The 229,490-nt window shown below is 74.2% G+C and carries 198 protein-coding genes, 4 pseudogenes and 1 riboswitch (1 of these 203 only partly in view); of the genes and pseudogenes, 128 read left to right on the top strand and 74 right to left on the bottom strand.

Going from position 1 to position 229,490, the window contains the following annotated elements:
- Positions 1-239: 239 nt before the first annotated feature.
- Together H1D33_RS16755 and H1D33_RS16750 are read left to right on the top strand one after the other, a co-directional pair.
- Positions 240-755: a P-loop NTPase family protein gene (locus H1D33_RS16755; RefSeq protein ID WP_181572244.1), complete on the top strand. Its 516-nt coding sequence runs from the start codon at positions 240-242 to the stop codon at positions 753-755.
- A 42-nt stretch (positions 756-797) separates the two neighbouring features.
- Complete coding sequence (locus H1D33_RS16750; RefSeq protein ID WP_181572245.1) at positions 798-2,120, top strand: MATE family efflux transporter; 1,323 nt, start codon at positions 798-800, stop codon at positions 2,118-2,120.
- Positions 2,121-2,160: 40 nt separating this feature from the next.
- Here the strand turns inward: H1D33_RS16750 and H1D33_RS16745 are convergent, their stop codons facing one another.
- Both H1D33_RS16745 and H1D33_RS16740 read right to left on the bottom strand, forming a co-directional pair.
- The gene (locus H1D33_RS16745; RefSeq protein ID WP_181572246.1) at positions 2,161-3,126 is read right to left on the bottom strand and encodes a hypothetical protein; all 966 of its coding nucleotides are present in this window, start codon (positions 3,124-3,126) and stop codon (positions 2,161-2,163) included.
- A gap of 48 nt (positions 3,127-3,174) precedes the next feature.
- The gene (locus H1D33_RS16740) at positions 3,175-4,203 is read right to left on the bottom strand and encodes a hypothetical protein (RefSeq protein ID WP_307755203.1); all 1,029 of its coding nucleotides are present in this window, start codon (positions 4,201-4,203) and stop codon (positions 3,175-3,177) included.
- Positions 4,204-4,277: 74 nt separating this feature from the next.
- On the opposite strand from H1D33_RS16740, the gene truB reads away from it, so the two are divergent.
- The 8 genes and pseudogenes from truB to H1D33_RS16700 form a co-directional block, all read left to right on the top strand.
- Positions 4,278-5,162, top strand: coding sequence for a tRNA pseudouridine(55) synthase TruB (truB, locus tag H1D33_RS16735; protein WP_181572248.1), 885 nt, complete (start codon positions 4,278-4,280; stop codon positions 5,160-5,162).
- 32 nt (positions 5,163-5,194) lie between these two features.
- Entirely contained in the window at positions 5,195-6,121 is a 927-nt protein-coding gene (locus H1D33_RS16730) for a bifunctional riboflavin kinase/FAD synthetase (RefSeq protein WP_181572249.1), read from the top strand.
- Between the two features lie 163 nt (positions 6,122-6,284).
- Positions 6,285-6,554 carry a 30S ribosomal protein S15 gene (gene rpsO / locus H1D33_RS16725; RefSeq protein WP_013284678.1) on the top strand — a complete coding sequence of 90 codons (270 nt, stop codon included), beginning with the start codon at positions 6,285-6,287 and terminating at the stop codon, positions 6,552-6,554.
- A gap of 222 nt (positions 6,555-6,776) precedes the next feature.
- Complete coding sequence (locus tag H1D33_RS16720) at positions 6,777-9,137, top strand: polyribonucleotide nucleotidyltransferase (protein ID WP_181572250.1); 2,361 nt, start codon at positions 6,777-6,779, stop codon at positions 9,135-9,137.
- 121 nt (positions 9,138-9,258) lie between these two features.
- On the top strand, positions 9,259-10,590 hold the full coding sequence (locus tag H1D33_RS16715) for a M16 family metallopeptidase (RefSeq protein ID WP_181572251.1): 1,332 nt from the start codon (positions 9,259-9,261) through the stop codon (positions 10,588-10,590).
- Between the two features lie 51 nt (positions 10,591-10,641).
- The gene (gene dapB, locus H1D33_RS16710; protein WP_414685421.1) at positions 10,642-11,415 is read left to right on the top strand and encodes a 4-hydroxy-tetrahydrodipicolinate reductase; all 774 of its coding nucleotides are present in this window, start codon (positions 10,642-10,644) and stop codon (positions 11,413-11,415) included.
- A 74-nt stretch (positions 11,416-11,489) separates the two neighbouring features.
- Complete coding sequence (locus H1D33_RS16705; protein ID WP_181572252.1) at positions 11,490-12,416, top strand: helix-turn-helix domain-containing protein; 927 nt, start codon at positions 11,490-11,492, stop codon at positions 12,414-12,416.
- 116 nt (positions 12,417-12,532) lie between these two features.
- A pseudogene (locus tag H1D33_RS16700) lies at positions 12,533-12,934 on the top strand (GNAT family N-acetyltransferase); the annotation flags it as partial.
- A gap of 179 nt (positions 12,935-13,113) precedes the next feature.
- Here H1D33_RS16700 and H1D33_RS16695 read toward each other — a convergent pair.
- Positions 13,114-15,243 carry an amylo-alpha-1,6-glucosidase gene (locus H1D33_RS16695; RefSeq protein WP_307755202.1) on the bottom strand — a complete coding sequence of 710 codons (2,130 nt, stop codon included), beginning with the start codon at positions 15,241-15,243 and terminating at the stop codon, positions 13,114-13,116.
- 175 nt (positions 15,244-15,418) lie between these two features.
- Between H1D33_RS16695 and H1D33_RS16690 the strand changes: the two genes are divergently transcribed.
- From H1D33_RS16690 to H1D33_RS16675, 4 genes are all read left to right on the top strand, one after another.
- The gene (locus tag H1D33_RS16690) at positions 15,419-16,381 is read left to right on the top strand and encodes a LacI family DNA-binding transcriptional regulator (RefSeq protein WP_246412060.1); all 963 of its coding nucleotides are present in this window, start codon (positions 15,419-15,421) and stop codon (positions 16,379-16,381) included.
- A 25-nt stretch (positions 16,382-16,406) separates the two neighbouring features.
- The gene (locus H1D33_RS16685; RefSeq protein WP_181572255.1) at positions 16,407-17,654 is read left to right on the top strand and encodes a sugar ABC transporter substrate-binding protein; all 1,248 of its coding nucleotides are present in this window, start codon (positions 16,407-16,409) and stop codon (positions 17,652-17,654) included.
- An 83-nt stretch (positions 17,655-17,737) separates the two neighbouring features.
- Positions 17,738-18,856, top strand: a complete 1,119-nt coding sequence (locus H1D33_RS16680; protein ID WP_181572256.1) for a carbohydrate ABC transporter permease — start codon at positions 17,738-17,740, stop codon at positions 18,854-18,856.
- A gap of 1 nt (position 18,857) precedes the next feature.
- Positions 18,858-19,742, top strand: a complete 885-nt coding sequence (locus H1D33_RS16675; protein ID WP_181572257.1) for a carbohydrate ABC transporter permease — start codon at positions 18,858-18,860, stop codon at positions 19,740-19,742.
- Positions 19,743-19,821: 79 nt separating this feature from the next.
- On the opposite strand, the gene H1D33_RS16670 is transcribed toward H1D33_RS16675, so the two are convergent.
- Positions 19,822-20,406: a GNAT family N-acetyltransferase gene (locus H1D33_RS16670; RefSeq protein WP_181572258.1), complete on the bottom strand. Its 585-nt coding sequence runs from the start codon at positions 20,404-20,406 to the stop codon at positions 19,822-19,824.
- A 35-nt stretch (positions 20,407-20,441) separates the two neighbouring features.
- Here H1D33_RS16670 and H1D33_RS16665 point away from each other — a divergent pair, with 35 nt between their 5' ends.
- Positions 20,442-21,626, top strand: coding sequence for a glycosyltransferase 87 family protein (locus H1D33_RS16665; protein WP_181572259.1), 1,185 nt, complete (start codon positions 20,442-20,444; stop codon positions 21,624-21,626).
- Here the strand turns inward: H1D33_RS16665 and H1D33_RS16660 are convergent.
- Positions 21,602-22,153 carry a GNAT family N-acetyltransferase gene (locus H1D33_RS16660; RefSeq protein WP_181572260.1) on the bottom strand — a complete coding sequence of 184 codons (552 nt, stop codon included), beginning with the start codon at positions 22,151-22,153 and terminating at the stop codon, positions 21,602-21,604. The genes H1D33_RS16665 and H1D33_RS16660 overlap by 25 nt on opposite strands.
- A gap of 82 nt (positions 22,154-22,235) precedes the next feature.
- Between H1D33_RS16660 and H1D33_RS16655 the strand changes: the two genes are divergently transcribed.
- The 6 genes from H1D33_RS16655 (at position 22,236) to H1D33_RS16630 (ending at position 29,762) form a co-directional block, all read left to right on the top strand.
- Entirely contained in the window at positions 22,236-23,465 is a 1,230-nt protein-coding gene (locus H1D33_RS16655) for a winged helix-turn-helix domain-containing protein (RefSeq protein ID WP_181572261.1), read from the top strand.
- Positions 23,455-24,093, top strand: a complete 639-nt coding sequence (locus tag H1D33_RS16650; protein ID WP_181572262.1) for a DUF2752 domain-containing protein — start codon at positions 23,455-23,457, stop codon at positions 24,091-24,093. The genes H1D33_RS16655 and H1D33_RS16650 overlap by 11 nt, the downstream gene beginning before the upstream one ends.
- A 475-nt stretch (positions 24,094-24,568) precedes the next feature.
- On the top strand, positions 24,569-25,306 hold the full coding sequence (gene thyX / locus H1D33_RS16645; protein ID WP_181572706.1) for an FAD-dependent thymidylate synthase: 738 nt from the start codon (positions 24,569-24,571) through the stop codon (positions 25,304-25,306).
- A gap of 52 nt (positions 25,307-25,358) precedes the next feature.
- The gene (gene dapA / locus H1D33_RS16640) at positions 25,359-26,285 is read left to right on the top strand and encodes a 4-hydroxy-tetrahydrodipicolinate synthase (protein ID WP_181572263.1); all 927 of its coding nucleotides are present in this window, start codon (positions 25,359-25,361) and stop codon (positions 26,283-26,285) included.
- A 51-nt stretch (positions 26,286-26,336) separates the two neighbouring features.
- Complete coding sequence (locus H1D33_RS16635) at positions 26,337-28,025, top strand: ribonuclease J (protein WP_181572264.1); 1,689 nt, start codon at positions 26,337-26,339, stop codon at positions 28,023-28,025.
- Positions 28,026-28,199: 174 nt separating this feature from the next.
- Positions 28,200-29,762: a S1 family peptidase gene (locus tag H1D33_RS16630; protein WP_181572265.1), complete on the top strand. Its 1,563-nt coding sequence runs from the start codon at positions 28,200-28,202 to the stop codon at positions 29,760-29,762.
- A gap of 73 nt (positions 29,763-29,835) precedes the next feature.
- Here H1D33_RS16630 and H1D33_RS16625 read toward each other — a convergent pair whose 3' ends face one another.
- Together H1D33_RS16625 and H1D33_RS16620 are read right to left on the bottom strand one after the other, a co-directional pair.
- On the bottom strand, positions 29,836-31,464 hold the full coding sequence (locus tag H1D33_RS16625) for a YbjN domain-containing protein (protein ID WP_414685545.1): 1,629 nt from the start codon (positions 31,462-31,464) through the stop codon (positions 29,836-29,838).
- The gene (locus H1D33_RS16620; protein WP_181572267.1) at positions 31,413-31,892 is read right to left on the bottom strand and encodes a type III secretion system chaperone family protein; all 480 of its coding nucleotides are present in this window, start codon (positions 31,890-31,892) and stop codon (positions 31,413-31,415) included. Before H1D33_RS16620 ends, H1D33_RS16625 begins: the two co-directional genes overlap by 52 nt.
- 113 nt (positions 31,893-32,005) lie before the next feature.
- Between H1D33_RS16620 and H1D33_RS30320 the strand changes: the two are divergent.
- Positions 32,006-35,935: pseudogene (locus H1D33_RS30320) on the top strand (DNA translocase FtsK 4TM domain-containing protein); the annotation flags it as partial.
- 84 nt (positions 35,936-36,019) lie between these two features.
- On the opposite strand, the gene H1D33_RS16600 reads toward H1D33_RS30320, so the two are convergent.
- Both H1D33_RS16600 and H1D33_RS16595 read right to left on the bottom strand, forming a co-directional pair.
- Positions 36,020-36,259, bottom strand: a complete 240-nt coding sequence (locus H1D33_RS16600; protein WP_181572269.1) for a hypothetical protein — start codon at positions 36,257-36,259, stop codon at positions 36,020-36,022.
- Positions 36,260-36,345: 86 nt separating this feature from the next.
- Complete coding sequence (locus tag H1D33_RS16595) at positions 36,346-36,660, bottom strand: DMT family transporter (RefSeq protein ID WP_181572270.1); 315 nt, start codon at positions 36,658-36,660, stop codon at positions 36,346-36,348.
- Positions 36,661-36,716: 56 nt separating this feature from the next.
- A riboswitch (guanidine-III (ykkC-III) riboswitch) is annotated at positions 36,717-36,780 on the bottom strand.
- 95 nt (positions 36,781-36,875) lie between these two features.
- On the opposite strand from H1D33_RS16595, the gene H1D33_RS16590 reads away from it, so the two are divergent.
- The 7 genes from H1D33_RS16590 (at position 36,876) to pspM (ending at position 42,949) form a co-directional block, all read left to right on the top strand.
- Positions 36,876-37,799: an ornithine cyclodeaminase family protein gene (locus H1D33_RS16590; RefSeq protein WP_181572271.1), complete on the top strand. Its 924-nt coding sequence runs from the start codon at positions 36,876-36,878 to the stop codon at positions 37,797-37,799.
- Positions 37,800-37,862: 63 nt separating this feature from the next.
- Positions 37,863-39,347: a 30S ribosomal protein S12 methylthiotransferase RimO gene (gene rimO / locus H1D33_RS16585; protein ID WP_181572272.1), complete on the top strand. Its 1,485-nt coding sequence runs from the start codon at positions 37,863-37,865 to the stop codon at positions 39,345-39,347.
- A gap of 47 nt (positions 39,348-39,394) precedes the next feature.
- On the top strand, positions 39,395-39,976 hold the full coding sequence (gene pgsA / locus H1D33_RS16580; protein ID WP_181572707.1) for a CDP-diacylglycerol--glycerol-3-phosphate 3-phosphatidyltransferase: 582 nt from the start codon (positions 39,395-39,397) through the stop codon (positions 39,974-39,976).
- Between the two features lie 50 nt (positions 39,977-40,026).
- Positions 40,027-40,575, top strand: a complete 549-nt coding sequence (locus H1D33_RS16575) for a CinA family protein (RefSeq protein WP_181572273.1) — start codon at positions 40,027-40,029, stop codon at positions 40,573-40,575.
- Between the two features lie 166 nt (positions 40,576-40,741).
- A complete protein-coding gene (locus H1D33_RS16570; RefSeq protein WP_181572274.1) occupies positions 40,742-41,191 on the top strand; it encodes a helix-turn-helix domain-containing protein in 450 nt (149 codons plus the stop codon).
- A 126-nt stretch (positions 41,192-41,317) separates the two neighbouring features.
- A complete protein-coding gene (locus H1D33_RS16565; RefSeq protein WP_181572275.1) occupies positions 41,318-42,172 on the top strand; it encodes a PspA/IM30 family protein in 855 nt (284 codons plus the stop codon).
- 15 nt (positions 42,173-42,187) lie between these two features.
- A complete protein-coding gene (gene pspM / locus H1D33_RS16560) occupies positions 42,188-42,949 on the top strand; it encodes a phage shock envelope stress response protein PspM (RefSeq protein WP_181572276.1) in 762 nt (253 codons plus the stop codon).
- Between the two features lie 743 nt (positions 42,950-43,692).
- On the opposite strand, the gene H1D33_RS16555 is transcribed toward pspM, so the two are convergent.
- Together H1D33_RS16555 and H1D33_RS16550 are read right to left on the bottom strand one after the other, a co-directional pair.
- Positions 43,693-47,298, bottom strand: a complete 3,606-nt coding sequence (locus tag H1D33_RS16555) for a fibronectin type III domain-containing protein (RefSeq protein WP_181572277.1) — start codon at positions 47,296-47,298, stop codon at positions 43,693-43,695.
- A 170-nt stretch (positions 47,299-47,468) separates the two neighbouring features.
- On the bottom strand, positions 47,469-48,260 hold the full coding sequence (locus H1D33_RS16550; RefSeq protein WP_181572278.1) for an Fpg/Nei family DNA glycosylase: 792 nt from the start codon (positions 48,258-48,260) through the stop codon (positions 47,469-47,471).
- Between the two features lie 107 nt (positions 48,261-48,367).
- Between H1D33_RS16550 and H1D33_RS16545 the strand changes: the two genes are divergently transcribed.
- Positions 48,368-49,603 (top strand): hypothetical protein, encoded by a 1,236-nt coding sequence (locus tag H1D33_RS16545; RefSeq protein WP_181572279.1) that lies wholly within the window; start codon positions 48,368-48,370, stop codon positions 49,601-49,603.
- A 62-nt stretch (positions 49,604-49,665) separates the two neighbouring features.
- On the opposite strand, the gene H1D33_RS16540 is transcribed toward H1D33_RS16545, so the two are convergent.
- Together H1D33_RS16540 and H1D33_RS16535 are read right to left on the bottom strand one after the other, a co-directional pair.
- Complete coding sequence (locus H1D33_RS16540; RefSeq protein WP_181572280.1) at positions 49,666-50,487, bottom strand: SAM hydrolase/SAM-dependent halogenase family protein; 822 nt, start codon at positions 50,485-50,487, stop codon at positions 49,666-49,668.
- A 26-nt stretch (positions 50,488-50,513) separates the two neighbouring features.
- Positions 50,514-55,232 carry an Lhr family helicase gene (locus tag H1D33_RS16535; RefSeq protein ID WP_181572281.1) on the bottom strand — a complete coding sequence of 1,573 codons (4,719 nt, stop codon included), beginning with the start codon at positions 55,230-55,232 and terminating at the stop codon, positions 50,514-50,516.
- A 176-nt stretch (positions 55,233-55,408) separates the two neighbouring features.
- Here H1D33_RS16535 and H1D33_RS16530 point away from each other — a divergent pair.
- The 10 genes and pseudogenes from H1D33_RS16530 to H1D33_RS16485 all read left to right on the top strand — a co-directional run.
- Positions 55,409-55,708: pseudogene (locus H1D33_RS16530) on the top strand (hypothetical protein); the annotation flags it as partial.
- 281 nt (positions 55,709-55,989) lie between these two features.
- Positions 55,990-58,821 carry a Na+/H+ antiporter subunit A gene (locus H1D33_RS16525; protein ID WP_181572282.1) on the top strand — a complete coding sequence of 944 codons (2,832 nt, stop codon included), beginning with the start codon at positions 55,990-55,992 and terminating at the stop codon, positions 58,819-58,821.
- Positions 58,818-59,297 carry a Na(+)/H(+) antiporter subunit C gene (locus tag H1D33_RS16520; RefSeq protein WP_181572283.1) on the top strand — a complete coding sequence of 160 codons (480 nt, stop codon included), beginning with the start codon at positions 58,818-58,820 and terminating at the stop codon, positions 59,295-59,297. The genes H1D33_RS16525 and H1D33_RS16520 overlap by 4 nt, the downstream gene beginning before the upstream one ends.
- 55 nt (positions 59,298-59,352) lie before the next feature.
- Positions 59,353-60,858 (top strand): Na+/H+ antiporter subunit D, encoded by a 1,506-nt coding sequence (locus H1D33_RS16515; RefSeq protein ID WP_181572284.1) that lies wholly within the window; start codon positions 59,353-59,355, stop codon positions 60,856-60,858.
- Positions 60,855-61,481 (top strand): Na+/H+ antiporter subunit E, encoded by a 627-nt coding sequence (locus H1D33_RS16510; protein WP_181572285.1) that lies wholly within the window; start codon positions 60,855-60,857, stop codon positions 61,479-61,481. Before H1D33_RS16515 ends, H1D33_RS16510 begins: the two co-directional genes overlap by 4 nt.
- Positions 61,478-61,741 carry an MrpF/PhaF family protein gene (locus tag H1D33_RS16505; protein ID WP_181572286.1) on the top strand — a complete coding sequence of 88 codons (264 nt, stop codon included), beginning with the start codon at positions 61,478-61,480 and terminating at the stop codon, positions 61,739-61,741. The genes H1D33_RS16510 and H1D33_RS16505 overlap by 4 nt, the downstream gene beginning before the upstream one ends.
- Complete coding sequence (mnhG, locus tag H1D33_RS16500) at positions 61,738-62,067, top strand: monovalent cation/H(+) antiporter subunit G (protein WP_181572287.1); 330 nt, start codon at positions 61,738-61,740, stop codon at positions 62,065-62,067. The genes H1D33_RS16505 and mnhG overlap by 4 nt, the downstream gene beginning before the upstream one ends.
- A gap of 164 nt (positions 62,068-62,231) precedes the next feature.
- Positions 62,232-63,587, top strand: coding sequence for a hemolysin family protein (locus tag H1D33_RS16495; protein WP_181572288.1), 1,356 nt, complete (start codon positions 62,232-62,234; stop codon positions 63,585-63,587).
- Positions 63,584-64,648 (top strand): hemolysin family protein, encoded by a 1,065-nt coding sequence (locus H1D33_RS16490; protein WP_181572289.1) that lies wholly within the window; start codon positions 63,584-63,586, stop codon positions 64,646-64,648. Before H1D33_RS16495 ends, H1D33_RS16490 begins: the two co-directional genes overlap by 4 nt.
- Positions 64,649-64,736: 88 nt before the next feature.
- The gene (locus H1D33_RS16485) at positions 64,737-65,666 is read left to right on the top strand and encodes a sporulation protein (protein ID WP_181572290.1); all 930 of its coding nucleotides are present in this window, start codon (positions 64,737-64,739) and stop codon (positions 65,664-65,666) included.
- Positions 65,667-65,742: 76 nt separating this feature from the next.
- On the opposite strand, the gene H1D33_RS16480 is transcribed toward H1D33_RS16485, so the two are convergent.
- Positions 65,743-66,975: a bifunctional pyridoxamine 5'-phosphate oxidase family protein/GNAT family N-acetyltransferase gene (locus H1D33_RS16480; protein ID WP_181572291.1), complete on the bottom strand. Its 1,233-nt coding sequence runs from the start codon at positions 66,973-66,975 to the stop codon at positions 65,743-65,745.
- A gap of 38 nt (positions 66,976-67,013) precedes the next feature.
- Here H1D33_RS16480 and H1D33_RS16475 point away from each other — a divergent pair, with 38 nt between their 5' ends.
- Together H1D33_RS16475 and H1D33_RS16470 are read left to right on the top strand one after the other, a co-directional pair.
- Positions 67,014-68,351: an aminotransferase class I/II-fold pyridoxal phosphate-dependent enzyme gene (locus H1D33_RS16475; RefSeq protein ID WP_181572292.1), complete on the top strand. Its 1,338-nt coding sequence runs from the start codon at positions 67,014-67,016 to the stop codon at positions 68,349-68,351.
- An 82-nt stretch (positions 68,352-68,433) separates the two neighbouring features.
- The gene (locus H1D33_RS16470; protein ID WP_181572293.1) at positions 68,434-69,132 is read left to right on the top strand and encodes a UdgX family uracil-DNA binding protein; all 699 of its coding nucleotides are present in this window, start codon (positions 68,434-68,436) and stop codon (positions 69,130-69,132) included.
- Position 69,133: 1 nt separating this feature from the next.
- Here the strand turns inward: H1D33_RS16470 and H1D33_RS16465 are convergent, their stop codons facing one another.
- A complete protein-coding gene (locus H1D33_RS16465; RefSeq protein ID WP_181572294.1) occupies positions 69,134-69,787 on the bottom strand; it encodes a 4a-hydroxytetrahydrobiopterin dehydratase in 654 nt (217 codons plus the stop codon).
- 84 nt (positions 69,788-69,871) lie between these two features.
- Here H1D33_RS16465 and H1D33_RS16460 point away from each other — a divergent pair, with 84 nt between their 5' ends.
- The 8 genes from H1D33_RS16460 to rny all read left to right on the top strand — a co-directional run bounded on the left by H1D33_RS16460 (position 69,872) and on the right by rny (position 78,278).
- Positions 69,872-70,414 carry a hypothetical protein gene (locus H1D33_RS16460; protein WP_181572295.1) on the top strand — a complete coding sequence of 181 codons (543 nt, stop codon included), beginning with the start codon at positions 69,872-69,874 and terminating at the stop codon, positions 70,412-70,414.
- A gap of 20 nt (positions 70,415-70,434) precedes the next feature.
- Positions 70,435-71,577, top strand: a complete 1,143-nt coding sequence (locus tag H1D33_RS16455) for an acyl-CoA dehydrogenase family protein (protein WP_181572296.1) — start codon at positions 70,435-70,437, stop codon at positions 71,575-71,577.
- Positions 71,578-71,645: 68 nt separating this feature from the next.
- A complete protein-coding gene (locus H1D33_RS16450) occupies positions 71,646-72,953 on the top strand; it encodes an MFS transporter (protein WP_181572297.1) in 1,308 nt (435 codons plus the stop codon).
- A gap of 4 nt (positions 72,954-72,957) precedes the next feature.
- On the top strand, positions 72,958-73,158 hold the full coding sequence (locus tag H1D33_RS16445; protein ID WP_018785963.1) for a DUF3046 domain-containing protein: 201 nt from the start codon (positions 72,958-72,960) through the stop codon (positions 73,156-73,158).
- A gap of 185 nt (positions 73,159-73,343) precedes the next feature.
- On the top strand, positions 73,344-74,393 hold the full coding sequence (gene recA / locus H1D33_RS16440) for a recombinase RecA (RefSeq protein WP_181572298.1): 1,050 nt from the start codon (positions 73,344-73,346) through the stop codon (positions 74,391-74,393).
- A gap of 11 nt (positions 74,394-74,404) precedes the next feature.
- Complete coding sequence (locus H1D33_RS16435) at positions 74,405-75,097, top strand: regulatory protein RecX (RefSeq protein WP_181572299.1); 693 nt, start codon at positions 74,405-74,407, stop codon at positions 75,095-75,097.
- Positions 75,098-75,136: 39 nt separating this feature from the next.
- Positions 75,137-75,865, top strand: coding sequence for a 3-keto-5-aminohexanoate cleavage protein (locus H1D33_RS16430; protein ID WP_181572300.1), 729 nt, complete (start codon positions 75,137-75,139; stop codon positions 75,863-75,865).
- A gap of 646 nt (positions 75,866-76,511) precedes the next feature.
- A complete protein-coding gene (rny, locus tag H1D33_RS16425) occupies positions 76,512-78,278 on the top strand; it encodes a ribonuclease Y (RefSeq protein WP_181572301.1) in 1,767 nt (588 codons plus the stop codon).
- A gap of 63 nt (positions 78,279-78,341) precedes the next feature.
- On the opposite strand, the gene H1D33_RS16420 is transcribed toward rny, so the two are convergent.
- The 4 genes from H1D33_RS16420 to H1D33_RS16405 all read right to left on the bottom strand — a co-directional run bounded on the left by H1D33_RS16420 (position 78,342) and on the right by H1D33_RS16405 (position 81,654).
- Positions 78,342-79,229 carry an amino acid ABC transporter permease gene (locus tag H1D33_RS16420; protein WP_181572302.1) on the bottom strand — a complete coding sequence of 296 codons (888 nt, stop codon included), beginning with the start codon at positions 79,227-79,229 and terminating at the stop codon, positions 78,342-78,344.
- Positions 79,229-79,903: an amino acid ABC transporter permease gene (locus tag H1D33_RS16415; protein ID WP_181572303.1), complete on the bottom strand. Its 675-nt coding sequence runs from the start codon at positions 79,901-79,903 to the stop codon at positions 79,229-79,231. The genes H1D33_RS16420 and H1D33_RS16415 overlap by 1 nt, the downstream gene beginning before the upstream one ends.
- A 78-nt stretch (positions 79,904-79,981) precedes the next feature.
- Positions 79,982-80,845, bottom strand: coding sequence for a glutamate ABC transporter substrate-binding protein (locus tag H1D33_RS16410; RefSeq protein WP_181572304.1), 864 nt, complete (start codon positions 80,843-80,845; stop codon positions 79,982-79,984).
- Positions 80,846-80,898: 53 nt separating this feature from the next.
- The gene (locus tag H1D33_RS16405) at positions 80,899-81,654 is read right to left on the bottom strand and encodes an amino acid ABC transporter ATP-binding protein (RefSeq protein ID WP_281370495.1); all 756 of its coding nucleotides are present in this window, start codon (positions 81,652-81,654) and stop codon (positions 80,899-80,901) included.
- A gap of 196 nt (positions 81,655-81,850) precedes the next feature.
- On the opposite strand from H1D33_RS16405, the gene selD reads away from it, so the two are divergent.
- From selD to miaB, 3 genes are all read left to right on the top strand, one after another.
- A complete protein-coding gene (gene selD, locus H1D33_RS16400) occupies positions 81,851-82,840 on the top strand; it encodes a selenide, water dikinase SelD (protein WP_181572305.1) in 990 nt (329 codons plus the stop codon).
- 203 nt (positions 82,841-83,043) lie between these two features.
- Positions 83,044-83,523: a hypothetical protein gene (locus H1D33_RS16395; RefSeq protein WP_181572306.1), complete on the top strand. Its 480-nt coding sequence runs from the start codon at positions 83,044-83,046 to the stop codon at positions 83,521-83,523.
- A 52-nt stretch (positions 83,524-83,575) separates the two neighbouring features.
- Positions 83,576-85,078 carry a tRNA (N6-isopentenyl adenosine(37)-C2)-methylthiotransferase MiaB gene (gene miaB / locus H1D33_RS16390; RefSeq protein ID WP_181572307.1) on the top strand — a complete coding sequence of 501 codons (1,503 nt, stop codon included), beginning with the start codon at positions 83,576-83,578 and terminating at the stop codon, positions 85,076-85,078.
- Between the two features lie 98 nt (positions 85,079-85,176).
- Here miaB and H1D33_RS16385 read toward each other — a convergent pair whose 3' ends face one another.
- Positions 85,177-86,814, bottom strand: a complete 1,638-nt coding sequence (locus tag H1D33_RS16385) for a cellulase family glycosylhydrolase (RefSeq protein WP_181572308.1) — start codon at positions 86,812-86,814, stop codon at positions 85,177-85,179.
- Between the two features lie 308 nt (positions 86,815-87,122).
- Positions 87,123-88,331, bottom strand: a complete 1,209-nt coding sequence (locus H1D33_RS16380; RefSeq protein ID WP_181572309.1) for a DUF349 domain-containing protein — start codon at positions 88,329-88,331, stop codon at positions 87,123-87,125.
- A 201-nt stretch (positions 88,332-88,532) separates the two neighbouring features.
- On the opposite strand from H1D33_RS16380, the gene H1D33_RS16375 reads away from it, so the two are divergent.
- The 4 genes from H1D33_RS16375 (at position 88,533) to H1D33_RS16360 (ending at position 92,648) form a co-directional block, all read left to right on the top strand.
- Positions 88,533-89,252, top strand: coding sequence for a class III extradiol ring-cleavage dioxygenase family protein (locus H1D33_RS16375; protein ID WP_181572310.1), 720 nt, complete (start codon positions 88,533-88,535; stop codon positions 89,250-89,252).
- Positions 89,135-90,166, top strand: coding sequence for a tRNA (adenosine(37)-N6)-dimethylallyltransferase MiaA (gene miaA / locus H1D33_RS16370; protein WP_414685544.1), 1,032 nt, complete (start codon positions 89,135-89,137; stop codon positions 90,164-90,166). Before H1D33_RS16375 ends, miaA begins: the two co-directional genes overlap by 118 nt.
- Positions 90,167-90,173: 7 nt before the next feature.
- Positions 90,174-91,019: a diaminopimelate epimerase gene (gene dapF, locus H1D33_RS16365; protein ID WP_181572311.1), complete on the top strand. Its 846-nt coding sequence runs from the start codon at positions 90,174-90,176 to the stop codon at positions 91,017-91,019.
- A 366-nt stretch (positions 91,020-91,385) separates the two neighbouring features.
- Positions 91,386-92,648, top strand: a complete 1,263-nt coding sequence (locus tag H1D33_RS16360) for an ISL3 family transposase (protein WP_181572522.1) — start codon at positions 91,386-91,388, stop codon at positions 92,646-92,648.
- Between the two features lie 209 nt (positions 92,649-92,857).
- Here H1D33_RS16360 and H1D33_RS16355 read toward each other — a convergent pair whose 3' ends face one another.
- A complete protein-coding gene (locus H1D33_RS16355; protein WP_307755201.1) occupies positions 92,858-94,330 on the bottom strand; it encodes an NAD-dependent malic enzyme in 1,473 nt (490 codons plus the stop codon).
- A 199-nt stretch (positions 94,331-94,529) separates the two neighbouring features.
- Here H1D33_RS16355 and hflX point away from each other — a divergent pair, with 199 nt between their 5' ends.
- Positions 94,530-95,951: a GTPase HflX gene (gene hflX, locus H1D33_RS16350; RefSeq protein ID WP_181572312.1), complete on the top strand. Its 1,422-nt coding sequence runs from the start codon at positions 94,530-94,532 to the stop codon at positions 95,949-95,951.
- 56 nt (positions 95,952-96,007) lie between these two features.
- Here the strand turns inward: hflX and H1D33_RS16345 are convergent, their stop codons facing one another.
- Entirely contained in the window at positions 96,008-96,556 is a 549-nt protein-coding gene (locus H1D33_RS16345; protein ID WP_181572313.1) for a peptidoglycan-binding domain-containing protein, read from the bottom strand.
- Between the two features lie 189 nt (positions 96,557-96,745).
- Here H1D33_RS16345 and H1D33_RS16340 point away from each other — a divergent pair, with 189 nt between their 5' ends.
- Positions 96,746-98,476 carry a hypothetical protein gene (locus H1D33_RS16340; protein WP_181572314.1) on the top strand — a complete coding sequence of 577 codons (1,731 nt, stop codon included), beginning with the start codon at positions 96,746-96,748 and terminating at the stop codon, positions 98,474-98,476.
- 55 nt (positions 98,477-98,531) lie between these two features.
- Here the strand turns inward: H1D33_RS16340 and lexA are convergent, their stop codons facing one another.
- A complete protein-coding gene (gene lexA, locus H1D33_RS16335) occupies positions 98,532-99,314 on the bottom strand; it encodes a transcriptional repressor LexA (RefSeq protein WP_181572315.1) in 783 nt (260 codons plus the stop codon).
- 487 nt (positions 99,315-99,801) lie between these two features.
- On the opposite strand from lexA, the gene nrdR reads away from it, so the two are divergent.
- The 3 genes from nrdR (at position 99,802) to H1D33_RS16320 (ending at position 104,289) form a co-directional block, all read left to right on the top strand.
- Positions 99,802-100,302, top strand: coding sequence for a transcriptional regulator NrdR (gene nrdR, locus H1D33_RS16330; protein WP_181572710.1), 501 nt, complete (start codon positions 99,802-99,804; stop codon positions 100,300-100,302).
- A gap of 34 nt (positions 100,303-100,336) precedes the next feature.
- Complete coding sequence (locus H1D33_RS16325; RefSeq protein ID WP_181572316.1) at positions 100,337-103,234, top strand: vitamin B12-dependent ribonucleotide reductase; 2,898 nt, start codon at positions 100,337-100,339, stop codon at positions 103,232-103,234.
- Positions 103,235-103,353: 119 nt separating this feature from the next.
- A complete protein-coding gene (locus tag H1D33_RS16320) occupies positions 103,354-104,289 on the top strand; it encodes a DUF2332 domain-containing protein (protein WP_181572317.1) in 936 nt (311 codons plus the stop codon).
- Between the two features lie 4 nt (positions 104,290-104,293).
- On the opposite strand, the gene H1D33_RS16315 is transcribed toward H1D33_RS16320, so the two are convergent.
- Positions 104,294-104,827, bottom strand: coding sequence for a hypothetical protein (locus tag H1D33_RS16315; RefSeq protein WP_181572318.1), 534 nt, complete (start codon positions 104,825-104,827; stop codon positions 104,294-104,296).
- A gap of 190 nt (positions 104,828-105,017) precedes the next feature.
- Between H1D33_RS16315 and H1D33_RS16310 the strand changes: the two genes are divergently transcribed.
- From H1D33_RS16310 to H1D33_RS16295, 4 genes are all read left to right on the top strand, one after another.
- Entirely contained in the window at positions 105,018-105,233 is a 216-nt protein-coding gene (locus tag H1D33_RS16310; protein WP_246412067.1) for a hypothetical protein, read from the top strand.
- Positions 105,230-106,207: an asparaginase gene (locus tag H1D33_RS16305; RefSeq protein WP_181572319.1), complete on the top strand. Its 978-nt coding sequence runs from the start codon at positions 105,230-105,232 to the stop codon at positions 106,205-106,207. Before H1D33_RS16310 ends, H1D33_RS16305 begins: the two co-directional genes overlap by 4 nt.
- Before the next feature lie 68 nt (positions 106,208-106,275).
- Positions 106,276-106,509, top strand: coding sequence for a DUF5522 domain-containing protein (locus tag H1D33_RS16300; protein WP_246412069.1), 234 nt, complete (start codon positions 106,276-106,278; stop codon positions 106,507-106,509).
- Between the two features lie 90 nt (positions 106,510-106,599).
- Positions 106,600-107,148: a hypothetical protein gene (locus H1D33_RS16295; protein ID WP_181572320.1), complete on the top strand. Its 549-nt coding sequence runs from the start codon at positions 106,600-106,602 to the stop codon at positions 107,146-107,148.
- A gap of 15 nt (positions 107,149-107,163) precedes the next feature.
- On the opposite strand, the gene H1D33_RS16290 is transcribed toward H1D33_RS16295, so the two are convergent.
- Positions 107,164-107,850 carry an iron-dependent transcriptional repressor DtxR gene (locus H1D33_RS16290; RefSeq protein ID WP_181572321.1) on the bottom strand — a complete coding sequence of 229 codons (687 nt, stop codon included), beginning with the start codon at positions 107,848-107,850 and terminating at the stop codon, positions 107,164-107,166.
- A 98-nt stretch (positions 107,851-107,948) separates the two neighbouring features.
- Here H1D33_RS16290 and H1D33_RS16285 point away from each other — a divergent pair, with 98 nt between their 5' ends.
- From H1D33_RS16285 to H1D33_RS16275, 3 genes are read left to right on the top strand one after another with little or no spacing between them, the layout of a single operon-like run.
- Positions 107,949-108,806, top strand: coding sequence for a sulfurtransferase (locus H1D33_RS16285; protein ID WP_181572322.1), 858 nt, complete (start codon positions 107,949-107,951; stop codon positions 108,804-108,806).
- Positions 108,807-108,853: 47 nt separating this feature from the next.
- A complete protein-coding gene (locus H1D33_RS16280; RefSeq protein ID WP_181572323.1) occupies positions 108,854-110,035 on the top strand; it encodes an acetoin utilization protein AcuC in 1,182 nt (393 codons plus the stop codon).
- Positions 110,036-110,039: 4 nt separating this feature from the next.
- Complete coding sequence (locus tag H1D33_RS16275) at positions 110,040-112,595, top strand: bifunctional acetate--CoA ligase family protein/GNAT family N-acetyltransferase (protein ID WP_181572324.1); 2,556 nt, start codon at positions 110,040-110,042, stop codon at positions 112,593-112,595.
- A gap of 54 nt (positions 112,596-112,649) precedes the next feature.
- On the opposite strand, the gene H1D33_RS16270 is transcribed toward H1D33_RS16275, so the two are convergent.
- Both H1D33_RS16270 and sigB read right to left on the bottom strand, forming a co-directional pair.
- The gene (locus H1D33_RS16270; protein ID WP_181572325.1) at positions 112,650-113,057 is read right to left on the bottom strand and encodes a VOC family protein; all 408 of its coding nucleotides are present in this window, start codon (positions 113,055-113,057) and stop codon (positions 112,650-112,652) included.
- 85 nt (positions 113,058-113,142) lie between these two features.
- The gene (sigB, locus tag H1D33_RS16265) at positions 113,143-114,129 is read right to left on the bottom strand and encodes an RNA polymerase sigma factor SigB (RefSeq protein WP_181572326.1); all 987 of its coding nucleotides are present in this window, start codon (positions 114,127-114,129) and stop codon (positions 113,143-113,145) included.
- Positions 114,130-114,352: 223 nt separating this feature from the next.
- Here sigB and H1D33_RS16260 point away from each other — a divergent pair, with 223 nt between their 5' ends.
- Positions 114,353-115,141: a sporulation protein gene (locus H1D33_RS16260; RefSeq protein ID WP_181572712.1), complete on the top strand. Its 789-nt coding sequence runs from the start codon at positions 114,353-114,355 to the stop codon at positions 115,139-115,141.
- 12 nt (positions 115,142-115,153) lie between these two features.
- Here the strand turns inward: H1D33_RS16260 and dtd are convergent, their stop codons facing one another.
- Complete coding sequence (gene dtd / locus H1D33_RS16255; RefSeq protein WP_181572327.1) at positions 115,154-115,576, bottom strand: D-aminoacyl-tRNA deacylase; 423 nt, start codon at positions 115,574-115,576, stop codon at positions 115,154-115,156.
- Positions 115,576-117,060 carry a DUF7782 domain-containing protein gene (locus H1D33_RS16250; protein ID WP_181572328.1) on the bottom strand — a complete coding sequence of 495 codons (1,485 nt, stop codon included), beginning with the start codon at positions 117,058-117,060 and terminating at the stop codon, positions 115,576-115,578. Before H1D33_RS16250 ends, dtd begins: the two co-directional genes overlap by 1 nt.
- Before the next feature lie 183 nt (positions 117,061-117,243).
- Between H1D33_RS16250 and H1D33_RS16245 the strand changes: the two genes are divergently transcribed.
- From H1D33_RS16245 to H1D33_RS16235, 3 genes are all read left to right on the top strand, one after another.
- Entirely contained in the window at positions 117,244-118,464 is a 1,221-nt protein-coding gene (locus H1D33_RS16245) for a S8 family peptidase (protein ID WP_181572329.1), read from the top strand.
- 112 nt (positions 118,465-118,576) lie between these two features.
- Positions 118,577-119,152 (top strand): HhH-GPD-type base excision DNA repair protein, encoded by a 576-nt coding sequence (locus tag H1D33_RS16240; protein ID WP_181572330.1) that lies wholly within the window; start codon positions 118,577-118,579, stop codon positions 119,150-119,152.
- Positions 119,149-120,375: a low temperature requirement protein A gene (locus tag H1D33_RS16235; RefSeq protein ID WP_181572331.1), complete on the top strand. Its 1,227-nt coding sequence runs from the start codon at positions 119,149-119,151 to the stop codon at positions 120,373-120,375. Before H1D33_RS16240 ends, H1D33_RS16235 begins: the two co-directional genes overlap by 4 nt.
- 4 nt (positions 120,376-120,379) lie before the next feature.
- Here the strand turns inward: H1D33_RS16235 and H1D33_RS16230 are convergent, their stop codons facing one another.
- Entirely contained in the window at positions 120,380-120,691 is a 312-nt protein-coding gene (locus H1D33_RS16230; RefSeq protein ID WP_181572332.1) for a hypothetical protein, read from the bottom strand.
- The gene (locus H1D33_RS16225) at positions 120,681-120,992 is read right to left on the bottom strand and encodes a hypothetical protein (RefSeq protein WP_091070514.1); all 312 of its coding nucleotides are present in this window, start codon (positions 120,990-120,992) and stop codon (positions 120,681-120,683) included. The genes H1D33_RS16230 and H1D33_RS16225 overlap by 11 nt, the downstream gene beginning before the upstream one ends.
- A 99-nt stretch (positions 120,993-121,091) precedes the next feature.
- Between H1D33_RS16225 and H1D33_RS16220 the strand changes: the two genes are divergently transcribed.
- On the top strand, positions 121,092-121,448 hold the full coding sequence (locus H1D33_RS16220) for a DUF3099 domain-containing protein (RefSeq protein ID WP_181572713.1): 357 nt from the start codon (positions 121,092-121,094) through the stop codon (positions 121,446-121,448).
- 9 nt (positions 121,449-121,457) lie between these two features.
- On the opposite strand, the gene H1D33_RS16215 is transcribed toward H1D33_RS16220, so the two are convergent.
- Both H1D33_RS16215 and H1D33_RS16210 read right to left on the bottom strand, forming a co-directional pair.
- Complete coding sequence (locus H1D33_RS16215; protein ID WP_181572333.1) at positions 121,458-122,354, bottom strand: carbohydrate kinase family protein; 897 nt, start codon at positions 122,352-122,354, stop codon at positions 121,458-121,460.
- Entirely contained in the window at positions 122,351-123,283 is a 933-nt protein-coding gene (locus H1D33_RS16210; RefSeq protein WP_181572334.1) for a pseudouridine-5'-phosphate glycosidase, read from the bottom strand. The genes H1D33_RS16215 and H1D33_RS16210 overlap by 4 nt, the downstream gene beginning before the upstream one ends.
- 87 nt (positions 123,284-123,370) lie before the next feature.
- Between H1D33_RS16210 and H1D33_RS16205 the strand changes: the two genes are divergently transcribed.
- The 3 genes from H1D33_RS16205 to H1D33_RS16195 all read left to right on the top strand — a co-directional run bounded on the left by H1D33_RS16205 (position 123,371) and on the right by H1D33_RS16195 (position 126,145).
- The gene (locus H1D33_RS16205) at positions 123,371-123,589 is read left to right on the top strand and encodes a DUF3039 domain-containing protein (RefSeq protein WP_181572335.1); all 219 of its coding nucleotides are present in this window, start codon (positions 123,371-123,373) and stop codon (positions 123,587-123,589) included.
- A gap of 40 nt (positions 123,590-123,629) precedes the next feature.
- Positions 123,630-124,280 (top strand): trimeric intracellular cation channel family protein, encoded by a 651-nt coding sequence (locus H1D33_RS16200; RefSeq protein WP_181572336.1) that lies wholly within the window; start codon positions 123,630-123,632, stop codon positions 124,278-124,280.
- Between the two features lie 131 nt (positions 124,281-124,411).
- Positions 124,412-126,145, top strand: coding sequence for a DEAD/DEAH box helicase (locus H1D33_RS16195; protein ID WP_181572337.1), 1,734 nt, complete (start codon positions 124,412-124,414; stop codon positions 126,143-126,145).
- A 139-nt stretch (positions 126,146-126,284) separates the two neighbouring features.
- Here the strand turns inward: H1D33_RS16195 and H1D33_RS16190 are convergent, their stop codons facing one another.
- Both H1D33_RS16190 and H1D33_RS16185 read right to left on the bottom strand, forming a co-directional pair.
- The gene (locus tag H1D33_RS16190; protein ID WP_091070720.1) at positions 126,285-126,518 is read right to left on the bottom strand and encodes a DUF7455 domain-containing protein; all 234 of its coding nucleotides are present in this window, start codon (positions 126,516-126,518) and stop codon (positions 126,285-126,287) included.
- Positions 126,519-126,765: 247 nt separating this feature from the next.
- Positions 126,766-128,361 carry an RNA polymerase sigma factor gene (locus H1D33_RS16185; protein ID WP_181572338.1) on the bottom strand — a complete coding sequence of 532 codons (1,596 nt, stop codon included), beginning with the start codon at positions 128,359-128,361 and terminating at the stop codon, positions 126,766-126,768.
- A gap of 285 nt (positions 128,362-128,646) precedes the next feature.
- Between H1D33_RS16185 and H1D33_RS16180 the strand changes: the two genes are divergently transcribed.
- Complete coding sequence (locus H1D33_RS16180; protein ID WP_181572339.1) at positions 128,647-129,468, top strand: inositol monophosphatase family protein; 822 nt, start codon at positions 128,647-128,649, stop codon at positions 129,466-129,468.
- A gap of 130 nt (positions 129,469-129,598) precedes the next feature.
- Here the strand turns inward: H1D33_RS16180 and H1D33_RS16175 are convergent, their stop codons facing one another.
- On the bottom strand, positions 129,599-130,114 hold the full coding sequence (locus H1D33_RS16175; protein WP_181572714.1) for a LytR C-terminal domain-containing protein: 516 nt from the start codon (positions 130,112-130,114) through the stop codon (positions 129,599-129,601).
- 437 nt (positions 130,115-130,551) lie between these two features.
- Between H1D33_RS16175 and H1D33_RS16170 the strand changes: the two genes are divergently transcribed.
- Both H1D33_RS16170 and H1D33_RS16165 read left to right on the top strand, forming a co-directional pair.
- The gene (locus H1D33_RS16170) at positions 130,552-130,848 is read left to right on the top strand and encodes a DUF4193 domain-containing protein (protein WP_013284790.1); all 297 of its coding nucleotides are present in this window, start codon (positions 130,552-130,554) and stop codon (positions 130,846-130,848) included.
- A gap of 276 nt (positions 130,849-131,124) precedes the next feature.
- The gene (locus H1D33_RS16165) at positions 131,125-131,853 is read left to right on the top strand and encodes a hypothetical protein (protein WP_181572715.1); all 729 of its coding nucleotides are present in this window, start codon (positions 131,125-131,127) and stop codon (positions 131,851-131,853) included.
- Between the two features lie 15 nt (positions 131,854-131,868).
- Here H1D33_RS16165 and H1D33_RS16160 read toward each other — a convergent pair whose 3' ends face one another.
- A complete protein-coding gene (locus tag H1D33_RS16160; RefSeq protein ID WP_181572340.1) occupies positions 131,869-132,360 on the bottom strand; it encodes a DUF3093 domain-containing protein in 492 nt (163 codons plus the stop codon).
- An 85-nt stretch (positions 132,361-132,445) separates the two neighbouring features.
- Here H1D33_RS16160 and dut point away from each other — a divergent pair, with 85 nt between their 5' ends.
- The 4 genes from dut to H1D33_RS16140 all read left to right on the top strand — a co-directional run bounded on the left by dut (position 132,446) and on the right by H1D33_RS16140 (position 134,853).
- Positions 132,446-132,943 carry a dUTP diphosphatase gene (gene dut / locus H1D33_RS16155; protein ID WP_181572341.1) on the top strand — a complete coding sequence of 166 codons (498 nt, stop codon included), beginning with the start codon at positions 132,446-132,448 and terminating at the stop codon, positions 132,941-132,943.
- A gap of 25 nt (positions 132,944-132,968) precedes the next feature.
- Complete coding sequence (locus H1D33_RS16150; RefSeq protein ID WP_181572342.1) at positions 132,969-133,598, top strand: DUF3710 domain-containing protein; 630 nt, start codon at positions 132,969-132,971, stop codon at positions 133,596-133,598.
- Between the two features lie 194 nt (positions 133,599-133,792).
- Complete coding sequence (locus tag H1D33_RS16145; RefSeq protein WP_091070543.1) at positions 133,793-134,173, top strand: OB-fold nucleic acid binding domain-containing protein; 381 nt, start codon at positions 133,793-133,795, stop codon at positions 134,171-134,173.
- Positions 134,170-134,853 (top strand): DUF3159 domain-containing protein, encoded by a 684-nt coding sequence (locus H1D33_RS16140; protein WP_181572343.1) that lies wholly within the window; start codon positions 134,170-134,172, stop codon positions 134,851-134,853. The genes H1D33_RS16145 and H1D33_RS16140 overlap by 4 nt, the downstream gene beginning before the upstream one ends.
- Before the next feature lie 10 nt (positions 134,854-134,863).
- Here the strand turns inward: H1D33_RS16140 and H1D33_RS16135 are convergent, their stop codons facing one another.
- Together H1D33_RS16135 and H1D33_RS16130 are read right to left on the bottom strand one after the other, a co-directional pair.
- Positions 134,864-135,553, bottom strand: coding sequence for a potassium channel family protein (locus H1D33_RS16135; protein ID WP_181572344.1), 690 nt, complete (start codon positions 135,551-135,553; stop codon positions 134,864-134,866).
- Positions 135,554-135,556: 3 nt separating this feature from the next.
- The gene (locus H1D33_RS16130) at positions 135,557-136,222 is read right to left on the bottom strand and encodes a potassium channel family protein (RefSeq protein WP_181572345.1); all 666 of its coding nucleotides are present in this window, start codon (positions 136,220-136,222) and stop codon (positions 135,557-135,559) included.
- Positions 136,223-136,380: 158 nt separating this feature from the next.
- Here H1D33_RS16130 and H1D33_RS16125 point away from each other — a divergent pair, with 158 nt between their 5' ends.
- The 5 genes from H1D33_RS16125 (at position 136,381) to H1D33_RS16105 (ending at position 143,496) form a co-directional block, all read left to right on the top strand.
- Positions 136,381-138,432, top strand: coding sequence for an APC family permease (locus H1D33_RS16125; protein ID WP_181572346.1), 2,052 nt, complete (start codon positions 136,381-136,383; stop codon positions 138,430-138,432).
- Entirely contained in the window at positions 138,429-139,667 is a 1,239-nt protein-coding gene (locus H1D33_RS16120) for a class I SAM-dependent RNA methyltransferase (protein ID WP_181572347.1), read from the top strand. Before H1D33_RS16125 ends, H1D33_RS16120 begins: the two co-directional genes overlap by 4 nt.
- Before the next feature lie 45 nt (positions 139,668-139,712).
- Positions 139,713-140,873 (top strand): anhydro-N-acetylmuramic acid kinase, encoded by a 1,161-nt coding sequence (locus tag H1D33_RS16115; protein ID WP_181572348.1) that lies wholly within the window; start codon positions 139,713-139,715, stop codon positions 140,871-140,873.
- Between the two features lie 48 nt (positions 140,874-140,921).
- The gene (gene dxs, locus H1D33_RS16110) at positions 140,922-142,868 is read left to right on the top strand and encodes a 1-deoxy-D-xylulose-5-phosphate synthase (RefSeq protein WP_181572349.1); all 1,947 of its coding nucleotides are present in this window, start codon (positions 140,922-140,924) and stop codon (positions 142,866-142,868) included.
- A 130-nt stretch (positions 142,869-142,998) separates the two neighbouring features.
- Complete coding sequence (locus tag H1D33_RS16105) at positions 142,999-143,496, top strand: GNAT family N-acetyltransferase (protein ID WP_181572350.1); 498 nt, start codon at positions 142,999-143,001, stop codon at positions 143,494-143,496.
- A gap of 399 nt (positions 143,497-143,895) precedes the next feature.
- Here H1D33_RS16105 and H1D33_RS16100 read toward each other — a convergent pair whose 3' ends face one another.
- Positions 143,896-145,182 carry a hypothetical protein gene (locus H1D33_RS16100; protein WP_307755200.1) on the bottom strand — a complete coding sequence of 429 codons (1,287 nt, stop codon included), beginning with the start codon at positions 145,180-145,182 and terminating at the stop codon, positions 143,896-143,898.
- 155 nt (positions 145,183-145,337) lie between these two features.
- Between H1D33_RS16100 and H1D33_RS16095 the strand changes: the two genes are divergently transcribed.
- Both H1D33_RS16095 and H1D33_RS16090 read left to right on the top strand, forming a co-directional pair.
- The gene (locus H1D33_RS16095) at positions 145,338-147,248 is read left to right on the top strand and encodes a DUF6311 domain-containing protein (RefSeq protein WP_181572352.1); all 1,911 of its coding nucleotides are present in this window, start codon (positions 145,338-145,340) and stop codon (positions 147,246-147,248) included.
- On the top strand, positions 147,206-148,999 hold the full coding sequence (locus H1D33_RS16090; RefSeq protein WP_181572353.1) for a hypothetical protein: 1,794 nt from the start codon (positions 147,206-147,208) through the stop codon (positions 148,997-148,999). Before H1D33_RS16095 ends, H1D33_RS16090 begins: the two co-directional genes overlap by 43 nt.
- 92 nt (positions 149,000-149,091) lie before the next feature.
- On the opposite strand, the gene H1D33_RS16085 is transcribed toward H1D33_RS16090, so the two are convergent.
- Positions 149,092-150,978: a DUF6311 domain-containing protein gene (locus H1D33_RS16085; protein ID WP_181572354.1), complete on the bottom strand. Its 1,887-nt coding sequence runs from the start codon at positions 150,976-150,978 to the stop codon at positions 149,092-149,094.
- Between the two features lie 79 nt (positions 150,979-151,057).
- Between H1D33_RS16085 and H1D33_RS16080 the strand changes: the two genes are divergently transcribed.
- Positions 151,058-152,311, top strand: a complete 1,254-nt coding sequence (locus H1D33_RS16080; RefSeq protein ID WP_181572355.1) for a PQQ-binding-like beta-propeller repeat protein — start codon at positions 151,058-151,060, stop codon at positions 152,309-152,311.
- On the top strand, positions 152,308-153,609 hold the full coding sequence (locus H1D33_RS16075; protein ID WP_181572356.1) for an outer membrane protein assembly factor BamB family protein: 1,302 nt from the start codon (positions 152,308-152,310) through the stop codon (positions 153,607-153,609). The genes H1D33_RS16080 and H1D33_RS16075 overlap by 4 nt, the downstream gene beginning before the upstream one ends.
- Here H1D33_RS16075 and H1D33_RS16070 read toward each other — a convergent pair whose 3' ends face one another.
- Positions 153,610-154,749 (bottom strand): C39 family peptidase, encoded by a 1,140-nt coding sequence (locus H1D33_RS16070; RefSeq protein WP_246412073.1) that lies wholly within the window; start codon positions 154,747-154,749, stop codon positions 153,610-153,612. It abuts the gene before it with no gap.
- Between the two features lie 159 nt (positions 154,750-154,908).
- Between H1D33_RS16070 and H1D33_RS16065 the strand changes: the two genes are divergently transcribed.
- From H1D33_RS16065 to H1D33_RS16050, 4 genes are all read left to right on the top strand, one after another.
- Complete coding sequence (locus tag H1D33_RS16065; RefSeq protein WP_181572357.1) at positions 154,909-155,574, top strand: response regulator transcription factor; 666 nt, start codon at positions 154,909-154,911, stop codon at positions 155,572-155,574.
- Positions 155,574-156,731 (top strand): sensor histidine kinase, encoded by a 1,158-nt coding sequence (locus H1D33_RS16060; protein ID WP_414685420.1) that lies wholly within the window; start codon positions 155,574-155,576, stop codon positions 156,729-156,731. Before H1D33_RS16065 ends, H1D33_RS16060 begins: the two co-directional genes overlap by 1 nt.
- Before the next feature lie 204 nt (positions 156,732-156,935).
- Positions 156,936-159,476, top strand: coding sequence for a malectin domain-containing carbohydrate-binding protein (locus H1D33_RS16055; RefSeq protein WP_181572358.1), 2,541 nt, complete (start codon positions 156,936-156,938; stop codon positions 159,474-159,476).
- A 208-nt stretch (positions 159,477-159,684) separates the two neighbouring features.
- Positions 159,685-160,071: a VOC family protein gene (locus H1D33_RS16050; RefSeq protein WP_181572359.1), complete on the top strand. Its 387-nt coding sequence runs from the start codon at positions 159,685-159,687 to the stop codon at positions 160,069-160,071.
- A gap of 56 nt (positions 160,072-160,127) precedes the next feature.
- Here the strand turns inward: H1D33_RS16050 and H1D33_RS16045 are convergent, their stop codons facing one another.
- From H1D33_RS16045 to H1D33_RS16030, 4 genes are all read right to left on the bottom strand, one after another.
- Positions 160,128-160,907, bottom strand: coding sequence for a hypothetical protein (locus H1D33_RS16045; protein ID WP_181572360.1), 780 nt, complete (start codon positions 160,905-160,907; stop codon positions 160,128-160,130).
- A gap of 183 nt (positions 160,908-161,090) precedes the next feature.
- Positions 161,091-163,154 (bottom strand): 3-hydroxyacyl-CoA dehydrogenase NAD-binding domain-containing protein, encoded by a 2,064-nt coding sequence (locus H1D33_RS16040; RefSeq protein ID WP_181572361.1) that lies wholly within the window; start codon positions 163,152-163,154, stop codon positions 161,091-161,093.
- On the bottom strand, positions 163,151-164,347 hold the full coding sequence (locus tag H1D33_RS16035) for a thiolase family protein (RefSeq protein ID WP_181572362.1): 1,197 nt from the start codon (positions 164,345-164,347) through the stop codon (positions 163,151-163,153). The genes H1D33_RS16040 and H1D33_RS16035 overlap by 4 nt, the downstream gene beginning before the upstream one ends.
- A gap of 106 nt (positions 164,348-164,453) precedes the next feature.
- Complete coding sequence (locus tag H1D33_RS16030) at positions 164,454-165,776, bottom strand: ribonuclease D (RefSeq protein ID WP_181572363.1); 1,323 nt, start codon at positions 165,774-165,776, stop codon at positions 164,454-164,456.
- Positions 165,777-166,260: 484 nt separating this feature from the next.
- Here H1D33_RS16030 and H1D33_RS16025 point away from each other — a divergent pair, with 484 nt between their 5' ends.
- Both H1D33_RS16025 and H1D33_RS16020 read left to right on the top strand, forming a co-directional pair.
- Entirely contained in the window at positions 166,261-167,532 is a 1,272-nt protein-coding gene (locus H1D33_RS16025) for a S1C family serine protease (protein ID WP_479686836.1), read from the top strand.
- Between the two features lie 78 nt (positions 167,533-167,610).
- Positions 167,611-168,426, top strand: coding sequence for a hypothetical protein (locus H1D33_RS16020; RefSeq protein WP_181572365.1), 816 nt, complete (start codon positions 167,611-167,613; stop codon positions 168,424-168,426).
- A gap of 116 nt (positions 168,427-168,542) precedes the next feature.
- Here H1D33_RS16020 and H1D33_RS16015 read toward each other — a convergent pair whose 3' ends face one another.
- Positions 168,543-169,115: a DUF3000 domain-containing protein gene (locus H1D33_RS16015; protein ID WP_181572366.1), complete on the bottom strand. Its 573-nt coding sequence runs from the start codon at positions 169,113-169,115 to the stop codon at positions 168,543-168,545.
- A gap of 182 nt (positions 169,116-169,297) precedes the next feature.
- On the opposite strand from H1D33_RS16015, the gene hemE reads away from it, so the two are divergent.
- Genes hemE through hemQ form a run of 3 tightly spaced genes read left to right on the top strand, consistent with a single transcriptional unit; the run spans position 169,298 to position 172,507 of the window.
- The gene (hemE, locus tag H1D33_RS16010; protein WP_181572367.1) at positions 169,298-170,389 is read left to right on the top strand and encodes a uroporphyrinogen decarboxylase; all 1,092 of its coding nucleotides are present in this window, start codon (positions 169,298-169,300) and stop codon (positions 170,387-170,389) included.
- Positions 170,390-170,399: 10 nt separating this feature from the next.
- A complete protein-coding gene (gene hemG, locus H1D33_RS16005) occupies positions 170,400-171,809 on the top strand; it encodes a protoporphyrinogen oxidase (RefSeq protein ID WP_181572368.1) in 1,410 nt (469 codons plus the stop codon).
- Entirely contained in the window at positions 171,806-172,507 is a 702-nt protein-coding gene (gene hemQ / locus H1D33_RS16000) for a hydrogen peroxide-dependent heme synthase (protein WP_181572369.1), read from the top strand. Before hemG ends, hemQ begins: the two co-directional genes overlap by 4 nt.
- A 105-nt stretch (positions 172,508-172,612) precedes the next feature.
- Here hemQ and H1D33_RS15995 read toward each other — a convergent pair whose 3' ends face one another.
- The 3 genes from H1D33_RS15995 to H1D33_RS15985 all read right to left on the bottom strand — a co-directional run bounded on the left by H1D33_RS15995 (position 172,613) and on the right by H1D33_RS15985 (position 174,598).
- Positions 172,613-173,728 carry a lytic polysaccharide monooxygenase auxiliary activity family 9 protein gene (locus H1D33_RS15995; RefSeq protein WP_181572370.1) on the bottom strand — a complete coding sequence of 372 codons (1,116 nt, stop codon included), beginning with the start codon at positions 173,726-173,728 and terminating at the stop codon, positions 172,613-172,615.
- 110 nt (positions 173,729-173,838) lie between these two features.
- Entirely contained in the window at positions 173,839-174,279 is a 441-nt protein-coding gene (locus tag H1D33_RS15990; protein ID WP_181572371.1) for a GNAT family N-acetyltransferase, read from the bottom strand.
- Positions 174,280-174,337: 58 nt separating this feature from the next.
- Positions 174,338-174,598, bottom strand: coding sequence for a Prokaryotic metallothionein (locus H1D33_RS15985; RefSeq protein ID WP_181572372.1), 261 nt, complete (start codon positions 174,596-174,598; stop codon positions 174,338-174,340).
- 159 nt (positions 174,599-174,757) lie between these two features.
- On the opposite strand from H1D33_RS15985, the gene H1D33_RS15980 reads away from it, so the two are divergent.
- The gene (locus H1D33_RS15980) at positions 174,758-175,033 is read left to right on the top strand and encodes an isoamylase early set domain-containing protein (RefSeq protein ID WP_181572373.1); all 276 of its coding nucleotides are present in this window, start codon (positions 174,758-174,760) and stop codon (positions 175,031-175,033) included.
- A 5-nt stretch (positions 175,034-175,038) separates the two neighbouring features.
- On the opposite strand, the gene msrB is transcribed toward H1D33_RS15980, so the two are convergent.
- Positions 175,039-175,449, bottom strand: a complete 411-nt coding sequence (gene msrB / locus H1D33_RS15975; protein ID WP_181572374.1) for a peptide-methionine (R)-S-oxide reductase MsrB — start codon at positions 175,447-175,449, stop codon at positions 175,039-175,041.
- Between the two features lie 47 nt (positions 175,450-175,496).
- Between msrB and ligD the strand changes: the two genes are divergently transcribed.
- From ligD to H1D33_RS15955, 4 genes are all read left to right on the top strand, one after another.
- On the top strand, positions 175,497-176,528 hold the full coding sequence (gene ligD, locus H1D33_RS15970) for a non-homologous end-joining DNA ligase (protein WP_181572375.1): 1,032 nt from the start codon (positions 175,497-175,499) through the stop codon (positions 176,526-176,528).
- Between the two features lie 58 nt (positions 176,529-176,586).
- A complete protein-coding gene (locus H1D33_RS15965; protein WP_181572376.1) occupies positions 176,587-178,824 on the top strand; it encodes an ATP-binding protein in 2,238 nt (745 codons plus the stop codon).
- Positions 178,825-179,056: 232 nt separating this feature from the next.
- Positions 179,057-180,115, top strand: a complete 1,059-nt coding sequence (locus H1D33_RS15960) for an IS110 family RNA-guided transposase (protein WP_181569654.1) — start codon at positions 179,057-179,059, stop codon at positions 180,113-180,115.
- Between the two features lie 147 nt (positions 180,116-180,262).
- Complete coding sequence (locus H1D33_RS15955) at positions 180,263-180,721, top strand: peptidoglycan-binding domain-containing protein (RefSeq protein ID WP_181572377.1); 459 nt, start codon at positions 180,263-180,265, stop codon at positions 180,719-180,721.
- Between the two features lie 162 nt (positions 180,722-180,883).
- On the opposite strand, the gene H1D33_RS15950 is transcribed toward H1D33_RS15955, so the two are convergent.
- Positions 180,884-181,726 carry a hypothetical protein gene (locus H1D33_RS15950; RefSeq protein WP_307755198.1) on the bottom strand — a complete coding sequence of 281 codons (843 nt, stop codon included), beginning with the start codon at positions 181,724-181,726 and terminating at the stop codon, positions 180,884-180,886.
- Between the two features lie 812 nt (positions 181,727-182,538).
- On the opposite strand from H1D33_RS15950, the gene H1D33_RS15945 reads away from it, so the two are divergent.
- The 4 genes from H1D33_RS15945 to H1D33_RS15930 are packed head-to-tail and all read left to right on the top strand — an operon-like array spanning position 182,539 to position 190,152.
- Positions 182,539-185,724: an ABC transporter permease gene (locus H1D33_RS15945; protein WP_181572378.1), complete on the top strand. Its 3,186-nt coding sequence runs from the start codon at positions 182,539-182,541 to the stop codon at positions 185,722-185,724.
- A complete protein-coding gene (locus H1D33_RS15940; protein WP_181572379.1) occupies positions 185,721-188,453 on the top strand; it encodes an FtsX-like permease family protein in 2,733 nt (910 codons plus the stop codon). The genes H1D33_RS15945 and H1D33_RS15940 overlap by 4 nt, the downstream gene beginning before the upstream one ends.
- Positions 188,453-189,439 carry an ABC transporter ATP-binding protein gene (locus H1D33_RS15935; RefSeq protein WP_181572380.1) on the top strand — a complete coding sequence of 329 codons (987 nt, stop codon included), beginning with the start codon at positions 188,453-188,455 and terminating at the stop codon, positions 189,437-189,439. The genes H1D33_RS15940 and H1D33_RS15935 overlap by 1 nt, the downstream gene beginning before the upstream one ends.
- Complete coding sequence (locus tag H1D33_RS15930; RefSeq protein ID WP_181572381.1) at positions 189,439-190,152, top strand: ABC transporter ATP-binding protein; 714 nt, start codon at positions 189,439-189,441, stop codon at positions 190,150-190,152. Before H1D33_RS15935 ends, H1D33_RS15930 begins: the two co-directional genes overlap by 1 nt.
- 487 nt (positions 190,153-190,639) lie before the next feature.
- Here H1D33_RS15930 and H1D33_RS15925 read toward each other — a convergent pair whose 3' ends face one another.
- Entirely contained in the window at positions 190,640-191,185 is a 546-nt protein-coding gene (locus H1D33_RS15925) for a hypothetical protein (RefSeq protein WP_181572382.1), read from the bottom strand.
- Between the two features lie 61 nt (positions 191,186-191,246).
- Positions 191,247-191,699: a GNAT family N-acetyltransferase gene (locus H1D33_RS15920; protein ID WP_181572383.1), complete on the bottom strand. Its 453-nt coding sequence runs from the start codon at positions 191,697-191,699 to the stop codon at positions 191,247-191,249.
- A gap of 51 nt (positions 191,700-191,750) precedes the next feature.
- Here H1D33_RS15920 and H1D33_RS15915 point away from each other — a divergent pair, with 51 nt between their 5' ends.
- A complete protein-coding gene (locus H1D33_RS15915) occupies positions 191,751-192,233 on the top strand; it encodes a potassium channel family protein (protein ID WP_181572384.1) in 483 nt (160 codons plus the stop codon).
- Here H1D33_RS15915 and H1D33_RS15910 read toward each other — a convergent pair.
- On the bottom strand, positions 192,214-193,392 hold the full coding sequence (locus H1D33_RS15910; protein WP_181572385.1) for a PucR family transcriptional regulator: 1,179 nt from the start codon (positions 193,390-193,392) through the stop codon (positions 192,214-192,216). The genes H1D33_RS15915 and H1D33_RS15910 overlap by 20 nt on opposite strands.
- A 173-nt stretch (positions 193,393-193,565) precedes the next feature.
- Between H1D33_RS15910 and H1D33_RS15905 the strand changes: the two genes are divergently transcribed.
- Positions 193,566-194,840 (top strand): YncE family protein, encoded by a 1,275-nt coding sequence (locus H1D33_RS15905; RefSeq protein WP_181572386.1) that lies wholly within the window; start codon positions 193,566-193,568, stop codon positions 194,838-194,840.
- 17 nt (positions 194,841-194,857) lie between these two features.
- Here H1D33_RS15905 and H1D33_RS15900 read toward each other — a convergent pair whose 3' ends face one another.
- Both H1D33_RS15900 and H1D33_RS15895 read right to left on the bottom strand, forming a co-directional pair.
- The gene (locus H1D33_RS15900; protein WP_414685419.1) at positions 194,858-196,462 is read right to left on the bottom strand and encodes an alpha/beta hydrolase; all 1,605 of its coding nucleotides are present in this window, start codon (positions 196,460-196,462) and stop codon (positions 194,858-194,860) included.
- A 19-nt stretch (positions 196,463-196,481) separates the two neighbouring features.
- Positions 196,482-197,594, bottom strand: a complete 1,113-nt coding sequence (locus H1D33_RS15895) for an ATP-dependent DNA ligase (protein ID WP_181572388.1) — start codon at positions 197,592-197,594, stop codon at positions 196,482-196,484.
- Between the two features lie 134 nt (positions 197,595-197,728).
- Here H1D33_RS15895 and H1D33_RS15890 point away from each other — a divergent pair, with 134 nt between their 5' ends.
- Both H1D33_RS15890 and H1D33_RS15885 read left to right on the top strand, forming a co-directional pair.
- Positions 197,729-197,941 (top strand): hypothetical protein, encoded by a 213-nt coding sequence (locus H1D33_RS15890; RefSeq protein ID WP_181572389.1) that lies wholly within the window; start codon positions 197,729-197,731, stop codon positions 197,939-197,941.
- Between the two features lie 188 nt (positions 197,942-198,129).
- On the top strand, positions 198,130-198,552 hold the full coding sequence (locus H1D33_RS15885) for an SRPBCC family protein (RefSeq protein WP_181572390.1): 423 nt from the start codon (positions 198,130-198,132) through the stop codon (positions 198,550-198,552).
- Here H1D33_RS15885 and H1D33_RS15880 read toward each other — a convergent pair.
- Positions 198,527-199,015 (bottom strand): GNAT family N-acetyltransferase, encoded by a 489-nt coding sequence (locus H1D33_RS15880; RefSeq protein WP_181572391.1) that lies wholly within the window; start codon positions 199,013-199,015, stop codon positions 198,527-198,529. The genes H1D33_RS15885 and H1D33_RS15880 overlap by 26 nt on opposite strands.
- A 72-nt stretch (positions 199,016-199,087) precedes the next feature.
- Between H1D33_RS15880 and H1D33_RS15875 the strand changes: the two genes are divergently transcribed.
- A complete protein-coding gene (locus H1D33_RS15875; RefSeq protein ID WP_181572392.1) occupies positions 199,088-199,588 on the top strand; it encodes a DUF1990 family protein in 501 nt (166 codons plus the stop codon).
- A gap of 4 nt (positions 199,589-199,592) precedes the next feature.
- On the opposite strand, the gene H1D33_RS15870 is transcribed toward H1D33_RS15875, so the two are convergent.
- From H1D33_RS15870 to H1D33_RS15830, 9 genes are all read right to left on the bottom strand, one after another.
- The gene (locus H1D33_RS15870; protein WP_181572393.1) at positions 199,593-200,507 is read right to left on the bottom strand and encodes a DNA-3-methyladenine glycosylase family protein; all 915 of its coding nucleotides are present in this window, start codon (positions 200,505-200,507) and stop codon (positions 199,593-199,595) included.
- 175 nt (positions 200,508-200,682) lie between these two features.
- Positions 200,683-201,339: a COG4315 family predicted lipoprotein gene (locus tag H1D33_RS15865; protein WP_181572394.1), complete on the bottom strand. Its 657-nt coding sequence runs from the start codon at positions 201,337-201,339 to the stop codon at positions 200,683-200,685.
- Positions 201,340-201,540: 201 nt separating this feature from the next.
- Complete coding sequence (locus tag H1D33_RS15860) at positions 201,541-202,320, bottom strand: anti-sigma factor family protein (RefSeq protein ID WP_181572395.1); 780 nt, start codon at positions 202,318-202,320, stop codon at positions 201,541-201,543.
- Positions 202,317-203,015 (bottom strand): sigma-70 family RNA polymerase sigma factor, encoded by a 699-nt coding sequence (locus H1D33_RS15855; protein WP_181572396.1) that lies wholly within the window; start codon positions 203,013-203,015, stop codon positions 202,317-202,319. Before H1D33_RS15855 ends, H1D33_RS15860 begins: the two co-directional genes overlap by 4 nt.
- A gap of 82 nt (positions 203,016-203,097) precedes the next feature.
- Positions 203,098-203,955, bottom strand: coding sequence for a spermidine synthase (locus H1D33_RS15850; RefSeq protein WP_181572397.1), 858 nt, complete (start codon positions 203,953-203,955; stop codon positions 203,098-203,100).
- Complete coding sequence (locus H1D33_RS15845; protein ID WP_181572398.1) at positions 203,955-204,923, bottom strand: hypothetical protein; 969 nt, start codon at positions 204,921-204,923, stop codon at positions 203,955-203,957. The genes H1D33_RS15850 and H1D33_RS15845 overlap by 1 nt, the downstream gene beginning before the upstream one ends.
- Positions 204,924-205,038: 115 nt before the next feature.
- Positions 205,039-207,492, bottom strand: a complete 2,454-nt coding sequence (locus H1D33_RS15840; RefSeq protein WP_414685542.1) for an AAA family ATPase — start codon at positions 207,490-207,492, stop codon at positions 205,039-205,041.
- A gap of 20 nt (positions 207,493-207,512) precedes the next feature.
- Positions 207,513-208,661 carry an exonuclease SbcCD subunit D gene (locus tag H1D33_RS15835; RefSeq protein WP_181572400.1) on the bottom strand — a complete coding sequence of 383 codons (1,149 nt, stop codon included), beginning with the start codon at positions 208,659-208,661 and terminating at the stop codon, positions 207,513-207,515.
- Positions 208,662-208,673: 12 nt separating this feature from the next.
- Positions 208,674-210,422 (bottom strand): ATP-binding protein, encoded by a 1,749-nt coding sequence (locus tag H1D33_RS15830; protein WP_181572401.1) that lies wholly within the window; start codon positions 210,420-210,422, stop codon positions 208,674-208,676.
- Positions 210,423-210,641: 219 nt separating this feature from the next.
- Between H1D33_RS15830 and H1D33_RS15825 the strand changes: the two genes are divergently transcribed.
- Positions 210,642-212,276 carry an alpha/beta fold hydrolase gene (locus tag H1D33_RS15825; RefSeq protein WP_181572402.1) on the top strand — a complete coding sequence of 545 codons (1,635 nt, stop codon included), beginning with the start codon at positions 210,642-210,644 and terminating at the stop codon, positions 212,274-212,276.
- A gap of 18 nt (positions 212,277-212,294) precedes the next feature.
- Here the strand turns inward: H1D33_RS15825 and H1D33_RS15820 are convergent, their stop codons facing one another.
- Together H1D33_RS15820 and H1D33_RS15815 are read right to left on the bottom strand one after the other, a co-directional pair.
- Entirely contained in the window at positions 212,295-212,696 is a 402-nt protein-coding gene (locus H1D33_RS15820; protein ID WP_181572403.1) for a DUF7144 family membrane protein, read from the bottom strand.
- A gap of 58 nt (positions 212,697-212,754) precedes the next feature.
- The gene (locus H1D33_RS15815) at positions 212,755-213,549 is read right to left on the bottom strand and encodes a pyrimidine reductase family protein (RefSeq protein ID WP_181572404.1); all 795 of its coding nucleotides are present in this window, start codon (positions 213,547-213,549) and stop codon (positions 212,755-212,757) included.
- Positions 213,550-213,860: 311 nt separating this feature from the next.
- Here H1D33_RS15815 and H1D33_RS15810 point away from each other — a divergent pair, with 311 nt between their 5' ends.
- From H1D33_RS15810 to H1D33_RS15790, 5 genes are all read left to right on the top strand, one after another.
- Positions 213,861-215,177 (top strand): ABC transporter substrate-binding protein, encoded by a 1,317-nt coding sequence (locus H1D33_RS15810; protein WP_181572405.1) that lies wholly within the window; start codon positions 213,861-213,863, stop codon positions 215,175-215,177.
- A gap of 121 nt (positions 215,178-215,298) precedes the next feature.
- On the top strand, positions 215,299-216,276 hold the full coding sequence (locus tag H1D33_RS15805) for a carbohydrate ABC transporter permease (RefSeq protein ID WP_181572406.1): 978 nt from the start codon (positions 215,299-215,301) through the stop codon (positions 216,274-216,276).
- A 10-nt stretch (positions 216,277-216,286) separates the two neighbouring features.
- Positions 216,287-217,183, top strand: a complete 897-nt coding sequence (locus H1D33_RS15800; protein ID WP_181572407.1) for a carbohydrate ABC transporter permease — start codon at positions 216,287-216,289, stop codon at positions 217,181-217,183.
- Positions 217,180-218,613, top strand: coding sequence for a GH1 family beta-glucosidase (locus tag H1D33_RS15795; protein ID WP_181572408.1), 1,434 nt, complete (start codon positions 217,180-217,182; stop codon positions 218,611-218,613). The genes H1D33_RS15800 and H1D33_RS15795 overlap by 4 nt, the downstream gene beginning before the upstream one ends.
- Before the next feature lie 84 nt (positions 218,614-218,697).
- On the top strand, positions 218,698-219,744 hold the full coding sequence (locus H1D33_RS15790) for a LacI family DNA-binding transcriptional regulator (protein ID WP_181572409.1): 1,047 nt from the start codon (positions 218,698-218,700) through the stop codon (positions 219,742-219,744).
- A 4-nt stretch (positions 219,745-219,748) separates the two neighbouring features.
- Here the strand turns inward: H1D33_RS15790 and H1D33_RS15785 are convergent, their stop codons facing one another.
- Together H1D33_RS15785 and H1D33_RS15780 are read right to left on the bottom strand one after the other, a co-directional pair.
- On the bottom strand, positions 219,749-220,960 hold the full coding sequence (locus tag H1D33_RS15785; RefSeq protein ID WP_181572410.1) for an acyl-CoA dehydrogenase family protein: 1,212 nt from the start codon (positions 220,958-220,960) through the stop codon (positions 219,749-219,751).
- Positions 220,961-222,034 (bottom strand): phosphotransferase family protein, encoded by a 1,074-nt coding sequence (locus H1D33_RS15780; protein ID WP_181572411.1) that lies wholly within the window; start codon positions 222,032-222,034, stop codon positions 220,961-220,963.
- A gap of 148 nt (positions 222,035-222,182) precedes the next feature.
- Between H1D33_RS15780 and H1D33_RS15775 the strand changes: the two genes are divergently transcribed.
- The 3 genes from H1D33_RS15775 to H1D33_RS15765 all read left to right on the top strand — a co-directional run bounded on the left by H1D33_RS15775 (position 222,183) and on the right by H1D33_RS15765 (position 224,645).
- Complete coding sequence (locus H1D33_RS15775; RefSeq protein ID WP_181572412.1) at positions 222,183-222,887, top strand: ACT domain-containing protein; 705 nt, start codon at positions 222,183-222,185, stop codon at positions 222,885-222,887.
- Between the two features lie 81 nt (positions 222,888-222,968).
- Complete coding sequence (locus H1D33_RS15770; protein WP_181572413.1) at positions 222,969-224,078, top strand: GNAT family N-acetyltransferase; 1,110 nt, start codon at positions 222,969-222,971, stop codon at positions 224,076-224,078.
- 405 nt (positions 224,079-224,483) lie between these two features.
- Positions 224,484-224,645, top strand: coding sequence for a hypothetical protein (locus H1D33_RS15765; RefSeq protein WP_181572414.1), 162 nt, complete (start codon positions 224,484-224,486; stop codon positions 224,643-224,645).
- 91 nt (positions 224,646-224,736) lie between these two features.
- On the opposite strand, the pseudogene H1D33_RS15760 reads toward H1D33_RS15765, so the two are convergent.
- Positions 224,737-224,853, bottom strand: a pseudogene (locus tag H1D33_RS15760) (DUF397 domain-containing protein); the annotation flags it as partial.
- Between the two features lie 12 nt (positions 224,854-224,865).
- Here H1D33_RS15760 and H1D33_RS15755 point away from each other — a divergent pair.
- Together H1D33_RS15755 and H1D33_RS15750 are read left to right on the top strand one after the other, a co-directional pair.
- Entirely contained in the window at positions 224,866-225,033 is a 168-nt protein-coding gene (locus H1D33_RS15755; RefSeq protein ID WP_246412307.1) for a hypothetical protein, read from the top strand.
- Between the two features lie 193 nt (positions 225,034-225,226).
- Complete coding sequence (locus H1D33_RS15750; RefSeq protein ID WP_246412078.1) at positions 225,227-225,415, top strand: flavin reductase; 189 nt, start codon at positions 225,227-225,229, stop codon at positions 225,413-225,415.
- A 135-nt stretch (positions 225,416-225,550) separates the two neighbouring features.
- Here the strand turns inward: H1D33_RS15750 and H1D33_RS15745 are convergent, their stop codons facing one another.
- A complete protein-coding gene (locus H1D33_RS15745) occupies positions 225,551-227,116 on the bottom strand; it encodes an aldehyde dehydrogenase family protein (RefSeq protein WP_181572415.1) in 1,566 nt (521 codons plus the stop codon).
- Positions 227,117-227,429: 313 nt separating this feature from the next.
- Here H1D33_RS15745 and H1D33_RS15740 point away from each other — a divergent pair, with 313 nt between their 5' ends.
- Positions 227,430-229,490, top strand: the 5' portion of a protein-coding gene (locus H1D33_RS15740) for a glycoside hydrolase family 9 protein (protein WP_181572416.1). It continues 819 nt past the right edge of the window; the window shows 2,061 of its 2,880 coding nt (coding positions 1-2,061); its start codon is at positions 227,430-227,432; the stop codon falls past the right edge of the window.

Raw genomic sequence — 229,490 nt, 5'->3', positions numbered from 1 at the left:
GAGCAGGCTCCCACGGGCCGGGGCGGGCATTCCGCCGGGCCGGAGCAGGCTCCACGAGCCGGGGCGGGCTTCCACCAGGCCGGAGGCGGTCTCCGCCAGGCCGGAGCCGGTGCCACCGCTGTGCCTCGGGCCACCGCTGTGCCTCGGGCCACCGCTGTGCCTCGGGCCACCGCTGTGCCTCGGGCCACCGCCGTGCGTCGGGCCGCCGTGTCGAGGCGCGACGGCGCTACCGTCGGCCCGTGCGCCGCATCCTGGTCGTCGGCAGCTCCGGAGCCGGCAAGAGCACCCTCGCCGGTGAACTCGCCCGGCGACTCGATCTTCCGCTGATCCACCTCGACCGCCACTACTGGCGGCCCGGCTGGACCGCGCCGGCCGGCGACGAGTTCCGCGCCCGGGTGGCCGAGTTGGCCGCGCGCCCGGCCTGGGTGATGGACGGCAACTACGCCGGCACCCTCGATCTCCGGCTGCCCCGTGCCGACCTGCTGGTGCTCTGCGACCCGCACCGGCTGCGGTGCCTGGTCCGGGTGCTGCGCCGCCGCTGGGCGTACCGCGTCGAGCCCCGGCCGGATCTTCCGCCCGGCTGCCCGGAGCGCATCGACCTCGACCTGCTGCGCTACGTCTGGCGCTACCCGGGCCACTCCCGTCCCCGGGTGCTGGCGGCCGTCGCCGCGTACGCGCCGGACGTGCCGGTGCGCCGGGTGCGCGGCCGGCGCGACGTGGCGCGCCTCCGGGCCGAGGTGGGTAAGCACTCCTAAGGGGTTGCAGGCCTTACCAGGGGCGTGCCAGGATCAGCGGCGATGAGCAGCACCGTCGCACCCGCCACCGCCGTGTCGCCCCGGCGGATCGCCGCGCTCGCGCTGCCCGCCCTGGTGGTGCTGGCCGCGGAGCCGCTCTACGTGCTCGTCGACACCGCGGTGGTCGGCCACCTGGGCCGGGTGCCGCTCGCCGCGCTCGCCATCGGCGGCACGGTCATGACGCTGACCGCGTGGATCGGCACGGTCGTCGCGTACGGCACCACGGGTCGCTCGGCCCGCCGCTTCGGCGCCGGCGACCGGGCCGCCGCGGTGGCCGAGGGCGTCCAGGCGTCCTGGCTCGCGCTGACCACCGGCCTGCTGGCGGCGGTCGCGATCGGTGTCGGCGGGGGCGCGCTGGCGCGTACCCTCGCCGGTGGTCCCGGCGAGGTGGCCGACGCCGCCGCCGGGTGGCTGCGGATCGCGGCGCTCGGCGCGCCCGGCCTGCTGCTCGCCGCCGCCGGCAACGGCTGGCTGCGGGGGATCCAGGACACCCGCCGGCCGCTGCTGTTCGTGCTCGTCCCCAACCTGCTCTCCGCGGTGCTCTGCCCGCTGCTCGTCTACCCGGCCGGGCTCGGCCTGGTCGGCTCCGCGGTGGCGAACGCGGTCGCGCAGACCCTCTCCGGTGCGCTCTTCGCCGCCGCGCTGGTGCGCGAGCGGGTCGCGCTGCGGCCCCGGCCCCGGGTGATCGGGCAGCAGTTGGTGCTCGGCCGGGACCTGCTGGTGCGCGGCATCGCGTTCCAGGCCAGCTTCCTGTCCGCGACCGCGGTGGCGGCCCGCTTCGGCGCCGCCGCGGTCGGGGCGCACCAGATCGCCGTACAACTCTGGTTCTTCACCGCGCTGGTGCTGGACGCCCTCGCGATCGCCGCGCAGGCGCTGGTCGGCGCCGCCCTCGGCGGTGGTGACGCGGCCGGCGCGCGGTTCCTCGCCCGCCGCGTCGCGCTGCTCGGCGGGCTGTGCGGCGTGGCGTTCGCGGTGCTGATCGCCGCCGGCGCCGGACTGGTGCCGTCGTGGTTCAGCTCCGATCCGTCGGTACGCGACCAGGCCATGGTGGCCTGGCCGTGGCTGGTGGCGCTCCAGCCGATCGGCGGCGTGGTGTTCGCCCTCGACGGCGTGCTGATCGGCGCCGGGGACGTGCGCTACCTGCGCAACCTCACCATCGTGGCCGCGTTCGGCGGGTTCCTGCCGGCGATCTGGCTGGCCTACGGCCTCGACCTCGGGCTGGGCGGGATCTGGGCCGGGTTGACGCTGTTCGTGGTGCTGCGGCTGGTCGCGTTGCTGCTGCGGCTGCGCTCGGGCGCCTGGGTGGTGGTCGGCGCGGTCCGCTGACCGCCGCCGGGACCACGTCCGGTCCCGGCGGCGGCCGGGCTCAGCACGAGACCGGCAGGCGGATGGGGTGCGCCGGGTCGTAGAGCTTGTCGGGGTCCTCCGGCGACCGCGGGGCGTCCGGGTCCGCCCGGCCGGGGCGGATCAGCCCGTGCCGGATGGCGTCGCAGTCCACCCCCCACGCGTAGCTCGACATCCGGTGCAGCCACAGGCCCCGGTCCGAGCGCCGCACGTCGCCGGCGCGCGGCAGGCGCCAGACGACCTCGTCGTGCAGCACGACGACGGAGTGGCCGGTGCGCGAGTCGAGGTCCCGGAAGCCGTAGACCCAGACGACGTTGCTGGTCACCTCCAGCGCCCGGGCGCCGACCTCGTCCCGGACCCCCCGCCAGGTGACGGTGCCCTTCGCCCGGGGCCGGTCCGTGGCGAGCCGGGCGTCCGGGGCCAGCCGGGTCGCGTACGTGTCGATGGTGGCGGTGGACCAGTCCTTGCGCACCAGCTCCCGGGCGGCCGGGGCGAAGTGGCGCAGCAACGGGGTCGGGCTGTCACCGGTCATGAACGCCCGGTCCAGGCGGGCGGTCAGCATCGCGGCGCGGACCCGGGCCAGCCCGGCCGACACCTCGGCGGTGGTGAAGCCCTCCGTCGGCCCGGCCGTGGGCCAGGCGATCCCGGCCGGCCCCGCCGGCCAGTCCGCCGCCGGGGTCCCGGCGAAGACGCCCGGCGCCGGCGTCGGCGCGGTCGACGTCCCGGCCGCCGGGGACGTCGCCCCGCCGGCCGGGGGCGTCGCGGCGGCCGGGCGGCGGAACTGCCGGTACCCGTACCCGCCCGCGCCCAGCAGGCCGGCCAGCAGGAGCAGGACCCCGGTGGCGGCCAGCAGCCGGCGGGCCCGGCGCCGGCACCAGATGCGCAGCCGTACGACGGGGCCGGGCCGGATCTCCCGCTCCAGCCGGTGCAGCCAGTCGGGGTACCCGTCCGGCCCGGCGTGGTCGGCGGTGGGGCGCTCAGACGTCATGACGGAACCGTGGCTTCCTGTCGATCGGGGAGGTGGACGGGCGCGGGGTCAGCACGTGTCCGGCAGGTCGAGGGTCTTGTCCGGGTCGAAGACCGCGTCGGGGTCCGGGTCGGCGGGACCGCCGAACGAGGGCCTGCCGAGGGCGAGCAGGCCCTTGTCCCAGGCCGCGCAGTCGATGTTGGAGGCGTACGAGTCGGACTTCTCGATCCAGAGTCCGACCGAGCCGGGACGGACGTCACCGGGGTGCGGCACGCTCCACACCACCGTGTCGTGCACCACCACGACACCGTCTCCCGGCGTCGTGCTCGCGGTCGGGAAGGCGTACGCCCAGACGAAGTTGGCGGTGACCGCCAGGATCCGGATGCCGTCGCGGTCCTTGGTGGCCCGGTAGCTGAGCCGGCCCCGGACCCGGGGTGGGTCGGCGGTGAGCCGCGCGCCGGGCGCCAGCCGGGTGGCGTAGCTGCCCGCCTCGCCGGAGGGGAAGTCGTCCCGGACGTCGGCGCGGGCGTCGGGCGCGAACTGGCGGACCAGCCGCTCGGGGTCCTTCGCGGTGAAGAACGCCCGGTCCAGCCGCGCGGTCACCACGGCCTTGCGTACCTTGGCGAGCGCGTCGGTGACCTGCCGGGCGGTGAACGGGCCGGTCCGCTTCGCCGGTGGCAGCGCGATCCCGGCGGCGCCCTCCGGGAAGCCGGCGGCCGGGGTGCCGTCGAACGGCCCGGTGGCCGGTGGCGGCGACGCCGAGGTGACGGCCTGCTCGCCGCTCGGCGGGCTGATCGTCGGGTACGCCACCGGGGCCGCCCGCCACCGCTGGTAGCCCTGGTAGCCGACCGTGGCGACCACCCCGGAGCAGGCCAGCAGCAGCACCGCGACGCCGCCGCCGAGCAGCCTGCCCGAGTGCCGTCCCAGCGCGATCCGCCAGCGGTCGGCGCGGCCGGGCTGGACGTCCGGGGCGGGCTGCCGGAGCCACTCGGGGACCGGGCCGAGCGACTCGTCGGACGGGTGGCCGGCGGGACGCGGTTCGGGGTGGGGCGGTGATCGGTCATCAGACTTCCCGGGCGGGCGGGGCGAGGGGCGCATGATCTTGACACCCCGCCGACCGGGGCGGTATCCCCCGCAGGGCCGATCAGCGGCGTCTGGCAGGCTTGGCGGTCGTGAGCGCAGACGGTCTGATCGTGGTCGACAAGCCCGGCGGCATGACGTCGCACGACGTGGTGGCCCGCATCCGCCGGCTGGCCCGGACCCGTCGGGTGGGCCACGGCGGCACGCTGGACCCGATGGCCACCGGCGTCCTGGTGATCGGCGTCGGGCGGGCCACCCGGCTGCTCACCTACGTGATCGGCGCCGGCAAGAGCTACACCGCCACGATCCGGCTGGGTCAGGCCACGGTCACCGACGACGCCGAGGGCGACGTGATCGCGAGCACGCCGGCCGGCGCGGTCACCGACGACGCGGTACGCGCCGCGCTGGCCCCGCTGACCGGTGAGATCGACCAGGTGCCCAGCGCGGTCAGCGCCATCAAGATCAACGGAGAGCGGGCGTACAAGCGGGTCCGCGACGGGGAGGCGGTCGAGCTGCCGGCCCGCCGGGTCACCGTGTCCCGACTCGACGTGCGGGAGATCCGCCGGGACGTCCCCGACGTGGTGGACGTGGACGTGGACGTGACCTGCTCGTCCGGGACGTACATCCGGGCCCTGGCCCGGGACGCAGGCCTGGCGCTCGGGGTCGGCGGCCACCTCACCGCGCTGCGGCGCACCGCGGTCGGTGGCTTCGGCCTGGCCGAGGCGGCCACCCTGGCGCAGTTGGAGGAGCGCGCGCCGGAGGTGGTGAACCTACCGCTGGACGCCGCCGCCGAGCGGTTCTTCCTGCGCCGGGACGCCTCCGAGGCGGAGGCGCGGACGCTGTCGCACGGCGGGCCGCTGGACCCGGCCGGCATCACCGGCCCGTACGCGGTCTTCGGTCCCGCGGGCGGCTTGATCGCTATCGTCAGCGAGCGGGACGGGCGGGCCCGCGCGGAGATCGTCCTGGCCCCGGCCTGACGGCGCGCGGGCGGACACGGGAGGGGAGCGGCATGCAGCGGTGGCGGGGGTACGAGGCGGCGCCCGGCGGCTGGGGGCGTTCGGTGGTCACCATCGGGGTCTTCGACGGGGTGCACCAGGGGCACCAGGCCACCATCGGTCACGCTGTGGCGCGCGCCCGGGAACTGGGCGTCAAGTCGGTGGTGGTGACGTTCGACCCGCACCCGGCCGAGGTGGTGCGCCCCGGCTCGCACCCGGCGGTGCTCACCGAACCGGCCCGCAAGGCCGAGTTGATCGAGGCGCTCGGCGCGGACGTGCTCTGCGTGGTGCCGTTCACCGCCGAGTTCTCCCGGCTGCCGGCCGAGGCGTTCGTGCACGACATCCTGGTCGAGCACCTGCACGCCGCGCTGGTGGTGGTCGGCGACAACTTCCGGTTCGGGCACCGGGCGGCCGGCGACGTGGCCCTGCTGGAGCGGCTGGGCCGCACGTTCGGCTTCGGCGTGGAGGGCGCGCCGCTGGTCGCCGAGGCGGGCACGGTCTTCTCCTCCACGTACATCCGGTCCTGCGTCGACGCGGGCGACGTGCGGGCGGCGGCGGCCGCGCTGGGCCGGCCGCACCGGGTCGAGGGCGTGGTGGTCCGCGGCGACCAGCGCGGACGTGAGCTGGGTTACCCCACCGCCAACCTGCTGACCCACCGGTACGCGGCGGTGCCCGCCGACGGGGTGTACGCGGCCCGGCTGGTGCGCCGTGGCGGCGAGCCGCTCGCGGCGGCGGTCTCCATCGGCACCAACCCGACGTTCTCCGGCCGGGAGCGCCGGGTGGAGGCGTACGCGCTGGACTTCAGCGGCGACCTGTACGGCGAGCGGCTGGCCCTGGACTTCGTGGCGCACCTGCGCGAGCAACGGACGTACGACGCGATCGAACCGCTGGTCGCCCAGATCGCCGAGGACGTGGAGCGCACCCGCCGGGTGGTGTCCTGACCGCATGCCGGGCCGGGGCTGGTAGGCTGACGGGGACGTCGGCTGACCGACGGGGGCCTCGCGTGCCTGCACGACGCCGCGGGTGCGAGGAACCGGTCCGTCGCACCGGTCACCACGACCGCTCCGACGAACCTCATCGAACCACCCACGAAACAGGGAGAACATGGCGCTCGACCAGGAAGCCAAGGCCAAGATCCGCCAGGAGTACGCGACCGCCGAGGGCGACACCGGTTCGCCGGAGGTGCAGGTCGCGGTCCTGACCAAGCGGATCGCGGAGCTGACCGAGCACCTGAAGGTGCACAAGCACGACCACCACAGCCGCCGTGGGCTGCTGCTGCTGGTCGGCCGGCGCCGTCGGCTGCTCAACTACGTCCAGAAGAAGGACATCAACCGCTACCGGTCGCTCATCGAGCGGCTCGGCCTGCGCCGATGACCTGACGGGGGAGTGGCCACTCGGCCGCTCCCCCGTTCCGGTACCACCAGAACCAACCCCGGCCGCGCGACGACCCGAGAGGGAGCCGGTCAGCACCGGTCTCCGGTAGTGGCCCCCGGGAATCCCGGCAGATGCCGGCCCACCCGGGCGCTTCGATCGAAGACCGGCCGCCTGAGCAGTTCCCGTGTCGTCGGCCGACGACGCGAAGGAGCACCACAGCACATGACCGAGACCAACCTCGGCACCGAATCCCGCACCGCCGTGATCGACAACGGGTCCTTCGGCACCCGTGAGATCACCTTCTCCACCGGCCGGCTGGCCCGGCAGGCCGCCGGCTCCGTCGTCGCCCAGCTCGGCGAGACGGTCGTCCTCTCCGCCACCACCGCCGGCAAGCAGCCGCGCGAGTCGTTCGACTTCTTCCCGCTGACCGTCGACGTCGAGGAGCGGATGTACGCCGCGGGCCGGATCCCCGGCTCGTTCTTCCGCCGCGAGGGCCGGCCCAGCGAGGACGCCATCCTCACCTGCCGGCTGATCGACCGGCCGCTGCGCCCGTCGTTCGTCAAGGGCCTGCGCAACGAGGTCCAGGTCGTCGAGACCGTGCTGGCGCTCGACCCGCAGCACCCGTACGACGTGGTGGCCATCAACGCCGCCTCGATGTCGACCAAGCTCTCCGGCCTGCCGTTCTCCGGCCCGATCGGGGCGACCCGGGTCGCGCACGTGGACGGCCAGTGGGTCGCCTTCCCGACCCTGGAGGAGCTGGCCCGCGCCACCTTCGACATGGTCGTGGCCGGTCGCACCCTCGCCGACGGCGAGGTCGCGATCATGATGGTCGAGGCCGAGGCCACCCCGAACGCGGTGGCCCTGATCTCGGACGGCGCCACCGCGCCGACCGAGGAGATCGTGGCCAGCGGCCTGGAGGCCGCCAAGCCGGCCATCCGTGAGCTGTGCCGGGCGCAGAGCGAGCTGGCCGAGGTGGCCGCCAAGCCGGTCAGCGAGTTCCCGGTGTTCCTGGACTACCAGGACGACGTGTACGACGCGGTGGCCGACGTGGCCCGCGCCGACGTCACCGAGGCGCTCAAGATCGCCGGCAAGGCCGACCGCGAGGAGGCCCTGGACCGGATCAAGGCCAAGGTCGCCGAGGAGCTGACCGGTCGGTTCGAGGGTCGCGAGAAGGAGCTGTCCGCCGCGTTCCGCTCGCTGACCAAGTCCGAGGTCCGCAACCGGGTGCTGCGCGAGCAGGTCCGCATCGACGGCCGCGGCCCGCGTGACATCCGTCCGCTGAGCGCCGAGGTCGGCGTGCTGCCGCGGGTGCACGGCTCGGCGCTGTTCGAGCGCGGCGAGACCCAGATCCTGGGCGTCACCACGCTGAACATGCTGCGCATGGAGCAGATGGTGGACACGCTGTCCCCGGAGAACCGCAAGCGCTACATGCACAACTACAACTTCCCGCCGTACTCGACCGGTGAGACCGGCCGGGTCGGCTCGCCGAAGCGTCGCGAGATCGGTCACGGCGCGCTGGCCGAGCGGGCGCTGATCCCGGTGCTGCCGTCGCGCGAGGAGTTCCCGTACGCCATCCGGCAGGTCTCCGAGGCGCTCGGCTCCAACGGCTCCACCTCGATGGGCTCGGTCTGCGCCTCGACGCTGGGCCTGCTCTCGGCCGGTGTGCCGTTGAAGGCGCCGGTCGCCGGCATCGCCATGGGCCTCATCTCGGACGAGGTCGACGGCAAGACCCAGTACGTGACGCTGACCGACATCCTCGGCGCCGAGGACGCGTTCGGCGACATGGACTTCAAGGTCGCCGGCACCCGTGACTTCGTCACCGCGCTGCAGCTCGACACCAAGCTCGACGGCATCCCGTCGGACGTGCTGGCCGCCGCGCTCCAGCAGGCGCACGAGGCCCGGCAGACCATCCTCGACGTGATGCAGCGGGCCATCGAGGCGCCGGCCGAGATGTCGGACTACGCGCCGCGGGTCACCACCGTCAAGATCCCGGTCGACAAGATCGGCATGGTGATCGGCCCGAAGGGCCAGACCATCAACGCCATCCAGGACGAGACCGGCGCCGAGATCTCCATCGAGGACGACGGCACCATCTACGTCGGCGCGACCAACGGCCCGTCGGCCCAGGCCGCGGTGGACCGGATCAACGGCATCGCCAACCCGACCCTGCCGAAGGTGGGCGAGCGGTTCCTCGGCACGGTGGTGAAGACCGCCGCGTTCGGCGCCTTCATCTCGCTGCTGCCGGGCCGCGACGGCCTGCTGCACATCTCCAAGGTGGGCGACGGCAAGCGGGTCGAGAAGGTCGAGGACTTCCTCAACGTCGGCGACAAGGTCGAGGTCGAGATCGCGGACATCGACGCCCGCGGCAAGATCTACCTGGACAAGATCCGTCCGGAGGGCGCCGAGGCGCCGGCCGCCGGTGAGGCCGCCGGTGGCGAGCGTCCGGCCGGCCGGGACCGCGGCGGCGACCGTGGCCCGCGCGGTGACCGCGGCGGTGACCGTGGTGGCGACCGTGGCGGCGAGCGCCGCTCGGAGGGTGGCGAGGGCGGCGACCGGCCGCGTCGCCGCACCCGGCACAGCTGATCACCGACCGGCCCGGGTGACGTACGCGTCGCCCGGGCCGGCCCACGGCTCCAGGTCGCGCGGCGGGCTGGAGCCGTCGTTCGTCCCACCCACCCTTCGTGGCACGGAGAGCAGGTCTGTCGTGAGTTCGTCCTCCCCGGCACGGGCGGTCACCCGCACCCTCAGCGACGACCCGCTCGGCGGCACCGTCCGCCGCACCGTGCTGCCCAGCGGCCTGCGGGTGCTCACCGAGGCGATCCCGGCGATGCGCAGCGTCTCGTTCGGCATCTGGGTGGCGGTCGGCTCCCGGGACGAGACCGGGCCGCAGGCCGGCGCCGCGCACTTCCTGGAGCACCTGCTCTTCAAGGGCACCAGGAAGCGCAGCGCGCTGGAGATCTCGTCCGAGATCGAGGCGGTGGGCGGCGAGACCAACGCGTTCACCACGAAGGAATACACCTGCTACTACGCGCGGGTGCTGGACGAGGACCTGCCGCTGGCCATCGACGTGATGTGCGACGCGGTCGCCGACTCGGTGCTGGCCGCCGCCGACGTGGAGACCGAGCGCGGCGTCATCCTCGAAGAGATCGCCATGCACGACGACGAGCCCGGTGACGAGGTGCACGACCTCTTCGCCCGCGCGATCTACGGCGACCACCCGCTGGGCCGGCTGATCTCCGGCACCGAGGAGACGGTCACGCCGATGACCCGGCGGCAGATCCAGGGCTTCTACCGCAGCCGGTACACCGCGCCGCAGATCGTCATCGCCGCCGCCGGCAACCTCGACCACGCCGCCGTGGTCAAGCTGGTCCGGCAGGCGCTGCGCGGCACCCCGCTGGACACCGACCCGGCCACGCCGGCGCCGCACCGGGCGACCGCCCCGGCGGTACGCGTGCAGCCGGCCACCACCCTGGTCGAGCCGAAGGAGACCGAGCAGGCGCACGTGCTGCTCGGCTGCCCGGCCATCGACCGCACCGACGACCGGCGCTTCGCGTTGGGCGTGCTCAACAACGTGCTCGGCGGCGGCATGTCCAGCCGGCTGTTCCAGGAGATCCGGGAGCAGCGGGGGCTCGCCTACTCGGTCTACTCCTACGCCAGCCAGTACGCGGACAGCGGCGTGTTCGCCGTCTACGCCGGCTGCGCGCCCGGCAAGGTGGACGAGGTGCTGGACCTGACCCGCGCCGAGCTGGCCCGGGTGGCGGCCGAGGGGATCACCGAGGCCGAGCTGGCCCGGGGCAAGGGGATGAGCAAGGGTTCCTTCGTGCTGGGGCTGGAGGACACCGGGTCGCGGATGAGCCGGCTGGCCAAGGGTGAGCTGCTCTACGGCAACCTGATGCCCGTCGACGAGCTGCTGGCCCGGGTGGACGCGGTGACGCTCGCCGACGTGAACGACCTGGCCGCCGAGCTGCTCGCCCGGCCGATGTCGCTGGCCGTGGTCGGCCCGTTCGAGTCCGGCGCGTTCACCGTCGGTCGTTGAGCCGGCCGACCGCCGGGTGAGGCCCGTCCCGATTGGGATAGGTTGTGCCCCGTGACTGACGTGCGGGAGAAGGGCCCGGCCGCGGCGGCCCGGGTCGGCGTGCTGGGTGCCCGGGGCCGGATGGGCATGGAGGTCTGCAAGGCGGTCGACGCCGCCGCCGACCTGGAGCTGGCCGCGGCCGTGGACCAGGGCGACGACCTGACCGAGGTCGCCGACGCCCGCGCCGGCGTGGTCGTCGACTTCACCACCCCCGACGCCGTCATGGACAACCTGCGCTGGTGCGTCGAGCGGGGCATCCACGCCGTGGTGGGCACCACCGGCTTTACCGAGCGGCGGCTGGACCAGGTGCGCGACTGGCTGGCCGACCGCCCCAGGGTGGGCGTGGTGGTCGCGCCCAACTTCGGCATCGGCGCGGTGCTGATGATGCAGTTCGCGGCCCGCGCCGCCCGGCACTTCGAGTCCGTCGAGATCGTCGAGCAGCACCACCCGCGCAAGCTGGACGCGCCCAGCGGCACCGCCACCCACACCGCCCGGCTGATCGCGGCGGCCCGCGCCGAGGCCGGGCTGGGTCCCGCGCCGGACGCCACCCGCGACGAGGTGGCCGGCGCCCGGGGCGCCGACATCGACGGGGTACGCGTGCACGCGGTCCGCGCCACCGGCCTGGTCGCCCACCAGGAGGTGCTGTTCGGCACCACCGGCGAGACGCTGACCATCCGGCACGACTCGTACGACCGGGCCTCGTTCATGCCCGGCGTGCTGCTGGCGGTGCGCGAGGTTCCCCGCCGGCCCGGCCTCACCGTCGGCCTGGACGCCCTGCTCGACTGAGGCGCCGCGCGGCGCCCCGCAGGTGCGCAACGGCGATCAAGCGGCACCGCACCCGGCGGGTGCAGGCTGAACGCATGAACCGGAACGACGGACTCACCGGCCTCCTCGACGTCCTGCAGGCCGCGCTCGACGATCCGGCGGCGAGCCCGTCGGGTCTGGCCGCACGGGTCCACCTGTCCCGGTTCCACTTCGACCGGCTGGTCGCCGCGGCCACCGGGGAACCGCCGGGCGCGCTGCGCCGACGGCTGCTCCTGGAACGCGCGGCGCACCGGCTCGTCACCAGCGACCGGACCGTCCTCGACATCGCGGTCGAGGCCGGGTACGGCTCGCACGAGGCGTTCACCCGCGCCTTCCAGCGGTCGTACGGCCTTGCCCCGACCGCGGTCCGGCGGCGCCCACCGCTGGTCTTCCGCGAGCTGGAGCTGCCCTGCCCCAGCGGCGTCCACTTCCAACCGCCCGGTGGCCTCCGGCTGCCGGCCGCACGTCAGGAGACCCCGATGAACGTGCTCCAACACTTGGTCGACCACCACGTCGAGACCCTCACCGCGATCATCGACCGCGCGGGCGGCCTCGACGAGCAGGTCCTCGACCGTCCGGTCACCGTGTCCGTGGAGACGATCGACGACGACCCGACGCTCCGCTCGCTGATCAACGCGATGGTCACGCAGGAGGAACACTGGCTGTCGGCGTTGCGCGGCGGCGACTGGCCCGACGAGAGCGACCGGTCGGTGCGCGGCCTGGCCGCCCGGCACGCGGTCGCCGGGCGGGACTGGCGGGCGTTCGTCGCCCGGACGCTCGCCGACGGCACCCTCGCGGACACCTTCGTCGACACCACCTGCACGCCCCCGACCACCCACACGCTGGGTGGCACCATCGGCCACGTGATCACCTTCGCCGCGGTACGCCGGACCCTGGCGATCGGCGCCCTGCGCAGCGCCGGGGTCACCGACCTCGGCGCCGGCGATCCCCGCCCGTACCTCGACCACGCCGCCCGCGCGTAAGGCGGGGGCCCCGGTTAACGCATTCTGCATAACCGGGGCCCCCGCCCAACCCTCCTGCCGCCGGGGCTCCGTGAAATGGATGGTCGGCGGGTGGGGGCGGTCCTAGGCTGACCGCCATGATCGACTCTGGAGAGCGTGACCGCCTCGGCCGCCGGGTGACCCTGCGGCCGGTGGGCGACGACAACTGGCGGCCGGTGGCCGACGTGGCCCCGCGCGACGACCAGCGCGGCTTCGTGCCGGCCCTGGCCGCCCGTTACCTGCTGCTCACCACGCACTCGGACGTCTGGACCTCGCTCGCCGTGTACGCCGACGAGACCGTGGTGGGGCACGTCATGTGGGGGGTGGACGACGACGGCTCCCGCTGGATCGGCGGCATGGTGATCGACGCCGCCGAGCAGGGCCGGGGCCTGGGCCGCGCCACGGTGCGCACGCTCGCCGGCTGGCTGGCCGAGGCGGGCCACCCGGTCCGCCTGAGCTACCACCCGGACAACACCGCCGCCGCGGCCCTCTACACCTCCCTGGGCTTCCACCCCACCGGCGCCACGGAGGACGACGAACTGGTGGCCGAACTCCCCCCTCCTGACACCCCCCCCCGGTGGTCGCTCAAGAAGTTCGCGCCGCCCGTACCCACCTACCCAGCCGTCGATCATGAAGTTGGCGGCGGTGAGGGAGATCCACAAGGCCGCCAACTTCATGATCAACGCGCCTGGGGGTGCGGGGTGGGGTGCGGGGTGGGGGTGGGGAAGGGGGCGGCGGGGGTGGGGATGTGGGCGGGCTTGAGGGAGGGTGGCAGGTCGGTCAGGGTGGGGTGGCCGGTGTGGTCGACCGACGCGGTGACCGGGGTGCCGGCGATGCGCAGGCCGGTCGCGCTCAGCGCACCCAGCTCGGGGCCGGCCAGCGGGCGCAGGTCGACCCGGCCGTTCGGCACGTCGGGATAGACGCCCAGCCCGGCCTGGAGCAGCAGCACCGCCGCCGCCGCCGACCAGGCCTGCGGGCGGCAGGCGGCCGGGTAGGGCACCGGCCGGCCGAGCGCCGCCCGGTCGTCGCCGCCGTACAGCTCGGGCAGGCGGTAGTCGAACGCCTCGGCGGCGGTGAGCAGGCCGTCGGCGAGCCGGAGCGCCGCCGCCCGGTGCCCGTCGCGGGCCAGCCCGGCGAGCACGATCGCGGTGTCGTGCGCCCAGATCGAACCGCAGTGGTACGACAGCGGGCTGAAGCCGGCGTCGTCGGTGGACATGGTGCGCAGCCCGAAGCCGCCGGCCATCGCCTCGGTGGAGAGCAGCGCCGCGACCTGGGCCGACTCGGCGTCGGACAGCAGCCCGGTGCCGAGCAGGTGACCGATGTTGCTGGTCAGTGAGTCCACCGGGCGCTTGTCCCGGTCCAGGGCCAGCGCGGGCTGCGGGCCGTGCCGGCCGTCGACCCAGAACGTGGACCGGAACCGCTCGGCGAGCCGGTCGGCGTAGTCGCGCCAGCGGTCGGCGCCCGGGCGGCCGAACGCGTCCAGCAGGTTCGCGCCGTCGGTCGCCGCCTGGTACGCGTACCCCTGCACCTCGGCCAGCACGATCGGCGGCGCGGCCAGCCGGCCGTCGCGGAAGCGCACCGCGTCGCCGGAGTCCTTCCAACCCTGGTTGGCGAGGCCGTGGCCGGTGGTGTCGACGTACTCGACGAAGCCGTCGCCGTCGGCGTCGGCGTGCTCGTCGAGCCAGCGCAGCGCCGCCTCCAGGTGCGGCAGCAGCGGCTCGACCTGGTCGGCGGGCAGGCCCCAGCGCCAGGCGTCGTGCAGCAGGTCGACCCAGAGCATCGTCGCGTCGACCGTGCCGTAGTAGGCCGGCGGGAGCCGCAGCCCCTGGTTCGGGGCGAACTCGTGCCGGCGCAGCTCGTGCAGGATCTTGCCGGGCTGCTCGCCGGTGGCCGGGTCGACCCGGGTGCCCTGCCGGCGGGCCAGCACCCGCAGCGTGCCGGCGGCCAGGTCGGTGCCGAGCGGCAGCATCATCCGGGCGGCCCAGAGGCTGTCCCGGCCGAAGAGGGTGAGGAACCAGGGCACGCCGGCGCCGAGGAAGACGTCCTCGGGGTGGGCCGGTTCGGCCAGCCGCAACCCGCGCAGGTCGGCCAGGGAGCGGTCGAGCAGCCGCAGCAGGCGGCGGTCGTCGGCGTCGACGCGTGGCTCGGCCCAGCTCGCCTCGGCCGGCGCCGCGGTCACCACCGCCCGCGGGTCGGTGACCGCGAGCCGCCAGCGCAGCGTGACCGAGGTGCCCGGGTCGACGGTGACCGGCCAGCTCAGGCGGGGTGCGACGGCGCGCTCGTCGGTGGCGTCCACGGTGGCGTCCTCGCCGGTCACGGTGACGGTGAGACCGTCGGCGGCCCACCGCACCCCACCCGGTCCGCCGGTGGTTGCCGCCAGCGGGGTGACCGGGCGGCCGATCTTGACCTGCTCGATCGGGGCGAGGTCGCAGGCCAGGTCGACGGTGACGGTGGTGCGGACCGGCTCGGCGGTGGTGGCGGAGACGACGATCTCCTCGGTGAGCCCGCTCGGGCCGGCCTGCCGGGTGCGCTCGACCCGGACGGTCGGGTCGGGGGTGGGGTCGCCGAGCCAGCGGGCCAGGCCGACGAAGCGGGCGTCGTGCGGGCCGGTGGCGCCGCCGGCGATCGGCTCCGGCTCCCGCCCGTCGAGGCGCAGCTCGGCACGGGAGAGCACCCGGGCGTCGGCGTGGAAGACGCCCTGGACACCGTGCGGCCGGAGCTGACCGGCCGCGTCGCCCAGCGCGCTGGTGGGGGCGTGCACCACGCCGACCAGGTCGTGCAGCAGCGGTTGGAGGTGGCGTTCGGTCATCGGGGGGACTCCTGGTGCTGATCGGTGGCGACGAACGTCTTGACAGATGGCCGTGGCCGGGTGCACAGTGCGAAACATTCCAGAAACTTTGAACGTTCTAATCCTGCCCCATCGGGATTGGATCGTTCAAGGCGGCGAGAGGGATTTCGTGGGAGAAAAGGTAACCATCGCAACGGTGGCCCGGCACGCCCAGGTCAGCCGGCAGACCGTCTCCAACGTGCTCAACGCGCCGCACATCGTCCGCGAGGACACCCGGCAACGGGTGCGCGAGGCGATCGCGGCGCTCGGCTACCGGGCCAACCAGGCCGCCCGGCAGATGCGGACCGGCCGGTCCCGGCTCATCGCCGTCCGGATCGAACCCACCCGCGACGGCATCAACGGCTCGGTCCTCGACCGCTTCCTGCACGGCCTCACCGAGACCGCCGACGCCGCCGGCTACCGGGTCATGCTCTACACCGCCCGCGGCGACGAACAGGAGATCGCCACCTACGACGACCTGCTCGGCGCGTACGACCTGGACGCGTTCGTGCTCACCGGCACCAAGCACGGCGACCCGCGTACCGCGTGGCTGGCCGAACGGAACGTGCCGTTCGTGACCTTCGGCCGGCCCTGGGACACCCCCGAGGCGCACCCCTGGGTCGACGTCGACGGCGCCGCCGGGACCGCACAGGCCACCCGGCACCTGCTCGCCGCCGGGCACCGCCGGATCGCCTTCGTCGGCTGGCCCGCCGGCTCGGGCGTCGGCGACGACAGGCGCGCCGGCTGGCGTACCACGATGGCGGAGGTCGGCCTGGACGGCGCCGCACCGGACCGCGCCACCGAGGACGGCATCGCCCAGGGCGAGCGCGAGTCGCGCGCGCTGCTCGCCCTCGACGCGCCGCCGACCGCGGTGGTCTGCGCCAGCGACTCGCTCGCCCTCGGCGCGTGGCAGGCCGCCCGTGACACGGCGACCGACCTCGCCGTCGTCGGCTTCGACGACACCCCGGTGGCCGCCGCGGTCGGGCTGAGCAGCGTCAGCCAACCGCTCGGCGAGGCCGCCGCCCGCTGTGTCGAGCTGCTCACCGGGCTGCTCGACGGACAGCAGCGCGACCCCCGACTGCTGCTGAATCCCTCGCTGGTGCTCCGGCACTCGGCGTGATCCCATCCCCCACCAGGAGAAACAGATGACACCTCGGATTCTCACCCGGGCCGCGGTGGCCGGCGTCGCCGCCGTCGCCCTGCTCGGCTCCGCCGCCTGCGGCAGCGGCTTCGACGACTCGGCCGACGACGCCAAGCAGTCCAGCGGCCCGGCCAACCTGCAGATCCTGATCGGCTCGTCCGGCGACGCCGAGACCAAGGCCGTCAAGGACGCCGCCGCCGCGTGGGCCGGCTCCTCCGGCAACAGCGCCACCGTCACCCCGGCGCAGGACCTCACCCAGCAGCTCGGCCAGGCGCTGGCCGGCGGCACCCCGCCGGACGTGTTCTACGTCGACGCGGCCCGCTTCGCCGACTACGCCAGCGTCGGCGCGCTGGAGCCGTACGGCGACAAGGTGAACAACTCCGACGACTTCTACGAGAGCCTGCGCACCGCGTTCACCTACGACGGCAAGCTCTACTGCGCGCCGAAGGACTTCTCCACCCTGGCCCTACAGATCAACACCGACCTGTGGACCAAGGCCGGGCTGACCGACGCCGACGTGCCGACCACCTGGGACCAGCTCACCGCCGTCAGCCAGAAGATCAAGGCGAAGGGCCAGGTCGCGATCGCGCTCGGCGACACCCGGGACCGCATCGGCGCGTTCCTGGTGCAGAACGGCGGCTGGCTGATGAGCAAGGACGGCAAGCAGCCGACCGCGGACACCCCGGAGAACCTCCAGGCGCTGCAGTACGTCAAGTCGCTGCTCACCAACGGCTACGCGAAGTTCCCGAAGCAGCTCGACGCCGGCTGGTCCGGTGAGGCGTTCGGCAAGGGCAAGGCCGTCATGACGATCGAGGGCAACTGGATCAAGGGCGCCCTGCAGAACGACTTCCCGAACGTGAAGTACAAGGTGGTGCCGCTGCCGGCCGGGCCGAAGGGCCAGGGCACGCTCTCCTTCACCCAGTGCTGGGGCATCGCCGCCAAGTCCAAGTACAAGGAGCAGGCGATCAAGTTCGTCGAGGCGATGACCGCCGGCGAGCAGCAGATCGGCTTCGCCAAGGCGTTCGGCGTGATGCCGTCCCGCCAGTCGGTCCGCGACCAGTACACCGGCGCCTTCCCGGCGGACAAGCCGTTCATCGACGGCGTCGAGTACGCCCAGGGCCCGGTCAACGCGCCGAAGATGGACAGCGTGCTGCGTGACCTGGAGGCCGGCCTGCAGGGCCTGGCCACCGGCGACCCGAAGACCATCCTGGCCAACTTCGACAAGAACGCCAAGGCGGCGCTCGGCGGCTGAGGTGTTTGGAGGGGCCCCTTGTTAACAGACGGGTGTTAATAGGGGGCCCCTCCTTACACCTCCCCCGAGCGAAGGAGGAGGGAATGGCAACGGACACGCTCGCCGCGCCGGGCACCGCGCCGGCCGGCCCGCCGCGCCGCCGTACCGGCGGCATCCGCAGCAACGAGAACGTCGCCGGCTGGCTCTTCGTCGCGCCGGTGATCCTGATCCTCGGGCTCTTCATGCTGCTGCCGATCCTGATGGCGCTCTGGGTGAGCCTCACCGGGTGGAACGGCCAGGGCAGCCCGTTCACCGGCGACGTGCCGTTCGTCGGCGGCGACAACTACAGCCGGCTGTTCACCGAGGACGGGCTCGCCCGCCGCGACTTCATGACCGCCATCCGCAACAACATCTACTACGTCGGGATCGTGGTGCCGGTGCAGACCGTGCTCGCGCTCGGTCTCGCCCTGGTGGTCAACAACCGGCTGCTCAAGGGGAAGGGATTCTTCCGCAGCGCGTTCTACTTCCCCTCGGTCACCAGCTCGGTGGCGATCAGCGTGGTGTTCCTCTTCCTGTTCGCCAACTCCGGCGCGGTCAACCGGCTGCTCGGCCTGCTCGGCATGGACGGGCCGGAGTGGTTCGCGGACGGCCGCGGCGTGCTGCACCTGCTGCTCGGCGCGTTCGGCGTGGACAGCCCGCCGGCCGCGCTCACCTCCGGCGGCCCGTTCGGGCTGACCTGGTGGGACTGGCTCTCCGGGCCGAGCGTCGCGATGACGTCGATCATCTGCCTGGTCATCTGGACCACCTCGGGCACGTTCATGCTGATGTACCTGGCCGCGTTGCAGAACGTCCCGGTGGCGCTGGACGAGGCCGGCATGCTCGACGGGGCGAGCCGTTGGCAGCGCTTCCGGTACGTCACCCTGCCGCTGCTCAAGCCCACCACGTTCCTGGTGGTCACGCTGGGACTGATCGGCTCCTGGCAGGTCTTCGACCAGGTGTACGTGATGAGCCAGGGCGACCCGGCCAAGACCACGCTCACCCCGGCGTACCTGTCGTACCGGACCGCGTTCCGGGACTTCGACTACGGCTCCGGCGCGGCCATCTCGTTCGTGCTGTTCCTGATCATCATCGTGCTCACCCTGTTCCAGCGCCGGCTGATGGCCGACCGGGACGGTCCCCGGCGTGGCCGGTGGTGGCGTCGACGCGTACCGGAGGGGTCCTGACATGGCCGTGCTGACCGACCGGCCGGCGCCCGTCGCGCGCCGCGCCGACCGTGGGCCCCGCGCCCGGGTCAACCGCTTCCTCGGGTACGGCGTCCTGATCTTCTTCGGGCTGGTCTTCCTCTACCCGTTCGTGATCCAGCTCGCGAACTCGCTGAAGACCGAGCCGGACGCGGCGGCCAACCCGCTCTCGCCGGTGCCCGACCCGCTCACCCTGGCCGGCTTCGAGCGGATCTTCGCGGGCACCGCCTTCCCGCTCTGGCTCGGCAACTCGCTGCTGGTCACCGTGGTGGTGACGCTCGGCCGGGTGTTCCTCGACTCGCTCGCCGGCTACGCGCTGGCCCGGCTGCGGTTCCGCGGCAGGGCGGGGCTGTTCGCCGCCGTCATCGCGGTGATGGCGGTGCCGGGCGTGGTGCTGCTGATCCCGAAGTTCCTGGTGCTCAAGCAGATCGGCCTCTACGACAGCTACGCCGGCCTGATCGTGCCGCTGCTCGCCGACGCGGCCGGCGTCTTCATCATGAAGCAGTTCTTCGAGTCGATCCCGGTGAGCATGGAGGAGGCGGCCCGGATCGACGGCGCCGGCGTGTTCCGCACGTTCTGGTCGGTGGTCCTGCCGATGGCCCGACCGGCCCTGATCACGCTGACCATCCTGTCGTTCCAGGGCTCCTGGAACGAGTTCCCGCACAGCCTCGTCTCGGTGCAGGACCCGGACCTGTTCACGCTGCCGCGTGGGCTCGCCGACCTGGTCAGCGGCTCGCTCGGCAAGGGCACGCAGTATCCGCTGAAGCTCGGTGCGGCGCTGCTGGCCACCATCCCGGTGGCGGTGCTCTTCGTGATCTTCCAGCGCTACTTCGTCCGCGGCGCCAACGAGGGGGCGGACAAGGGCTGACCGGCGGCCGGCGGTCCCGCCCCGTGCCGGGACCGCCGGTCTGCGCCGTCAGACGTCAGACCGGCGGGCGGGCGGAAACTCATCGCTGCGCCGGAACATTTTCCTCCGGGACGCCGACGTGCAGGCGGAGCTGCGGGACCAGCATGTCGTCCACGTCCAGCGCCCGGGTCGCGCCGTCCGGCTCCCAGCCGGTCGAGCCGAGGAACGCCCGGGTCGCCGCGTCCGCGTCGAACGCCCACGCCACCGCGCGGCCGAAGCCGTCCGCGCGCCAGTGCTCGACGGCGGCGGCGAGCAGCCGGCTGCCGTGTCCGCGCCGGCCCCAGCGCGGCTCGACCAGCAGGTCCGTCACCGCCACCACGCCCGACGCGAGCGCGTCCGCCGGCTCGCCCGGTGCGAGCGCCTCGGCATCGGCCGGACCGGAGGCGGCGAACCCCACCAGATACGATTGCGCGGCCTGTTCGACGGCGACCAGCACCCGGTGCGCGCCCGAGGGCGGCTCCTGCACCGCCGCGCCCCACCGCCGGGCGAGGTACGCCTCGTCCAGGTTGTCGAGCACGTGCCGGGGCAGGATCCGGCGGTACGCGACCCGCCAGGTCGCGAGCTGGATGCGGGCGATCTCGGCGACGTCCTCGGGACGCGCGGGGCGGACGTAGCCTTCAGCCATGGCACGTGAGCCTACGCAGGGCGAGGAGGGTGACGGTGGCGCAGGGTGCCGGGCGGACGACCGCGCAGGTCGTCACCGTGGCGGCGCTCGCCGCGGCGGTCACCGTGTTCCTCTCCGTGGCGGCGGTCCGGCACGGCTTCTTCGACCTGCGGGTCTACTACGGCGCGCTGACCTACTGGACCCGTGACGGCGGGGAGATCTACGACTTCCTCAAGGCCGGCACCCAGTACGGCTTCACCTATCCGCCGTTCGCCGCGCTGGTCATGCTGCCGATGGCGTACCTGCCGTGGACCGCCGCGATCGTGGTCAGCGTCGCCGCGACGGTCGTGGTCAGCGCCGTGGTGATCTGGTGGCTGCTGGACCCGGTGGCCCGTCGCTCCGGCTGGACCCGGTGGTTCACCCTCGCGGTCGCGCTCTGCCTGGCCGCCGCGTACGAGCCGATGCGGGAGACGGTCAACTTCGGCCAGGTCAACATGCTGCTGCTGTTCCTGGTGGCGGTGGACCTGCTGCGGCTGCTGCCGGCCGGCAACCGCTGGGCCGGCGTGGGCATCGGCCTGGCCACCGCGATCAAGCTGACCCCCGGCATCTTCATCGTCTACCTGCTGGTCACCGGCCGCTGGCGGGCCGCCGCGACGGCGGTCGGCTCGGCCGCCGTCGCCACGCTGGTGGCCGCCGGGCTCTTCCCGGACGCCTCCCGGGAGTTCTGGACCGAGGCGTTGTGGAACACCGACCGGGTCGGCGAGCTGGCGTTCGTCTCCAACCAGTCGCTGCGCGGGGTGGTGGCCCGGCTCGACCCGGAGCACCCGAGCACGGTGGCCTGGCTGGTGCTCGTGCTGGCCACGCTGGCGATCTGGGGCTGGCGCTGCCGGGCCGCGGTGGCCGCCGGCGACGAGGCCGCCGGCCTGGCCCTGACCGGCGCGGTGATGTGCCTGGTCAGCCCGGTGACCTGGGTGCACCACCTGGTCTGGCTGCTGCCCGGGTTGATCCTGCTGGTCGACAACGGCACGGCGGCGCCCGCGCGCAGCCGCCGGCGCCGCGTGCTGCTGGCCGCCGCGCTGATCGGGTACGCGTTGCTGTGCAGCCGCATCGTCTGGTCCTGGGAGAAGGACTTCACCGGCGTGGACGGCTTCCTGGGCAGCAACACCTACGTCTGGATCAGCCTGGCGCTGCTGCTCGGCCTGCCGATCCGGCCGGGTCAGCCGTCGAGCCGGCCGGTGTAGCGCAGCTCCCGGAGCAGGACCGGATCCTGCCCGCCGTGCAGCGGCACCGGATAGGCGGACTCCTCCCCGTCCGGTGAGTGCCCGGCCCGCTCGTAGAAGCGGCGGGCCCGGGCGTTGTCGGCGAGCACCCACAGCCGGTAGTCCGTCCATCCCCGCTCGGCCAGCCCGGCCCGCGCCGCCGCGAGCAGCGCCCGGCCGGCGCCCGAACCCCAGTGCGCCGGCTCCAGGTAGATGGCCAGCAGTTCCCCGTGCGCCGGGTCGAGGTCGCCACGGTCCTGGTTGTTCCGGTACGGCCCGAACGTGGTGAAGCCGGCGAGCACCCCGTCGGCCTCGGCGACCAGCGTGGTGAACGGGTGCTCCGGGTCGGCGGTGCCGAGGTCGCGGCGGCGCTGCGCCCAGGCGCGCGGGTTGAGCCGGCCCAGCACCTCGTCCGGCATGATCCCGGCGTACCCGGCCTGCCAGCCGTGGATGTGCACCCGGGCGATCGCCTCGGCGTCGTCCGGCTCCTCCCGACGGATGGTGAGCACCTGTGTAGTTGTATGCCCGGACGGGCGAGGGGTCCAGCCGCCGCTCCGGCGGTGTCGGAGGAGTGGATTAGGGTCGCCGACGATGGCCGCACCGGAATCGCTCTCGCTCGCCCAGGCCCGCCGGGTCGCCCTGGCCGCCCAGGGTTTCGCCGACCCGCCGCCCACCGGCGTGCCGACCCGCCGGCACCTGCGCCGGGTGCTCGACCGGGTCGGGTTGATCCAGATGGACTCGGTCAACGTGCTCCAGCGCGCGCACTACCTGCCGCTCTACAGCCGGCTCGGGCCCTACCCGACCGCCCTGCTCGACGCCGCCGCCTACCGCCGCCCCCGTGAGCTGTTCGAATACTGGGCGCACGAGGCGTCACTGGTCCCGGTCGGGCTGCACCCGGCGCTGCGCTGGCGGATGGCCAAGGCGCGTGACGACGCCTGGGGCGGGATGCGCCGGATCGCCCAGGAGCAACCCGAGCTGGTGGCGTGGGTGCGCGACGAGGTGGCCGCCCGCGGCCCGCTCACCGCGGCCGAGATCGAGCACGACGCGCCCCGGGAGACCGGCAACTGGGGCTGGAACTGGTCGACCGTGAAGCGGGCGTTGGAGTTCCTCTTCTGGTCCGGCGAGGTCACCGCCGCCGACCGCACCAGCTCGTTCGCCCGCCGCTACGACCTGCCCGAGCGGGTCCTGCCGGCGGCGGTGCTGGACGCGCCCACCCCCACCGACGCGGACGCCCACCGCGCCCTGGTGTCGATCGCCGCCCGGTCGCTCGGCGTCGCCGCCGAGCCGGAGCTGCGCGACTACTTCCGGCTGCCGGTGGCCGGGGCCCGCCGGGCGCTCGCCGAGCTGGTCGAGGCGGGCGAGCTGACCCCGGTCGCGGTGCAGGGCTGGCGGCAGCCGGCCTACCTGCACGCCGAGGCCCGGCTGCCCCGCTGGGTGCGGGGCAGCACCCTGGTCAGCCCGTTCGACCCGCTGGTGTGGGAGCGGGCCCGCGCCGAGCGGCTGTTCGGCTTCACCTACCGCATCGAGATCTACGTGCCGGCGCCCCAGCGGGTCCACGGCTACTACGTGCTGCCGTTCCGGCAGGGCGAGCGCTTCACCGCGCGGGTCGACCTCAAGGCCGACCGGAAGGCCGGCGTGCTGCTGGTGCCGGCCGCGTGGGCCGAGCCGGGCGTCGACGTGGGGGAGACCGCGATGGCGCTCGCCGCCGAGCTGCACCGGCTCGCCGGCTGGCTCGGCCTGGACGCGGTCGCCGCGCCCGCCGCCGGTGACCTGGCCCCCGCGCTGACCGCCGCGTTGGTGGGCGTGGCGGGTGTACGGTGAGCGCGTGACGAGCGTCGACCGGCCGGCCACCGCGCCCGCCCCGCCCGCCGAGTCGCCCGGGCCCGCCGCCCCGCACGCGCACCCCGGGCCCGCCGAGCCGCATCCGTATGCCGGGCCTGCCGACCCGCACGCGCATGCCGGGGCTCCGTGGCCGGCCGGGGTGGCCTACCAGCCGGTCGAGCCGGACCGGTTCACCCGGGCGGTGCTGCGCCTGCACGCCCGCGCCCCGCGCTGGGCGGTGCCGCTGGCCGCGCTCGGGTGCGTCGGCCTCGGCATCACCTACGCGCTGATCAGCGATCCCACCCAGAGCGACCCGGACGCCCGGCCGACCTGCCTGCTCAAGCTCACCACCGGGCTGGACTGTCCGGGCTGCGGTGGCACTCGCGCCCTCTGGTACGTGCTGCACGGCGACCTGCCGGCCGCCGCCCGGCACCATTTCCTGTTCGTCTTCGCGCTGCCGTTCCTGGCCTGGCTCTTCGTCGCCTGGGCCGGCAACCGGGCGTTCGGCTGGCGGCTGCCCGAGTTGCGGCTCAGCCCGAAGGTGATCGGCGTGTTCCTGGCCGCCTGGGCGGTCTTCTCGGTGGCCCGCAACCTGCCCTGGGCGCCGTTCCCCTCGCTATACGTCTGACGGCACCGCTCCGCACGACGTGGTGGCGCGTCGTGCCGGCCGGTGGACGCCCCGCTTCCCGAGCCCTTTCGAGCTGAGTCGTCCCCGCTATCACGTTTCCCGGCGCCGTCAGGTCCTCGGCGTCACCTGCCCCGCGCAAATCCCGCCGGCGGATCGCGATCTCCTGCAATCTGAGAGTTGTGTTCCACAATTCGAGAGCGCCAAAGATCTTGGTACGAAATGGCCCCTGGAGGGGCCGATTCGCACCAAGATCTCGAAGCCGAAGCCGAAGCCGAAGCCGAAGCCGAAGCCGAAGCCGAAGCCGAAGCCGAAGCCGGTGATGTCACCGACGACTCAGCTCCAAAGGCGCGTCAAAGAGGGGAGCACCGGGCCGCGCGAGACCCTGGCCGCGGCGCGGATGCGACGGTGCCGACCCGGCCGCGTGCCCGATTTCCTCGGCGAGCGGGCGGCAACTACAGTCCTCGGCATGCCGGAGATGGTGCAGCCCCAGGTCAAACTGATCGCGTGGACACAGTTCCAGGCGCCGGACGAGGTGCCCTGGTCGACCGACGCCGACGGTGGGCAGGCGCTCGCCGAGTTCGCCGGGCGGGCCTGCTACCAGAGCTGGAAGAAGCCGAACCCGGCCACCGCGACCAACGCCGGCTACCTGGCGCACATCCTCGACGTCGGCCACCTGAGCGTGCTGGAGCACGGCTCGGTGAGCTTCTACTTCAGCGGCGTCTCCCGGTCGTTCACCCACGAGCTGATCCGGCACCGGCACTTCTCCTACTCCCAGCTCTCCCAGCGCTACGTGCCCGAGCGGGACGCGGCGATGGTCGAGCCGGCGGTGATCGCCGAGGACCCGGAGCTGCACAAGCGGTTCGTCGAGGCGTCCGAGGCGGCGGTGCGGGCGTACACCGATCTGCTGGAGGGGTTGGAGGCCCGCTTCACCGACGAGCCCAACCCGACGCTGCGCCGCAAGCAGGCCCGGCAGGCGGCCCGGGCGGTGCTGCCGAACGCGACCGAGACCCGGATCGTGGTGACCGGCAACTACCGGGCCTGGCGGCACTTCGTGAAGATGCGCGCCACCGAGCACGCCGACGTGGAGATCCGCGAGTTGGCCGTGGAGTGCCTGCGCCAGCTCCAGGGCGTGGCGCCGAACGTGTTCGCCGACTTCGTGATCTCCACGCTGCCGGACGGCACCGAGGTGGCGGCGTCGCCGCACGCCGAGTGACTCGTCGCCCTTCGCCGCCGGGGCACCGGTGCTCGTCCGCTAGGTTGTGAGCATGACGCACGACCACTCCGCCGCCCCGGACCGAGGCCCGTCGCGCCCGTTCGGGCGGGTGATCACGGCCATGGTGACGCCGTTCACCCCCGACGGCGCGCTCGACCTCGACGGCGCGGCCCGGCTGGCCCGCCACCTCGTCGACGAGCAGGGCAACGACGCGCTGGTGCTCAACGGCACCACCGGCGAGTCGCCGACCACCACCGACGCGGAGAAGGAGACCCTGGTCCGCGCCGTGGTCGAGGCGGTCGGCGACCGGGCCCGGATCGTCGCCGGGGTGGGCACCAACGACACCCGGCACACCGTCGAGCTGGCCGCGCAGGCCGAGAAGGCCGGCGCACACGGCCTGCTGGTGGTCACGCCGTACTACAACAAGCCGCCGCAGGCCGGGCTGCTGCACCACTTCACCACCGTCGCGGACGCCACCGGGCTGCCGGTCATGCTCTACGACATCCCGCACCGCTCCGGCGTGGCGATCGCCACCGAGACGCTGGTGAAGCTGGCCGAGCACGGGCGGATCGTCGCGGTCAAGGACGCCAAGGGCGACCTGATCGCCACCTCGGAGGTGCTGGCCCGCAGCGACCTCGCGTTCTACAGCGGCGAGGACGCGCTGACCCTGCCGTTCCTGTCGATCGGCGCGGTCGGCGTGGTCGGCACGTCCACGCACTTCACGGGCGCGCCGACGAAGCAGATGATCGAGGCGTTCGACGCGGGCGACACCGCCGGCGCGCTCGCGCTGCACCGCCGGCTGCTGCCGCTGTACACCGGAATCTTCCGCACCCAGGGCACGATCCTGGTCAAGGCCGGCCTCGCGGCCCAGGGCCTGCCGGCCGGCCCGGTGCGACCGCCGCTGGTGCCCGCCACCGGCGACGAACTGGCCCAGCTGCGCGCCGACTGCGCAGCGGCGGGCCTGCCCCTGCCCGAATGACCCGACGAAACGACGGACGCCGCACGACGGCGTCGCAGAATGAGGTGACGCGTGACCGAGGCGCACATCGAGGGTGAGCTGCCCCCGCCGCTGCCGGAAGGCGGCCTGCGGATCATCCCGCTCGGCGGACTCGGCGCCATCGGCCGGAACATGACCGTCTTCGAGTACGACGGCAAGCTGCTCATCGTCGACTGCGGGGTGCTCTTCCCCGACGTCGAGCAGCCGGGCGTGGACCTGATCCTGCCCGACTTCGGCCCGATCCTGGACCGGCTGGCCGACGTGCAGGCGATCGTGCTCACCCACGGCCACGAGGACCACATCGGCGCGGTGCCGTACCTGCTCGCCCACAAGCCGGACATCCCGCTCGTCGGGTCCCAGTTCACCCTGGCCCTGGTCGAGGCGAAGCTGGCCGAGCGGCGGATCCAGCCCTACACGCTGACCGTGCGGGAGGGCGGCCGGGAACGGCTCGGCCCGTTCGAGTGCGAGTTCTTCGCGGTGAACCACTCGATCCCGGACGCGCTCGCGGTGGCCATCCGCACCCCGGCCGGCCTGGTGCTGCACACCGGCGACTTCAAGATGGACCAGCTTCCGCTGGACGGCCGGATCACCGACCTGGCCGGCTTCGCCCGGCTCGGCGCCGAGGGCGTCGACCTGCTGCTGTCCGACTCCACCAACGCGGAGATCCCCGGCTTCGTCACCCCGGAGCGGGAGATCGGGCCGGTGCTCGACTCGATCTTCGCGAAGGCCAAGGGGCGGATCATCGTCGCCTCGTTCGCCTCGCACGTGCACCGGGTGCAGCAGGTCTTCGACTCGGCGCTCGAGCACGGCCGCAAGGTGGCGCTGATCGGCCGGTCCATGGTCCGCAACATGGGCATCGCCCGTGACCTGGGCCTGCTCAACATCCCGGCCGGCCTGGTGGTCGGGATCGAGGAGGCCACCAACCTGCCGCCCGAGCAGATCGTGCTGATGTCCACCGGTTCGCAGGGCGAGCCGATGAGCGCGCTCGGCCGGATGGCCAGCGGCGACCACCGGCACATCACCATCGCGCCGGGTGACACCGTGGTGCTGGCGTCGTCGCTGGTCCCCGGCAACGAGACCTCGGTCTACCGGGTGATCAACCGGCTGGCCCGGGCCGGCGCCGTGGTGGTGCACAAGGACGTGGCGAAGGTGCACGTCTCCGGTCACGCCCCGGCCGGCGAGCTGCTCTACCTGCTCAACGTGGTGCGGCCGAGCAACCTGATGCCGGTGCACGGCGAGTGGCGGCACCTGCGCGCGCACGCCCGCCTCGGCATCGAATCAGGCGTCGCGCCGGACCGGGTGGTGCTCTGCGAGGACGGCGACGTGGTCGACCTGGTCGAGGGCCGGGCCAGCCTGGTGGGGCACGTGCGCAGCCGCTACGTCTACGTCGACGGCCTCGCCGTGGGCGACGTCAGCGAGTCGCTGCTCACCGAGCGGCGGATCCTCGGCGACGGCGGTTTCATCGCCACCACCGTGGTGGTCGACTCGGTCACCGGCAAGGTGGTCGCCGGCCCGACCGTGTCGGCGAAGGGCTTCTCCGAGGACCCGGAGGCGTTCAACCCGGTGGTGCCGCTGGTCACCGAGGCGCTCAACCGGGCCGCCGCGGACGGCATCACCGACCCGCACCAGCTCCAGCAGATCGTCCGACGCACGGTCGGTCGGTGGGTCAACGACGCGTACCGCCGCCGTCCGATGATCGTCCCGACCGTCGTCGAGGTCTGACCCGACAGGCTCGCGCGCCGGTCCACCGTCCGCGGTGGGCCGGCGCCGTCGCGTTCCGGGTACGCTCCGACACGCTGCGTCGAAACCCCGCGCCGCCGTTCAACCGATCGGCGGACGTCTCCGTACTCCCGGTCGACCGGCGTGCCCCCGCGCCGGTCGGGAGGAGCGTGGCGGATGGACCGCAGACGGATGACAGCCATCGGCGTCGTGGTGGCGGCGGCCGGACTGACGGCGGCGGTGACGCTGCCGTCGTTCGCCGGTGAGGAACCCCGACGGGCCGCGCCGGCGGCCGACGGCGTCGCCCCGGAGGTCCTGGACGCGCTCGGCCGTGACCTCTCGCTCACCCGTGACCAGGCGGCCCGCCGGCTGAAGACCGAACGGTGGGCGGCCGGCACGGTCACCAGGCTGCGCACCGAACTCGGCGCCGACTACGGCGGGAGCTGGCTCAGCGCCGACGGCGCCACGCTCAACGTGGCGGTGGCCGACCCGGCCGCCGAGGCGCGGGTGAAGGCGGCCGGCGCGGTGCCGAAACGGGTCGCGCGCCCGGTGGCCGAGCTGGACGCGGTCAAGAGCCGGCTGGACGCCGCCGGCGCCGACGCCAGCCCGGACATCGCCGGCTGGTACGTCGACGTGGCGACCAACTCCGTGGTGGTGGTCGCCCGCCCCGGCGCGGAGGCGGCCGGCCGCCGGTTCGCCGCCGCCGGTGGCACGGGCACCGGCCCGGTGCGGGTGCGGACCGCCGACGAGGCCCCCCGGCCGCTCTTCGACGTGCGGGGCGGCGACGCCTACTTCATCAACAACGCCGGCCGCTGCTCGGTCGGCTTCTCGGTGATCGGCGGCTTCGTCACCGCCGGGCACTGCGGCCGGCCGGGGGACCGGACCACGGGGTCGAACCGGGTCGCCCAGGGCACGTTCTCGGCCTCGTCGTTCCCCGGTGACGACTGGGGCGTGGTCGAGGTCAACGGCGACTGGACGCCGCAGGGCGTGGTCAACGACTTCAACGGTGGAACGGTGCCGGTGAACGGCTCCACCGAGGCCCCGGTGGGCGCTTCGATCTGCCGCTCCGGCTCCACCACCGGCACCCGGTGCGGCGTGGTGCAGGCCAAGAACGCCACGGTCAACTATCCGGAGGGGACGGTCACCGGGCTGACCCGTACCGACGTCTGCGCCGAGCCGGGCGACTCCGGTGGCGCGTGGCTCTCCGGCGACCAGGCGCAGGGCGTGACCTCGGGCGGCTCCGGCGACTGCACCCGGGGCGGCGTCACGTTCTTCCAGCCGGTCAACGAGATCCTCCAGCGCAACAACCTGACCCTGGTCACCGCCGGCGGCCAGCAGGCGCCCGCGGAGCCGCCCGCCGGTGGCGGCGAGACCGCCCCGCCGGCCAGCGTGCCGCCCGGTGGCGGCGAGACCGCCCCGCCCGCCGACGCCAGCGAGTGCACCGGCCAGGTGAGCCGCACCGCCCGGATCGCCGCCGGCCGCGCCGCCACGCAGCCGGACGGCCGCTTCTTCCGGGTGGCCGGCGGTACGCAGGAGGCCTGCGTCGTCGCCCCGGACGGCGCCCGCGTGGTGCTGGAGCTGCAGCGCTTCACCGGCGGCACGTTCCGCACCGTGGCCCGCGCCGACAACGCCGACGGCATGGCGAAGCTGACCGCCGACACCCCGGCCGGCGCCTACCGCTACCGGGTCGTCGGCCTGGCCGGCTCCGGCGAGTACACGCTGGCGTTCTCCGCCCGCTGACCGCCACCGCCGGCCCACGGACCGCGGCCCCCGATCCCCACCGCCCGGTGGTCGGGGGCCGCGCCGCGTGGGGTCAGGGCAGCGCGGCGACCGCGTCGGCGTACGCCGTGCCGGTGCGGATCGCGGCGGCCACCAGCACGGTGAGCTGGGTCGGGGCGACGCCGCAGGACAGGTCCGTGGTGATGCCGGCGGCCAGCACCAGCGTCCCGTCGTCGGCCTCGTGCACGTAGGCGGCGGGCAGCAGCCGGTCGTGGTTCCAGACGTTGCAGAACGCGTACGCCTCGGCGCGGCGGTCGGCCGGCAGCCGGCGGGCCGCCACCACCCGGGCGTGCAGTACGTCGCCGTGCCGGCCGAGCCGGCGGAACTGGATCGTCGCCTCGCCCCACCGCCCGACCAGCGTGCCGTCCGGCTCCACCGTGTACGCCTCGCCCCGCGCGTCCAGCGCGGCGGTGAGCAGCGCCGGGTCGAGCGGGGCCGGCTCGTCCGGGTCGGGCGGGCCGGGTTCGGCCGCCTCGACCGCCGGCTCGTCGTCGAAGTCGCTCTCGGCGGCCAGCGACACCGGCCCGGCCAGCGGGCGTTCGGCCAGCCAGGAGGCGATCCGCCCGGACTGGTGGCCCGTGCCGTTGCGGGCGTCGAAGCTGCCGGCCAGCGCGGTCGCCAGCGCCTGCAACTGCGCCCCGAGCGTGGCCACGTCCACCTCGGCCGCCGGGCGGGGGCCGTGCCCGGGGCGGTGGATCCGCCGCCCGCCGAGACCGGCCTCGGCGGCCAGCCCGCAGAGCAGCGCGCCGGCCGCGGCGAACTCCATCGCGGACAGGTCGTCGGCCGGGTGGTCGAGCCGGGGCAGTTGCTCGGTCAGCAACTCCAGCCCGCGGTGCAGGTATCCGCCCAGCGCGCAGAACCGCAGGTGCGCGGCGAGCAGCGGGAACGCGGTGCGCTCCCGGCGGTGCCGGCGGTACGCGCGCACGTGGGCCCGCGCCGCGTCCTCCACCGCCCCGGTGCGCAGCCAGGGGAGAAGCCCGGTGGCGAGCGACCGTTCGGGCTGGTCGGTGCAGCCCGCCGGGTCGGCGGTGGCCAGCACCGTCAGGGCCGCCTCCGGCTCGCCCCAGCCGGCCAGCAGCTCGGCCCGCCGTGCCGGGGCGCAGCCCGGACACCCGCCCACCGGGTCCGCCGGGTCGCCCGCCGTCCACCCCGCGTACGCGCGCCGGGCGGTCGGCTCGTCGCCGAGGTGGTCGGCGAGCCGGCAGCGCAGCTCGGCGACCGGCCCGGCGTCCGGGCCCAGCTCCTCGGCGAGCGTGTCCAGCAGGGCACGCGCCTGGTCCAGCCCCACCCGGGGGGTGCCGAACAGCGCCTCGACCGCCTGCCGTTGGTGCCGGCGCAGCCGGGTCAGCTCGTCGGGGTGGGCGTCGAGCAGCCCGGGGTGCCGGGCCAGCGTGGCCCGCAGGTGCCGGACCGCCTCCACGGTCCGCCACCGCTCACCCAGGTGCAGGTACGCCTCGACCAGCGCGAACCGGGCCGACACGGCGGTACGCGGATCGCCGGTCGCGTCGGCGCGTACCGCGATGCGCTCCAGCTCGGCGCAGCGCTCCTCGCCGTCGGGCCGGTCCCGGGCGTCGGCGAGCGCGGCGGCCAGCCCCCGGTCGCGGGCGGTGGTCACCGGACCGACCCGCCTGGCAGCTCGGCGACGGCGTCGGCGAGCTGGCAGCCGGTGGTGACGCCACAGTCGACCAGCCGGTCGAGCTGGTGCGGGGTCACCCCGCGTTCCAGGTCGGTGGTGACCTCGCCGCAGACCTGGGCGGCCCCGTCGTCGGCGACGTGCACATAGGCCTTGGGCCAGAGCCGGTCGTGGTTCCAGGTGTTGCAGAACGCGTGCAGCTCGGGCACCCGGTCGATGCCGAACCGGGGCGCGGCGACGGTGCGGACCTGGAGCAGCTCGCCGGTCGCGCCCCGCCGGTGGAACCAGATCAGGTTCCGCTCCCAGCGGCCGACCAGGGCGCCGTCGGGCTCGGCGACCACCGCGTAGCCCCGGTGGGTCAGCACGGCGGCGATCAGCTCACCGGTCAGCGGTCGCAGCGCCCGCGGGTGCCCGGTCAGCGGACCGTCCGGACCGTCCTCGATCTCCGGCGACGCCATCGGGCATCCCTTCTGAGGCGAATAACACAAACGACGGTCCGATCCGTGCTGTGACACGCGGACACGACCCGGAAAAGCGGCGTTCCGCCGGGTACCGCCGTTACCGTGACTCTATGGCGGGCCGTACCTCTCAGGCGAGCCGGCGGCGCGGCGCGTCGTCACGTGGCTCCACGAACAACCGTGCCCGGCAACCGGCGAAGAAGGCGGCGCGCAAGCCCGTCCGGCGGCGACCGGCGCGGGGGCCGAGCCCGGCGGCGTTCGTCGGCGGCGCGGTCAACGCGCTGTGGATGGGGCTGGCGCACTCGGTCGGGTGGGCGTTCCGGGCCGCCGGCCGGCAGGCCGCGTCCACCCGGGAGCTGGACCCGGAGCACCGCCGCGACGGCGCCGGCCTGCTGCTGTTCGGGCTGGCCATCCTCGCCGCGGTGGGCATCTGGGGCGGTGGCGCCGGGCCGGTGGGCCGGCACCTGGCCGACACCGTGCGCCTGTTCGTCGGGGCGATCTCGATCGTGCTGCCGGTGCTGCTGATGGTCGGCGCCTGGCGGCTGATGCGCACCCCGGTCGACCCGGAGCACCGCGGGCGCGGACTGGTCGGCTGGGGTTCGATGCTGCTGGCCACCGCCGCGATGCTGCACATCGGGCAGAACCCGGTCGACGAGGTCCAGCGCGACTACGCCGGGGGCCTGGTCGGTGCCGGCGTGGGCGACCTGCTCAAGTCGGCGGTGACCGCCTGGGTGGCCATGCCGCTGCTGGTCCTGCTGCTGGTGTTCGGCCTGCTGGTGGTCACCGCCACCCCGATCAACCGGATCCCGGAGCGGCTCGGCCTGCGGGCCGACCCGGCCGACCCCGGCCTCGCCGAGGAGGAGCCCGCCGAGGTCGAGGCGCCGCCGAAGCCGGCGCGCCGGCGACCGGCGAAGCGGCTCCCGCCGCCGATGGACCCGCCGGGGTTGGACCCGGACGACGAGCTGGCCGGCGTCGACCTGCAGGAAACCATCGTGCTGCCGCGCAAGATGCCCAAGGTGCCGGCGAACCGCAAGCCGGTCGAGCCGCCGGAGCACTCGCCGCTGCCCACCCGCGCCGAGCAGCTCGCGCTGACCGGGCTGGCCGGCGACTACACGCTGCCGCCCGCCAACCTGCTGGGCAGCGGGGCCGCGCCGAAGACCCGCAGCAAGGCCAACGACGAGGTGATCGCGGCGCTGACCGGCGTCTTCGAGCAGTTCGACGTGGACGCCGCGGTCACCGGCTTCACCCGTGGCCCGACCGTCACCCGCTACGAGGTCGAGCTGGGACCGGGCGTCAAGGTCGAGCGGATCACCCAGCTCTCCCGCAACATCGCGTACGCGGTGAAGTCGCCGGACGTGCGGATCCTCAGCCCGATCCCGGGCAAGAGCGCGGTCGGCGTGGAGATCCCGAACACCGACCCGGAGAACGTCTCGCTCGGCGACGTGCTGCGCTCGCGCGCCGCGACCAGCGACCACCACCCGATGGTGGTGGCGCTCGGCAAGGACATCGAGGGCGGCTACGTGGTGGCCAACCTGGCGAAGATGCCGCACATCCTGGTGGCGGGTGCAACCGGGGCCGGCAAGGCCCTGGCCCTCGACACTCCGATCGTCACGCCCACGGGCTGGTCGACGATGGCGGACCTGCGCGTGGGCGACCAGGTGTTCGACGAGCTGGGCCGGCCCTGCAACGTGGTCGCGGCGACGCCAGTCATGCACGGACGGCCGTGCTACGAGGTGGAGTTCTCCGACGGAACCGTCATAGTGGCGGACGCGGAGCACCAGTGGCGTACGACGACACGGGCCGGCCGTACTCAGCGCAAGCATCGGTGGAAGAACGGCAGCTACTGGGCGGAGGACGACCGCGACCTGGTGGCCCGTCGGGTTGAGGAAGTACTGGGCGAACCGGACCGGCCGACGTCCAGCGGCGAGGTGGTCTCGGACCTGGGTGCGCAGTTCCGTAACGTCCTCTATCAGGCGTTGCGATCGATACCGACCGAAGCGCGCTTGGCCCGTCGCCCGTATGAGCGCGGTGGCCGCCAGCTCACTCGCTGGGTGAAGACCTACTCCCGCCACCGCATGTACGGGTCGCTGTCCCAGCAGGTTCTCGCTCCCGGTCGTTCTACCAGCCGTCAAGTCCACGACGCGGCACCGGTGACGACCCGACAGATTGCCGAGAGCCTCCGCGTCGGTCCTCGTGGTGAGTGGACGAACCATGCCATTGATGTCGCCCAGCCGTTGGTCTGCCCCGAGGTGGAGCTGCCTATCGCGCCATACACGCTGGGCTGCTGGTTAGGGGACGGGACTACCGGAGCCGCCAGCATCACGAGCGCGGACGAGGAGATCCTCGACGGGATCAGGTCGGAGGGCTATGAGGTCCTCAAGCAACCTGCCAGCGAGCTTCTCTACACCATCTCCAACCGGCAGGAACGTGCGCATCGCATCCTGGCGGCTCTGCGGCTGGTGGAGCAGGGCATGAGCGGGCCGAAGGCTGCTCGTCAGGCCGGTGTCTCCAACACTGCGGTCTACCTTGCCCGCAAGGCAGGGTTGTGCTGCGATGCAGCTCCGTCCGGTCCGGAGCGCTCGGCGCCTGTCATGCCGTACCGCACGATGCGGGCCATGTTCCGGGAGCTCGGCGACAAGCACATCCCCCTCGCCTATCAGCGTGGGTCTGAGACCCAGAGGCGGGCACTGCTCGCCGGGCTCCTGGACACGGATGGCACGGTGTCGAAGCGCGGTGGGGTGGAGTTGGCTCTGACGTCCGAACGGCTCGCACAAGACGCGCTTGAGTTGATTCTGGGCCTCGGATACCAAGCGACCATGACCACCAAGTTGGTCAAGGGTCGGTCCCTGGCGACCTCGACCTGTTACCGGATCCACTTCACGCCGCCGGACAAGGTGTTCCGGCTCACGCGGAAGGCCAGCCGCCAGGTTACGCAGATTCGTTCCAGCACGATGAGGCGATACATCGTCGACGTCCGGCCGGTGTCCTCCGTGGCAGTGCGCTGTATCGAGGTGGACAGCCCCAGCCATCTGTTCCTGGCCGGTAGGACTCTGATCCCGACCCATAATTCGAGCCTGCTCAACTCACTCCTGGTATCGATCCTCACCCGAGCGACTCCCGATGAAGTGCGGCTTCTACTGGTGGATCCGAAGCGGGTGGAACTGACCAGCTACGAGGGAGTTCCGCACCTGGTCACGCCGATCGTCACCAACCCGAAGAAGGCGGCCGACTCGCTGGAGTGGGTCGTGCGCGAGATGGACATGCGCTACGACGACCTCGCCGCCAACGGGGTCCGACACATCGACGACTTCAACCGCAAGGTGCGCAACGGCGAGATCAAGGCCCCGCCGGGCAGTGAGCGGGAGATGCGCCCCTACCCCTACCTGCTGGTGATCGTGGACGAGCTGGCCGACCTGATGATGGTCGCGCCGCGCGACGTGGAGGACTCGGTCGTCAGGATCACCCAGCTCGCCCGCGCCGCCGGCATCCACCTGGTGCTGGCCACCCAGCGGCCGTCGGTGGACGTGGTCACCGGCCTGATCAAGGCGAACGTGCCGTCCCGGCTGGCGTTCGCCACCTCGTCGCTGGCCGACTCCCGGGTCATCCTCGACCAGCCGGGCGCGGAGAAGCTGCTCGGCCGCGGCGACGGCCTGTTCCTGCCGATGGGCGCGTCGAAGCCGGTGCGGATCCAGGGTGCCTGGGTGACCGAGCGCGAGATCGCCGACGTGGTCAAGTTCTGCAAGGACCAGCGCGAGCCGGAGTTCCGCCCGGACGTGCTCGCCCCGGCGCAGGACAGCAAGAAGAAGATCGACGAGGACATCGGCGACGACCTGGACCTGCTCGTGCAGGCGGTCGAGCTGGTGGTCACCTCGCAGTTCGGCTCGACCTCGATGCTCCAGCGCAAGCTGCGGGTCGGCTTCGCCAAGGCGGGCCGGCTGATGGACCTGATGGAGACGCGGGGCGTGGTCGGCCCGTCCGAGGGCTCCAAGGCCCGCGACGTGCTGGTCAAGCCGGACGAGCTGGAGGAGGTCCTGGCCGGCCTGCGCGGCGGCGAGGAGTAGCCCGGCGCACGTGACGGGGGGCCCGCCGGTGATCCGGCGGGCCCCCCGTCGTGCTGGCGGTGCGCGTCAGCCGTTCAGGATCGCGACGGCGAGGAGGTAGCCGAGGACGGCGCCGGCGACGCTGGCCGCGGCGGCGTACCAGCCGAGCGGCTTGTCGCCGAGCACCGCGCCGACGATGCCGAGGATCAGGCCGACCAGGCCGAGGAACGGCACGAAGATGGCGATGGCCGCGAAGACGAACCCGATGATGGTGCAGATCCGGGCGGCGTTGCTGCGCGGGCGGGCGGTGGCGTGGACGTCGGCCATGGGTTCCTCCGTGGGGTGATCTCTCTCGGTGAGCTGCGGATCACCTACCCCGGTCGGCACACCGTCCAAACCGGATGGGGCATCGATCAGTGGAAGACCTTCAGGCCCACCACACCGGCCACCACCAGCAGCAGGCAGGCGATCCGGGGCAGGTTCGCCGGCTCGCCCAGGGCGAGCATGCCGACCAGCGCGGTGCCCACCGCGCCGATCCCGACCCACACCGCGTAGCCGGTGCCGACCGGGATGTCGCGCAGCGCGTACGCCAGGCCGGCCATGCTGCCGACCAGGGTGACGCCGAAGACGGCGGAGGGGAGGGGGCGGGTGAAGCCGGCGCTGCGGTCCAGGGCGATCGCCCACGCGGTTTCCAGCAGTCCGGAGAGCACCAGCACGATCCAGGCCATGACGATTCACCTCTGACGGGCGGGCCCGGCGGGTCGCACCGGGCGGTGGTCGTTTCCGCGGGGCGTCGTGCCTGACCGGGTACGCCCACCACTCGTCCGGGACGGCCGCGGGCCGTCGTGCCCGACGCTAGCACCGGGCGGGCGGAACCGGGGGCGGGGTGAGAAAGCCCACCATGGCTGGAGTTGACGTGAACTTCAGGTTGCACGATGGGGTCATGACCGTGCTCTTCTCCGACGAGGACGTCGCGGCGGCCGTGGACGCCCCGCTCACCGTCGCCGCCATGCGGGACGCGCTGCTCGCCGCGCACCAGGGGCGGCTGATCGCCCCGCCCCGGGCGTCCGCCCCGCTCGGCGGCGGGCGGATGGTGCTCACCGCCGGCCACCTCACCGGCGAGTGGTACGGCTTCCGCTCGTACGACACGTTCGGGCACCCGGAGAGCGGGCAACTGGTCGTGCTGCACGACGCCACCACCGGCGCGGTACGCGCCATCGCGGTCGGCGAGGAGCTGGGCTCGCGGCGTACCGGGGGACTGGGCGGCGTGGCCGTGGACGCGCTGGCCCGTCCGGACGCCGCCACGCTCGGCGTGGTGGGTTCCGGCCGGCAGGCGTGGACCCAGGTCTGGGCCGCGGCGGCGGTCCGGCCGCTGCGCGAGGTGACCGTGCACAGCCGTTCGGCCGCCCGGCGGGAGGCGTTCGCCGCCCGGGTCCGGGCCGAGCTGGGCGTGCCGGCCCGCGCCGTCGGCTCGGCCGCCGCCGCGGTGCGTGACCGGGATCTCGTGGTGCTCGCCACCACCAGCACCGCCCCGGTGCTGGCCGCCGCCGACCTGGCCCCGGGCACGCACGTCAACACCGTCGGCTTCAAGCAGGTCGACCGGCACGAGTTCGGCACCGACCTGCTCGACGCCGCCGACCTGCTGGTCACCGACTCGCCGGGGCAGGCCGCCGCGTACGCGCCGCCGATGCTCGCCGCCGTCGAGCCGTACGCCGGGCGGCTGCGCGACCTGGGCGCGGTGCTGGCCGGCGCGGTCCCCGGTCGGACCGGCGCGGACCAGATCTCGGTGTTCTGCTCCACCGGCCTGGCGGGCACCGAGGTGTTCCTGCTGGACCGCCTGGCGCGCGCGCTCACCCCGGCGCGGTGAGCGGGGGCACCTTCTCTACCGCAGGCGTTAAGCAGGGGCCCTTCCTTACACCTGTACCCTCGGATGGTGTCTGATACTTCCTCCCGCCGGGTCGCCCTGCTGACCCTGGGCTGCGCCCGCAACGAGGTCGACTCGGAGGAGTTGGCCGCCCGGCTGCACGCCGACGGTTGGCAGGTGACCACCGACGGCGAGGGCGCCGACGTGGTGGTGGTGAACACCTGCGGTTTCGTGGAGAAGGCCAAGCAGGACTCGATCCAGACGCTGCTGGCCGCCGCCGACACCGGCGCCAAGGTGGTCGCCGCCGGCTGCATGGCCGAGCGGTACGGGCGTGAGCTGGCCGACAGTCTCCCCGAGGCGCAGGCGGTGCTGAGCTTCGACGACTACCCGGACATCGCGGCCCGCCTCGATGCGGTGGTGGCCGGCGAGGCGATCGACGCGCACACCCCACGCGACCGGCGTGAACTGCTCCCGCTGACCCCGGTGAAGCGCCGCGAGGCGGCGGTGTCGCTGCCCGGCCACGGCACCCCGACCCGGGTCGCGCCGGAGACCGACGCGCACACCCCGGCGCACCTGCGGCAGGTGCTGCGACACCGGCTGGACACCGGCCCGGTGGCCTCGCTGAAGCTGGCCAGCGGCTGCGACCGGCGGTGCGCGTTCTGCGCCATCCCGGCGTTCCGTGGGGCGTTCGTCTCGCGTACCCCGGACGAGCTGCTCGCCGAGGCGGAGTGGCTGGCCAAGACCGGCGTCCGCGAGCTGGTGCTGGTCAGCGAGAACTCCACCTCCTACGGCAAGGACCTGGGCGACCCGCGTGCGCTGGAGAAGCTGCTGCCGCAGCTCGCCGCCATCGACGGGATCGTCCGGGTGCGGGCCAGCTACCTCCAGCCCGCCGAGACCCGGCCCGGCCTGGTCGAGGTGATCGCCACCACGCCCGGCGTGGCCGCCTACTTCGACCTGTCGTTCCAGCACTCCAGCGAGCCGGTGCTGCGCCGGATGCGCCGCTTCGGCTCCACCGACCGGTTCCTGGAGCTGCTGGCCTCGGCCCGCGCACTGGCGCCGGAGGCGGGGGCCCGGAGCAACTTCATCGTCGGCTTCCCCGGCGAGACGAAGCAGGACGTGGCCGAGCTGGTCCGGTTCCTGACCGAGGCGCGGCTGGACGCGATCGGCATGTTCGACTACAGCGACGAGGACGGCACCGAGGCCGCCGGGCTGCCCGGCAAGATCTCCGCCGGCACGGTCAAGCGGCGCTACGACAGGCTCAACGCGCTCGCCGACGAGCTGTGCTCGCAGCGGGCCGAGGACCGGCTCGGCTCGACCGTGGAGGTGCTGGTGGACTCGGTCGCCGACGGGGTGGTCGAGGGCCGGGCCGCCCACCAGGCGCCCGAGGTCGACGGCTCGACCACGCTTGTCGCGCCGGACGGCGGCGGGGTCGACCTGGCCGCGCTGCGCCCGGGCGACCTGGTCCGGGCCCGGGTCACGGCCACCGAGGGTGTCGACCTGGTCGCCGTGCCGGATGAGATGATCTCGGCGGCGCCCGGCGCGACACGGTGACGGCGGGCCCGGACGGAGCGGGGAAGCCACGTGGGGCGATGCCGGACATGACCGGGGCGGAGTCGACGGTGGCGGCCCCCGTGCCGCTGCTCAACGCGGCGAACCTGCTGACCGCGGCGCGGCTGGTGCTGGTGCCGGTGTTCGCGGTGACCGTGGTCGCGTCCGGGATGAGCCACGCCGGCTGGCGGATGGCGGCCTGCCTGATCTTCGTGGTGGCCTCCGCCACCGACCTGGTCGACGGGTGGATCGCCCGCCGGTTCGAGCTGGTCACCTCGCTGGGCAAGGTCGCCGACCCGATCGCCGACAAGGCGCTCACCGGCGCCGCGCTGGTGCTGCTCTCCTGGTACGACCGGCTGCCCTGGTGGGTGACCGTGGTGATCCTGGCCCGGGAGCTGGGCATCACCGCGCTGCGCTTCTGGGTGATCCGGCACGGGGTGATCGCGGCCAGCCGGGGCGGCAAGATCAAGACGGCGCTGCAGATCCTGGCGATCACCTGGTACCTCTGGCCGATGCCGGCCGCGCTGGCCCCGGTCGGCCCCTGGATCATGGGGGCCGCCGTGCTGGTCACCGTGGCCACCGGCTTCGACTACGTGGCCCAGGCGCTGCGGCTGCGCCGTCCCGCGCGTTGATCCGGTCAGCCGGCGGGTAAGCCGGCGCGACGCGGGAAGAAGGGGCGGTCATGGAGGACACCGACGCGAGACACCAGCGGCCCGCCGGCAGCCCGGCGGCCTCCGTGGTGCACCGCCTGCACGACCGCGGCGAGACGCTGGCCACGGTCGAGTCGCTGACCGGTGGCCTGCTCGCCGCCGCGGTCGTGGAGATCGCCGGCGTCAGCTCGATCTACCGGGGCGGGTTCGTGGTCTACGCCACCGAACTCAAGGCCACGCTGGCCGGCGTACCCGAGAACCTGCTGGCCGCGCGCGGCCCGGTGGACCCGGACGTGGCGGTCGCGCTCGCCGAGGGCGGGCGGCGGCGCTGCGGCGCGGACTGGGGGCTGGCCACCACCGGGGTGGCCGGCCCGGAACCGCAGGACGGCAAGCCGGTGGGGCTGGTCTACGTGGCGGTCGCCGGCCCGGCCGGCGCCGAGGTGCGCCGGCTCGACCTCGACGGCGGTCGCGACCGCATCCGCACCGCCGCGGTGACCGAGGCGCTGCGCCTGCTCGCCGAGCGGATCCAGGCGGCCCACGACGCGTCGCCCGCCGACCCGGCGGGCACCGGCCGGCGATGACCGCCGCCCGGCGTCGACACGCCCGACCGCGGGCGCGTGGCGGCGGCCGGTTCGGCGGGATTGGACAGGCGGGGTGGGATGTCGTCGTGGCGGTCAACGGGTACGGTTGCGGGAAGGCTCCGGCGCTCTCGGTCGGGCATGGTGACCCGTTTCAGGGGGAGGTGCGATGGTCCTGCTACGCCGGGTGATCGGTGACGCACTGCGGGCGCGCCGGCAGGGGCAGCACCGCACCCTCCGCGAGGTCTCGTCCGCCGCCAACGTCAGCCTCGGCTACCTCTCCGAGATCGAGCGCGGTCAGAAGGAGCCGTCCAGCGAGCTGCTGGCGGCGATCTGCGACGCGCTCGGCGCCCGCCTGTCCGAGCTGCTGCGCGAGGTGAGCGACACGGTCGCCCTGGCCGAGCAGATGCCGGGCGTGCTGGTGCCGGTGGTCGACGAGCCGGTCGAGTCGACGCCGGTGGCTCCGCCCGCCGTGCGCAAGGCGACCAACCGGGGGGTCCGGCAGGTCACCTCCGACGGCGCGGTGGCCGTCCAGGTCCGGCAGGACTCGCCGCTCAAGGCGACGCTGCGCAGCACCCGGGTGCGCCCCGCCGAGCGGGACGTGGTCTGCGCCGCCTGACCCGTCGGCTCGCGCATGGTCGCCAGTGGCGCTCGCGTCGTAGTGTTGATCAGGGTCGTACGGGTGCCGGAGTGGCGTCCGACTGGGACGATGTAGGCGCGACGCTACTGAGGGGACGAGGCGGAGATGGCGAACCCGTTCGTCAAGGGTTGGAAGTACCTGATGGCGCTCTTCGGGGCGAAGATCGACGAGCACGCCGATCCGAAGGTGCAGATCCAGCAGGCGGTCGAGGAGGCGCAGCGGCAGCACCAGGCGCTGGTGCAGCAGGCGGCGGCGGTGATCGGCAACCAGCGTCAGCTCGAGATGAAGCTGTCCCGGCAGATCACCGAGGTGGAGCAGCTCCAGGGCAACGCGCGGCAGGCGCTCGCGCTGGCCGACCAGGCCCGGGCGAAGGGTGACGAGACCGAGGCCGGGCGCTACGAGCAGTCCGCCCAGATGCTCGCCACCCAACTCGTCTCCGGCGAGCAGGCGCTGGAGGACCTCAAGACACTGCACGACCAGGCCCTCGGCGCGGCCGCGCAGGCCCGCAAGGCGGTCGAGAACAACTCGATGATCCTCCAGCAGAAGCTCGCCGAGCGCACCAAGCTGCTCAGCCAGCTCGAGCAGGCCAAGATGCAGGAGAGCGTGGCCCGCTCGCTGGAGTCGATGTCGTCGCTCACCGCGCCGGCCAGCACCCCGTCGCTGGACGAGGTCCGCGACCGGATCGAACGCCGCTACGCCACCGCGATGGGCCGGGCCGAGCTGGCCGGCAACTCGGTCGAGGGCCGGATGCTGGAAATCCAGAAGGCGACGCTCGACTCGGCCGGGTCGGCCAGACTGGAACAGATCCGGTCGAGCATGGCCGGCGACCAGCTCGGCGGCCGGCAGGAGCGCCCCGCGGTGGGGCAGCAGTCGACCGACCCGGCGGCCGCCGCCCGACTGGACGAGATCCGGGCCAGCATGAGCCGCGAGCGCGGCACCGGGGAGACCACCACCGGCTGACGGACGAGGAGAGCCATGGCGGACGAGCGAGCGCGACACTTCCGGCGGCTGGGCAGGCTGCGGCGTTCGGCCCGACGTTGGAGCGTGCTGGCCGGTGGGCTCGGCGGCGCCGCCGCGGTGCTCACCCCGTACGCCGGGCTGGGCCTGCCGGACGCGGCCTGGGCCGGCGCCGCGGGCAGCGCGATCGCGGTCGCCGTCTGGCGCTGGGCCGACCACCGGGCCCTCGCCGCCGTGCCGGCCCCGCCGGCGCTCGACCCGGCCGAGGCTGCCGCCCGCTCCCGTGCCCGGCTGGTCGCCGCCGTCGAGCGGCTGCCCGTCGGTCCGGGTGTCCTCGCCGAGGTCCGTCGGGTCCGCTCCCGCCTCGCGCTGCGCGGCACCGCCGCGGCCGACCCGTGGGCCCGGCTGGACCGGGCCGCGCTCACCCTCGCCGGGATGGCCGGTCGGTTGACCGGGTTGGCCGAGCCGGCGGTGCGGGAGGCGGCCGAGGCGGACCGTTCCCTCCGCGAGCTGGCCACCCGGGTGGCGAGCGTCGAGGGCGCGGTGAAGCTGGCCCCGCAGGGCCCGCTCGCCGAGGTGCACGCGACGCTCGTCGCGCAACTGGAGGAGGGCGTGGCCGCCTACGAGCGGCTGGTGGTGGCCGCCGCCGGCTACGTGGCCGAGGACGCCCGCCCGAACACCGCGCACCCGGCCGCCGCCCGGCTCACCGAGGCCACCGACCTGTTGCACGGCGTCGCCGACGCCCTGGCCGAACTGCGCACCCCGCTCCGCACCCCCTGACCGCCCGCGCCCGTCCACCCACCGGCCCGCCGCCTTCGTGCCGGCCCACCGCCTCCGTGCCGGCTCCCGGCCCACCGCCTCCGTGCCGGCTCCCGGCCCGCCGCCTCCGTGCCGGCTCCCGGCCCGTGCCGGCTCCCGGCCCGTCGCGATCCCGCCCGGCCGTCGTTGCTCCGCGCCGATGTTGCGCCGATCCCTAGGTCTGCCGCTACCGGCAGAGGTCCTGGCCGAATGGCTTGCCACGCGTAACCGCTACCGTCCGTGACGCCGACTCAAAGACGGTACGGGAAAGAGCGATATACCTCAGAGGCATAATTATGACTTTCAGGTATATCGCTCGGCAGTGATGTCGTCCTCTGACTCGACCCGCCGGCGCCACCTGGCGCGACTCGGCGTATCACGGCGCGAATCGGCCTCTCCCCGACCGGACTCGACGTGACTCGGCGTGGTCCGGTCCCGATCCGGCGTATCCCGGCGTGGCCCGGTCTGGCCACGTGCGGCCCGGCCCACGGCCCACGGCCCCCGGCCCACGGCCCCGGCCCGGCCCACGGCCCGGCCCACGGCCCCGGCCCGGCCCACGGCCCCGGCCCGGCCCACGGCCCCGGCCCCCGGCCCCGGCCCCCGGCCCCGGCCCGGCCCGGCGTGGTTTGGCCCGATCGGGCGCGGCTGGGCTTGGACAGACGCGCCTTCGGTCGGACCGGGGGCGCGCGGATCACGCAGATCGACGCCGATGTGCGCGGGCCCGGTCAGCCCGGGGTGGTGACGGGGAGCGGCGGGGTCCAAGGGGAGGTGCCGACGACGTTCGTCGCGCGTACCCGGTAGTGGTAGGTGGCGCCGCGGGCCAGGCCGGTGTTGGTGAAGCCGCGGCCGGTCACCCGGAACGTGGCCGGCTCCCGGGTGAAGCCCGCGTCGGCGGCCCGCTGCACGACGAACCCGCCGCCCGGCCCGGCCGGCGTCTCGGCCGACCAGCTCAGCGTGACCGTGGCGGTGTCCGCCGACGGCGTGCCGGCGGTGGCGGCCAAGCCGGTGGGCCCGGCCGGGCGGGGCGGGACGCTCACCGTGGCCACCGTCGACCAGGGTGACGCCGCGCCCAGGTACGTCGTGCGTACCCGGTAGTAGTAGGTGGTGTCCGGGGCGACCGCCGGGTCCAGGTGGCTCTCGCCGACGGCGATCGCCGTGGTGCCCGGCCCGCTGGTGAACGTCGGGTTCGTGGCCCGTTGCACGTCCACCCCGGTAGCGAAGGAGTGGTTGGTCCAGCGCAGCGCCACCCGGGCCGGCGCGGCCGGCGGCACCGCCGCGGTCAGCCGGGCCGGCGCGGCGAGCAGCACCGAGGCCGGCGCGCTGTTCGACCAGACCGAGCAGCTCGCCGCGTTCTCGGCCCGGATCCGGTAGTGGTAGGTGACGCCGGGGGTGACCGTGGCGTCCGTGTAGCGGGTGGCGGCGGCGGCCACGGTGATCTCGGTGAGGCCGGTGGTGAAGGCACTGTCGGTGGCGCGTTGCAGCCGGTGGCTGGTGGCCGGTGGGCGGCTGCCGTTGCCGGTCCAGGTCAGCGCGATGGCGGGCAGCGCGGTGGCCGAGCCGGGCACCGGGGTCGCGGTCAGCCCGGTCGGCGCCCGGGGCGTCACCCGCAGCACCAGCGGTCGGCTCATGCCCTGGTCGCGCAGCCCGGCCGAGCGGGTCTGCCAGCGGTACTCCCAACCCAGGTTGACCAGTTGGTTGACCACCACGGTGGGGCGGCCGTCGACCGGGCTGACGCCACCGGCGTCCAGCCGCGCGCCGGCTGGCCGGGTCGGGTCGAGCAGCCGTACGCTGTCGCCGATGCGGAACGGCAGGCTGGGCGGGACGGGCCGCAGCGCCACGACCACGTCCTCCCCGGGGTTGACCCGGACGGTGTCCTTCCAGCCCAGCTCGTCGTCGTCCGGCGGGCGGAGCGTGCCGTCCCAGCCGACCCGGTTGACCAACTGCACGTCGCAGCCCTCCACGTGCACCGGGTGGGTGCGGTCCGCGGCGCCGACGATCCGCCAGAGCTGGGTGCCGTCGCCCGGCGCGCCCACCGGCACCGCCGGGTCGGTCACGAACAGCACCTCGGTGGCCGGCTCGCCCGGGCCGAGCGGCAGGACGGCCGGGGCGAGCGGACCGCCGACCGGGTGACCGACGCCGAGCCGCCCCACCAGCCGGCCGTGCCGGGGCTCGAACACCTGCCCGACCGACTTCACCGACAGCGGCAGCGTGACCGGGGCGGACGCGCCGGCCGGGGTGAACGTGACCGAGGTGGCCCGCGCCGGGACCAGGGTCGGACCGGCGGTGCGGGTGCCGAACGCCGGGTCGTACGCCGGTTGCGGCACGATCGGCGGCGGCTGGCTCCGCGCGTACGCGCCGGGCAGGCGGGCGGCGAGGCGCGGCACGTCGTACCGGGGTGCCGGGGTGCCGGCGACCCGGATCTGGAGCAGCGTGCGGGTGTTCGGGCCGTAGCCGGGGCGCGCCGGCGGCAGGCCGCCCGAGGCGGTGCGGTCCGGGGCGCCGGTGTGGTGGTCGTGGCGCGGGTCGAACCGGGGCAACGGCGCCGGGCAGTCGTTGTAGAGGATCAGCGTGGTGCCCGGCGCGACGGTGGAGAAGTCCACCACCACGTCCGCACGCTCGCCGGGGGCGAGCAGCAGCGCGTGTCCGTCCACGTTGAGCACGGTCGGGTCCTGCCGGTCGTACCGGTAGTCGACCGGCCGGTTGGCCAGCACCACCGGGGTCGGCAGCAGGCCGCCCTCGTTGCCGATCCGGATCAGCTCCGGGCCGGCGGCGGCCGGGTCGGGCACACCGCCGTCACGCCCGTCGACCGGCCAGCACGGCGGCCGGCCGGGGGCCCGGACCGCCTCGACCATCGGCACCTCGCCGGCCAGCGGATCACCCGGCCCGCCGTCCGGCGCCCACATCGGCGCGTCCGAGGCGGCCCGGTAGAGCTGGAGGTTGAGCGCCCGGTCGGCGCAGGCGTTCAGGATCCGGAACCGGTAGGCCCGTGGAGTGACCTCCAGGTACGGGTACGCCACGCCGTTGACCAGCGGGGTGTCCCCGTACGCCTCGGGCACCGCCGACGGGTGCGGCACGCCGGGGACCAGCGGTGGCTCGTCCGGGTCGGTGACCGGGTCGTGGTGCGGGTTCGGCACCGGGGCGACCCAGGGACTCGCGCCGCCGTCCGGGTCGTGGGCCCACGGGCCGTAGTCCCAGCGGCCGGTCGGGTTGGTGCCGCTGAGCCGGTACGGGTTCTGCCGGGGCTGGTAGACGTGCGGGTGCCAGAGGCTGCCCTTGGCGCCCCAGCGGTCCCGGTCCCAGGTCGGGTCCTGCGCGGCGAGCTGGGTGTCGTCGGGTACGAACGTCTTGTCCTCGATCACCAGCGGGAGCTGGTCGGCGGGGAGCACGCCGTCGTCCACCAGCCGCTCCTCGGCCGGGTCGGTGAGCAGGTAGAGGGCGAGCTGCCCGGAGTAGACGGTGAGCCGGGACAGGCCGAGCGTGTTGTCGTGCAGCCACATCAGCCGCCCGCTCTGGTCGTTCGGGAAGTAGAGCGTGGTGGCGCCCGCGCCGGGGGCCGGCATGTCCGGCACCGGCGTCACACCCACCCCGACCGGGTACGGGGTGATCTCGCCGGCCGGCGTCACCCACTGCCACGGGTTGCCGGCGCTGATCCAGCCGGTCCGCGCCCCGGCCAGGTGCGGCACCGCCCGGTTCTGCGGATAGGGCGCGGGACCGTCCAGCGGGCCGGGGCCGGCCCCGTCGACCGTCTCGTCGACCGGTAGGAACAGCTCGCCGGCCCGACCGGTGGGGAGCTGGTTGATGAACTTGATCCGTACCGGTCGGCCCCGCCGGGCCACGATCATCGGGCCGAGGTGCCAGGGCCGGTCGGGCGGGCTCACCGTGTTGTGGCCGGCCGCGTCGGTGCCGAGGTTGAGTTGCCGGTAGCCGCGCAGCCGGGTGGCCGGCAGGTCCCGGTGCAGGCGCTGGGCGTACTCCTGCAGGCCGATCTCGTAGTAGTCGCAGCCCGGCCAGGTGATGGTGTCCGGCGTGGCGACCGGCAGCCGGGCGCCGAGCCCGTCGGTGGCCGGCCGGCCGGGCAGCGGCAGCGGGTCGACGAACTTGCGGATGCCGGTGCCGGGCACCGTCCGGCCGTCCGGGTCGAGCGCGGGCAGCGGGCTGCCGGCGGCGTTCGGCACCGGGCCGAACAGGCGCGGCACGGCGGCCGGGTCCAGGCTGGCCGGCGCGACGGTCGACTCGTCGGCGGTGCGGGCGCCGGGGACGGTGGGCCCGGTCTCCTCGGCGACGTCGGCCCGGTCCGGCCGGCCGGACCGGAGTCTGCGGAACAGCACCATGGCTCTCCCCGGGATCGGGGCGCGCCGGCCGGCACCGCGGCGTGGCGGGCGTACGCGCTGCTGACGATCGGTGAGCGGTCCACCGCAGCATGCGACCTCGGAGGGCTGAGAGGGAAGTACCCAATCGTCCGTATCTCGGGGGATCTTCGACGGTTCGTGGAAGTTCCACGTCACTCGCGTTCCGGCTGGCAGACCGGGCACCAGTAGGTGACCCGTTCGCCCAGCTCCTCCTTGCGGATCGCGGTGCCGCAGCGCCGGCACGGCTGCGCCCGCCGGCCGTAGACGTAGCTGGTCCCGCCTCGGCGCAGCACCCCGGTGGTGCTCTGCGTCCAGCGGCCCCGGTTGGCCGCGAGCAGGCGCTGGGCCAGCGCGACCGTGCCGGCCAGGTCCGGCACCGACCGCACCGGCGTCCACGGCGACACCCCGCGCAGGAAGAGCACCTCGCACTTGTAGAGGTTGCCCACCCCGGCCAGGTTGCGCTGGTCGAGCAGCGCCTCGCCGATGGTGGCGTCGGGGTGCGCGGCCAGCCGGCGGACCGCCTCGTCCGGGTCCCAGTCGGCGCCGAGCAGGTCCGGGCCGAGGTGCCCGACCAGCGAGCCCTCCTCGGCGGTCGGGATCAGCGCCAGCTCGTGCAGGTGGTAGCCGACCGCGACCGCGCCGGGGGAGCGGAGCACCACCCGGATCAGGTGCGCCGGCCGGGCCGTCCACCGCTCGCCCGGCGCGTACGCCCGCCACGCGCCGTCCATCCGCAGGTGCGAGTGCAGCGTCCGGTCCGCCGCGTCGGGGTCGCGCAGGCGCAGCAGCAGGTGCTTGCCCCGGCTGGCCGACTCGCGGACGGTCCAGCCGGTCAGGTCGGTGGTGGCGAGCTGCGGCACGCGGAAGTCCGACCCGGTCAGCCGGGCCCCGGCCAGCGCGCGTTCCAGGACGCGGGCGGTGTTCCAGACGGTGTCACCTTCGGGCACGCCACCATTCTCCCCGACCGAGCGAAATTCGCATGTTTCGCTATTTGCACCTATGTTCCCATTCATCCGTCCGACGGCGAGGATCAGGGGGTTCTGAGGAGAATCACATGGCCCGTGCCCGCCGTATCCTGGTCGCCCTGACCGCCCTGCTCACCCTCACCGCCGGCGTGCCCGGCACCCCCGCGTCGGCCGCGCCACCGGCGCCCGCCGCACCGTCGGACGCCGCCGAACACTGGTCCGCCGACCTCGCCGTCGGCGGCGGCGACGACGTCAACGTCGCCTGGCGGTCCGGCCGCCTGCGACTCGCCGACCCCCGCCCCACCCCGCGCACCCGACCCGCCGCCGCGGCCGGGCCGGTCGCCGAGGGCATCCTGCTCTCCGCGCCGCGCGCGCTGGACCGGCCCGCCACCCGGGTCCGCGCCCGGCTCGCCGCCCGCACCCGCGACGGCGGCACGGCCACCGCCCAGGTGCGCGGCTGGCGCTCCGGCCGCTGGACCGAGTGGCGCGACGCCGCCGAGGCGGTCTTCGACCAGCCGGTCACCCGGGTGCAGACCCGCGTCGTGCTGACCACCCCGGACGCCACGGCGGAGGCCGCCGTGACCGGGCTGACGCTCAGCGCCGACCGGGTCGCCACCACCGCGGCGCCGACGGCCGCCGCGCGCACCTACCGGGTGTACGCGACCCGGATCGGCCTCGTCGGCGGCGTCACCGCCAACGGGCACACCGTCGCCGCCCGGGACCACTTCGCGGCGCTGCCCACCCGGCGCGGCCTCTCCCCGCGCGGGACCGGCGACTACACGGTCAAGGTCTGCACCACCAGCGGCAGCCGCTGCGAGTACGCGCCGGTCTGGGACGTCGGCCCGTGGAACACCCGTGACGACTGGTGGAACCCGCCGGCCGTCCGGGAGAACTGGAAGGACCTGCCGCAGGGGACACCCGAGGCGCAGGCCGCCTACCAGAACGGCTACCACGGCGGACGGGACCAGTTCGGGCGCACCGTGCGCAACCCGGCCGGCCTCGACCTGGCCGACGGCACGTTCTGGGACGGGCTGCGGCTCACCGACAACGCGTGGGTCGACGTGACCCTGCTCTGGACCGGCGGCGGGGCGCGGGCGGTGGTCGGCTCCGGCCCGCTCAACCTGCGCGCCGGCGCGAGCACGACCTATCCCAGCCGGGGCCTGGCCGCCACGTCCGCCCAGGTGCCGGTCCAGTGCTACCTGACCGGCCAGCGCATCGCCGGCACGTACCGCACCACGACGCGGTGGTACCGCCTGGTCGGCGGCACCTACGTCAGCCACGCGTACCTGTCCTCGGTCCACGGCGGCACCGTCCCCCGCTGCTGACAGGGCCCCGCCAACCCTCGCCGATCTTGCAGTTTCGGCCCTCCTTCCGAGGCTTTCGCCCCTTATGACGGGGCATCAACTGCAAGATCGCGGCGGAGGGGGGTGGCGGTGGTGATGGTGAGCACGTCGCCGGGGGTGGCTCGGAGGGTGTCGGCCGCTCGGCCGGTGTTCACCGCGATGGCCACCTGGGCGGCCGAGTCGACGTAGACCACCAGGGCGCCGGGCGGGGCGTCGCCGAACGTGCGGCCGTGCACGGCCTCGCGCCCGTTCACCAGCACCCGGGACGGCAGGGCGTCGAGCAGCGGGCCGGGCGCGGCGAGCTGGACGTTGCCGAAGTGGTCCACGGTCAGCACCTCGGCGCTGAGGCCGCCGGGCTCGGCGCGTACCAGCGGTGCCGGCAGCCGGACCAGCGTGCCCGGCTCCACGGCCGGTCCGGCCTCGGCGAGCGGCGCGCCGCTCGCCAGCCGGGCCGCCACCGGCACGAACACGTCCCGCCCGTGGAAGGTGCGGGACACCGTGGGCGCGAGCCACTCCGGGTTGGTCAGCTCCACCGCGTCGGTCACTCCGCCGAGCGCCGTCGCGGCCGGCAGGAGCAGCCCGTTGTCCGGCCCGACCAGCAGCCCGGCGGGCGTGGCCAGCGCGACCCCGCGCCGCTCGGTGCCGACCCCCGGGTCGACCACCGCCACGTGCACCCCGACCGGCAGGTACGGCACGGTCTGCGCGAGCACCGCCGCGCCCCGGCGGACGTCGGCCGGTGGCACCAGGTGCGTCACGTCGATCACCCGGACGGCCGGCGCGAGCCGGGCGAGCACCCCGTGGCAGGCCGCCACGAACCCGTCGGTGAGCCCGTAGTCCGTGGTCAACGAGACGCACGCCCCGGTCATCGCCCCCTCCTCGCCCTCGTGCCTGGTCAGCCGCGCAGGCGCAGGCCCCGAGGGGTGGCCCGGAACCCGGCGGCGGTCAGCGCGTCGCGCAGCGGCGACGAGCGCACCGCCTCGCCGTCGGCGCGTTCCACCGAGATCGCGCCCAACGCGCCGGAGTGCACCGCGTCGGCAAGCGCCTTCCCCGCCGCGCCCAGCATGTCGGCGTCCTCGCTGAACGACAGGATCGTCCGCCCGCCCCGCTCGACGTAGAGCACCAGGTCGCCGCCGACCAGCACCACCAGCGCGCCCGCCTTGCGCCCGGCCCGGTGACCGGTGGCCGGGGCCGCGCCGTCACCCGAGTCGACGACCCGCTCGGGCCAGGGCAGCGCCGCGCCGTACGGGTTCGCCGGGTCGGTGGCGGCCAGCACCACGGTCGGCCCGCCACCGCCCCGGCCGCCGTCCGCCGGGTCGGCCAGGGCGCGGATCCGGTCCACCGCGCCGGGCACCGCGAACTGGGCCGCGCCCAGCCCCTCGACGAAGTAGCCGCGCCGGGCCGCCCCGCGCTCCTCCAGCGCGGACAGCACCGGGTAGACCCCGGCGAAGCCGCCGGTCACCTGCTCGGCCACCACCGCGCCCCGGGTCACCACGCCGTGCCGTTCCAGCAGCAGGTCGGCCAGGGCGGCGGCCCGACGGGTCGGGTCGAGGTCGCGCTCGGGCAGCCGGGACCAGCGGCCGGCCATGGTCGGCGGGCCACCCCGGCTGGGCAGCGCCACCCGGCCGGGCCGGCGGTAGCGGGTCCGCGGGGCCGACGGGCGGGACCGGTGCGCCCCACCCGCGCCCAGCGCCGCCCGCAGCGGGGCGAGCGTGTCGTTGGTCAGGTGACCGGCCCACACCAGGTCCCACACCACGCCGGACAGGGCGGTGTCGTCGGTGGCGCCGACCCGGTCGGAGAGCGAACGGAAGAAGAGCGCCTGCCCGTCGGCGAGCGCGTCGAGCACCGACTCGTGCAGCGGGGTGAGCGTCAGCGCCTCGTCCGGCGGCGGCAGCAGCAGCGGCGCGACGTCGGCGTACGCCAGCGTCACCCACCCGTCGCCGCCGGAGATCGCGCCCGCGCCGGCCCACACCACCTCGCCGCTCGCGCACAGCTCGTCGAGCTGGGCGGGGGAGTAGTCGGCGACCCGGGCGGGCAGCACCAGGCGTTCCAGCGCGGACGCCGGCACGGTCACGCCCTGCAACTGCTCGACGGTCGCGGCGACCGCCTCGACGCCCCGGGCCGACGAGCCGACCTGCTGCCAGCGGGGCAGGAACGCGGCCAGCGCCCGGGGCGGCACCGGCTCGATCTCCCGGCGCAGCGCCGCCAGGGAACGGCGGCGCAGCAGGCGCAGCACCTCCGCGTCGCACCACTGGGTGCCCACGCTGTCCGGGGCGAACTCGCCGGACACCACCCGGCCGGTGCCGGCGAGCCGGCGCAGCGCCTGCTCGACCACGAACACGCCGAGGCCGAACCGGGCCGCGCAGGTGGCCGCCGCGAACGGGCCGTGGGTGCGGGCGTAACGGGCGACCAGGTCACCGAGCGGGTCGGCCACCGGGGCGAGGTGCGCCTCGGCCACGCCGACCGGAAGCGCCACGCCGAGCGCGTCACGCAGCCGGGCCGCGTCCTCGACGACGATCCAGCGCTCCTCGCCGGCGATCCGCACCCGCAGCGCCCGGCGGGCCGCCGCCAGCTCCTCCGGCCAGGTCTCCGGCACCCCCCGCTCGGCCAGCTCGGCGGTGCTCAGGTCACCGACCACCCGGAGCAGCTCGACCACGTCCTCGGCGTCGCGGGGACGCCGCTGCTCGGTGCGCCAGCGCAGTTGGCGTTCGGTCTCGGCGAGCACCGCCGGGTCGAGCAGCTCCCGCAGGTCGACCCGGCCGAGCAGCTCGCCGAGCAGCCCGGAGTCGAGCGCCAGCGCGGCGGCCCGCCGCTCGGCCAGCGGCGCGTCGCCCTCGTAGAGGAACGCGCCGACGTAGCCGAACAGCAGCGACCGGGCGAACGGCGACGGGCGCTCGGACTCCACCTCGACCAGGCGGACCTTGCGGGCGCCCAGGTCACGCATCAGCTCGGCCAGCGCCGGCTGGTCGAAGACGTCCTGCAGGCACTCCCGTGCGGCCTCCAGGGTGACCGGGAAGTCGGCGTACTCGCGGGCCACGTCGAGCAGTTGCGCGGCGCGCTGGCGCTGCTGCCACAGCGGCTGCCGCCGGCGCGGGTCGCGGCGGGGCAGCAGCAGCGACCGGGCCGCGCACTCGCGGAACCGGGAGGCGAACAACGCCGACGTGCCGACCGACTCCTCGACCAGTTGGGCGATCTCGTCCGGCTCGAACACCACCACGTCGGCGCCGGGCGGCTCCTCGGCGGTGTCCGGCAGCCGGACCACGATGCCGTCGTCGGAGGGCATCACCTGGGCGTCCACGCCGTAGCGCTCGGCCAGCCGGCGACCGATGGCCAGCGCCCACGGCCCGTTGACCCGGGCGCCGAGCACCGAGTGCACGGCGAGCCGCCAGTCGCCCAGCTCGTCGCGGAACCGCTCGACCACCACCGTCCGGTCGTCGGGCAGCGAGCGGGTGGCCGCCTTCTGCTCGCGCAGGTAGGTCATCAGGTTGCCGGCGGCCCAGTCGTCCAGCCCACCGGCCCGCAGCGCCGCCACCGCGTCGTCGTCGGACTGGCGCAGCAGCGCGCGGACCCGGGCGCCGATCGCCCGGCCCAGCTCGACCGGGCGGCCGAGCTGGTCGCCCTTCCAGAACGGCATCCGGGCGGCCTGGCCGGGCGCGGGGGAGACCAGCACCCGGTCGGGGGTGATCTCCTCGATCCGCCAGGACGACGAGCCGAGCAGGAACACGTCGCCGACGCGGGACTCGTAGACCATCTCCTCGTCCAGCTCGCCGACCCGGGCCGCCCGCTCGGCCCCGGCCAGGAAGACCCCGAACAGGCCCCGGTCGGGAATGGTGCCGCCGCTGGTCACGGCGAGCCGTTGGGCGCCGGGCCGGCCGGTCAGCACGTCGGTCGCGCGGTCCCAGACCAGCCGGGGGCGCAGCTCGGCGAACGCGGTCGACGGGTAGCGGCCGGAGAGCATGTCGAGCACCGCGTGCAGCGCCGAGTCGGGCAGCTCGGCGAAGGGCGCCGCCCGGCGGACCAGCACGGCCAGGTCGCCGAGCTGCCACGGCTCCAGCGCCACCATGGCGACGATCTGCTGCGCCAGCACGTCGAGCGGGTTGCGTGGATAGTGCAGCTCCTCGATCGCGCCGTCGCCCATCCGCTCGGCGACCACGGTGCAGGAGAGCAGGTCGCCGCGGTGCTTGGGGAACACCACGCCCCGGGAGACCGCGCCCACCTGGTGCCCGGCCCGGCCCACCCGTTGCAGCCCGGCCGCGACGCTCGGCGGCGCCTCGATCTGCACCACCAGGTCGACCGCGCCCATGTCGATGCCCAGCTCCAGGCTGGAGGTGGCGACCACGGCGGGCAACTGGCCGGACTTGAGCGCCTCCTCGATGTGTTTGCGCTCCTCCCGGGAGACGCTGCCGTGGTGCGCCCGGGCGATCACCGTCGGCGCGCCGGCCGCCGCGCCGGACTGGGCCATCACCTCGGCCGGCTGCCGGGGCGCGCGCACCGGCCCGACCGGCCCGCCGAACGCGTCCGCGCCGCGCCGCCCGCCCAGGTCCGTCGGACCCGGGCCGCCGTCGCCGGCCGGCGGGCCGTCGCGGTCGGGTAGGAGATCGGATACGCGCACCGGCTCCCCGCCCCGGGCCATGCGGGCGGCCTCCGCTGCGGTCGCCGCCTCCGCCTCCTCGGCGGCCAGCTCGTTGAGGCGGGCACAGAGCCGCTCGGCGCCGCGCCGGGAGTTGGTGAAGACGATGGTGGACCGATGCGCGCGGATCAACCCGAGCACCCGTTCCTCGACCGCCGGCCAGATCGACGGCCGGCGCGGGCCGAGCCCGCCCAGCTCGTCCTCCGGCTGCTCCTGCTCGTCGAGGCGGGTCATGTCCTCCACCGGGACCTGGACGCTGACCTCGATGGTCTTGTCGGCCGGCGGTTGCACCACGTCGACCGGGTGGGCGCCACCGAGGAAGCGGGCGCAGACGTCGATCGGCCGCACCGTGGCGGAGAGCCCGATCCGCTGCGCGGGGCGGTCGAGCAGCGCGTCGAGTCGTTCCAGGGAGAGCGCCAGGTGGGCGCCGCGCTTGGTGCCGGCGACCGCGTGCACCTCGTCGACGATCACCGTGTCCACCCCGCGCAGCGAGTCGCGGGCGGCGGAGGTGAGCAGCAGGAACAGCGACTCGGGCGTGGTGATGAGGACGTCCGGCGGGGTGCGGGCGAAGGCCCGCCGCTCGTCGGCCGGGGTGTCGCCGGTGCGCATGCCGACCGTGATGTCGGGCGGGGCGACGTCGAGCCGGGTGGCGGCCTGGCGGATGCCGATGAGCGGGGTGCGCAGGTTGCGCTCCACGTCGACGGCGAGGGCCTTGAGCGGGCTGACGTAGAGCACCCGGCAGCGCCGCCGGGGATCGGCCGGTGGCGGCTCCTTGCCGAGCCGGTCGAGCGACCAGAGGAACGCCGCCAGGGTCTTGCCGGAGCCGGTCGGGGCGACCACCAGGGCGTTGCGCCCGGCCGCGACGGAGCGCCAGGCGCCCTCCTGGGCCGGCGTGGGCGCGGCGAACGCCGCGGTGAACCACGCCCGGGTCGCCGCGCCGAACTCCGCCAGCACCCCGCCCGCCGGGGCCACCTCGTCCGCCACGCCACCATCCTGCCGCGCCGGTGTGACATCCGGCCCGTCGGCGGGGTGTTCTGTCCGGCGGCGGCAAATGAAACGGCGAATAGACGCTTTGGTCCGTTAAGTCCTACTTAACTGCTTGCTTGTGACGTGCAACATAAAGTAACTTCACTCGCAACGCGGCGCGGCTGGAGGCATGGATGACCGTTGAGGAGCGAGGCTTCAGGCCCGGCACCGACGTGCTCATCCGCAAGGTCGACAGCCGGCTCGCCTCGCTCCGCACCGGGCTGCACGGCACCGAGCTCGAACTCGCCGAGGAACTGGCCCGGCGCCTGCGCGAGCTGGTGGTCGCCACCGCGCGCTCCAGCGCCGCCGACCGGGCGCTGGTCCGGGCCGCGGTGCACTACTTCGTCCTGCGTCGCGGCAGCCGGGACGCCCGCCTGCCGGTCCGCTCCCTGGCCGACGCGCAGCGCGTGGTCGACCGCACCACCCGCCAGCTCGCCGCCACCCACCCGACCGCGACCCCCACCGCGCTCCCGCCCCCTGCACTGACCGGCCCCCGGCCTGCCCCTTCCCCTAGGCGTCGATCAAGGAGTTGGCGTCGGCGGTCGGCTCATGCGCTGACGCGAACTCCTTGCTCGACCAGGTGGGTGCGGCCGAGGCCGGACCGGGACAGGTGGGTGGGTTTCGGGGAAAACGGCGCGGGCGGGTGGGAAGTGGCGTGTGATCGGTCGTGCCCCCAGCGTGCGCCGCCGCGCTGTCACCTCGACCGGGAGTGCGCGTGCTCGTCCTGCTGATCCTGCACCTGGTGGCGGCGCTGGTCGCGCCGCTGCTGGTCCGCAGGTGGGGACCGCGCGCCTGCCTGGCGCTCGCGCTCGTCCCGGCCGCCGCGGCCGGCTGGGCGGTGGCGCACACCGGCGCGGTACGCGACGGCGGGGCGGTCGTCGAGACGTACACCTGGATCCCCCAGCTCCGGTTCGACGTCGCGCTGCGGGTCGGCACGCTGTCCTGGCTGATGATGCTGCTGGTCGGCGGCGTCGGCGCGCTGGTGCTGGTCTACTCCGCCCGCTACTTCCCGCCCGGCTCGGTCGGCCTCGGCCGGTTCGCCGCCGTGCTGGTGGCCTTCGCCGGCGCGATGCTCGGCCTCGTCGTCTCCGACGACCTGCTGCTGCTCTACGTCTTCTGGGAACTGACCACCGTCTTCTCCTACCTGCTGATCGGGCACAGCACCGAGCGTCGGGCCAGCCGGTGGGCCGCCGCGCAGGCGCTCACCGTCACCACGCTGGGCGGGCTGGCGATGCTCGTCGGGTTCCTGCTGCTCGGCCAGCACGCGGGGAGCTACCGCTGGTCGGCGGTGGCCGCCGCACCGCTGCCCGGCGGCGGCTGGCTGACCACCGCGGTGCTGCTCGTCCTGGCCGGCGCGCTGGCGAAGTCCGCGGTGTTCCCGTTCAACGCCTGGCTGCCGGTGGCGATGGCGGCGCCGACGCCGGTGAGCGCGTACCTGCACGCCGCCGCGATGGTGAAGGCCGGCGTCTTCCTGATCGGGCTGCTCGGGCCGACGCTCGCCGCGGCCGGACCGTGGCGGCCGGTCACCGTGGTCGCCGGGCTGGTCACGCTGGTCGCCGGCGGCTGGGCGGCGTTGCGGCAGTGCGACCTCAAGCTGCTGCTGGCGTACGGGACGGTCAGCCAACTCGGCCTGCTGGCGGTGGTGCTCGGCGCGGGCACCCCGCACGCCGCCCTGGCCGGCGCCGCCATGCTCGCCGCGCACGCGTTGTTCAAGTCGGCGCTGTTCCTGGTCGTCGGCATCCTCGACCACGAGGCGGGCAGCCGGGACCTGCGAGACCTGTCCGGGGTGGGCCGGGCCGCGCCGGCACTGGCCACGGTCGCCACGCTGGCGGCGGCGTCGATGGCCGGGGTGCCGCCACTGCTCGGGTTCGTGGCCAAGGAGGCGGTGCTCGCCGCGTTCACCGAGGACCCGTGGGTGCTGGCGGCGCTGGTCGCCGGCAGCGCGCTGACCGTCGCCTACAGCATCCGCTTCCTGTGGGGCGCGTTCGGCACCCGGCCCGGCGTCGCCGACACCGAGGTGCGCCGGCCGCCCGCCGCGATGCTCGTACCCCCGGCGCTGCTCGCCGTGGCCGGGTTCGCCGCCGGTCCGGCCGCCGGGTGGCTGAGCGGCCTGCTCGAACCGTACGCGGAGCTGTTCGGCCCGGTCGACGAGCACCTGGCGCTCTGGCACGGGCCGACCACGGCGCTCGGCCTCTCCGCCCTGGTGCTGGCCGGCGGCGTGGCGCTGCACCTGGCGCGCGGCCCGCTCGCCCCGGCGCTGGCCCGGCTGCGCTCGCCGGTCTCCGGCAGCCAGGGGTACGAGCGGACGATCCACGGCTTCGACCGGCTCGCCATCGAGGTCACCAGCGTCACCCAGCGCGGCTCGCTGCCGCAGTATCTCGGCGCCGTGCTGCTGGCCCTGGTGCTGGTGCCGGGCGGGGCGATGCTGGCCACCGCGCCGTGGCGGGTGGAGCTGGCGCCCTGGGACAACCCGACCCAACTGGTGGTCTGCGTGGTGATCGCGGTCGCGGCGGTGCTCGCGGTCGGCGCCCGCCGCCGGCTCACCGCCATGCTGCTGGTCGGCGTCACCGGCTACGGCACGGCGATGATGTTCATCCTCTACGGCGCGCCGGACCTGGCGCTCACCCAGTTCCTGGTGGAGACCGCCACCATCGCGGTGTTCGTGCTGGTGCTGCGGCGACTGCCGGAACGCTTCTCGGCCCGGCCGCTGCGCCGCAGCCGGTGGGTGCGCCGGGGCATCGGGGTCGCCGCCGGGCTGGTGATGGCCGGCCTGGCGCTGGCCGCGGCCGGGGCCCGCCGGGCGCCGTCGATCTCTGCGGCCTTCCCCGACCTGGCGGTCGCCCAGGGGTACGGCCGCAACGTGGTCAACGTGACCCTCGTCGACATCCGCGCCTGGGACACCATGGGCGAGATCTCGGTGCTGGTGGTGACCGCGACCGGGGTGGCCAGCCTGATCTTCGAGCGGTCCCGCACCGGCCCACGCCCGCGTCGCCCCCGCCCGTCGATGCCGCGCGCCGGTCGGACGGTCTGGCTGCTCGGCGGGCAGACGCTGGGCGAGCGGCGCCGCTCGATCGTGTTCGAGGTGGTCACCCGGCTGATCTTCCACACCGTGCTGCTCTTCTCGCTGTTCCTGCTCTTCTCCGGCCACAACGCCCCGGGCGGCGGCTTCTCCGGCGGGCTGGTCGCCGGCCTCGCGCTGACCCTGCGTTACCTGGCCGGCGGCCGGTACGAGCTGGCCGAGGCCGCCCCGGTCGGCGCCGGCACGGTGCTCGGCGCGGGCCTGGCCGTCTCGGTCGGCAGCGGCGTGCTCGGCCTGCTGCTCACCGGGGAGGTGCTGCAGAGCGTCAAGGTGGACCTGTGGCTGCCGCTGGTCGGCCACGCCTACCTGGTCACCTCGATCTTCTTCGACGTCGGCGTCTACCTGGTGGTGGTCGGGCTGGTGCTGGACATCCTGCGCAGCCTGGGCGCCGAGGTGGACCGGCACGTCGAGGCCGCCGGCGAGCCGGGCCGGGGACTCACCGTCCAGCGCGAGGGACCGCGCTCATGACCAGGGGCGCGGCCGGGCCGACGTTGGTGCTGGTGCTGGCGGTCGGGGTGCTCGTCGCCACCGGGGTCACCCTGCTGCTGGAACGCAGCCTGACCCGGATCCTGCTCGGCGTCATCCTGCTCGGCAACGGGGTCAACCTGCTCATCCTGCTCGGCGGCCGGTCCGGCGCGGCCCCGCTGGCCGGCACCGCGCCGGCCGCCGAGATGAGCGACGCGCTGCCGCAGGCGATGGTGCTCACCGCCGTGGTGATCACGTTCGGGCTGACCGCGTTCCTGCTCGCGGTCGCCTACCGGAGCTGGTACACCAGCGGCGACGACGAGGTGCAGGACGACCTGGAGGACCGGCAGATCGTCCGGCTGGCCGGGCGCGACGAGGTGGCCGCCGCGGACCTGGGCGGGGAGGGCGCGGACGACGACCGGGAACAGGTCGACCCGGAACCGGCCCGCCGCCGGCTGCGCCGGGACGGGACCTCATGAGCGCGCGGAGTGAGCCGGTTCTGCGAGCCCCGCGGTCGCGAAGAAAGGCGGCGCCGTGAGTGGGCTGGTGCCGCTGCCGGTGGTGGTGCCGCTGCTCGGCGCGGCGCTCACCCTGATGCTGACCGGCCGGCCCCGGTTGCAGCGTTCGATCAGCGTGCTCTGCCTGGCCGGCGTGCTGCTGGTCGCGGTGGTGCTGCTGGTCGAGGCGTACCGGCACGGGCCGGTGGTGGTGCGGGTGGGCGGCTGGCCGGCGCCGGTCGGCATCGTGCTGGTGGCCGACCAGTTGGCGGCGCTGATGGTGGTGGTCTCCTCGGCGGTCACGCTCTGCGTGCTGCTCTACTCGATCGGGCAGGGCCGGGCGGAGGGCGGCGAGACCGCGCCGGTCAGCATCTACCACCCCACCTACCTGGTGCTGACCGCCGGCGTGACCAACGCGTTCCTCGCCGGTGACCTGTTCAACCTCTTCGTCGGCTTCGAGATCCTGCTGGCCGCGAGCTTCGTGCTGATCACGCTGGGCGGCACCGAGGCCCGGCTGCGCACCGGCTCCACGTACGTGGTGGTCAGCATCCTGTCGTCGCTGCTCTTCCTGTCCGCGGTGGGGCTGGTGTACGCGGCCACCGGCACGCTGAACATGGCGCAGCTCGCCGGTCGGCTGGACGCGGTGCCGTCCGGCGTACGCCTGACCCTGCAGCTCATGCTGCTGCTGGCGTTCGGCATCAAGGCGGCGGTCTTCCCGGTGTCGGCCTGGTTGCCGGACAGCTACCCGACCGCGCCCGCGCCGGTCACCGCGGTCTTCGCCGGCCTGCTCACCAAGGTCGGCGTGTACGCGATCATCCGCACCGAGACGCTGCTCTTCCCCGGCGACCGGGTGTCCGGCCTGCTGATGGTGGTGGCCGGCCTGACCATGGTGGTGGGCATCCTCGGCGCGGTCGCCCAGTCGGACATGAAGCGGCTGTTCTCCTTCACGCTGGTCAGCCACATCGGCTACATGATCTTCGGGGTGGCGTTGAGCAGCGTCGCCGGCCTGTCCGGGTCGATCTTCTACGTGGTGCACCACATCACCGTGCAGACCACGCTCTTCCTGGTCGCCGGGCTGGTCGAGGAGCGGGCCGGCAGCACCGACCTGCGCCAACTCGGCGGGCTGGCCCGGGTCACCCCGGTGATCGCCGTGCTCTTCTTCGTCCCGGCGATGAACCTGGCCGGCATTCCCCCGTTCTCCGGCTTCCTCGGCAAGCTCGGGCTGCTCCAGGCCGGGGTGGCGGCCGGCGGGGCGCTGCCCGCCGTGCTGGTCGGCGCGGGCACGGTGACCAGCCTGCTCACCCTCTACGTCGCGTCCCGGGTGTGGAACATCGCCTTCTGGCGGGCCCCGAAACTCGCCACCACCAGCCCGGACGCCCGGCTGCCCGGCCTGATGGTCGGCGCCACCGCCGCGCTGGTGGCGCTCGGCGTGCTGCTCACCCTGATCGCGGGCCCGCTGTTCCAGGTCACCGCGGACGCGGCCACCGACCTGCGCGAGCGCACCCCGTACGTCCGGGCCGTCCTGCCCCGGGACGCGCCGTGACCGCCGGTCCGGTCCCGGGTGGCAGCGGGGAGCCGCCGGCGGCCGACCGGGCCGGGCAGCCGGCGGTGGGCCGGGGCGGGCGGTGGCGCGACCAGGCGGTGGCGCTCGGCTGGCTGGTCGTCGCCTGGCTGCTGCTCTGGGGCGACGTGTCCTGGGGCAACCTGCTCACCGGCCTGGTGGTCGGCGCGGCGGTGCTGTTCTTCTTCCCGCTGCCCTCGGTCACCTTCGGCGGCCGGCTGCGACCGGGCCCGCTGCTGGTGCTGGCCGGCACGTTCGTGGCGGAGTTGATCAGCGCCAGCGTGCACGTCGCCGCCGTGGCGTTGCGTCCCGGCTACCGGCCGCGCGGCGGGATCATCGCGGTGCCGCTGCGGGTCCGCACCGACCTGAACCTGGCGCTCACCGCCGAGGTGATCTCGCTGGTGCCGGGCACCCTGATCCTCGACGTCGACCGGGCGCGGGGCGTGCTCTACGTGCACGTGCTCGATGTGCGCGGCCCCGAGGACCTGACCGGCAGCCGCGACCGCGTGCTCGCCGTCGAGCGGCGCATCGTCCGCGCCGTCGGCTCTCCCACCGAGGTACGCCGGCTCGACCTCGAACCCGTCGAACGGAGGAACCACCCGTGACCGTCCTGCTCGCCGTCGCGCTGACCGTGCTGCTCTCGGCCACCGCGCTGCTCGCCCTGCTGCGGATCTACCGCGGCCCGTCCCTGCTCGACCGGGTCGTCGGCGCCGACCTGCTGTTGTCGGCGATGCTCGCCGCGGTGGGTGCGGAGGCCGCGCTGAACCGGCACGCCACCACGTTGCCGGTGCTGGTGGTGCTCTCGCTGCTCGGCTTCGTCGGCTCGGTCAGCCTGGTCCGCTTCGCCGTCCGGGCCGAATCGTGAGCGCGGTGGCGGACTGGGTGGGTGGGCTCCTGCTGCTGGCGGGAGCCCTGTTGAGCCTGGTGGCCGGCATCGGCCTGGTGCGCTTCCCGGACACCCTGGACCGGATGCACGCCGCCACCAAGCCGCAGGTGCTCGGCGTGCTGCTGCTCCTGGTCGGGCTGGCGCTGCGGCTGCGGACCGGGTCGGATCTCGGGATGCTGGTGCTGGTGGCGATCTTCCAGCTCTCCACCGCGCCGGTCGCCGCGCAGATGATCGGGCGGGCCGCCTACCGGTCCGGGCGGGTGGACCGGTCGCTACTCGACGTCGATGAGCTGGCCGACCGGTGAAACGGGACGTCGGGGAGGGTTCCCGGCACCTTCAGCGGGCGTCCAGCGAGCACCGATAAAATGGGCCGCATGATCGACTCTCCTGCCCCGGAGGGCAGCAGTAGCCGGCCGGGTCGTACCCGGCATCTTCCCTCCCCGACGACCCCGGGAGCCCTGAACCTCCCGTGTTGATCCTCGTCGGTCTCCTTCTCATCACCGTTCTCACCGCCGCCACGGGTTACTTCGTGGCGCAGGAGTTCGGTTACGTAGCCGTGGACCGCGGCAAGCTCAAACAACTCGCCGACGGTGGCGACCGCGCCGCCGCCCGGGCCCTGGAGGTGACCGGGCGGCTTTCCTTCATGCTCTCCGGCGCCCAGCTCGGCATCACCGTGACCGCCCTGCTGGTCGGTTACGTCGCCGAGCCCTACCTGGGCGCCGGGCTGGCCGACCTGCTCGGCGTCGCCGGGCTGTCGAGCGCGGTGGCGCTGCCGCTGTCGGTGGCGCTGGCCCTGCTCATCGCCACCGTGGTGCAGATGGTCCTGGGCGAGCTGGCACCGAAGAACCTGGCCATCGCCCGGGCCGAGCCGCTCGCCCGGGCGCTGTCCCGGTCCACGCTGATCTACCTGCGGATCGCCGGTCCGCTGATCACCCTCTTCGACCGGGCCGCCGTGCGGTTGCTCCGCCGGGTCGGCATCGAGCCGATCGAGGAGCTGCCCAGCGGCGCCACCCCGGCCGACCTGGAACAGATCATCGCCGAGTCCCGTGAGGAGGGGCACCTCGACGCCGCGATGTCCGACCTGCTGGACCGGGGGCTCGACTTCCGGGGGCTCACCGCGGGCGAGGCCATGGTGCCCCGGGTGGACGTGCACACCGTACGCGCCGACGAGCCGGTCAGCCGGATCGTCGAGATGCTCGACACCGGCCACTCCCGGTTCCCGGTGCGCGGGGCCGAGGGCGTCGACGACCTGATCGGCGTGGTCGGCATCGCCGACGTGCTGGGGGTGCCGCCGGCCGAGCGGTCGCGGACCCGGGTCGACGCGGTCGCCGTACCCCCGTTGCTGGTGCCGGAGACGCTGCCGCTGCCGACGGTGCTGGACCGGCTCCGGTCCGGGCACCGGCAGTTGGCCTGCGTGGTCGACGAGTACGGCGGGTTCGCCGGCGTGATCACGCTGGAGGACCTGGCCGAGGAGCTGGTCGGGCCGATCCGGGACGAGGACGACCCGCCGGAGCGGGCGCCCGCCCGGCAGGAGGACGGCTCCTGGGTGGTGCCGGCGCGCTGGCGGATCGACGAGGTCGCCGACAGCACCGGCATCGAGCTGCCCGAGGCGCCCGAGTACGACACGCTCTCCGGTCTGGTGATGCGGGAGCTGGGCCGGGTGCCCGAGGTCGGTGACCGGCTGGAGATCGCGTCCGCCGGCGACGGCGACGAGCCGGCGACCGGCCCCCGGGTGCTGGTCGAGGTGCTGGCGGTGGACCGGCACGTGGCCGACTCGGTGCGGCTGCGGTCGACCGCGGGCGTGTCCGGGGAGGGTGCCGCATGAGCCCCGGGTTCGCGCTTCTGTTCTCCGTGGTGCTGCTGGCGCTCAACGGGTTCTTCGTGGCCGCCGAGTTCGCGCTGGTCGCCGCGAAGCGGTACCGGCTGGAGCAGTCGGCGGCCGGCGGCGGCCGGGCGGCCCGCGCGGCGCTCGACGGCGTCCGCGAGCTGAGCCTGATGCTGGCCGGCGCGCAGCTCGGCATCACGCTGTGCACGCTGGGCCTGGGCGCGTTGGCCGAGCCGGCCATCGAGCACCTGCTCAGCCCGCTGCTGCACGCGGTCGGCCTGCCCGACGCGGCGAGCCACGTGGTCGCGCTGGTGTTCGCGCTGGGTCTGGTGACGTTCCTGCACCTGGTGGTCGGCGAGATGGCGCCGAAGTCCTGGGCGATCACCGACGCGGAGCGCTCGGCGATGCTGCTGGCGCTGCCGTTCCGGGCCTTCGCCCGGATCGCCCGCCCGGTGCTGTCGCTGCTCAACGGCCTGGCCAACGCGATGCTGCGGCTGGTCGGGGTGCAGCAGCAGGACCAGCTCGCCCAGGTGCACGGCCCGGACGAGCTGCGCATCCTGCTGGAGCAGTCCCGGGAGCACGGGCTGCTCGGCGCCGAGCAGCACCAGTTGCTGACCAGCATGCTGGAGTTGCAGGGCACCACGGTGGCGCAGGTGATGGAGCCGTTCGACAAGATCGTCACGGTGCGCCGGGACGACACCGCCGAGCGGATCGAGCACGTGTCCCGTGACAGCGGCCGGTCCCGTCTCGCCGTCGTCGACACCGGCGGCGAGGTGTGCGGCCTGGTGCACGTACGCGAGGCGGTGCGCGCGGTCACCACCGGCCGGCCGGCGACGGCCGAGGAGCTGATGACGAACGCGTTCACGCTGCCCGCCGAGGCGTCGGTGACCGAGGCGGTGGCCGCCATGCGCGGCCGGCAGGCGCAGCTCGCGCTGGTGCGCAACGGCGGTGGGCCGACCCGGCCGATCGGCTTCGTCGCGCTGGAGGACCTGTTGGAGGAGGTCATCGGCGAGTTCGACGACGAGACCGACCCGGTGCCGCGCGGTCGTCGACTGCGCTGACCGCTTCCTGATCGATCCGACGGCCCGTCCCGCTTGCGGGGCGGGCCGTCGCGCGCATGGGCAGCGGGGCAGCGGGAATGCCGCCGGTATGCGGCTCACCGGGGTGTCGCGGGGGTCGGCCTGGACCGGGCTCTCGGTCACCACCACGCTGCCCAACCCGAGCACCCGGCCGGGCCTGCGCCTGCCGGGGCGGGTGACGCTGGCCGCCGACGGCGAGGACGTCCTGGTCCGGCACATCCGGCTCGGGCTGGTCGCGCAGGTCGAGCCGGAGGACCCGGGGGCGCCGCGCCGGCTGGTGCAGTACCACCAGTGGCCGATCGCCGGCCGGTTCGTGGTGCCGGGCGGGCGGCGGCGGGCGGTCGACTTCGCGGTGCCGCTGCCGTGGGAGACGCCGGTGACCGTGTTCGGCGGGGTGCCGCTGATGACGCTGCGCACCGGACTGCGGACCGAGGTGTCCGTCGACCCGGACCTCGACCAGGGCGAGATGGTGCCGGTCCTGATCCACCCGCTGCCCACCCAGCAGCACCTGCTCGCCGCGCTGGACACGCTCGGCTTCGTGATGCGACAGGCGGGACTCCAGCAGGGCCGGCTGCCGCGGGTGGCGCAGACGCTGCCGTTCCAGCAGCGGCTCGGCTTCTGGGCGGCACCGCTCTACGCCGGGCCGATGACCGAGCTGGAAGTGATCATGCGGACCGACTCGACCGGCATGGAGGTGCTGTTCTGGCTGGACCGGCGGCTCGCCCTGGCCGGGGTGACCCACCAGAGCATCAGCCGGTTCCGGGTCTGGCACGCCGGGGCGGACGACCGGGACTGGGTGGCCACCGTGGACGGCTGGCTGCGGCACGCCATCGACCGGCACGCGGCGGCCGCCGCGCACGCGGACTGGTCGGCCACGATCCGGGAGTCGGCGCACGTCAGCCGCCACCCGGACCAGCCCGTCGCGCCCGGCTACGGCCTCGGCGGCACCGCCGGCGGCGCGGGCGTCGGTGGTGGCGGTGGTGGCGGCGACGGCACCTGAGCCTCCCGCTCCCCGCCGCGCGGGGTGTTAAGCGGGGGCCCCTGCTATGCCGGAGGCGTTAAGCGGGGGCCCCGCCTTACGCCGGGCGAAGCCGTTCCCGAAGCCTGACCTGTGCGTTCGGCCACTCCTCGGCGAGCATCGAGTAGAGCGCGGACTGCCGCCAGGTGCCGTCGGCGCGCCGCCGGTTGGACCGCAGCGTCCCCTCCCGCACCGCGCCGAGCCGCTCGATGGCCCGCTGGGACCGCTCGTTGAGCGTGCTGGTCTGCCAGGTGACCCGCACCGCGTCCAGCTCCTCGAAGGCGCGGGTGAGCAGCAGCAGCTTCGCCTCGGTGTTGATCCCGGTGCGCCACCACGGCCGGCCGAGCTGGGTGTAGCCGATCTCCACGGTCCGCAGGTCGGCGTCGGGCTGGTGGTAGGAGGTGGTGCCGACCACCGCCCCGGTGACCGCGCAGCGCTGCACCCACGGCGTCCGGACGCCCCGCGACCCGGCGTCCAGCGCGGCGCGGATCAGTGCGGCGGTCCCCGCCACGTCGGTGGGGCGCGGGCTGCCGACGTGCCGCCAGACCTCCTCGTCGTCGAGCGCGGCGTGCAGGTCCTCGGCGTGCGCGAGGTCGAGCGGCTCCAGCACCACGTGCGCGCCGCGCAGCACCACCGGGTCCAGCCACGGCGAGCGCCCCGGCCGCAGGTACGCCGGCAGCGGCGCGGTCACCCCGTCCGCCGGTTCGGGTCGCCCGGGCGTGAGTCGCAGCGGCAGCACCCCGGCCCAGTGGGGCAGGTCCTCGTCGGCCGGCTCGTCGTTGACCCCGCCGGTGCGGGTGCGGACCGAGACCTCGCGCAGCGGCAGCGCCAGCACGGCGGTCTCGGCAAGTTCGCGCCGGTTCGGCGGCCGGCTCTCCGCGGACCGGCCGGCGGCGACCTTCTCCACCAACGCGGTCAGCACCCGGGCCTTCTCGTCGGCGTCGTCGACCAGCCGGGCGGTGCCGTGCGCGACCACCGAGCGGTAGTTGGCGCTGTGGTGGAACTGGGAGCGGGCGTAGACCAGCCCGTCGAGGTGGGTGACCGCGACGCACACGGGCAGCCCGGTGTCGCCCCGGGCGGCGAGCAGCGGCCGGCTGCCGGTGGAGCCGTGCAGGTAGAGCGTGTCGCCGACGCGGACGTGCAGGGTGGGCAGGACCCGCGGCTCACCGTCCACCACGAACGCCAGCGCGCAGTGGAACGCCTCGTCGAGCAGCGCGTGGGCGGTGGCGCGGTCGTAGCGCATCCGGTCCCGGGTGCGGGTGGCGGTGGTGCGGCCGGTCGGAGGGTACATGCGACATCCCACCTTTGTTCTAGTACAATCATCAAACTGTGGCAGCACATTATCAGGTCAGCGGGTCCACCTCGGCGGCCATTTCGGCGAGCGTGGAATCCGGCATCCGCACCGGCGCCCTCGCCCCCGGCGACCCCCTTCCGGCGGTCCGCGCGCTGGCCGGCCGGCTCGACGTCAGCCCGGCCACCGTCGCGCGGGCCTACCAGGAGCTGCGGCAGCGGGGCCTGGTCGTCACCGCCGGCCGGCACGGCACCCGGGTCCGGCCCCGCCCGCCGGTCGCCACCCGGCGCGCGGCGCTCGCACCCCCGCCGCGACCGGGCACCCGCGACCTCTCCGCCGGGCACCCCGACCGGCGGCTGCTGCCCCCGCTCGGGCCGCACCTGGCCGCGCTCGCCGCCCAGTTCGGCGCCCCGACCGGGTACGCGGACACCGCCGTCCTGCCCGAACTGGCCGACGCCGCCCGGGAACGGTTCGCCGCCGACGGGGTGCCGGCCGCCGAGCTGACCGTCACCGGCGGCGCGCTCGACGGCATCGAACGGCTGCTCGCCGCGCACCTGCGCCCCGGCGACGCGGTGGCGGTGGAGGACCCGGGCTGGGCCAACCTGCTCGACCTGGTCGCCGCGCTCGGGCTGCGTACCGTCGGGGTGCCGGTGGACGACGAGGGCCCGAGCGTGGCCGGGGTGCGGTCCGCGCTGGCCGCCGGCGTGCGCGCGCTGGTGGTGACCAGTCGGGCCCAGAACCCGACCGGCGCGGCCGTCTCCGCCGAGCGGGCCGCCGCGCTGCGGGCGCTGCTCGCCGGCCGGGCCGACCTGCTGCTGATCGAGGACGACCACGCCGCCGAGCTGGCCCGCGTACCCCTGCACCCGCTCGCCGGGGCGACCCCGGCGTGGGCCTTCGTCCGGTCGGTGAGCAAGCCCTACGGGCCCGACCTGCGGCTCGCCGTGCTGGCCGGCGACGAGGCCACCGTGGCCCGGGTGGCCGGCCGGGCCCAGGTCGGCGCCGGCTGGGTCTCCACCGTGCTGCAACGGCTGGTCCTGTCGCTCTGGCGCGACCCGGCCACCGCCGAGCTGGTCCGGCGCGCGGCGGACGGCTACGACCGGCGGCGCGACGGGCTGGTCGCGGCGCTGGCCGCGCACGGCCTGGCCGCGCACGGGCGCACCGGGATCAACGTCTGGGTGCCGGTGCCCGACGAGACGGTCGCGGTCACCGCGCTACGCGACGCCGGCTGGTCGGTCGCGCCCGGCGGCCTCTACCGGATCGCCGCCGCCCCCGCCGTCCGCCTGACCGTCAGCACCCTCGACGAGCCCGACCTGCCGCCGCTCGCCGACGCGCTCGCCCGCGCGGTGCGGCCGGTGCAAGGCGGGGCCCCCTATTAACGCTTTCGGTAGGGAAGGGGCCCCCGCCTAACACGCCCGGAGATGCGGCGTGGCGGACGGCAGAGGGGGTAGAACGGTCCGCATGGCCGAGACCGAGAGCGCACCCGGAGCGCAGGAGTTCATCCCGCCGACGGCGGACACCATCGACGAGCTGCGCGCCGCCGCGGCCGGCTGCCGGGGCTGCGAGCTCCACCGGGACGCGTCGCAGACCGTCTTCGGCCGGGGCGACGAACGCGCCCGGGTGATCTTCGTCGGCGAGCAGCCGGGCGACGTGGAGGACCAGCAGGGCCTGCCGTTCGTCGGCCCGGCCGGGCGGCTGCTGCGCAAGGCGGTGGACGACGCCGGCCTCGACCCGCGCCACATCTACCTCACCAACGCGGTCAAGCACTTCCGCTTCGAGCGACGCGGCACGCGGCGCATCCACCAGACCCCGGACCGGGTGCACATCACCGCCTGCCGGCCCTGGCTGGTCGCCGAGTTCGCCCGGCTGCGCCCGGAGGTCGTGGTGGTGCTCGGCGCCACCGCCGCCAAGGCGCTGCTCGGCCCCACGTTCCGGGTGACGCGCCAGCGCGGCGAGCTGCTGCCCTGGCCGGCCGCCGCGCAGCACCCGGAGGACTTCGCGCGGGTGCCGGTGGACCGGGCCGGCGCGGTCGCCGACGCGCCGGACACCCGGCTGCTCGCCACCATCCACCCGTCCGCCGTGCTCCGGGCGGACAACCAGGACGTCGCGTACGAAGGGCTGGTCGCCGACCTCAAGGTGGCCGCCGGCGCGCTGCGCTGAGTCAGGCGCGCCCCTGCCAGGTGCAGAGGCAGACCCGGTTGCCGTCCGGGTCGGCGAGCACCCAGAAGTTCGGCGCCTCGGCGTCGCTGACCAGTGTCCCGCCGGCCGCGAGTGCCGCCTCGATGCGCGGTGCGACCTCGGCCGGGTCCACCCACACGTCCGGGTGCCAGCGTTGCCGGGGCTCGTCGCGTCCCGATGCCTGGAACCACATCGTCGGCAGCGTGCCGGCCGGATCGCGTACCTCGTCGTCGGCGTCCGCACCGGCCGGTCGCTCCGACGCCAGGACCGCCCGCCAGAACGGCGCCGCCGCGGCGTGCTCCGGGCTGTCCAGCGCCAGCTCCAGGCGGGACAGCCCGGCGTACGACAGGGTGAGCCCGGCCTCGGTGGCGAGCGCCGTGATGCTCCGGGCCAGCCGCAGGTCGCGCCCGGTGACGCCGCCGGAGTCGTGCGACCACAGCCGCACGTCCACGTGCGTGTAGCGCAGGTCCAGGTCGGGATGGTGGTCGACCCGCTCGGCCTCCGCGCCGACCGCGGCCACCAGCGCCAGGCCGGCCGCGAAATCCGGGGTACGGATACGGGTGTGCAACGCGCCGAGCAGGAAGGTCCACCCGTCCAGCCCGGCGTCGGCGATCTGTGCTCCGGTCAGCGTGCCCATCCGGCCATCCTGTCGTGCCCGGGCCCGGCCGGCCACCGTCCACACCGGATTACCGGGTCGTGTCCGGGGGGTACGGCCTCCGGCATGGCCGCCGACGACCGTCTCGCGCCCCTGGTACGGCTCGGCCCGCCCGGGCCGTACGTGATCTTCATGATCATCGCTGCGCTCTGCTGGCTGCCGCTGCGGCTCTGGGACGAGCGCGACGGATCCGCGCTGGTCGCGATCGTCCGGGCCGGCCTGGGCGGGGTGATCTGGGGCGTCTTCCCGCTGGTGCTGAGCCGGACCGGCCGGATGGGTCGGAAGCGACGCACGGCCGCCGAGCCGGAGCGGGCGGCCGGCTGGCGGGTGACCGAGGTCGCGCTGGGCAGCGGCGAACCGCCCGCCGACGAGGCCGGCCGCGCGGCGGTCGCCGACGACCTGCCGGCGGTACGCCGGGGCGCGCTCGGGGGAGCGGTCGTGGGCACGCTGTTCCTCGGCGCGCTGGCCGCGCTCGCCGTCGCCGTCGGCTGGACGGCCAGCGCGATCGGGTTCGGCGTGGTCCTGGTCGCGGTGCTGGCCGTCGCCGTCCGCACCGCTCGCCGGGAGCGCCGGCTGCGCGCTCGGATGGCCCCTGTCCGAGGCGGGTGAGCGGTGCCAGACTTGCCGCCATGGAGCAGCATCTCTACGAGCCCGTCCACGAAGAGTTCCGGGACCTGTGCCGCCGGTTCCTCGCCCGGGAGGCGGTGCCGCACCACGAGCGGTGGGAGGCCGAGGGCATCGTCGACCGCGACGTGTGGCGGGCCGCCGGCGCGGCCGGGCTGCTCGGTCCCGACGTCGACCCGGCGTACGGCGGCGGCGGGCAGCGCGACTTCCGGTTCAACGCGGTGCTCGACGAGGAGATCGTCGCCAGCGGCTGCACCGGTCTCGGGTTCGGGCTGCACAACGACGTGGTGGCGCCGTACCTGACCGAGCTGACCACCGAGGACCAGCGCAAGCGCTGGCTGCCGGGCTTCTGCTCCGGCGACCTGGTCACCGCGATCGCGATGAGCGAGCCGGGCGCGGGCAGCGACCTGGCCGGCATCCGCACCGGCGCGGTCCGCGACGGCGACTCGTGGGTGCTCAACGGCCAGAAGACGTTCATCACCAACGGCGAGCTGGCCGACCTCGTGGTGGTGGTGGTCAAGACCGCGCCGGAGCTGGGCGCGCACGGGGTGAGCCTGGTGGTGGTGGAGAGCGGCACGCCGGGCTTCGACCGGGGGCGGCGGCTGGCCAAGGTCGGCCTGAAGGCCAACGACACCGCCGAGCTGTTCTTCGACGACTGCCGGGTGCCGGCGGAGAACCTGATCGGCGCCGAGAACCAGGGCTTCTACCACCTGATGGCGAACCTGCCCCGGGAGCGGCTGAGCATCGCGGTCGGCGCGGTGGCGGCGTGCGAGAAGCTGCTCGCGCTCACCCTGGAGCACGCCCGGTCCCGGGAGGCGTTCGGCCGGCCGATCGGCAGGTTCCAGCACAACCGGTTCCTGCTGGCCGAGCTGGACACCGAGATCACCATCGCCCGGACGTTCGTCAACCACTGCGTCGCCGAGTACGACGCGGGCCGGCTGTCGGTGACCGACGCGGCGAAGGCGAAGTGGTGGACCACCGAGCTGCAGAACAAGGTCGCCGACCGGTGCGTGCAGTTGCACGGCGGCTACGGCTTCATGCTGGAGTATCCGGTGGCGAAGGCGTGGCTGGACAGCCGGGTGCAGACCATCTACGGCGGCACCACCGAGATCATGAAGGAGATCATCGGCCGCGGTCTCGGCCTGTAGCGAAACCGGGTTGCCGGCCGGCCGGTCCGGTGCGCGACGATGAGGCACCCGTCCCCACCAGGAGCGTCATGGCCACCGACCTGACCGCGCCGGCCCCGTCCCGGCAGTCCGACGTCGCCGGCATCCAGCGGCGTACCCTCCGCCTGCTCTTCCTCACCCAGATCGTCGGCGGTGTCGGCGTCGCCATCGGCATCTCGGTCGGCGCGCTGCTCGCCGCCCGGGTCGCCGGCACCGCCCTGGCCGGGCTGGCGCAGAGCGCCGGCGTGGTCGGCGCCGCGCTGCTCGCCGTACCGGTGACCCGGCTGATGGCGGCGCGCGGGCGGCGACCCGGTCTGGTGCTGGCCTACCTGGTCGGCGCGGTCGGCGGCGCGCTGGTGGTGGTGGCCGTGGTGAGCGGTGTGGTGCCGCTGCTCTTCGTCGGCATGCTGCTGTTCGGCGGCGGCACGGCGGCGAACCTCCAGGCCCGCTACACGGCCGTCGACCTGGCCGAGCCGGCGCGCCGGGGCCGGCAACTGTCGCTGGTGGTCTGGGCCACCACCATCGGCTCGGTGGCCGCGCCGAACTTCGCCGCGCTCGCCGACGACGTCACCCACGGCTGGGGCCTGCCGCTGCTGGCGGGTCCGTTCCTGGTCAGCGCCGTCGCGTTCACGCTCGCCGCCGGCGTACTCCTGGCCCTGCTCCGGCCGGACCCGCTGCTCACCGCGCGCCGGCTGGCGGCGGCCGAGCCGGAACCCGTCGCGGGCGCCGCCCGCACGGTCACCCGCCGCGGTGGCATGGCCGCCGCGTGGCGGACGGTACGCGGCCGGCCGGCGGCCCGGCTCGGCATCGCCGCGGTGGCGGTGGGGCACCTGGTGATGGTCGCGGTGATGTCGATGACGCCGGTGCACCTCGACGAGTGGCACTCGGACGCGGACCTGCTGCGCGTGGTGGGGATCGTGCTCAGCCTGCACATCGCCGGCATGTACGCGTTCTCGCCGGTGGTGGGCTGGCTCACCGACCGGCTGGGCCGGCGGCCGGTGATCCTCGGCGGGGTGGCGTTCCTGCTGGCCGCGTGCGCGGTCGCCGGCACGGCCGGGCACCACACCCCGGCGCTCTCGGTGGGGCTGGCGCTGCTCGGGTTGGGCTGGTCGGGCACCATGGTGGCGGGCTCGACGCTGCTGTCGGAGTCGGTGCCCACCGCCGACCGGCCCGGCGTGCAGGGGTTGTCCGACCTGCTCATGGGGCTGGCCGGGGCGGGCGCGGCGGCGGTGAGCGGGTTCGTCATGCGGGCCGTGGGGTACCCGACGCTCACCCTGCTGGCGGCGATCGCGGTGGTGCCGCTGGTGGCGCTCGCGCTGCGGCGTCCCGGTCCGGAACCACTCGATGAGGAGGACTGAACAGGTGCGGCTGACCGACTTCTGGACGCGGTTGGAGGAGGCGTTCGGGCCGGGTTACGCGGCCAGCATCGCCAGCGACCAGGTGCTGTCCCAACTCGGTGGGCGGACCGTCGAGCAGGCGCTGGCGGCCGGTGAGGAAACGCACGTGGTGTGGCGCGCGGTGGTCGCCGCGTATCCCGACCGGGTGCCCGCCCGACTACGCTGAGCAGCCTTTTTCCCGCTTCCGCGTGTCGCTTGCCCAGTCGTACACCTGTTCGGCTATTGTCCACAGCGGGGTGCTCGTCCACAGTCCGCGGCCCGTCGGCTGGTTTTCTGTCGGACCCAGCGCCTAGCGTGTCCCGCGTGACGCGAAGCTCAGGAAAGACGCCGGCGAAGGCAGGGGTGGCAACGATGGCGGCAGGTCCTGACCGGGAGAAGGCGCTCGACCTTGCTCTCGCTCAGATCGACAAGCAGTTCGGCAAGGGCTCGGTGATGCGGCTGGGGGAGCGGCCCGTCATCCAGACGGCGGTCACGCCGACCGGGTCCATCGCGCTCGACGTGGCGCTCGGCGTGGGCGGTCTGCCCCGCGGCCGGGTCGTCGAGATCTACGGTCCGGAGTCCAGCGGTAAGACCACGGTCGCCCTGCACGCGGTGGCCAACGCCCAGCGGGCGGGTGGCATCGCCGCGTTCATCGACGCGGAGCACGCGCTCGACCCGGAATACGCCAAGGCGCTCGGCGTCGACACCGACGCCCTGCTGGTCTCCCAGCCGGACACCGGCGAGCAGGCGCTGGAGATCACCGACATGCTGGTCCGCTCCGGCGCGATCGACATCATCGTGATCGACTCGGTGGCCGCGCTCGTGCCGCGCGCCGAGATCGAGGGCGAGATGGGCGACAGCCACGTCGGTCTGCAGGCCCGGCTGATGAGCCAGGCGCTGCGGAAGATCACCGGCATCCTCAACAACACCGGCACCACCGCGATCTTCATCAACCAGCTCCGCGAGAAGATCGGCGTGATGTTCGGCAGCCCGGAGACCACGACCGGTGGTCGGGCGCTGAAGTTCTACGCCTCGGTCCGGCTCGACGTGCGCCGCATCGAGAGCCTGAAGGACGGCACCGACGTGGTCGGCAACCGCACCCGGGTCAAGGTCGTGAAGAACAAGGTCGCCGCGCCGTTCAAGCAGGCCGAGTTCGACATCATGTACGGCAAGGGCATCTCCCGCGAGGGCTCCCTGATCGACGTCGGCGTGGAACAGGCGATCATCCGCAAGTCCGGCGCCTGGTACACCTACGACGGCGACCAGCTCGGCCAGGGCAAGGAGAAGGCTCGCGAGTTCCTCCGCGAGAACCCGGACGTGGCCGCCGAGATCGAGAAGAAGATCCTGGAGAAGCTCGGCGTCGGCATCGGTGGTGCCGGCGACGCCGCCGGTGGCCCCGAGTTGCCGCCGGTCGACTTCTGATCCGCTGACCTGTGGCAGGACGACGTGCCCGTACGGGGCGGGGCTGGGATGCCGGCCCACCCCGTGCGGGTGACGCCACCGACACGCCCGCGCCCCGCCGTGGGCGTCGCGGTCGTGCGGCGGAGCCCGATCCCGGGGAGGCTCCGGCTCCGCCGCGCGACGAGGCCGAGCTGGCCCGGGAGATCTGCCTGCGACAGCTCTCCACCCGGCCGCGCACCCGGGCCGAGCTGGCCGGCGCGCTGGCCCGGCGGGGCATCTCCGAGGAGACCGCCGAGCGGGTGCTCGACCGCTACGACGAGGTCGGCATCGTGGACGACGCCGCGTTCGCCCGGGCCTGGGTGAGCAGCCGGCACAACGGCCGCGGCCTGGCCCGCCGGGCGCTCGCCAACGAGCTGCGCCAGAAGGGCGTCGACGGCGAGGTGGCCGGCGCCGCCCTGGACGGGCTGGACGAGGAGACCGAGGCGGAGACGGCCCGCGCCCTGGTGGACCGGAAGCTGCGCACCGCCCGCGGCGAGCCCGACGCGGTGTTCCGTCGCCTGGTCGGCATGCTGGCCCGCAAGGGCTACCCGGCCGGCGTGGCGATCGGCGCGGTCAAGGACGCGCTCGCGGCGCAGAGCGCCGAGGCGGCCGAGTTCGCCGAGCACATCGACGCCGACGCGCTGGCCGACGCCGAGAACGACCTCGACGCCCGCCGGCACGACTGATCCGCTCCGGCCCGCCGACGTCGAGGAGGCGCAGACCCGATGCTGAAGGCCTGCCTGAACGGTGGCCGCCGGCGGGACGACCATCCGGCCGTGCCGCTCACCGCGGCCGAGTTGGCGGCCGACGCGGTCCGCTGCGCGGACGCCGGGGCGGCGGCGGTGCACGTGCATCCGCGCGACGACGGCGGCGCCGAGTCGCTCGATCCGGCCGTGATCGCGGCGGCCGTCGACGCCGTCCGGGCGGCCCGTCCCGGCCTGCCGGTGGGCGTGAGCACCGGCGCGTGGATCGTCCCCGACCCGGCCGAGCGGGTGGCCGCCGTCCGCGCCTGGACGGTGCTGCCGGACTTCGCCTCGGTCAACGCCCACGAACCCGGCGCGGCCGAGGTCGCCGCGGCCCTGCACGAGCGCGGCGTCATGGTCGAGGCGGGCCTCTGGACGGAGGCGGCGGTCCACGCCTGGCGCCGCTGGCCGACGCCCACCGGGCGGGTCCTGGTCGAGTGCATGGCGGAGCCGGCCGAGGTGGCGCTCGCCGACGCGGCGGCGATCCTCGCCGCGCTGCCCGACGGGAGCCCGCCGGTGCTGCTGCACGGCGAGGGTCCGGCGACCTGGCCGGTGTTCGCCGAGGCGGTCCGCCGCGGCCTGCACACCCGGGTCGGCCTGGAGGACACGCTGCTGCTGCCGGACGGCACCACCGCACCGGACAACGCCACTTTGGTGACCACCGCCCGAACCCTGACTCCCGCCCGCCCGGCCCGCCCGCCGCTTCGGTGATCAAGGAGTTCGTGTCGGGCCCGGAGATCGGCTTCGACACGAACCCTTTGATCACCGAAGGGCCGGCGGGCCGGGCGGGTCGGGTGGGTGGCGGGAGGGGCTCTGAGCAGGCGGAAAGGTCACGGTGCGATGACGGCCGGCGAGGTTTGTCCAACCCTGTCCGGCATATTCTCAGCACTGCGTGACGGGGCAACTTCTCTCCGTCCGGGTGGTTTGATCATGACTCCTTGACCGAACGGCCCCTCGCGACCTAGCCTCGCCATACAGGCTCACTTTGCCCGACCAGCGCAGGCTAAGCGCACAACATAGATCTCGTAACAGAACAGCATCACTTTGGCCAGCTTCACCGGCCCTTGACGGTCGCTCCGGACCCGTTCGGAGCGCCCGACAACTGCAACCGGCCGCCGGCGGTGCCCAACGAGGGGCACCGCCGACGGAAAGCTGCCCACAGCCAGCCGCTCCGGTCGGGCGTCCAGAGCCGCAGGCGCGTGTCCTTCACGCGTGTCCTGCGGCGCCGACGTTCAGGGGAGGCGGCCATGGCGGGGCGGCACAGGTTCACCGGCGGTCTGCCACACGGTTCCGGTCGTGCCTCGCCGGGCGGGGACACCGTGCCGTCCGGTCGCCGGACGCCGGTCGGAGCGACGGCATGAGCGCCTTCGACGTCGTCCTCCTCGTGGTGGTGCTGCTGCTCGTCGCGGTGGTCGTCGGCGCCGTGCTGTTCGGCGTGCGGGCGCTCAAGCGCTTCAGCCTGGCCCCCGCGCCGGAGGACCCGGCGTTCATCGCGGAGAAGGACCGGCAGGAGCAGTCCCTGGCCGCGCTGCGCACCGCCGCCGACGAGGTGAACAGCACCATCGACGTGGCCAAGTCGGCCGCCTCCGCGGCCCGGGCCGAGGCCGCCGCCGCCAAGGCCGAGGCGAAGGCCGCCCGCGCCGAGGCGCGACGGGTGCTCGACGACGCCCGCGCCGAGGCCGACACCGTGCTGGAACGGGCGCACAAGCAGGCCGAGGCGGACGCCGAGCAGCTCCGCGCCACCGCGCGGCGCAGCGGCGAGCGGGAGGTGGCGGTGCTCGCCGCCACCACCCGGGAGCAGGCCGCCGAGGTCGAGCGGCGGGCCGCCCGGATGGACGAGCGGGAGCGGCTGCACACCGAGGAGGTGGAGCGGCTGGCCGAGCGCGAGCGGCAGCTCACCGCCGCCACCGCCGCGCTCGCCGCCCGGGAGGCCGCGCTGGTCGAGCGCGAGCGGGAGCTGACCGAGGTGGAGGAGCAGCGTCACCGCGAACTGGAGCGGGTGGCCGGGCTGACCGCCGACACGGCCCGCGCCGAGCTGGTCGAGTCGATCGAGGGGCAGGCCAAGCGGGAGGCCGCGCTGCTGGTCCGGGAGATCGAGGCGGACGCCCGGGGCAGCGCCGAGCAGCGCGCCCGCAACATCGTGGTGGACGCCATCCAGCGGGTCGCCAGCGAGCAGACCGCGGAGAGCGTGGTCAGCGTCCTGCACCTGCCCGGCGACGAGATGAAGGGACGCATCATCGGCCGGGAGGGGCGCAACATCCGCGCCTTCGAGTCGGTCACCGGCGTCAACCTGATCATCGACGACACCCCCGAGGCGGTGCTGCTCTCCTGCTTCGACCCGGTCCGCCGCGAGGTCGGCCGGGTCACCCTGGAGAAGCTGGTCCTGGACGGCCGGATCCACCCGCACCGGATCGAGGAGGTCTACGACCTGGCCCGCCAGGAGGTGGCGGAGCTGTGTCACCGGGCCGCCGAGGACGCCCTGGTCGAGGTGGGTATCACCGAGATCCACCCGGAACTGGTCACCCTGCTGGGCCGGCTGCGCTACCGCACGTCGTACGGGCAGAACGTGCTCAAGCACCTGGTCGAGACCGCGCACATCGCCGGCACCATGGCCGCGGAGCTGCGGCTGGACGTGCCGACCATCAAGCGGTGCGCGTTCCTGCACGACATCGGCAAGGCGCTCACCCACGAGGTGGAGGGCAGCCACGCCATCATCGGCGCCGACCTGGCCCGCAAGTACGGCGAGACCGAGGACGTGGTGCACGCCATCGAGGCGCACCACAACGAGGTGCCGCCGCAGACCATCGAGGCGGTCCTGACCCAGGCGTCCGACGCCTGCTCGGGCGGGCGGCCCGGGGCCCGGCGGGAGAGCCTGGAGGCGTACGTCAAGCGGCTGGAGCGGATCGAGGAGATCGCGGCCGGCAAGCTCGGCGTGGAGAAGGTCTTCGCCATGCAGGCGGGCCGGGAGATCCGGGTGATGGTGAAGCCGGACGACGTGGACGACATCGGCGCGGCGGTGCTGGCCCGGGACGTGGCCAAGCAGATCGAGGAGGAGCTGACCTATCCGGGGCAGATCCGGGTGACCGTGGTGCGCGAGTCCCGGGTCACCGAGATCGCCCGCTGAGCGGACGACACACGGCCCTGCCATCCGTGCGGATGGCAGGGCCGTGTGGGTGAAGCGGGTCGGTCAGCCCTGTGGCTCGGCCACCGTGGCGCCACCGGCCGGCGTCGAGTCCGGTGCGGCGGCCTGCTTCGGGATCCGGAAGTTCCGCCTCCGGCTGCGCCCGTCGAGCCAGTTCGCCAGCGTGGTCAGCAGTGAGTTGATCACGATGTAGATGGCGGCCACCACGATCGCCGCGGCAACCACGTTGCCCCGGTTGGCGGAGAGGTCGTTGACACCCCGCTGGAGCAGCTCCGGGAAGGCCACGATGTAGCCGAGCGCGGTGTCCTTGAGCAGCACCACGAGCTGGCTGACGATCACGGGCAGCATGGCCCGGGCCGCCTGCGGCACCAGGATCAACTGCATCACCTGGCTCTTGCGCATGCCGACGGCGTACGCCGCCTCGGCCTGGCCGCCCGGGATGGCGCGGATGCCGGCGCGGAACGCCTCGGCGAGCACCGATCCGTTGTAGAGGGTCAGGCCGACGACCACGGCCCAGAAGGCCGACACCGGCCCCTGGATCAGGAACGGCACACCGTAGAAGATGAAGAAGATCATGATGAGCAGCGGAACGGCGCGGAAGAACTCCACCACCGCGCCGGACGGCACCCGGATCCACCGACGGTCGGAGAGCCGGCCGACCGCGAACAGGATGCCGAACGTCAGCGACAGCACCATGCCCGTGGCGGCGGCGAGCAGGGTCTGCCGCAGGCCGGGCCAGATGAACTGGGTCCAGGTGGACGCCTCGGTGAACGGCTGCCAGAGACTCCCCTCCCACTGCCCGGCCTGGTCGAACTTGGCGTAGACCCACCAGAGCAACGCCACCAGGCCGACGCCGAAGACCACACTCAGCACCGCGTTGCGGACGCGTGCCCGTGGCCCGGGGTGGTCGTAGAGAACGGTGCTGGTGCTCATCAGCGCTTCACCGCCAGTCGGTTGGCCAGCCAGCCGAAGAAGTAGCCGGTGGGGATGAGGAGCGCGGCGAAGGTGCCGGCGAAGACGGCGAAGATCGCGATCACGGCGTCGCCGTTGCTGTTGATGAGGTCCTTCATCACGCTGGACGCCTCGATCAGGCCGATCGTGCCGACGATGGTCGCGTTCTTGCAGAGGGCGATGAGCACGCTGCCCAGCGGGGCGACCACGGCCCGTCCCGCCTGCGGGAGCACCACGATCCGGAGGGTCTGGAAGAAGGTCAGCCCGATCGCGCGGGCCGCCTCGGCCTGGCCGGCCGGAACGGTGTTGATGCCGGACCGCACCGCCTCGCAGACGAACGCGGCGGTGTAGACCGACAGACCCACCACGCCCAGCCAGTAGTTGTTCTGGTCGAGGTCGTCGGAGAGGGTCAGCCCGAGTGTGGTGAAGAGGCCGAAGTAGCAGAAGAAGATGATCAGCGTCAGCGGCGTGTTGCGGAAGATGTTGACCCAGGCCGCGCCGAAGCCCCGCAGCACCGGCACCGGGGAGACCCGGAAGGCGGCGAGGAGCACGCCGAGCACCAGCGCGAGGACCGCCGACGCGCCGGTCAGCTTGAGGATCCAGAGAAAGCCCGACAGGTATGCGTCGAGGTTGGTCGGATCAGCGAATACGTGCATGCGTCGACTCCCGGGGCACGTCGTCGGCGTCGTGACAGGCCAGGGCCGGCACCCCTCGGGTGCCGGCCCCGGAACGTGTCAGACGCTGCCGCAGTTGGTCAGCTTGGTGGTGTCCAGCTCGGGCGCGGCCTTGCCGCTCTTGCCCAGGGTGGCGTCCCAGGCGGCCTTGTAGGTGCCGTCCGAGGCGGCGGTCTTGAGGATCTCGTTGACCTTCTCGCAGCCGTCCTTGTCGTCCTTCTTCAGGCCGATGCCGTAGGGCTCCGTCGAGAAGGGCTTGCCGACCACCTTGAACTTGCCGGCGTACTGGGACTGGGCGGCGTAGCCGGCCAGGATGATGTCGTCGGTGGTCACCGCGTCGATCTTGCCGCTCTCCAGCAGGGGGAGGCACTTCGAGTACGAGTCGAACTGCTGGAGCTTGGCCTTCGGGTGCTCGGTCTGGATCCGCTTGGCCGGCGTCGAGCCGGTGACCGAGCAGACCGTCTTTCCGTCCAGCGCCTCCGGGCCGGTCAACGTGGAGTCGGCCTTGACCAGCAGGTCCTGGCCGGCGATGAAGTACGGCCCGGCGAAGTTGATCTTCTGCTTGCGCTCGTCGTTGATGGTGTAGGTGGCCACCACCAGGTCGACGGTGCCCTGCTGGATGAAAGGCTCGCGGTTCGCCGAGACGGTGGTCTTCCACTCGATGTTGTTCGCGTCCACGCCGAGGCCCTTGGCCACGATCTTGGCGATCTCGACGTCGAAGCCCTCGTACTGGCTGCCGGTCTGGATGCCGAGGCCCGGCTGGTCGGCCTTCACGCCGATGACCAGCTTCTTCTGGCTCTGGGCCTTGCCCACGATGCCCTTGGCTCCGCTGCCGGAGCCGCTGTCCCCGTCGCCGCCGCAGGCGCTCATGCCGAGCGCCAAGGTCGCCGCCGCGGCAACCGCCGCCACGCGCTTCATACGCATATTTTTCTCCCTTTTTCGACGGAGCCGCCGGGAACCGGCTCCACTACGGACGCTCAGTGCGTGAGGATCTTGGAGAGGAAGTCCTTGGCCCGCTCGCTGCGCGGGTTCGCGAAGAACTCGGCCGGCGGCGCGTCCTCGACCAGCTTGCCGTCGGCCATGAAGATGACCCGGTTGGCCGCGTGCCGGGCGAAGCCCATCTCGTGCGTGACCACCACCATGGTCATGCCGTCGCGCGCCAGCGAGGTCATCACGTCGAGCACCTCGCCGACCATCTCCGGGTCGAGCGCGCTGGTCGGCTCGTCGAAGAGCATCGCCTTCGGCTGCATGGCCAGCGCGCGGGCGATCGCCGCCCGCTGCTGCTGGCCGCCGGAGAGCTGGGCCGGGTACTTGTCCGCCTGGTTGGCGATGCCGACGCGGTCGAGCAGGGCCAGCCCGCGCTCGCGGGCGGCGGCCGGCTTCTCCTTGCGCACCTTGACCGGCCCGAGCGTGACGTTCTCCAGGATGGTCTTGTGCGCGAAGAGGTTGAACGACTGGAACACCATGCCGACCTCGCTGCGCAGCTTGGCCAGGGGCTTGCCCTCGGCCGGCAGCGGCTGCCCGTCGAACGTGATGGTGCCGTCGTTGATCGGCTCCAGTCGGTTGATGGCGCGGCACAGCGTCGACTTGCCGGAGCCGGACGGGCCGATCACCACGACCACCTCGCCCCGGCCGACGGAGAGGGACACGTCGTCGAGCACGTGCAGCGGCCCGAACCACTTGTTGACCCCGTCGAGCACGATCAGCGGGTCGCCCGTCGTCACGTCGTCCACCGTCCCTGTCGTTCGTGCCGGAACCGGGGTCGGTCGACCTCCGGTTGGGCAACTGTAGGCGGCCTGATGTGGCGGTACGCAACCCAGATGGTCACGGAGCGGTAACACCGGTCACCGGCGTCCCCGCACGTCCGGATTCCGGCGCCGCCGGGGCGTCCGAGTGGCGGCGCCGCCCGGTCGCGGAGATCATGAGGCGATGACCGACACGTTCCGGCTGACCGATCACGCGCGCGGCGGCGGGTGCGCCTGCAAGATCCCGCCGGGCGAGCTGGAGGCGATGGTCGCCGGGCTCGGTCCGGCCGGCGGCACCGCCGACCTGCTGGTCGGCCTGGAGAACGGCGACGACGCCGCGGTGGTACGGCTGGACGAGCGCACCGGCTTGGTGACCACCGCCGACTTCTTCACCCCGGTGGTCGACGACGCCTACGACTGGGGCCGCATCGCCGCCGCCAACGCGCTCTCCGACGTGTACGCGATGGGCGGCACCCCGCTGGTCGCGCTCAACCTGCTCTGCTGGCCGCGCGAGGTGCTGCCGCTGGAACTGGCCCGCGAGGTGCTGCGCGGCGGGCAGGACGTGGCCCGGGAGGCCGGCTGTCACCTGGCCGGCGGGCACAGCGTGGACGACGACGGCCCGAAGTACGGCCTGGCAGTCACCGGCGTGGTCCGCCCCGACGAGCTGATCACCCTCGACGCCGGGCGGGCCGGGCTGCCGCTGTCGCTGACCAAGCCGCTCGGCGTGGGCGTGCTCAACACCCGGCACAAGCAGACCGGGGAGCGGTTCGCCGAGGCGGTCGCGTCGATGGTCCGGCTGAACCGGGACGCCGCCCGCGCGGCGGTGGCCGCCGGCATCCGCTGCGGGACCGACGTGACCGGCTTCGGCCTGCTCGGGCACGCCTCGAAGCTGGCCCGGGCCAGTCGGCTCACGGTCGCGATCGACACCGCCGCGGTGCCGTACCTGCCGGGCGCGCGGGAGGCGCTGCGTGACGGGTACGTCAGTGGCGGCACCCGGCGCAACCTGGAGTGGGTGACGCCGTGGACGGACTTCGGCGGCGCCGACGAGTCGGAGCGGCTGCTGCTGGCCGACGCGCAGACCTCGGGCGGCCTGCTGGTCGCGGGCGAGGTGCCGGGCGGCACCGTGATCGGTGAGCTGCTGCCCGCCTCCGACCACCTGATCCGGCTGCGCTGACGCGCCGCGTCGGTGCGCGCGGCGGAGCACGATACCCGATAAACTGTCATCTTCCCGCTACTCAGGGCAACGTCGCCCAGGGAAATTTTGCCCGGAATGGTCACAGACCGGTAACTTGCCCCCGGTCGAGGTCAAATGCCCCCCACCATCGTCAGTAAGGCCCGATCCGGAGGCCGGTGGGACGAGCGCAGCGAGGAGGCGGCATGACCGAGCTGTGGAACTGGAGAATCGACGGCGGCGCGCCGGTGGAGGTCTACCCGGCGATGGCCGAGGCGCTCGGCCGGGTGGTGATGCCCCTGGCCGTCGCCGACCCGGCCCGGCTCCCCGCGTACGCGGTGGTCTGCGACGTGTGGGAGGCGCCCGGGGCCTACGGCACCGTGGTCGACTGTTACGGCGTGCCCGAACGCCTGGCCGAGCTGCCCGCGATCGCGGCGCTGGCCCGGGTGCTGGGCCGCAACTGCCTGATGCGCGACGACACGCTCGACGCCGGGCGGCACCTGCTGGTCGCCCCGGACGGCACGATCCGCCCGGTGCACTTCGACGTGGTCGAGACCGACGACGGCGAGGTGCTCAGCAACCAACGCCTCTGCACCGAGGCCGACCCCGGCTGCCGGGGCTGGTCGCGCTGCCACCGCTCCCGGTGGGCGCCCGACTCGGTCGGGCCGGCGCTCGCCGCCGCCTGACCGGGTCCGCCCGTCGCCGGCCGCGGACCCGCCCGGATACGCTGTCCGGGTCATGACTACCGCAGCCGCGGGCAGCCCGCGCACCTACCAGGTGCGCACGTACGGCTGCCAGATGAACGTGCACGACTCCGAGCGCATCTCCGGCCTCCTCGAGGACGCCGGCTACGTGCGCGCCCCCGAGGCCGGCGACCAGCCCGACGTGGTGGTGTTCAACACCTGCGCGGTCCGGGAGAACGCCGACAACCGGCTCTACGGCAACCTGGGTCACCTGCGCCCCGTGAAGGCGAAGCACCCCGGGATGCAGATCGCGGTCGGTGGCTGCCTCGCCCAGAAGGACCGCGGCGACATCGTCCGCAAGGCCCCCTGGGTGGACGTGGTCTTCGGCACGCACAACATCGGCTCACTGCCGGCGTTGCTGGACCGGGCCCGGCACAACGCCGCCGCCGAGGTGGAGATCCTGGAGTCGCTGGAGGTCTTCCCCTCCACGCTGCCGACCCGGCGCGAGTCGACGTACGCCGGGTGGGTCTCCATCTCCGTCGGCTGCAACAACACCTGCACCTTCTGCATCGTGCCCTCGCTGCGCGGCAAGGAGAAGGACCGCCGTCCCGGCGACGTCCTCTCCGAGGTGCGCGCGCTGGTCGCCGAGGGCGTGCTGGAGGTGACCCTGCTCGGGCAGAACGTCAACTCCTACGGCGTCGAGTTCGGCGACCGCTACGCGTTCGGCAAGCTGCTGCGGGCCTGCGGCGACATCGACGGGCTGGAGCGGGTCCGGTTCACCAGCCCGCACCCGAAGGACTTCACCGACGACGTGATCGAGGCGATGGCCGAGACGCCGAACGTCTGCCACTCGCTGCACATGCCGTTGCAGTCCGGCTCCGACGACGTGCTGCGCGCGATGCGCCGCTCGTACCGGTCGGAGAAGTATCTCGGCATCATCGCCAAGGTCCGGGCGGCGATGCCGGACGCGGCGATCACCACGGACATCATCGTCGGCTTCCCCGGCGAGACCGAGGCCGACTTCGCGCGCACCCTCGACGTGGTCCGGGAGGCCCGGTTCTCCTCGGCGTTCACCTTCCAGTACTCGAAGCGCCCCGGGACCCCGGCCGCCACCATGGACGGCCAGCTTCCCAAGCAGGTCGTGCAGGAGCGCTACGAGCGGCTGGTCGCCTGCGTCGAGGAGATCACCTGGGCGGAGAACAAGAAGCTGGTCGGTGAGACCGTCGAGGTGCTGGTCGCCGTCGGCGAGGGCCGCAAGGACGAGCGCACCGGCCGGATGTCCGGGCGGGCGCGCGACGGCCGGCTGGTGCACTTCGCCACCGGTGACCTGGCCGGGCAGATCCGGCCCGGCGACATCGTGCACACCGCCGTCACGTACGCGGCCCCGCACCACCTGAACGCCGACGGGGCGCCGCTGGCGCACCGGCGCACCCGGGCCGGCGACGCGGCCGAGGCGGGGCGCGCCCCGCGTACCCCCGGGGTGCCGCTCGGCCTGCCCACCGTCGGCGCGCCGGCCGCACCGCCCGCCCCCACCACCGGCGGTTGCGCCGTCCGCTGACCCCACCCCGCCCTGACGGTTAGGCGGGGCCCCCGCTTAACACTAGGTGTTAAGCGGGGGCCCCTCCTCTACCGAATGCGTTAAGCGGGGCCCCCGCCTTACCCGCAGGCGGAGGTGTTGAGCTTCACCGTGGCGGGGTTGGCGGCGGTGCCGTTGGCGGTGAAGCCGACCGTGACCGACGCGCCCGCGGCCAGCGACGGTGCCCAGCCGGGCGCCGCCGCCGTGACCGTGGTCCCGGACTGGGTGACGGTGGCGTTCCACCCGCTGGCCAGCGTCACCCCGGACGGCCACGTCCAGGTGACCGACCACGGGTTCACCGCGGCGGTGCCGGTGTTCTTCACGGTCAGCTCGCCCTGGAAGCCGCCGGCCCAGGCGTTGACCTGCTTGTAGCTGGCGGTGCACCCGCCGCTCGGCGCCGGCGTGGTCGGCGTCGGGCCGGGCGTGGTCGGGTTCGGGGTGGGGGAGCCGGTGCCGGTCGGCGTCGGGTTCGGGTTGCCGCCGCCGGTCGGCGGGATCAGGTAGGGCTGGAGGATGGACTGCTTGGCCTGGTTGACCGTGGTCCAGTCGTCGTTGGCGATGCCGCCGGTGTCACCCGAGTTGGGGTTCCACGACCAGTAGGTGAAGGACATGCCGTTGACCCCGGTGCCGGTGTAGGCCATCAGGTTCTCCAGCCAGATCTTGTCCTTCGGGTCCTGGAGCGTGGTGCCGAACTCGCCCATCATGATCGGCGCGATGTTCTGCTTGTAGAGGTAGCCCCAGTACTTGTCCCAGATGGCCGGCATGTTCGCCGGGTAGCTCGGGTCGTCGAACCAGGCCTGGCGGTAGACCGAGGTGGCGTACTCGTGCGGCGAGTAGACCAGCCGGTTCGCCACGTTCAGCCGCACCGGGAACTGCCCGGCCTTGGAGAGGTTGCCGCCCCACCAGCCGCAGTCCTCGTCGTTGCTGGGGTCGTTGTCCCAGACGTTCGACAGGCCGCCGCTCGGGCAGCTCACCCCCTCCACGAAGATCAGCCAGTTGGGCTGCACGCCGAGGATCGCGTTGCCGGCCCGCTCGGCGGCCAGCCGCCAGTCGCGGGCGGTGTCGCCGCAGCCCCAGCAGGCGCCGGTGGCGGCCGGGTTGGTGCCCTCGGCGTGCGGCTCGTTGTGCAGGTCCGCGCCGATCACGGTCGGGTTGTTCGCGTACCGCTGGGCCATCGTCTTCCAGTCGGCGATCCAGGTCGCCTCGGAGACCCCCGAGGTGTACCAGAGCGGCGACTGTCCGGCCGACGTCGGCCGGTGCCGGTCCAGGATGACCCGCATCCCCTTGCTGCCCGCGTAATCGATGACCTTGTCCAGGATCTGCAACGGGGAGAGCCCGATCAGGTCCGGATTGACGAAGTCGTTGATCCCGGTCGCCGTCGCGCCCGGCTTGATGGCGTCGTTCGAGTAGGGGATGCGCAGCGTGTTGTAGCCCAGCCGGGCCATGGTGTCGAGCTGTCCGCGCCACGGGTTGCTCGACCACAGGCCGTGGAACGTCTTGTTGTCGGTCTCCATGCCGAACCAGTTGATGCCGGTGAGCCGGACGGTCGCGCCCGTGCTGTCGACGATCTTGTTGCCGCTGGTGTGCAGGTAGCCGGTGCCGGTGCCGCCGGCCGCCGCGGCGGCCGGGGTGGTGCTGACGGCCGCGGCGACGAGGATGCCGGCCGCGGCGGTGGCGAGCGCCGTCAGGGCGCCGCCGAGGGCGGTGCGTCGGTGCATGGAAGCTCCACTTCGGATGCCCGCGCCGCACAAGCGCCGCGGGCGGCAGGACCAGGGGACACGGCACGCTCGTCATCGAGTACGCGGACAGCGTCCACCGGGCCGTGACGTGGACGGCCACCCAGCGGGGAGGCACCGGCGATCCTCGACGGCGATGGTCGGCCGTCGACGCCCTCGCGCCGGTGTCGGAACCTGGCTCCGCCGCTCATTCTGATCAGCGCACCTCGATGCGTCAACCCGAGCCGGCCGGTGCCCGGACACGCGGGAGCCCCCGGGTCGGGCGACCCGGGGGCTCCGTCGTGCGTGCGTCAGCCGGCCTGCTCGGCGAGCTGGAGGAACTGCCGCTTCGAGGCGAGCGCCGACTCGGCCTCCTTGATCCGGCGGGTGTCGCCGGCCGCCTGGGCCCGGGCCAGCCGGTCCTCGGCCTCGGCGACCTGGGCGCGCATCTGCGCCAGCAGCGGGTTGTCCTCCTTGGAGGTGCGCCGCCACGCCGAGTCCATCACCACGCGGACCTTGTCGTCCACGGCGCGCAGCCGCCGATCCAGGCCGGCGGCCGCCTCGCGCGGCACCCGGCCGGCCTCGTGCCACTGGGCCTGGATGTCCCGCAGCTTCGCCTGGGCGCCCTTCGGGTCGCCGTCGACGTCGAGCGCCTCGGCCTCGGCCAGCAGCGCCTGCTTGCGCTCCAGGTTGGCCCGCTGTTCGTTGTCCCGCGCGGAGAAGACCTCACTGCGCCGGGTGAAGAACTCGTCCTGGGCGGCCCGGAACCGTTCCCAGAGCTTCTGCTCGGCCTCCTTGGCGGCGCGCGGCGCGGCCTTCCACTGGGCCATCAGGTCCTTGAGCTGGCCGGCGGTGACGCCCCAGTCGGTCGACTCCTTGAGCTTCTCGGCCTCGGCGACCAGCTCCTCCTTGACCGTCTGCGCCTGCTTGCGCTGCTGGTCGAGGGAGGCGAAGTGGGCACCCCGACGGCGGGTGAAGCCGTCGCGCGCGGCGGCGAACCGCTTCCACAGCTCACCGTCGGACTTCTTGTCGACGCCGCGGATGGTCTTCCACTCGTCGAGGATCTCCTTGAGCCGGTCACCGGCGGTCTTCCAGCCGGTCGACTCGGCGGCCAGCTTCTCGGCCTCCTCGACCAGGGCGGTCTTGCGGGCCAGCGCCTCGCCCCGGGCGGCCTCGCGAGCCGCCTTGGCCTCGCCGGCCTTCTCCTCGGCGACCGTCGCCAGCTTGTCCAGCCGGGCGGCCAGCGCGTCGATGTCACCGACCACGTGCGCCTCGGGCAGCGACGCCCGGATCCGGCGGATCGTGGCCAGCGAGCCGCCGGCGTCCGCCGCGCCCGAGTTGAGCCGGGCCTCGGTCAGGTCGACCTCCGTCACCAGGTCGGAGAAGCGCCGGGCGAAGTGGGCGAGCCCTTCCTCCGGGGCGCCCGCCTGCCAGGATCCGACCACCCGCTCGCCCTCGGCGGTCTTGACGTAGACGGTGCCGTCCTCGTCCACCCGTCCGAAGGCAGTCCAGTCGCTCATGTGCCCATCCTCGTTCTCCCGGCGTCGAGGGACCAGCCCTCGGTCGCCGCCACGGCGCAGCAAACTTTCTCCCGGCATTGTCACAGGTCCGCCCCCGTCCGTGTCGAGCGCCTGTCGTCGACCGTGACCATACGGTGTCGTACGCCCCCGATGACCGGATCGGCGCGGGGACGCACCGGGCGGCGACGATAGGTTGGAGCCGTGCCCCTGGTCGCCGCCGCCGTCTGCCCCCACCCGCCCCTGCTCGTGCCCGAGGTGGCCGGTGCCGCCGCGCCCGAGTTGGACGACCTGCGCGCCGCCGCCGACGCCGCGGTCGCCCGGCTGCTCGCCGCCGGGCCCGAGGTGCTGCTGCTGGTCGGCGCGGGTCCCGGGACGGAACGTCTCGGCACGGCCGACTACGGGTCGTTGCGCCCGTTCGGGCTGGACCGGTTCGTCCGGCTCTGGAAGGTCAACTGCTCGGGCGTCGACGCGCTGCCACTGAGCCTCACCATCGGCGCCTGGCTGGTGAACCGGTCCGGCACCGAGCTGCCCCGGCGGGCCTGGACGGTCGCCGCCGACGCCACCCCGGCGGAGGCGGTCGAGTTGGGCGCGACGCTGGTCCCGGACGGCGATCCCCGGTGCGCGCTGCTGGTGCTCGGCGACGGCTCGGCCTGCCGGGGCGTCAAGGCGCCGGGCTACGACGACCCGCGCGCCGAGGCGTACGACGAGGGGGTCGCCGCGGCCCTGGCCAAGGCGGACGCCGACGCGTTGCGCGGCCTGGACCCGGTGCTCTCCGCCGAGCTGACGGTCGCCGGACGGGCGGCCTGGCAGGTGCTGGCCGGCGCGGTCGGCGCGGCGGGCGGCGACTGGCGCGGCGAGCTGGGCTACCACCGGGCGCCCTACGGCGTCGCCTACTTCGTGGCGAACTGGGAGCGGGTGTGAGCGTGGACGGGATCGTCGTCGCGGTGGTCGGCCCGACCGCGGCCGGGAAGTCGGCGTTGAGCATCGCGCTGGCGCACGCCCTCGGCGGCGAGGTGGTCAACGCCGACTCGATGCAGCTCTACCGGGGCATGGACGTCGGCACCGCCAAGCTGACCCCGGCCGAGCGCGAGGGCGTGCCGCACCACCTGCTGGACATCTGGCCGGTGACCGAGCCGGCCAGCGTGGCGGAATACCAGAAGCTGGCCCGCGCGGCGGTCGACGACATCCTGGCCCGGGGGCGGGTGCCGCTGCTGGTCGGCGGCTCCGGGCTCTACGTGCGGGCGGTGCTGGAGCAGTTCGAGTTCCCCGGCACCGATCCGGCGCTGCGGGAACGGCTGGAGGCGGAGCTGGCCGAGGTGGGTCCGGGCCCGCTGCACGCCCGCCTGGCCGAGGCGGACCCGGAGGCGGCGGCCGGCATCCTGCCCAGCAACGGCCGGCGGATCGTCCGGGCGCTGGAGGTGATCGAGCTGACCGGCGCGCCGTTCGCCGCGTCGCTGCCGGCGCCCACGCCCTACTACCCGTCCGTGCAGCTCGGGGTCGACCTGGACACCGCCCGGCTGGACGAGCGGATCGCGCTGCGGGTGGACCGGATGTGGGCCGACGGCCTGGTCGACGAGGTGCGGACGCTGGTCGGCGAGGGGCTGCCCGCCGGGCGTACCGCCGGCCGGGCGCTCGGCTACCACCAGGTGCTGCGCTTCCTGGCCGGTGAGTCGACCGAGACCGAGGCGTACGAGGAGACGATCCGGGCGACCCGCCGCTTCGTGCGCCGGCAGCGCTCGTGGTTCCGGCGCGACCCGCGCGTGCACTGGCTCGACTCGGCCGCCCCCGACGTCGTCGACACGGCCCTGCGGGTGGCCGCCGGGGATCGGGGATGATGGGGGCGTGGAGTTCACCAAGGGTCACGGCACCGGCAACGACTTCGTCATCCTGCCCGACCCGGACGGCACGCTCGACCTGACGCCCGGCCTGGTCGCCGCGCTCTGCGACCGGCGGCGCGGGCTCGGCGGCGACGGCGTCCTGCGGGTGGTACGCGCCGCGAAGCACCCCGACGGCGTCGCGCTGGCCGGCGAGGCCGAGTGGTTCATGGACTACTGGAACTCCGACGGCTCGTTCGCCGAGATGTGCGGCAACGGTGCCCGGGTGTTCGTGCGCTACCTGCTGGAGACCGGGCTGGTCGCCCCGTCGGGCGGGACGTTGCCGGTGGCCACCCGGGCCGGTCTGGTCCGGGCGCGCGTCGAGGGCGCGGACGTGGCCGTCGAGATGCGGCGTCCCCGCCTGCACGACGCGGCCACCGCCACCCTGGGCGGGCTGACCCTGACCGGCGCGGCGGTGGACGTCGGCAACCCGCACCTGGTGTGCGCGCTGCCCGCCGCGCTGGACCTGGCCGGCCTGGACCTCACCCGCGCGCCGGAGGTCGACGCCTCGGTCTTCCCGACCGGGGTGAACGTCGAGTTCACCACGCCGGGCGGGCCGGTCGACGGCGCCGACGCGCACGTGCTGATGCGGGTCCACGAGCGGGGCTCGGCCGAGACGCTCTCGTGCGGCACCGGCGCGTGCGCGGTGGCGGCGGTGGCGCTGCGCGACGCCGACCGAGAGACCGGTGTGGTGGCGGTGGACGTGCCGGGCGGGCGCCTCACCGTCACCGTGACGCCCGACTCGTGCTGGCTGTCCGGCCCCGCCGTGCTGGTGGCCACCGGGACCCTCATTCCGGACGCCCTGCGCCCCTGACCGCAGGCGGCGCTGCGCGTGCGGTGGCGTGCTGTGCGTGCCAAGCGGTGGCATGGTGTCGGTGTTGCAGATGGCACCGGGCGGTGTCGCGGTTCGATCCCGGCGTGCTTACTCGTGGTCCCCGGCGTGCGTTTCGCGGGCGCGATCTGTGGTGGGGACAGGCGTTCCGACGTCCCGCACCAGCGTTGAACACGCTGTGTGACGGCTCCCGGATGATGTGCACTTTTCTGCGGTATGCCTGAGAGTCATAAATATGGGTCTTGTGACGTGTTTGTGGGTGGTTGGGCGCGTCGTTGATGGGGCACGCCGTTGTCCTGCCTAGGTTCTGGCTTGTCGAAGGTCAGAACTAGTGGGCGGGGCAACGGCGTGCGTTCGGTAAGGGTATGGGCTCGGTTGTTCGGGGTCGAGCAGGCGGTGCTCGAGGGTGTCGAGTTCGATGCGGTCGAGTCGGTGGTGGTGGCTCGGGTGCGGGTGCGGCGGGGTGCTCGGCATCGGTGTCCGCATTGTCGTCGTCGGTGTGCGGGGTATGACGCGGGTGTTCGGCGGCGGTGGCGGGCGTTGGATCTGGGGACGGTGCGGGCGGTGATCGAGGCCGATGCGCCGCGGGTGTCGTGTCGGGTGCATGGGGTGATCGTCGCGGCGGTGCCGTGGGCGCGTCATGGGGCGGGGCATACCCGGGCGTTCGATCAGGTGGTGGCGTGGTTGGCGGTGCACGCGGCGAAGTCGGTGGTGTCGCGGTTGATGCGGATCAGTTGGCGCACGGTGGGGGCGATCGTGGCGCGGGTGTGGGCTGACACCGGCGACGCGGTGGATCGCCTCGACGGGTTGCGTCGCATTGGTATCGACGAGGTCAGCTATAAGAAGGGCCACCGGTATCTGAGCGTGGTGGTCGACCACGACACCGGTCGACTGGTGTGGGCCGCTGCGGGCAAGAGCGCGGCCACGCTGCACGCGTTCTTCGACCTGCTCGGTCCCGAGCGGGCCGCCGCGATCACTCACGTGTCGGCCGACGGCGCGGACTGGATCACGACCGTGGTGCGGCGTCGTTGCCCGAACGCGGTGCGCTGCGCCGACCCGTTTCACGTCGTGGCGTGGGCCAGCGACGCCGTCGACCGGGTCCGCCGACAGGTATGGAACGCCGCGACCGGTCGGGGAGCAGGCCGCCGCGGGGTGGCCGTCGGCGAAGCGCGGCTGGTGAAGAACACCCGCTGGGCGCTATGGAAGAACCCGAACAACCTCACCGACGCCCAGCGGGCCACCCTCGCCTGGATCGCCAAGACCCACCCCCGCCTGCACCGAGCCTGGGCCCTCAAAGAAGGCCTGCGCTACGTGTTCACCCTGGCCAAAACCAGCCCACCAGCCGCGGTCGAAGCCCTCGACCGTTGGGTCGAATGGGCCCGCCGCAGCCGCATCGACATCTTCGTCGACCTACAACGCCGCGTCACGCGTCACCGCGACGCGATCATCGCCTCCATCACCCACGGCCTGTCCAACGGCCGCATCGAGTCCGTCAACGCCAAGATCCGCCTGATCACCCGGATGGCCTTCGGCTTCCACTCACCCGACGCCCTCATCGCCCTGGCCATGCTCAACCTCGGCGGCCACCAACCCCAACTCCCCAACCGGTGACCCACACATCCATCACAAGACCCATAAATATGCCTCTGAGGCATACCGCTCTCAGGGCAACTCTCTTTCCTGGCGCGACATGCCCGGGTCCCGACACCTCACCTGAGGCCCGCCAGCAACCGCGCCGCCCCGGCCGGGTCGGCGTGGGCTGGGGGGACGGGCGTGGGCCGGGCGATCGGCGGGTGGGAGGCGGTGCGCGGCGGGAGGCGTCAGGGGGTGGCGCTGGCGTTGGCGGCGATCTCGGGGAGGTCGGCGGGGCCCGGGTCGGCGGCCGGCGGCGGCGTGACGGCCGGGTTCTGCGCGGCGGCGCGCACCGCGGCGGCCACCGCGGGCGCGACCCGCGAGTCGAACACGCTCGGCACGATCACCGTCGGGTTGATCTTTTCTTCGCCGACCACGTCGGCGATGGCGCGGGCCGCCGCGATCGCCATCTCCTCGGTGAACTCCTCGGCGTGCGCGTCGAGCATGCCGCGGAACACGCCCGGGAAGGCGAGCACGTTGTTGATCTGGTTCGGCTGGTCGGAGCGGCCGGTGGCGACCACGGCGGCGTACTTGCGGGCCTCCCGCGGGTCGACCTCCGGGTCCGGGTTGGCCAGCGCGAAGACGATCGCGTCCTTGGCCATCGCGGCGACGTCCTCGCCGGTGAGCAGGTTCGGGGCGCTCACCCCGATGAACACGTCCGCGCCGCGCACCGCCCCGGCCAGGTCACCGGCGTAGTTCTCCCGGTTGGTGTTCTCGGCCAACCACTGCCAGGCCGGGTTCAGGTCGGGCAGCCCGCGGTGCAGGGCGCCCTGCCGGTCGTACGCGATGATGTCGCCCACGCCCTGGCGCAGCAGCAGCTTCATGATCGCGGTGCCGGCCGCGCCGGCGCCGGAGACCACGACCCGGACGTCCGCGAGCTGCTTGCCCACCACGCGCAGCGCGTTGGTCAGCGCGGCCAGCACGCAGATCGCGGTGCCGTGCTGGTCGTCGTGGAAGACCGGGATGTCCAGCGCCTCGCGCAGCCGGGCCTCGATCTCGAAGCAGCGCGGCGCGGCGATGTCCTCCAGGTTGATCCCGCCGTACGCCGGCGCGATGGCCTTGACGATCGACACGATCTCGTCGGTGTCCTGGGTGTCCAGCACCACCGGCCAGGCGTCCACCCCGCCGAAGCGCTTGAACAGGGCCGCCTTGCCCTCCATCACCGGCAGTGACGCGGCCGGCCCGAGGTTGCCCAGGCCGAGCACGGCGGAGCCGTCGCTGACCACGGCCACCGTGTTGCGCTTGATGGTGAGCCGGCGGGCGTCGGCCGGGTTCTCGGCGATCGCCTGGCAGACCCGGGCCACCCCCGGCGTGTACGCGCGGGACAGCTCGTCGCGGGTGCGCAGCGCGACCTTCGGGGTGACCTCGATCTTGCCGCCGAGGTGCAGCAGGAACGTGCGGTCGGAGACCTTGCGCACGTCCACCCCGTCGAGCCCGGTGAGCGCGTCGACGACCTGGTCGGCGTGGCTGGCGTCGGCGGTGTCGCAGGTCAGGTCGACGATCACGTTGGTGGGGTCGGAGTCGACCACGTCCAGCGCGGTGACGATCGCGCCGGCCTCGCCCGCCGCGGTGGTCAACCGGCCGATGGAGGAGGCGTCCGCGGGTACCGCGATCCGGATCGTGATCGAGAATCCGGCACTCGGCAGTCGGGTGATGGCCACGAGAAAACACTCCTCCGTCGGCGCTGAGCGGCTCGACTGGCATTTCTACCCGCAGGTCCGGGCCGGCCGGCAGCCGCCCCCGCTACCGGTGGGTAGCGCCACGGGCATAACGCGGATGCGTCCGGCGTTGTCACATGTCAGGATTGCTGTCACGCGCCGAAAATTCTCGGCGATGCACATAACGGACAGGAGACGCAGTTTGCGCGAGCAGGAGACCTTCCATCCCTACGAGGACGACGCGCTCGACGCCACCACCGGTGACTACGAGCTGTCGGAGCGGCAGGCGCTGCGGCGGGTCCCTGGCCTCTCCACCGAGCTGACCGACATCACCGAGGTCGAATACCGCCAGCTCCGGCTGGAGCGGGTCGTCCTGGTGGGCGTCTGGACCGAGGGCAACCAGTCCGACGCCGACAACAGCCTCACCGAGCTGGCGGCGCTGGCCGAGACGGCCGGCTCGCAGGTGCTCGAAGGGCTGATCCAGCGTCGCAGCCGGCCCGACCCGGCCACCTACATCGGTCGGGGCAAGGTCGACGACCTGGGCGCGGTGGTGCTCTCCACCGGCGCCGACACGGTCATCTGCGACGGTGAGCTGTCGCCGTCGCAGCTCCGCAACCTGGAACAGCGCACCAAGGTCAAGGTGGTCGACCGCACCGCCCTGATCCTCGACATCTTCGCCCAGCACGCCAAGAGCAAGGAGGGCAAGGCGCAGGTCGAGCTGGCCCAGCTCGAATACCTGCTGCCGCGCCTGCGTGGTTGGGGCGAGAGCCTCTCCCGGCAGACCGGTGGTAGCGGTCGCGGCGGTGGCGCCGGCGGCGGCGTGGGTCTGCGTGGTCCCGGTGAGACCAAGCTGGAGACCGACCGGCGGCGGATCCGGCACCGGATCGCCCGGCTGCGCCGCGAGATCAAGAGCATGACCACGGTACGCCAGACCAAGCGCGCCCGGCGCTCCCGCAACGCGGTCCCGGCGGTGGCGATCGCCGGCTACACCAACGCCGGCAAGTCCAGCCTGCTCAACCGCCTCACCGGCGCGGGCGTGCTGGTGGAGGACGCGCTGTTCGCCACGCTGGACCCGACCACCCGGCGGGCGACGACCTCCGACGGCCGGCTCTACACGCTCTCCGACACGGTCGGTTTCGTCCGGCACCTGCCGCACCAGATCGTCGAGGCGTTCCGCTCGACGCTGGAGGAGGTCGGCGACGCCGACCTGGTGGTGCACGTGGTCGACGGCACCCACCCGGATCCGGAGGAGCAGGTCCGGGCGGTGCGCGAGGTGCTCGCCGAGGTGGGCGCCGACCGGCTGCCGGAGCTGCTGGTGGTGAACAAGACCGACGCCACCGACGAGGAGACGATGCTGCGGCTCAAGCGGCTCTGGCCGGACGCGGTGTTCGTCTCGGCGCACAGCGGGCGCGGGGTCGACGAGCTGCGCGAGGCGGTCGAGCGGCGGCTGCCGCGGCCGGCCGTCGAGGTCCGCGCGGTGCTGCCGTACGACCGGGGTGACCTGGTGGCCCGGGTGCACCGGCAGGGCGAGGTGCTGAGCACCGCGCACCTGCCCGAGGGCACGTTGGTGCACGTGCGGGTCGGCCAGGCGCTCGCCGCCGAGCTGGTGCCGTTCGCGGGTTGACGGCATCTCCTGTGGTGCCTCCCGGCAGATGGGAAGCACCACAGGAGTTCGGTGCGTCAGACGCAGTCGCCGGGGGCGCTGCTGTACCGGTAGAAGGCATAGCTTCCGGCCGAGAAGTAGCCGTAGGAGTTGAGGCCGCTGTTGTAACCGTTACGAATCATGTCGAAGGTATGCACAGATCCGTTGTATCGGACCCTGATCTGACCCTCGCCGAGATCGCCCACCTGCGCAAGCTTGTTGTCCGCGCGACCGAAGGTCCCGGTTCCGACGACACCGTCGGCACCCAGGCCGTAGCGCCGCTGCCAGTCCTTCGTTGCATACTCTGTATTCGGGCCGAAGTCGCAGTCGATGTCGCTGGCGTCGAAGGTGGAGCCGTCGCTCTCCTTGGCTCCGTCGGCCCAGAGGATGTATTGCCAGAGGCCCGTCGCTCCACTGCGCGTGTGTGAGCTTTTGGAAACCGTTCCCTCGTCACCGAAATCGTCGGTGACGGCTCCCGAGCCTGCCACAAAACCCTGGCTCGTATTGGCGTGGGCTGGTGCGGCGAATCCGATGATGCCGACCGTGGTGGTGAGGGCAGCAGCGAGCAGCTTTTTCCTGGAGTGCATTTAAGCTCCAATCCCCGTGGTGATACGTCCCGTGATGATTCTTATTTGTTGTGTGGACGCATGTCAATGACGGGGTGCTTACTCCGAGCGTTTCGTCCGCAAAGTCTGACCTGTACCGAATGACTAACATTCTGGGCTTAGGGCCCTGCCGTGCAACCCCCCGCCAGGGGGCATGCGACACTGTGCGTCATGCGCCACGTTGTCTTCCCGGTCACGCTCGCGCTGGGAGCGCTTGTCGTGCCGGTCTGGGCCGCTCCGGCGGCGTCTGCGGCCCCGGTGCTTGCTGCAGCTCCGAAGAAGAAGTGCACCGTTGACGACAGGCGGCTGCGGGAGCTGTCCGGTCTGGTGGCGACGTCCACTGGCTACGTGGTCATCAACGACGGGTCGGACGACGACAGCCTGGAGCGGGTCTTCTATCTGAATGAGAAGTGCAAGGTCTTAAAGGAGTTGCGCTACTCAGGCGACGGGCCGTTGGATACCGAGGATCTGGCGCTCGGTCCCGACCGGAAGACGTTGTGGGTCGCCGATACCGGCGACAATATCACCAGCACGAAACGCCGGGAGCGAGTTGCGGTGTGGTCGGCCCGGATCGACGGTTCCAAGCAGTTGGTGTTGCACCGTCTCGCCTATCCCGACGACAAGCCGCGTGATGCGGAAGCGTTGTTGATCGACGACAACAACATGCCGCTGATTATCACCAAGGTTCCCACCGGGCCGGCGGAGATATTCACGCCCGCGGAGAAGTTGCGGAGTGGTGATACCGAGCCGGTGAAGATGAAACTGGTCGGTCAGGTCTCGCTGCCGAGGACCACGACGGACAATCCACTCAAGGCTAGTGGTCGAGTGGCGGTGACCGGGGCGGCCCGCTCGCCCGACGGCAGCAAGGTAACCCTGCGCACCTATGCGGACGCTTTCGAGTTCGACGTGACCGGCGGTGACATCGCCACCGCTCTGACCACTGGCAAGCCCCGTGTTACCCCACTGGCCGACCCGTTCGGCGAAGCGATCTCCTACACCCCCGATGGAAAGTCGTTCGTCACCGTCTCCGACGGGGGCACTCTCGATGCGGCCGACCCGATCGACATCCTCGGCTATACGCCGGCGACCACGGGCGTCGAGGCGTTGCCTAACGGTGGCAAGAACGTGACCAAGGCGGCGGCCAAGAAGTCCTGGCTGGAAGGGCTCTCGCTCGACGAGATCACGTACCTGATCGCCGCGGTCGGGGTGATCGGCGCGCTCCTGGTCGGCGCCGGGGTGTTCGGCATCCTGCGGGCCCGGCGCAAGCCGGCGCCCGTCGAGCCGGCCGACGGGCCGGAGCGCAGCGGCGAGTTCCCGGTGAACGGCGGCTTCCCGCCCGGCAACCGGCCCGACGCCCCGCCGCGCGGCGGGGTCTACGGCGGCGGCGGTCAGGGCGGGGGTGTCTACGGCGGCTCCGCCAACGGCGAGCGGCCCTCGGGCGGCGGCGTCTACGGCGGCGGACGGCCCGCCGGCGGCGCGGTCTACGGCGGCGCGCCCCAGGGTGGCCAGCCGGGCGGCGGCCGGCCTCCGAGTGGCGGCGGCGCCCAGGGCGGTCGCCCGCAGGGTGGTGGCCGGCCGCAGGGTGGTCGCCCGCCGGCCGGGGGCGGACCCCAGGGTGGCGGCGTCTACGGCGGCGGTGGCGCGGACCGGCCCGGCCCGGGCGGTGTCTACGGTGGCGGTGGCGGCCAGGGTGGCGCGCGTCCGGGCGGTGGCCGGGGCGGCGCGCCGGGCAGTGCCGGCTACCGCGGGCAGCCGGGCGGCGGTGGCCGGCGGGGCGACGGCGGCCGGGCCGAGCCGCCGCGTCGCGACTCGCGGGATCCGCGCGGCCCTCGCCGCGACGACGACCCCGGCCACTACGGGCCGGTGTCCGGTGGCCGCGAGCCGCGGGGCGACCGCTACTGAGTCGACACGGAGGAGGGGGCGACCGCCGGTCGCCCCCTCCTCCGTTCGTCAGCGGTCAGATCCGGCGCAGCACCGCGACCACGCGGCCCATGATGGTGGCGTCGTCGCCGGGGATCGGGTCGAAGGCCGGGTTCTGCGGCATCAGCCAGACGTGCCCGTCGCGACGCCGGTAGGTCTTCACGGTCGCCTCGCCGTCGAGCATGGCGGCCACGATGTCGCCGACCTCGGCGTTGGGTTGCTGGCGCACCACCACCCAGTCGCCGTCGCAGATCGCCGCGTCGAGCATCGAGTCGCCCTTGACCTGGAGCATGAAGACCTCGCCCTCACCGACCAGCTCGCGGGGGAGGGGGAAGATGTCCTCCACGGCCTGCTCGGCGAGGATGGGCCCACCGGCGGCGATCCGGCCCAGCATCGGCACGTAGGCCGGGGCGGGTCGCTGCGCGCGGGCGGCCTCGTCGTCGATGTCGCCGGGGGAGCGGACGTCGACCGCCCGCGGCCGGTTCGGGTCGCGGCGCAGGAAGCCCTTCTTCTCCAGCTCCTTGAGCTGGTAGGCGACGCTGGACGGGGAGACCAGGCCGACGGCCTCGCCGATCTCGCGCACGCTCGGCGGGTAGCCGTGGCGCTCCACCCAGGTGCGGATGAACTCCAGGATCCGGCGCTGCCGGGCGGTGAGGTCGACCGTCGCCGGGTCGGGGAAGCTGCTGACCACCGGCGTGACCGGGCGCACCGCGGGCTGAGCGGCCCGGCTGCGCGCGGCGCGGGGGCGACGGGACGCCGGCGGACCCGCCCCGTCGATCGGCTGCGGGTTCTTCTGCCGGCTGGCCCGGTCCTCGGTCACGTCCGTCCTCCCTGGTCGGCGCTGGGTGCCTCGTCGGCTCGTGGTGCGTGTGGTCTGACCGTATAGGTGAGATCGGCCATTTTCAAACATCTGTACGAGGTCGTGTCGGCGTGTCGCGCCGAAATCCTGGATTTCCGAACAGGTGTTCTGATAAATGGTACGTCCCGCTCGAACGAATGTTCCATCCCGGCCGCCCGTGACCGGACGCGGCGCCCCGGCGTTGGGCTCCTCGGCGAGGTCGTCGCGGACGTGATTCTGATGACGCGCCGGACACGCCGACGAACTTGACCTCGCTTGGGGGACGGCATACGGTCAACCCCTAGATGTAGTAGTCACATGGGCGTAAGTTGCCTACAGGTTGGGTTCAACTACCGAACGCACTCCCGCACCACCGGCTCGGCGACGGTCATCGAAGGATGGCTCCGCCGTGTCGAACCGTGCCCGGGAGTCGGTGGTGGTGCCCGTGGTCGATGAAGGAGGTCGGGCGATGCGGTGTCCGTACTGCCGGCACGCCGACTCCCGGGTGGTCGACTCGCGGGAGGCCGACGACGGCCAGCTCATCCGGCGGCGACGTTCCTGCCCGGAGTGCGGCAAGCGGTTCACCACCGTCGAGGAGGCGGTGCTCGCGGTGGTCAAGCGCAGCGGGGTGACCGAGCCGTTCAGCCGCACCAAGATCATCGGTGGGGTGCGCAAGGCGTGCCAGGGCCGGCCGGTCGACGACGACTCGATCGCGCTGCTGGCACAGAAGGTCGAGGAGACCGTACGCGCCAAGGGGGCGGCCGAGATCCCCAGCCACGACGTGGGGCTGGCGATCCTCGGCCCGCTGCGTGACCTCGACGAAGTGGCCTATCTGCGGTTCGCCAGCGTCTACCGGTCGTTCGACTCGCTCGCCGACTTCGAGCGGGAGATCGAGACGCTGCGGACCGCCGCGCGTGCCCGTGAGGGCGCCGGTGCCGGCGCGGCGGACGCCGCCGGCGCGATCAGCTGACATTTTCTGATTTCCGACAGTGTGACCAGGCGCGGTGGGTGACCGCGCCGACGAGGGGGGCGAGGGCGTGACGACCAGCAAGTCACGGAACAAGGCCGGGGCGGGGCTGAAGATCGAGCGCGTCTGGACGACCGAGGGGGTGCATCCCTACGACGAGGTCGCCTGGGAGCGCCGCGACGTCGTGATGACGAACTGGCGGGACGGCTCGATCAACTTCGAGCAGCGCGGGGTGGAGTTCCCCGAGTCCTGGTCGGTCAACGCGGCCAACATCGTGACCACGAAGTACTTCCGGGGCGCGGTGGGGACCCCGGAGCGCGAGTGGTCGCTCAAGCAGCTCATCGACCGGGTGGTCGACACCTACCGCACCGCCGGCGAGGAGTACGGCTACTTCGCCTCCCCGGCCGACGCCGAGGTGTTCGCGCACGAGCTGACCTGGATGCTGCTGCACCAGGTGTTCAGCTTCAACTCGCCGGTCTGGTTCAACGTCGGCACGCCGTCGCCGCAGCAGGTCAGCGCGTGCTTCATCCTGTCCGTCGACGACTCGATGGACTCCATCCTCGACTGGTACAAGGAGGAGGGGCGGATCTTCCAGGGCGGCTCGGGCGCCGGAGTCAACCTCTCCCGCATCCGGTCCTCCAAGGAACTGCTCTCCTCCGGCGGCACCGCCTCCGGTCCGGTCAGCTTCATGCGCGGCGCGGACGCCTCCGCCGGCACCATCAAGTCCGGTGGCGCCACCCGGCGGGCGGCCAAGATGGTCATCCTCGACGTGGACCACCCGGACATCGAGGAGTTCGTGGCGACCAAGGCGCGCGAGGAGGACAAGATCCGCGCGCTGCGGGACGCCGGCTTCGACATGGACCTGGGCGGCGCCGACATCGTCAGCGTGCAGTACCAGAACGCCAACAACTCGGTCCGCGTCTCCGACGAGTTCATGACCGCGGTGGAGAACGGCGGCGGCTTCGACCTGCGTGGCCGGCTCGACGGGCAGACCATCGAGACGATCGACGCGAAGAACCTGTTCCGCACCATCTCCCAGGCCGCCTGGGAGTGCGCCGACCCGGGCCTGCAGTACGACGACACGATCAACGACTGGCACACCTGCCCGGAGACCGGGCGGATCACCGCGTCGAACCCGTGCTCGGAATACCTGCACCTGGACAACTCCTCGTGCAACCTGGCCTCGCTGAACCTGATGAAGTTCCTCCGCGCCGACGGTGGCTTCGAGGTGGAGAAGTTCGTCCGGTCGGTCGAGTTCGTCATCACCGCGATGGACATCTCGATCTGCTTCGCCGACTTCCCGACCGAGAAGATCGGCGAGACCACCCGCGCCTACCGGCAGCTCGGCATCGGGTACGCCAACCTGGGCGCGCTGCTGATGGCCACCGGCCTGCCGTACGACTCGGAGCAGGGGCGGGAGGTGTCCGCGGCGATCACCTCGCTGATGACCGGCACCGCCTACCGCCGTTCCGCCGAGCTGGCCGGCATCGTCGGCGCGTACGACGGCTACGCCCGCAACGCGGAGCCGCACAAGCGGGTCATGCGCAAGCACGCCGCCGCCAACGACAGCATCCGGCCGACCGGCACCGTGGCCACCGCCGTGCAGCGCGAGGCCACCAAGCAGTGGACGCTCGGCAACAAGCTGGGCGACAAGAACGGTTGGCGCAACTCGCAGGCCAGCGTGCTCGCCCCGACCGGCACCATCGGCCTGATGATGGACTGCGACACCACCGGCGTCGAGCCGGACCTGGCGCTGGTCAAGTTCAAGAAGCTGGTCGGCGGCGGCTCGATGCAGATCGTCAACCAGACCGTGCCGCGCGCGCTGCGCAGCCTCGGCTACCCCGAGGAGCAGGTCGAGGCGATCGTCGAGCACATCGCCGACCACGGGCACGTGGTGGACGCCCCCGGCCTGAAGCCGGAGCACTACCCGGTCTTCGACTGCGCCATGGGCGAGCGGTCCATCGCGCCGATGGGCCACGTGCGGATGATGGCGGCCGTCCAGCCGTTCATCTCCGGCGCCATCTCCAAGACCGTCAACATGCCGGAGCAGGCCACCGTCGCCGACGTCGAGAAGATCTACTTCGAGGGCTGGAAGCTCGGCCTGAAGGCGCTGGCGATCTACCGGGACAACTGCAAGGTGGGCCAGCCGCTCTCGGTCGCCAAGCCGAACAAGGCCACCGCCGAGACGCAGGCCCCGGCGGCCGAGGTCGAGAAGGTCGTGGAGAAGGTCGTCGAGTACCGCCCGGTGCGCAAGCGGCTGCCGAAGAAGCGCCCGTCGCAGACGGTCTCCTTCTCGGTCGGTGGCGCCGAGGGCTACCTCACCGCCTCGTCCTACCCGGACGACGGCCTCGGCGAGGTCTTCCTCAAGATGTCGAAGCAGGGCTCGACCCTGGCCGGCGTGATGGACGCCTTCTCGGTGGCCATCTCCATCGGTCTCCAGTACGGCGTCCCGCTGGAGACGTACGTCAGCAAGTTCACCAACATGCGCTTCGAGCCGGCCGGCATGACCGACGACCCGGACGTGCGGATGGCCGCCTCGGTGATGGACTACATCTTCCGTCGCCTGGCGCTGGACTTCCTGCCGTACGAGCGCCGCGCGGAGCTGGGCATCTTCACCGCCAAGGAGCGGGCCGCCCAGCTCCGGGCCGAGGCGGAGGCGGAGGCGAGCGGTGCGGACCTCACCGCGATGGCCGCCTCCGCCCCGGTCGAGGCGCCCGAGCCGAAGACCGGCCCGATCGCCCAGCCGGCGCAGGAACTGGCCGACGCCGCGGCGGTCAAGCCGGCGCCGTCGGTGGGCTCCAGCACCGAACTGCTGGAGGCCGTGATCGGCAAGGCCGCCGACGCGCCGCTCTGCTTCACCTGCGGCACCAAGATGCGGCCCGCCGGTAGCTGCTACGTCTGCGAGGGCTGCGGCTCCACCAGCGGTTGCAGCTGACACGTTCCACCGCACGTCCCGCGAGCGCGGCAGGGTCTCCCTGCCGCGCTCGCGGCGTACCCGGCAGGGGTGGGCACGGTCACAGACCGGGGCGCGCCGGAAGCTGGGATGCTCAGGCGATGACCACGGCCGACATCTATCAGGCGTTCGCCGACCGCGAGGCGCGCGACGTCTCCCCGACGTACCACCGGTTGGCAGAGGCCGTGGCGCGCGACCCGGACCTGCTCGCGTCGCTCGACACCCTCCCCGAGGCCAAGCGCCAGCCGAACCTGCTCTTCGGCGTGGTCCGGCTGGGCGGCGGCCCGGTGGACGACCCGGCGGCGTTCCGCGAGCACGTGCTGGCGCACTGGCCGGACGTCGCGGCGCAGATGCGGGTCCGGGCGACGCAGACGAACGAGGCCGGGCGCTGCGCGGTGCTGCTGCCGGTGCTCGCCGCGCTGCCGCAGCCGCTGGCGTTGCTGGAGGTCGGCGCGTCCGCCGGCCTGTGCCTCTACCCCGACCGGTACGCCTACCGCTACGGCGACCGGCGGGTCGGCGACGGCGAACCGGTGCTCGACTGCGCGCTCGCCGGCACCACCCCGCCGGACCGGCGGCCGGAGGTGGTGTGGCGGGCCGGGCTGGACGTGAACCCGCTCGACGTCACCGACCCGGCGGACCTGGCCTGGCTGGACGCGCTCGTCTGGCCGGAGCACCGGCACCGCCGGGACCGGTTGCGGGCTGCGGCGGCGGTCGCGGCGGCCGACCCGCCGCTGCTGGTCCGCGGCGATCTGGTCGACGACCTGCCGGCGCTCGCGGCGCGCGCGCCGGCCGGCGCGACGCTCGTGGTGTTCCACAGCTCGGTGCTCTACCAGGTGCCGTCCGCGCGCCGGGCGGCCTTCACCGCGTTGGTACGCACGCTGCCCGGCCACTGGCTCGCCAACGAGGACCCGGCCGTGCTGCCGCACGCGGCGACGCCCGAGCCGCCGGACGGCGGGTTCCACAACGTGCTCGCGCTCGACGGCAAGCCGCTGGCCTGGACCCGGGGCCACGGGCAGGCGGTCACCTGGTTCGGCTGACGGTCTACTCGGGCAGCGAGTCGACCGCCGAGGCGAGCACCTTACGCAGTTCGGCCTCCGCGCCGGCCGGCAGCTTCTCCGGCTTGACCACCTGGTACGCGACGCGCACTTCGTAGTGCTCGCCCCGCCAGGCATAGCCGTCGAACCTGGTCTCACCGCCGTCCCACGGCGTCACCGCCACGCAGGAGCTGTCACCCGGTCCCTCGCCGGTGAGGTCGGTGGCGATCCGGGAGCACCGGTCCCGCCGCCATGTCTGGTCGTACATGCCGTCGGCGTCGACGGCCACGGTGACGGCCAGGTCCCCACGCATCGAGGTGCCGCTGGTCAGGTCGACCGCGCACTCCCGGGTGCCGCTGCGGTCGCCGAGGTTGGCCGAGGCGCTGGGCTGCGCGCCGGGCGCGAGCCGGGTCAGCAGGTCGGCCGGGAGCAGCGCACAGGGGTCGCGAAGCTCGTCCGGCTGGGCTGTCGCGTCGGCGGCACAGCCGGCGGTGGCCAGGAGCGCACCGGTGACCACGAGCATTGCGGCCGATCTCGTCATCTGTCCTCCTTGGACGGTCGCCGGGGACCGTAGCAGCGCCCTGCTACCGGCAGATTTCGCGGTCGCCCCCCGTCCACATCCCGCACGCCTCCTCGTCGATCATGAAGTTGGCGGCGCGACACGCCGGGCCGCGCACCGGTCAACTTCATGATCGACGAGGAGGGCGGAGCGGGTGGGTAGGGTCGTGGGCGTGACCGGAACGGGGTGGCTGAGTGAGACCCGCACGGCCTACGACACCGTCGCCGAGGACTACGCGCGGGTGCTGCCGGACGTGGTGGAGCCGCCGCTGGACCGGGCGGTGCTGAGCGCTTTCGCCGAGACCGTCGGGCCGGGCCGGCCGGCGCTGGAGGTCGGCGCCGAGCGCCAGCCGCAGGCGTTCCTGCTCGCCGAGCGGGCGGCCCGATGAGCGTCGCCCTGTTCACCCTCGGCGGGACCATCGCGATGGCCGGCGCGGGCGTCGGGGGAGTGGTCACCCGGCTCACCGGCGCCGACCTCACCGCCGCCGTACCCGGGCTGGCCGACGTCTCGCTCGACGTGCGCGACGTCGAGGCGGTGCCCAGCGCCGCGCTCGCGTACCCGCAGATCCTCGACCTGGTGGACGCGGCGGCCGCGGCGGTCGACGGCGGGGCGACCGGCGTGGTGGTCACCCAGGGCACCGACACGCTGGAGGAGACCGCGTGGCTGGCCGACCTGGTCTGGTCGCGCGCGGCGCCGCTGGTCTTCACCGGCGCGATGCGCAACCCGACGCTGGCCGGCCCGGACGGGCCGGCGAACCTGCTCGCGGCGGTCCGGGTGGCGGCCGCGCCGGCCGCGCGGGACCTCGGTGTGCTCGCCGTGCTCAACGACGAGATCCACGCCGCGCGGTTCGTCCGCAAGACGCACAGCACGAGTACGGCGACGTTCGCCTCGCCCGACGCCGGGCCGCTCGGGCACGTGATCGAGGGGCGGGTACGGGTGCTGACCCGGCCGCCCCGGCACGCGCCGGCGCCGGCGGTGGACCGGGACCGGCTGGTCACCACCCGGGTGGCGCTGCACACGGTCACGCTCGATGACGACGTGACGCTGCTCGACGCGCTCGCCGCCGGCCTCGACGGGCTGGTGGTGGCCGGGTTCGGGGTGGGGCACGTGCCGCCCGCGTTCGCCCCGGCGCTGGGCGAGTTGGCCGGGCGGATTCCGGTGGTGCTGACCTCGCGCACCGGGGCCGGGTCGGTGCTGCGGGACACGTACGGCGCGGTCGGCTCGGAGCGGGACCTGCGGCAGCGCGGGCTGGTCGACGGCGGGTTGCTCGGCCCGTACCGGGCGAAGGTGCTGCTGCGCCTGCTGCTCGCCGCCGGCGCGGACCGGACGGCGATCACCGAGGCGTTCGCGCGCCACGGCTGAGGGGTGTTAGGCGGGGGCCCCGCCTATGCGGAAAACGTTAAGCGGGGGCCCCTCCTTACACTCCAGCGGTGAGTGACGAGCTGGCGGACCGGCCGCTGACCGAGCCGCACCCGTCGCGGCTGCCGCCGGCGCACCCGTCGCGGGAGCGGATCCTGGCCGCCCACGCCGCCGCGCTGGCCGCCGGGGAGGCCGGCTACCTCGACCCGGACACCGGGCTGTTCGTGCTCAGCGCCGGGTTCCTGGCCCGGCGCGGCACCTGCTGCGGGCGAGGCTGCCGGCACTGTCCGTACGTGGCCGATTAGGGGCCTTCCGTCCCGGCCGGGCGGGGCCGTACGGTGTCCGACGGAACTCCGGCGGGCCGCCCGCCCGCCGCCGATCGCGGAGGTCTCCCCGTGCGCGCCCGTACCTGGCTGGCCGTCTCGGCCGTCCTGCTCGCCACCGGCTGCGCCGAGGACGCCTCGAAGGTCGAGGTGCCGGCCGCCGCGCCGCCGGCGGTCGAGGTCGCCGCGGCCTCCTCCGGTGGCGCCTGCCGGCTGCTCGACTTCGCGGTGATCGCCGCGCACACCGGCGGCGAGTTCGACGTGGCCGCCGCCACCGACCGGGGCGACACGCACACCTGCGTGGTGCGGGCCCAGGCGACGGCGCTGCCGGAGCTGACGCTCTCGGTGACCGACACGTCGATCGACGCGGCCACGTTCACCGCCGACGTGCAGCCGCGTGGCGCGGCGAAGGTCACCAAGTTGGGGAAGGTCGCCTACCGGCGCACGGTGGCGAAGACCGCGAAGGCCGGCCCGGTCGCCGAGGTCGGCTGGCTGGCCGGTGAGGATCGGCTGGCCAGCCTCCGCTGGGCCACCCCGCGCGGCACCGCCGCGGCGGAGGCGGAGAAGGCGACCGCCAAGCTGGTCGCCCTGGCCAAGGTGATCGACACCCGGCAGCTCTGAGCCCCGGCCCGCGGGTCAGCGGGCCGCGACGAAGACCCGGGAGGCCACCTCGCGGGGCAGCCGCACCCGGTCGCCGGAGCGGTCGATGGAGACGCCGTCGCGCTCCTGCGCCACGGTGACGGTCGCGCCCGGGTCGACGCCGGCCGCGTGCAACTGGCGGAGCACGTCCGCGTCGGTCTGCACGCTCTCGCAGATCCGCCGCACCACCACCGGGCCGGACAGGCCGGGGAAGGCCAGGTTGCGCTCGCCCTCGCCGGTCTCGGCCGCCGGCTGGCCCGGGTCGCCCAGCTCCTCCAGGCCCGGGATCGGGTTGCCGTAGGGGGACCGGGACGGGCGGTTGAGCAGGTCGTAGACCCGCTTCTCGACCGCGTCGCTCATCACGTGCTCCCAGCGGCAGGCCTCCTCGTGGGCCTCCTCGTAGGGCATCCCGATCACGTTGACCAGCAGCAGCTCGGCCAGCCGGTGCTTGCGCATCACCGACACGGCGGTGTTGCGGCCCAGCGCGGTGAGGGTCAGGTGCCGGTCGCCCTCGACGGTGAGCAGGCCGTCCCGCTCCATCCGGGCGACGGTCTGGCTGACGGTCGGACCGCTCTGCCGCAGCCGCTCGGCGATGCGGGCGCGCAGCGGCGGCACACCTTCCTCCTCCAGCTCGAGGATGGTGCGCAGGTACATCTCGGTCGTGTCGACCAGGTCATGCTTCACGTCAGCGGCCTCCCGGCGTCCGATGCTACCCGTAACGACCGACGGCCTGTCGCAGGCGAACCCGGAGGTCGCTGCCCGGATGGTGTTGACTGGTCCGCATGTCCGGAACCGCAGACCTGCTGGTCGAGCCGGAGCGGCTCGCCGCCGAGCTCGACCGCGCCGACCCGCCCGTGCTGCTCGACGTCCGCTGGCGGCTCGCCGGCCCGCCCGGCCGCGACGACCACAGCGCCGGTCACCTGCCCGGCGCCGTCTTCGTCGACCTGGACACCGAGCTGTGCGGGCCACCCGGCGCCGCCGGGCGGCACCCGCTGCCCGACCCCGCCGCGTTGCAGGCCGCGCTGCGGGCCGCCGGGGTCCGCTCCGGTCACCCCGTGGTGGTGTACGACGGCGGCGACGGGATGTCCGCCGCGCGGGCCTGGTGGACGCTGCGCTGGGCGGGGCACCGGGCGGTGCGGGTGCTGCACGGCGGCTTCCCGGCCTGGACCGCAGCCGGGTTGCCGGTCGACGCCACGGTGCCCGAGCCGGCGCCCGGCGACGTGACGGTCACCCCCGGCGCGCTGCCGGTGCTCGACGCCGCCCGGGCGGCCCGGCTCGCCGCCGCCGACTCCGGGGTGCTGCTCGACGTGCGGGCCGCCCCCCGCTACCGGGGCGAGACGGAGCCGGTCGACCCGGTCGCCGGGCACGTCCCGGGCGCGGTCAACCTGCCCGCCCCGGCGTACGTGTCGCAGGGCCGGTTCCCCGCCGCCGAGGCGCTGCGGGCGCGTTTCGCCGAGGCCGGGGTGGACCCGGACGCGCCGGTCGGGGCGTACTGCGGCTCCGGGGTGACCGCCGCGCAGGCGGTGCTGGCGTTGCACCTGGCCGGTCGGCCGGACGCCGCCCTCTACGTCGGCTCGTGGAGCGAGTGGGTGGCCGACCCGGACCGCCCGGTGGCGACCGGCGACGCCGCCGGACGGTGAGCGCGCGGCTGGTGGGCGCGCCCCGGCCCGCGTGCGACGATGGCCGCATGTCCGACGACACGGTGGTGGTGTGGGATCCCGCCCTCCTCGCCTACGACATGGGGGACCATCCCCTCGACCCGGTCCGGGTCGAGCTGACCATGGCGCTCGCCCGCGAGCTGGGCGTGCTCGACCGGCCCGGGGTGCGCCTGGTCAAGCCCGAACCGGCCGGCGACGCGCTGCTGACCCGGGTGCACGACCCGGCCTACCTGGACGCGGTCCGCGCCGCGCCGCGGGACCCGCTCTTCGCCGGCTTCGGCCTCGGCACCTCGGACAACCCGGTCTTCGACGGGATGCACGAGTCCAGCGCGCTGATCGCCGGTGCCACCGTGGCCGCCGCCGAGGCGGTCTGGCGGGGCGAGGCCCGGCGGGCGGTCAACGTGGCCGGCGGCCTGCACCACGCCATGCCGGCCCGGGCCGCCGGCTTCTGCGTCTACAACGACCCCGCGGTGGCCATCGCCCGCCTGCTCGACCTCGGCGCGGAGCGGATCGCGTACGTGGACGTGGACGTGCACCACGGCGACGGCGTGCAGGAGATCTTCTACCGGGATCCGCGGGTGCTCACGGTCAGCCTGCACGAGACCCCGCTCGCGCTCTTCCCCGGCACCGGGTTCCCGGACGAGACCGGCGGGCCGGGCGCGGAGGGCACCGCGGTCAACGTGCCGCTGCCCCCGGGCGTCGGTGACGCTGGCTGGCAGCGGGCGTTCCACGCGGTGGTGCCGTCGGTGCTGCGCGCGTTCCGGCCGCAGGTGCTCGTCACCCAGTGCGGGGCGGACGGGCACCGGGCCGATCCGCTGGCCGACCTGCACCTGTCCGTGGACGGGCAGCGGGCCACCTACCGGGCGCTGCGGGCGCTCGCCGACGAGCTGTGCGACGGCCGCTGGGTGGCCACCGGCGGCGGCGGGTACGCGCTCGTCGAGGTGGTGCCCCGGGCCTGGACGCACCTGCTCGCGGTGGCCACCGGCGAACCGGTCGACCCGGCCACGCTCACCCCGCCGGGCTGGCGGGAGCTGGCCGCGCGGCGGCGGCCCGGGCACGACGTCCCACTGCGGATGACCGACGACGTCGACCCGTCCTTCCAGCCGTGGCAGCCCAGCGGCGAGCCGAACGCGGTGGACCGGGCGGTCGCGGCCACCCGCAAGGCGGTCTTCCCGCTGCTCGGCCTCGACCCGCACGACCCGCGCGACTGATCCCGTGACCACCGTCGAGCAACCGGTGGACGTGCTGCTGAGCGACGGCGCCACCGTCCAGTTGCGACAGATCCGCCCGGACGACGCGGCGGCGATCGTGGCGATGCACGCCCGGTTCTCCGAGCGGACCCGCTACCTGCGCTACTTCTCGCCGTACCCGCGCATCCCGGAGCGGGACCTGAAGCGTTTCGTCACGGTCGACCACCGCGACCGGGAGGCGTTCGTGGTGCTGGCCGGCGAGCGGATCGTCGCCGTCGGCCGGTACGAGCGGCTCGGCCCCGCCTCGCCGGAGGCCGAGGTGGCGTTCGTGGTGGAGGACGCCTACCAGGGCCGTGGCATCGGGTCGGTGCTGCTGGAGCACCTGGCCGACGCGGCCGGCCGGCACGGCATCGTGCACTTCGTCGCCGAGGTGCTCCCGGCCAACGGGCAGATGCTGCGGGTCTTCGCCGACTTCGGCTACCAGGTCCAGCGCCAGTACGCCGACGGCGTGGTGCACCTGACGTTCCCGATCGCGGCCACCGAGGCGACGCTCGAGGTGCAGCGCGGCCGGGAGCACCGCACCGAGGCGCGGTCGATCGCCCGGCTGCTCGCCCCGCGCGGTATCGCCGTCTACGGCGCCAGCACCACCGGTCAGGGCGTCGGCGCGGCGCTGCTCGGGCACCTGCGCGACGGCGGGTTCAGCGGCGCGATCGTGCCGGTGCACCCGAGCGCGGCGACGGTGGCCGGGCTGCAGGCGTACCCGTCGGCGGTCGACGCCGGCCTCGACGTGGACCTGGCGGTGGTGGCGGTCGCCCCGGAGGCGGTGACCGAGGTGGTCCAGGACGCGGCCCGGGCCGGCGCGCACGGTCTGGTGGTGGTCTCCGCCGGGTTCGCCGAGTCCGGCCCGGCCGGCGCGGCGGCGCAGCGGGCCCTGGTCCGCGCCGCGCACCTGGCCGGTATGCGGGTGGTCGGCCCGAACTGTCTCGGCGTCGCCAACACCGACCCGGCGGTACGCCTCAACGCGACGCTCGCCCCGGTGCTGCCGGCGGCGGGCCGGGTGGGCGTGTTCAGCCAGTCTGGCGCGTTCGGGGTGGCGTTGCTGGCCGAGGCGTCCCGGCGCGGGCTCGGCCTGTCCAGCTTCGTCTCGGCCGGCAACCGGGCCGACGTGTCCGGCAACGACCTGCTGCAGTATTGGCAGGACGACCCGGGCACCGACGTGATCACGCTCTACCTGGAGACGTTCGGCAACCCGCGCAAGTTCGCCCGGTTGGCCCGGCGGATCGGCCGGAGCAAGCCGGTGGTGGCGCTGGCGTCGCCGGCCCGGCCGCCCGGCGTGGGTGAGGCGCCGGCGTTGGACGCCGCCGCGGTCAGCGCGTTGTTCGCCCAGTCCGGGGTGATCCGGGTGGACACCGTGTCCGAGTTGCTCGACGTGGGCGTGCTGCTGGCCCACCAGCCGTTGCCGGGCGGGCGGCGGGTGGCCGTGGTCGGCAACTCGTCGGCGTTGACCGGGCTGGCCGCGACCGCCGGCGCCGGGCAGGGCCTGATGGTGGCGGACGGCTACCCGCACGACGTCGGGCCGACCGGCGGCGCCGGCGCGTACGCCGCCGCGCTGGCCGCCGCCGCGGCCGACGAGCGGGTGGACGCCGTGGTGGCGGTGTTCGCCCCGCCGCTGCCCGGTCAGCTCACCGACCCGGAGGCCGACTTCGCGGCGGCGCTGCCCGACGCGCGGGCCACCGGCAAGCCGGTGGTGGCGACGTTCCTCGCCGGCCGGGTGCCCACCGGCGTGCCGGCGTACCCGAGCGTGGAGGAGGCGGTGCGGGCGCTGGCCCGGGTCACCCGGTACGCGGACTGGCTGCGCCGGCCGTCGGGCGTGCTGCCCGAGCTGGCCCGGGTCGACCGGTCGGCCGGGCAGGCCGCGCTGGGGCCGGACGGGGCGGAGACCGCCGCGCTGCTCGGCGCGTACGGCATCGACGTGGTGGAGTCGGCGCCGGCCGGCTCGGTCGACGAGGTGGTGGCGGCGGGGGAGCGGCTCGGCTGGCCGGTGGCGCTCAAGGCGGCCGACCCGGGGCTGCGGCACCGCCTCGACCTGGGTGCGGTCCGGCTCGACCTGGCCGACGCCGACGCGCTGCGCCGCGCGTACGCCGAGATGGCCCCGGTGTTCGGGGCGCGGGTGCTGGTGCAGCCGATGGTCGCGCCCGGCGTGGCGTGCGTGGTGGAGCTGGTGGAGGATCCGGCGTTCGGGCCGGTGGTCGGGTTCGGGTTGGGCGGCGTGGCGACCGAGCTGCTCGGCGACCGGGCCTGGCGGGCGGTGCCGCTGACCGACCGGGACGCCGCCGAGCTGGTCGACGAGCCGCGCGCCGCGCCGTTGTTGCACGGGCACCGGGGCGCCGCCCCGGTGGACCGGGCGGCGCTGGTGGAGCTGCTGCTGCGGGTCGGCCGGCTGGCCGACGAGCAGCCCCGGGTGCGGTCGCTGACGCTCAACCCGGTGCTGGCCCGCCCGGACGGCATCTCGGTGCTGCACGCCACCGTCGGTGCCGGCGCGGCTTCGCCGCGCCCCGACACGGGCCCCCGGAGGTTGTAAGGAGGGGCCCCCGCTTAACGCATTCGGTATAGGCGGGGCCCCTTATTAACAGGTTCAGGCCCGCGAGGAGATCTGTTGCACGGTCCACTCGTTGCCGTCGGGGTCGCGGAAGAACACGAAGCCGACGTTGTCCAGCGGGTGCGGCACCGGGCCCGGGTTCCGCCCGACCACCTGGATCTCGCTGACCTCGACACCGCGCTCGACCAGCTCCGCGCGTGCTCTCTCCAGGTCGGCCACGACCAGTTGCAGGCCCTTGAGCGAGCCCGGCGGCATCTCCGGCACCACGCCCCGACCCAGGACGATCGAGCAGCCGGAGCCGCGGGGCGTGAGCTGCACGATCCGCCCCACCCCGCCCAGATCGGTGTCGTGGTCGACGGCGAAGCCGACCCGCTCGGCGTAGAACTCCTTCGCCCGGTCCACGTCGGAGACCGGCACGATCACCACTTCCAGGGTCCAGTTCACCGCCCCAGCCTGGGGGCGACGACCCGGCATTTCAAGCACGACCGGCCCCGGCGAACCGCCGGGGCCGGTCGTGGGGTCGTCGGGGTCAGCAGGCGTACGCCTCCAGCCGGTTCGCCCGCTCCGGGTCGCGCAGCTTGAGCAGCGTCACCTTCTCGATCTGGCGGATCCGCTCGCGGGACAGCCCGAACTCGCGGCCCACCTCGTCCAGGGTGCGCTGCCGGCCGTCGTCCAGGCCGAAGCGCAGCCGGATCACCGCCTGCTCCCGCTGGGAGAGCGTGGCCAGCACGATGCGTACCTCGTTGCGCAGCTCGCCGTTTGCGGCGGCGTCGCCGGGCTCGGTGCGCGGGTCCACCGCGGCGACGAAGTCACCGAGCGCGCTCTCGCCGTCCTCGCCGACCGCCTGGTCCAGGCTCACCGGCTCCCGGTCGAAGGAGATCAGCTCGATCACCTGGTATTCCGGGACCTCCAGCGCGGTGGCCACCTCGCTCACGGTGGGCTCACGGCCCAGCGTCACCGACAGCTCGCGGCGGACCCGGACCATCCGGTTGACCTGCTCGACCATGTGCACCGGGATGCGGATGGTGCGGGCCTGGTCGGCCATGGCGCGGGTGATGGCCTGGCGGATCCACCAGGTGGCGTACGTGGAGAACTTGAAGCCCTTGGTGTAGTCGAACTTCTCGACGGCGCGGATCAGGCCGAGGTTGCCCTCCTGGATCAGGTCGAGGAAGGCCATGCCCCGCCCGGTGTAGCGCTTGGCGATGCTCACCACGAGCCGCAGGTTCGCCTCCAGCAGGTGGTCCTTGGCGGCGCGGCCCTCGGCCGCGACCAGCGCCAGGTCCGCGCGCAGGTCGGCGGAGACCGGGGTGCGGGTGGACAGCTTCTCCTCGGCGAAGAGCCCGGCCTCGATCCGCCGGCTCAGCTCGACCTCCTGCGCGGCGGTGAGCAGCTTGGTGCGGCCGATGCCGTTCAGGTACGCCCGGACCAGGTCGGTGGAGACGCCGCGCTCGTCGGTGGCGTCCAGGTCCGTGAGGGTGACGTCCATGTCCTTGTGCTCGATCATCTGCTCGGTCATCTCTGTCTCTCCCCGTGTCCTACGAGCCGTACCGGCCCCCGCGCCGCCCGGCGCGGTGGGCCGGTGACAAACAGCTTGGCGGTCGGGGCGTGAGACGGGAGTGAGGCGATCGGGGACCCGACACGAATCCGGGCCGAACTCCGGCGTCGCTTGCCGTCGCCGGTTACCGTGCCAGCGAACCGGCCGGCCGGGCCGGACCGCACAGGTGATCGGAGTGAAACAGGTGGTCTTCAAGCGGCTCATGCAGGCGATGGGTGTGGGCGGTCCGTCGGTGGAGACGGTGCTGGCCAACCCGAACTGCCGTCCCGGCGGCCTGCTGGAGGGCCGGATCCAGGTGGCCGGCGGCGACCACCCGACGGATGTGAGCTGGGTCTCGCTCGGCCTGGTCACCCGGGTCGAGGTGGAGAGCGGCGACTCGGAGTACGACACCAACCAGGAGTTCGGCCAGGTCCGGGTGACCGGCGCGTTCCGGCTGGAGCCGGGGCAGCGCCACGACGTGCCGTTCCGGTTCCAGGTGCCGTGGGAGACCCCGCTCACCGACCTGTACGGCCAGCACCTGCACGGCATGACCATGGGCCTGCGCACCGAGCTGGAGGTGGCCCGGGCGGTCGACTCCACCGACCTGGACGCGGTCGCGGTGCACCCGTTGCCGGCCCAGGAGCGGCTGCTGGAGGCGTTGCTGCGGCTGGGCTTCCGCTTCGCCCGCGCGGACGTCGAGCGCGGCCACATCTACGGCGTACGCCAGCAGTTGCCGTTCTACCAGGAGATCGAGTTCTATCCGGCGCCGCAGTACGCGGGCGCGATGAACCAGCTCGAGGTCACCTTCGTCACCGACCCGCACCAGATGCAGGTGGTGCTGGAGATGGACAAGCGGGGCGGCCTGTTCACCGAGGGTCGGGACGCGTTCGGGCGGTTCACCGTGGACCACGCCACGGCGGACCGCACCGACTTCGCCGCCCAGCTCGACGGCTGGCTGCGCCAGTCGCTGTCGCGGCGCGGCCTGTTCTTCTGACCGGCCGGTGGGTCAGAGGTCCAGCAGGAGGGTCCGGGGACCGACGTTGACGCTCTCCACCAGCATGTGGGTGCGGAAGCGGCCGGTCTCCACCTTCGCGCCGCGGGCCCGCAACTGCTCGACCACGGCCTCCACGAGGGGCTCCGCGACGTCCGCGGGGGCGGCGGCGGTCCAGCTCGGCCGCCGGCCCTTGCGGGCGTCGCCGTAGAGCGTGAACTGGCTGACGACGAGCAGCGGCGCCCCGGTGTCGGCGGCGCTGCGCTCGTCGTCCAGGATGCGCAGCTCGTGCAGCTTGCGGGCCATGGTGGCGGCCACCTGCGGGGTGTCCGTGTGGGTCACCCCGAGCAGCACCAGCAACCCGTCGGCGATCTCGCCCACCACCGTGCCGTCGACGGTGACCGAGGCCCGGCCGACGGTCTGCACCACCGCGCGCATCAGTCGACCACCGGCTCGACCAGGCCGCGCTCGACCAGGTGCGCCACGATCGGGCCGGCCGCCTCGGCCAGTTCGTCGGGCGTCACGTCGTGCGCGGCGGCGAGCAGGGCGAGCTGGTCGCGCAGCGGCAGCCGGCCGTCCGCGCCGCCGACCAGGGCCAGCACCAGCGGGTCGACCTCCTCGGACCAGCGCAGCCCGCGCGGCATGGCCAGCACCTGCCGGTCCACCGCCCAGCCGTCGTCGCCCATGGTGGCCTCCTGGCGCAGTTGCAGCCCGTCGGCGGCCCGGTAGCGGGCGGCGAGCAACCCGTCGGTGTCCCGGTCGCGCAGCCAGTCCTGCCGGTCGAACCACTCGCCGATCCGGTCGCCGAGCGGCGGCTCCACCCGCTGGCGCAGGTCCTCGACCCGGATGATCGGCCGGTCGTGCCCGGTGCGGCGCAGCGACACGATGCCGAACCCGATCGCCTCCACCTTGTGCGCGTCGAACCAGTCCAGCCACGCCTCCATCCGGCGCGGGTCGGCGCTCTCCCCGACATCGGTGAGCCACAGGTTCACGTACGCCATCGGGTCGGCCACCTCGCGCTGGATCACCCAGGCGTCCAGCCCGGTGCCGGCGAACCAGCCGGTGACCCGCTCGGCCCAGTCCTCGCCGGTGACGTGCACCCAGTTCGCCAGGTACTGCATGGTGCCGCCGTCGGTGAGCAGGTGCGGCGCGGCGGCGGCCAGTTCGGCGCCGATCGCGTCGCCGACCCGGCCGGAGTCGCGGTAGACGTGCGTGGTGGTGCCCGGGCCGACCACGAACGGCGGGTTGCTGACCACCAGGTCGAAGCGGCGCCCGGCGACCGGGGCGACCAGGTCCCCGCGGAGCAGCTCCCAGTCCTGCCCGTTGAGCGCGGCGGTGGTCGCGGCGAAGCGCAGCGCCCGCTCGGAGACGTCGGTGGCGGTGACCCGGCGGGCGTGGGTGCTCAGGTGCAGCGCCTGCACGCCGGAGCCCGTGCCGAGGTCCAGCGCGGTCTCCACCGGGCGGCGCACGGCGGCGCCGATGAGCGTCTGGGTGGCCCCGCCGATGCCGAGCACGTGCTCGGCGTGCAACGGCCGGCCGGGCCGGGCGCTGGCGGGCACGTCGGCGAGCACCCACCAGTCGTCTCCGTACGGCTCCAGGTCGACGCCGGCGCGCAGGCCGTCGCCGTGCCGCTCGACGATGCCCCCGGCGAGCGCCTCGTCCACGCCCAGCGGGGCCAGCGCGGCGGCCACCACCGGCTCCGGTTCGGTCTGGTCGCAGATGAACACCCGGATCAGGGTGCCCAGCCGGTCGCGGTCCTCGGTGGCGCGCAGGGCCGCGCGATTGTCGTTGCGGGCGACGCCGCCGGTGGCCTGCGAGCCGAGTCGCCCGGCGATGCCGTTGGCGGTGAAGTCGGCGAGCGTGAGCGCGGTGCGCAGCGCGTCGACCCCGGCGGGGGAGAGCAGCATGTCGTGACGGTCCACGTCGTCATCCTGCCTCGGCCGCCGCCGGGCGCGGCGCGCACCCGCCGGATCCGACGGGCAGACGGTATTACCCGGCAACTATCTCTTTCGATAGATGTCGATGTGTGGTTAGCATTCCCGTCAACATCCGTCGATGGGCGGCCCGCCGGCCACGAACCGGCCCGCCCGGTAGGGAGCCAGACGATGCCCGACGTGTCCGTTCCTCGGCGTCGCGCGCTGCGCGCGCTCGCCGTCACGGCCGCCGCCGCGGCCCTCACCGCCGCCGCCTCCACCCCCGCCCTCGCCGCACCCACCGGGCAGATCCGGTACGCCGGGGCCGCCGACGCCGTCAGCGGCAGCTACCTGGTCGTGCTCAAGGGCGACGCGGTCGGCGCCGCGAACAGCCGTACCGCCCGCACCGCCGTGCCGGACCGGGCCGCCGGCCTGGCCAAGCGCTACGGCGGCAGCGTCGGCGCGGTGTGGACCGCCGCGCTCACCGGCTACAGCGCGACGATGAGCACCGGACAGGCGCGCCGGCTGGCCGCCGACCCGGCCGTCGCGTACGTCGAGCAGGACCGTCGGGTGACCGCGCAGGGCACCCAGACCGGCGCCACCTGGGGCCTGGACCGGATCGACCAGCGCAACCTGCCGCTCAACGGCACCTACACCTACCCGAACACCGCCACCAACGTGCGCGCCTACATCATCGACACCGGCATCCGGACCACCCACAGCCAGTTCGGCGGCCGGGCCACCTGGGGCACCAACACGGTGGACAGCAACAACACCGACTGCAACGGCCACGGTACGCACGTCGCCGGCACGGTCGGCGGCAGCACGTACGGCGTGGCCAAGGGCGTGCGGCTGATCGCGGTGAAGGTGCTCAACTGCTCCGGCAGCGGCACCACCGCCGGCGTGGTCAACGGCGTCAACTGGGTCACCTCGAACGCGGTCAAGCCGGCCGTGGCCAACATGAGCCTCGGCGGCGGCGTCAGCACCTCGCTGGACAACGCGGTGGCCAACTCGATCAGCTCCGGCATCACGTACGCGCTGGCGGCCGGCAACTCCAGCGCGAACGCCTGCAACTCGTCGCCGGCCCGGGTCGCCTCGGCGATCACGGTGGGCTCGACCACCAGCAGCGACGCGCGGTCGTCGTTCTCCAACTACGGCTCGTGCGTGGACATCTTCGCCCCGGGCTCCTCGATCACGTCGTCGTGGAACAGCAGCGACACCGCGACCAACACGATCAGCGGCACCTCGATGGCCTCGCCGCACGTGGCCGGCGCGGCGGCGCTGGTGCTGTCGGCCAACCCGTCCTACAGCCCGGCGCAGGTGGCCAGCTACCTGACCAGCAACGCCACCACCGGCAAGGTGACGAACCCGGGTTCGGGCTCGCCGAACCGGCTGCTCTTCGTGGTGAACTGACCCGCGTCACGGGTCGCGCGGCCCGGTGGTCCCCGTGGGGGTCCACCGGGCCGCGTCGTGCGCGTCGGGGAGTCGGCGACCCGACCGGCCCCCGGGACGGCAGGATGGGGGCATGACGCTCTCCCTGCCCATCGACCCGCAGGCCAACGAGTTGTTGGCGCGCAGCCCGCTGGCCCTGCTCCTCGGCATGGTGCTGGACCAGCAGGTGCCGATGGAGAAGGCGTTCTCCTCGCCGTACGTGTTGGCGCAGCGGCTCGGCCACGAGCCGGACGCCCGGGAACTGGCCGGGTACGCCCCGGAGGCGCTGGTGGAGCTGTTCGCCCGGCCGCCCGCGCTGCACCGCTTCCCGAAGGCGATGGCGGCCCGGGTCCAGGAGGTCTGCCGGGCGCTGGTGGACCGCTACGACGGCGACCCGGCCCGGCTCTGGTCCGACGCGTCCGACGGCGGTGAGCTGCTGCGTCGCGTCGGTGAGCTGCCCGGCTTCGGCCGGCAGAAGGCGCAGATCTTCGTCGCGCTGCTGGGCAAGCGCTTCGGCGTGACCCCGGCGGGGTGGCGGGAGGCGGCCGGGAGCTACGGCGACGCGGACGCGCACCGGTCGGTGGCCGACGTGACCGACCCGGAGTCGCTGCGCAAGGTGCGCGAGTTCAAGCAGCGGATGAAGGCGGAGGCGAAGGCCGCGAAGGGGTGAGCGAGCAGCGGGGCGGGGCGCTGCTGCGCACCACGTCCAGCGCCGAGCGCGCCACGTTCCTGGAGCTCTTCTTCGACCTGGTCTTCGTCTTCGCGCTGACCCGGGTGTCGCAGCGCCTGGTGGCCGACGTCGACGGCGCGCACATGACGACCGGCGTCCTCCGGACGCTGCTGCTCTTCCTGGTGCTCTGGCACGTCTGGACCATCACCACCTGGGTGACCAGCCGGTACGAGCCGGAGCGGCTGGTCATCCAGGCGGTCGTGGTCGGCGTCATGTTCGGCAGCCTGGTGCTCGGGGTGACTTTGCCCCGCGCGCTGGAGGAGCGGGCGCTGGCGTTCGCGCTCACCTATGTGGTGATCATGGTCGGGCGTCCGCTGGTCCTGATGGTGGCGTTGCGCGGACATCCCCGCCGGATGGTGCCGGTGCGGCTGACCGGCTGGGCCGTGGCGACCGCCCCGCTCTGGCTCGTCGGCGCGCTGGTGCCCGACCTGCGCCTGCCGCTGTGGGTGGTGGCGTTGGCGGCGGACTACCTGGGCACGTTCCTGGGCTGGCCGCTGCCCCGGCTCGGGCCGTCCCGCATCCGGAGCTGGCTTGTCGCCGGGGAGCACCTGGCCGAGCGCTACCAGCAGATCTTCCTCATCGCGCTCGGCGAGTCGATCCTGGTGATCGGCGTGTCCTACAGCGGGGAGCGGTTCTCCGGCCGGTCGGCCGCCGCGTTCGCGCTCGCGTTCGGCGTCACCGCGCTGCTCTGGCGGCTCTACTTCCACCGGGCCGGGCACCTGCTCGTGGAGGCGCTGCGGCTGGCCGGCACGCCGGGGCGGCTGGCCGAGTCGGCCGCGCAGACCCACCTGTTCATGGTGCTCGGCGTGCTCACGTCCGCGGTCGGCTACGAGCTGGTCATCGCCCACCCGTACGAGGACGCCGACCCGCGCTGGCTGGTCTTCGTGGTGGGCGGCCCGGCGCTGTTCCTGGCCGCCCGGTCCCGCTTCGAGTACGAGATCTTCGGCCGGGTGTCCCGCTCCCGGCTGATCGGCCTGGTAGCTCTGGTGCTGCTCGCGCCGGCGCTGACGACCGGGCCGGCGCTGCTGGCGCTCGGCGTGGTGGCCGGCGTGCTGGCGCTGGTCGCGCTCGCCGACGCGCGGCGCGCCCGGGGAGCGCCGCCGGAGTCCTCCGCCTCACCGGTCGGCCGGGAGGCGCTCGGCGAGGCCGGCCCCGAGGCCTGAGCGTTCAGGCGGCGGTCGGGCGGGACAGCGAGGCCAGCGCGCGGCGCACGTCGGCCAGCGAGACCGTGGCGGAGTCGTCCAGGTCGGCGAGGCCGGCCTCGATCCACTGCCGCATCAGCGTGGTCACCCCGATGCCGCGCGCGTCGGCGGCGTCCCGGACCCGTTCGTAGGTCTCCAGCGGTAGCCGGACCGACCGGCTGACCATCGGCACGTCGGTGTCGGGGGTGGGCAGTTGCGCCGGCGACGTCTCGTCGATCAGGTCGGCGAACGCGTCGCCGCCGCCGTGGAACCGCTTGGTCGCCTCGTCACGGTGCATCGTGACCGCCTCCTCGTCGGCGTGACCTCCGCACCGCCTCGTCGTAGCGCTTGGCCTCGACGTCGCTCAGCTCGCGGGCGGAGAGGATGTCCCAGTCGTTGTCGGTGCCGTCGGCCTCGGCCAGCAGCACGGCGAGCCGCCGGCCGCGGTGGTCGGTGGCGTAGACCACCATGACGTCGTCACCGAGGTGCCGGATGACCCGGCGGTTGCTGTGCAGGGCCTCCCAGACTTCCCCGGGCGTGACGTCGTAGACCCGCAGGTTGGCCAGCGCCTCGTCGGTGAAGCTGAACCGATTGGCCACAACCCGGAGCGTACCACGCGCGTAACACGTGGCCCGATTGTCGCCGATCGTCGGGGTGGAGTGACAGGATGGGTCGTATCCCCTCGTAGGAGGTCCGTGGTGAAGCATCAGGCCTACCAGCCGATCCTGATCACCGACGCCTCGCGCAGCCAGGACGACCAGCTCAGCAGCCGGCAGAAGCGCTACGTGCTGATGATGGGCATCCGCGTCGCCTGCCTGGTCGTGGGCGCGGTCCTGGTCGGCGTCCAGGCCCCGCTGCTGTGGCTGTGGTTGTCGCTGTGCGCGCTCGGGATGGCGATCATCCCGTGGCTCGCGGTGCTGCTGGCGAACGACCGCCCGCCCAAGGAGGAGCACCGCCTGGCCAACCGGTTCCAGCCCCGCGGCCGCGACGAGACCCCGCCGATGGCGCTGTCCGCCGAAGAGCGCCCGCACAAGGTCATCGACGCCGAGCCCTGACCCGGACCGTCATCCACCGGGGCGGGCGCCCACCGTGGTCACGGCCAGCGCGCCCAGGTCGCCGGCCCGGGCCAGCGCCGCGCCGGGCGAGGCGCCGGCCAGCCAGGCGGTGAGCAGGCCGGCGGCGAACGCGTCCCCGGCCCCGGTGACGTCCACCACGGCCACCCCGGGCGCCGCGGCGGCCTCCACCCGACCGCCGCGCTCCACCCAGACCGCGCCGGCCGCGCCGCGCTTGACCACCACCCGGTGCGCCACCGCGGTCAGCGCCCGGGCCTGCGCCGCCGGGTCCAGGCCACCGGCCAGCACCGTCGCCTCGTCCGAGTTGACCAGCAGCAGGTCGACGTCGCGTACCCAGGTCAGAAACGCCCCGCCGACGCGCCGCAGCGGCGCCGCGGAGGCCGCGTCGACGCTCACGGTCAGCCCGCGCTCGCGGGCGGCGGCCAGCGCGCGCAGTCCCGCGCCGCGCGACGCGACGTCCAACAGGGTGTACGCGGACAGGTGCAGGTGCCCGGCGTCGGGCGCGGCGGCCAACGCGGCGTCCACGTGGCGCGCGGTCAGCCGCAGGTTCGCGCCCCGCTGGCTGACCATGGTGCGCTCCCCGTCGTGGGTGAGCACGATCACCGTGCCGGTCGGGTAGCCCTCGTGCCGTTCCACCGCGCAGTCCACGCCGACCCGGGTCAGCTCGGCGACCCGTTCCCGGCCGGTCTCGTCGTCGCCCACCGCGGCCACCAGCGTCACGGCCGCGCCCTGCCCGGCGAGCCAGGCGGCGGTGTTGGCCGCCTGCCCGCCGCCGCTGAACCGGATCCCGGCCGCGGTGTCCGAGCCGGTCGCGAGCGGCCCGGAGAGCATCGCGACCACGTCCGTGATCACGTCGCCGACGACGACGACGCGCGGTACGCCGCTCATGGGGTGCCGTCGCGCCGGCCCGCGGCGGCGACCGCGATCCGGGCCGCCAGGTCGGCGTTGCGCAGGATGATCCGGACGTTGACCGCGAGGCTGGCGCCCTCGGTGGCGGAGTGGAAGTGGGCCAGCAGGAACGGGGTCACCGCCTTGCCGGTGACGCCCTCGCGGGCCAGCGCGGCCAACCCGTCGGCGAGCGTGCGGTCGTGCAGCGCCGGGTCGAGCTGCTCGTCGGCCGGGAGCGGGTTGGCCACGATCAGCCCGCCCCGGTGCACGCCCTGCGCGGCCCGGGCGGCCAGCACGTCGGCCGCCTGCTCCGGCGAGTCCACCGACCAGTCCAGGTCGAAGCCGGCGTCGGTGAGATAGAACCCGGGGAACCGTCGGGTGCGGTAGCCGACCACGCTCACCCCCAGCGTCTCCATCCGCTCCAGGGTGGCGCCCACGTCGAGGATCGACTTCACCCCGGCGCAGACCACCGCGATCGGGGTACGGGCCAGCGTGACCAGGTCGGCCGACTCGTCGAACGTCTGCGCCGCCTCCCGGTGCACGCCGCCGAGCCCGCCGGTGGCGAACACCGCGATCCCGGCCGCCGCCGCCACCGCGCTGGTGGCCGCGACCGTGGTGGCCCCGTCCGCGCCGGTGGCCGCCGCCGGGGCCAGGTCGCGCACCGAGAGCTTGCTCACGCCGTCGATCGTGGCGAGCCGGGTGAGCTGGGCGTCGTCCAGCCCGACCCGAAGCTCGCCGGCGACCATGCCGATGGTGGCCGGCACCGCGCCCGCGTCCCGGACCGCCTGCTCGATCTGTCGCGCCACGCGCAGGTTGTCCGGCCGGGGCAGGCCGTGCGAGACGATCGTGCTCTCCAGCGCCACCACCGGGCGGCCGTCCCGCAGGGCGTCGGCCACCTCACCACCGAGGCTGATGCGAAAGTTGGTCACTTCCGTTACGGTACGGGCCGCCCGCCGGAAGGGCTCCGGTGGACCCGGCCCGGCCGGCCTGCGAAACTGGTAAGCCGGAGGTGGGACATGAGCACTCAGATTCTCGAACGCCCGGAGCAGAAGGAAGCCGACACCGGCCCCGAGATGTTCCACTACGTGCGCAAGGACAAGATCGCCGAGAGCGCGGTCATGGGCACGTACGTCATCGCGCTGTGCGGGGAGAAGTTCCCGGTGACCAAGGCCGCCAAGCCCGGTTCCCCGGTCTGCCCGAAGTGCAAGGAGGTCTACGACTCCTGGGGCGAGTGATCGCGGGCGGCCCCGCCGCCCGCCCACGTAACCTGCGGCGGTGACCACCTCCACCGCCCTGCTCCTCGCCGACCTCACCGGCGTGGCGGTCTTCGCCGCCTCCGGCGCCTCCGCGGCGGTCGCCAAACGGCTCGACCTGTTCGGGGTGGTCTTCGTCGGCGTGGTCGCCGCCCTCGGCGGCGGCATCTTCCGCGACCTGGTCATCGACGAGGTGCCCCCACTGGCGTTCGCCGACTGGCGGTACGCGGTCACCGCCGCCGTCACCGCCGCCGCCGTGTTCCGGCTGCACCCTCAGCTCGCCCGGCTGCGCACCACCGTGCTGGTGCTCGACGCGGCCGGGCTGGCGCTGTTCACCGTCACCGGCACGCTCAAGGCGCTCGACGCGCACGTGCCCGCCGTCGGGGCCTGCATGATCGGCATGCTCACCGCGATCGGCGGCGGGCTCGGCCGCGACCTGCTCACCGGCGAGATCCCGGTGGTGCTGCGCCGGGAGATCTACGCCGTGGCGGCGCTCGCCGGCTCGATCATGGTGACGCTGCTGTCGACGTACGGGCGGGCCACCACCGTGCCGCTGACCGCCGCCGCGGTCGTCGTCTTCGGACTGCGCCTGATCGCGCTGCGCCGGCGCTGGTCCGCCCCGGTGGCGACGCTGCGCCCGCCGCGCACCGGGGCCCGCGGAGAGTGGTCCTGACCGTCCCGCACCGGGGTGGGCGGATGTGACCAGCGTGGCGTCGGGTGGGGCGGAACGCCCCCGCTGGTTATGCTGGGTCGGCCTTCGCGCCACGGGTGCGCGAGGGCGTTTTCATGGGGAGAGGAGCCACCGTGCCACCGCGGTCGCCGGCGCTCGACACGTTCCCGCCCCTGCGTTCCTGGCAACGCAAGGCGATGGTGGAATACCTGCGTCGCCGGGCCGAGGACTTCACCGCGGTCGCCACACCCGGCGCCGGAAAGACCACGTTCGCCCTGCGGATCGCCGCCGAGCTGCTCGCCGACGGCACCGTCGAGGCGGTCACCGTGGTCGCGCCGACCGAGCACCTGAAGACCCAGTGGGCGCAGGCCGCGGCCCGGGTCGGCATCCAGCTCGACGCCGCGTTCCGCAACGCCGACCTGCACTCCGCCGCCGACTTCCACGGCGCGGTGGTCACCTACGCCCAGGTCGGCATGGCGCCGCAGGTGCACCGGCGGCGCACCATGACCCGGCGCACGCTGGTCGTCCTCGACGAGATCCACCACGCCGGTGACGCCCGCACCTGGGGCGACGGCGTCAAGGCGGCGTTCGAACCCGCGGTCCGCCGGCTGATGCTCACCGGCACGCCGTTCCGCTCCGACGACAACCCGATCCCGTTCATCGGCTACGAGCGCGGCGGGGACGGGCTGCTGCGCTCGCGGGCCGACTCGGTCTACGGCTACGCCGACGCGCTGCGCGACGGCGTGGTCCGGCCGGTGCTGTTCCTGGCCTACTCCGGGGAGACCCGGTGGCGCACCAACGCCGGCGACGAGCTGGCCGCCCGGCTGGGCGAGCCGATGACGCAGGACCTGATCGCCCAGGCGTGGCGCACCGCGCTGGACCCGGCCGGCGACTGGATGCCGCAGGTGCTGCGCGCCGCCGACGCCCGGCTGAGCGTGCTGCGGGCCAACGGCATGCCCGACGCGGGCGGCCTGGTCATCGCCAGCGACCAGCAGGTGGCCCGCGCGTACGCGAAGCTGCTGGAGCAGGTGACCGGCGAGAAGGCGGCCGTGGTGCTCTCCGACGACCAGGGCGCGTCCGCGCGGATCGCGACGTTCGCGGCGTCCGAGCAGCGCTGGCTGGTCGCGGTGCGGATGGTGTCCGAGGGGGTGGACATCCCCCGGCTGGCCGTCGGCGTGTACGCGACGAGCGCCAGCACCGCGCTCTACTTCGCCCAGGCGATCGGCCGGTTCGTCCGCGCCCGTCGCCCCGGCGAGACCGCCTCGGTCTTTCTGCCCAGCGTGCCGCACCTGCTCGGGCTGGCCAGCGAGATGGAGATCGAGCGGGACCACGTGCTCGGCAAGCCCAAGGACCGCGAGGGCTTCGACGACGACCTGTTGGAGCGTGCCCAGCGCGACGACGGCGCCAGCGGCGAGCTGGAGAAGCGGTTCGCCGCGCTCTCCGCCACCGCCGAGCTGGACCAGGTGATCTTCGACGGCGCGTCGTTCGGCACCGCCGCCCAGGCCGGCACCCCGGAGGAGGAGGAATACCTCGGGCTGCCCGGTCTGCTCACCGCCGACCAGGTCTCCCTGCTGCTGACCAAGCGGCAGGCCGACCAGCTCGCCGCGCAGAAGCGCCGGGCCGCCCAGCGGACCGCTGAGCCGGCCGCTGCCGCCGCAGTGGCGGCGCCCCCACCGATGAGTGCGGCCCAGCGTCGGGTGGCGCTACGGCGGCAACTGAACGCCCTGGTGGCCGCCCGGCACCACCACACCGGGCAGCCGCACGGCAAGATCCACGCCGAGCTGCGCCGGATCTGCGGCGGCCCGCCCAGCGCCCAGGCGACGATCGAGCAGCTCGAGGAGCGCATCGCCACCGTGCAGACACTGTAAGGAGGGGCCCCTTCTTAACGCCTCCGGTAGAGGCGGGGCCCCTTCTTAACACCAGCGCGGCAGGGTACGAAAAACCGACCGGAGGCGCCCGTCTGGGCGTCTCCGGTCGGTTATGTCGCGTTGCGGATTGTTTGTCGGCTCAGTTCGCCATCAGATCGGTGCCCCGCCAGCTGAACTCCGGGTCCGTCGCGTACCGCACGGTGATCTTCACGAGATCCTCCGCGTACTTGTTCGCGTGGTGCCCACAGAACACCAGCTCGCTCCCACCCGACAGGGTGATCCGGAGCTTGCCGGCAGCATTACAGCGGTCGCACCGTTCATCGGCGGCCGGGGGGCTCACCGTCTCGGGCGGCGGCGTGAGGGTCGGGGTCATCGCCTTCCTCCTCTGGTCGTCACCGATGAACACACTCGTCGGTCGTTGCTCACCTATCGTGCAACACCCATCTCGGGCCCTGCCTTCCCTGTGTGCCCGCGGGGGACCGAGGTCACACCTGGCGTGGAAGACAGTGTGCCGTGCACCAAGGGTGCCACGTCAACGATCACAAACGTGCAACCGACCGATCACCGATCTGTGTTCTACGGCTGGTGATCAAACCGACACGACTGGTTGACGTGTGCGGTCAGTCCAGGTAGTCGCGGAGCACCTGGGAACGCGAGGGGTGCCGCAACTTGGACATGGTCTTGGACTCGATCTGCCGGATGCGCTCCCGGGTCACGCCGTAGACCTGGCCGATCTCGTCCAGGGTGCGCGGCTGGCCGTCGGTGAGACCGAAGCGCAGGCGCACCACCCCGGCCTCACGCTCGGACAACGTCTGCAGGACCTGCTGGAGCTGGTCCTGCAGCAACGAGAACGACACCGCGTCGACCGCCACGACGGCCTCGGAGTCCTCGATGAAGTCGCCGAGCTGGCTGTCGCCCTCGTCACCGATGGTCTGGTCGAGCGAGATGGGCTCCCGGGCGTACTGCTGGATCTCCAGCACCTTCTCCGGTGTGATGTCCATCTCCTTGGCCAGCTCCTCCGGGGTGGGCTCGCGGCCCAGGTCCTGGAGCAGCTCGCGCTGGATCCGGCCGAGCTTGTTGATCACCTCGACCATGTGCACCGGGATGCGGATGGTGCGGGCCTGGTCGGCCATGGCGCGGGTGATGGCCTGGCGGATCCACCAGGTGGCGTACGTGGAGAACTTGTAGCCCTTGGTGTAGTCGAACTTCTCGACGGCGCGGATCAGGCCGAGGTTGCCCTCCTGGATCAGGTCGAGGAAGGCCATGCCCCGCCCGGTGTAGCGCTTGGCCAGCGAGACCACCAGCCGGAGGTTCGCCTCCAGCAGGTGGTTCTTGGCCCGCTCGCCGTCCCGGGAGATCCACATCAGGTCGCGCTGCATGTCGCGGACCAGCTTCTCCTCGCCCTCGTCGGCGGCGCGCAGCCGCTCGGCGGCGTAGAGGCCGGCCTCGATCCGCTTGGCGAGCTCGACCTCCTGCTCGGCGTTGAGCAGCGGGACCTTGCCGATCTGCTTGAGGTAGGCCCGGACCGAGTCGGCGGAGGCGGTCAGCTCGGCGTCGCGACGCGCCTGCTTGAGCGCCTCGGACTCCTCGTCGTCCCACTCGAAGTCGCCGTCGGTGGCGGAACTGGCCGCGTCGGCCGCGGCGGCCTGGGCCAGCTCGGCCGGCTCCTCGACCACCACGTCCTCGATCTCGGCGGCCAGCTCCTCCGGGTCGACCTCACCCTCGGCGCCGGGCTTCGCCGGCTTGGCCGCGGCGGTCTTGGCGGCCACGGTGGCCTTGGTGGCCCGGGTCGCCTTGGTGGCCTTCGCCGGGACGGCGGCCTTGGCGGCCACCTCGGCGGTGGTGCCGGTGGCCTTGCGGGCCGTCGCCTTCCGCGGGGCCGGGGCCGGGGACTCCTCGACGGCCGGCGCCTGCTTCGGGGCCGGCGCGGCGGCCTTCTTGGTGGTCTTGGCGGTGGTGGCCCGGGAAGCCGGCGTGGCGGACCGGGCCGCGGCGACCCGGCGCCGGGTGCTCGCGGAACCGTCCACCACCACCGTCACGCCCGCCTCGGAGAGCGCGCGGAGGATCTTCTTGGCCTGGGCCGGGGTCACCTCAGCGGACTCGACGGTGCGCGCGAGCTGGGCCGACGTGAGCTGGCCGCCGGCGCTCTGCGCGTGGGCGATCAGGGTGTCGGTGAGCGAGCGAACGTCGGCGCCGGTCTGGCGGGGTTCTGTCACGAATGACCTTCCGGAGGCGAAGAGCGAGCACGGCCGGGTCGTCCGGCGCAGCACGAACGGCCGTGCCGGGCGAGTGTTTGAGGGACCCCCGTGTCCCGGTCCGTCCGGTCGCTGGCGGTCCGTGGCGCGTGGGCAGGGTGAATTGTAACGCCGTCTGCCGCGATCATCCTGCGCCGCACGGCGTAACCGCGGCCGGGACCGCCGATTCGGCGCAGATGTGGACTTTGTAAGGATGATACCCACGCGCGAACCGGGCGGTCCCGATCGTGCGGGAAGGGGACAAACATGATCACCTCCGCGCCCTCGCCGCGGGAACTGCTCACGATCGCCGTCGAGGTGGCGCGGGACGCCGCCGCCACCGCCCACCGGATGCGGTCCGAGGGCGTGTCGGTGGCCGCGACCAAGAGCACGGTGACCGACGTGGTCACCGCCGCCGACCGGGCGGTGGAGCGGCAGGTGGTGGCCGCGCTGCGGGACCGGCGGCCCGGTGACGCGGTGCTCGGGGAGGAGTTCGGCGCCGGCGGGACCGGCCCCGCCGCGCCGGACGGGGTGCGCTGGGTCGTCGACCCGATCGACGGCACCGTCAACTACCTCTACGGGCTGCCCTACTGCGCGGTCTCGCTCGCCGCCGAGGTGGCCGGCGAGGTCGTCGCCGGGGTGGTGCGCAACGTGTTCACCGGCGAGGAGTGGACCGCGACCCTGGGCGGCGGCGCCTGGCGGGACGGCCGGCGGCTGCGCTGCTCGGCGGAGACCGACCTCGGGCAGGCACTGGTCGCCACCGGGTTCGGCTACGACGCCGGCCGTCGGTCCCACCAGGCCCGGGTGGTCGCCGAGTTGATCCCGCACGTCCGGGACATCCGCCGGATGGGCGCGGCCGCGCTCGACCTCTGCCTGGCCGCCGAGGGGCGGGTGGACGCCTACTACGAGAAGGGGCTGGCCGCCTGGGACCTGGCCGCCGGCGGGCTGGTGGCCCGGGAGGCCGGGCTGCTGGTGACCGGCGTGGCCGGTCGTCCGGCCGGGCCGGACCTGGTGCTCGCCGCCCCGCCGGCGCTGCACGGGCCGCTGCACACCCGGCTCACCGACCTGGACGCCTCCGGCGGCCCGTGACGGCAGCGGGCAGCGGGCGTCGCAAGCCTCCGACGGACCGTGACACCGGCCCCGGACACGGGACAGGGCGGCCGCCGGCATCGCGGAGACCGCCCTGGTCGTCATCGGGGCCGGTGGGCCGGCCCGCCGGTCACTTGTCGACCGGCATCGGGCACGTCTGGGCCGGCGCCACGGGCGCGCCCAGGTCACCGAGCGACTGGTTCACCTCGGTCGTGGTGGCCAACTGCTGGAAGCCGTTGCCGAGCACCACGTCGACCGTGTCGTCCTTGCGGTTGGCCTGGAACACCTGCTCGGCGTTGTTGAGGAAGTAGGCCCGCAGCAGGTGGGCCGAGCCCACGCCCTTGGGGCCGAAGCGCAGCACCGCCACGCCGTCGACCGCCTTCTTCTCGTTGCCGACCTTCTTGACCTGGAACTTCCGGTTGCGGAAGTCGTCCGCCACGCTGCCGGCCCGGCCGGCCTCGTCGGTGGCGTTGTAGACGTTGATCTTGACGTCCTTCTGTTCGCGGAGGCGCAGGTCGACCAGCGGCCAGCCGTCCGGACAGCCGGCGGCGGTGCCGGCCGTGCCCTGACTGTCGCGCACCACGGCGACGATCACGAAGACCAGGGCGACGACCGCCAGCAGTCCGACGACAACGAGTGCCCGCACTCGCGCAAAACTCATCCTGGGCGCTCCCCGGGCGGTGGTTGGGTGGCGGCGGCCGCCGCGGTCGGGCCGCGTCTGTCGACCGTCGGAGTACGCCGCTGAGGTTAACCCTTGTCCGGCTCCCGCGTGGAAACAGTCCGACATGCCGGCGCGCCACTGAAGGAACGGGTAGGACTACCCCTATCTTCGTGTCGCCTGAGTCACATTGGGAACAACTTCGGGCGCAGGGGCGTACATCTCTCCCGCGAGGGCGGTATACATGCCTCGCCCAAGGGGGGGTAAGGTTCCGCGCTCGCCGGGGGGTTCCGCTCCGGCGAACCCGGCCCAACGGTCGTCGGGTCGGGTGCCCGACACAGATGGTGGCCGGCCAGGGGAACCGAAACGGCGTCGTCCGGCGTTACAACCGGCAGCGACCATATCGATATTGGAGAGTGAAACCGATGGCCACCGACTACGACGCCCCGCGTCGCGACGAGGTCGACCTCGGCGAGGACAGCCTCGAAGAGCTCAAGGCCCGGCGGGTCGACTCACAGTCGGGCGCCGTGGACGTGGACGAGGCCGAAGTGGCCGAGAGCTTCGAGCTGCCCGGCGCCGACCTGGCCGACGAGGAACTCACGGTCAAGGTGCTCCCGATGCAGCAGGACGAGTTCCGGTGCGCCCGCTGCTTCCTGGTCCACCACCGCAGCCAACTGGCGGTCGAGCGCAACGGCGACCTGATCTGCCGCGAGTGCGTCTGATCCCGAGCCGGGACACCGGCGGCGGCCTCCTCGACGGGGCCGCCGCTGTTCGAGCCGCCGTGCGCCGGTGGCCGGAAGCTGCTTGACTCGTACGGGCGGCTGCCACGCCGCGCGGAGCAGGAGGGCGGACGGGTGAGCGAGCGCAGCGAGCGGACCGGCGACACCGACCGGACGCCGGTCCCGGGCACGGGACCGACGCCGTCCACGCCGGACCCGACCACCGACCCGACCGGCGCGGACCCGGTCCGTACCCCGGCCGGTGACGCCGGCGAGGAGCTGGGCGCCACCGTCGCCGCGCTGACCGCCGACGACATCGCGCCGGCCCGCCGCCGGCAACTTCTGGTCCGGCTGGTCGGCCAGGCCCGCGCCCGCGGGTTGACCGACCTGTTCAAGCCCCGGGCGGCGCTGCGCTGGATGACCGAGACCATCGCCGAGGTGGCGCCGCACGTGCCGATCCGGGACGTCGCCACGCTGCGACGGCACTTCCCCGGCCTGGACGACGACGCGATCGCCGACCGGCTGGTCCGCAACGCGTCCCGGGCCACCGCCGGGGTCGGCGCGGCCGGTGGCGGGGTCGCCGCGGTCGAGTGGGCGGTCACGCCCACGCTGCTCTCCGCCCCCGTGCTGCTGGCCGCCGAGACGGTCGCCGTGGTGTCGATCGAGCTGAAGCTGATCGGGGAGCTGCACGAGCTGCACCGGATGCCGCTGCCCACCGGCGGCACCGCGCGCACGGTGGCGCTGGTGCAGTCCTGGGCCGGCCAGCGGGGGATCAACCCGATGATGCCCGGGGTCGGGGTGAGCGCCGTGCTGGGCACCGCCGCCCGTCGTGAGCTGCGGGACAGCCTGCTGCGCCGCTTCGGCCGCAACCTCACCACGCTCGGCCCGTTCCTGACCGGCGCGGCGGTGGCCGGCTACCTCAACCGGCGCGCCACCCGGGCGCTGGGCGAGCAGCTCCGCAAGGACCTCCGGCACACCGCCCGCGGCCTGCCCGGCAAGTCGAGCTGACGGTCCGGGAGCGGGTCAGGCGGCGTCGCGGGCGGCCAGCAGCGCGGCCGCCAGCTCCACCGGGTGCCGGGTGCTGACCACCCAGAACGGGGTGGGGTCGGCTGGGTCGTCCAGCACCACCTGGACCGCGCCGCCGATCCACGGGCGCTGCACCACGAACGCCAGCGGGTCGGCGCCGACGCCGAGCACCTCGCGCCGGCCGGCCGCGTCCAGCGGCACCGCGTCCGCGACGTGGCGCACCGGCAGGCGGGCGTCGTCCACCCGCAGCTCTCCGTCGCGGACCGCCACCCGGATCCGGCCCAGCCACCACAGGGCGGCCACCGTGGCCGGGAGCAGCAGCACGAACGGCAGCCAGGCCCGGAACCCGGTCGCGCCCAGCCACAGCTCGGCGGCGAGCAGACCGGCCACGGCCAGCGCCACCGGCCAGGCCCACCAGGGCAGCCCGAGACGCTCCGCGTAGGGCGCGGGAGTGGCCGTCGGGGCGGCCGGAGATGACGACTGACGCACAGTGCGAGGGTACGGCGCGCGGCGGCCCGGCCAACCGGCAGGATGGCAGGGTCACCCCGCGAGGACCGGACGGAAGAGGATGACCGTGACAGATGTCGTGCCCGTGCCCGTACGGCAGCTCGACCCGGAGCTGCCGCTGCCGGCGTACGCCCATCCGGGCGACGCCGGCGCGGACCTGGTGGCCGCCGCGGACGTGGAGCTGCCGCCCGGCGGGCGGGCCCTGGTGCCCACCGGCGTCGCCGTGGCGCTGCCGGAGGGGTACGTCGGGCTGGTCCACCCCCGATCGGGGCTGGCCGCCAGGCTCGGCGTGACGGTGCTGAACGCGCCCGGTACGGTCGACGCCGGCTACCGGGGTGAGATCCTGGTCAACCTGATCAACCATGATCGGGACACGCCGGCGACGATCAGCCGGGGCGACCGGATCGCGCAGCTCGTCGTCCAGCGGGTCGCCCGGGCCGAGTTCCGGCCGGTGGCCGAGCTGCCCGAGTCGCGGCGCGGCGCCGGTGGCCACGGGTCCACCGGCGGGCACGCCGGGCTGGTTCCGGCTCCGGCCGGTGGGCAGAGCGAAGAGGTGGCAGGGTGAGTGCGAACAGCGGAGGGTGGACGCAGTGATCTTCTCCCGGAAGCGGGCCGACGAGGCGCGGCAGGCGCGTGACAACGACGCCCTGGCGGCCGAGGAGACCTCGACGGCGCCGGCCCGCGGGCCGTACGACGTCAGCGAGGCGCCCGACGAGCCCCGGCTCGACCTGGGCAGCCTCCAGATCCCGGCGGTGCCGGACGTGGAGGTGCGGGTGCAGGCCGACCCGCAGGGCGTGATCCAGCAGGTCGTGCTGGTGCACGGGGAGAACGCGCTGCAGCTCGGCGTCTTCGCCGCGCCCCGCTCGGAGGGCATCTGGGACGAGGTGCGCGAGGAGATCCGCACCTCGCTGGTGAACGACGGCGCCGTGACCGAGGAGGTCGAGGGGGAGCGCGGCCCCGAGCTGCGCGCCCGGGTCCGCACCCCGGACGGCGTGACCGACCTGCGCTTCGTCGGCGTCGACGGGCCGCGCTGGATGGTGCGTGGCGTCTTCCAGGGCCGGGCGGCCACCGACCCGACGGCCGGCGGCGCGCTCGCCGCCTGCCTGGACGGGCTGGTCGTGGACCGGGGCCAGGAGGCCAAGCCGGTCCGTGAGCCGCTGCCGCTGCGGCTGCCCCGCGAGGTCGCCGAGCAGCAGGCCGGCGGCCCGCAGGAGGTCTGAGATATCGTGCCGGGCCCGGTCCCGTCGGCCCTTCCGCCGGCGGGCCCGGGCCCGCGCCCGTGTCCGCCGCCCGGCCCGCCCGGGGTCGGCCACGGGGCCCGGTGGTCCCGCTCCCGGGCCGGACCGGCGTACGCTGGCGGGACGGCTCCGCCCCCCGTGGAGCCCCCGCCGGTGGAGAGGGTGACGCGGAGGTCATGACGACCGACCAGGGCCGGGTGTCGCTGCGGCGGCTCCTGCAACGGCTCACCGCGAGCGAGGCCGAGATCGAGGCGCAGGAGTTGCGCCGGGAGAGCGCCGAGTCCGGTGGCACCCCGACCCACCAGTGCAACCGGGGGCAGGTGGTCTCGGTGGCCGGGCGGCTGCGCACGGTGGTCTACACGCCGCGCACCAACCTGCCCACGCTGGAGGCCGACCTGTACGACGGCAACGACGTGGTCACCCTGGTCTGGCTGGGCCGGCGGCACATCGCCGGGATCGAGCCGGGCCGGCACCTCACCGCGCACGGCCGGGTGGCCGTGCGGGACGACCGCAAGGTGATCTACAACCCGCACTACGAGCTGGAGCCGCCGAAGTGACGACCGGACAGCAGCACACCCCGTCGGGCCTCGACCCGCAGGACGAGGAGCGGCTGCCCAGCATCGCCGAGCAGATGGCCGACCAGCTCGGCGGTTGGCGTGGCCTCGTCGAGTCGAGCATCCCGGTGGTGGTCTTCGTGATCGCCAACGTGGTGGGCGAGCTGCGGCCGGCGCTGATCGCCTCGATCGCGGTGGCGCTGCTGATCGCCGCGATGCGGCTGGCGCAGCGCAAACCGGTGCGGCACGCGCTGAACGGATTGTTCGGCATCGGCGTCGGCGCGTTGTTCGCCCTGCGCAGCGGCGACGCGCGCGACTTCTATCTGCCCGGCATCCTCTTCGGCATCGGCTACGGCCTGGCGCTGCTGCTCTCCGCCGTGTTCCGGCAGCCGCTGGTCGGCTGGCTCTGGTCGGTGCTGGTGGCCAAGGGCCGCTCCGAGTGGCGCGACGACCCGAAGCTGGTGCGCACCTTCTCCCAGCTCACCGTGCTCTGGGGCGTGGTGTGGCTGGCCAAGGTCGGCGTGCAGGCCGGGCTCTACCTGGCCCACCAGGACACCGCGCTCGGCGTGGCCCGGCTGGCGCTGGGCTACCCGCCGTACGCGCTGCTGCTGCTGATCACGGTCTGGGTGGTGCGCCGGGTCACCCGCGACGGCGCCCCGGTGACCCCGCTGCCGGGCGCCTGACCGCTCGCGGTCAGGCGCGTTCCCGCTGCCGGCCGGTGCTCTCCGGCCCGAGGATCACCGCGCGCACGTCGTCCTCCACCTCGGCGGTGCACACGAAGACCAGCTCGTCGCCGGCCTCGATCGGGTCGTCCGGCGTGGGCACCAGCACCCGCTTGCCGCGCAGGATCGCCACCAGCGCCGCGTCCCGGGGGATCGGCACCGCGTGGATCGGCTGCCCGACGTAGGGCGCGGTCGGCGGCAGGGTGATCTCGACCAGGTTGGCCTCGCCCTGCCGGAAGGTCATCAGCCGGACCAGGTCGCCGACGGTGACCGCCTCCTCGACCAGCGCCGCCATCACGCGCGGCTTGCTGACCGACACGTCGACGCCCCACTGCTCGGTGAAGAGCCACTCGTTCTCCGCCCGGTTGACCCGGGCCACCACCCGGGGCACCGCGAACTCGGTCTTGGCCAGCAGCGAGACCACCAGGTTGACCTTGTCGTCGCCGGTGGCCGCCACCACCACGTCACAGCCGGCCACGTTGGCCTCCTCGAGGCTGGCCAGCTCGCACGCGTCGGCCAGCACCCAGTCGGCGGTGGGCACCCGGTCGGGCCGCAGCATCTTGGGCTGCCGCTCGATCAGCATCACCTGGTGGCCGTTGTCGATCAGCTCCTGGGCGATCGAGCGGCCCACGTTGCCGGCGCCGGCGATGGCGATCCGCATGGCTCAGTGCCCCCCTTCCGGCGGCGCCGCCGCCACCGAGGTGACCGAGGCGGTGATGTCGTCGGTCACCAGCATGAAGACCTGGTCGCCCTCCTGCACCACGGTGGAGGCGGTGGGCAGGGTGCCGATGCCGAACCGGGTCAGGTAGGCCACCCGGGCGCCGGCCGACTCCTCGAGCTGCCGCAGCGGCCGGCCGATCCAGTCCTTGTGCACCGGCACCTCGACGATCGACACGGTGCTGGTCAGGTCGCGGAAGATCTCCACGTTGCCCTCGGGGACCAGGTGGCGCAGCATCCGGTCGGCGGTCCACCGGACGGTGGCCACGGTCGGGATGCCGAGGCGCTCGTAGACCTGGGCCCGGCGCTGGTCGTAGATCCGGGCCGCGACCCGGGACACGCCGAACGTCTCCCGGGCCAGCCGGGCCGAGATGATGTTGGAGTTGTCGCCGCTGGAGACCGCGGCGAAGGCGTCCGCCCGCTCGATGCCGGCCTCGCGCAGCACCTCGCCGTCGAAGCCCGCCCCGGTGACCGTGATGCCGGCGAAGTCGGGCCCGAGGCGACGGAACGCGTCGGCGTCCTGGTCGATCACCGCCACCGAGTGCCCCCGGGACTCCAGGCTGTGGGCCAGGGTCGACCCGACCCGGCCGCAGCCCATGATCACGACATGCACGGTGTCCGCTCCTCCCACGGTGCCGCCCGCCGACCCGTCCTCTGCGAAGCCTGCCACGTCCCCGCCCCCGGCGGGGCACCGACCGTACCGTGCGGGCGCGCGCGACGGTGATCAGCCACCCCACCGTCCCGTACGCGATGGCCGTACGCTTGTCGGTTGTGGCCAGCCCCACCTCGCTGCTGAAGCGACTCCTCCTCGGTCGACCGTTCCGGTCCGACCGCCTCCAGCACACCCTGCTGCCGAAGCGCATCGCGCTGCCGGTCTTCGCGTCCGACGCGCTCTCCTCCGTGGCGTACGCCCCGGACGAGATCCTGCTGACGCTCTCCATCGCCGGCGCCTCGGCGTTCTTCTTCTCGCCGTGGGTCGCCCTCGCCGTCGTCGTGGTGATGCTGACCGTGGTGGCGAGCTACCGGCAGAACGTGCACGCCTACCCCTCCGGCGGCGGCGACTACGAGGTCGCCACCGTCAACCTGGGGCCGCGCGCCGGGCTCGCGGTGGCCAGCGCGCTGCTGGTCGACTACGTGCTCACCGTGGCGGTGTCGGTCTCCTCCGGGGTGGCCAACCTGGGCTCGGTGGTGCCGTTCGTGGCCACCCACAAGGTGCTCATCGCGGTCAGCGCGGTGGTGCTGCTCACCGCGATCAACCTGCGCGGCCTGCGCGAGTCGGGCACCGCGTTCGCCATCCCCACGTACGGCTTCGTCATCGTCATCGGCGGCATGCTGCTGACCGGCCTGGTCCGGATCTTCGTGCTCGGCGACGACCTGCACGCGCCCAGCGCCGGCCTGGAGATCCACGCCGAGCACAGCGTGACCGGGTTCGCGCTGATCTTCCTGCTGCTGCGCACGTTCTCGTCCGGCTGCGCCGCGCTCACCGGCGTGGAGGCGATCTCCAACGGCGTACCGGCGTTCAAGTCGCCGAAGTCGAAGAACGCGGCGACCACGCTGCTGTTGCTCGGCGGCATCGCGGTCACCATGCTTGTCGGCATCATCTGGCTGTCCCGGCTCACCGGCCTGCAGTTCGTCGAGGACCCGGCCACGCAGATCGTCGGCGGCCCGGCCGACTACGTGCAGAAGACGGTCACCGTGCAGCTCGGCGAGACCGTGTTCGGCGGTGGCTCGGTGCTGCTCTACGTGGTCGCCGGGATGACCGCGCTGATCCTGTTCCTGGCCGCGAACACCGCGTTCAACGGCTTCCCGGTGCTCGGCTCGATCCTGGCGCAGGACCGCTACCTGCCGCGCCAACTGCACACCCGGGGTGACCGGCTGGCGTTCTCCAACGGCATCGTCTTCCTCGCCGTCTTCGCGGTGGTGCTGATCGTCGGCTTCCAGGCCGAGGTGACCCGGCTCATCCAGCTCTACATCGTCGGGGTGTTCGTCTCGTTCACGCTCTCCCAGGCCGGCATGATCCGGCACTGGAACCGGCACCTGCGCAACGAGCGGGACCCGGAGGCGCGGCGGCGGATGGTCCGCTCCCGGGCGATCAACGCGTTCGGCATGGCCATGACCGGCGTGGTGCTGGTCATCGTGCTGGTCACCAAGTTCCTGCTCGGCGCCTGGATCGCGATCGTCGCGATGGCCGTGATGTACGTGGTCATGCTGGGCATCCGCCGGCACTACGACCGGGTCGCCGCCGAGCTGGAGCCGACCGAGCAGCGGGCCGTGCTGCCCGCCCGCAACCACGCCATCGTGCTGGTCAGCAAGCTGCACCAGCCCACGCTGCGGGCCGTCGCGTACGCCCGGGCCACCCGGCCGGACACGCTCACCGCGGTCACCGTCAACGTGGACGAGAAGGACACCCGGGACCTCCAGGCCGACTGGGAGCGGCGGGAGCTGCCGGTGCCGCTGACCGTGATCGACTCCCCGTACCGGGAGATCACCCGCCCGATCATCAACTTCGTCGCGTCGGTCCGCCGCGAGTCACCCCGCGACGTGGTCACCGTCTTCATCCCGGAGTACGTGGTGGGCCGCTGGTGGGAGAACCTGCTGCACAACCAGAGCGCGCTGCGGCTCAAGGGCCGGCTGCTGTTCGAGCCGGGCGTGATGGTGACGAGCGTGCCCTGGCAGCTCGCCTCGACCGCCAGCAAGAACCTGGACCGCCTGGACGCCACGCTCAGCCGGGGTCCGGCGCGCGGCCCCCGGGTGGCGCCGCAGAGCACCCTGCCGCCGCCGGTCGACGCCACGCCCTCGGGCGAGCCGGAGGGGCGCTCATGAGCGCGGATCCGCGTCCCGGGCTGGAGGAGGCCGAACGGGTCGAGCTGACCGTCGACGCGGTCGCCCCCGGCGGCCACTGCGTGGCCCGGGTCGGCGGCCAGGTGGTGTTCGTCCGGCACGCGCTGCCCGGCGAGCGGGTGGTGGCCGAGGTGACCGAACTACACCGGGGCTTCGCCCGCGCCGACGCGGTGGAGGTCCTCGACGCCTCACCGGACCGGGTCGCCCCGCCCTGCCCGTACGCCCGGCCGGGCGCGTGCGGCGGCTGCGACCTCCAGCACGTCGCGCCGGCCGCCCAGCTCGACTGGAAGGCCGCGGTGGTGCGCGAGCAACTCACCCGGCTGGGTGGGCTCACCGACGAGCGGGTCGACGCGCTCGGCGTCCGGGTCGAGGCGCTGCCCGGCGGGCCGCTGGGCTGGCGCTCGCGGGTCCGCTACGCGGTCGACGCCGCCGGCCGGGCCGGGCTGCTCAAGCACCGCTCGCACGAGGTGGTGCCGATCGACCGCTGCCTGATCGCCCACCCGGCGATCCAGGAGCTGCCGGTGCTGCCGCCGAGCGGGGCGAGCTGGCCGGACGCCGACGCGGTGGAGACGGTGGCCAGCAGCGGCGGGGACGTCGCCGTGGTCGCGTACGCCGACGGGGTGGCGACCGCCGTGCGCGGGCCGGAGCGGGTCCGCGAGACGGCGGCCGGGCGGTCCTTCACGCTGCCCGCGTCGGGCTTCTGGCAGGTCCACCCGGCGGCCGCGGACGCCCTGGTCGGCGCCGTGGTCGAGCTGCTCGACCCGCGGCCCGGCGAGACCGCGTGGGACCTGTACGGCGGGGCCGGGCTGTTCGCCGCCGCGCTCGCCGGCCGGGTCGACGGGGCCCGGGTGACGGTGGTCGAGTCGGCCCCGGACGGGGTGGCCGCGGCCCGGACGAACCTGGCCGACCTGTCCGGCGTCGAGGTGGTCGCGGCCCGGGTGGAGACCGCGCTGGCCCGCCGCCGGATCACCGGCCCGGTCGACCTGGTGGTGCTCGACCCGCCGCGCGCGGGCGCCGGCGCGGCGGTGGTACGCGGCGTGGTGGCCGCGAGCCCCCGCGCGGTGGCGTACGTGGCCTGCGATCCGGCCGCGTTCGCCCGGGACGTGCGCACGTTCGCCGAGGCCGGGTGGCGGCTGGCCGAGTTGCGCGGCTTCGACCTGTTCCCGATGACCCAGCACGTCGAGCTGGTCGGCCTCTTCCTGCCCCCGGCGCGTTAAGCGGGGGCCCTTCCTCTACCGAATCCGTTAAAAGGGGGCCCTTCCTTGCGCATCGTCGGGTTGATGTCGGGGACGTCGTATGACGGGGTGGACGTCGCCGCGGGGGAGTTCGCGCTTGACGGGGACACGCTGCGGCTGCGGCCGCTCGGCCATCGTGAGCTGGCCTACCCGGACGACCTGCGGGCGGAGATCGGCGCGCTGCTGCCGCCGGCGGCCACCACGATCGAGGCGGTCTGCAAGCTGGACAACCGGCTCGGCGACGTGTTCGCCGAGGCGGCGGCCGTCGGCGTCGAGCTGGCCGGCGGCACGGCCGACGCGGTCGTGTCGCACGGGCAGACCGTCTTCCACTGGGTCGAGGGCGGCCGGGCGCGCGGCACGCTCCAGCTCGGCGCGCCGGCCCGGGTGGCCGCGCGGGTGGGCGTACCGGTGCTGCACGACCTGCGCTCGGCGGACGTGGCGGCCGGCGGGCAGGGCGCGCCGCTGGTCCCGGCGTTCGACGCGCTGCTGCTCGACGCCGGCACCTCCCCGCGGGCCGCGCTGAACCTGGGTGGGATCGCGAACCTCACCGTGGTCGCGCCCGGGGCGCCGGTCCTCGGGTACGACGTGGGCCCGGCCAACGCGCTGCTGGACGCCGCCGCCCGGCGCTTCCTGGACCGGCCGTGCGACGTCGACGGGGCGCGGGCCGCCGCCGGCCGGGTGCACGAGGTGCTGCTGGCCCGGCTGCTCGCCGAGCCCTACTACGCCGCCCCGCCGCCGAAGTCGACGGGCAAGGAGCTGTTCCACGCCGGCTACCTGGACGCCGCGCTGGCCGACCTGGGCGAGCCGGTCGCCGCCGACGACGTGCTGGCCACGCTCACCGAGCTGACCGCCCGCACGGTCGCCGACGCCTGCGACCGGCACCGGGTGACCGAGGTGGTGGCCGCCGGCGGGGGAGTGCGTAATCCCACACTTCGGGCGCGACTGGCCGCGCTCGGGGCCGGCCGCTGGCGGCTGCGCGTCACCGACGAGCTGGGCGTGCCGGCGCAGGCCAAGGAGGCGTACGCGTTCGCGCTGCTGGGCTGGCTGAGCTGGCACGGGCTGCCCGGCGCGGTGCCGTCGGTGACCGGCGCGTCCCGGGCCGCGGTGCTCGGCTCCTGGACCCCGGCCGGCCCGCCGTTCGGGGCGCCGACCCCGACACCGCCGCGCCGGCTGGTGGTGGCGTCCTGAGCCACGGCTCGGCTGCGGACTGTGCGACGGCCGATAGACTCTCCGGTCATGAGTGTTGAAGAGGGCACGGCCAACCACGGTCGGCTGCTGGGCGCCGTCCGTGGCCCGCAGGACGTGAAGCGGATGACCGCCGAGCAACTGGACATCCTCGCCGCCGAGATCCGGGACTTCCTGATCGCGAAGGTCTCCCGCACCGGCGGGCACATCGGCCCCAACCTGGGCGTCGTCGAGCTGACCCTGGCCATGCACCGGGTCTTCGACTCCCCGCGCGACCGGCTCCTCTTCGACACCGGCCACCAGGCGTACGTGCACAAGATCCTCACCGGCCGGCAGGAGGGCTTCGACAAGCTCCGCCAGCGCGGAGGCATCTCCGGCTACCCGAACCAGGCGGAGAGCGAGCACGACCTGATCGAGAACTCGCACGCCTCCACCGCCCTGTCGTACGCCGACGGCCTGGCCAAGGCGTACGCGCTGCGCGGCGAGAAGCGGTCCGTGGTGGCCGTGGTCGGCGACGGCGCGCTCACCGGCGGCATGTGCTGGGAGGCGCTCAACAACATCGCCACCGCCGGCAACCCGCTGATCATCGTGGTGAACGACAACGGCCGGTCCTACTCGCCGACCATCGGCGGCCTCGCCGACCACCTGTCGTCGCTGCGGCTCAACCCCGGCTACGAGAAGGTGCTCGACACCGTCAAGGACGCGCTCGGCAACACGCCGTTCGTCGGCAAGCCGATGTTCGAGGTGCTGCACGCGGTCAAGAAGGGCATCAAGGACGCGGTCGCCCCGCAGGCCATGTTCGAGGACCTCGGCATCAAATATGTGGGCCCGGTCGACGGTCACGACGTGCCCGCCGTCGAGGCGGCGCTGCGCGCGGCGAAGAACTTCGGCGGCCCGGTGATCGTGCACGCGGTCACCCGCAAGGGCTACGGCTACCGTCCGGCCGAGGACGACGAGGCCGACTGCCTGCACGGCCCCGGCGGCGCCTTCGACGTGGAGACCGGCCAACTCGTTGCCGCGCCGTCGGTGAAGTGGACCCACGTGTTCGCCAACGAGCTGGTGGCGATCGCCGACGAGCGCCCCGACGTGGTCGGCATCACCGCCGCCATGGCCGAGCCCACCGGCATCGCCACGCTGGCCCGCAAGTACCCGGAGCGGGTCTACGACGTGGGCATCGCCGAGCAGCACGCCGCCACGTCCGCCGCCGGCCTGGCCATGGGCGGCCTGCACCCGGTGGTCGCGGTCTACGCCACGTTCCTCAACCGCGCGTTCGACCAGGTCCTGCTGGACGTGGCGATGCACAAGCTGCCGGTCACCTTCGTGCTGGACCGGGCGGGCATCACCGGCCCGGACGGGCCCAGCCACTACGGCATCTGGGACATGTCCGTCTTCGGCGTGGTGCCCGGCCTGCGGATCGCCGCGCCCCGCGACTCGGCCACCGTGCGTGAGGAACTGCGCGAGGCGATCGCCGTCGACGACGGCCCGACCATCCTGCGCTTCCCGAGCGGCACCGTCACCGCCGACCTGCCGGCCGTCCGCCGGATCGGCCCGGTCGACGTGCTGACCGAGTCGGCGCGCACCGACGTGCTGCTGGTCGCGGTCGGCTCGTTCGCCGGCCTCGGCATGGAGGTCGCCGCCCGGGTCGCCGAGCACGGCTACGGCGTCACCGTGGTCGACCCGCGCTGGGTCCGCCCGATCCCGGCCGAACTGGTCGAGCTGGCCGCCGGGCACCGGCTCGTGGTCACCGTCGAGGACGGCGTCCGCATCGGTGGCGTCGGCTCCGCGCTGGCCCAGGCCATGCGGGACGCCGACGTCCGGGTGCCGGTGCGCGACCTCGGCGTACCGGCCGACTGGCACCCGCACGGCACCCGCGCGCAGATCCTGTCCGACCTGGGGCTGACCGCGCAGGACGTGGCCCGCGACGTCACCGGCTGGATCTCCGGCCTGGACGCGGCGCCGGTCGAGCCGGCCACCGACGGGGCCGCCGCGCAGAACTGATCCGGTCTACGGTGCTCGGGCGGTCCCGTTGTCACGGGGCCGCCCGAGCGCTGTTCCGGGACCCTGCCTGTTCCGGTCCGGCTGTCCGTCGCACCCAGGCGAGGTGGGGCGGGTCAGGGAGGGCCGCAGCATGGATGTCCGCGAAGCCACGGCGGGTGACCTGGACGACGTCGTCGCCCTGCACACCCGCGCCCGGGTCGCCTACTACGGCGCCGGCGGGCTGACCGTCGCGGAGATCGTCACCCCGGAGCTGGCCCGGGAACAGCGCGACGGGTGGGCCGCCGCGATCGCCGCGCCGCACAAGCACGTCCGGTGCGCCGTCGCGGACGGTCGCCTGGTGGGCCTGCTGGCGATGGGCCCGCCGCACACGCCCGAGGCGGACGCCGCCCAGCTCTACCAGCTCCACGTCGACCCGGACCACTGGAGCCGGGGCGTCGGCAGCGCGCTGCACGGCCACTTTCTGCGCCATCTGGAGACCGAGGGCCTGGCCGTGGGCGTCCTGGAGGTGTGGGAGCGCAACATGCGAGCCCGCGCCTTCTACGCCCGCCACGGCTGGCACCCCGACGGCACCACCCGCCCCGCCCCCGCCCACACCCACTACCTGGGCATGCGCCGCCCCCACCCCTGACCGCCCCGCCCCGCCCGCGCCTCGCCCCGCCCGGCCCTCGCCCCGCCCCGCCCGGCCCTCGCCTCGCCCCGCCCGGCCCTCGCCCCGCCCGGCCCTCGCCTCGCCCGGCCCTCGCCTCGCCTCGCCCGGCCCTCGCCTCGCCTCGCCCGGCCCTCGCCTCGCCTCGCCCGGCCCTCGCCTCGCCTCGCCCGGCCCTCGCCTCGCCTCGCCCGGCCCTCGCCTCGCCCCGCCCGGCCCTCGCCTCGCCCCGCCCGGCCCTCGCCTCGCCCCGCCCGGCCCTCGCCTCGCCCCGCCCGGCCCTCGCCCCGCCCCGCCCGGCCCTCGCCTCGCCCCGCCCGGCCCTCGCCCCGCCCGCCCAACTTCGCCGATCTTGGAGTTGTGGCGGTTCCTTTATCGGGATTAGCCGGACATCCCAGGCGCCACAACTCCATGATCGGCAGCCGGCAGCCGGTACGCCGGCTGCGGGCGGGGGTGGGGGTGGGGGGCGGGGTGGTCAGCGGGGGAGGAGAGGGAGCGGTACCAGGTCTTCTCGGTGCCGGCCAGGCTGAACGTCTGCTTGGCGTCGGTCTGCTCGACCACCACGAGGCCGGGACGGTCGACCAGGCGGGTGGTGCCGGGCGGCGCGGCGAAGGAGGCGTCCCGGGTCCGCCAGGTCAGCACCGCGAGCGGCTGCCCGGGCAGCGGCAGGTGGTAGGCCTGCAACGTGGTGGAGCGGTCGGCGGGGGACACCACCGGGGTGCCGCCGCCGGCCGGGCGGTAGAGCACGGCGGTCATCGTCCCGCTCGGCGTCTCCCAGGTGAGCTGCTCCAGGTCACCGGGCTCGCCGCCGCCGAGGGCCACCGAGCCCAACGCCCGGGTCGCGAGCTTCGCCATCGGCCAGGACTCCGGCGCGGACCGGGGCGCCGCACGGTCGCCGATGCGGCGCGGCGCGCTGCCGAACGGGCCCTGCTCGCCGCCCAGGACACAGGTGTCCAGGCCGGTCAGGGCGCGCTTGCCGGAGCCGGTCTCGTCGCGGACCAGCGGGTAGCGGGGGGCCTCGGTGGCCGTACCCAGGTCGAGGACGCGGTCGGCGGCCCGGCCGCGCGGCAGCGACGGCGTGGGTCGCAGCGTCGCGGTCAGCTCGACGGCCCGGCAGGCCGGCACGGCGACCGGCTCGGTCACGCCGTCGGTGCCCGGCACCGCCCGGCCGTCCGGGCCGAGCAGGCGCTCCACCCGGGCGGAGGTGAGGTAGCGGCGGCCGGTGGGCGCCCCCACCGGCAGCACGTCGGAATAGACCAGGTAGCCGGGGTCGGTGTACTCGGTGGCGTGGGTCACCCGCCACCGCTGCCCGTCCCGGTCCAGTTGCAGCAGCCAGGAGGCGGACTCGCCGGGCACGTCGGCGGCGACCAGCGCCAGCGGGGCGCCGGCCACCTGACCGGAGAACAGGATGCCGGAGGACGGCAGGTGGGCGCGGTCGTCCACCGGGGAGCGCCAGTCCCGCACCGCGGCGGTGATCGCGGCGGTGGCGGCGGCGTCGCGGGCCAGGCTGCCGCGCGGCGGCCACACCGCGAGCGTGCCGTCCAGGCTGTCGTAGCCGACCCGCAGATCCGCCGGCCGCCGTTCGGCGACCGGCCCACAACCGGCCGTGGCCAGCAGCAACGCGGCCAGCGCGGTGCCCGTCACAGCGCCTCGGCGGGCTGAAAGCACCCTGATCCCCTCGCCGGTCGTCGGTCGGAAGCCCACATGGTACGAGACGACCCGCACCCGGACGCGCCCGGTTCGCCCCCACGGCGGGACGACCGTCGCGGAACGTGACGTGCGATTCGTGTGTCAATATCCGCCTCCGGTAGACTCCGCCGACTGTGACGCCTGCCGAGACCCGCGGCGCCTCGACGCCGGCCGCCGACGCCCCGACGGGCTCCCGATCCGTCACCCTCGATCCACCGCCGGTCACCCGCCGTGAGCCTCCGGTCGGGCCGCCCGCACCCACCGCCGAGCCCGAGCCGCCGGCCGCCCGACGCCGGTGGCGCTGGCGGTGGACCCGCCGCCGCATCGACCTCGTCGTGTACGCCGCCTTTGCCCTCGCCGCGGTCTGGGTGACCAGCGGCATCTGGGCCGACCCGGCCGGCCGGGTGGCGGCGCTCTACAGCAGCGACCCGGCGCAGGTGCAGTTCTTCCTGGCCCACTCGGTGCGGGTGGTGCTGCACGGCGAGTTCCCGTTCTTCACCGAGCAGTTCAACTATCCCGACGGGGTCAACCTGATGGCGAACACCGCCATCCTGGCGCTCGGCATCCCGATGGTGCCGGTGACCCTCCTGTTCGGACCGGCGGTCTCCTTCGTCACGCTGGTCACCATCGGTCTGGCCGGCACCGCCGCCGCCTGGTACCGGGTGCTCTCCCGGCACCTGGTCCGGCACCGGCCGGCCGCCGCGGTAGGCGCCTGGTTCTGCGGCTTCTCCCCGGCCATGCTCTCGCACGCCAACTGGCACCCGAACATCATCAGCCAGTTCCTGCTGCCGTTCATCGTCTGGCGGGTGCTGGTGCTGACCCGGTCCACCCGGCCGGTCCGCGACGGCGCGCTGCTCGCCCTGCTGGTCGTCGCGCAGGCGTTCATCAACGAGGAGATCCTGCTCTTCACCGCGCTCGCCCTGGGCGTGTTCCTGCTCGCCGTGCTGGTGCAGCAGCGCGATCGGTGGGCCGCCGCGTGGCGGCCCCTCGGCGCCGGGCTGGCGGTCTGCGCGGTGCTGGCCGGCGCGCTGCTGGCGTACCCGCTCTGGGTGCAGTTCGCCGGGCCGATGGCCTACCACGGGCTCAGCGACGCGGTACGCGACTACGGCAACGACATCGCCGCGTTCGTGGCGCCCGGCTCGCCCACGTTCGGCGGCAACGAGCGGGCCAACGTCAACCTGGCCCCGAACTACTCGGAGGAGAACGCCTTCTTCGGCTGGAGCCTGTCGCTGCTGACCGTGGGGATCGTCATCTGGCTGCGCCGGGACGTGATGGTCCGGGCGCTCGCCGCGACCGGGCTGTTCTTCGCCGTGCTCTCGCTCGGCGAGCGGATCTCCTGGTGGGACCGGGACCTGGCCACCGGCCCGTGGGAGCTGCTGGTGCGGCTGCCGCTGCTGGACGCCGTGGTGCCGACCCGGTTCGGCCTGATCACCGGCGTGACCGTCGCGGTGCTGCTGGCGTACGCGGTGCGCCGTGCCTGGGTGTTGCGCGGCGTGGAGCGGCGGACCGCGCGGACGCTCACCGCGGCGGGCCTGGTCTTCGCGCTGCTGCCGATCGCGCCGATGCCGCTGCGGGTCACCACCCGACCGCCGGTGCCGGAGTTCATCACCGCCGACCGGTGGCGGGAGTACGTCGGGCCGGACCAGACGCTGGTCTCGGTGCCGGTGCCGGCGATGGGCAACACCGACCCGATGCGCTGGGCGGCCAGCACCGACCTCGACTTCAAGATTCCCGGCGGCTACTTCCTCGCCCCGCGCAACGGCGTCACCGGCGACCCGGGTCGCTTCGGCGGCCGGCGCAGCGGCATCGGCGAGATGCTTGCCGACGTGGCGTCCACCGGGCGTACGCCGAAGCTCGACGACCGGCAGCGCCGCCGCTTCCTGGACGAACTGCGGCACTGGAACGCGGCGGTGGTGGTGCTGCCGCTGGACGAGCAGAACGCCGAACCGCTGCGCCGCACCGTGGAGCAGTTGGTCGGGCCCGCCCGGCAGGAGCTGGACGTGTGGGTGTGGGACGTCCGGACACTGACCGACCGATCCGCCTGAGCGCGCCGGCGGCGGTCCGCCCCGAGCCCGCGCCCCGGCGCCGGTGGCGGCCCCGACCCGTCGACGCGCTCGTGGTGGCCGGCTACCTCGCCCTGGCCGTGCTGCTCACCGCCGACCAGTGGCGCCGCCCGGACCGGCTGTTCCACCAGGCCGGCGACCAGATGCTGTTCGAGTGGATGCTGGCCCGGGCCGCCCGCGCGGTCACCGGCGGCGAGAACCCGCTGCACAGCGCCGCGCTGAACGTGCCGCACGGGGTGAACCTGATGGCCAACACCTCGGTGCTCGGGTTGGGCGTGCCGCTCACCCCGGTCACCGTGGCGTTCGGCTCCCAGGCCGCCTTCCTGGTCGCGGTGGCGCTCAGCCTCGCCGGCACCGCCACCGCCTGGTACGCGCTGCTCGCCCGCCGGCTGGTCCGCTCCCGGGCCGCCGCCGCGGTGGGCGGGCTCTGCTGCGGCTTCGCCCCCGGGATGGTGGCGCAGGCCGGGGCGCACCTGCACATGGCCGCCCAGTTCCTGGTGCCGGTGATCCTCGCGCTGGTGTTCCGCCCGGCCACCGACCGGGTGCGCCGCGACGGCGTGCTGCTCGGGCTGGCCGTCGCCTACCAGGTGTTCCTCGGCGAGGAGGTGCTGCTCTTCCTGGCCCTGGCGGCCGGCGTGCTGGCCGGGGCGTACGCGCTGGCCGACCGGGCCGCCGCGCGCCGGCTGGCGCCCGTGGTGGCCCGCCGGCTGGGGCTCGGCGCGCTGGTGGCCGGCGTGCTGCTGGCGTACCCGCTGTGGTTCCAGTTCTTCGGACCGGGCCACTACGGCGGGATGCCGTTCCACACCCGCGGCTACCGGCTGGACCTGGCCTCGTTCACCGCCGCCGCCCGGCAGACCGTGGTCGGGGACGCCCACCGCGCCGGGCTGCTGTCGCCGAACCCCACCGAGCAGAACTCGTTCTTCGGGCCGTTCCTGCCGCTGCTGGCGGTGCTCGTGGTGGTGCGGCTGTGGCGGCGTCCGCTGGTGCGCGCGCTGGCCGTCTGCGGGCTGCTGTTCGCGTCGCTCTCGCTCGGCGCCACGGTGGTGGTGAACCGGCGCGACACCGGGCTGCCCGGCCCGTACCGGCTGCTCGCCGACGTGCCGCTGCTCGACCTGGTGGTGCCGGCCCGGTTCGCGCTGGTCTGCGTGCCGGTGGTGGGCGTGCTGCTGGCGCTGGCCGTGGACCGGGTCCGGCGCGGCGGCGTCCGCGCCTGGGCGCCGTGGGCCGGCGCGGTCGCCGCCGCGCTGCTGCCGCTCACCCCGACCCCGATCCGCACCGTGCCGGTCACGCCGGTGCCGGCCGTGGTGGCCGGCGGCGACTGGCGGGCGTACGTGCCGGCCGGCCGCACGCTGGTGCCGGTCCCGCCGGTGACCGGCGCGGCGGTCAGCCCGGCGATGTTCTGGTCGGCGCGCACCGGGCTGGCCTTCGACGCGCCGGGCGGCTACTTCATCGGGCCGCGCTCGGCCAGCGACCCGGCCGCCCGGTGGGGCGCGCCGGACCGGCCGACCTCGCTGCTGCTGCGCCGGGCCGCGGAGACCGGTCAGGTGCCGCCGGTCGGTGACGCGGAACGCCGGCAGGCGGTGGCGGACCTGCGGCACTGGCGGGCGGCGGCGCTGGTGCAGGCCGACTCCTCGCCCGCCGACCCGGTGCGGGCGACGGTGGACGCCCTGGTCGGCCCCGGCCGGGACGTCGCCGGCGGCTACCTGTGGGACGTCCGCCCCCTGCTCCGCTGACGGTCGGGCTCGTTAGGAGGGGGCCCCGCTTAACAGGTGGCTGTTAAAAGGGGGCCCCGCCTCTACCGAAAACGTTAATGGGGGCCCCCGCCTTACACGCGGTCGCGGACGTCCCACAGGGCGACGTCGTCGATCTGCTGTGGGGGGCCGAGCAGGGCGGTCAGCAGGTCGCGCAGCACCGCCTCGCGCGGGTTCGCGCCGAGCACCACCACCGACGCCCGCCAGAAGCGCAGGTCCTCGATCGCCTGGCGCCGGTTCTCCGCGGTGATCTCGGGGACCCGGTCGGCGTCCATGGTGGCGTAGATCAGCGTGCTGGTCGGTCGGTTCGGCGCGCCGAAGACCCCCTCGCCGGCCGCGTTGGGGCCGATGAAGTAGCCGGCCGGGATCGGGAACTCCTGCCCGGTCAGCGCGCTCCAGCGCAGCGTCGGCAGGCCGTGCACGTTGCTCGGGATCGGCACCGGCACCAGCGTCCGGCCGGCCGGCACGTACGGGCGCCAGCCGCCGGAGGTGATGAAGTGCGGCGGCGGGTCGATCCGCTGCGCCGGCAGCGGGCGCGGGAACAGCGGCAGCAGGGCGGCCACGATCGCGGCGTAGCCGACCAGGCGTACCGCCCGCCGGCGGCCCGACCCGCCACTGCCGGAGACGGCGTCGGCGTCGGTGTCGTGGTCGTGGTCGCCGGCCCGGGGCGCGGGCACCGGCGGGCGGCCGGCCCGCGCCAGCGTGTCCCAGGCCAGCGCCAGCAGCACGCCGACCGCGCCGACCACCACCAGGCTCAACCGGGTCGGCATCATCATCTCGACCAGCGGCAGGTCGTCCGGCACGTACGCCCACGGCCCGGCGACGTCGGTCTCCACGCCGTCGAAGCGCACCACCGGCCCGATCGAGGCGACGGTGAACAGGACCACCAGCACGGCCAGGATCCGGGCCGGCACCGAGCGGCGGACCAGCAGCACCAGCGCGGCCAGCGCGACCAGCACCAGCGGCCAGCCGAACCAGGTGTTCTGCTCGGTCAGCCCGATGGTCTTCTCCACCGCCTCGTCGCCGGCCACGGTGTCCCGGGCGAACGTGACGAAGGCCATCAGGTCCTCGCCCCAGTTGTGGAAGACCCCGCCCTGCAACCCTCGGTAGGACTGCGGGCCGTTGAACTGGAACCAGATCGGGTACGCGGTGAGCAGCAGCGCCACCCCGCCACCGACGCCCATCGCGGCCAGGAACGTGCCGGCCCGCTGCCGCGCCGCGCGCGGTCGCTGGACCGCGTACGCCACCACCACGACCAGGCAGGCCAGCGCGGTGAGCAGCAGCATCTCCTCGTTGATGAAGATCTGGTACGCCACCAGCAGCCCGAGCGCCACGCCGTTGCGCCGCCAGCAGCCCGGCTCGCCGAGGCGCAGCACCCGGGACACGATCAGCGGGAGCAGGAAGTTCGACACGAAGTTCGGCTGCCCGTTGGCGTGGTGCACGACGCCCGGCGCGAAGCCGAGGAACGCGCCCCCGGCGAACGCCGCAGCCCGGGAGCGGACCAGGTGCTTCGAGAGCACCCAGTAGGACGTGGCGGCGGTCGCCGACAACGCCGCGCCGAGGTAGAGCGCGTACATCACCTGCGGGCCGAGCAGCATGGTCAGCGGCGCCAGCGGCAGCGTCACCCCGAGCAGCGAGGTGTTCGCCATCATGTTCACCCCGTCCGGCGCGTTCTGCCGGGCGGTGAACAGCGGGTTCTCCAGGTGGCGCACCGAGTACGCGCCGTGTGCGAACAGCCACTCGAACCAACTGTGGTCGGTGGGCAGGTGCGAGGACACCCGGTGCTGCACGTCGACCCAGTAGTTGAGGCAGACGAGAACGCCGAGCAGCGCATAGGCTCCGATGGCCAGCATGTCGGCGCGCGCCGGTCGGCGACGGGGCCGGGGCGGCGAGTCCGCCGCGACGGCGTCCACCTCGACGGACGAGGAGTTCAGAGGAGGGTCTACCACCGGCACGGCCACGACGGGCCATCGTACAGGCGGCCCGGCGTCGGTCCGGTCACGGCTGGGCGGCGGTGCGGCGGCGCGGAAAGGGGAGTTCGTGACCGTCATCGATCTGGGCGAGCTGCGCGACGAGGCCCCCGCACCGGGGACCGCGGACCGGCCGCCGCGCGCCGTGGGCCGGCCGTTCCGCGTCGCGGCGGTGCTGCTGGTGGCGCTGGTCACGCTCGCCGCCGCGGTGCCGTCGGGCCGCCCGGCGCCGCGCCGGATCCCCGGTGGCACCGGGGCCGCCGCGTTCCTCTCCGGCGACCGGGCGTACGTGGTGCGGCGGGCCGAGCGGGAACCGGGTTGGGAGGTCGTCGCGTACCGCGAGGGCCGTCCGCGGTGGCGGGCCGCCGTGCCCGCGGGCGGGGACGTCGTCGGGCTGTGGGAGCAGGGCGGGCGGGCGCTGGCCGTGGCCCGCACCGGCGTCGGTGCCGGCGACAGCGGATGGGAGACGGCGGCGTTCGACGCCGGCACCGGCGCGCTGCGGTGGCGGCAGGCCGGCGTCGCGTTCCCGGCCGGCGACGCGCTGCTGCTGCGCCCGGACGGCGAGGCGCCGCTGCGTCGGGTGGCGACGGACGACGGGCGGACGCTCTGGAGCGCGCCCGCGAACCGGGACGTGCTGTTCGGCTTCGGTCCGTCCGGAGTGGACCGGATCCTGCTGGTGCCGGGATCCGGCGAGACGGTGGTGCTGAACGCCGCGACCGGTGCCCGGCTGGCCGCGCGTGACCTGCACCCCGATGAGGAGTTGCCCGGTGGGCGTGGCCTCCAGAGCACCGACGGGCTGCTCCTGGAGACCCGGGGTGCTGGCGCGCGCGTGCAGGCGTACGAGTTGGACACGCTCCGGCCGCGCTGGACCGCCGAGCTGCCGCTCGTCGACCATCTGGAGCGGTGCGGGGCGCTGCTCTGCGCGGCCCGGCAGACCGGCGGGATGTGGGCGCTCGACCCGGACACCGGCGCGGTCCGCTGGACCGTCGAGCGGTGGCAGAGCGTGCTCCGGGCCGACGCCGGTCGCCTGCTGGTCGCCACCGGCGGCAGCGGCGGCGACCGCCTGGCGGTGCTGGACGCGGCGGACGGGCGGCTGGTCGCCGACCTCGGCGACTGGGCGGTGCTGCCGCAGAGCGAGATCGCCGGGCGGCTCTTCCTGACCCGGCCGCTGGGCGGCGGCCGGCAGATCCTCGCCGAGCCGGACCTGTCGGGCGGTCCGCCCGTGCTGCGCGACGTGCTCACCGGCACCGACTGCACGGCCGGTACGACGCTGCTGGTCTGCCGGCAGCCGGACGGCGACTTCACGCTGCGGTCGCTGCCATGAGCCCGGTCATCGAGCTGGGCGAGTTGCGACCCGCCGAGGACGGTGACGAACCGCTCCCCGCGCCGCCCCGGCGGCCCCCGGGTCGGACTGTCCGCGCGGTGGCGCTCGCCTGCCTGGTGCTGCTCTCGATGGCCGGTGCGGCGGGGCCGGCCCGGCGGCCGGCGCCGATCCGGGTGCCCGCGCCGCAGGGCGCCGCCTTCGTGGCGCTGGCCGGCCGGCTGGTGGTGGCCGACGGCCCGGGCGCGGTGCACCGGGGCGGTCGGGAGGTCACCGCCTACCGGTTGCCCGGCGGCGAACCGGCGTGGCGGTTCACGCTGCCCGCCGGCGACCAGGTGCTGGGGCTGGCCGGCGCGGTCGGCGGGCTGCTGGTGACGAGCAGTCCGACAGGTGTCGGTGACACGCTCTCCACGCTGCTCGACCCGGTGACCGGGGCGGTGCGCTGGCGGCAGACCGGTTACCCGGTCGCGACCGCCGCCGGCGGGGTGCTGGTGGAGAATCCCCGGCCGGGCGGCACGGGCAGCGTGCGGGCGGTCGACCCGGTGTCCGGCGCGGTGCGCTGGACGCTGTCGGTGCCCGCGCAGGGGGTGGCCTACCGGCGGGACGCCCGGGGGGTGACGCAGCTCGTGCTGGTCGAGCCGGACGGCCGGGTCGTGGTGCACGACGCCGACTCCGGTGCGCGGGTGCGCGACGGCCGGGTGGCGTCCGCGCCGGACGGCGTCGCCCACCGGTACGCGCAGGTCGTCGGCGGTCTGCTGCTGGTCGACGACGGCGCCGGCGCGGTCACCGCGTACGGGCTGGACCGGTTGGACCGGCTCTGGACGGTGCCGGTGGACCCGCGCGCCGGGATCTGGTTCACCGACTGCGCCGGGGTGATCTGCCAGCGCGACCAGGTCGGCGGCGCGCAGGCCCTCGATCCCGCCACCGGGCGTCCCGCCTGGGCCCAGGAGCGGTGGATCGGGCTGGCGCCGATCGGCGGCCGGCTGATCGCCGCCGCGTCGGGGGACGGCCCGGAACTGGACCTGTCGACGCTCGAACCGGCGACCGGTCGGGTGCTCGGCCGGCTCGGCCGCTGGCGGGTCACCGGCCGGGACGACGGGTCCGGCACGCTGCGCGGGCTGCTCGGGCTCCGGCACCTGGCCGGCGACCGGACGCTCGTCGGCGTGCTGGACGTGCCGGCCGGGGAGGCGCGGACCCGGGCGGTCCTGCCCGGCTCCTGGGACGAGTGCGCGGACGCGGGCGAGGCGCTGGTGTGCCTGCGACCGGCCGGCGGCCTGGCGGTCTGGCCGATCCGCCGGTGATCACCAGTTGGCCTGCCCGGGGGCGGGTGGCAGCGGCACCGACTCCGGCCGCAGCACGTACGCGATCCCGCCGCTGCCGGCCTGCCAGGCGGCCTCGAACGGTGCGCGGGGCACGGTGCGGCGGACCCGCTCGTCGTCCGGGGCGTACGGGTCGTTGAGCACCGGGTCGCCGTCGGCGGTGAAGCCGGCCAGCACGATCAGGTGCCCCCGGGTGTCGTAGTCCAGCCCGGGGACCTGGCCGCGGGTGAACGCCGCCGAGACGACCAGCGGGATGCCGGCGGCCACGAACCGTTCCGCCTCGGCCAGCGAGCGCAGCCGGGTGACGAACGCGTCCACCCCGTGCGTGCCGGCGTACGCGGTGTTGAACGGCCAGTTGCCCGCCCCGCCGTACGCGTGGTCGTAGCAGTGCCGGGCGGCGTGCACCACCACCGGCCGGGGGCCGGGCGGGTCGACCCAGGCGTACCGGTCCGGGGTGGGGCCGGCCTGCCAGAAGTCGAGCACCATGGACACGCAGGTGGGGCTGCACCAGGAGTCGCCGCCGCCACCCCAGCGGGTCTCCCCGCCGGCGTGCAGCCGTTGCGCGTAGCGGGGCACGTCCAGCACCCGACCCCACGCCCCGGTCGCCGGCTCGGGACCCCGGGGGCCGCCGGGAACGGGATCGGCGGAGGCGACCACGCCGAGGGTGCGCAGCACCGGATCGGCCGGGGCGTCGGCGGGACGGTGCAGCGTCACCCGGGCCTGCCAGCCGGTCACCGTCGCGCCGGTCACCCGGAGCGTGTCCGCGTCCACCCGGGCCCGCCCGTCGGACTGTCCGGGCACCGAGGAACGGCGCACCGTGCCGTCGTCGGCGGCCCAGTGGCCCAGCTCGTACCAGTCGGTGGTGGCCGCCTCGGCGTCCCAGCCGCGCAGCTCCACCCGCAACCAGCAGCCCGGCGGCGTGTCGGCGGTCCACGAGGGCACCAGCTCGGTGGCGGCGAAGCCGACCGGCACCACCGGCGAGGTCCAGGTCCCGCCGCGCCCACCGGCCGGCGCCAGCCCGTCCGGGGCGGCCCGGAGCCCGTCGGCGCGGCCCCGGTCCTCGTCGGCGGGAAACCGGAAACGGCGGTACGCGACGTCCCGGCCGGGGTGGACGGCGGTCATCGGGGCTCCGCTCGGCTCGGCCCGGCCGGTCGGGCGCGGGCGGTGGTCGATCTTTGCCGGCGAGCATCGCGTACCCGAAGGTTTTCTGCAACGGCGGCCGGTGCCGGCCGTTTGGTCGCCCGCACTAGGTTGTGGGAGGTCACGAGGTGGGAGGCCGGGATGCGGGTACTGGTGGTCGAGGACGAGCGCAACCTCGCCGACGCGATCGCGCGCGGGCTGCGCAAGCGCGGGATGGCGGTGGACGTCGCGTACGACGGCGACGCCGGGCACGAGGCGGCGTTCGTCACCCGCTACGACGTGGTGGTCCTGGACCGGGACCTGCCCGGCGTGCACGGCGACCGGATCTGCGCCGACCTGGCCGCCTCCGGCACGCTCACCCGGGTCCTCATGCTGACCGCCAGCGGAACGGTCGCCGACCGGGTCGAGGGGTTGCAGCTCGGCGCCGACGACTACCTGGCCAAGCCGTTCGCCTTCGACGAGCTGGTGGCCCGGGTGCAGGCGCTGGGCCGGCGGGCCACCCCGGCCGCGCCGCCGGTGCTGGCGGTGGGCGACCTGGAACTCGACCCGGCCCGGCGCGTGGTGACCCGGGCCGGTGTGCCGCTCGACCTGACCAACAAGGAGTTCGGCGTGCTCGCCGAGCTGCTCAAGGCGCGCGGCGCGGTGGTCTCCAGCGAAGAGCTGCTGGAGCGGGTCTGGGACGCCAACACCGACCCGTTCACCACCATCGTCCGTGTCACCGTGATGACGCTGCGCAAGAAGCTCGGCGACCCGCCGCTGATCGACACCGTGGTCGGCGCGGGCTACCGCGTCGGTGAGCCCGCCTGATGGGCGCGCGGCGGGTACGGCCGACGCTGCGGCTGCGGCTGACGCTGCTCAACGGCGTACTCCTGGTCGGCGCCGGGGCGATCCTGGTGCTGCTGGCCTGGCTGCTGGTCCGCGACGCGCTGCGCCCCACCGACGAGCTGCTGCCCGGCACCACGGTGGTGCTCACCGACGGCCGCACCCTCGACGCCGGGCAGTGGCAGCGGCAACTGGTCGACGCGGCGTCGCGGGAGCTGCTGGTCAAGGGGCTGCTGGCGTTGCTGGCGATCAGCGTCGTCGGGGTGGCCGGGGCGTACCTGGTGGCCGGCCGGGCGCTGCGCCCGCTGCACCAGGTCACCGCCACCGCCCGCCGGCTCGGCGAGACCACGCTGAACGAGCGGATCGGCTGGTCCGGGGCGGACGACGAGGTGGCCGAGCTGGCCGAGACGTTCGACGCGATGCTGGACCGGATCAGCGCCGCGTTCGAGGCGCAGAAACGGTTCGTCGCGAACGCCTCGCACGAGCTGCGGACCCCGCTCGCGGTGATGCGTACCGAGATCGACGTGACGCTCAGCGACGACGACGCGGACCTCGGCGAGTACCGCCGGATGGCCGGCGTGGTGCGCGAGGCGTCCGAGCGGGCCAACGGGCTGGTCGACGCGCTGCTGGTGCTGGCGCGCAGCGAGGCGCAGACCGGCCGTCGGCTGGCCCGCCGCGCGGAGAGCGACCTCGCCGTGGGCACCGCCAACGCGCTCTCCGCGGTGGCCCGCGAGGTGGAACGGATCGGCCTGAAGGTGCACACCTCGCTGCGCCCGGCGCCGGTCGTCGGCGACCCGGGGCTGCTCGACCGGCTGGCCGGCAACCTGGTGGAGAACGCGGTCCGCTACAACCACCTGCACGGCCGGATGTGGGTGCGCACCGGCACCGACGGGCAGCGGTCCTGGCTGGTCGTCGGGAACACCGGCTTCGAGGTCGCCCCGGCCGAGGTGCCCGGGTTGTTCGAGCCGTTCCGGCGCGGCGGGCAGGAACGCACCGGGGCGCGCGGCTCCGGCCTCGGCCTGTCCATCGTGCGGGCGGTCTGCGACGCGCACGGCGGCACGGTGAAGGCGGTCGCCCAGCCCGGCGGCGGCCTGGAGGTGACGGTCACCCTTCCGTCGGCCGACCCGCCCGCGGCCACCTGACCGCCGATCCGCGCCCGTCCGCGCGTACCCCCGGCCCCACCTGATCGTGCGGCCCGGCCCGGCTGTCCCGGCCGGGCCGGCGGGTGGTCGGGCGTGGCGGTGCGGTGGTCGGTCAGAAAGCTTGCCCGGCGCTGGACGGGGGTGCCGGCGTGGCCCAGGGTGAGCGGAGCGACACGCCTCACCGCTCAACCTACGGAGCTGCCCGTGACCCACCCCTCGGCCCCGCGCCGCCGCGCCCTCGCGGTCCTCGCCGCCGTCGCGCTCACCGCGGCCGGCCTGGCCCCGGCCGCCCCCGCCGGCGCCGCGCCCAACCACACCGCCGTGGTCAAGGCCGTCCCCTCCACCGCCTCCCCGGACATCGTGGACGGCACGGTCGACGCGATCCACGACGCCGGCACGAAGATCATCGTGTCCGGCTCGTTCCACACCGTGCAGAACCGGAACTCCGACACCGACATCCCGCGCAACTACCTGCTCGCCTTCGACAAGGCCACCGGCACCGTGGACACGGCCTTCGCGCCGACGGTCGACAACGAGGTGTACGCGGTCGTCGCCGGCCCGACCCCCGGCACGGTCTTCGTCGCCGGCAAGTTCAACACCGTCAACGGGGTGACCCGGCGCAAGGTGGCGCTGCTCGACGTCGCCACCGGGGCGCTGGTCACCGGCTTCGCCCCGCCCGCGTTCAACGGGCTGGTCAACGACATCGCCCTGGTCGGCAACCGGCTGCTGGTCGGCGGCATCTTCACCACGGCCGGCAACACCAACCCGCGCGGCGGGCTGGCCTCGCTCAACGCCACCACCGGCGCGGTCGACACCTACCTCACCACCGCGCTGACCGAGCACCACAACTACGACGGCGTCAGCGGCTCCAACGCCGGCGTCGGCGCGGAGAAGCTCGCCGCCTCCCCGGACGGCACCACACTCGTCGTGATCGGCAACTTCAAGAAGGCCGACGGCGTGCTGCACGACCAGATCGTCAAGCTCGACCTGGGCGCCACCGCCGCCACCGTGGCCGACTGGAACACCAGCCGCTACACGCCGCGCTGCGCCTGGTGGGCGTTCGACTCGTACATGCGGGACGTCGCGTTCGCCCCGGACAGCAGCTACTTCGTGGTGGTCACCACCGGCGCGCCGAACGGCGGCACGCTCTGCGACGCCGCGGCCCGGTGGGAGGCCGCCGCGACCGGCGCCGAACAGCAACCGACCTGGGTCGACTACACCGGCGGCGACACCTTCCTGTCGGTCGCCGTGAGCGAGCAGGCGGTCTACGTGGGCGGCCACTTCCGCTGGCTGAACAACAGCGCCGGCGGCGACAACGCCCGGGCCGGCGCGGTCGGCCGGCCCAGCATCGCCGCGCTCGACCCGCGTACCGGCCTGCCGCTGTCCTGGAACCCGGGCCGCCACCCGCGCGGCATCGGCGCGTCCGAGATGCTGGTCACCCCGTCCGGGCTCTGGGTCGGCGGGGACACCTCGTGGATCGGCAACTTCCAGTACCGCCGGGAGCGGATCGCGTTCTTCCCGCTGGCCGGGGGCACCGCCCCGCACCCGACCACCTCGGCCACCCTGCCCGGCACCGTCTACCAGGCCGGCGTGCCGAAGCCGACGAACGTGCTGTACCGGGTGAACGCCGGCGGTCCCGCGGTCGCCGCCACCGACGGCGGGCCGGACTGGGCGGTCGACGACGGCGGCAGCCCCAGCCCGTACCACAACAGCGGCAGCTCCACGGCGGGCTTCGCCGCGGTCGGCTCGCTGGACGCCACCGTGCCGGCCGGCACGCCCGCCGCCCTCTACAGCGACGAACGGTACGACCCGGCCGGCGCGCCGGAGATGACCTGGCAGTTCCCGGTGCCCGCCGGGACCGAGGTGAAGGTGCGGCTCTACCTGGCCAACCGGTACGACGGCACCGCCGCCGCCGGCACCCGGGTCTTCGACGTGGCGCTGGACGGCGCCACCGTCCTCGACGACCTCGACCTGTCCGCCGGCGTCGGGCACAACGTGGGCACCATGCGCGAGTTCACCGTGGTCAGCGACGGCACCGTCGACCTGGAGTTCCGCCACGTGGTGGAGAACCCGCTGGTCGACGGCATCGAGATCGTCAAGACCGGCGCCCCGCCGGCCGGCACCGGCGACGAGGTGCAGGCCCGCTCCTACGACGGGGTGAGCACGGTCGGCGCGGCGAGCCCGGTGGCGAACCCGGACGGCACCGCCTGGTCCACCGCGCGGGGCGCGTTCTGGGTCGGCGGCACGCTGTTCTACGGCATGAACGGCGCGCTGTGGCGGCGCACCTTCGACGGGACCACGTTCGGCGCCCCGGCGCTCGTCGACCCCTACCATGACGCCTACTGGGACGCGGTGGAGACCGACTCCGGGCCGGCCGGCCAGACGTACGCCGGGGTGACCACCGGTTTCTACGCCGAGATCCCCAACGTGACCGGCATGTTCCACTCCGGTGGGCGGCTCTACTACACGCTCGCCGGGCAGAGTGGCCTGTTCTGGCGCTGGTTCACCCCGGACAGCGGCACGGTCGGCGCGGACCGGTTCACGGTGGCCGGCTCCGGCGGGCTCGCCGACGCGGGCGCGGTCTTCGTCGCCGGCAACACGCTCTACAAGGTGAACCGGAGCACCGGCGACCTGTCCACGACCGACTGGGCGGGTGGCGCGCCGGGCACCACGTTCACGGTGCGCAGCGGGCCCGCGCTGGACGGCACCGACTGGCGCGCCCGCGCCGTCTTCCTCGGCCCGTGAGTAAGGAGGGGCCCCTCCTTAACGTTTTCGGTAGAGGAGGGGCCCCTTCTTAACACCTTGCGAGGCGGGCGCGGGCGATGGCAAGATCGCCACGTCAGCCGAGAGGTGGAAGGGGGTGTGGTGATGTTCGATCCGTTCCGTCCCGCGCCCCGCGTTCCCCGCTGACCTCCGCACTCCGCCGGGGCGCATTCCCATCGGAGGAAGCACCATGAGTGCACAGATCCACTGCGTGACCGTCGAATCCGACGACCCGTACGCCCTGGCCACCTGGTGGGCCCGGGTGCTCGACCGCAAGCTGGGTGACGACGACTTCCCGGGTGACCCGGAAGCCGTCCTCGTCGCGCCCGGCGGGCACGGCCCCGACCTGCTCTTCGTCCAGGTGGGCGAGCGGCACGGCAAGGGCGCGTTCCACCTCGACCTGCACCCGGCCGAGGGCACCCGGGACACCGAGGTGGCGCGGCTGCGTGACCTCGGGGCCACGGAGGTCGCCGACCAGCGGCGGCCGGACGGTTCCGGCTGGGTGGTGCTGGCCGACCCGGAGGGCAACGAGTTCTGCGTCTGCCGCAGCCAGGCGGAACGCGCCGCCTCGGCCTGACCCGGAAACGACGCCGGGCCCCCGCCGTCGGCGGGGGCCCGGCGCTGCGAACGGGGTCAGTCCTGCTTCTCGACCTCGCCGCGCAGGGTGACGAACTCCGACTGGAACTCGGCGGCGCTCTTGAAGTAGACCACCATCATGCCGAGGCTGCCCTTGTCGGCCCAGACGCAGACGCCCACCGGGACGTCCTGGGCCTTGCCGTCGCTGCACTTGGCGTCGCCGCCGAGCGGACCGGCGTCGACGGCCTTGAAGTCCTTCGTGCCGAGGTCCGGGGTGACCGCCGTGATGGCGTCCGCCATCTCCTTCTTCGGGTCGGCGATGATGCCGGACACGCCGACGATCATGACCAGGTCCTTCTTCGCCGGGTCGCCGTAGAAGGCGCCCGCCGTGCTGGTCGCGTTCGGCACGTCCTTGCCGAGCTCGGACTTCATCTGCACGGCCGCGTTCTGCAGCGACGGCTCGGTCACCTTCGGCCGGCCGCCCAGCGTCGCGGGCTCGACCACCCGGGTCTTGCTGGCGTTGACGGCCTCCTTGACGTCGTCACCGGCGGCGGCCCAGATGGCGATGCCACCACCGACGCAGAGCACCAGGACGACGGCCAGGACGATCAGCAGGATCTTGCCGGCCCCGAACTTCTTCTTCGGCGGGACCGGCGCGCCGAACTGGTCACCGCCGTACGGCGGCTGCTGCGGGTAGTCACCGCCGTACTGCGGCTGCTGCGGTGCCGGCGGGTAGCCGCCGTCGTGCTGCGGCTGCTGCGGCGGCTGGTAGCCGCCGTGCTGCTGCGGGGGATTGGGGTTGTTGCCGGGGTAGGGGTTGGACGGCGGCTGGGACATGAAGGCAGCTCCTGTGAGAATTCTGGACGCGTGATGGTAGCCATGGCCACCGACGGTCCGCTGTCCGCCCGGGACCGGTGTGACGAAACCGGGACCCTTCCGTGACCGGGCCCGAAACGACGAAAGCGGTGGCCGCACCGTCCGAAACGGACGGCACGGCCACCGCGATCGATGGCCCGTCGGTCAGCGCAGGCTGGCCGCGCCGCGCGGCAGGAACCGTCGGCCGGTCACCCGCTCGGAGGTCCCGGTCCGATCCAGGTACGGCGTGACGCCGCCCAGGTGGAACGGCCAGCCGGCGCCGAGGATCATGCACAGGTCGATGTCCTGCGCCTCGGCGACGACGCCCTCGTCGAGCATGAGCCGGATCTCCTGCGCCAGCGCGTCCAGCGCGTTCTGCCGCACCTGCTCGGCGGTGAGCGGCTGGTCGCCGACCACCAGCAGCTTCGCCACCTCGTCGTTGATCTGGTCGTCGACCACGATCGGCTGGCCCGAGTCGGCGATCCGCCTGAGGTTCTCGCTGACGTCGAACCGGTCCGGGAACGCCTCGTGCAGGGTGCCGCCCACGTGGTACGCCACGGCCGGCCCGACGAGCTGGAGCAGCGCGAGTGGACGCATCGGCAGGCCCAGCGGGTCCAGCGCGCTGTTCGCCACGTCCAGCGGGGTGCCGGCGTCGACGGCGGCGAAGACGGTGCCCAGGAACCGGGTCAGCAGCCGGTTGACGACGAACGCCGGGGCGTCCTTGACCAGCACCGACGACTTCTTGAGCTGCTTGCCGACCGCGAACGCGGTGGCGAGGGTGGCGTCGTCGGTCCGCTCGCCGCGGACGATCTCCAGCAGCGGCAGCACCGCGACCGGGTTGAAGAAGTGGAAGCCGACGACCCGCTCCGGGTGCTCCAGGTCGGCCGCCATCTCGGTGATCGACAGCGAGCTGGTGTTGGTGGCGAGCACCGCCTCCGGCTTGACGATCTTCTCCAGCTCGGCCCAGACCTGCTTCTTGACGCCCAGGTCCTCGAAGACGGCCTCGATGACGAAGTCGGCGTCGGAGAACACCGACTTGTCGACCGAGCCGGACACCAGGCCGTACAGCTTGGCGGCGGTGCCCTTGTCCATCCGGCCCTTGCTGACGGCCTTCTCGATCTGGGTGTGCACGTAGCCGACGCCCTTGTCCACCCGGGACTGATCAAGGTCGGTCATGACGACCGGCACCTGCAACCGCCGGGCGAACAGCAGCGCGAGCTGGCTGGCCATCAGGCCGGCGCCGACGATGCCCACCTTCGTCACCGGCCGGGCCATGCCCTTGTCCGGCGCGCCGGCCGGACGCTTGGCCCGCCGCTGCACCAGGTCGAACGCGTACAGGCCGCTGCGCAGCTCCTCGGAGAAGACCAGGTCGGCCAGCGCCTCGTCCTCGGCGGCGGTGCCGGCGGCGAAGTCGGCGTCCTTCGCGGTCTCCAGCAGGTCCAGCGCCTTGTACGCGGCCGGGACCGCGCCGTGCAGCCGCTGGTCGAGGGTCTGCCGGGCGAAGTAGAGCACGCCCGCCCACATGTCCTTGTCGACCTCGGGACGGGTCACCGTGACCTCGCCCCGGACCACGCTGGCGGCCCACTCCAGCGACCGCTCCAGGAAGTCGGCCGGCGCCAGCAGCACGTCCGCGATGCCCATCTCGGCGGCCTGCTTCGGCTTGAGCATCTTGTTCTGCATCAGCGGGTTCTGCAGGATCACCTGGGTGGCGGCCGGGATGCCGATCAGGTTCGGCAGGAGCTGGGTGCCGCCCCAGCCGGGCACCAGGCCGAGCGAGACCTCGGGCAGCGCCAGGGCCGCCGCGCCCGCCGACAGCGTCCGGTAGTGGCAGTGCAGCGCCAGCTCCAGGCCGCCGCCCATCGCCGCGCCGTTGACGAACGCGAACGTCGGCACGTCGCTGTCCTTGAGCCGGGCGAAGACCCGGTGGCCGAGGCGGCCGACCTCCAGCGCCTGCTCGCGGTTCTCGAGCTGCGGCAGGCTGGTGATGTCCGCGCCCACGCAGAAGATGTACGGCTTGCCGGTGACCGCGACGAACGCCGGGTTCGCCGCGAGGGCGGCGGTGATCGCCTCGTCCAGGCTGGTCAGACCGCCCGGGCCGAAGCTGTTCGGCTTGGTGTGGTCGAAGCCGTTGTCCAGGGTGATCAGTGCGGCGGGCCGGTCCAGCCCCGGTACGTTCACCTGCCGCAGCAGCGCCTTGGTGACGACCTCGTTCGGTGCGGCGAGACTCACTTGTCCTCACCCTTCCAGTTCGGGTTCTCCCAGATGACCGTGCCGCCCATGCCGATGCCGATGCACATGGCGGTGAGGCCGTAGCGGACCTCGGGGTGCTCGGCGAACTGCCGGGCGAGCTGCGTCATCAGCCGGACGCCGGAGGACGCGAGCGGGTGCCCGATGGCGATCGCGCCGCCCCAGGCGTTGACCCGGGGGTCGTCGTCGGCGATGCCGAAGTGGTCGAGGAACGCGAGCACCTGCACCGCGAACGCCTCGTTCAGCTCGAACAGGCCGATGTCGTCGATGCTCAGGCCGGCGATGCGCAGCGCCTTCTCGGTCGACGGGATCGGGCCGACGCCCATCACCTCCGGCTCGACGCCGACGAACCCGTACGACACCAGCCGCATGCCGACCGGCAGGCCCAGCTCGCGGGCGGTCTCCTCGGCGACGAGCAGCGCGGCGGTGGCGCCGTCGTTCAGGCCGGCCGCGTTGCCCGCGGTGACCTTGCCGTGCGGGCGGAACGGGGTCTTCAGCCCGGCCAGCTTCTCCATCGAGGTGTCCCGGGGCGCCTCGTCCACGGTCGCCAGGCCCCAGCCGCCCTCGTCGTCGCGGATCGCGACCGGCACCAGGTCGCCCTGGAGCTTGCCGTTGGCGTACGCCTTGGCGGTCTTCTGCTGGGAGGCGAGCGCGAACGCGTCGGTGCGCTCCTTGGTGACGTGCGGGACGCGGTCGTGCAGGTTCTCCGCGGTCGCGCCCATCACCAGGGCGGACGGGTCGACCAGCTTCTCCGCGACGATGCGCGGGTTGGGGTCGACGCCCTCGCCCATCGGGTGCCGGCCCATGTGCTCGACGCCGCCGGCGATGGCCACGTCGTAGGCGCCCATGGCGATGCCGGAGGCCACCGTGGTGACGGCGGTCATCGCGCCCGCGCACATCCGGTCGATGGCGAAGCCGGGCACGGTCTTCGGCAGGCCGGCCAGCAGGGCGGCGGTGCGGCCGATGGTCAGGCCCTGGTCACCGATCTGGGTGGTGGCGGCGATCGCCACCTCCTCCACCTTCTCCGGCGGAAGCTGCGGGTTGCGGCGCATCAGCTCGCGGATGCAGCGGATCACCAGGTCGTCGGCGCGGGTGTTGCCGTACATCCCACCCGCCTTGCCGAACGGGGTACGGACGCCGTCGACAAAGACGACATCTCGAACTTCACGGGGCACTGGGAGCCTCCCTCGGCACTGGCCATTTCTCCGGATGCTACTCGCCAGTAACCAAACGCGTCACCACCCCCCGTGTGGCCCACCCCACACCCCGTCCGGCCCCGGGTCAGGGTGCGGGCGGGCGCAACGCCTCGGTGAGCGCGGGCAGGAGCAGGCCGAGCTGCCACTCCCGGGCACCCAGCGCGCGCAGCGTCTCCGCCACCGTCCCGTCGCTGATCTCCTCCGGCGGCTGCCAGGCCAACCGGCGGATCGAGTCCGGCGTGATCAGGTTCTCCGCCGGCAGCCGGTGCGCCGCGGCGGTGCCCACCACCACCTCCCGGCAGCGGGCCAGCCGGCCCGCCGCGACCGGGTCGCGCTCGGCCCACCGGTGCGGCGGGGGCGGACCCTCCACCGTCGGGCTCGCCGGCAACGCGTCGTCCGGCAGTTGGCGTGCGTCGTCCAACGCCGCCAACCAGGTACGCGCCAGCCGGCGCACCGAGCGCCCCCCGAACCCGGGGAGGGTCAGCAGCGTCTTCTCGTCCTTCGGATCCAGCTCGGCGGCCGCCACGATGGCCGAGTCCGGCAGCACCCGACCCGGCGCGGCGTCGCGCCGCGCGGCGATCTGGTCCCGGGCGTACCAGAGGGACCGGACCCGCGCCTGGGCGCGCGCGCCGCGGACCCGGTGGATCCCGGACGTGCGTCGCCACGGCTCGGCGCGCACCCGCGGCGGGCGGGCGCCGTTACGCACCAGCGCGGCGAACTCCTCCGCCGCCCAACCGGACTTGCCCTGCCGGTCCAGCTCCTCGTCGAGCGCGTCGCGCAGGTCGACCAGCAGCTCCACGTCCAGCGCCGCGTACGTCAGCCAGGACTCCGGCAGCGGCCGGCTCGACCAGTCCGCGGCCGAGTGGTGCTTCTCCAAGCTGAAGCCGAGGAGCTGTTCGGTCAGCGCGGCCAGGCCGACCCGCTCGAAACCGGCCAGCCGGGCGGCCAGTTCGGTGTCGAACAGCCGGCGCGGGCGCAGCCCCAGCTCGGCCAGGCAGGCGAGATCCTGGCTGGCGGCGTGCAGCACCCACTCGGCCTCGGCGATCGCCGCGTCGAGGGCGGACAGGTCGGGCAGCGGCAGCGGGTCGACCAGCGCGGTGCCGGCGCCGGCGCGACGCAACTGCACCAGGTAGGCGCGCTGGCTGTAGCGGTATCCGGAGGCGCGTTCGGCGTCCAGGGCCACCGGGCCGGTGCCGGCCGCGAAGCGGGCCACCACCTCGTCGAGCTCGGTCGAGGAGGCCACCGGCGCGGGGGTGCCGTCGCGCGGCGCGGTCAGCGGGACGGCGGCGCCCGTGTCGGTCTCGGTCCCCGCGTCCGCCGGCTCCGGCACGGCCGACGACGGATGCGGAGACACCTCTCCCGTACGGCTTTCGGCGGCCCGACGGCGCAGGGGTGGTTCGTCGGTCACCTGACAACCCTAGTGGGCCGGACGATCCGGTGCGCGCAGCCGGTCCGGCGCGTGTCGACGAGATGTCCGTCAGGTGTCCGGAACGAGGCGGGTTGCGCGGGGGTGAGAGGGTCGGACAACGGGGGAGACAAACCCCGTTCCCGCCGGTACGGTCCATCGAGCCGTGAGCGGCGCGGGGGCGACCGGGCAACGGTCGGTGCGCCGGCGCGGCCGGCGGGGAGGACGGACGATCATGGCAGGCGGCTACGGAACCGGCGAGGGCGTGCCGGGGCGGGACGGCGACGGAACGGCCGACCGGCCGGGGCCCCTGCCGCCGCGCATCGCCGCACCGGGCACGGGTCACCCGTCGTACCCGACGTTCGGCGCCGGCCAGCCCGGCGCGCCCCAGCCCCCGGCAGCCTTCGGCGCGACGTACCCGGCCCGGTCCGACGCCGCCGGCCCACCGTCCCACGCCGCCGCCGCCGCGCGCGCGGCGGCGCCGGTCGTGCCGGCCCAACCGAACTCCGGCCCGTCCTACCCGGGCTCGTCCTCCTACCCGGGCCAGCCGGCGTCGGGCTCGTCCTACCCGGGCCAGTCCGTGCCGGGGTCGTCGATTCCGGGTCAGTCGTCGGGCTCGTCCTACCCTGGTCAGTCGTCGGGCTCGTCCTACCCCGGTCAGTCGTCGGGCTCGTCCTACCCCGGTCAGTCGTCGGGCTCGTCCTACCCCGGTCAGCCGGCGTCGGGTCCGTCCTACCCGGGTCAGCCGGCGTCGGGACCGGCCCATGCCGGCGCGTCCACGTCAGGTTCGTCGTATCCGGCACCGCCCGCCCCCGGGGGCCCGCCGGCGTCGGCCTCCCCGTACCCCGGGCCGCCGGTGTCCGGCCCGGCGTTCCCGGGCCAGCCGATCTCGGGCCCGGCCTACCCGAGCCAGACCACCGCCGGCCACGGCCAGCCGGGGTTCGGCGCGCCGCCGCCCGGCGTACGCCCCGGCCCGTCCGGCCGCCGCGGCTGGCCGGCGGTGCTCGCGCTGGCGCTGGCCGGCGTGCTGGCCGTGGTCACCGGCGTGCAGGCGTACCAGATCCACCGGCTGGACGACCGGCTCGCCACCGCCGACCGGCGGGCGGCCGAGGGGCAGGGCGCGGACGCCCGCCGGCTCGACGGGCTCGAACAGCGCGCCGGAAGCCTGGAGAAGCAGGCCGGCGCCGCCTTCAATCCCGAGGCGGTGGCGAGCGCGGTGCTGCCCAGCGTGTTCCGGGTGCGGGCCGGTCAGTTCACCGGCACCGCGTTCGCGATCGGCAAGGCCCCGTCCGGCGGCGGCACCACGCTGCTGACCAACTTCCACGTGGTGGAGTCGGTCTTCGCCGCCGGTGAGCGCAAGGTGTTCCTGGAGCGCAAGGACCAGCGGTTCGAGGCGACCATTGTCGCCACCGACAAGGACAAGGACCTGGCGCAGCTACGCACCACCGCGAAGTTCGGCGGGCTGGTCGCGGCGCGCACCCCGGTCAAGTCCGGCCAGCAGATCGTGGTGGTGGGCGCCCCGCTCGGGTTGCAGGACAGCGTCACCACCGGCGTGGTGAGCGCCTTCCGGCAGGACGAGGGCGGTTCCGGCCCGGTCATCCAGTTCGACGCGCCGATCAACCCCGGCAACTCCGGCGGTCCGGTGATCAACGGCTCGAAGGAGGTCGTCGGCATCGCCACGGCCAAGGCACGCGACGCCGAGGGCATCGGGCTGGCGGTGCCGATCAAGACGGCCTGCGACCGGTTCGAACTCTGCTGAGCGGCGGACCGACCGCGCCGCCTCGACCCCGGCCCGTCGGGCCACCCCGCGGGGGACCAGCACATCTGGAGGAACGACATGTCCCAGCCACCGACCGGAGCGGGTGACCACCAGCCGCCGGGCGGCACGGTGTACGGCAACCCGTACGGCAGCCGGCCCACGCCCCCGTCGTACGGCCCGGCGCAGCCCGACCCCACCCGGCCGCAGCCGCCCGTGCCGGGCCAGTACACGCCGGGCGCCGCCCCGGTCCCCGCGCCCGGCGCGCCGATGTCGGCCCCGCCGGTCTCCGGTGCCGGTTATCCGCCGGTCTCGGGTGGCGGCTATCCGCCGGCGTCCGTCCCGCCCGGCTCCGCTCCCGGCTACGGCGGGCAGCCGATGTCGGCCCCGCCGGCCGCCGGCGGAGGCTTCGGGTCGCAGCCGATGTCCGGGCCGCCCGGCCCGCCGTACGGGCCGGACGGGTACGGCGCGCCCGCACCCGCGCCGGCCGGCGGTGGCCGGGGACGGACCACGCTGGTCCTCGCCCTCGTGGCCGGGCTGCTCTTCGTGCTCGGCGGCGTGATGACCGGCCTCTACGTCACCACCAACGGCAAGCTCGACAAGGCCGAGCGGCAGGTCAGCCAGCGTGACGGCACCATCGCGGCGAACCAGCGGGAGTTGGAGAAGCTGCGGGGTGAGATGAAGACGATCCAGGACCGGCTGGCCGACACCCAGCAGGACCTGACCGGCACCAAGAACGACCGGGACGAGCAGACCCGGCAGAAGAAGGTCATCGCGAGCTGCCTGGACAAGCTGACCACCGCCATCGCGGCCGCGTCGCGCGGTGACCGGGCGGCCTTCGAGGCGGCAAACAAGGGGCTGGACAAGATCTGCGACGAGGCCGAGAACTACGTCTGAGCCTCTCCCCGGTCGATCATGAGGTTGGCGGCGTTCTGGATCTCTACGACCGCCGCCAACTTCATGATCGACGGCGTCCGGCCGGGTGGGGCGGGGGGGGGTGGGGTGGGGTGGGGTCAGGCGGCGCCGGCGGAGCGGCGGGTGGGCAGCGCGGTCACCCCGGGCGGGGGCAGGCCGGCCGTGGAGGCCAGCAGCGTGCACCAGCCCAGCAGGTGCGGGCCCAGGTCCGCCCGCAGCGGCGTCCAGGAGGCGCGGATCTCGATGTCACCGGCCGCCGGCGGCCCGGCCAGCTCGCCGAACCGGGTGGAGAGCGTCTGGGTGACCGTGCCGCCGATCGCCCGGTGCCCGGCGCCCTGCGCGGCCAGCGCGTCGGTCAGCCAGGTCCAGCCCACGCCGGGCAGCAGCGGATCGCTGGCCAGGTCGACCTCCAGCTCGGCGGTGACGTAGGTGACCAGCCGCAGGGTGCCCTGCCAGGCCTCGTGCCCGGCCGGGTCGTGCAGCAGGATCAGCCGGCCGGTGGCCACCTCGTCGTCGTCGCGCAGGACCGCCGCGGAGAGGGCGAACGCGTACGGGGCCAGCCGCTGCGGAGCGCCCACCTCCTCCAGCACGATCTCCGGGCGGGGTGTGGCCGACCGCAGCCCCGCGACCGCGCGAGCGAACGTTTCCGGGAGCGCGATCGGGGGGGCCATGCCGGCAGCCTATGCCGCCTGCGCCGTGCGGTGGGTGAGGGCGCGCCGGGCGCGTCGCGGGGCCGGGTGTTAAGCGGGGGCCCCTGCTCTACCGGAAGCGTTAAGCGGGGGCCCCTCCTTCTACGTCACAAATGGGGGCGGTGCGGGTGGGTGTGGTCCGGACCCGTGGCACGATTGCCGCGATGAGCACGGACACCACGGGCACTGCCGCCCGAGACGGAGAACCCCGCCGGGGCCGGCCGGCCGACTCGCCCTTCGTGCGCGCCTGCCGGCGGGAGCCGGTGCCGCACACCCCGGTCTGGTTCATGCGCCAGGCCGGCCGGTCGCTGCCGGAGTACCGCGAGATCCGGGCCAGCGTGCCGATGCTGGAGTCCTGCCGCCGGCCCGAACTGGTCACCGAGATCACCCTCCAGCCGGTCCGCCGGCACGGGGTGGACGCGGCGATTCTGTTCAGCGACATCGTGGTGCCGGTGGCGGCGGCCGGGATCGACCTGGACATCGTGCCCGGCACCGGGCCGGTGGTGGCCGAGCCGGTGCGCACCGCCGCCGACGTCGAGCGGATCGCCCCGATCGGCCGCGACGAGGTGTCCTACGTGGACGAGGCGGTCCGGCTGCTCGTCGCCGAGCTGGGCGACACCCCGCTGATCGGGTTCGCCGGCGCGCCGTTCACCCTCGCGAGCTACCTGGTCGAGGGCGGGCCGTCGCGGACCCACGCGAAGACCAAGGCGATGATGCACGGCGACCCCGACCTGTGGCACGCGCTCTGCGCCCGGCTGGCCGAGGTGACGCTCTCCTTCCTGCGGGTGCAGATCGACGCGGGCGTCTCCGCCGTGCAGCTCTTCGACTCGTGGGCCGGCGCGCTCTCCGAGGCCGACTACCGCCGCTTCGTCATGCCGCACTCGTCGTACGTGCTGGGCGGGCTCGCTGACGCCGGCGTGCCGCGGATCCACTTCGGGGTGGGCACCGGCGAGCTGCTGGCCGCGATGGGCGAGGCCGGCGCCGACGTGGTCGGCGTCGACTGGCGTACGCCGCTGGACGTCGCCACCGGCCGGATCGGCCCGGACAAGGCGGTGCAGGGCAACCTCGACCCGACCGTGCTGCTCGCGCCCCGGCCGGTGGTGGAGGCCGAGGTGCGGCGGATCGTCGAGCAGGGTCGGGCCGCGCCCGGCCACGTGTTCAACCTCGGCCACGGCGTCCTGCCGGAGACCGACCCCGACGTGCTGACCCGGGTGGTCGCGCTGGTGCACGAGCTGTCCGCGCGACCGGCCCGCTAGGGGCGTCGTCGTGGCGCGACCGTGGCGGGTGGCGATCGTCGGCGGCGGGATCACCGGGCTGGCCGCCGCCGTCCGGTTGCGCGACCGCGCCCCCGCCGGCACCGAGATCACCGTGTACGAGCAGTCCGGCCGCCTCGGCGGCAAGCTGCGCACGGGTGAGCTGGCCGGCGGCCCGGTCGAGTTCGGGGCCGAGTCGTTCCTGATGCGTGACCCGGCCGGCGGGGAGTCGGCGGCGGTGACCCTGGCCCGCCGGCTCGACCTCGACGCCCGGATCGTGCACCCGACCGTCGGGCAGGCCGCCCTGCTGGTCGACGGCGGGCTGCGCCCGGTTCCGGGCGGCACGCTCGTCGGCGTACCCGGGGATCTGGAGAAGGTGGCGGCGGTGGCGCGGCCGGCGGCGGACGCCGACCGGGACGCGGGCCGCCCGCTGCTGGCCCCGGGGGAGGACCTGGCGGTCGGCCGGCTGGTCCGGGAGCGGCTCGGCGACGCCGTGGTGGACCGCCTGGTCGACCCGATGCTCGGCGGTGTCTACGCCGGCCGGGCCGACGACCTGTCGCTGGTCACCACCATGCCGGCGCTGGCCCGCGCGGCACGCGCCGAGCACACGCTCGTCGGCGCGGTACGCGCCGCGCAGGCCGCCGCGCCGCGCGCGCCCGGCGCGCCGGTCTTCGGCACCCTGGCCGGCGGCCTGAGCACGCTCGTCGAGGCGGCGGCGACGGCGAGCGGGGCGACGATCCGCCGCGACGCCGCGGTGCGGGAGTTGCGGCGCACCCCGACCGGCTGGCGGCTCACCGTCGGGCCGACCCGCGATCCCGAGCTGGTGGACGCCGACGCGGTGGTGCTGGCGGTGCCGGCCCGGCCGGCGGCCCGGCTGCTCGCCGGTGCGGCCGCCGAGGTGGCGGACACCGTGGGCGGGCTGGACTACGCCAGCGTCGCGCTGGTCACGCTCGCGCTGCCCGGCCCGGCCCTGCCGGAGCTGTCCGGTTTCCTGGTGCCGGCCGGGGAGGGCCTGCTGATCAAGGCGGCGACGTTCTTCACCACCAAGTGGGGGCACCTGCGCCGGCCCGACGGGTTGGCGCTGGTCCGCGCCTCGGTGGGCCGTTACGGCGACGAGACCTCGCTCCAGCTCACCGACGACGACCTGGCCGCCACCGTACGCCGGGAACTGTCGGCGGCGCTGGGTACGGCGCTGCCCGAGCCGGTGGCCCGGCACGTGCAGCGGTGGGGCGGCGCGCTGCCGCAGTACACGCCCGGGCACGCCGCGCGGGTGGCGGCGGCCCGGACCGCGCTGCGCGGCGTCCACCCGACGCTGGCCCTGGCCGGGGCCGGCTACGACGGGGTAGGCATCCCGGTCTGCGTCCGCTCCGGCGAGACGGCGGCCGAAGAGATCATCACGGCACTGGGAGGATCGGCAGCATGACCGAGCAGACCAACGCGGCGCGGCTGCGGGAGCTGAACGACACCATCCGCTACACCATGTGGTCGGTGTACCGGGCCACCAGCCCGCTGCCGTCGCTGCGGGAGAACGTCGTCGACGAGGTCGAGTCGCTCTTCGCCGAGCTGGCCGGCAAGGACGTGACGGTCCGGGGCACGTACGACGTGGCCGGGCTGCGCGCCGACGCCGACCTGATGATCTGGTGGCACGCGGAGTCCAGCGACGCGCTGCAGGACGCGTACCTGCGGTTCCGCCGCACCACGCTGGGCCGGGCGCTCACCCCGGTCTGGTCGCAGATGGCGCTGCACCGGCCGGCGGAGTTCAACCGCAGCCACATCCCGGCGTTCCTGGCCGACGAGGAGCCGCGCCCCTACCTCTGCGTCTACCCGTTCGTGCGCTCCTACGAGTGGTACCTGCTGCCCGACGCCGAGCGGCGGGAGCTGCTGGCCGAGCACGGGAAGATGGCCCGGGGCTACCCGGACGTGCGGGCCAACACGGTCGCCTCGTTCGCGCTCGGCGACTACGAGTGGATGCTGGCGTTCGAGGCCGACGAGCTGCACCGGATCGTCGACCTGATGCGTGACCTGCGGGCCTCCCGGGCACGCCGGCACGTGCGCGAGGAGGTCCCGTTCTACACCGGCCGCCGCCGCCCGATCGCCGACATCGTCACCTGCCTGGTGTGAAAGGCGGGGGCCCCGCTTAACGCTTTTGGTAGAGGCGGGGGCCCCGCTTAACACCGCGTGTTAAGCGGGGCCCCCGCCTAACCGGGCGGGGCGGGGGTGGGTGGGTCAGGCGGTGGTGGTGCAGGAGAGGATCCCGGGCACCGGGTTGGTGCCGGTCGACGTGCCGGTGAAGCCGAACGACGTGCTCGCCCCCGGCGACAACGCGCCGTTGTAGGCGACGTTCCGCGCCGTGACCAGTGTTCCGCTCGTGGTCACCGTGGCGTTCCACGCCGAGCTGACCTGCTGGCCGTTCTGGTAGTTCCAGCTCACCGACCAGCCGCGGATCGGCGAGCCGCTGCCGTTGGTCACCTTCACCTCGGCCTGGAAGCCGCCGCCCCACTGGCCGGTGACCTGGTACGTCGCGGTGCAGCCGCCGGCCGGGTTCGGCGTCGACGGCGGGGTGGACGTCGGGGTCGGGCTCGCGGTCGGCGACGTGGTGGGGGACGCGGTCGGCGAGGCGGTCGGGGAGGTCGTCGGCGACGGGCCGGCGCCGCCGAAGTCGACGTCGCTGCACAGGTAGTAGGACTGGTCCAGGTGGCTGGCCTGCCAGATGGTGTAGACGATGTGCCGCCCGGTGCGGCCCGGTGCGTTCGCCGGCACCTGGATCGACACGCCCGACGTCTCCGGCGTCCACTGGCTGGCCGGGGTGTTGCCGATCTGGCCGACCTGCTCCAGGTCGCTCCAGCGCAGCGGCGAGGTCAGCGCGTTGAAGCCCTGCTTCGTCACGTACACCCGGATGTAGTCGGCGCCGTGGCTGGCCTGGTCGTACAGCTTGATCCGGAAGTTGTTGGAGATCGACGTGGTCTTCCAGGCGCCGACCGTGTCGAGTGCGTTGTAGCGACCGGCGGAGGTACGGCCGCCGCTGCACAACTGGCCGTCCGGGATGGCGCCCTGGTGGTTGCCGGCCACGCCCTCACGGAACAGCCCGTTCCAGTTCCACATGGCGGCCGGGTCGGCCTGCCAGGCCTGCCAGCACATGGGGTCCTGGGTGGCCATCGCCGGGTTCTGGAAGTCGCTGCCCCAGCGCTGCCAGCAGCCGTAGTTGCGGGATGCCGGGTCGACCACGGACCCGTGCGCCGAGGCCGGGCCGGAGAACGCGGTGGTGAGCAGCGCCGCGACGACCGCGCAGACGCCGAGGATCGCCGCCGCGAGCGGTACGCGTCGGCGGGACGGAGTGGACATGTGAAGCCTCCGGGTGAGGTGTCGGTGCACGATGCCCGGACTCTCGGGAGTTGCCCTCTCCCGCGTGGCGGCTCGGTCCGCACGCTGCCACAGAAAGTGACAAACGTCAATTAGTTGGGATTCCGGCGCATCGGGGTGTGCGGGATCCCGTCCTCGACGTAACCGGGGCCGTCGACCGCGAAGCCGAGCCCGGCGTAGAACGGCACCAGGTGCGTCTGCGCGTCCAGCACGCACGGCCGGTCACCCACCACGGCGAGCGCCTCGGTCATCAGCGCACCGGCCAGGCCCGCGCCGCGGGCCGCCGGCGCCACCACCACCCGACCGATCCGCGCCACGCCGTCCGGGTCGGCCAGGATCCGCAGGTACGCCACCACGGCGCCGTCCCGGGTCAGCCAGAGATGCCGGGTGCCGGGCTCGACGTCCCGGCCGTCGAGTTCCGGGTACGGGCAGGACTGCTCGACCACGAACACGTCGATGCGCAGCCGGAGCAGGTCGTGGAACGTGCGGGTGTCCAGCTCGGCGAAGCCGGCCAGGTGGGACTCGACGGGCATCCCGACAGGCTAGGCGGCAACAGCGGGGCGGCTCCGACCCGGGCCGGTGTGCGGCGGCTCAGGCGGGACGGGCCCCGACCGCGTCGCGGATCTCGGCGCCCTGGTCGCCCTCGACCGCGCGGGCGCAGTGGGCGCAGCAGAAGAAGCGGCCGGAGACCTCCACGCCGTGCCCGACGATCTTGGTCTGGCAGTGCTCGCAGATCGGGGCCATCTTGTGCACGGCGCACTCGAAGCAGTCGAACGTGTGCCGGGCCCCGTCGACCGTGCGCACCTCGAACGCCATCCAGTAGTCGTTGCCGCAGACCTCACACGTTGCCATACGAAACCCCCCGAAAACGGACCTGTCATCCCAGGGTCGTACCGCGGACACGCGCGAGCAACCGGAACCGGCGAACCTGGTCCGGCCCGACGGCGAGTCGCACCCGGCGTGTCGCGCGTTGACCCCGGTGACGACCGCCGAGCAACCCCCGGAGGACCCGTGATCAAGCGCAACAAGCTCTTCGGCACCCAGACCCGAGTCACCTTCAGCCTGCCCCGGGACGCGCCGGCCGGCACGGTCAGCGTGGTCGGCTGCTTCAACGGCTGGCAGCCCGGCCGGCACGAGTTGGTGCCCCGCCGCGACGGCACCCGGACTGTGACCGTCCGGCTCGGCCCGGGCGACCACCACTTCCGCTACCTCGCCACCGGCGGGGTGTGGCTGGACGACGAGGCCGCCGACCACGTCGACGAGACCGGCGGCCTGCTGCGCCTGTGACCCGGTCAGCCGGCGCTCGGCTCCAACCGGACCGAGACCGAGTTGACGCAGTGCCGGGTGTCCTTCGGGGTGAAGCCCTCGCCCTCGAAGACGTGCCCCAGGTGGCTGTCGCAGCGCGCGCAGCGGATCTCCACCCGCCGCATGCCGAGCGTGTTGTCGGGGATCTCCTTGACCGCACCCGGGATGGCGTCGTCGAAGCTCGGCCACCCGCAGTGCGAGTCGAACTTGTCCTGGCTGCGGAACAGCTCCAACCCGCAGGCCCGGCAGTGGTAGACGCCGGGCGTCTTGGTGTCGACGTACTCGCCGGTCCAGGGCGCCTCGGTGCCGGCCTGGCGCAGCACCCGGAACTCCTCCGGGCTCAGCCGGACCCGCCACTCGTCCTCGGTGCGGGGCAGTTCGCTGTCGGAAAGACTCACGCCCCAACGGTACGTCGACTGTCGGTGCCATCGCATATGGTCGCCTGATGGCGGGCAGCAGAAGCGCCGTCGAGGAGATCGAGGTCGACGGCCGGGCCGTGCGACTGAGCAGCCCGGACCGGGTGATCTTCCCGCAGCGCGGCTTCACCAAGGCGGACGTCTTCCACTACTACCTCGCCGTGGGCGAGGGCATCATGCGCGCGCTGCGCGACCGGCCCACCACCCTGCAACGCTTCCCCGACGGCGTCGAGGGGGAGATGTTCTTCTCCAAGCGGGTGCCGACGCGCGGCGTACCCCCGTGGGTTTCGACGGCGGAGATCAGCTTCCCCAGCGGCCGCAAGGCCGACGAGCTCTGCCCGGCCGACCTGGCCCACGTGGCCTGGGCGGCGCAGATGGGCACCGTGGTCTTCCACCCGTGGCCGGTGCGCGCCGGCGACACCGACCGCCCGGACGAGCTGCGCGTCGACCTGGACCCGCAGCCCGGCACCGACTTCGCCGACGCGGTGACCGCGGCCGGCGAGCTGCGCGCCCTGCTCGACGAGCTGGGCGTGCCGGGCTGGCCGAAGACCTCCGGCGGTCGGGGCGTGCACGTCTACCTGCGCATCCAGCCGCGCTGGACGTTCGTCGAGGTGCGCCGGGCCACCATCGCGCTGGCCCGGGAGCTGGAGCGCCGCCGGCCCGAGCTGATCACCACCGCCTGGTGGAAGGAGGAGCGGGGCCGCCGGGTCTTCGTCGACTTCAACCAGACCGCGCGGGACCGCACCATCGCCTGCGCCTACTCGCTGCGCGCCAACGCCCGGGCCACCGTCTCCACCCCGGTCGACTGGGACGAGCTGACCGACGTCGACCCGGACGACTTCCACCTGGGCACGGTGCCGGCCCGCCTCGCCGAGCGGGGCGACCCGCACGCCGGCATCGACGACGCCCCGTGGGACCTCACCCCGCTGCTGGAGTGGGCCGAGCGCGACGCCGCCGACGGCCTCGGCGACCTGCCCTACCCGCCGGAATACCCGAAGATGCCCGGCGAGCCGAAACGCGTCCAGCCGTCCAAGGACCGCGACCGCCCGAGAGACGCCTGACCCGCCGGCGTCGCATGCCCGACTGCCCGCACCGATCGCCGTCGATACCGTCATCCCCGTGTTCGGAGAGGCCGTACGGGAGCTGCGCCGGCGCTGCGCGCTGACGCAGGAGGCGCTGGCCGAGAAGGCGGGGCTGTCGGTCCGGCACGTCCGGGACCTGGAGGCGGGTCGGATCGCGCGCCCCCGACCGGCGACGATGATGCTGCTGGCCGACGCCCTGGCGCTGCACGGGCCGGAACGGGAACGGTTCCTCGCCGGGTCGTCGGCGTCGGCCGACGGCGGCGCCGTGCCGGCGCAACTGCCCGCGGACGGCTTCGGGTTCGTCGGCCGGGCCGGCGCGCTGGCCCGCCTCGACGAGATCCTGACTCGGGCGGCGGACCAGCCGACCGCGATGGGACTCGCGGTCGTCTCCGGCACCGCCGGGGTCGGCAAGACCGCGCTCGCGGTGCACTGGGCGCACCGCGTCGCCGCGCACTTCCCCGACGGCCAGCTCCACGTCGACCTGCGCGGCTTCGACCCCGCCGGCACGCCGGTGAGCCCCGGTACGGCGCTCGCCGGGTTCGTCAACGCGCTCGCCGGAGCGGGTGAGCGCCCGCCCGCCGGCCTGGCCGAGCAGGTCGCCCGCTACCGCAGCCTGCTCAGCGGCCGGCGGGTGCTCGTCGTCCTGGACAACGCCGGCGACGCCGACCAGGTACGCCCGCTGCTGCCGGGCGCGCCGGGCTGCTTCGTCCTGGTCACCAGCCGGGCCCAGTTCCTGGGCCTGGTCAGCGTGAACGGCGCCCAGCCGGTCACCCTGGACGTCATGTCGGGCGCCGAGGCCCGCGAACTGCTCAGCCGGCGCCTCGGCGCGCAGCGGGTCACCGCCGAGCCCGACGCGGTCGACGCCATCGTCCTCGCCTCCGCCGGGTTGCCCCTGGCGCTGTCCGTGGTGGCCGCCCGCGCCGCCGTACACCCCGGCTTCCGGCTGGCCGAACTGGCGGCGGAACTCCACCCGGTCGCCGGACGGCTGGACGCCTTCGACGGCGGCGAGCCCGTCACCGACCTGCGGCGGGTGATGTCCTGGTCGTACCGGACCCTCGACGCGGGCACCGCCCGGCTGTTCCGGCTGCTCAGCGTCCATCCGGGCCCGGACTTCACGCTGCCGGCGGCGGCCAGCCTCGCCGGGACCGCGCCCGCCCAGACCCGCCGCGACCTGGCCGCGCTGACCCGCGCGCACCTGCTCACCGAACACCGCCCCGGCCGGTTCACCTGCCACGACCTGCTCCGCGCGTACGCCGCGGAGCTGACGGCGGCCGAGGACGGCGAGGCCGACCGGCACGCGGCCCGGGCCCGGCTGCTCGACCACTACCTGACCGTGGCGTACGCCGCCGACGAGCTGGTCTACCCGCAGCGGGACCGGCTCCCGGTCGACCCGCCCGGACCCGGGGTCACGCCGGTGCCCCTGGCCGATCGGGACCAGGCCCTGTGGTGGTTCACCGAGGAGCGCCCGGTGCTGCTCTCGGCGCTGCGGCTGGCGGGCGGCCACGGCTTCGACCGGCACACCTGTCACCTCGCCTGGGCGATCACCACCTACCTCAACCAGCGCGGCTACTGGGAGGACTGGACCGGCAGCCTGCGGGCGGCGTTGTCGGCCGCCGAGCGGCTGGGCGACGACCGGCTGGAGGCGTACGCCCACGGGGTGCTCGGCTTCGCCGGCATCTCGCGGGACCGGCTCGCCGACGCGCGGCACCACCTGGAGTCGGCGTACGAGAGGTACCGGCGGCTGGGCGACCTCGCCGGGCAGGCCCGGGTCGAACTCAACCTCGGGTGGATCCACGACCGGACCGGCCAGCCCGAGCAGGCGCTCGCCCACGCCCGGGAGGCGCTGCGCCTGCACCGCCGGGCCGGGCACGTCACCGGCCAGGCGTTCGCGCTCAACGCGGTCGGCTGGTCCCACGCGCAGCTCGGCGATCACCGGGCCGCGATCGAGAGCTGCGAGCAGGCCCTGGCCCTGTTCACGTCCGCCGGAAACGTGCTCGGCCAGGCCATCACCTGGGCCAGTCTCGGCCACGCCCACCTCCAGCTCGACGCGTTCCCCGACGCGGTCGGCTGCTATCGGCACGCCGTCCGCCTGCGCCGCGAGATCGGCCACCGGCAGTTGGAGGCGGACGCGTTGGTCAGTCTCGGCGACGCGCACCTCGCCGCCGGCGACGCCGGGTCGGCCCGCCAGGTGTGGCAGCAGGCGCGGGACATCCTCGCGTCGCTGGCGGAAGCCGGCACCGACACCGTCGACGCGAAACTCGCCGCGCTGCGCTGACAGTGAGGATGTAGGAGCGGTCACCCGGCTGTCTGACCCTTGCGCTGACCGACGGTTGCTGTCCTTCGCTGGATCTGTCGACTGTCCGGGTGACCGCTCCTGCACGTCACTGGCTGGGCGTTCGTGACTTCATAGGAGCCTGTGCGAGAGGCCCCGTCACTGTCTTGTCCGCCTGCCCGGCGGGTGCGTGCCGACCCTGTTCGGTGCGAGCGAGAGGGACGACGAGTTCAGCATGGCAGCCAAGAAGCGCCCGGTCACGGGTGGGATAGACACCCACGGCAAGACTCATCACGCCGCTGTCGTCGATCAGGCCGGCCGCGTACTGGGAGATCAGCAGTTCACCGCGACGCCGGCCGGCTATCGGGTGCTGCTGGCCTGGCTGCGGTCGTTCGGCCGGCTGATCAAGGTGGGAGTGGAAGGCACCGGCACCTACGGCGCAGGACTGGCCCGATATCTGGCCGGCGAAGGTGTTTGCCTGGTCGAGGTCGACCGGCCCGATCGCAAGACCCGCCGCAGCAAAGGTAAGTCCGACCCGATCGACGCGGTCGCCGCCGCCCGCGCGGCCCTGTCCGGGCAGGCCGCCGGCACACCCAAGACCCGCACTGGACCGGTCGAGGCCATCCGAGCGCTGCGCGTGGCCCGCCGGGGCGCGGTCAAGGCCCGCACCGCTGCCCTCAACCAGCTCCACGGCCTGATCACGTCAGCGCCCGATGCCGTGCGCAGCAGCCTGGCAGGGCTGCCCAGACCCGCGCTGATCACCACCTGCGCGAGCCTGACGATCGACGACACCGCCCTGACCGACCCTGTCCACGCGACCAGAGCCGCGCTACGCGCGGTCGCCACCCGAGTGCAGGCCCTCTACACCGAGATTGCCCTGGCCGACCGGCGGCTGCGCCCGGCAGTGGCAAAGACTGCCCCACGCCTGAGCGCGCTCTACGGCGTCGGACCTGAGGTCGCAGGGCAACTCCTAGCCACCGCCGGCGACAACCCCGACCGGCTGCGCTCCGAAGCCGCCCTCGCTCACCTGTGCGGCGCCGCGCCGATTCCCGCCAGCTCGGGACGCACCGACCGCCACCGCCTCAACCGCGGCGGCGACCGAGCAGCCAACAACGCTCTCTACACGATCGCGTTAACCCGCATGCGTTACGACCCGCGCACCCGTGACTACGTGCAACGACGCACCAAACAAGGTCTCGCCAAGATCGAAATCATGCGCTGCCTCAAGCGCTACATCGTCCGCGAAGTCCACGCCGCACTAATGGCCGACTTCGCCGCACTCAACACAGCTTGACTTCCATAGGAGCATCCGGCGGAGAAGTGCCGGTCAATCTCCGGTCCGGCTCCTGTCCCGGCCCGGCGGCGGACGAAACCATTGTGGAACCAGCCGCGCGCCGCAGCGCCGCACGCGCGACCCGCACCTCGACCAGGGGGTTCTCCCATGCTTCGACGTCTCGTCCGCCTCGGCCTCGCCGCCGCGCTCACCGCCACGACCGCGGGCGGCGTGGTCGCCGTCTCCGCACCCGCCCAGGCCGCCCTGCCGCACTGCAACGGCGCCGGCGTCTACACCTCCACCTGGTCCGGCGCCCGCGGCGCCACGGCCTGGATCCCGGCGTACGTCAGCAGCACGATCAACTTCAACTGTCTGCTGATCCGCGGCGACCACAGCTCCGGCGTCGGTGAGCTGCAGCGGACGTTGCAGGGCATCTACGGCAAGTACCTCGGCCCCAGCGGCGTCGACAACGACTTCGGCGGCTACACCCAGAGCGCGTTGCGCAGCGTCCAGTCCGACATCGGCATCTCCGCCGACGGCGAGTACGGTCCGCAGACCCGCGACCACCTGTGCTGGCGCTGGACCGGCAGCGACAACTCCTGCATCTGGCTCAACAACAACCACTGACCCACCCCACCCCGCCCCACCCCGCCCTCGCCCTCGTCCCGTCCCGCTCCGGCGCGTCGATCTTGGAGTTGTGGCTCCTCGAATGTCGAGTTTGCGCCCTTTGTTTGGTGCCACAACTCCATGATCGACGGAGGAGGGGCGGCGCGGGGCGGGACCCGGGGTTCAGGCTGTGGTGAGGAGGGTGCGGATCTGGGTCTGGATGTGGTTCGGGCGGTGGTAGAGGTCGGTGGCGGTGTAGACGCGCATGCGCCAGCCCTGCTCGGCCAACCAGTTCAGGCGCGCGCGGTCGTGGTGCAGGCGGGCCGGGTCGAGGTGAGAACGACCGTCGTACTCGACGCCGATCCGCTGCCGGCGGTAGCCCAGGTCGAGCCGGTAGATCGGCACACCGTCGCCGTCGAACACCCAGAGCTGCGGCTCCGGCGGAGGTAGCCCGGCGTCGACCAGCAGCAGGCGGAGCTGGCTCTCCTGCCGGCACTCCGCGCGCGGGTCGGCCAACCCGATCAGGTGAGCCGCCTGCCGTACGCCCCGCAGGCCGGCATGCCACGCCAACTCGGCCAGCAGATCCTCGCGCCGGCAGGCGCCCACCCGGAGGCAGAGGTCAAGCACCGGCAGCGCGTCGGACCGGCGTACCACCCGGGCCAGGTCGACGGCGCAGCGCGCGGCCGGGGCGCACGGCACCCCGGCGACCTCCACCACGCCGGCCACCGGCAGCACCGAGCTGTGCACGGCCACGCCCCGGATGCTCGGCACCCGGCCGCCGGCCGGCACGATCACGTGCACCCGGCCGTCGGCAGCGGCCCCGAACCGGTGCAGCCGAGCGCCGGTGTGGAACCCCGCCACCGTGCCGGGCGGCAGCCGACGGAACAGCGCCCGCAACCGGCTCGTCTCGTCGTCCGCCATCCCGTAGACGCCCCGGGACAGCCGTCCCAGCCGTCCCGCCTCCACCCGGTGCCGGACCGCCCCGCGCGTGATCCCACCCGCCCGCAACTCGTCATACCGCCACACCCCCGCCACCCTTCCCGCCCCACCCACCTCCCGTCCGCCCCTGTGGACAACCCCCGTCTCCGTGCCCGCCTTGCCCACCTCCGCCCGGCCCACCGCGCTGCCTTGCCTCCGCCTCGCGCACTCGCCCCATCCCGCGCCGCCCGCCTCTGCCTGCCCCGCCGACGCCCTCGCCTGCCCCGCTCATGTGCCTGCCCCGCTCACGTGCCTGCCCCGCTCACGTGAGCGGGGCAGGCACGCCTCGCTCATGTGCCTGCCTCGCCTCGCTCATGTGCCTGCCTCGCCTCGCTCACGTGCTTGCCTCGCCCGCGTGCTCGCCTCGCCCGCGTGCCGACGCGCCTGTCCCGGCTCCCGCGCGCGTCCCGGCTCCCGCGTGCGTCCCGCTCCCGCGCCTGACCCGTTCCCGCGTTCCCGCGCCCGCCTCGCCCTGCCTCCGCCCGTCCCACCCGTCGATCTTGGAGTTGTGGCACCTCTCAAAGCGCGCATTCACGACATCAGAGGCGCCACAACTCCAAGATCGACGTGTGGGCGTGGCGAGGGGCGTGTGGGCGTGGCGAGGGGCGTGTGGGCGTGGCGAGGGGCGTGTGGGCGTGGTGAAGGGCGTGCGGGCGGGGGTGAAGGGCGTGCGGGCGAGGCGAAGGGTGTGCGGGCGAGGTGGGCGAGGTGAGGGCGAGGTGGGTGAGGTGAGGGCGAGGGGTGAGATGGGGACGGGAGCGGGAGGGGCGAGTAACGATCTTGTAACGGGCGCGAACCTTTTGCTGGGGCTCGTGGGTCTTCCTGGTCATCGGCTCACCCGGGCCAGGAGAGGACGTCGGATGAAGCTGGTGTGGAGGCGGGCGGTCGAGGCCCGTGGGCTGCTGCTCGCCGCCGCGGTCGCGGCGCTCGTGGCGGTCGGGCTGGTCACCGGGCTCTCCGACTACAACCGGCGGGCGGTCGAGGCGGGTGCCCGCGCGGTGCTCGACGCGGCCCCGGCGGAGGAGCGCAGCCTGCTGGTCAGCGGCTCCGGTGGCGCCGACGCGCAGGCGTTCGCCGAGCGGGATCGGGCGGTCCGGGCGCAGTTCGCGGGCGGCCTGGGCGGCGCGTCGGTCGCGGTGACCGCCGCCCGCTACGGCACCGGCCGGGAGCTCACCGGTGACGTGGGCGCCGCCCGCACCGACGACGATCCGATGTTCGCCAACCTGGCCACGCTCGACGACCTGCCGGCACACGCCGAGCTGACCGCCGGGACGTGGCCCACGGCCGGCGCCGACCCGTTGCAGGTGACGGTGCCGGAGAAGGTCGCGGCGCGGCTCGGGCTGGAGGTCGGGGAGCGGGTGCCGCTGTTCGACCGGGCCGCGGAGCGCGGCGGCGTGGTGACGATCGCCGGCACGTGGCGGCCGCGGGACGGCTCCGACGCGTACTGGCGGCTCGCCCCGGGCGTCGGCGACACCCAGGGGGACGCGGCGAGCACCTCGTACGGGCCGTTCGCGCTGGATCCGGCGGACTTCGCGCGTACCTTCCCGGGGTCGGTCTCGGCGGCCTGGCTGGTCGATCCGAACCTGGTCGGCGTCGAGCCGGCCGGGTTGCCCGCCGTCACCGCCGCGCTGGCCGACGTCACCGACGGGCTGCCCGAGGCCACCGGCCTGGGCTCCTCCGCGCAGCAGGTCAGCCACCTGGACCGGCTGGCGGACCGGCTCGGGCGGGCCGACCTGGTGGGCCGCTCGGCCCTGCTCACCCCGCTGCTGCTGATCGTGGTGCTCGGCGGGTACGCGCTGGTGCTGGTCGCCGCGCTGCTCAACGAAGACCGGCGGGCGCAGACCGCGCTGCTGCGCGCCCGGGGCGCCGCGCGCGGCCAGCTCGCCGGGCTGGCCGTACGCGAGGCGACGCTCGTGGTGGCGCCGGCCGTGCTGCTGGCCCCGCCGCTGACCGGGCAGGCGGTACGGCACCTCGGCGCGGACCTCGGGTTGACCGACGGCAGTGCCGCCCGGGTGTGGCTGGTCGCGGTCGGCGCCGCGGTCGGCTGCCTGCTCGCCATGGTGCTGCCGGCCCTGCGCCGGGCCGGCACCTACGTCGCCGACATGGCGGCCCGCTCCCGCCCCACCCGGGGCGCGGCGGTGCAACGCGCCAGCGTCGACGTGGCCCTGGTGGCGCTGGCCGTGCTCGCCTGGACCCAGTTGCGGCAGTATTCTTCGCCGCTGGCCGGCGCGAACGGCAGCCTCGGCATCGACCCGCTGCTCGCCGCCGCGCCCACCATCGGTGTGCTGGCCGGCGCGGTGATCGCGCTGCGGTTGCTGCCGCCGACCACCCGGCTCGCCGAACGGTTCGTCGACCGGCGACCGTGGAACGCCACCATGTTCGGCATGTGGCAGGCGGGCCGGCGCCCGCACGCCGGCCCGGTGCTGCTGCTCGCGCTCGCCGTCGGCGGCAGCACGCTGGCCTGGTCGCTGGTGGCCTCCTGGGAGCGGTCGCAGCGCGACCAGGCGTGGCACACGGTCGGCACCGACCTGCGGCTGACCGAGCGTGACGGCACCGCCCCGGACGACCGGGCCGCCGGGCTGGCCGCCGCACCCGGACTCGACCGGGTGCTGCCGGCCTGGCGGGACGACCTGCGGCTGGGCCGGGAGTCGCGGCCGGCGACCGCGGTCGCCCTCGACGCCGCCGCCGCGCGCGGGATGATCAGGCTCGCCGACGCCGACGGTGGGGCGTCCACCGCCGGCCTGCTGGACCGGCTGGTCGGCGCGCGGAGCGCACCCGCCGGTGGCGTCCTGCCGGCCGGGGCGCGGACGCTCGCCGGCACCGTCCGCACCCCGGTCGAGACCACGCTCACGCCGCCCAGGGTGACCGTGAGCGCGCTGTTCACCACGGACGCCGGCGCCGCCTGGCGGCTGCGGCTGACCGAGGCCGGCGGGGACGGCCGCCCGGTGCGCTTCTCCGCCACGCTGCCGGACGGCGGCGGGGCGCCGCTGCGGCTGGTCGGTTTCGAGGCCGACGGCGGGGACATCGTCGGCTCCTCCTACCGGCTGATCCTGGACGGCCTGCGGCTCACCGACGCCGGCGGCGCGGCGCTGCCGCTGCCGGTCGACGGCGCCTGGCGGGTGATCGACCCGGCGAGCGGACCGCGCGGCGCCGCGCGGGTCACCCCGGCCGGGGTGGACGTGGAGCGGAGGTTCGACGTGCCGGAGGGGCTGCTGCAGTACGCGAGCACACCCCCGTCGCGGTTCGTCGTGGTGCCGCGCGGGGACGCCCCGCCGGTGCCGGTGCTGATCACGCCGGGTGTCGCGGCCGCGCTGAGCGTGGGCACCGGCGACACCTTCAAGCTGCCGCTGGCGGAGGTGACGCTGGAGGTGAAGGTGGTCGGTCGGGTCGCCGCGGTTCCCGGCACCGAGGGCGACGGCGTGCTCGTCGACCTGCCCGCCGCCACCAACCAGGTGCTCCAGCAGCGCGGGGGCGTCCGGCCGACGGCCGAGTGGTGGCTGCGGACCGGGCCCGGCGGGCACGCCGACGCGGCGCGGGCGCTGGCCGGGCTGGACGGCACCGTCCTGCACGACCGGCGGCAGGTGGCCGAGGAGGCCGCGCGGGACCCGTACTGGCAGGGTGCCCGCACCGGGCTGCTCGCCGCCGCGCTCGGGTCCGTGCTGCTCGCCCTGGTGGGGCTGGCCGTCGACGTGTGGGCCACCACCCGGCGCCGGCTGACCGAGTTCGCCGTGTTCCACACGCTCGGCGCGACCACCCGGATGCTGGGCCGCGCCTACCTCGCCGAGCAGACGTTCCTGGCCGCGATCGGGGTCGGCGTCGGGCTGCTCGTCGGCGCCGTGGTCGCGGCGACCATGGTGCCCCTGGTGATCCTCACCCCGGCCGCCGGCCGGCCGGTGCCCGAGGCGGTCTTCGTCGTGCCCTGGTCACCGGTCGGGGCGACCGCCGTCGGGCTGCTGCTCGCCGCGCTCGCCTTCGCCGCCGTCATCACCACCGGGATCCGCCAGCGGGTCTCGGCCGTGCAGCTCCGCATGGGGGGAGAGCAATGACGCTGTCAGGTGCCGCCGGCCGGGTCCGGGCGTACGGGGGGCAGTTCCTGCTGCTCGCCGTCCTGACCGTGGTGACCGCGCTGCTGATCACCGGGGTGCCGCGGGTCGCCGACCGGCTCACCGGTCAGGGGCTGCGGGAGTACGTCGCGAACCAGCCGGCCGCCCTGCGTGACCTCACGTACGCCCAGGCGCCGACCACGTTCCCGTCGACCCAGCAGCCCGTCGTGGCCGCCCAGTCGGGTCAGCTCGACACGATCTCCGACCGGATGCCCGGCGCGGTGCGGGAGGCGATCGGGCAGCGCTGGTACGCCGCGGACACGACCCCGGGCCGGCTGCGCGGTCCGACGCTCTCCGCCGACAAGGGGCTGATCGACCTGGTCCTGCGCACCGGCGGCGGCCTGCGTGAGGCGGCCACCCTGACCGGCGGGCGGTGGCCGGAACGGGGCGTCGCCGCCTCCGGCGCGGTCGAGGTGGCGCTCTCCGACGCCGTGGCGCGGAGCCTGGGCGTCGCCCCCGGCGACCGGTTCAGCCTGTCGATGCTGGACCCGACCGACCCGACCGGCCGTCCGACGCGGTCCCGGCCGGTCGAGCTGGTCGGGGTGTGGCGGCCGAACGACCCGGGCGACGGGGTGTGGGACGGGCTGCCGTCGATGCTGCGGCTCACCCCGCCGGAGGGCGACGGCGACCCGTTCGTCGCGGTCGGCTACACCGCCGAGGCCGGGGTGGACGCCGCCGCCGCGGTCGGCTGGCCGGTGAGCTTCACCTGGCGCTACCGGATCGCACCGGAGCGGCTCGACCCGGGCCGGCTCGACGCGCTGATCGCCGGCCTCGACGGGCTGGAGCGGGTCCGGCCCGCCTCGGTCCGGCTGACCCAGGGCGTGGACGTCGCGTTGCGTCGCTTCGCCGACGCGTACGCCGCCGCCCGCACGCTGCTCGCGGTGATCGCCGCCGGGCTGCTCGCCACGCTGGCCGGGTTGTCCCTGCTGGCCGCCCGGCTGGCCGCACGTCGGCGGCGCGCGGAGTTCCACCTGATCCGGGCGCGGGGCGGTTCGACGGGGGCGCTGCTGCGCCGGGGCCTGGCCGAGTCGGCGCTGGTGCTGCCGGCCGCGGCCGGGATCGGCTGGCTGCTCGGCGGCCTGCTGCCCGGCACCGGGACGTCGGCGCGGTGGGTGCTGCTGGCCGCGCTGCTGGTCACCGCGCTCCCGCCGTTGGCGGCGCTGGCCGTCGGCCGGGGCGCCGCCGGCCGGTCCGACCTCGGCGGCCGGTCGCCGGCGGTCCGGCTCACCGTCGAGGTGGTGGTGCTCGGGGTGGCCGTGCTGGGGGCGTTCCTGCTGCGCCGGCGCGGGCTCGTCGCCGGGTCGGTGGATCCGCTGCTGGTGTCGGTGCCGGTGCTGCTGGCGGTGGCCGCGGCGTTGCTGGCGCTGCGCGCGTACCCGTGGCCGTTGCGGCTGCTGAGTCGCGCCACGGTCCGGGCGCGGGGCAGCGTCGCGTTCCTCGGCACCGCCCGCGCCGGCCGGGCCGCCAGCACCGGGCCGCTGGTCGTGGTGGTGCTGGCGGTCGCCACCGCGGCGTTCTGCGGGGTGGTGGCGACCGGCATCGAGGCCGGCCGGGACACCGCCGCGGCCCGCGCGGTGCCCGGGGACGTGCTGGTCGGCGGCGAACGGTTCGCGCCGGACACCGCCACCCAACTGGCCGCGCTGCCCGGGGTCCGGGCGGTGGCCCCGCTGCTGACCGTGCCGGCCGAGCGCCCGTTGGCCGACCGGGTGGGCCGGCCGACCCCGATCCGGGAGTTGCGGGTGCTGCTGGTCGACGCCGCCGGCTTCGCCGAGGTGGCCCGCCGCGCCGGCGTACCGGCGAGCGTGCCGGATGCGCTGCTGGCCGGCGGCGACGGCAGCACCCCGTTGCCGGCGGTGGTCTCCCCGACGATCGCCGGGGAGTTGGCCGACGCGGGGCTCGCCGACGGCGAGGGTCGCCGTCCCGCCTGGCTGGACGTGCAGGGCAACCGGCTGCCGGTGCGGGTCGCCGCCACGGTCGACGGGTTCGCGCTCGTCGACCGCGACGTCGACCGGTTCGTGGTGTTGCCCTGGCCGGCGCTGCCGGCCGACGCCGTGCACCCGCTCGCTCCGACCGGCTTCGTGCTGGCCGGGCCCGGCGTGGACACCGCCGAGGTGAACCGGGTGGCGGTCGAGGGGCAGCGGCGCTACCTGCGGATCGGCACGGTGGACACCGGGGACAAGGCCCGCGCGCCGGAGGTGACCAGCCGGTCCGAGGTCCGCGCCGAGCTGGGCGGCAGCGGGGTGAACGGGCTGCTGGTCTTCGGGTTCGCGCTCGGCGCCGGCGGTGGCGCGGTGCTGGGCCTGCTCGGCTTGGCGTTCGCGGTGCTCGCCGGGGCCCGCTCCCGGGGTCAGGTGCTGTCCCGGCTGCGCACCATGGGCCTGTCCCGCCGGCAGTGGCGCGGGCTGCTGCTGGTCGAGCTGACCCCGCTGGTGCTGGTGTCGGTGCTCACCGGCGCGGTGGTGGGCGCGCTGCTGCCGTTGCTGCTCACCCCGGTGCTCGGCCTGCCCGCGTTCACCGGCGGGGTGGGCGTGCGTCCCCGTTTCGAACCCGGCCTGGTGGCCGGGGTGTCGGCCCTGGCCCTGCTGGCCCTCGGCTTCGCGATCACCGTGGAGGCCGTGAACAACCGCCGGATGCGCCTCGGTGAGGTGCTGCGGCTCGGAGAGGAGAGCTGATGACCGCGACCGCGGAGGCTGCGCCGGACCTGGCCGCCCTGCAACGACGTGCCGCCGAGCGCGCCGCCGAACGGGCCGGCGGCCGGGACCGGCTGCGCGGGCACATCGTCTGCGACGGCCTGGTGCGCATCTTCAAGACCGAGGGCGTCGAGGTGGTCGCCCTGCAGGGCCTCGACCTGGTGATCGACCGGGGCGAGCTGGTCGCGATCGTGGGCGCCTCCGGCTCGGGCAAGTCCACCCTGCTCAACATCCTGTCCGGGTTGGACACGCCGACCGCCGGCATCGCCCGGGTCGCCGAGTACGACCTGCTCGCCCTGTCGCACAAGAAGCGGTTGGCCTACCGGCGGGAGATGGTCGGCTTCATCTGGCAGCAGACCGGCCGCAACCTGCTGCCGTACCTGACCGCGGTGGAGAACGTCGAGCTGCCGATGAAGCTGGCCGGCCGGGGCGGCGGCCGGCGGGAGCGGCGGGAGCGGGCGCTGCGCCTGCTCGACATGGTCGGGGTCGGCCACTGCGCGGACCGGCGGCCAGGCCAGATGAGCGGCGGCGAGCAGCAGCGGTGTGCGGTGGCCGTGGCGGTGGCCAACGACCCGGAGATCCTCTTCGCCGACGAGCCGACCGGCGAGCTGGACGAGGCGACCGGCGCGGAGGTCTTCGCCGCGCTGCGCACCATCAATGCCGAGCTGGGCGTGACCATCGTGGTGGTCACCCACGACCACGCCGTGGCCGGTCAGGTCCGCCGGACCGTCGCCATCCGCGACGGCCGGACCGCCTCCGAGGTACGCCGGACCGCGCGGACCACCGCGGACGGCGGCACCGAGCTGGTCAGCGAGGAGTACGCGGTGCTCGACCGCACCGGCCGGATGCAGTTGCCGGCGCCGTTCGTGGAGGCGCTGTCGCTGCGCGACCGGGTGCGGCTCAACCTGGAACCCGACCACGTCGAGGTGCGCCCCGGCGACCGGGCGCACGCCGAGGAGAGTGAGTGATGACCGAGCGGGCCGTGGCGCCGTCGACCACGACGGTCGAGGACGTGGTGCGGGTCGAGGGGGTGAGCCGCACCTTCGGCCGGGGGGAGCACGCGGTGCACGCCGTGCGGGACGTCTCCTTCACCGCCGGTCGCGGTGAGCTGGTCGCGGTCCGCGGCCGGTCGGGTGCCGGCAAGACCACGCTGTTGAACCTGGTCGGCGGCCTGGACCGGCCGGACGCCGGGCGGATCCGGGTGGCCGGGCACGACGTGACCTCGGCGGGGGAGCGGGAGCTGCTGTCGCTGCGCCGGGGCACCGTCGGCTTCGTCTTCCAGACCTTCGGCCTGGTGCCGATCCTGTCCGCGGCGGAGAACGTCGGGGTGCCGCTGCGGCTGGCGAAGGTGCCGGCGGCGGAGCGGGAACAGCGGGTGGCGGTGCTGCTGGAACTGGTCGGGCTGGGCGCGCACGCCGCGCAGCGCCCGTACGAGCTGTCCGGCGGGCAGCAGCAGCGGGTGGCGGTGGCCCGGGCGCTGGCCAACGAGCCGGACCTGCTCATCGCCGACGAGCCGACCGGGCAGCTCGACTCGGAGACCGGACGCTCGATCATGGACCTGCTCCGTGCGGTGGTGCACGCCCGGGGGATGACCGCGCTGGTCGCGACGCACGATCCGGCGCTGATCGAGCTGGCCGACCGCACCCTCGTCCTGCGGGACGGTCAGTTGGTGACCGACTGACAAAGCCGACGCGCCCGACCACGGTGCGCCGGAGCCCGGCACCCGTAGCCCGATGCCGGGCTCCGGGCTCCGGGCTCCGGGCTCCGGGCTCCGGGCTCCGGGCTCCGGGCTCCGGGCTCCGGAGATCTTGGAACGAAACGGGCCCCAGAGGGGCACATTCTTACCAAGATCTCGGTCTTTCCCAAGCTGCGGAACGTCAATCTCGCTCATCGGAAGCGTCGCCTCTTCCAGCCGGGCCGGCGGCGCTGTCGTCAACTGCTCGCTGAGTGGCGGCACACCGCCGAGATCCACGCCGGCCGAGCTGCACCGGATCCCCGGCCCCGCCGAGTGACGACGACTTCGGGCCGGTCGCGCGCCCGGCCCGGCGCATGAGCAAACGCACCGAGCGAAGCGAGGGCCATGAGCGCATACCCGGCCAGCACGGCGTGAGCGCGAAACGCGGCGACCGCGCCGCCCCACGCCCGGCCCCGGGGCTGGATCAGGCGACTCACCGACTAGCGGAGCCCGAGCGGCGGCGGTGGTAGGCCCAGGTGACCGCGAGCAGCAGCGGGCCCCAGAGCAGCAGCGGGGCGTAGGCGGCCACCAGCAGGGCGAAGCCGCCGGCCGGCAGCCCCAGGTCGTTGCCGTCGACAAGCACGCCCCACGACGCGTATCCCCAGATCAGGGTGAGCGCGCCGGCGCCGGCGGTGGCGGCGGTGACCGCGAACGACGGCGGTACCCGCCGGCCGCCGACCAGCGGGAGGCGGCGGGGGAACACCTCGCCCCACGGGCGGACCAGGCCCAGCGAGAGCAGCGCCAGCCCCTCCGAGACCAGGCTGAGCGCGACGATGTAGACGCTCTCGCCGAACCCGGGGCGGATTCGGTCGCCGGCCACCACCGCGCCGATCGGCACGCCGGCGACCAGCGCGATCCGCCACAGCCCGGACGGGAGCACGACCAGCGGGATCAGGTGCGCGGCGCGGACCGCCCACGGTTGCGGCGGGCGGCCGTCGTGCGGGTGGACGGTCGGCGGGGACAGCGTGTCGGTGGGCATACCGTCAGCCTGGTCGTCGGCCGGGCGCGAACCCTCCCCCGCCGGAGGGACCGGTGCCCCTCTACAGGGCCAGCTTCATCCCCTCGTGGCTGGCCACGAAGCCCAGGTCGCGGTAGAACCGGTGCGCGTCGGCGCGCTGCTTGTCGGTGGTGAGCTGCACCAGCGCGCAGCCCCGCGCGCGGGCCTGGTCGATCGCCCAGCGCATCATCGCCCCGCCCAGCCCGCGACCGCGCCGGTCGGAGCGGACCCGCACCGCCTCGATCAGCGACCGCTCGGCACCGTGCCGGCCCAGACCGGGGATGTAGGTGATCTGGAAGCAGCCGACCAGCTCGCCGCCGTCGTCGGCGACGATCATCAGGTTGCGCGGGTCGGCGTCGAGGTCGGCGAACGCCCGCTCGTACGCCTCGTCGACCTCGGGCAGGTCGCGGGTGCGGCCGAGCACGTCGTCGGCGAGCAGGGCGAGCACGGCGGGCAGGTCGGCCCGGACGGCCTCCCGGAAGATCACGTCGGTCACCCGCCCAGACTCGCACAGCGACGGGTGGCGATGACCGTGCAGCATGACGCCATGGAACTTCTGCTGCTGCCGTTCCGCTGGATCTACCGGGGGCTGGTCTGGTTCGCCAACTCGCCGCGGACGCTGATCACCTCGTACCTGTTGATGATCGTGGTGGCCGGCGTGCTCTACAGCCAGGCCGAGCACAAGGGCGCGGCGGACTCGGTCTGGTGGGCGGTGGTGACCGCCTCCACGGTCGGCTACGGCGACATCTCCCCGACCACGTTCGCCGGGCGGTTCCTCGCCGCGCTGCTCATCTCCACCATGGTGCTGCTGGTGATTCCGCTGATCACCGCGCACTTCGCCAGCCGGCTGATCGTCGACGACGACGCGTTCGAGCACGCCGAGCAGGAGGAGCTGAAGTCCGACGTCCGGCGGCTGCGGGCGCTGGTCGAGGAGATGGCCGCCCGGCAGGGCGTGGTGCTGCCCGAGCCGGTTCGTCCGACGCCCGAGCCGGCGCCCGGCGACCGCCGGATCAGGCGCCGCCGCCGGTGACCTCGCGCGCCGGGCAGCCGTCCAACCAGCTCCGCAACGCCCACCACCAGTGCACGGTCTCCGGCACCGTGCACCGCGCCCCCTCCTCGACCGGCGGCCCGCCGGTGACCTCCCGGAGCCGGCGCATCCGGTAGCGCACCGTGTTCGGGTGCACGTGCAGCGCGGCGGCGGTCTGGTCCAGCCGCTGGCCGTGGTCCAGCCAGGCGAGCGCGGTGGCGGCGAGTTCCCGGTGGAACTCGTCGGCCGGGTCGAGCGCGCCGAGCAGCGTGCCCCGCAGCAGCTCGGCCAGGGCCGGCTGGGCGGCCAGCGCGGTCTCCCCGGCCAGGTCGGTGACCCGGCGCAGCCCGCGCAGCCGCCGGTGCGTGGCGGTGCGCAACGCCGCCAGGCAGAGCGCGTACATCGCCGGGGCCCGCTCCAACGGCTGCGCCGGCGCCACCAGGGCCAGCAGGTCGGCCGGGGTGCCGCCGGGCAACCGGGGGAGCAGGCCGGCCAGCCGGTCCTCGATGGTGCCGAGCAGGCCGCCGTGCCGGGTGAGCTGCCGGTGCAGGGTGTGCGACCGCACCGGGTCGGCGCGGGTGGCGACCAGGCAGTGGTAGCGGCCGTCCGGCCGGAGGCCGAACCGGGTCAGCTCCGCCGGGGGCGTGCCGGCCGGCCCGTCGAGCAGCAGCCGGCGCAGCAGCCCGGCCCGGGCCGCGGCGCCACCGCCGACCAGTTCCCGCTCGGCGGCGCGGTGCCCGTCCACCACCGCCCGCTCCACCGCGGCGGCGTACCGGCCGATGACGAGCAGCCCCTCCAACAGCACCTCGTCGGCGATGCCGGCGGCCCGGCCGTGCCGGACCACCAGTTCCACCGCCCGGTCCCGGCCGGCCTGCACGCCGCGCAGCAGGCCGGCGACGGAGATGCCCTGCGCGGCCCGGTCGGCGCCCAGCCGGCGGGCCTCGGTGAAGTCACGCCCGGCGGGGTCCTCGTGCCGTTCCAGCGCGCCGAGACCGCTGGTGAGCAGCAGGACCACCTGGCGTCGGACCTCGCCGGGCGGGAGGCGGGCCACCTCCGGCGAGGCGGTACGGGCGGCCGACGCCACCTCGTCCACGGCGACCGTGTCGGCGGCCAGCTCGCGCAGCAGCGCGCCGAACGTGGAGGCGTTCGAAGTCCGGGTCATCGGCGCCCGCCGCCTCCCGTTGTCGTCGCGGCACAACCGGGCCGGTCGGGCGTTGGCGTCCGGTGCCTAGTCACGGAGACCGGCCGGTTGCTCTCCTGGTTGTTACCGCAAGGTAACACCGATCGAGCCACCGAGGAACGTCGATGTCCCAACCCGGCCGTCAGGAGGCGTCCATGACCCCCGTGCCATCCCGCCCGCCCCGATCCCGCCGCCGCGCCGGCCTCGCCGCGCTGGCCGCCCTCGCCCTCGCCGTGTCCACCCCGCTGGCCGCGGCGCCCGCGCCCGCCTCGGCCGCCGCCGCGCTCGAGGAGGTGATGTTCGTCGGCAACAACTGGGACGGCACCGCCGACGTCATCCGCTCCCGCGGCGACTACGCCAGGATCGGCCGGATCGACGTGATCCCGGACCGGACCGCGCGGCTGCGCGAGATCTACCTCAACCCGATCAAGCTGGCCTACTTCCTCGGCATCCGGCAGGGCCCGGGGGAGGGCCACGACCAGTTCGTCGACGACATGTACACCACGCCGGACGGCAGCGCCCTGGTCGTGTCCCGGCCCAGCTTCGCCGACGTCGTGTCGATCGACCTGGCCACCGGCGGGGTTCGCTGGCGGTTCCCGGTCTCCGGCTACCGCGCCGACCACATGGCCGTGTCACCGGACGGCACCCGGGTGGCGGTCTCCGCCTCCACCTCGAACACCGTGCACGTGCTGGACATTCGCACCGGGGTGCAGCTCGGCTCGTTCGGCACCGGCGACAAGCCGCACGAGAACATCTTCACCGACGGCGGCCGTCGACTGTGGAACATGTCCATCGGCGAGGTCAACACCGACCTGGACGCGCCCTGGCTCGACTGGACCAAGGGGGACCGGAAGATCACCGTCGCCGACACCAGCACGTTTCAGGTGGTCAAGGTGATCGACATGCGGGACCGGCTGGACGCCGCCGGCCGCCGCGACCTCTCCGACGCGGTCCGCCCGGCGGTGTTCACCCCGGACGGCAGCCGGCTCTACTTCCAGGTGTCGTTCTTCAACGGCCTGGTCGAGTACGACGTGGCCGCCGACCGGATCACCCGGGTCGCCACGCTGCCGAAGAACCCGGCCACCAGCGAGGACCGCACCACCTGGGTGAACGACTCACGCCACCACGGCCTGTCGGTCAGCCCGGACGGGTCGCGGCTCTGCGTCGCCGGCACCATGGACGACTACGCGACCGTGGTCGACCGGGCCACCCTGCGCGAGGGCACGTTGGTGCCGGCCAGCAAGCCCTACTGGGCCACGGTCAGCGGGGACGGCCGGGACTGCGTCATCTCCGAGTCCGGCGCGGACCGGGTCACCGCGATCAGCTTCGCCACCGGCCAGAAGGTCGCCAGCGTTCCGGTCGGCGACCACCCGCAGCGGGTCCGCATCGGGCACCTGCCCGAGGGCTGGACGCCGCCGGCCGCCGGCTGACACCGCACGCCGCACCGTCACCGGGCGGGGCAGCGCAGCCCCTCCCGGGGGACGGTGAGCGAGATCAGGTACGCGTCGACGGCCGCCGTCACGCACCGGGTCTGCGGATAGGCGGTGTGCCCCTCGCCCTCCCACGTCAGCACCCGGCCGACACCAAGCATCGAGGCCAGCGCGGCGGTCTGCTCGTAGGGCGTGGCCGGGTCGCCGGTGGTGCCGACCACCAGGATCGGCGGCGCGCCGGTCGCCCGCCCGGTGGGGTACGGATCACGCCCGCCCGGCCACTCCACGCAGCCGAGCATCCCCACCGCCAGCGCCGGACCGAACAGCGGATATTTCTGCCGCCACTGCGACTGCAACGACCGCACCTGCTCCCGGGTCGGCTTCTCGGACTCGTCGGCGCAGTTGACCGCCAGGTTGGCGTCGAACAGGTTGGAGTAGTGCCCGTCGTCCTCACGGCCGGCGTACGCGTCGGCGAGCTTGAACACGCCCGCCGGGTCGCCGCCCTGCAACTCGTCGATCGCCCGGGCCAGCTCCTGCCACCCCTGCTCGGTGTAGAGCGAGGAGATCACCGCGTAGAACACCCAGCCGGCGGTGGCCTTCCGACCGCCCGCGCCCCGCACCGGCGAGGCGTTGGCCTTGTCGATCGCGGCGGTGACCGCGCCCCGCGCGTCCGGCGCGATCGGGCAGCGCCCGGCGTTCGCCGCGCACCACCGGGCGAAGTTGTCGAACGCCCGCTCGAAGCCCTTGGCCTGGCTCTCCGAACCGGCGATCAACTGCTGCCTCGGGTCGACCGCGCCGTCGAGCACCAGCGCCCGCACCCGCTGCGGGTAGAGCTGGGCGTAGGTGGCGCCCAGCAGCGTGCCGTAGGAGTAGCCGAGATAGCTCAGCTTCTCGTCGCCGACCGCCGCGCGCACCGCGTCCATGTCCCGGGCGGCCTGCTCGGTGCCGTAGAGCGGAAGCTGGTCGCCGTACTTCGCGCCGCACCGTTCGCCGATGCGCCGGTTGAGGTCGACGAAGCCGTCGAAGGACGCCTGGCCCTCCGGGTCGGGGTCGTAGCCGAAGCTGGCGTCCAGGTCGGCGTCGGGAATGCACCTGACCGGGCTGGACCGGGCCACCCCGCGCGGGTCGAAGCCGACGATGTCGAACCGGTCGGTGATCGCCGTCGGCAGGCCGCCGAACGCCGGGCCGAAGGAGAGGTAGACCGCGGTGTCCACCCCGGACGCGCCGGGGCCGCCCGGGTTGACCACCAGCGACCCGATCCGGTCGCGCTGCTTGGTGGAGCGCGCCCGGATCAGCGCGATCTCGAACGTCTCGCCGGTGCCCGGCCCGGTGGTCGCGCCGGTGGTCGCCCCGGCGCCCCAGTTGCGCGGCACCAGGATCCGGGCGCAGTCGTAGCGCATGTCGGCCGCGCCCCGGCCGACCAGCTCGTCGGGCACCTCCGGGCAGGACCGCCAGGTGGGCGCGCTGCCCGGCGGGGCCGCCTCGCCCTCGCTCTCGGCACGCGGGGCGAACGCCGGCAGCGTGCAGCCGGCGGTGAGCACCACCGCCGCGACGAACGCGGCCAGCGTGGGCCGGACCCGGCGGGGCCGGTGGGGGAAGCCTGTCACGTGGGCGCCTTCCATGATCGGGTCGACCGCCAGGCTACGCCCGGCCGCCGGCGTCGCTCACCGTCGCCGCCGGATCCCCGCGCAGCACCTCGTCGACGTCGAAGCGGATCGGGCGGTCGAGCTGGCCGTAGTCGCACGAGCGGGGGTCACGGTCGGGGCGCCAGCGCAGGAACCGTGCGGTGTGCCGCAGCCGGTCGCCCTCCATCGCGTCGTAGGCCACCTCGACCACCAGCTCCGGGCGCAGCGGCTCCCACTCCAGGTTCTTGCCGCCGGTCCACCGGCTCACCCCGCCCGGGATGCGCTGGCCCCGCTCGTGGTCGCCGTGCACCCACGGGTGGTCGCCGCCGACGTCGCGGTAGGGCTCCAGCTCGTCGAGCAGCTCCTTGCGCCGGGCCATGGTGAACGACGAGCTGACGCCGATGTGGTGCAGCAACCCGTCGTCGCCGTAGAGGCCGAGCAGCAGCGAGCCGACCACCGGGCCGGACTTGTGCCAGCGGAAGCCGGCCACCACCGCGTCCGCCGTGCGGGCGTGCTTGACCTTGGACATCAGCCGCTTGCCCGGCTCGTAGGGCAGGTCGGCCGGCTTGACGATGAGGCCGTCCAGGCCGGCGCCCTCGAACACCTCGAACCAGCGCCGCGCCGTCTCCGGGTCGGTGGTCACCTGGGTCACGTGCACCGGCGGCCGGACCCCGGCCAGGGCCCGCTCCAGCCGCTCCCGGCGCTGCGGGTAGGGCCGGTCGGTGAGCAGCTCGTCGTCGACGGCGAGCAGGTCGAACGCGACGAAGTCGGCAGGCGTGGTCTCGGCCAGCAGCTTCACCCGCGAGGCGGCCGGATGGATGCGCTGCGCGAGCAGCTCGAAGTCGAGGCGCGGCTGCCCGCCCGGCCCGTCCCGGCGGATCACGATCAGCTCGCCGTCGACCGCGCAGCGGGGCGGGAGCTGGCGGCGCGCCTGCTCCACCACCTCGGGGAAGTAGCGCGTCATCGACTTGCCGCCGCGGCTGGCCAGCTCGACCTCGTCGCCGTCGCGGAAGACGATGCAGCGGAAGCCGTCCCACTTCGGCTCGTAGGTCAGGCCGGGATCGGTGGGCAGCTCGGCGACGCTCTTGGCGAGCATCGGCTCGACCGGTGGGTTGATCGGCAGGTCCACGGCGACCAGTCAACCAGACCCCACCGACGGTGGTGAGCCAGATCACCGCCCGGGTCGGGCGGCGTGTCCCGTCCCGGTCCCTTCGTCACCGCCGACCGGATGATGTAACCGCAGGTCAGAGCTACCGTCGCGGCGTGTCGGAGTGGAGTTGCGGATGCTGCGGGCGCTGGCGGGTCAGCGTGGAGCTGGTCCGCGGGCGGTACCGCTACCGGCTGGTGCACCGCTACCCGCCCGAGCACGGCGGCGGCGCGAACGTCGTCGGCGAGGTGGGCTCCGTGCCCGAACTGGAGCACCTGCTCCACCGCTACACCCCGCTCACCCTCGCCGACCTCCGCGAACCCGCCTGACCCACCGGTCCCCGGCCGGGACCGCCGCCCGCCCGCCGACTGCCCGCCGATCTTGGACTTGTGGTGCCTGACAAACTCCGCCTGACGGACATCCTGGGCGCCACAACTCCAAGATCGACGAGCAGGGGAACGGCGGGGGCGGCGGGGCGGGGTTAGGGTTGGGGGACTGTCCATGGGGGAGGGACGTTATGCGGTTCGTGGAGGTCGTCGAGATCGCCGCTGACGTCGAGCGGGTCTGGGCGGTGCAGAGCGACATCGAGCGCTGGGCCGAGTGGACGCCCTCGGTCACCGCCGCCCACCGGCTGGAGCCCGGACCGCTGGCCCTCGGCTCCACCGCCCGGCTGACCCAGCCCCGGCTACGACCCGCCGTGTGGCGGGTCACCGAGATCGACCCGCCGTACGCCTTCGTCTGGGAGTCCACCGCCCCCGGCGTGCGCAGTCGCGGCGAGCACCGGCTGGTGCCGCTGGACGACGGACGCACCCGCGCCGAGCTGGTCCTGGCGCAGACCGGCCCGCTGGCCGGGCTGGTCGGGCTGGTCGGCGGTGCCACCATGCGCCGCTACCTGCGCCAGGAGGCGGACGGGCTCAGGCGTCGCTGCGAGCGGGGCTGACCTTCTCCAGCACCGCCAGCCGGTTGCCGTTCTCGTCCGGCCGGTGCGCCACCACCCGGTAGCCGCGCCGGGCGTACAGGCCCAGGTTGTCGGTGCTGTCGGCGCCGGTGAACAGCGCGAACCGCGTCACCCGGCCGGCGCAGGCCCGCTCCACCGCGCTCAGCAGCCGCCCGCCGATGCCGTGCCCCTGCTGGTCCGGCGCGACCGAGAGCCGGCCGACGTGGGCGGTGCCCCCGTCCAGGCGGGCCCGCACCGACCCGACCAGGCGGGTGCCGCGCCGGGCGGCGAGCACCACGGCCGGGCCGGCCAGCGCCGCCCGCACCTCGTCCAGCGTCTCGGTCAGCGGGGGCAGGAACAGGTCCCGGTAACGCTGCGCCTCCACCAGGTACGCGGCGCGCTGCACGGTGAGGATCTCACCCGCGTCCGAGGCGACGGCGGGGGCGATGGTCACGTCGTCGGTCACCGGCTCAGCTCACCACATCCGCGTCGCGCGGTCGTACCCTGGCGGGTGTCCCCGTGCGAGGAGGTGGCCGACGTGGCCGAGCTGACGTACCCGGAGGTGGGCGCGACCCGCGACGGCGGCCTGCCGGCCGGCTACCACCACCTGCGCCACCGCGTCCGGCTGCCGGACGGCGGTTTCCCGACCGCGGCGGACGCGGTGCTCGGCTGGCGGCTGCACCGCGCCGCCGGCGTGGTGATGCGCGCCGACGCGCCGCGCGCCGCCCCCGGGGTGCGGGTCACGCCGGGGCTCGGCGTCGGGCCGGCGCGGCTGTGGGGCCCGACCGAGGTGGTCTGGGCGGTCGACGAGCCGGACCGGGCCGGCTTCGGCTACGGCACGCTGCCCGGGCACCCGGAGATCGGCGAGGAGGCGTTCCTGGTCACCCGCGGCCCGGACGGGACCTTCTTCGAGGTGACCGCGTTCAGCCGGCCGGCGCACTGGTACGTGCGGGCCGCCGGGCCGGTCACCCGGGGCTTCCAACTGGGGTACGCCTGGTGGCTGGGGCGCACGCTGCGCCGGCTGTGCGCCGGGCGGTGACCGCTCAGTAGCGGGCGAACGAGCGGATCGGGGCGCGCGGCCCGTACTTCGGGGCCTGGATGCCGGCGGCCTCCAGCAGCACGCACACCCGCCCCCGGTGGCCGGCGAACGGCGCCAGCAGCGCCAGCATCCGGGCGTCGTCCCCGCGTGGCTCCCCGGCCAGCGCCCAGGCCACCGTGTTCGGCACGTGGTAGTCGCCGACGCTGACCGCGTCCGGGTCGCCGTACGCGATCCGGACCACCTCGGCGGCGGTCCACGGCCCGATGCCGGCGATCGCGGTGAGCCGGCGGGTCGCCTCGGCCGCGTCCGCGCAGCGCTCCAGCCGGTCCGCCACGGCGGCCGCGCGGCGCAGCGTGTCCGCCCGGCGCTGCTCCACCCCGAACGGGTGGAACACCCAGTACGGCGTGGCCGCCACCGCGGCCGGCTCCGGCGGCAGCAGCAGCGGTTGCAGCGGACCCGGCGCCGCCTCGCGGAAGTGCCGCACGGTCGCCGCGTACGCCCGGTAGGCCTCCTTGCCGGTGACCTTCTGCTCGAAGACGGCCCGCAGCAGCCGGGGGAAGACCTGCCCGGTGGCGGGCATCCGCAGCCCGTGGTGCGCCTGCGCCAGCCGGGCCACCAGCGGGTGCGTGGCGGCCAGCGCGGCGAACCCGGTCAGGTCGTCGCGCAGCCCGGCCACGCCGTCGGCGCGGTCGACCACCCAGTCCGCCCCCGGCCCGTAGCCCTCGGCGACCAGCTCACCGGCCTCCGGGCGCAGCGCCAGCGTGGCCGGACCGTCCGGGGTGCGGGTGGCCCACCAGAAGCTGCCGGCGGCGATCCGCGCGCACGGGTCGTACGGGCTGAACGTCAACGCCCGCACCGAGGCGGCGAGGCGGTAGCCGGCCGGCGGGCGCAGCGTCCGGCGGGCGGCGGGCGAGGTCACCCCGCCACTCTGCCACGGCGGGCCGCCGTGACGGCGGACACCGCCGTGCGCGGCGAGCGCGCGGCGGTGTCCGTGCCGGGAGGCGGGGCGATGCCGGTACGCCCCGTCTCCCGGGTCCACGACGGTGACCGGCCGCGCCCTCCCCGGCGGCGGCCGGTCACCGTGTCCGGTGCGGTCAGTACGAGTAGTCCGAGCCGCCACCCGAGCTGCCCGAGTCACCCGACGCGGGCGGGGCGACCGCCTTCGGGGTGCCCGTCGGCAGGCAGGTCAGGTTCTTCTTGCCGTTCGGGTCGACGACGAACCAGGTGCCGCCGACGCCCTGGCCCTTCCACTGGCCCGGCTTCTTGTCACCGATGTAGCGGTAGACCGGCCAGTCGCCGATGGTGATCTGGCGGGTGCCGTCCTGGCGGGTGACGGTGCCGACCTTGTCGTCGGAGACGCCCTGCAACTGCGGGTTGCCGTCGGTCAGCGCCGGCGGCCAGACCTCGGCGCACTTGTCCACGCAGTTGGACTGCGCCGGGTTCGCCGAGTCCTTGTCGAAGCGGTACAGCACCCAGCCGTCCTGGTCGGTGACGACCTTGCCCATCCGGGGCAGCTTCTTGCCGACCAGCTCGTCGGTGAGCTTCACGTCCGACGGGGGCGCCTTGTCGGCCGCCGGTTCCTCCGGCGAGGCCGACGCCTCCGGTTCGGCGGCCGCGGTCGGCTCGGCCGCGGCGACGGCGACCGGCTCCGCCGCGCCCGAGTTCGCCCCGTTGTAGCCCGCGGGGGCGCAGGCCGTAAGTGCGACCATCGCGCTCGCGACGATGACGGTCGTCCGCATGTGGTGTGCCACGTGCCCTCCTCGTTCTTGGCAGTTCGCCCGGTAGTACGGGCGGCGGCGCTGTCAAGGTTGAATCGAGAAGGGTGGTCCATTTCACAGTGGACTCGTTGAACCGTTCCGGACCACCGCGCGTGCGGCACTCCGAGGGGCCCGTCCGGGAACGACACGACGGCGCCGGGCGGAGGAACCGCCCGGCGCCGTCGACGTGGTGGATCAGAGGTCGGCGACCGTCACCAGCGGGCTGGCCACCCCGTTGACGTCGACCGACTGCACCTGGACCTTCGCGATGTCGCCCAGCGGGGCCGAGGTGGACGCGGTCAGCTCCAACCCGAGCGGGTTCTGGTTGGTGCCGTAGCCGCTGCCCGGCACCGACCAGGTGCCGACCACCTCGCTGGTGGCGTTCTTGCGCACCACCAGCAGCCGGCAGGTGCGCGGCCCCGGCAGCCGGTTGAGCTGCAGGCTGATCTGGGTGCCGTACTCCTTCTTCGCCAGCCACATCGTGGTCTTCACGCCGGTGCCCGGATCGGTGGCGTTGTGCTGGTCGCCCTCCTGCTCGTTCCCGCCGATGTTCGGGTCGTTCGGATCGGCGGGCGCGCTGCTCGGCGCCGCGGTCGGCACGCTCTGCGTCGGCTCGGCCTGCGGCGTCGCCGGCGGGTCACCGCCGAGGAACCCGGCCGCGACACCGCTCAGGCCGCCGAACACCACCACGGCCGCCGCGGTGGCCAGCAACTGCCGCACCCGGGTACGCCGGCGGTCCCGCCGCACCGCACCCAGCGTCCGGTCCAGCAGCGCCGGATCGGTGTGGGTCTGCTCCAGCGCGGCCATCGACTCGCCGTCGATGCCGGAGAGCATCCCCACCACCGGCACCATCGTCTCCAGCTCCGCCGCGCACGCCCAGCAGGTGGCCAGGTGCTCCTCGAACCGCTCGGCGTCCTGTGCGTCCAGCACGCCGAGCGCATACGCGGCGACGTCCATGTGGTCGGTCCGGCTCATTCCGTCACCCCCCTCTCCTGCAGAGCGGTGCGCAGCGCGCGCAGCGCGTAGTAGACCCGGGACTTGGCGGTGCCGAGCGGCAGGCCCAACTCCTCCGCCGCCTCGGGCACCGTCCGGCCCCGGAAGTACGTCGCCACCAGGATCTCCCGGTGCGACTGGCTCAGCGTACGCAGCGCGTCCGCCACCGTCATCGTGCGCAGCACCCGGTCGGTGCTGTCCGACTCGGCGAACGCGGTCAGGTCCCGGTCGTACGTCTCCGCCGGGCGGGCCTGCTCGCTGCGGTGCTCGTCGATGGCGATCCGCCGGGCCACCGTGACCAGCCACGGCCGCAGCGAGCCCTGCCCCGGCCCGCCGAGGCGGTGCGCGTTGCGCCAGGCCCGCAGCAGCGTCTCCTGCACGATGTCCTCGGCGCGCTGCCGGTCCCCACCGGTCAGCCGCATCACGAACATCAGCAGCGGGCCGGCGTGCTCCGCGTAGAGCAGGCGGATGAGCTGGTCCGAGTGACTGGCCTCGGCGGAGGTCGCCTGATGGCGTCCGGGGGCGGGTCGCGGCGGCACCGGGTCATTCTGGCGATCGGCGGGTCGTGCGTCGACCCCCCGGGTCGAGCGCGACGCGCGCGAGTGCGGCTGTGCCCGGGCGAACATCCACTCGGGCCTCGCCACCTCGCCGTGCCAGCCGGCCGCCACCGCATGCATGCAGACCTCCGGTGTCCAATGACATCAGCCGGCCCCCCACGGGCATGGCCGCCCGGGGATACGCACCGATCCGCCGATCGGATCAACGTTTGACGGAAAAAATTCCTGGCGGCGGTGGAGTGGAGTCGACGGCGTCCACGTCGCGCACCACCGGCACCCCGCCGGCGAACCGGTCCAGCTCCTCGCCGGCCACCACCCGGCCGGGGAACCAGTCGCCGGCCGCGCGCCGGGCCAGCTCCGGCACCGGCGGCTCCACCCGGGACGCCACCAGCACCAGGTTGCCGTAGCGCCGGCCGCGCAACACCGCCGCGTCACCCACCAGGCAGGCCCGGGGCAGGACGGTACGCACGGTGGCGACCTGCCCGCGGGCGTGCCGCAGCGGCGGGCCGTCGGCGACGTTCGCCAGGTACGAGCCGTCGGGCGCCAGCACCCGGGCCACCTCGGCGGCGTACTCCACCGAGGTCAGGTGGGCGGGGGTGCGGGCACCGGCGAACACGTCCGCCACGATCACGTCGTACCCGCCGTCGCGGGAGGACGCCAGCGTGGCCCGGGCGTCGGCCACCCGCACCCGCAGCCGGGGATCGGACGGCCAGGGCAGCACCCGCCGGACCAGCTCCACCAGCGCGCCGTCCACCTCGGACACCCGCTGCGTCGAGCCCGGCCGGGTGGCCTGCACGTACCGGGGCAGGGTGAGCGCGCCGCCGCCCAGGTGCAGCACCCGCAGCGGCGCGCCGGCCGGCGCCACCAGGTCGATCGCGGCGGCGAGCCGCCGGACGTACTCGAACTCCAGATGGGTCGGGTCGGCCAGGTCCACGTGCGACTGCGGCGCGCCGTCCAGCAGCAGCGTCCAGGAGCCGGGCCGGTCCCGGTCCGGCACCAGCTCGGCCCGGCCGGTGTCCACGTCCGCCGCCACCCGGTCGGTGTCGCGTCGCCGGCCCATCAGCGCCGCATCCCGCGCGCCGCCGAGGTGAGCACCCGGTGCAGCAGACGCGCGTCGCCGAGCATGCCGCGCAGCTTGCGCTCCAGCCCGGCGATCGGCACCAGGTTCTGCGGGGCGCGCGGATCCTTGTACGGCGTGGACGCGAACCGGGGCAGCGTGACCAGCGACAGGTCGGCCAGCGCGATCGCCTCCGGCACGGTCAGCTCGGCCGAGCACTCCATCCGCACGATGCCCGCCCAGGGCGCCCCCGCGGCCACCGGCAGCCGCAGATACCAGGACCAGCCGCCCCACGCCGTGCCCAGCCGGAACACCGGGCAGCGCTGGCCCGGCGCCAGCCCGGTCACCACCGCGGTGAGCCGGGCGTCGAGATACTGGCTGTGCTGGGTCTTGATGTAGCCGAGCGTGCGCGGCAGGTTCCGCCGGCTGCGCAGCGGACCGTCCACCACCAGCAGGTCACCGTCGGTGCGCACCGCGTCGGAGACGTCCACCTCCAGCGCGGTGAGCGGGCCCTGCACCGCGGCCGGCAGCTTGCTCAGCTCACCGGTGCCGCCGACCCGGTGCACCGGGTAGCGGATCGCGCCGGCCACCACGTCCTGCGCGGACGGGCTGGCGGTGAACAGCCCCCGCCCCACCCGCGCCCCGGCCAGCTCGGCGGCGCCCCGGTCCAGGTCGCAACGGACCACCCCGGCCGCGTACGAGGCGGCGATGCCGGGAAACGAGCCGCCGTCCTCCTCGGCCGTCCAGACGCTGGCGTCGATCCGGCGGACCCCGTCGACCAGCAGCACCACGTCCGGCGCCCGCACCCCCGGCCGGACGTCGATCGCCCGCCAGTCGGTGACCGGCAGCTCGACATCGGCCTCGACCTGGGCGCTGCTCGGCGCCGCCGGCCCGGCCCCGCCCGCGGCCTCGAACGACGCGCCGTAGGCCGGATCCCACGAGTCGACGAAGAACCGGGGCTGTGCGCTCACGGGGCTGATCTTTCGTTCGCGACTGCGGGGCTCCGCTGCGCGGCACTCCTCGCGCTCACGGGGGCCAGTCTTTCGTTCGCGACTGCGGGGCTCCGCTGCGCTGCACTCCTCGCGCTCACAGGCCGGTCCGCTCGACGCGGGCCGTGCGAGCGTCCTTACGGACCTCGAAGCGGACCGGGATCCGCTCGGCCAGCGCCGGGACGTGGGTGACCACGCCGACCATCCGGTCGCCCCGGGCGGCCAGGTTCTCCAGCGTCGCCGCGACCGTGTCCAGCGTCGCCGCGTCCAACGTGCCGAAGCCCTCGTCCAGCACGATCGACTCCAGGCTGGCCGCGCTCGTGGACATGCCCGCGAGCTGCTCCGACAGCGCCAGCGCCAGCGCCAGTGACGCCTGGAACGTCTCCCCGCCGGACAGCGTCCGCACCGCGCGTCGCAGCCCCGCGTCGTGGTGGTCGACCACGAAGAACTCACCCTTGTCGTGGATCAGGTCGTACTGCCCGGCGGACAGCTCCCGCAGGATCCGCGATGCGCCGTCGACCAGCAGGTCCAGCGCCTCGGTCAGCAACCACCGCTCGAAGTTGTTGGCCCGCAGGTGCCCGGCCAGCGCCCGGGCCACCCGCGCCTCGCGCTCGTGCCCGGCCCGCTGCTCGCGCAGCTCGGCCGCCTGCTCGCGGCGCTCGGTCAGCCGGCGCAGCTCCGCCTCGGCCCGCTCGACCGCCACCGCGACGTCACGCAGCGGATCGGCCGGCGCGTCCAGGCCGGCGGCGGTGAACAACGCGCCGATCCGGTCGGCCACCTCGCCCGCCGCCCGCCCCGCCGCCTCGACCGAGGCGGCCAGCCCGGCCCGGTCGGCGCGCCGCCGGTCGGCCTGCTCGCCCGCCCAGCCGGCCAGCGCCGCCCAGGCGCCGGCCACGTCGTCCCGGTCGGCGGCCGGCGGCCCGAACCGGGCCAGCCGGTCCCGCACCGCGTCGAAGTCCCGCCAGGCCCGGCGCAACCGGTCCTGCGCGCCGTCGAGCGCGCCCCGCGCCCGGCGGGCCGCCTCCCGGCCGGCCCGCACCGCGCCGGCCGCCTCGTCCAGCCCCGCCCGCAGCCGGGCGTGCTCGGCCAGCGCCAGGCGCAGCGCGTCCGGCGCGGGCGCGTCCGCGAGCTGCCCGTCCAGCTCGGCCAGCCGCGCCGCGAGCTGGTCGTGCTCGGCCCGGGCGCGCAGCAGCACCCGGTCCAGGTCGCGGGCGGCGGCGTCGCGCTCGGTCACCACCCGCTTGGCGGCCTCGCTGGCCGCCCGGGCCGTCTTGCCGGCCGCGAGCGCCCGGGCCACCGCCGAGCCCTTCGGCACCGCCGGCACGGCCGTCACCACCTGCTCGCACACCGGACAGGGCGCGCCGCCGACCAGGTGCGCCCGCAGCGCCACCGCCTGGTCGGCGGCCTTCGCCTCGTCGTGCGCCCGGAACGCCGCCTCCAGCTCGACCTCGGCCCGCTCCGCGTCGGCCCGCGCCGAGGCCAGCGCCGCCACCGCCGCGTCGTGCTCGGCCCGCGCCGCCCCGACCGCCGCGCGGACCGTCGCCGCCTCGCCGGTCAACCGCTCCCGGTCGCCGTACGCCCGCAGTTGCAGGCGCAACGCGCTCTCGTCGCCGGCCGAGGCCAGCTCGCCGCGCAGCTTCTCCTCCCGCTCCTCGGCCAGCCCCACCGCCGCGGTGGCCTCGTCGGCGGACACCCGGGCGGCGGTCACCGCCCGGGCCAGCTCCGCGATGCCCTCCGGCGCCCGCACCCCGTCCAGCACGCCCAGCTCGGCGTCGAGGTCGGCCAGCGCCGCCGCCCGCTCACCCGCCGTCGCCCGGGCACGCTCCAGCTCCGGTACGGCCGCCTCGACCGCCCCGGCCAACTCGCGCACCCGGTCGACCCGGCCCTGCGCCTCGGCCAGCCGGTCGTCGTCGACGTCGGCGAGACCGCCGAGCACCTTGTCGACCGTCTCCAGCTTCGCCTCGGCCTGCCCGGCGCGCTCGACCGCCTTCTTCTGCACGCCCTCGTAGACGCCCAGGCCGAGCAGGTTGACCAGGATCTGCTGGCGGGTCGCCGGCTTGGCGTGCAGGAAGTCGGCGAACTGCCCCTGCGGCAGCACCACGCAGGAGGTGAACTGCTCGTAGGGCAGCCCGACCGCGTCGAGCACCGCCTGTTCCATCTCGGCCGGCGTGCCGGCCACCACGTCGCCCAGGTCGTCCGGGCTGAGCCCGGTGTCGAGCTTGGTGACGTCGAAGCCGGGCGGCATGAGCTGGAGCCCGGCGTTCGCCGTCTTCACCGTGCCCCGGCCGTCGCGGCGCACCACCCGGGTGGCGACGTAGCGGTCGCCGGCGGACTCGAAGACCAACCGGACCCGGGCCTCGGTGGCCGACGGCGCCAACGCGTTGGCCAGCCCCCGCGTCCCGCCCCAGCGGGGCACCGTGCCGTAGAGCGCGAAGCAGATCGCGTCGAGCACCGTCGACTTGCCCGAGCCGGTCGGCCCGACCAGCGCGAAGAAGTCGGCGTCGGTGAAGTCGACGGTGGTCTCCTCGCGGAAGACGGTGAAGCCGGCCATGTCCAGCCGCATCGGCCGCATCAGTGCTCGACCTCCTCGAGCAGCTCGTCGAAGAGCTCCCGGACGCCCTCGTCGGCGTGGCCGCGGCTGCCCAGGTAGTCGGCGAACAACTCGCGCGGGGAGCGCCCGGCCCGCTGGGCGGTGCGGGTGCCGCTGCCCGGCGCCGGCACCAGCTCCGGGTCGATCCGGATCTCCAGCGCCCGGGGGAGCAGCTCCTGCACCTCCTCACGCAGCCCGGCCCGGGGCTGCTCCCGGACGAAGACCCGCAGCCAGCCGTCCGGCGGCTCGATCTCGGCGAGCTGGGCCAGCGTGCCGCGCACCGTGCGCAGCGGCACCGCGCCGGGCACCGGCACCTCCCGGATCCGCGCGGCGGTGGTCGCGGTGACCTCCACGACCGTCACCGAGCCGACGTTCTCCTGCTCGCCGAAGTCGACCGCGAGCGGGCTGCCGCTGTAGCGGATCGGGCAGGGGCCGATGACCCGCTGCGAACGGTGCAGGTGGCCCAGCGCCACGTAGTGCGCGTTGCCGGGGAAGACGGTGGCCGGCACCGCGTAGCCGAGCACGGTGTGCGCGTCCCGCTCGCCGCCGCCGGTGCTCGCGCCGACCACGGTGAGGTGGGCGGTGACCAGGTGCACCCGGTCCGGCTCGGTGAAACCCTCGGCCAGCTTGTCGAGCACCCGGCCGAGGTGGTCGGCGTAGGTCTGGTTGGCCTCGGCCGGGGTCAGCGTGTACATCTCCACCGCCCGGACGGCGTAGCGCTGGGACAGGAACGGCAGCGCGGCCACCTGCCAGCGCTCGCCGTCGCGGGTCACCCCGTCGACGACGTGCTCGGCCGGACTCTCCCGGACGCTGCCGCGCAGCGTGATCCCGGCGGCCTCGGCCCACGGGCGCAGCGCGTCGAGCGCCGCGCCGTTGTCGTGGTTGCCGCCGATCACCACCACGTCCGCGCCGGTGCGGCGCAGCGCGGTCAGCGCCCGGGTGACCAGCCGGGTCGCCTCCGGGGTGGGCGCGGCGGTGTCGTAGAGGTCACCCGCGACGATCACCAGGTCGGGCCGCTCCTCGCGGGCGATGTCGATGACCTGGGCGAGGACCTGCGTGTGCTCCTCGGCCCGGGACTGCCCCTTGAGGACCTTGCCGACGTGCCAGTCGGAGGTGTGCAGGATCTTCATGGTGGGTGCCGCCTAGAACGGGATGTCGTCGTCGGAGGAGCCGGAGCCGACCACCGCGAACGGATCGGCGGACTGCGTGATCGACCGTAGCGTCTCCGACGGCGGGCGGCCCGCCTCGGAGACCCGGGTGGCCCACGCCGGGAACGGGAACTCCAGGCAGAGCGGCACCGGGATGTCGGGCTGGTTGACGAACATGGTGCCCGGCTTGGCCAGCAGCGCGCGCTGGCGCTGGGCGGGCGGCAGGAAGCCGTATTCCGGGCGGGACGCCTCGGCCGGGTCGAGCCGGCCGACCACCCGGATCGCCGAGTTGGTGACGATCCGCCGCTCCACCTCGCTCGCGGTCTGCTGCGCGCCGACCAGGATCACCCCCAGCGAGCGACCCCGTTCGGCGATGTCGAGCAGCACCTCCTTGATCGGGGAGGAGCCCTCGCGCGGCGCGTACTTGTTCAGCTCGTCGAGCACGACGAACAGCAACGGCTTGGCGGTGCCGGCCTTCTCCTTGCGCTCGAACTCGCTCTTCAGCGTCACGCCGACCACGAAGCGCTGCGCGCGGTCCGGCAGGTTGTGCAGGTCGACCACGGTGACCTGGGCGCTCTCCGCGGTGTTGATCGAGTGCGGCCGGCGGGTGGCCAGATCACCGCGGATCAGCCGGCCCAGGTCCTTCTTGCTGCCGATCAGCCGGCGGGCGAACGCGTTGACCGTGCCCAGCCCGACCGCGCTGCCGGCCCACTCGCCCCGGGTCTCGTCGTCGTTGAGCTGCTCGACGACGTGGTCGACCAGGTCGGCGTAGGAGCCCAGGCGGACCCCGTCGATGCTCACCCCGCCGTCGGCGGGCTGGGCGTACCGGGCCAGGTGGGCGGCGACCGAGTGGACCACCATGGTGTATTGCTGGCGCTCGTCGTCGGCGTCGGCGAACACGTAGGGCAGCAGGCGGTCGGCGCAGAACTCGCTGAGCGTCCAGTAGAAGCTGTCGACGCCGGTGAGCCGGCTGCTCACGTCGGGCGTGCCGGAGGAGTCGCCGACCCGGGGCGGGGCGTAGACCCGCACGTCGGGGAACGCGCCGGCGTCGAGGCCGAGCTTCGCGTAGGCCGCGCGGGTCGGGTCGTCGAGCCGGCTGTTGGGGTGGTCGAGGAAGAGCAGGTCCTCGCCCTTGACGTTGAAGATCAGCGCCTTGGCGTTGACCGCGTCGCCGCCGAGCACCCCGGAGCGGAACACCGAGTAGAGCAGGAAGGTGGCGAAGCTGGTCTTGGTGGCGACGCCGGAGATGCCGGAGATGGATACGTGCGCGCCCCGGGTGCCGTCGAGGAAGTCGGCGTTGAGGTAGACCGGCACGCCGTCGCGGCCCATCCCCATCGGGATCCGCCGTTCCATCCGGTCGAAGTGCAGCGCCCGGGCCCGGGCGTCACCCTCGGCCCGGTGCACCACCGCGCCGGGGGTCGGCGGGACGTAGAACTCCGGGTCGACCCGGGTGGTGGTGACCTCGGCCGCCTCCTGCACCTGCGCCGGCAGCGTGCCGTCGGCGATGGCGAAGACGTCGGAGTCGAACTGTGCCCCCTCGTGCCGGGCCCGCACCTGGGTCACCACGCCGGCGATCGTCACCGGCTCGCGGTCGGGCAGCTCGCGCCGGGTCACCACCACGTCGTCGAGCTGCAGGTAGCTCCCCGGGGCGACGGCGGTCCAGAAGGTGAGCGGGGTGGCGTCGGCGGTGCCGAGCACCCGGCCGACACCCTCGCCGGGCCCGTCGAGCTGGTCGTCGGTCATCGGCGGTCTCCGGTCGGCTGGTCGTTCCGGTCACGGCGCACGCCCTGCATCCTGCCCGAGGGATGCGACAGGTTGCCACGCGACGCGTCGGACGCCACGTCGGCGCGTCCCGGCCGGTCGCCGCGCGGATCCGACCGGCCACGGTACGTGTGATTCCGCCTCGGCGGGCCGCCCGGCGCGGGATCCTGCAGGGGGGCCGGGAGAGCGGGGGAGCGGGACGTGGCGTCGACGCGGGGCCGGCTGGTCGGGCTGTTCGCCCTGGCCGCGGCGCTGCCGGCGGTCGAGGAGGCGACGCTCGTGGCCGCCCGCTTCCACGCCGCGCAGGGCCTCGCGCCGCAGGTCACCGCGGTCTGGCCGTACGACTCGTACCACGACGTGCGGTGGCTGCTGGTCTACCACGACTCGTGGGGGAGCTTCGCGCTCGGCCTCCTCGCGCTGGTCGTGCTCCGGGCGTTGCTCTCCGCGGCGCTGACCTGGCTGGCCTGGCCGGCCGGGGCGGCCCGGCCGTCCCGACGCTGGCTGCTGCGACGCAACCTGGAGATCGCCGTGGTGGCCGCGCTGGTGGTCTCGCCGTGGGCCGCGCTCTCGGTCGCCTTCTCGGCGGTGGCGCTGTCCTGGTACCTGTTCGCGTCGCTCGGCCCGATGCTGGTGACCGCGCCGTTCCTGGCCCGCGCCGGGGTGGTCGACAGGTGGTGGCGCGGGCTGCCCACGATCGAGCTGTTCGGCTGGTCCACGCTGAACTTCGCGGTGCTCACGCTGGCCGGCGCGCTCATCTCCAGCGCCCCCGGCTGGTGGGGGGTGCCGGTCGCCGCGTTCGCCGGCGCGGTCAACGGCGCGCTCTGGCTGCGGGTGGTCGCCGCCGCGCTGCTGCCCGCCCGGGTCCGGCTGCCCCGGGTCCCGGCCGCGCCGATCGTGATCGTCCTGGCCATGGTCGGCGCGATCTGGGCCGAGTCGTTCATCGGGGTGGCGGCCGGCGGCCAGAGCGGGCCGTGGCGTCCGCCGATCGTGACCCAGCGGCTGCCGGCCGAGGTGCGCGAGGCGGTGATCGTGCTCGGTGGGCACGACTCGCGCTGGCGCGGGACGCCGTCGGCCGATCCCCGGGTGGAGCGGTTCTCCTACCGCGGGCTGGACGGCGGGGGCCGCCCCCTGCCCTACGAGCCGGAGGCGACCCACCAGTCGCTGGACGCCAGCGCCGCGTTGCTCGCCGCCCAGGTCCAGGCGTTGCACCGGCGGACGAGACGGCCGATCGCGCTGGTCGGGCAGAGTGAGGGCGCGATGGTGGCCCGGGCGTTCCTGGACAAGCTGCCGCGCGGGCCGGTGACCGCGGTGGTGCTGTTCAGCCCGCTGGTGCAGGCCGGTCGCACCTACTACCCACCCCCGGGGTACGAGGGCTGGGGGGTGGCCACCGGCTGGCAGTTGCGGGCCCTGTTCTGGCTGGCCAACCTGCCGCGCCCGGTGAAGGACCAGCCGGACGAGGAGTTCGTCCGGTCGATGCTGGTCGACGCCGCGTTCTATCGCAACCGCACGCTCTGCCCGGTGCCGGGCGTGCGGATCATCGCCTTCCTGCCCACGGTGAGCGCCGCCGAGGCGCCGCCCGGCGAGTACAGCCACGTGCCGGTCTACCAGATGCCCGCGTTCCACGGCGGCCTGATCGGCGACCGGGCCGTCCAGGACCAGGTGATCCGGTTTCTGGAGGGCGCGCCGGTGAACCAGCCCCGCCGGGAGTACGACCTGCTCCAGCGGCTCGGCTCGGCCTGGCAGGCGCCGTCGTTGCTGCTGTCGCAGAACCCGGTCTGGTCGGCCAGCCGGGAGGGTGACCCGGCGCGTACCGGCAAGGTCTGCCAGCCGCGCTGACCGGTGACCCCTCGGCGGTCAGCGCGCCCGCGCCGCCCGGTGGTGCCGCGCCAGCAGCCGCAGCGCGGCCCCGTTCAGCGCGACCACGACGACCGCCCGTGCCGGCGCGTACGGGAAGAGGAGCAGGTCGACCACGATCGCGGGCAGCACGCAGCAGAACGCCACCGGCACCGCCCAGCGCCGTCCGGTCAGCACGGCCAGGCCGGCGAGGACGACCGCGACCCCGACCGCGAGGTGCGCCCACGCCCAGCCGCCGAGGTCGACCTGGTAGACCCCGTCGGCGGTGGCCACCGCGAACCGCCCGTGCCGGGTGTGCGCCCAGGCCGAGACCGCGTCGACCAGGCCGGCCGTGGTGAGCAGCCCGGCGGCGAGCAGCGGCCGGCGGGCCGGGCCCGTGCCGAGCCGCTCCGTCGCATCCATCTGCCCAGGCTACGGGCCCTTTTCGAGGGCCCGCGACAAGTCGGCCGCGCGGGCGGGTTCAGGCGGCGGGCGCGGCGCCGGCGGGCGACGGGTCGGCCGGTTCGCCGCCGTGGCGGGCGTAGCGCAGCATCAGCATGCCGTCGGCGGCGGCCAGCACGTGTCGCAACGGCAGGTGCCGTGGGGCGCTCGCGTCGCCGGCGGTGATCCGGCCGGGGCCGGCGCCGGCGAGCAGCGGCGCCACCGTGAGGCACAGCTCGTCGACCAGGTCGGCGGCGGTGAGCGCGCCGAACAGGTGCGGGCCGCCTTCGCAGAGCACCTGGTCCAGCCCGCGGCGGCGCAGCTCGGCCAGGCCGGCGGCGAGGTCGACGCGGTCGGGGCCGCAGCGGATCAGGTCGGCCACCTCGGACAGCCCGGCCGGCGGTTCGGCCCTGTCGCGGGTGAGCACCAGCGGCCGGACCGGGGCGTCGGCGAAGCAGGCCTGGGCCGGGTCGAGGTCGAGCGAGCCGGAGACCACCACCAGCGTCGGGTACTCGGCCAGGCCCCGCTCGCGGCGCCAGGCGCGGCGTTCGGCGTTCAGCCGGACCGCGCGGTAGCCCTCGTGGCGCAGCGTGCCGGCGGCCACCAGCAGGCCGTCGCAGAGCATCCGCAGCATCCCGAAGACCCGCTTGTCCGGCTCGCCGGAGAGCCCGGCGGAGTAGCCGTCCAGGGTGACCGCGCCGTCCGCGCTGGCGACGAAGTTGACCCGCAGGTGCGGCCGCGTCGCGCGGCCGTAGAGCGCGGTGAGCTGCGGGTCGGTCAGCGGGCCGCCGACGGGCGTGGGCCAGATCCGTTCGATCGTGGTGCCGGCGCTCATTCGCCGGCCGGACCGGTGACCGGAGGGGTGGGTTCGGCGGCGCGGTGCTGGCAGTCGCACCACTTCCGGCCGGGGCACTCGTCGTGCCGCCGCTCCCGGCAGGCTCGGCAGATCATGCGGGCAGCCTAGTCGCGGTAACGAAATGGGAACGCTCCCACCGGCCTATTGACACCCCTGTTACCTCCCGGCAATCTCATGGGAGCGCTCCCGGGAGTGGCGTGAATCTCTTCCTTGCCCGCTCCGGCCCGGCGCGAAACGCACCCCCCACCACACGAATAACTCGCCTCACCACCGAAAGAGGGGTCTGAAAGATGAGCCTCCCCATCCGCCGTCGGCAGCTCGCGGCCATCGCGCTCGCGTCTGTCACGGTGCTGGCCACCGCCACCGCCTGCAGTGACGACTCGTCGGGCGGCAGCAGCGAGAGCGACGGTCCGGTCACCCTGGTCGTCGACGTCTTCGGCGACCAGGGCTTCGGCTACCAGGATCTGTACAAGCAGTACGAAGCCGAGCACAAGAACGTCAAGATCCAGGAGCGCGGCAAGGGCCTCGGCCTCGGTGACTACAACACCCGGCTGACCCAGCAGATCACCGCCGGCTCGGGCGCCGGCGACGTGGTGGCCCTCGAGGAGGGCACCATCGTCCAGTTCTACGCCCAGGCCGACAAGTTCGTGAACCTGGCCGACCACGGCGCGAACGACCTCAAGGGCAACTTCCTGCCGTGGAAGTGGGAGCAGGGCAGCACCCCCGACGGCAAGGTGCTGGGCCTCGGCACCGACGTCGGCTCGATGGCGCTCTGCTACCGCACCGACCTGTTCAAGGCCGCCGGCCTGCCCACCGACCGCGAGCAGGTCGGCGCGCTCTGGCCCACCTGGGACAAGTTCATCGAGGCCGGCCAGAAGTTCGCCGCCGCCGACAAGAAGCACAAGTTCGTCGACTCGGCGACCAACTTCTACAACGTGGTGCTGATGCAGGTCGCCGGCCAGGGCAGCGGCTACACGTACTACGACAAGAGCAACAAGATGGTCATCGACCAGAACCCGGACGTGCAGGCCGCGTACCAGCTCACCACCAAGATGATCGGTGCCGGGCTGTCGAACAACCTGCAGTCCTTCTCCAACGAGTGGAACGCCGGGTTCAAGAACGGCACCTTCGCCACCATCGCCTGCCCGGCGTGGATGACCGGTGTGATCAAGGGCCAGGCCGGTGACGCGGCGGCCGGCAAGTGGGACATCGCCAAGGCCCCCGGCGCGGGCGGCAACTGGGGTGGCTCGTTCCTCGGCGTGCCGAAGTCGAGCAAGCACCAGAAGGAGGCGGCCGAGCTGGCCAAGTTCCTGACCAGCGCGCAGGGCCAGATCGGCGCGTACAAGGCGGTCGGCAACCTGCCGTCCAACCCGCAGGCGCTCACCGACCCGGCCGTGGCCGACTCGACCAACGACTACTTCAGCAAGGCCCCGGTCGGCAAGATCTTCGCCGCCGGCGCCACCGACCTGAAGCCGGTCTACCTCGGCCCGAAGAACAACGCGGTCCGCACCGCCGTGGAGAACACGCTGCGCGCCGTCGAGCAGGGCAAGTCGGCCGACGAGCAGTGGCAGGCGGCCTTGAAGAACGGTGCGGCCGCCGGTAAGTGACCCGGCTGAGCCGCCCGCGGGTGGCGCCGGCAGCCCCGCGCTGCCGGCGCCACCCGCGGTGCCCGCAGAGCCCGGCGTCACCCGTGTGGCGGGTGACGCCGGCTGAGGAGAAGGACTCCTGATGAGCCTCGACCTGCACGCCACGGCGCCGCCCGAGCCCCGCCCGCCGCGCGCCCGCACCTCGCACCGCCGCGCCAGCTCGGCCACCAAGCTGGACCTGAAGTACTCGCCGTACCTGTACGTGCTGCCGTTCTTCCTGATCTTCGCGGTGTTCAGCGCGTACCCGATCGCCTACACGGTCTGGATCGCGCTGACCGACCGGTCCCCGCTGAACGCGACGATCTCGTTCGTCGGGCTGGACAACTTCGTCGAACTGATCACCGAGGACCCGCAGTTCTGGAACGCGGTGGTGAACACGTTCGGCATGTTCGTGCTCTCCACCGTGCCCCAGTTGATGCTGGCGCTCATGCTGGCCAACGCGTTGAACCGGAAGCTGCGCGCGCAGACCTTCTTCCGGATGGCCATCGCGATGCCGATCATCACCTCGACCGCGGTGGTCGCGCTGATCTTCTCGATGATCTACGCCAAGGACTTCGGCCTGGTCAACTGGCTGCTCGACAGCGTCGGCCTGGACCCGATCGACTGGCGGGCGAACCGCTTCGCCTCCTGGTTCGCCATCTCCACCATGGTCGACTGGCGCTGGGTCGGCTACAACGCGCTGATCTACCTGGCCGCCATGCAGTCGATCAGCAAGGACATGTACGAGGCCGCGGCGCTGGACGGCGCCTCGCGGCGGCGCCAGTTCTGGTCGATCACCGTCCCGCAGCTCCGCCCCACGATCATCTTCACGCTGATCATCTCGACCATCGGCGGGCTCCAGCTCTTCACCGAGCCGCTGCTGTTCACCAGCGGCTCCGGTGGCCTCTCCGGCGGCTCGGAGGGCCAGTTCCAGACCATCACGATGTACCTGCTCGACGTGATGAACCAGCGCTTCCGGTGGGGTTACGCCGGGGCGGTCGCGCTCGTGCTCTTCGTGCTCATCGCGCTGATGTCGACGGTCAACTACCTGCTGGCCCGACGCATCAGCTCCGACAAGTGAAGGTGACGAGATGACGACCACCACGCTTCGTCCGCCCACCCGGCCGACCGCGCCGGCCAGGGCCACCCACCAGGCCGAGCGGCTCTGGAAGGCCAGCCCGCTCACCTGGTTCGGGCTGGTCCTCGGGGTGATCCTGTCGCTGTTCCCGTTCTACTGGATGATCGTGATCGCCTCGCGGACCAACGACGCGGCCAACTCCTGGCCGCCGCCGTTCCTCCCGGGCGGCAAGCTCGGCGAGAACATCGAACGGGTGCTGGCCAACGGCGACGCCAACGTCGTCAAGGGCCTGATGAACTCGTTCCTGGTCTCCGGGACGATCACCGTCGCCACGGTGTTCTTCGGCTCGCTGGCCGGCTTCGCGTTCGCCAAGCTCCGGTTCCGGGGCAAGAACGCGCTGCTGCTGATCATCCTCGCCTCGATGATGGTGCCGATCCAGCTCGGTGTGCTCCCGCTCTACATCCTGATGGCGAAGCTCGACTGGCTGAACACCATGCCGTCGGTGACCGTGCCGTTCCTCATCGGCGGCTTCGGGATCTTCATGATGCGCCAGTACGCCGAGCAGGCGGTACCGAACGAGCTGATCGAGGCCGCCCGGGTGGACGGCTGCTCCACCTGGAAGGTCTACTGGCACGTGGTGATGCCCGCGCTGCGTCCCGCCGCCGCGGTGCTGGGCCTGCTGACCTTCATGGAACAGTGGAACCAGTTCTTCTGGCCGTTCGTGGTGCTGGCCGACCCGTCCAACCCGACGGTTCAGATCTCGCTGCGCAGCCTGAACACCGCCTACTTCGCCGACAACTCGCAGATCTTCGCCGGTACGTTGATCGCGACCCTGCCCCTGTTCATCGTGTTCGTTCTGTTCGGCCGCCAGATCATCGGCGGCATCATGGAAGGCGCCGTCAAGTCGTGAGCAACCCAGCCAGCCCGCCCGCCGTCGGCGTCCTCGACGAGGGCCCGGCCGTGACCTTCCCGCCCGGCTTCCTCTGGGGCGCGGCCACCGCCGCGTACCAGATCGAGGGCGCCGCGGCGGAGGGTGGCCGTACGCCGTCGATCTGGGACACCTTCAGCCACACCGAGGGTCGGACGGTGGCCGGGCACACCGGCGACGTGGCCTGCGACCACTACCACCGGATGCCGGACGACGTGCGGCTGATGGCCGACCTGGGGCTGCAGTCCTACCGGTTCTCCATCTCCTGGCCGCGGGTGCAGCCGGGCGGCGCCGGCGCGGCCAACCAGGAGGGGTTGGACTTCTACCGCCGCCTGGTCGACGAGCTGCTCGGCCACGGCATCGAGCCGTGGGTGACGCTCTACCACTGGGACCTGCCCCAGCCGCTGGAGGACGCCGGCGGCTGGCCGGCCCGGGACACCGCCGGCCGGTTCGCCGAATACTCGCAGCTCATCGCCGACGAGCTCGGCGACCGGGTGAAATACTTCACCACCCTGAACGAGCCGTGGTGCTCGGCGTTCCTCGGCTACGGCTCGGGCGTGCACGCGCCGGGCCGGTCGAACGGGGCGGACGCGGTCCGCGCCGGTCACCACCTGATGCTCGGGCACGGCCTGGCCGTGCAGGCGGTGCGGGCGTCCCGCCCGCAGGCGGAGCTGGGCATCACGGTGAACCTCTACCCGGTCACCCCGGCCACCGGCTCGGCGGCCGACGCGGACGCGGCCCGCCGGATCGACGCGCTGGCCAACCGCTTCTTCCTCGACCCGGTGCTGCGCGGCGCGTACCCGGCCGACCTGGTCGCCGACCTGCGCGAGGTGACCGACCTCGGGCACGTCCGCGACGGCGATCTGAAGACCATCTCCACCCCGCTGGACATGGTCGGGGTCAACTACTACAGCCGGCACGTGGTCGCCGCGCCGGTCGAGGGCGGCGAGCCGGAGCCCTACTGGCGGGCGCCGTCCTGCTGGCCGGGCAGCGAGGACGTCCGGTTCGTCACCCGTGGCGTGCCGGTGACGGACATGGACTGGGAGATCGACGCCCCGGGCCTGACCGAGACGCTGGAGCGGGTCCACCGGGAGTACACCGACCTGCCGCTCTACGTCACCGAGAACGGCTCGGCGTTCGTCGACACGCCGGTCGACGGCCGGGTCGACGACCCGGACCGGCTGGCCTACTTCGCCGCGCACCTGCGCGCGGCGCACGCCGCGATCGAGGCCGGGGTGCCGCTGAAGGGCTACTTCGCCTGGTCACTGATGGACAACTTCGAGTGGGCCTGGGGCTACACGAAGCGGTTCGGCATGGTCTATGTCGACTACGACACTCAGGCCCGGATCGCGAAGTCCAGCGCCAGGTGGTACGCCGACGTGATCCGACGCAACGGCCTGGCCGCACAATAAGCTGGGCCAGCCAGTAACGGGCGGCCCCGGCACCGGAGCCTCAACCGGTGCCGGGCCCGCCCGCCCGTCGGAGGAGCACAGACGATGACAACGCAGCGCACCCGCTCGCTCGGGCGCCCGACCCTCGACGCGGTCGCGGCCCGCGCCGGCGTCGGGCGCGGCACGGTCTCCCGCGTGGTCAACGGCTCGCCGCAGGTCAGTCCGGAGGCCCGGGCCGCCGTCCAGCAGGCCATCGCCGAGCTGGGGTACGTGCCCAACCGGGCCGCCCGGGCGCTGGTCACCCAGCGCACCGACTCGGTGGCCCTGGTGGTCTCCGAGTCGGGGGAGCGGGTCTTCACCGAGCCGTTCTTCGCGGCGATCGTCCGCGGCGTCAGCTCCGGGCTGCTGGAGACGCCGATGCAGCTCTGGCTGGCCATGGTGCAGTCGCCGATCGAGCGGGAGCGGGTCGAGCACCACCTGACCAACCAGCACGTGGACGGCGTACTCCTGCTCTCCCTGCACGACTCCGACCCGCTGCCCACGCTGCTGGAGGAGCGCGGCCTGCCCGCGGTGCTCGGCGGCCGGCCGGCCCGGATGCTGCACCCGAACGCCCAGCCGGCGTGGTTCGTCGACGTGGACAACGTGGGTGGCGCCCGGCGGGCGGTGGAGCACCTGTTCGTCCAGGGGCGGCGGCGGGTCGCCACCATCGCCGGCCCGCAGGACATGGGCGCCGGCCTGGCCCGGCTCTCCGGCTACCGGGAGGCGGTGCGGGCCGCCGGCAACGCGGTCGAGTCGGGCCTGATCGCGTACGGCGACTTCAGCGAGGGCAGCGGCACCGCCGCGATGCGCCGGCTGCTGGACGCCTGCCCGGACCTGGACGCCGTGTTCGTCGCCTCCGACCTGATGGCGTTCGGCGCGTTGCGCGCGTTGCGCGAGGCCGGTCGCCGGGTGCCGGAGGACGTCGCGGTGATCGGCTTCGACGACGCCCCGATCGCCCGCCAGGCGGAGCCGCCGCTGACCACCGTGTTCCAGCCGGTGGAGGAGATGGGCCGGCAGATGGCCCGCCTGCTGGTCTCGCGCATCCGCGGCGACGAGGTGCCCTCGCCGCACGTGCTGCTGGACACCGAGCTGATCCGCCGCGCCTCCGCCTGACCGGTCAGGACCAGCGGCGCAGCTCCCGCCGGGCCAGCGACGCTCGGTGCACCTCGTCCGGGCCGTCGGCGAGACGCAGCGTCCGGGCCTGGGCCCAGAGCGCGGCGAGCGGGGTGTCCTGGCTGACACCGGCCCCGCCGTACGCCTGGATGGCCTTGTCGATGACCCACTCGGCCATCGCCGGCGTGGCGATCTTGATGGCCTGGATCTCGGTGTGCGCGCCCTTGTTGCCGACCGTGTCCATCAACCACGCGGTCTTGAGCACCAGCAGCCGGGCCTGCTCGATCCGGACCCGGGACTCGGCGATCCACTCCCGCACCACGCCCTGCTCGGCGAGCGGACGGCCGAACGCGACCCGGTCGAGGGCCCGCCGGCAGAGCAGTTCCAACGCCCGCTCGGCCATGCCGACCAGCCGCATGCAGTGGTGGATGCGGCCCGGGCCGAGGCGGGCCTGGGCGATGGCGAAGCCGGTGCCCTCGGCGCCGACCAGGTTCTCCGCCGGCACCCGGACGCCGGAAAAGTCGATCTCGGCGTGCCCGCCGTGCGGGGCGTCGCTGTAGCCGAAGACGGTCATCCCGCGCCGTACCGTCACGCCCGGGGTGTCCCGGGGGACCAGGATCATGCTCTGCTGGCGGTGCCGGTCGGCGTCCGGGTCGGTCTTGCCCATCACGATGAAGATCTCGCAGCGCGGGTCCATCGCACCGGACGACCACCACTTGCGGCCGTCCACCACGTAGTGGTCGCCGTCGCGGGTGATCCGGGTGGCGATGTTCGTCGCGTCCGAGGAGGCGACCTCCGGCTCGGTCATGCAGAACGCGGAGCGGATGTCACCGGCGAGCAGCGGCGCGAGCCAGCGTTCCCGCTGCGCGTCGGAGCCGAACTCGGCCAGCAGCTCCATGTTGCCGGTGTCCGGCGCGGCGCAGTTGAGCGCCTCCGGGGCGAGGTGCGGGCTGCGTCCGGTCAGCTCGGCCAGCGGCGCGTACTGGAGGTTGGTCAGCCCGGCGCCGTAGCGCGCGTCCGGCAGGAAGAGGTTCCACAGGCCGCGGGCCCGGGCCTCGGCCTTCAGCTCGGCCATCACCGGCGGGCGGGCCCACGGGTCACCGGCGGCCAGCACCTGCTCGTGGTGCACCGGCTCGGCCGGGAGCACGCACTCGGTGAGGAACGCCTCCAGCTTCTGCCGCAGCTCGACCGTCCGGTCGTCGTACGCGAACTCCATCTATCTCTCCCTCACCGCGTGCAGACCGTGCGCGACCAGCGGCGCCACCATCTCGCCGATCCGGTCGAAGCCCTCGCCGAGCGTCTGCCCGAGGGTGTGGCGGTAGTGGATGCCCTCGCAGATCACCGCCAGCTTGAAGCAGCCCAGCGCCACGTGCCAGTGCAGCGGCCCGACGTCGACGTCGCTGCGCCCGGCGTAGCGGTCGATCAGCTCGGCCCCGGTGGGGAAGCCGGCGCGGGGGCCGATGCCGTCGGCCACCGGGTTGCCCTCGGCGTGCTCGCTGTCGCCCAGCACGTCCCAGTAGGTGAGCAGCAGGCCGAGGTCGGCGAGCGGGTCACCGAGCGTGGCCATCTCCCAGTCGAGCACGGCCCGCACCGCCACCGGGTCGACGGAGGCGAGCAGGTTGTCGAGCCGGTAGTCGCCGTGCACGACGCGACCCGCGTTCGCCCCCTCCGGGACGCTGCCGGCCAGCGCGTCGCGCAGCTCGTCGATGCCGGGCAGCGGGCGGCTGCGGGAGCGGTCGAGCTGACCGGCCCAGCGGCGGACCTGCCGGCCCAGATAGCCGTCCGGGCGACCGAAGTCGGCCAGCCCGACCTCTGCGGGCTCCACCCGGTGCAGCGTGGCGAGCGTGTCCATCATCGCCAGGGCGAGGTCGCGCCGCTGGTCGGCGGTGAGCGCGTCGGTCTGCGCCCGCCGCCGGTAGACCTCGCCGTCGACCTTGGCCATCAGGTAGAACGGCGCGCCGATCACGCTCTCGTCGGCGCAGAGCAGCAGCGCCTCCGGGACCGGTACGCCGGTCGGGGCCAGCGCCGAGATCACCCGGTGCTCCCGGGCCATGTCGTGCGCGGTGGCCAGCACGTGCCCGAGCGGCGGCCGGCGCAGCACCACCTCGCGGTCGCCGGCGCGCAGCAGGTAGGTCAGGTTGGACTTGCCGCCGGCGATCAGCCGCGCGGACAGCGGCCCGGCCAGCTCCGGCCGGTGCGTCGCCAGGTGGGCGGCGAGCCGGTCGAGGTCGAGCCCGCGGGGGGCCGGACCGGTCGGGGGCCGGGCGGCGTCGACGGCCGGATCGGTCATCCGGATAGTTGATGGCAGCTCAGCTTTGTTGTCAAGGTCGGATTTTCCCGGCGGGACACGCCGCGGCAACGGGGACGAAATGGCCAGCCGGCAGGCTGGGCCCCAGCCTGCCGGCCGTCGCCGGCCCGCCGAGCGGAGGGGATCAGACATGCTGCTGAGAGTTCGGGTGACCCTGCCGGACCGACCGGGCACGCTCGGCCAGGTGGCCCGGACACTCGGCGTCTCCGGCGCCGACATCGTCCAGGTGGTGGTGCTGGAGCGGCTCGGCGGGCGGGCGGTGGACGACTTCACCGTCGTCTGGCCCGGCGCGGCGCGGGTGGAGCGGCTGCTCGCCGGCCTGGCCGCGATCCCCGGCGTCCGGGTGGACGGGGTGTGGCGGGCCATCGGCACGCCGACCACCACCGGCCAGGACGCGGAACTGCTCGCCCAGGTGGCGGCGAACCCGACCGACGGGGTGGCCACGCTCGTCGACGCGGTTCCGGGGCTGCTCGCCGCCGACTGGGCGGTGGCCGCGGTGGTCCCGCTCGACTGGGCGTCGCGCAGCGGCGACGGCGGCTCGGCCACCGTCGGGCACGCGAGCTGGCGGGCGCCGACGCCGCCCAGGCTGCCCGAGGTGACGCCGCTGCGCGCCCGCGCGATGACCAGCCCGGACGGGCACCACTACGCGGTCGCGCCGTTCGGCCGCGCCGGCCTGGTGCTGGTGGTCTCCCGCGATCACAGCGAGCCGCTCTCGGCCGCCGCCTTCCACTCCACCGAGGTGGACCGGCTCGCCCAGTTGGTGCGCGCCAGCGCGGTGATCCTCGGCGACCGGCTCGACCTGGTGGGCGCGCCGCCGGTGACCACGATCACCTGAGCCGATGGCGGCCCGTCACCGGGGGGCAACGGGCGCGCAACAGCCGACCGGCATGGTCGGTGGTGAGGAAGGGAGACAACCATGACGCTGTGGCGGATCCGGGCCACCGTTGACGACCGGCCGGGTTACCTGTCGGTGCTCACGGCGAGCCTCGCGTTGCGCGGGGTCAACATCCTCACCGTGCAGGTGCACACCACCGAGGTCGGCGCGGTCGACGACTTCCTGGTCGACGCGCCGGAGCAGGTCACCGAGGCCGAGCTGCGGGCCGCCGTGGAGCGGGGTCGGGGCCGGGACTGCTGGGTCGCGCGCAGCGAGGCGCGCGGGCTGGCCGACGAGCCGACCCGGGTCCTCGGGCTGGCCGCCCGGCTGGTCCGCGACCCGGAGGCGGCCGGCGCGACGCTGCGGACGCTGCTCGGCGCCGACACGGTGACCTGGCGGCCCACGCCGGCCGCCGACCCGGGTGGCGTGGGCGGCACCACGATGCTGCTCGCCGACCCGGCGGGCGGCGCCTACGAGCTGCGCCGCCGGGAGCCCAGCTTCACCCCGGCCGAGTACGCCCGGGCGCAGGCGCTAGTCGAGCTGGCCGCGACGCTGGGTCACCGGGACGCCGACCGGGTCACACTGGTGCTGCCGGACGGCGCCGAGGTGTCGGTGCGGCCGGCCACCGCCGACGACGTGCCGGCCGTACGCGAGCTGCACGCCGGCTGTTCGGCGCGGAGCCGGCAGCGGCGCTACCTGAGTGGGGCGGCGGACCCGTCGCCGGGCCGGCTGCGCCGGCTGCTGGAGCCGGCCCGGGGAACGTCGGTGCTCGTCACGGCCGGCTCCGGCGGCCCGGCGGAGCCGGTGGTGGCGATGGCCAACCTGCTCGGCGAGGGCGACGAGGCCGAGGCGGCGTTGCTGGTCCGCGACGACTGGCAGCGCCGGGGTCTCGGCTCGGCGCTGCTGCGCCGCCTGGTCGGCCACGCCGACCGGGCCGGTTACGCCGCGGTGCTGCTGCACGTGCAGGCCGAGAACACGCCGATGCTGCGGACGCTGCGCCGGCTGGACCGGCCGGCGACCGTGGAGCGCGACGGCACCCTGCTGACCGCGACCGTGCCGCTGGCACCCGTTGCGTCGTCCCCGGCCGGTCGCGTCGTGGGACCGGCGCAGGCCGGCCAGGGCTTGCCGAGCCAGCGGTCGGGTCCGATCTGATCTCACGGCCGATCCGGCCGGGCCCTCGGGCGAGCCGCAACGGCGCGGCACGTCGCGGGACCGGGCGGAGGGGCCGCAACCGGCGCCGATGCGGCGCCACCCTGACCGACCTCCGATGCGGGGGACGGTGACACGAACGGGGCCTCCGGTGCGGGGGCCCCGTTCGTGTACCCGGGCGGCAGGCGGACGCCGGTTCGTCCGCCGCTACCCACCCGCCGACAAGATGCCGGCAGCCCGAAACGGCAGAGCGCCCCGCCCCGCACGGGCCCGGGCCCCTTCGCGGCCGCCCAGGCCAACCGCGCGCGGCGACCTGGGCGACGAACCCCCGCCGGCAGACCGGCTCGACGGCGGCCGTCGGGTCCTTCAAGCCCCGCACGCTCACAACGCCGAAAAGGCGAGGCTCCGATGGGCGAGCGGCACGACGGGGAAATGATCATGAAGTTAGCGGCATCACCGGAGATCGACATCGCCGTCAACCTCATGATCAACCGCTCGACCTTGGACGTGCGGCGGGCTTGCGTTGAGGACTTCGTCGATCATGGACTTGTGGTGCCAGAAAGGCGTTGATTCGGCGTGAAATCGGAGGTGCCACAAGTCCAAGATCGGCAGAGGTTCGCCCTGGGCTGCGCGGGTCCGGGGCGCGCTCGGGCCGGGTGGGTCAGCCGCGCGCGGCGACCTGGGCGACGAACGCTCGCCAGGACGTCGGCTCGAAGGCGAGCGCCGGGCCGGACGGGTCCTTCGAGTCCCGTACGCCGACGACGCTCTTCCCGCGACCGGGCGACGGTCGGTGACCGGGCCGGGCCGCCACCGGCCGGAGGTGCCCGCGCTGCGTACGGGCGACGTCCTGCACCTGACCCGGGAGGCGTCGCCGCAGTTCGCCTGCCCGATCAGGGTCCGGTTGATCCGGGTGCTGGACTGGACGACGGACGACGGTTGGTGGTGGGTGGACGTCTAGCGGCTCGGCCCGGACGGCACCGCGACCGCCCGCCGGTCGGTGTTCGTGCGACGGAGCGGGGTGCGTGTGCTGACCCCACCGCCGCCGGTGTCGCAGCGCCGCCCGCGCGTCGGCGCGCTCGTGTGATGGCCCGTCGCCCCGGTCCCGCCGACCACGTCCCGTCGCGGCCGACCTGGCGCTGCCGTGCCTGCGGGTGGCCCGGCCGTGCTCGACGGCGAAGCTGACCCTCCTCGCGCGCTACCGCGAGCGGAGGGCCGAGTTGCGGGCGTACCTCCTGACCCTGCACGAGGCCGCGGCCGAGGAACTGGCCGAGCTGGACGGCGGCCGGCGTCCGGCGGACCTCGAGGACCGCTTCACCGCCTGGGCCGCGCCTCGCGGCTGACCCGCCCCGACCGACCCGCCCGGCGGCCGAGCGGAGGTGCGTCGCCGCCAACCCCGGCTGCTGAACCAGGCCGCGTGTTAAGAAGGGGCCCCTCTCCTACGCGAGGCGTTAACAGGGGGCCCCTCCTTACACCGATCAGGTGCTTGGGTAGCTGCTGTGGTCGGGGAAGTTGCCGTAGAGCCGGTCGTCGCCGCCGACGGTGACGGCCTGCACCAGCAGGTCCCCGCCGACGAAGGCGCCCTTCCAGGAGGCGCCCCGGCCGCCGAACGGCTCGTCCCGGTCGCCCCGGGAGCGGGGCTTGTTGATGCCCACCTTGAACGCCTGGAGGTCCACCGCCAGCTTGCCGGCCAGCTCCTCGTCGTCGCAGGCCAGCGACGCGACCAGCGCGCCGTTGGAGGCGTTCATCGCGGCCAGCAACTCGTCGGTGGTGTCCACCACGACGATGGTGTCCACCGGGCCGAACGGCTCGGCGTGCATCAGGCGGGACCGGCCGGGCGGGGCGAGCAGCACGGCCGGGGCGACGTACGCGGAGGTGTCCTGCCCGTCCAGGAACGGCGCCCCGTCGAGCTTGCCCCGGTGCAGCGGCACGGCCCCGCCGCGGACCGCCTCGTCCACCTTGCGCCGCAGCTCGTCGGCCTTCGCGGCGCTGATGAGCGGGCCGAAGTCCAGCTCGGGCAGCGGGTCGCCGGCGGTCCAGTCGTCGCCGACCGCGAGCGGGTGGCCGAACCGGATCGAGCGGACGACCGGCAGGTACATGTCGAGGAACTCGTCGACCAGGTCCCGCTGGACCACGAACCGGGGGTACGCGGTGCAGCGCTGCTTGCCGTACTCGAAGCCCTTGCGCAGGTGCGCGGCGAGCGTGTCCCACCGGGAGAAGTCCCAGACGCCCCAGGCGTTGAGCCCTTCCTGCTCGATGAAGTGCCGCTTGTCGGAGTCGAGCAGCGCGGCGGCGACCTTGCCGCCGTTGGAGCGCCCGCCGACGAACGCCACCGCGCCGATCTCCGGCGCGCGGACCAGCACCTCGGACAGCTCCTCGCCGCTGCCGGAGAGCAGCGTGGCGGGCAGGCCGGCGCGGCGCATCAGCGCGTGGGCGACGGTGAGGCAGACCGCGCCGCCCTGCGACGGGGTCTTGGCGATCACCGCGTTGCCGGCGAGCAACTGCACCAGCTCGGCGTGCACCAGCACGCTCATCGGGTAGTTCCAGGAGGCGATGTTGCTGACCGGGCCGGGCAGCGGTTCGCGGCCGCCGGCGAGCATCCGCTCGATCTCCCCGACGTACCAGCGCACGCCGTCGAGCGCGCGGTCCACGTCGGCGCAGGCGAGCCGCCACGGCTTGCCGATCTCCCAGACCAGCAGCAGGGCGAGCAGGTCGCGGTGGGCGGTGAGCGCGTCGAGCGCGTCGAGGACCCGGGCGGTCCGCTCGGCGAGCGGGGTACGGGCCCAGTCGCGGTGCGCGGACGCGGCGTGGGCGACCGCGGCGCGTGCCGCGTCGGCGTCGAGGCGGGCCAGGTTCACCAGGACGGTGTTGTCCACCGGGGTGCGGACCGCGGTGGGCGTGCCGGTCTGCCGCCACTGTCCCTCGACGAGGTTGTGCAGCGTGGCGGTGCCGTCGTCGGCGGTGGTGAAGGCCTCCGGGGCGGCGGCCACCGCCCGGGTCAGGGTGTCGGACCAGGAGGTGCCGTCGGCGAGTCTGAGAGCCATCGCGATCTCCTCAGGGTTGTCCGGGGAGCGGCGGCGTCGATGACGCCGCTGGATGGGGCGACTGTCCCGTGCCGGTCGCGCGGCGGGCAACAGTCCATCGATGTGATCTAAGTTACCGACGAGTATCCCGAGGGGTGGGGCGGCGGCCGTCTTCCCAAGTGGTGACCGCGAGATTACATTGTCAACCATCCATGGGAGCGCTCCCGCGCCTCCGCGGTCCACCCCACCACCACCGCCGCACGGCGGCCCGACCGGCACCGTCCGACGCCGATCGCGCCGCCGTGCGGCAGCCCATCCTCCACAGGAGCTCGCCATGCCCCGACCGACCCCGCCGCCGCGCGGTCGCCCGTCCCGCCGGCTGCTCGCCGCCGGCGCCGCGCTGGTGGCCGCACTGGCCACCGCCGTGCCGCTCCCGGCCGCCGCCGCGCCGGCCGCCGCCCCGGCCGGGGCGCAGGCCGCGCCCGCGTTCAACTACGCCGAGGCGTTGCAGAAGTCGCTGTTCTTCTACGAGGCGCAGCAGTCCGGCCGCAAGCCCGCCTGGAACCGGGTCTCCTGGCGCGGCGACTCCGCGCTCACCGACGGCGCGGACGTCGGCGTGGACCTCACCGGCGGCTGGTACGACGCCGGCGACCACGTGAAGTTCGGCTTCCCGATGGCGTTCAGCACCACCATGCTGGCCTGGGGCGCGGTCGAGTACCGCGACGGCTACGTGGCCTCCGGCCAGCTCAGCTACCTGCTCAACAACCTGCGCTTCGTCAACGACTACTTCGTCAAGGCGCACCCGGCGCCGAACGTCCTCTACGGCCAGGTCGGCAAGGGCGACGACGACCACAAGTGGTGGGGGCCGGCCGAGGTGCTGCCGATGGCGCGGCCCGCGTACAAGATCGATGCGAGCTGTGGCGGCGCGGACCTGGCCGGCGAGACGGCGGCCGCGATGGCCGCGTCGTCGATGGTGTTCCGCCCGACCGACGCCGCCTACGCGGACAAGCTGCTCGGCCACGCCAAGCAGCTCTACACGTTCGCCGACACGGTGCGGAAGGCCTACAGCGAGTGCATCACCGACGCGGCCTCGTTCTACAAGTCGTGGAGCGGCTACCAGGACGAGCTGGTCTGGGGCGCGATCTGGCTCTACCGGGCCACCGGTGACGCGACCTACCTGGCCAAGGCGGAGAGCGAGTACGACAAGCTCGGCACCGAGCCGCAGTCCACCACCCGCTCCTACAAGTGGACGATCGCCTGGGACAACAAGCAGTTCGGCGCGTACGTGCTGCTGGCGAACCTGACCGGCAAGCAGAAGTACGTCGACGACGCCAACCGGTGGCTGGACTACTGGACCGTCGGCGTCAACGGGCAGAAGGTGCCGTACTCGCCCGGCGGGATGGCGGTGCTCGACTCCTGGGGCGCGCTGCGCTATGCGGCGAACACCTCGTTCGCCGCGCTGGTCTACAGCGACAAGACCACCGACGCGACCCGCAAGGCCCGCTACCACGACTTCGCGGTCCGGCAGGTCAACTACGCGCTCGGCGACAACCCGCGCAACTCCAGCTACCTGATCGGGTACGGGACCAACGCGCCGAAGAACCCGCACCACCGCACCGCGCACGGCTCCTGGTGGGACAGCCAGACCGTGCCCACCGAGACCCGGCACGTGCTCTACGGCGCGCTCGTCGGCGGCCCGTCGGCGGCCAACGACGCGTACACCGACAGCCGCTCCGACTACGTGATGAACGAGGTGGCCACCGACTACAACGCCGGCTTCACCTCCGCGCTGGCCCGGCTGACCAACGAGTACGGCGGCAGCCCGCGCGCCGGCTTCCCGGCCGCCGAGACGCCGGACATGGACGAGCTGACCGTGGAGACCACGGTGATGCAGGCCGAGCCGCGCGCCACCGGGCTGAAGGCGATCATCTACAACAAGTCGGCGTTCCCGGCCCGGGCGCTGACCACCGGTAAGTTCCGGTACTACTTCCGGCCCGACGGCACCGGCCCGGTGACCGTCACGCCCGGCTACACCCAGGGCTGCCCGTCGCCGTCCACCGCCAAGCAGCTCAGCGGCGACATCTGGTACGTCGAGGTCGACTGCACCGGTTACACGATCGCGCCGGCCGGGCAGTCGCAGCACCGGATGGAGGTGCAGTTCAAGATCGGCGTGCCCGAGGGCGGCACCTGGGACCCGACGAACGACCCCTCCTACCAGGCGACCGCCGGGCCGAACCGGAAGGTGCCGCTCTACTCCGGCGGCGTGCGGGTCTGGGGCGACGAGCCCGGCCCGGCCACCCCGGACACCACCGCGCCGACCGCTCCCGGCACCCCGGTCGCCTCCGGCGTCACGGCCACCGGCCTGACCCTGACCTGGCCCGCCTCCACCGACACC

Source organism: Micromonospora ferruginea (assembly GCF_013694245.2).
Lineage (GTDB): Bacteria > Actinomycetota > Actinomycetes > Mycobacteriales > Micromonosporaceae > Micromonospora > Micromonospora robiginosa.
The sequence above is the reverse complement of the archived record's forward strand: the minus strand, read 5'-3'. Positions and strand labels throughout refer to the sequence as shown.

Excerpts from the sequence above, each read along its gene's own strand:
- H1D33_RS16750 (WP_181572245.1), top strand. The coding sequence starts at position 798 with ATGAGCAGCACCGTCGCACCCGCCACCGCCGTGTCGCCCCGGCGGATC.
- H1D33_RS16745 (WP_181572246.1), bottom strand. The coding sequence starts at position 3,126 with ATGACGTCTGAGCGCCCCACCGCCGACCACGCCGGGCCGGACGGGTAC.
- H1D33_RS16740 (WP_307755203.1), bottom strand. The coding sequence starts at position 4,203 with ATGCGCCCCTCGCCCCGCCCGCCCGGGAAGTCTGATGACCGATCACCG.
- H1D33_RS16730 (WP_181572249.1), top strand. The coding sequence starts at position 5,195 with ATGCAGCGGTGGCGGGGGTACGAGGCGGCGCCCGGCGGCTGGGGGCGT.
- rpsO (WP_013284678.1), top strand. The coding sequence starts at position 6,285 with ATGGCGCTCGACCAGGAAGCCAAGGCCAAGATCCGCCAGGAGTACGCG.
- H1D33_RS16720 (WP_181572250.1), top strand. The coding sequence starts at position 6,777 with ATGACCGAGACCAACCTCGGCACCGAATCCCGCACCGCCGTGATCGAC.
- H1D33_RS16705 (WP_181572252.1), top strand. The coding sequence starts at position 11,490 with ATGAACCGGAACGACGGACTCACCGGCCTCCTCGACGTCCTGCAGGCC.
- H1D33_RS16695 (WP_307755202.1), bottom strand. The coding sequence starts at position 15,243 with ATGACCGAACGCCACCTCCAACCGCTGCTGCACGACCTGGTCGGCGTG.
- H1D33_RS16685 (WP_181572255.1), top strand. The coding sequence starts at position 16,407 with ATGACACCTCGGATTCTCACCCGGGCCGCGGTGGCCGGCGTCGCCGCC.
- H1D33_RS16680 (WP_181572256.1), top strand. The coding sequence starts at position 17,738 with ATGGCAACGGACACGCTCGCCGCGCCGGGCACCGCGCCGGCCGGCCCG.
- H1D33_RS16675 (WP_181572257.1), top strand. The coding sequence starts at position 18,858 with ATGGCCGTGCTGACCGACCGGCCGGCGCCCGTCGCGCGCCGCGCCGAC.
- H1D33_RS16670 (WP_181572258.1), bottom strand. The coding sequence starts at position 20,406 with ATGGCTGAAGGCTACGTCCGCCCCGCGCGTCCCGAGGACGTCGCCGAG.
- H1D33_RS16655 (WP_181572261.1), top strand. The coding sequence starts at position 22,236 with ATGGCCGCACCGGAATCGCTCTCGCTCGCCCAGGCCCGCCGGGTCGCC.
- thyX (WP_181572706.1), top strand. The coding sequence starts at position 24,569 with ATGGTGCAGCCCCAGGTCAAACTGATCGCGTGGACACAGTTCCAGGCG.
- dapA (WP_181572263.1), top strand. The coding sequence starts at position 25,359 with ATGACGCACGACCACTCCGCCGCCCCGGACCGAGGCCCGTCGCGCCCG.
- H1D33_RS16630 (WP_181572265.1), top strand. The coding sequence starts at position 28,200 with ATGGACCGCAGACGGATGACAGCCATCGGCGTCGTGGTGGCGGCGGCC.
- H1D33_RS16620 (WP_181572267.1), bottom strand. The coding sequence starts at position 31,892 with ATGGCGTCGCCGGAGATCGAGGACGGTCCGGACGGTCCGCTGACCGGG.
- H1D33_RS16600 (WP_181572269.1), bottom strand. The coding sequence starts at position 36,259 with ATGGCCGACGTCCACGCCACCGCCCGCCCGCGCAGCAACGCCGCCCGG.
- H1D33_RS16595 (WP_181572270.1), bottom strand. The coding sequence starts at position 36,660 with ATGGCCTGGATCGTGCTGGTGCTCTCCGGACTGCTGGAAACCGCGTGG.
- H1D33_RS16590 (WP_181572271.1), top strand. The coding sequence starts at position 36,876 with ATGACCGTGCTCTTCTCCGACGAGGACGTCGCGGCGGCCGTGGACGCC.
- rimO (WP_181572272.1), top strand. The coding sequence starts at position 37,863 with ATGGTGTCTGATACTTCCTCCCGCCGGGTCGCCCTGCTGACCCTGGGC.
- pgsA (WP_181572707.1), top strand. The coding sequence starts at position 39,395 with ATGACCGGGGCGGAGTCGACGGTGGCGGCCCCCGTGCCGCTGCTCAAC.
- H1D33_RS16575 (WP_181572273.1), top strand. The coding sequence starts at position 40,027 with ATGGAGGACACCGACGCGAGACACCAGCGGCCCGCCGGCAGCCCGGCG.
- H1D33_RS16570 (WP_181572274.1), top strand. The coding sequence starts at position 40,742 with ATGGTCCTGCTACGCCGGGTGATCGGTGACGCACTGCGGGCGCGCCGG.
- H1D33_RS16565 (WP_181572275.1), top strand. The coding sequence starts at position 41,318 with ATGGCGAACCCGTTCGTCAAGGGTTGGAAGTACCTGATGGCGCTCTTC.
- pspM (WP_181572276.1), top strand. The coding sequence starts at position 42,188 with ATGGCGGACGAGCGAGCGCGACACTTCCGGCGGCTGGGCAGGCTGCGG.
- H1D33_RS16555 (WP_181572277.1), bottom strand. The coding sequence starts at position 47,298 with ATGGTGCTGTTCCGCAGACTCCGGTCCGGCCGGCCGGACCGGGCCGAC.
- H1D33_RS16545 (WP_181572279.1), top strand. The coding sequence starts at position 48,368 with ATGGCCCGTGCCCGCCGTATCCTGGTCGCCCTGACCGCCCTGCTCACC.
- H1D33_RS16540 (WP_181572280.1), bottom strand. The coding sequence starts at position 50,487 with ATGACCGGGGCGTGCGTCTCGTTGACCACGGACTACGGGCTCACCGAC.
- H1D33_RS16520 (WP_181572283.1), top strand. The coding sequence starts at position 58,818 with ATGACCAGGGGCGCGGCCGGGCCGACGTTGGTGCTGGTGCTGGCGGTC.
- H1D33_RS16490 (WP_181572289.1), top strand. The coding sequence starts at position 63,584 with ATGAGCCCCGGGTTCGCGCTTCTGTTCTCCGTGGTGCTGCTGGCGCTC.
- H1D33_RS16485 (WP_181572290.1), top strand. The coding sequence starts at position 64,737 with ATGCGGCTCACCGGGGTGTCGCGGGGGTCGGCCTGGACCGGGCTCTCG.
- H1D33_RS16480 (WP_181572291.1), bottom strand. The coding sequence starts at position 66,975 with ATGTACCCTCCGACCGGCCGCACCACCGCCACCCGCACCCGGGACCGG.
- H1D33_RS16470 (WP_181572293.1), top strand. The coding sequence starts at position 68,434 with ATGGCCGAGACCGAGAGCGCACCCGGAGCGCAGGAGTTCATCCCGCCG.
- H1D33_RS16465 (WP_181572294.1), bottom strand. The coding sequence starts at position 69,787 with ATGGGCACGCTGACCGGAGCACAGATCGCCGACGCCGGGCTGGACGGG.
- H1D33_RS16460 (WP_181572295.1), top strand. The coding sequence starts at position 69,872 with ATGGCCGCCGACGACCGTCTCGCGCCCCTGGTACGGCTCGGCCCGCCC.
- H1D33_RS16455 (WP_181572296.1), top strand. The coding sequence starts at position 70,435 with ATGGAGCAGCATCTCTACGAGCCCGTCCACGAAGAGTTCCGGGACCTG.
- H1D33_RS16450 (WP_181572297.1), top strand. The coding sequence starts at position 71,646 with ATGGCCACCGACCTGACCGCGCCGGCCCCGTCCCGGCAGTCCGACGTC.
- recA (WP_181572298.1), top strand. The coding sequence starts at position 73,344 with ATGGCGGCAGGTCCTGACCGGGAGAAGGCGCTCGACCTTGCTCTCGCT.
- H1D33_RS16430 (WP_181572300.1), top strand. The coding sequence starts at position 75,137 with ATGCTGAAGGCCTGCCTGAACGGTGGCCGCCGGCGGGACGACCATCCG.
- rny (WP_181572301.1), top strand. The coding sequence starts at position 76,512 with ATGAGCGCCTTCGACGTCGTCCTCCTCGTGGTGGTGCTGCTGCTCGTC.
- H1D33_RS16420 (WP_181572302.1), bottom strand. The coding sequence starts at position 79,229 with ATGAGCACCAGCACCGTTCTCTACGACCACCCCGGGCCACGGGCACGC.
- H1D33_RS16415 (WP_181572303.1), bottom strand. The coding sequence starts at position 79,903 with ATGCACGTATTCGCTGATCCGACCAACCTCGACGCATACCTGTCGGGC.
- H1D33_RS16410 (WP_181572304.1), bottom strand. The coding sequence starts at position 80,845 with ATGCGTATGAAGCGCGTGGCGGCGGTTGCCGCGGCGGCGACCTTGGCG.
- selD (WP_181572305.1), top strand. The coding sequence starts at position 81,851 with ATGACCGACACGTTCCGGCTGACCGATCACGCGCGCGGCGGCGGGTGC.
- H1D33_RS16395 (WP_181572306.1), top strand. The coding sequence starts at position 83,044 with ATGACCGAGCTGTGGAACTGGAGAATCGACGGCGGCGCGCCGGTGGAG.
- miaB (WP_181572307.1), top strand. The coding sequence starts at position 83,576 with ATGACTACCGCAGCCGCGGGCAGCCCGCGCACCTACCAGGTGCGCACG.
- H1D33_RS16385 (WP_181572308.1), bottom strand. The coding sequence starts at position 86,814 with ATGCACCGACGCACCGCCCTCGGCGGCGCCCTGACGGCGCTCGCCACC.
- H1D33_RS16380 (WP_181572309.1), bottom strand. The coding sequence starts at position 88,331 with ATGAGCGACTGGACTGCCTTCGGACGGGTGGACGAGGACGGCACCGTC.
- H1D33_RS16345 (WP_181572313.1), bottom strand. The coding sequence starts at position 96,556 with ATGCACTCCAGGAAAAAGCTGCTCGCTGCTGCCCTCACCACCACGGTC.
- H1D33_RS16340 (WP_181572314.1), top strand. The coding sequence starts at position 96,746 with ATGCGCCACGTTGTCTTCCCGGTCACGCTCGCGCTGGGAGCGCTTGTC.
- nrdR (WP_181572710.1), top strand. The coding sequence starts at position 99,802 with ATGCGGTGTCCGTACTGCCGGCACGCCGACTCCCGGGTGGTCGACTCG.
- H1D33_RS16320 (WP_181572317.1), top strand. The coding sequence starts at position 103,354 with ATGACCACGGCCGACATCTATCAGGCGTTCGCCGACCGCGAGGCGCGC.
- H1D33_RS16315 (WP_181572318.1), bottom strand. The coding sequence starts at position 104,827 with ATGACGAGATCGGCCGCAATGCTCGTGGTCACCGGTGCGCTCCTGGCC.
- H1D33_RS16305 (WP_181572319.1), top strand. The coding sequence starts at position 105,230 with ATGAGCGTCGCCCTGTTCACCCTCGGCGGGACCATCGCGATGGCCGGC.
- H1D33_RS16285 (WP_181572322.1), top strand. The coding sequence starts at position 107,949 with ATGTCCGGAACCGCAGACCTGCTGGTCGAGCCGGAGCGGCTCGCCGCC.
- H1D33_RS16280 (WP_181572323.1), top strand. The coding sequence starts at position 108,854 with ATGTCCGACGACACGGTGGTGGTGTGGGATCCCGCCCTCCTCGCCTAC.
- sigB (WP_181572326.1), bottom strand. The coding sequence starts at position 114,129 with ATGACCGAGCAGATGATCGAGCACAAGGACATGGACGTCACCCTCACG.
- dtd (WP_181572327.1), bottom strand. The coding sequence starts at position 115,576 with ATGCGCGCGGTGGTGCAGACCGTCGGCCGGGCCTCGGTCACCGTCGAC.
- H1D33_RS16245 (WP_181572329.1), top strand. The coding sequence starts at position 117,244 with ATGCCCGACGTGTCCGTTCCTCGGCGTCGCGCGCTGCGCGCGCTCGCC.
- H1D33_RS16240 (WP_181572330.1), top strand. The coding sequence starts at position 118,577 with ATGACGCTCTCCCTGCCCATCGACCCGCAGGCCAACGAGTTGTTGGCG.
- H1D33_RS16230 (WP_181572332.1), bottom strand. The coding sequence starts at position 120,691 with ATGCACCGTGACGAGGCGACCAAGCGGTTCCACGGCGGCGGCGACGCG.
- H1D33_RS16215 (WP_181572333.1), bottom strand. The coding sequence starts at position 122,354 with ATGAGCGGCGTACCGCGCGTCGTCGTCGTCGGCGACGTGATCACGGAC.
- H1D33_RS16205 (WP_181572335.1), top strand. The coding sequence starts at position 123,371 with ATGAGCACTCAGATTCTCGAACGCCCGGAGCAGAAGGAAGCCGACACC.
- H1D33_RS16190 (WP_091070720.1), bottom strand. The coding sequence starts at position 126,518 with ATGACCCCGACCCTCACGCCGCCGCCCGAGACGGTGAGCCCCCCGGCC.
- H1D33_RS16180 (WP_181572339.1), top strand. The coding sequence starts at position 128,647 with ATGATCACCTCCGCGCCCTCGCCGCGGGAACTGCTCACGATCGCCGTC.
- H1D33_RS16170 (WP_013284790.1), top strand. The coding sequence starts at position 130,552 with ATGGCCACCGACTACGACGCCCCGCGTCGCGACGAGGTCGACCTCGGC.
- H1D33_RS16145 (WP_091070543.1), top strand. The coding sequence starts at position 133,793 with ATGACGACCGACCAGGGCCGGGTGTCGCTGCGGCGGCTCCTGCAACGG.
- H1D33_RS16135 (WP_181572344.1), bottom strand. The coding sequence starts at position 135,553 with ATGCGGATCGCCATCGCCGGCGCCGGCAACGTGGGCCGCTCGATCGCC.
- H1D33_RS16120 (WP_181572347.1), top strand. The coding sequence starts at position 138,429 with ATGAGCGCGGATCCGCGTCCCGGGCTGGAGGAGGCCGAACGGGTCGAG.
- dxs (WP_181572349.1), top strand. The coding sequence starts at position 140,922 with ATGAGTGTTGAAGAGGGCACGGCCAACCACGGTCGGCTGCTGGGCGCC.
- H1D33_RS16105 (WP_181572350.1), top strand. The coding sequence starts at position 142,999 with ATGGATGTCCGCGAAGCCACGGCGGGTGACCTGGACGACGTCGTCGCC.
- H1D33_RS16075 (WP_181572356.1), top strand. The coding sequence starts at position 152,308 with ATGAGCCCGGTCATCGAGCTGGGCGAGTTGCGACCCGCCGAGGACGGT.
- H1D33_RS16070 (WP_246412073.1), bottom strand. The coding sequence starts at position 154,749 with ATGACCGCCGTCCACCCCGGCCGGGACGTCGCGTACCGCCGTTTCCGG.
- H1D33_RS16065 (WP_181572357.1), top strand. The coding sequence starts at position 154,909 with ATGCGGGTACTGGTGGTCGAGGACGAGCGCAACCTCGCCGACGCGATC.
- H1D33_RS16060 (WP_414685420.1), top strand. The coding sequence starts at position 155,574 with ATGGGCGCGCGGCGGGTACGGCCGACGCTGCGGCTGCGGCTGACGCTG.
- H1D33_RS16050 (WP_181572359.1), top strand. The coding sequence starts at position 159,685 with ATGAGTGCACAGATCCACTGCGTGACCGTCGAATCCGACGACCCGTAC.
- H1D33_RS16045 (WP_181572360.1), bottom strand. The coding sequence starts at position 160,907 with ATGTCCCAGCCGCCGTCCAACCCCTACCCCGGCAACAACCCCAATCCC.
- H1D33_RS16020 (WP_181572365.1), top strand. The coding sequence starts at position 167,611 with ATGTCCCAGCCACCGACCGGAGCGGGTGACCACCAGCCGCCGGGCGGC.
- H1D33_RS16015 (WP_181572366.1), bottom strand. The coding sequence starts at position 169,115 with ATGGCCCCCCCGATCGCGCTCCCGGAAACGTTCGCTCGCGCGGTCGCG.
- hemE (WP_181572367.1), top strand. The coding sequence starts at position 169,298 with ATGAGCACGGACACCACGGGCACTGCCGCCCGAGACGGAGAACCCCGC.
- hemQ (WP_181572369.1), top strand. The coding sequence starts at position 171,806 with ATGACCGAGCAGACCAACGCGGCGCGGCTGCGGGAGCTGAACGACACC.
- H1D33_RS15995 (WP_181572370.1), bottom strand. The coding sequence starts at position 173,728 with ATGTCCACTCCGTCCCGCCGACGCGTACCGCTCGCGGCGGCGATCCTC.
- H1D33_RS15990 (WP_181572371.1), bottom strand. The coding sequence starts at position 174,279 with ATGCCCGTCGAGTCCCACCTGGCCGGCTTCGCCGAGCTGGACACCCGC.
- H1D33_RS15985 (WP_181572372.1), bottom strand. The coding sequence starts at position 174,598 with ATGGCAACGTGTGAGGTCTGCGGCAACGACTACTGGATGGCGTTCGAG.
- ligD (WP_181572375.1), top strand. The coding sequence starts at position 175,497 with ATGGCGGGCAGCAGAAGCGCCGTCGAGGAGATCGAGGTCGACGGCCGG.
- H1D33_RS15960 (WP_181569654.1), top strand. The coding sequence starts at position 179,057 with ATGGCAGCCAAGAAGCGCCCGGTCACGGGTGGGATAGACACCCACGGC.
- H1D33_RS15955 (WP_181572377.1), top strand. The coding sequence starts at position 180,263 with ATGCTTCGACGTCTCGTCCGCCTCGGCCTCGCCGCCGCGCTCACCGCC.
- H1D33_RS15945 (WP_181572378.1), top strand. The coding sequence starts at position 182,539 with ATGAAGCTGGTGTGGAGGCGGGCGGTCGAGGCCCGTGGGCTGCTGCTC.
- H1D33_RS15940 (WP_181572379.1), top strand. The coding sequence starts at position 185,721 with ATGACGCTGTCAGGTGCCGCCGGCCGGGTCCGGGCGTACGGGGGGCAG.
- H1D33_RS15935 (WP_181572380.1), top strand. The coding sequence starts at position 188,453 with ATGACCGCGACCGCGGAGGCTGCGCCGGACCTGGCCGCCCTGCAACGA.
- H1D33_RS15930 (WP_181572381.1), top strand. The coding sequence starts at position 189,439 with ATGACCGAGCGGGCCGTGGCGCCGTCGACCACGACGGTCGAGGACGTG.
- H1D33_RS15925 (WP_181572382.1), bottom strand. The coding sequence starts at position 191,185 with ATGCCCACCGACACGCTGTCCCCGCCGACCGTCCACCCGCACGACGGC.
- H1D33_RS15915 (WP_181572384.1), top strand. The coding sequence starts at position 191,751 with ATGGAACTTCTGCTGCTGCCGTTCCGCTGGATCTACCGGGGGCTGGTC.
- H1D33_RS15910 (WP_181572385.1), bottom strand. The coding sequence starts at position 193,392 with ATGACCCGGACTTCGAACGCCTCCACGTTCGGCGCGCTGCTGCGCGAG.
- H1D33_RS15905 (WP_181572386.1), top strand. The coding sequence starts at position 193,566 with ATGACCCCCGTGCCATCCCGCCCGCCCCGATCCCGCCGCCGCGCCGGC.
- H1D33_RS15900 (WP_414685419.1), bottom strand. The coding sequence starts at position 196,462 with ATGGAAGGCGCCCACGTGACAGGCTTCCCCCACCGGCCCCGCCGGGTC.
- H1D33_RS15885 (WP_181572390.1), top strand. The coding sequence starts at position 198,130 with ATGCGGTTCGTGGAGGTCGTCGAGATCGCCGCTGACGTCGAGCGGGTC.
- H1D33_RS15860 (WP_181572395.1), bottom strand. The coding sequence starts at position 202,320 with ATGAGCCGGACCGACCACATGGACGTCGCCGCGTATGCGCTCGGCGTG.
- H1D33_RS15855 (WP_181572396.1), bottom strand. The coding sequence starts at position 203,015 with ATGCATGCGGTGGCGGCCGGCTGGCACGGCGAGGTGGCGAGGCCCGAG.
- H1D33_RS15850 (WP_181572397.1), bottom strand. The coding sequence starts at position 203,955 with ATGGGCCGGCGACGCGACACCGACCGGGTGGCGGCGGACGTGGACACC.
- H1D33_RS15840 (WP_414685542.1), bottom strand. The coding sequence starts at position 207,492 with ATGGCCGGCTTCACCGTCTTCCGCGAGGAGACCACCGTCGACTTCACC.
- H1D33_RS15835 (WP_181572400.1), bottom strand. The coding sequence starts at position 208,661 with ATGAAGATCCTGCACACCTCCGACTGGCACGTCGGCAAGGTCCTCAAG.
- H1D33_RS15830 (WP_181572401.1), bottom strand. The coding sequence starts at position 210,422 with ATGACCGACGACCAGCTCGACGGGCCCGGCGAGGGTGTCGGCCGGGTG.
- H1D33_RS15820 (WP_181572403.1), bottom strand. The coding sequence starts at position 212,696 with ATGGATGCGACGGAGCGGCTCGGCACGGGCCCGGCCCGCCGGCCGCTG.
- H1D33_RS15815 (WP_181572404.1), bottom strand. The coding sequence starts at position 213,549 with ATGAGCGCCGGCACCACGATCGAACGGATCTGGCCCACGCCCGTCGGC.
- H1D33_RS15810 (WP_181572405.1), top strand. The coding sequence starts at position 213,861 with ATGAGCCTCCCCATCCGCCGTCGGCAGCTCGCGGCCATCGCGCTCGCG.
- H1D33_RS15805 (WP_181572406.1), top strand. The coding sequence starts at position 215,299 with ATGAGCCTCGACCTGCACGCCACGGCGCCGCCCGAGCCCCGCCCGCCG.
- H1D33_RS15800 (WP_181572407.1), top strand. The coding sequence starts at position 216,287 with ATGACGACCACCACGCTTCGTCCGCCCACCCGGCCGACCGCGCCGGCC.
- H1D33_RS15790 (WP_181572409.1), top strand. The coding sequence starts at position 218,698 with ATGACAACGCAGCGCACCCGCTCGCTCGGGCGCCCGACCCTCGACGCG.
- H1D33_RS15785 (WP_181572410.1), bottom strand. The coding sequence starts at position 220,960 with ATGGAGTTCGCGTACGACGACCGGACGGTCGAGCTGCGGCAGAAGCTG.
- H1D33_RS15780 (WP_181572411.1), bottom strand. The coding sequence starts at position 222,034 with ATGACCGATCCGGCCGTCGACGCCGCCCGGCCCCCGACCGGTCCGGCC.
- H1D33_RS15775 (WP_181572412.1), top strand. The coding sequence starts at position 222,183 with ATGCTGCTGAGAGTTCGGGTGACCCTGCCGGACCGACCGGGCACGCTC.
- H1D33_RS15770 (WP_181572413.1), top strand. The coding sequence starts at position 222,969 with ATGACGCTGTGGCGGATCCGGGCCACCGTTGACGACCGGCCGGGTTAC.
- H1D33_RS15765 (WP_181572414.1), top strand. The coding sequence starts at position 224,484 with ATGGGCGAGCGGCACGACGGGGAAATGATCATGAAGTTAGCGGCATCA.
- H1D33_RS15745 (WP_181572415.1), bottom strand. The coding sequence starts at position 227,116 with ATGGCTCTCAGACTCGCCGACGGCACCTCCTGGTCCGACACCCTGACC.